This is a genomic window from Methylosoma difficile (assembly GCF_054657615.1).
The window spans coordinates 685,981-882,786 of record NZ_BAAHYJ010000002.1 but is presented as its reverse complement, the minus strand read 5'-3'; the positions used below and the strand labels follow the sequence as shown (position 1 = coordinate 882,786).

The following is a 196,806-nucleotide window of genomic DNA, read 5'->3' as shown; positions in this document are numbered from 1 at the left end:
TGTTTTTCTAAGCTGCCTGTGCGGCAGTGAACAAAAACGGATCAATAAACGCCGCCGCCATGATTTTCTAAGCTGCCTGTGCGGCAGTGAACAACCGTAGCAATGGCTAAGTATCTGAGCTTAGATTTCTAAGCTGCCTGTGCGGCAGTGAACTGCAGCGTGACGTGGTGGTGAAATCGCCGGAATTTCTAAGCTGCCTGTGCGGCAGTGAACTCTCATCCTTCATGCCGTTGCAATGGGATACCTTTCTAAGCTGCCTGTGCGGCAGTGAACTGAACCTATTTAAAGACGGCGAGTTTTTGGATTTTCTAAGCTGCCTGTGCGGCAGTGAACCCAACGCCCTATCACAACCGACACTTTTTGCTTTTCTAAGCTGCCTGTGCGGCAGTGAACTTCGTTTTCCATCTGCTCTTGATTGCTCAGTTTTTCTAAGCTGCCTGTGCGGCAGTGAACAAAGCCTAAAAAGGGTTTATGTCCGCCATGAGTTTCTAAGCTGCCTGTGCGGCAGTGAACTTAAACAGCTCCACCACACACATCACCCTCATTTTCTAAGCTGCCTGTGCGGCAGTGAACTGGCGGCAAGGTGCAGACCTCCGTCAACTTTTTTTCTAAGCTGCCTGTGCGGCAGTGAACTCTTTTAGGGGTGCTGGCATTCGTCGTTGCTTTTTCTAAGCTGCCTGTGCGGCAGTGAACCAAGCTTAACAATGTCCGCATCGTTTACAGCTTTTCTAAGCTGCCTGTGCGGCAGTGAACTTCTCCGCGTCTTTGGTGTCTTTGCGCCTGTATTTCTAAGCTGCCTGTGCGGCAGTGAACTCACGAAACCAGGTATTCCAAATGAGATTGTATTTCTAAGCTGCCTGTGCGGCAGTGAACTAACAGGACTAGAGCCACCGCCCAAATACTCATTTCTAAGCTGCCTGTGCGGCAGTGAACCCTTGAAGATGGCTGCCGGTGCGCCTCCTTCGTTTCTAAGCTGCCTGTGCGGCAGTGAACGCGGTGGTGTTAACATTGCCGCCGTTGTCTATTTTCTAAGCTGCCTGTGCGGCAGTGAACATGTTATTCCAAAGATGAATTCACCTGTTGGCTTTCTAAGCTGCCTGTGCGGCAGTGAACTAGTACCCATCTATCATGAAGAGGTTTTGCCCTTTCTAAGCTGCCTGTGCGGCAGTGAACTAACGTCCTCAGGCTTATACATAGCACCCTGTTTTCTAAGCTGCCTGTGCGGCAGTGAACGAACATTCGCGGCGACTATTGGCACAGCGTATTTTCTAAGCTGCCTGTGCGGCAGTGAACAACTCAGCTTCACGATCGAGTTTGGCTTTAACTTTCTAAGCTGCCTGTGCGGCAGTGAACTCGGCACTCCGCCGCCGGCAGGCTTTATTTTTTTTCTAAGCTGCCTGTGCGGCAGTGAACGGAGTGCGACGCTCTTTTTGTCGCGCTTTGTCTTTCTAAGCTGCCTGTGCGGCAGTGAACACCAATGGGTTTCGGAGTGTTGCTCCGATGATTTTCTAAGCTGCCTGTGCGGCAGTGAACGCATTTGTCCCGCTAACGCCAGTGCTGTCTATTTTCTAAGCTGCCTGTGCGGCAGTGAACCGCCATTAAACACATTCTAGGCATTTGATGGTTTTCTAAGCTGCCTGTGCGGCAGTGAACCTGCACATGATGCAAAATTCCCTGTCCATCATTTTCTAAGCTGCCTGTGCGGCAGTGAACGGTGCTGTGTTTGTGGAAAGTTTATTTATCAATTTCTAAGCTGCCTGTGCGGCAGTGAACACCCTCCTAAAATGCCACTGCTTTTTTTGTCTTTTCTAAGCTGCCTGTGCGGCAGTGAACTTTACAACAAACAAAGGGAGATGCTCGCTAAATTTCTAAGCTGCCTGTGCGGCAGTGAACTTTTTTCTTTTTTGTCCCTTACCGCTTGATTTTTTCTAAGCTGCCTGTGCGGCAGTGAACTCTTTTCATGTTACAAACTTTGTTCATGAACATTTCTAAGCTGCCTGTGCGGCAGTGAACAAATTGAAACAATGAAGGAATTGGCTGAAAAATTTCTAAGCTGCCTGTGCGGCAGTGAACTGACCCCTCTACCCGTTGGCATCCCGCCGGACTTTCTAAGCTGCCTGTGCGGCAGTGAACAGGCTTCCGATGTTCTGGAAGCCTGTCGCGTAGCAGTATACAGGCATTTTCAACGGTTTTACCCATTGCTAAAACGCCTGTTTACAACTGATTGATATTTCTCTATTTTTAAAAAGCGCGAAAAACTTGGGTCAAAAATCGGGGACGGTGGCTAGGGCGCTTAGGCCGTAACTGCCAAAATCGCCTTTGCTGGGTTTTTCGACTGCGGTTTTTTTAATCCACAAACAAAACCGTTGCCCGCCGCTTAGGCTTTCTAGGCGGATGAACGGCGTGGTCAGGGGTTTCTGCGTCAACGGCTGGTAGCAAGTTAAGGCCGCGTCGTAGCTGAGGGTATGCCGTTTGGCATAGCGTCTGGCGAGGCGTTCTTTACTGGCTTTGGGTTGCTCGCGTTGGTATGTAGCGTAGCCGACGAGCTTTTCCGGAACGGGGCGGATGCTGGTGCAATGCACGTAGTCGCTCAGCCGCGCCAACCAGTGGCTGGCGTTAAATTGGCTGAGCGTGGCTTCGTGTTCGGCAAACAAACGCAACTTGCCGCCCAATATGCCGAACTTTTCGGTGCTTCTGGAGGCGAGGGCGTCGTCGTCGGCAGGAAGCCGTGAACGACCGCCCTGCACATACTCAGGAAACGCCACACCAATCGGCACACGGCCTTGGTCGTCTTGCATTTCCACCAAGCCTAGGTGGATTTGTTGGTAGACTTTTGACCAGAGGAAATGGATAGGGATTTCTTCTTCGGGTAATAATTTTATTTCCTGATAAAAATTCAGCATTTACTCATTACCCCCAAAAACACCTCCGCGAATCAGCGTCGCAATAACGTAATGTTGTTGTTCAGCCGGAATCTCGCCATCTTTCAGCCATTTCAGGAATAAGGTATAAAAATCATTTTTTGAACCATTATTTGTAATGCGGTGTGCTTCTCCCCTTGATGTAACTGAACCATATGGTTCAACAGCAATGGCTCTTGTGTTGATGTCATCAGCGTACCAAGTGTCTATAGTGCGTAAGGCATTACCGATTTTTTCCGAGTGCATGGCGGCGCAATTATTTAGTTGAAATAAAAACTTTGATTTTTCTCCGTCTTTTGACTTTGCCATTATCATTTCTTGTGAAGGCCAAACATGTTGCCCTAATCCGAGTTTGGCAAATGCAATGATTTCTAAATACTCAAAACCGTCACCTTGTAAGCCGTTTTGAATCACTGCAACCAGTTGTGCAAACGGGTGGTCGCTATCATCTGGTGATGGGCTAAATTTGCTAAGCGAATATTCGTAAGCATTAAATGACCAAGTTTCTTTACCATGCTTTATTTTGATACAAATCGATTCCGCGCCGACACGGTTACGCCATAAAAACCGCCCATTGGCGATGTTATTGGCATAACGGGTAGCCAATTCTTTAAATTGATGGTCATTTCGATAAGAATCAATTTTTTGCTTTAGAGCAAGGTCAAACGATGGCGTATCACAGGCAGTTGGCTCTTCGAGTTGACCTAATAACTTTAGCGTGAAGCTAAGGCGTAATGTGTCAGCATCAAAAGGTAATGAAGCATCATCGACATGAACTGGATTGGGATCGGTTTTTTCCGAATCAGCTACTCCATATTGGCTTTTTGTGCCTCTATTTCTTTTTTCATGCAATCGAATTGGTTGCCATGTGTCTGGTTGGTCGATTTCAGACCATAATCCCGATGCCATCAACGCATCGGAAACTTCCAGTTTACGGCTAAATGCCAGTACTGATGGCAATGTTAATCCAGTCGTTTTGTTTGTTTTTGCAGCCATTATTTTTCTCCTTAGGTAAGTGAACTTAAAAAATCATCTTCAAAATCATCATCGGCAGCCTCTTCGGATTCATTCGCTGCGGGTTTAGGTTGAGCCTGTTGACCTTGTTGGCATAAATACCAATCTTGCTCGTGACGGTAATGCCAGAGCTCGTGACGGTAATGCCAGAGCATGTCTGCAACCTGTTGAATACGGTGCAAGCTGCGCCACTCGCCTATGCTGTGCACAGCTTCAACAAAGCAAACAGGGGTGGTGGAATCGCGGGTACTTGCCACTTCACCCGCCGGATAAACTGGGCTTATCGCTTTGTAACCGTTGTTGATGGGGACAATCCAACCTTTGGCGGGTTTGTCCATGCGTAGCCATTCGGCTTCGGTGGTATCGGAAGGAGCCAGTTCTCCCTCCTTTAGTTTGGGTTGTGCTTGGTATTTAAGGGCGGAAAAATCCAGCCAAGCATCCATTAACTCAACATCGGTTTGCTGTTGTTTTAAGGCGTGGTAATGGTCAGCCAATAAATCGGCGCGATCCATCAGCACAAACCCAGGTAGCAGCAAGCGTTTAAGTTTTCTCAATAGTTTTTGTTGATCCACATTGAGTATATGAACGGCAGCGATTTTTTCGATAGAGCCACCTCCCAATCTATGCTGATGGGCTAAATCATGGAGCGCTTGTTTTAGGGCATTAATTTCAGCTGTTCGGCTTAGATTCAAATCAGGGCAGGCCATGACTAAAGAAACCGTCATATTCATTTTGCCTTCTTCGATAATAGGCGGCGTTTCTTTGGCTTTGGCTCTTGTTGTTGGCGGATTTTTGCTTTGTGCAAAGACATAATCACCAAAACCTTTGGGCTGGTAAGCATGTATTTGGTGCTGATGGCAAATGACCGCACAACCTTGCAATGTCAATTTTTGGCTGACTGATAGCTTTCTGGACAAGGCATGACCAAAACCTAAAAAATGGGTAATTGCCGGAAAGCCGTAGGTAAATCCGGCAATGCAATTGGCATCTTGGACGCTGATTCGCTCAAAAACGATGTAGGCATTACTCATGCTTGCTCCTCTAATGTGCTAGTTTCTAAATCCGCTTCGGCAAGCGCGTTAAATTCACGTAGCAAGGGCGTAAATAATTTTTGCCATTGTTTTTCGTGCGCCGTGCCTAACATCAGTTGTTTGTGTTTGATTTGTCGGTTTATCCATTTGGAAAAGTCGATAACCACATCGCTTGACCAATCCAGCGTGGCTTTTGCAGTTTGGAAGTCGTCATCCGACCTTAATGGGTCTAGCCAATATTGCTGATGGGCTGGTAATTGCGATGTTTGCGACCAGCCAATGTGTTGTGTAAGCCCTTGGATTTGGGCTGCGTAATCGAACACCACATCGGCAATATCCGTAATGTGTTCACGGATAAGTTGCTTGCGCTGTAGATTTACGCTGAGATTGTTGGCTTTAATGGCTAACAGCAAGTTTTTAAGCTCGGTTAGCGGCTCTCTGGCTTGAGCGGCAAGTTGTTTATTAAATAAGGTTTTTAAATGGATAGGTGGCTTGGTTTGGGTTTGCCATTGTGGCGGGATGGCGGGAAATAAAGTTAATTGCCCATTACGTTTACCATTCAAATTAGAAACATTTTGGTGGTTGGTTTGCGTGGTTTTTAATACGGCAGTTCTAAGGAACATTCTTGCCACTTCTGCACTGAACGTTTTATCTGCTCTAGCCTTATTTACTGGCGTCTCTTTTCGGCGTGCTTCCCAAATTCGGTCATCAATCACTTGCGCCAGACTTGATGAAATCAGCGGCGTTAATAAGTGATAGCGGCTTTCTGGGAGTAGAGGAAAATAAACCTGTTTAGCCAGAATATGACTGGATTTGGTTTTTTCGTTAAAGGCCAAGCTAAATTGTTCTTGCCATAATTGAAGCTGGACGTCGTCTTCGGCATAAGATTTTAAAACCGAAGGGTCAGCGCAGATTATTTTCCCCAGCATTTCACCTGCACAATCTAACTGTAAAAACTCGGCGATAGGGGCATATTCAGCCGTTGAATAAGCAAAATCTATTGGGAGTTTTTCCACTGAATTGGCAGAAACCAAAAGCATTTTGGGTTGCAGTACGCCAAATGCCAAGCCGTTGAAATTTGATGCTTTTGCGCTGGAATGGGTCAGTTTGGCAATATGGGTTATATCTAACACGACGCCACTGGCTTTATTTGCCGCGTCAGCAAGCCATTGGCTAGGGGTAAATTTTTCATCTAATGTCTGGATGCTTTTGGCTGCATCGCTTTTTACGTCAAGCAACAAAACTGGATTTTGATAATTTAGGTTAAGCAGTTGCGTGTATTTTTCTTGTATATGCTCCAGTGCGCTTTGCTCTTTAGGTTTTTTCGAATCAAGCAAAGTTTTTGCTTGATCTTTTAGTTCTTGGCTTTCGGATGACTTAGCAAATTTTTCGCCGCATATCTTCAAGGTTTCTTTTAGTATTTTTTCTAACCCAGGCTGTTTTTTTCGCTGAAAAAATGCCTCAATGATTTCAATTACCTGTTGGTTTTCCATTAACTCGCTCCTCGTCTAAATTTCTCTAAAAACCCCAAGTGCAGGGGAGTAATACCATTCATTGATTTGATCTTCATAGTCAGGCAGGCGGATTTCGCCAAAACAATAGCTGATATATTTCAAAGGTTTTTCTAGCTGATCTCCTAAATGCCGATATTGATCGTGAATATCGAAAACCAACCACGCTTGATTGCCTTGGGCTAGCGTGACATCAATATTTGTAATAACTGACACGTCTTTATATTCAACGGGATTGACCTTGTCGTTTTTGATTTGCCAAACGGGCTCGTCCTCTTCTTCTACCAGATAAAGGCAATAGGCTTGGTCAGGTGTAGATGCCCGAAAAGGTTGTTTGCGTTGGATTTCGGCGCACCATGAGACCTTATTTAACCACCAGAGTCGGGCATTATTTTTTTGTCCGCTGTCGCCTAGTAGTATTTCGCGGTAGGCCATGTGTTCTAAAAAAACTAAATTGTTAAACGGTGGTTTACTGTTTTCCTTTTTTATAGGTGGGCAAAAAATGCTGGGCGTGGAACGTGGTATTGCATATTGCTGGTTATCAAGAATTTCAGCTAAGTCGTGGCTGCTTAGTTTTCGGTTCTTAGCCTCAAATCCTGGTTTTTCATAGGCAATCTCTTTGCCTTTTAAAGCTTTATGGTTTTTCGCCAAAATATATAAATTCTCTGTCTTGGGTATTAATTTTCGATGCCGTTGTATCCGCCCAGCAATTTGAATAATTGAGCGCATGGAACTGGGTTCGGCTATTGCCCAATCGTAATCATGGTCGCGCCCCACTTCTGCCACCGAAGTAGCCAACACTACAAAAAGCTGGTTTTGCTCTGGATAATGTCTTAAAGCGTATTGAATTTCGGGGCAATCCCAGATGATTTCTGGGTTTTTGCGGTTTAGGGCTTGGTCTAATTTGCTTTCAATAAAAGCTCGTTGCGCCAAAGGATATTGGCTGTGGTAAACGCAGTAATGGATACGGTAATTTGCGGGCGCAGGATTTTTGTAAAGCAGCCTAGCAATCGCCACTAAAGGGTTGATATTGGCGATGCGTACCAAGCCGATTGAGATTTTTTTACCGGATGCGTGTTGTTGGTGATGGTTTTGATGTAAGGCTAGTAGATTTTGCCGAATAACCTCGCTCATGGCGTTGAGTGGTAGTAAATCGGCTGTCCCGGCAATTTCCAGTAATTTTGCTTTACGCAAAACTGACTTTTCTTTCCCTAGATTGGTAATGCGCTTTTGAATGAATTCATCATGCGCTTTGATAAAGCTTGGGATTCCCTCATGTTCTGATGTTTGGACACTGAATTCATCAAACCAAGCGCAGATAACCGGTTTTAGCGCATTGGCTTGATTGGTAGCGGTATTAAATGCTTTCCGCCCTGTTTGGTAGGCTTCAAACAGGGCATAAGCCAACGCAGGCGGCATGGTTGCCGTAGACAACAATACCTTTGCACCCAGCATACCTGCCCAATTCACCAAACGCGCTAATGCGGGTAAATCGTTTAAGTCAAATTCGTCTGGCTCATCTAACACTAAGTCGGATGTCAACAAGCGCAACATCGGCACAATTTGTTTGCCGCCCCGTACACCTTCTGTCGCTGGTGTTAAGTGGTCAATGGTGCTGACCAAAATGGGCGCATGTAAGAGTTTTTTGGCTTTGGGTTTGTCTTTAAACCATTTCTCTAATTGGCCTTCATAAGCTTCGATGCCATAAATGACATCAAAACCGTCATCATCCACATCTATTTCTAAACTTTCGCTACCGCGAATCGCTAATGGCTCGTCATCCGTTTGTTTGCCTTGGTTGATTTTGTTCAGTCGTAAAACAGCCTGTGAACCAATCAACGTGGCAATCTCGGTTTTATCAAGTTCCAAGCGTTTTTCAAGGGCTTCGCCAGTTTGTAAGGTCAATGTCCGCAAACCCAAGGCAACACTAAAACGGCAACCTTCCGATTCATCGGCTAAACCATACATAATTCTGGCATTCGCCAAGGTTTTGCCTTTTCCTGTCGAAGCCATGTTGATGCCGAAAAAACCTTGTTCTTTAACTTGGTTTTGAACTTGTTGGGCTGCTTGGTAGGCTTTGGTTTGCCAAGGTTCTTTGTCTTCTTTTGGACCTTTGGCTAAGGTTTTATTGGGGGGGAGTGTTGGTAATTCTTCGCGTAAGCGTCTTAATTTTAAAATAAACTCAAAGGCGTGTTGGCTTACGCCGACGTTGTGTTCATCCAGTTTTTGCTTAAGTTGGTTTTGTTTGTCGGTATTGGCGTAAGCCAGATAATTGGTGTCTTGCCACTTAGCTTCTGGGGCTTTGCCGGAATAGTGATGGTCGGCAAGCATCAAGGCCAGACGCGACAAGTGCATTACAAAGGGCTGGTTAAGCCAATCAATATCTATTAAACCTTGGCAAATCAATGCCCGTTTTGATAGTTGAACAGCTTTGTCCTGCCATGTTTTACTGATTAATGGCGTGTGATGGGTAAACGTCCAATTGGCTTTTAAGGCTTCCTCTTTCCAATCATGATTGCGGCTATTGAGCGAATTCCAAGAATCATCAAAATCATTATTCAGCCATATATTGGGCTGGTCAATTTTGGGTTCTGTTTCACCTTGTTTGGGATAAATAGGTAGGCGATGGTGTGAAACTATCAACCAAGCCACTAATTTTGCGAACGCTGGCAAGGTATCGAATGGGTTGTTAAATTCACCCGCGTTAGGATGATCGACTTCAATTTTTTGCAGAACTTGGTTTTCTAAGTCTTCATTAACATTTGCCAGTTGCTTAAGCCATTCTTGGTCGCTGCTTTTATCAACAAATGCCTGAAAAAGTCGTAAAGATACCCATTCATGCCGATAAGGCTCAAATCTTTTTGCATTTTGGCTTTTCTTGGTTCGATTGAGTTTTTCTTGAAACAAGTCGTTGGCTTTGCCTAAATCATGGAATAAGCCAGCAATTGCAGAAGCGATGGCGATAATTTCGGTAGTGTGCCAACCTTTTTCCCATTCTCGATGGCTGAAATCTTTTCTGGTGCTATTCACAGGCACAATCCCCTCCGAATTAAAACACCGCCGATTCCCCACAATCCAAACCAATTCACTGCGGCTTCTTGACCGTTGCCAATGGCAAGCCACGGCGGTGTTTTTGGTGGCGGTTTTGCGTAATAAGGTTTTGACGGCAATCAGGCCATCTTCGGTGATGACAGTTTGCCAGGTGTTGTCACCGATGCGGTTGGCGAAGGCATCTAATACCCGGCGGGTGCGGGTTAGGGCTTTTTTCTGGCATTGGCTGATGAATGTGACCATCATAGAGATTTACCCTCACCCAACCCTCTCCCAAGGGGAGAGGGTTCTAATGTACTGGTGGCTTGTTGTTTGACTTGTTCAAACATGAAATCTAGGGCTTTGTGTTCGGTGAATTTTTGCAGGATTTGTTGGCGGAATTCTTGTTCGGTGGTTTTTTCTTTGGCGCAGACAAAAGCCCAGGGCAGCACGATGGCATCTTTCACTAGGTCGGCGACGTCGAAAACCAATGCGCCGCGTCGGGTTTTGCCGTGCATGACGGCGAAGCCGTGCGGGATGCCGAGTACCCAGAGCGTGGTGGCGGCGAGTCCGTAGGCTAGATAGTTGCCGTGGTTTAAAAAGCCATTGGCAAGGTCGGTGGCTTGGTGGTCGCGGGTGAAGCCGCCTTGGCCTGTGCTTTGCGCGGCGTAGCGGTAGAGTTGTTTGGTGAGTTGGGCTTCGCGTAGCAGTAAGTCGCCGACTTTGGTGGCGGTGTCGATTTGTTCGCTGTGGGTTTTTAGTGCTGCGGTTAGGTGGTGGTCGTCGGTAAAAAAGTTTTCGGCTTTTAAGTCGCGGTCTTTTTGCCAGATTTTTTGCAGGTAGCCAAGGCGGGCGTGTTGGAAGTTTTTGGCGACGGCGAGGCGTTGGTTTTCGTCAAACCAGAATTTTAGCCAGCCTTGCACGTAGTCGGTGGGGCGGTATTCGCTTTGTGGGGTGAGCCATTCAATTTCGCTACCGGAGAATAACGGTGTGCCGCCACCACCACAAAAGCCAACCAATACGCCCGCGCTGGCAAGCATCCGCATGGCGGCTTGGGTGATGGACGTGCCGGTGCCAAGCAGGATGACGGTGGTGTTGGCGATGGGGATGTTCCAGTAATAGTTTTCGTCTTTGGCTTCGGTGAGGTACAAGACGCGCCCGTCTTTTTGCATGACGCGGCATTTTTCTAGGTAGTAGATGTTGGCGCGTTTGGAGTGGAGAATGGCTTTGAGGTCGGTGAGTTGTTCCATGCTGGCTTTAGTTAGGTCGTGGTAAAAATAACATATTTATTAATTGGTTAGGTTTTGTTTATAAGCTTGCTTGTGAAAAGGTTTTGTCTTTTTGGAAAGAAAATAAGGGTTGTAAATCGTTGGTGTTTTGGGGCAGGGTAATGCTTTTATATATTCAAATTATCAATTGTTTTTATAAAAACAATCAATTTTAGATTGGTTTAAAACGTCGCTAAACTATCCCCCGTACTGAATGAATTGACTAAATGTCTGAAATAAAAAGTCTTTGTATTCACTTAGTATGGTTTTGTCTGCAACTTAACGCTGAGTTTAAAGCTCAGAGCCTTTGCTAGCAAACTGACTTTATTTCTTATTGGAGAACAACCATGACCACTACCGTACCCAACGTTATTTTCAAAACCCGTGTCCGCGATGAAAGCATCGGCGGTGATAACCCGTTCCGCTGGCAAGATGTCAGCACCGATGACATTTTCAAAGGCAAAAAAATTGTCGTCTTGGCGTTGCCTGGCGCTTACACACCAACTTGCTCCAGCACGCATTTGCCCGGCTTTGAAGCCAAGTATGCGGAAATTATCGCCCAAGGTGTTGATGAAGTTTATTGCTTGAGCGTTAACGATGCCTTCACCATGTTCCAATGGGGCAAACATTTGGGCATCAAAAACGTCAAGATGTTGCCGGATGGCAATGGCGATTTCACCCGTGGCATGGGCATGTTGGTGAAGAAAGAAAACGTAGGCTTCGGCTACCGTTCATGGCGTTATGCCATGTTGGTCGATGACGGCGCGATTGTTAAATTATTCAGCGAACCCGGCATTGCCGACAACTACCCTGAAGACCCGTTCACCGTCAGCAGTGCGGAAACCATGTTGGCTTATTTACAACAATAAAATCAGTGGTAGTGGGTCAAATCTGTCATTCCAGTTGGTAATCTGTCTGTAGGTGCGAATTTATTCGCATACAATCCGTTGTCTGTGCGAATAAATTCGCACCTACTTATGCATTGCCGACATTCAATCAGATTGGCCCAACTACCCAATACGCTATTATCAAGAGAATCCCCATGACAAACTACGATTACGATTTATTCGTGATAGGCGCAGGTTCGGGCGGCGTGCGCGCGGCGCGGATGGCGGCGGCTTTGGGCGTGCGCGTTGGCATTGCCGAAAACCGCTATCTGGGCGGCACTTGCGTGAATGTCGGTTGCGTACCGAAAAAACTGTTCGTCTACGCCGCGCATTTCCATGACGATTTTGCCGCCGCCAAAGGCTTTGGCTGGTCAGTCGGCGAGCCGCAATTCGATTGGGCAACCTTGCGCCAGCAAAAAAATCAGGAAATCGAACGCCTGCAAGGCATTTACGGCAATTTGCTGAGCAATTCCGGCGTGACTGTTTACGATGAACAGGCGCAATTGCTGGATGCCCATAGCGTACAAATCGGCGACCAAAAACTCACTGCCGAGCGCATTTTAATCGCCACGGGCGGCTGGCCTGTGATACCCGATATACCGGGCAAAGAGCATATCGTCAGCTCCAATGACATGTTCGCGCTGGAAGCCTTACCGAAACGGCTGGTCATCGTCGGCGGCGGTTATATCGCCGTGGAATTTGCTGGCATTATGAATGGCTTAGGTGTGGAAACCACCTTGTGCTGCCGTGGCGACAAACTGCTGCGCGGTTTTGATGACGACATCCGCGATTTCGTCGCCCAAGAAATGCGGAAAAAAGGCATTACCATTTTGTTGGATAGCCATATCGAAGCCATCCACAAAAGCGCTGGCGGCTACCAGCTGATAACCGACAGCAAGCAAATCTTAGTTGCCGATTTGGTGTTATACGCAACGGGCAGATCGCCCAATACTGCTGGCTTAGGTTTAGAAGCGGTGGGCGTAGCAACCACCGACATCGGTGCCATAAAAATCAACGCCGATTACCAAACCAACATCCCATCGATTTACGCCTTGGGCGACGTTACCCACCACATCAGCCTAACGCCCGTGGCAACCGCCGAAGCGATGGCGTTGGTCAACCAGTTGTACACCGACAAACGCACACCCGTGGATTACGACAACATTCCCACCGCCGTGTTTTGCCAACCGAATGTCGGCACGGTCGGTTTGACTGAAGCCGAAGCCAGAAAGCGGTTTGCTGACGATGTCGTGGTTTACAAGTCGGTATTTACGCCGATGAAACATACTTTGTCGGGCTTAGGCGAAAAAACCTTGATGAAAATGCTGGTACAAGGCAGTACCGATAAAGTCTTGGGTATTCACATGGTGGGGTCTGATGCTGGCGAGATTATCCAAGGTATGGCGGTGGCGATTCGGGCAGGCGCGACCAAGGCGGTGTTTGATTCAACCATTGGCATTCATCCAACAGCGGCTGAAGAGTTTGTGACGATGCGGACGGCTGTCCAGTAGTTTTTTTGGGAAATGCTGACTAAACCAGCTAATGATGCTTCAGGTTTAATCAGCATATTCCCGTTTTTTTTAGGCTTAATGCCTAAAGTGGGGTGGCTTAAATGTTGCCCCAAAAGATAGTAAAGAATACAACGGCGATGACGATTGCGCCGAAAATGCCAAAAAAATGCACTTCGTATTCGATTTTTTTTACTGCTTTCATGGTTCTTACCTCCAAAAACAAACTTATTTAAAGAAGCAAGGCGATTTAATCACTTTCGGATACCAATAAGTTTTTGCTTATCTGTCCTTTGGCTCACTTTTTAGGGTCATGTCTCCTGTTTTTCTTCAGTAATATCATCTGCATTGCCAGGGTGTTGCTTTTCAATGATCGGGTTGTGTCCGTCCAACAAAAGTTGGGTTAGAGCCGCCAATTTACCTTCGTCTAGCCGTTTCGCCTTGCATTCACGCTTTAACAGTTTGACGAACGGCAACAGTGTTTCATTCACCTTTACCGTCGGTTGCGGTGGTTTTTTCTCGCTGGGCGGTAACGCTTTGCGACCCCGCTTTTGGCCTTTTTTGGACATTTTTTTTAACCGTCAATAAAAAAGTAACCTCATTATATCCTCATGAAAGCCAATGGCAATTTATTTTTAGGTTACTTTTTAATTAATAGATGTTGAGCAGTAGCTCATTTTGCTTCCCGTATTTATTTCTAAGCCTCAGAAAGTGTCTCCGTAACATGACGTTACGAAGTAACGTAGTGTTGACCCGTTTGCCGCGTCGAGCACCGGAGTATTTGTCGGGAACAGCCCGAAAGGGGTGCGGCAGGGATGCCGCACGGCGGCAAAGGGGCAGGAAGCCCCTTTTGCCGTCCCCCCGACAAATGCGAGGAGCGCAAGACATGAGCGGCAACAGGGCCGCTTTTACTTTGGTTACTTTCTTTTGGCGGCGCAAAAGAAAGTAACTCGCCTTCGGGTGCGAGAACCCGATTAAAAAAATCGTCGCGATAGCGACCCAATAGTTTGTTGTTATACCGCAGAAAATGTCTACGTAAGGTCAATTAATAAAAATAATGCCTTCACGCGTGCATATCCCGCGCTGCCAACAGCAGTTCATCAATAAAATGCTGGCTGTATTGCGGCAGGTAGTTGTGTTTCAAATAGGCAATTTTGGTGCTGGAACGGCTGATGAGATGCGACAAGTCACGGGCCAGCAAGTCTTGGTCGGTCAGCGGGTCAAACGCCATGCCGGCAATCAGGCCCACACCCATGCCTAAGCGCACGTAGGTTTTGATGACATCGGTGTCGGTGGCTGCCAAGGTGATGTCCAAGTCTACGCCCACGCTTTTGAACGCGCTTTCAATATTGGAACGCCCTGTAAAACCAAAGCTGTAGGTGAGGATAGGGTAGGCGGCTAAGCGTTCTAAGGTGATTTCGCCTTGGCTGAGCGGGTGGTCTTGCGGAATAACGGCGGCATGGCTCCATTCGTAGCAGGTTTTGATGACCAAGTTGGCGTCTTCATCGACCTTTTCGGTGCAAATGGCAATGTCAGCGGTGCGGCTGTGGATTTGGTCGATCAGCTGTTCGGGCGAGGCTTGCACCATGTAAATTTTCACGCCTGGGTATTTTTCTTTAAAACGGCGGATGGGCGTGGTCAGGAAATATTTGGCTTGGGTGTGGGTGGTGGCGATGTGCAGCGTGCCTTGGTTGCTGTCCAAATAATCCGAGGCCAGCGTTTGGATATTCTTTTTGGCGCGGTTGATAACCGCCACTTCTTCCATAATCTTCAAACCCAAAGGCGTCATGCCTTGCAGTTTTTTGCCTTTGCGTTCAAACAACGGCGAGCCGAGTTCGTTTTCAAACAGTTGCAGTTGCCGGCTGACTGCCGATTGGACGATGTGCATTTTTTCAGCGGCTTTAGAGAGGTTAAAGTCGGTCTCATGCAAGACGCGCAGTAATTCAATTTGACTTAAATTCATTGCTTTACCTAGTTGGGTGATTTTTAATTATCTATTTATTAGTTAATAAAATCTATAATTATCGTTTTATTAAATAATAAACACGCATTACGATGAGCTTGGGCAAATTTTAACCCCCGCCTTTTCAATGTATGAGCGTTTACTTTATCGACAAGACAACTTGAGACGACCTTGCTCAGAATGGTTCATCCATTTTTAATTGAGGACTTGTCATGTCAAATACTTATTTTATTTCAACGCTTTATTCCGGCTTTGAGGCAACCGCTTGGCTGGATTTTGCACTCGATGCGGCCTTGCCGGTTTTTTTCGGCCTATTGGCTGTTCTGGAAATCAGCTCCCCTTTTAAGAAATCTGCCCGCAAGCGCTTGCGCCAATCCTATCAGGCCAATTTGGGTTTGTTTGCCGTTAATGGCGTGCTGATGGCTTTGTTGTCGGTCTCGTCTTTGTTAGTTTTGGCGCAAAATTATAGCCATTGGGGATTGTTAAGTGCCGTTGACAACACGCATTTAAAAATCGGTTTGTCATTATTGCTGCTCGATGCCTTGTTATACGCATGGCATTTTGCATGCCATCACTTTGATAGTCTGTGGCTTTTCCATAAAGTTCATCATAACGATGCGGCGGTTAACACCAGCACGGCGTTTCGTGTGCATGTTGCCGAGCTGCTGTTGACAACCTTGGTAAAGTCGCTGGCGATTGTTTTGTTGGGCATCGATGCGATGGCTTTGTTGCTTTACGAAACGGTTTACCCCTTTTTTATCATTTTCCATCACGCCAACATCAAGTTTAACGCCGAATATTGGCTGGGCTGGTTGGTGATTGTGCCGGCTTTGCACCGCACCCACCATGCGGAACTGCGCCACCAGCATGACCACAACTACGGTGCGGTGCTATCGGTTTGGGACCGTTTGTTGGGCACTTTGCTGGTGCAAGAGCCAGACGCCATCGGTCTTGCGGGCGATTCGCCACAGACAGTGTGGGGCTTGCTGGGTTTTGGATTTGGCTTTAACGGGCCAGCAACGGCGATACCTGCCTTGGATGCCATGATTGCCGAAGCGGCCTACTACCGTGCCGAAAAACGTAATTTTAGTCCGGGCGATGAATTGGCGGACTGGTTGGAAGCCAAGCGCGACATTCTCAACAGTGCCTATGCCAACAACTTAGAGCAAGAAGCCTGGCATCTGCCAAGCCTGTGGCCTTAATTAACCATTAGTTTGGACGAGGCTCAGCGGCGGTGTAAAACAGACTTTATATCTTTTTTTAAGATATAAAATTCTAAATATATCGTTTTATTTAATAATCTGCTTGGCTTAAATTATCACCAACAGCCAAGCAAAGCACTGATGAAAATCACTCAGGCTGTAACCGCCAGTTGGCTTAACGTGACTTAAATAAAAATACCCAGAGGAATTGCCATGTACTTACAACCTTTAGTTGAACACTTAAATGATGCTTTCAGCCGCGAACACCGCACCAGTTTCCGTCCGTTTGTTTTGGAAGGCAACTTGGTGAGCGGCATCTTCGGACCGATCCGCATCAGCAGTTTGTTTACGCCAATCCGGACCAACAAAAGCCCAGAAACCATTATTGGCCATAAGGCGCAAATCAACGTCTCCACTTTTGAAACCAAACGCCTTTACTCGGAAGAAGTGGAAAATTTGTTGAGTTATGACCGCAACGCGGCGGTTAGCGAATCCATCGTCAACTTTGACCGCTTATGCCGCACCGTGCATTTGTTGAATTACTTGCCGATCGTGCCTTTGCAACGGCGCATATTTTTGGAAGTCGATCCGCGCCATATTTTGGGCGTTAAAAAAGATCACGGCGCGTATTTTGAAGACATTATTGAGCGTTGCGGATTATCCACGAAAAACATTGTGATCTTGACCACGCTGAGCAGCCAATATGCCAAATATTACCAAGAGTTGCATAACGGTCTGAGTAACTACAAACAACGCGGCTACCAAATTGCTGTGAAGTTTGATGTTGAAAGTGGCAAAAATGAATCGTTTGATTTCATCTCCAAATTGTCGCTGGATTATGTGTGCTTTTCGGTGGGTGATTTGGAATTGCCCAAAGACCAAGTGCAATTGGATAGGTTGAACCAGCTGAAAACCTTGGTGAACGCCATAGGCGCACAAAGCATTTTGAAGCAAGCCAACCAAAAACAAGCCGAACAAATTGCCCGCACGGTAGGGTTTGATTTGGTTCACGGCAGTTATTACGCCGACATCCCGCATGTTAACGCCAATTTGGCAAGCGCAGTCGCCGCGTAATCATTGCCTACAAAGTTTGGGTGGCTTTATTAGGCCACCCAAACGATCCAAACTTTCGTATAGAAACATTTTATTGATTAAGGAAAAACCATTATGAGCGCACAATTGGCAGTCGATTACCCATACCAAACCCATGACGATATTGACGATTTAGAAGATATTAACGAAGCATTGGCGGCTATCAAAGACCCTGAATGCCGATTGAAATCGCTAGAATTGTTAAGCACTTTCAAAAACAACCTGGCTTTGCTTAAACACAGCTACCTGTTGCTTGACGAGACAGAGTTTTATTTGGAAGGCGCGAAAGCCATTGCCAGTACCCAAAACCGTGTCAAAGCGGTTGACCCTTTCTTGGTCGATTGGAACCGTGGCGGCGCGTTGTCGAATTATTACCAAGCCAACGTGGATGCGGTTGCCAGAGGCGTGCAGATTACCCGTATTTTTGTGATTAGCCGCCGCGATTCATTAGACCAATCCGTGCAACAAGATTTGTACAAGCAAAGCAAGGACGGTATTGATGTGCTCATCACCTTCCGCGAAGATTTGCCCGCCGAACACAACGACATTGCCGCCCATAGCTTGGATTTTGCCATTTATAACGATGCCTTGGTGACCGACCGTGGTTTGGAAAATGGCAGCTATTTCGGCAAAAAAACCAAAAACGCGGTTGAAATCGACAAATATTTGCGCTTGTTCAACTTGATAGAACAATATTCCAAACCCTTGTCGCCAGAAAGCATTTTGGATAGATTGCAGCTGATCGATGGCTTGCCGATTTAAAAAACAGGTAGTGGTAAAAAATTAAGTGATTACATGGAAGAGGAGTCAAAAAACATGTTTTTTGATGGCATCTTTGAAAAACAAGATCACGTTGATTTTTACCATCACCAAAAAACATTTTGATACTGCTTACTGCTTACTGCTTGAACCTATAACACCGCGTTAAGCCGTTCGTATCCAAAGGACATCAATGGTGGGTTTGCCGAACCCTGAACGGCTTAACGTAGGCATCGGTTTTCTAACCATTGACCTATAATAGCGGCTCTTTTTGGAACAAAGGGTAAGAGGTTGTCATGTGTGAATTATTGGGCATGAGTGCAAATGTGCCTACCGATATTTGTTTTAGCTTCACAGGCCTCATGCAGCGCGGCGGCAAAACCGGCCCGCATCGCGACGGTTGGGGCATTACGTTTTATGAAGACAAAGGCTATCGGACGTTTAAAGACCCGGAGCCTTGTTATGATTCACCCATTGCCAAGCTGGTGCAGGAATACCCCATCAAAAGCCAAACGGTAATCGGTCATATCCGCCAAGCCAACCGTGGGCAGGTGGCCTTACAAAACACCCACCCGTTTAGCCGCGAACAGTGGGGACGGTTTTGGACATTCGCCCACAACGGTCAACTCAGTGATTACCAACACTTAACCGCCGTCGGCAAGCATGTGCCGGTTGGCGATACCGACAGCGAAACCGCTTTTTGCTGGTTGCTTAACCAACTGGACCAACAATTCCCCTCACCACCCGAAGACGCTTTGCAACTGTATGCCTGTATTGGCGCGTTGTGCGGGCAATTGCGCGAACTGGGCGTGGTCAACATCTTGCTTTCCGATGGCAACTACCTGTTTGCCTACTGCACCACCCAACTGCATTGGCTGACCCGCCGCGCACCATTCGGCGAAGCCCGCTTGCTGGACGAAGATGTCGCCATTGATTTCCACCAAGAAACCACGCCCAACGACGTCGTCACCGTGATTGCCACGTTGCCGCTGACCAGCAACGAAGATTGGCACAAAATTGAACCCGGCGAGTTTTTGCTGTTTTACCAAGGCGAGCGCGTGGGTTTGCGCCAATAGTAAAGGTAAGGGTAGGGTGCGCATTGCGTACCTTTTTAAGGGTTTGTGTAACGGAAATGTGTTAAAAGGTATGCAATGCATACCCTACGCCACTATCGTGCCTTTCAAGCCGAAGAAAAAATCTGCGTAACCATCCGTTATAAATTGGGAGTCACCTAATGTTGAAAAGACTGGTTTCATTATGCTGTTTATCCTTATTGTTCGCTTGTGCCGAACATAAGCCCAGCCCTCTACAGATGGCGGGTGATGCGGAAGCCAGCGGCTATTTTGCTGATGCGTCACACTGTTTTGACTCGACCATGCATAAAGAACAGATCAAGCTGAATGTGGGTGGCAACAATGTGCTGTCATCACCCAGCGCGGTGACACCCATCACCATCGATTTGCCTTCCACCTACGATGCCGATGCCTTCCAAGCGTGCATCAAAGATTTAGGTTATGTGCTGCCCAAGGTTGATGCACAAGCTTTTTTAATGGAAACCAAGCGTTGCCTAGACGAATCCAGCGGAAGCCCAACCCCTCAGAATGCTTACGCCGAGTGCATACGCCAAGGCCATATCGAGGTTGAGTTGATTGGTGATAAGAAAAAATGATAAGCCCAGGCTTTGTTAATTTTGCCAAGGCATGGGCGTGGCAAACCCCACCCCGCCCAATAAAAACACCCTGATTTGGATTCAGCCCTATAAAACGAATCCAAAAACATGTTTTTGGACGCCACGAACCGTTGTATGGCTTTGAAGACTTAGCAAGAAACGATTGATCTGTTTCTAATCAACTCTGACGGCAAAACTCCGGCGCGTAATGCAGCAGCAAACGCCGGAGTATAAGAACCGAAAAGCTTAAGCGCTTTCGTACATCAACTTAAATCACCACAAAATCGGCGTTGGTCAATGCCAAGCCCACGCCCATGATGGCAATCCTGACCGCTGCGCCTGCGCCGTTGCCGTCGGCATCGTAAAACAGGCCGCCGGTGTTGCTGTTGTATATCAGGTAATCATTGACATCTAATGCTTTGTTGCCAATTACCAAATTGTCGGCGGCTAATGTGCCGGTGCTGGTCAATTGGGTGAAAATGGCATTTTCCAGCTGAATACTGTCGTCAACGCCCCTAAAGTCGGTGATTTTGTCAACGTTGGTCGTGCCATTTAATGCACTGTTAAAGCGGAAAGTATCCTGACCAGATCCGCCAGTTAGCACATCATTGCCCAAGCCACCGTTAAGGTGGTCATTGCCAACCGCACCTTTGATGACATCATTGCCTCTACCGCCAACAAAAGCGTTATTTGCCGCATTGCCAATAAGCGTGTTGTCCAATGCGTTGCCAGTGGCATTAATGGCTGCTGTACCCGCTAGGTTCAGGTTTTCGACATTTGCGCCCAAAATATAAGAAATGCTGCTGAAAACGGTGTCAATTTCCGCCGCTAGCGTTGATGTTTCCGTAACCGCATCGCCGGTATTGTCTACCGTATAAGTGTCATTGCCCAAACCACCAATCAGCGTGTCCGCACCACCCTTGCCATTCAAGGCATTGTCCGCGGCATTGCCAACCAACGTGTTGTTTAGTGAGTTGCCCGTGGCATTGATGGCGGCGGTGCCGGTCAGGGTCAGATTTTCGACATTGGCACCCAGCTTGTAAGAAATGCTGCTGTTGACGGCATCAATTTCAGTGGCGAGTGTTGAGGTCTCCGTTACCACGTCACGGGCGTTGTCTACGGTGTAGCTGTCATTGCCCAAGCCGCCAATCAGCGTGTCTGCGCCGTCCTTGCCGTTTAAGGTGTTGTCTGCAGCATTGCCAACCAGCGTGTTGTTGAGGGCGTTGCCCGTGGCATTGATGGCGGCGGTGCCGGTCAGTGTCAGGTTTTCGATGTTCTCACCCAGCGTGTAAGCAATGCTGCTGTTGACGGTGTCGATTTCATTCGCCAGGGTGGGGGTTTCAATCACTGTGTCGCCCGTGTTATCGACGCTGTAAGTGTCGTTGCCAAAACCACCGGTCATCGTGTCTGCACCTGTGCCGCCGTCGAGGGTGTCGTTGCCATCTCCGCCTTTCAGCACATCGTTGCCGCTGGTGCCGGTGAGCGTTTGGTCGGGGGCGGCGTGGAAGATGTCGTTGGTGTAGATATTGGCACCGCTGACCACACCTGAGCTGAGCTGGCTGAGGACTGAGCTGCTGTCGCCACCCGAGCTGCCTTCCCCCCAAGTGACCACCGAGCCGTCACTGCGCAGGGCGGCAAAGGCAAATTCGGTAGAAAAGATTTGCACCACATCCACGCTGCCGTTGATCTGCGCCGCCACCGCGCTGCTGTTGCCGCCGTAAGCGCTATCCCCCCAAGTGACCACCGAGCCGTCACTGCGCAGCGCGGCAAAGGCTTTTACTGTAGAAAAGATTTGCAGCACATCCATGCTGCCGTCGAGCTGCACAGCCACCGCGCTGCTGTCGCCGCCAAAACGACTATCCCCCCAAGTGACCACCGAGCCGTCGCTGCGCAGGGCGGCAAAGGCAAATTCGGTAGAAAAGATTTGCACCACATCCACGCTGCCGTTGAGCTGCGCCGCCACCGCGCTGCTGTTGCCGCCCCAGTCGTTATCCCCCCAAGTGACCACCGAGCCGTCGCTGCGCAGGGCGGCAAAGGCAACGTCTGTGGAAAAGATTTGCACCACATCCACCTTACCGTTCAGCTGCGCGGCCACCGCGCTTCTGTTACCGCCATAGAGTCTGTTTCCCCAGGTGACCACCGAGCCGTCGCTGCGCAAGGCGGCAAAGGCATCGCTTGTGGAAAAGATTTGCACCACATCCACACTACCGTTCAGCTGCGCCGCCACCGCGTTGCTGTAGCCGCCAAAATCCCCCCAACTGACCACCGAGCCGTCGCTGCGCAGGGCGGCAAAGGCCCTGCTTGTGGAAAAGATTTGCAGCACATCCACTGTACCGTTCAGCTGTGCCGCCACCGCGCTGCTGTCGCCGCCAATATACCCCCAAGTGACCACCGAGCCGTCGTTGCGCAGGGCGGCAAAGGCATACGATGTGGAAAAGACTTGAACTACGTCTACCGTGCCGTCGAGCTGTGCGGCCACCGTGCTGCTGTTGCCTCCCCAAACGTTAAGCCCCCAAGTGACCACCGAGCCGTCGCTGCACAGGGCGGCAAAGGCTCCGGCTGAAGAAAAGACTTCCACCACATCCACCGTACCGTTGAGCTGCGCCGCCACCCTACTGCTGTCGCCGCCGTAACCGCTATTCCCCCAAGTGACCACCGAGCCGTCGCTGCGCAGGGCGGCAAAGGCATGGCGGGCGGAAAATATTTGCACCACATCCAGCGTACCGTTAAGCTGCGCCGCTACCGCGCCGCCGCCGCCGCTAGCGCGATCCCCCCAAGTGACCACCGAGCCGTCAGCTTTTATCATGGCGAAAGCGTCATAATTCCGATATTCCCCCAAAGTATGCCCAGGACATGATGTTGTGTTGTTGGTTACTGTCACTGTCATGTGTTTTCTCTCTGCCGGATTAAAAATAAATAAAAGCCGTATGCGATTGGATACCGTTTTACCCGATCGTTAAATAGGCTTGTGTTTCAGGATGGTAAGTTTAATTTTAGCCGATTGTTGTTACATTTAATATGTTAGGTCTAATCTGACAAATGGGCTGGCTCTGTAGGGTACGCATTGCGTACCTTTTAGCTCGGTAAGGCGGATTCGCGCAGCAATCCGCCATCAACGGAACCACCGGACAATCTGTCATCGGCCTATTTTCAAACTGTTTATTTTGGGTTGTGGCATGGCGGTTTGCTGCGCGAAACTACCCTACGAGCTTATGAAAGTTTGTTGGCGGACGCCGGATAAAAACCATCAATGGTTTTCATCAGGTAGGTAGGGGTAACGCCAGGCCCCCTAACGATTGATGCCCACGGATATGTTAGGGTTCGAGCCTCACTAATCTAAAAAATAAATGACAATGACAGCTGGTTGTTAGCGTGTCAGACCATGCTTGACGGGGGCTGTGCCAATCCCACTGCTTGGTAAGGCAGTGGTTTGGCGGATATGCCGGTAAAGCAGGTTTTTGATACGGTTTGCTTGGCGCGGTCAACCTTCTTTCAGTGTCCGCAGTCCGGCGGGCATTTCCATTTTGCTTCTGTCCCAGCCTTCCATGTCTAAAATTTCGTCCAGACATTGCTCCATCAGTTGGTGGGCTTGTTTGGTGATTTCGGCAATCCGTTGGTGTACTTGGATATGCACAGGGTTTTCAGTAGGCGTTTCCAAGCAGGTTTGTTGGTAGTCATACAGTTTGCGTAGGTTGGTGATTTGCAAGCTGATATGGACGGGGCAGGCGCAATCGTAAAGTGCCGCTTGGTTATTGATAATGGCGAGTTGCAGTGCAGTAAATTTGTTGTCAATGCCCATCGTGTACTCCTCAAAATAATTATTGTTATAAGTGGTTATATTCGCGTGGCAAATAATAACCCCATTATGATGGATTAGCGAATGTGGTTGTTTTAATGGGTTAAAGTCGGGCATTTTCAACATTTTTCAGGCCTTATCGAAAATGGCAGGCGAAAAAAGGGCGGTTTTGCCGCCCTTTTTTGTTTGCCAAATGAGGGTTTGACAATTGCGCTTTAGTAGCCCGCGAAACGGCTGGCGACTTCTGCTGCCGATAAGGGTTTGTTCCAAATCCTGACTTCGTCAATGCTGCCGACAAAACCACCGTTGTAGTCGTTACAGATGTTGCTGTCGCCGTCGTAATCGCCTATGTACAGGTTTTTGTTGGTAAAGCTGGCATAGCCAATCGGTGAGGTATTAGGGGTGCCTGTGCTGATTTGCACGCCATCGACAAATAGCCTGACTTTCACTTTGTCGTAGCTGCCTACCAAGTGGTGCCATTTGCCGTCCCACAAGCTGGGTGCGCCTTCAGGCGATTCGACATAAGTGCTGCCGTCGCTGACGTAAAAATAAGGTACGCCGCCTTTGCCTGATAAGTCGTCATGCAAGTACAGCGCGTAAGCGGCAAATTGGCAGGCATTGCCACTTTTGGCGACGACATAAGGCAGAATGGTTGAATCGGTCACATCCGCTTTTACCCATGCTTCAACTGAAATGCCTGGGGGTTCCAAATGGTTGGCGGTGGTCACTTTGACATATTGGCTGCCGTTGAATTGCAAGGCGGCGTTATCGAAGCGGCGCGAAACCCAAAGCGGGTCACTGACATCAATGCCGGCAGTAGCGCCAAGTTGTCCATGTTTGTTGTAGCCAGAAGAGTCAAAAGGCTTTAAGCCTTGGCCTTCGTCAAAATGCCAATTGGCGACCATGCGGTTAATTGGACCTGCCAGTGTGGCGTTGCTGGCGATGGCGGCAAATGCCAGTACAGAAAGGGTTGCTAATTTTTTCATGAAAATATTCTCGTAGTGAAAGTATTGGATTACTGTGAACAATCAGCATGGCAACGCGCTTAGAGATTAGGCGCTTTTGCACATACTTTTTGTTATAGCAGCTTGAATATTCAGTCTGCTAAGTGGTAAGGCACCAATAAGATACCATAAAAATAGATTTTTTCTAACCGGTTGGGCAGATGCCTAAATTCAGGCTTTGCTTTAAGGTTTAAACATTGCGCTTGGCATCCAGTACATTGGGCAAGCAGCTTAATTTGCTTAATACCTGCTGCAATTGGTCGGTATTTTCAACAATGATGGTCAGGTTAAGCGTTGCGGAAAAATCCGCATGGGTGTCGAGCGCAGCATTGGCGATATGGATTTTCGCTTGTGACAAAGTATGGCTGACTTGGCTGAGGATATTTTGGGCATTAAAGGCATGGACGACGATTGGCACGGCATAGTTGGTTTTTTGCAAGCCCCAACTGACATTGACCAAGCGGTGCTGTTTATGTGGGCTGAGCAGGCGGATGTTGTCGCAGTTTTTGTGGTGTACGGTCACGCCTTTGCGCGGTGAGATATAGCCAATAATCTCATCGCCTTGCACCGGCGTGCAGCAACTGGCTAGGCTGGTCAGGATGTTGTCAAGGCCATCCACCGATATGCCGGATTTATTGGGTATTTTTTTGGGTGAAGCCGTGTTGGTACGCGGTTCGGCATCCAATTCGTGCAGCTTAAAAAATCCGGCGAGTTGGCGGGCGTTAATATCGCTGCGTCCAATGGCTTCCAGCAGCTTATCAATAGTTGCTTGTTTAAAGTATTGCGCCAGCTCGGTCAAGTTGGGGGTTTTTATCCCTAAACGTTGGATTTCTTTATCCAAAATGCTTTTGCCGGCGGCAATGTTTTGGCTTTGTTGCTGATTTTTGAACCAGCTTTTTACTTTGCCGATGGCGTTTGAGGTTTTTAAATAACCCAGGTTGCTATCCAACCAATTATGGTTGGGGCCGCCTTCTTTGCTGGTCAAAATTTCCACTTGTTCGCCCGATTGCAAGCTGTAAGTGAGCGGCACGATACGTCCGTTGACTTTCGCGCCCCGGCAGCGATGCCCCACTTCGCTATGGATCGCATAGGCGAAATCCAGCGGTGTTGCGCCTTTTACCAAATCCATCAGTTTGCCCGCCGGTGTCAGCACATAGACGCGGTCATTGAACAATTCATTGCGGAAATCTTCGCTGTGGATGCCTTCGTTGCCACGTTCTTGCAAATACTGGCGCAAGGCGTTGATGTTTTTTTCAATGGCGGCATCGTGTTTGCCGCCTTCTTTATAGGACCAATGCGCCGCCACCCCGCGTTCGGCAAACTCGTGCATATCGTGGGTGCGGATTTGCACTTCAATGCGGTTGCCATTGCTGTCGATGATGACCGTGTGCAAGGACTGGTAGCCGTTTTCTTTCGGGTTGGCGATGTAGTCGTCAAATTCGCGGGGGATGCTTTGCCAAAGGCTGTGGACAATGCCGAGCGCGGCATAGCAATTGGTCAGGTTGTCGACCATCACCCGCACCGCCAGCAAGTCATACAGGCCGTCGATGTCCACCCGCTTGCGCTGCATTTTTTTCCAAATGCTGTAGATGTGTTTGGGTCGTCCGTACACTTTGCCGCTGATGCCGTGTTCAGTTAGGTTGCTTTGCAGCAATTGGGTAAAGTTTTCGATGCAGGCTTCGCGTTCGACGCGTTTGTCGTTTAGCGAATGGGCAATGTGCCGGTACATGGGCGGATTGATATAGCGGAATGCCATATCTTCCAACTCCCATTTCAGTTGGTGGATGCCCATGCGGTTGGCGATGGGCGCGTAGATGTCCAAAGTTTCTTGGGCGATAAAATGACGCACGTCGTGGGCTTCTTTGGTCAGCACGTGCAGGCGTTTTACGCGGTAGGCCAGTTTTATCAATACCGCGCGGACATCGTGGGTCATCGATAACAGCATACGCCGCAAGGTTTCGGTTTGGCTGGGTTGATCGGTCATCTTCAGCGAATAAACGGCAATTTTATTCAGCCAGTTGACATCTTTGACCAAGGTGGCAACGGTGTTGCCAAACTGGGCTTTAATATCCGGTACGGGTTGCAGTTGTTGCAGGCGCGGGTCGCTTAAAATCGCCGCCAATAAGGTTTTCAGATCGACATTCAGACCCATTAAAATGGCGGCAACTTCAAACCCCTTGGGGCGGTGGTAGTCTGGATCGTCAGGGATTTGCGCGATAATTTCCAAGGCTTGCGCCAGTAAGGCTTGGTCTTGCTGGGCAAATTCGCTGAACAGTTGCGGGTCGAAGGTAGCGGTTTTGGGCATTGCTTGTCGGTGCTGAATGGGGGGTGCGGGCTTTGATTGGCAAACAATGAGTGTTGTTCAAATAGGCTGCTTATTAAATCTGGGCGCGTAGCCAAAATTCAAGTCGGGTTGGCAATCTACAAATTGAATGGCGTACTTGCAGATTGCCAAATGCTAATCCAATCTTATTTTTTGATGATGACTTTGTCGTCAATCACCAATTCGGAAATGCCACCCAAGGTGGCTTTTAATGTGCAAGAGGCATTTTTAAAACCGCCGGTTTTGCTGTTTTCGCCCACCCATTTCAACGTGATGTAAGTTTCTTTATCGCTTAAGGTTTCAGAGGGGAAATACACTTGTTCGCCGGTTTCCTTTTTGACGGCGATCGGGCATTTCTCGCTTGCCATGGTTTGCATGGCAACGTAGTTGCGGATGGTGGAAGCCGCTTCTTGCTGTGCAGGGGTGGGGTCTTGTTTGCTTAGGCCAACCAAAACAAACCCAGCGATAATGACCGCTGCGACAGCTAAGATAATTTTTTGAATTTCTGGCATGGTGTGCTCCTCTCGTGATTGAATGCCACTGATGTGGCTCTTTTTGTGCTTCGTGCGGGCATTAAAACTCGATGCCTTGCTCGGCTTTAATGCCTTGTTCAAAGGCATGTTTGATTTTTGTCATTTCAGTAACGGTGTTCGCCAATTCCACCACTTCAGGGGCGGCGTTGCGTCCGGTCATTATTAAATGGAGCCAAGCGGGTTTCTCGGTGCGGATAAATTCGGCAATTTCCACGCCGCTGATCCAGTTATAACCGCAGCAGTAGTTGATTTCGTCCAACAAGACGACATCAAATTCGCCGGAGCGGATTTTGTCTTTGCTAAATTCCCAAATCTCGCGGCTGGTTTTAATGTCTTGCTCAGGGTTTTTGGTGTCCCAAGTAAAGCCGTCGCCCAAGGCGTGCCATTCGATATTGTCAAATTTTGCCGCTGCTTTTTGCTCGCCAGTTTGCCATTGGCCTTTAATGAATTGGATCACGCAGACTTTCATATCCCAGCCTGCGGCTCGGAATACCATGCCCAAGGCACTGGAGGATTTGCCTTTGCCTTCGCCGGTGTTGATCAGCACCAAACCGTGCCGTCGTTCTCTGGATTTCATACTATTTCCTGATTAATGGTAGCCAAGTTATTGTTTGGCTGTATTGATTTGTATCAAACACAGCCTATTCGGCAAGCCGCGTATTTTAACGTATCAGGCTCTTTCCTTCATGACAAACTTAACCTATCCTAACCGCCACTTCATTTTAACCCTAAACAAGATACCATGACCGCAGCAACTACCTTATTTTCCCAAGCCAAACATGTCATTCCTGGCGGTGTCAATTCGCCTGTCCGCTCATTTAGCGGTGTCGGCGGCACACCGGTGTTTATTGACCATGCCGCCGGTGCAACCATTACCGATAGCTTTGGCAAACAGTATATTGACTACGTAGGGTCGTGGGGGCCGATGATTTTGGGCCACGCCCATCCTGAGGTGATTGCCGCCGTGCAAGCCGCTGCCGCCAAGGGTTTGAGCTTTGGCGCACCGACCGAAATAGAAACGCAAATGGCGGAACGCGTTTGCCAACTGATGCCGTCGATTGATTTGGTGCGTATGGTCAGTTCCGGCACCGAAGCCACCATGAGCGCGATACGCTTGGCGCGCGGCTACACCGGTCGCGACAAAATCGTGAAGTTCGAAGGTTGCTACCACGGGCATTCTGACTCATTGTTGGTGAAAGCCGGTTCCGGGGCGCTGACCTTCGGCGTGCCGAGTTCACCGGGTGTACCGGCGGCATTGGCAGAAAACACCATTACCTTGACGTACAACGATAGCGAGGCGGTAAAAAACTTGTTTGCCGACATCGGCGGGCAAATCGCCTGTATTATCGTCGAACCCGTGGCTGGCAATATGAATTGCATTCCGCCCGAAGCTGGTTTTTTGGAAACCTTACGCCATGTTTGTGACGAATACCAAAGCGTGTTGATTTTTGATGAAGTGATGACTGGTTTTCGGGTGGCTCTTGGCGGTGCGCAGGCCTATTACGGCATCAAACCCGATTTGACCACCTTAGGCAAAATCATTGGTGGCGGGATGCCCGTGGGTGCGTTCGGTGGCAGCCAAAAAATTATGGAATATTTGGCACCGTTAGGGCCGGTCTATCAGGCGGGTACGCTGTCGGGCAATCCGGTGGCGATGGCGGCGGGTTTGAAAACTTTGGAGCTGATCGACCAAGTGGGTTTTTATGAAACGCTGGCTGCAAAAACCGAGCAGCTGACCAGCGGCTTAAAAGCCCGCGCCCAAGAAGCTGGCATTGCGCTGACCACCAATCAAGTCGGCGGTATGTTCGGGTTGTTTTTTAGCGATGAAGCGCGTATCAGCCGCTTTAGCCAAGTGATGGCTTGCGATCAGGCCTTGTTCAAACGTTTCTTCCACGCCATGTTGGAACAAGGTGTTTACCTTGCGCCCTCGGCATTTGAAGCAGGCTTTGTGTCAATGGCGCACAGCGATGAAGATTTGGCGAAAACCTTGGCGGCAGCGGAAGTGGTGTTTAAGGCTTTGTAAGAGATAAAAGCGGGAAGCGCGGATTTGCGTGGAGTCCAAAAAGCTTTTGGACTCCACACTCCAATGTTTTTTAGGAATCATCCACCTGGTCGGCGAGGCTTATCAATTGCGCCAAGCTGCTTTCCATTTGCTCAGGCGAATCGGTACGTATGGTGGCGTGGGCGACTTTACGGCCTTTGCGCGGTTCTTTGGCGTACAAATGCAAATGCGCATTGGCGATGCTTAAGATGTCTTCCGATTTGGGCAGGCCGCCAATAAAGTTGACCATTGCCGCACAGCCAACCGGATCGGTTGCGCCCAGCGGCAGGTTTAAAATAGCGCGCAGGTGGTTTTCAAATTGGCTGGTTTCAGCGCCTTCAATCGTCCAATGCCCGGAGTTATGCACACGCGGGGCAAGTTCGTTGGCGATCAGCTTGCCGTCCACTTCAAACAATTCCAATGCCAGTACACCCACGTAGTCCAATTCGGTTATCAGACGGCGTGCGTAGTCTTCGGCTTGCGCTTGCATGGGGTCGCTGGACAAACATCTCGATACGCGCAGAATGCCGCCACGGTGTTGGTTTTCTGATAGCGGATAAAAAACCAGTTCGCCGGATTCGCTACGTACACCAATGATGGACACTTCACGGCTAAACGGCACAAAACCTTCTACGATTGCCGGTACGCCGTCCAATAATTTCCAAGCCGCCGCCAAATCGGCAACCGATTTCAACAGCGATTGGCCTTTGCCATCGTAACCTTGGGTGCGGCTTTTTAAGATGGCAGGATAGCCGATGCTTTGCATGGCGGTTTGCAGGCCTTGAAAGCTGTCAACGGGTGCATAGGTAGGGGTAGGGATGCCAATTTCGTTAAAAAAGTTTTTTTCGATCAGGCGGTCTTGGGCAACCGCCAAGGCTTTTGGCGAAGGGTGTACTTGGGTGCGTGCCGCCAAGTATTCAGCAACATCGGCAGGTACGTTTTCAAACTCATAGGTCACGACATCGGCCTGCTCTGCCAAACTGGCCAACAGGCGCGGGTGGTCGTAGTCACCTAACAATTGGTCGCCCAACTTTCCGGCGCAAGCATCTTCTGACGGGTCAAGAAAGATAAAATCCAATCCCAGCGGATAACCCGCCAAAGCAATCATACGCGCTAACTGTCCTGCGCCTAGTACACCAATCTTCATTATTGTTTTCCCTCATTTTCTAATGGAATGCGTGGATCCGCTTGGGCCAGCACTTTATCGGTTTGTTCTTGTCGGTAGTTTGCCAACACTTCTTTAAACTGCCCGTGTTTGTTGGCGATAATGGCCGCTGCCAGCAAAGCGGCATTTTTTGCCCCTGCTTTGCCAATGGCAAGTGTCCCGACCGGAATGCCGGCGGGCATTTGCACAATTGACAACAAGGAATCCATTCCATTTAAGGCTTGGGATTGAACCGGTACGCCCAACACCGGCAGGGCGGTTTTGGCGGCGGTCATGCCGGGTAAATGCGCTGCGCCACCGGCACCGGCAATGATGACTTCCAATTGCCGGTCCGCTGCCGTTTCGGCGTATTGGAACAATTTGTCGGGGGTGCGGTGCGCCGAAACCACTTCCACTTCATGGGGGATGCCCAATTGCTGCAAAATTTCTGCAGCATGTTGCATGGTTTCCCAGTCGGAAGTTGACCCCATGATGATGCCAACTAATGCTGTCATCTGTTACTCCTTCTAAATGCTTAATCATCCGGAGCGATTGATTCCGGGCGGTATTAAAAACCCAATAGTATGGCATAAATTTGCTATTCTTTTGAGAAAGCCAGCCTACAGATCCATTATATTTGAGGAATACAGCCAATATGGCAAGACGAAGCGAACACAGTCTGGAAGAAATTAAAGCAATGGTGTTGTCCGCCGCCGAAAATATTGTTGCCGAACAAGGCGGGAGCGCACTGACCATGCGTAGGATTGCCAGTGAAGTGGGCTATACCGTGGGCAGCATTTATATGGTGTTTGCCAATATGGCGGATTTGATTACCCACATCAATGCCCGTACGCTGGAGCAAATTGCCTTGCAACTGGATGCCGCACAAAGCGCAGAACCGCAACAACCTGCTGACATTTGTGTCGAGCAGCTCGCCAAGACTTATTTGTCGTATGCCGGCAACCATTACCACCGCTGGAGCCTGATTTTTGATTATAAATTGCCGGAAGATTTTGTCTTGCCCGACAGTTACATCCAGCAAATCGAAGCCATTTTTGTCCGGGTGGAAAACCAATTTGCGCGGCTGTCACCCGATTGCGCCGATGCCGATAAGCGGCGTGCGGCACGGGCTTTGTGGGGCGGTATTCACGGCATTTGTCTGTTATCGCTAACCGGAAAAATGGACGTAGTAGGTTTGGATGATGTGGAAGCCAGCGTGGTCTTGTTGGTGCGGAGTTTTATGCGGGGTTGGATTGCCTCGCCGACCTAACCGTTGTCGATACGCAGGCGCTTGGATCACTGCCATTAAGTTAAGAAAAACGACAGGAACAAAAGTCATAGGATGTGCTGTACCCAAAGGGTATAAAAGGAACGAAGCGCACCTGTCGAGTTTTTGCGCGATTGATGCGCTTCGTACCTCAGCACATCCTATGGTTAGCGCATATTATCGCGTTGAGATGTAATTGCCGATGATTTTTCATGAGTTGTGGATCGAATCAACATTAAACATCAGGCTAATGTTACTGTAATGTGCGTGATGCTCACTGAGCTTTAGAGAGGCCGCCGAACCTTGATAAAAAACTGAATTTCAAAACCGCCAACGGGCGGATAATATATTTGATAGTATAGTTAGAATAATCGACCAATGAGATAAAACCGAAATGTTAACCATCATGATTACATCAATCCTACAAGGATTATTAATTACTGTTGTAACCATATTTTCTTGTTAAGAGGACATCCTTCCACCAAGATTCCCGATTCAAAATGACGCTATCATCGACTGTTGATTTGTATATTTCCAGAATCGAATATGTGAAGTTTTCTTTAATATAGTTAGGGGCTAATTCCTTCAATTCTTTATTGCCGCCATGACTACTGATTATGTAGCTTGACCACCTACCGTGAATCATGTTCTCCCCATATGCAGAACCTACATACATTTTCCCGTTACTTTTGTCGGTAATGAGATATACGCCCTTTTGATTCTCTAAAGCTGCTTTCCATGCACTATTATTAATAACTTTTTCAAGCCTTAGCCATGGAATATTAATGTTTTCATAGCCAGGAAAAACGTCATCATTGAATGTGTCTTCCAAAATTTGAGCGACCTTGCATTCTTCAATAACGCTACATGCTTTCCTCACAAGATTTTGTGATTTATTTTTGTATTGAATAATTACACGCCCAAAGTATTTAGCGTATGCGTCTTCAGTTTTATATTCGTATCCCACTGCGTTAAATTTATTTAGGTCTTTAGTAATCTTACTAATGTCGAATAACAACCATTTATCTTCTGATATTTTTACAAAACCTACTGCAATCTCCCCTTCGTGAAAGGATTTCTTTTTTTCATAATTCCAGAACTGCCAATTCAAAAGCTGTTGTCTATTATGTTTAAACAGTTCCAGAGGATCATCAATACTATTAGATTTAACGAATCGAATCTTTACTCCCTCAAGGCTCTGAAAATTAAGAAGGTCGTTAATAAGTATAGGGGTATTCATACTTGGAGTAATTCGGTTTATTTGTTTGACACTCTAACGTAAAGTAGACACCTAAAAAGGTGCCTTTTTTCCAGTTAATATACATCTTTTTAGGTGCATATCATTTTTCGATTTATTTGTTTTTTATTATTTTTTTGTATTCCGGCTTTGTTATGCACCCTTTTATGAGGTGTAGTTACACACCTTTTTAGACCCACATATTTTGCCTAAGGAGATAACTCGCTAACCGTTTCTACAACACCAGCCAACAATAACCATGTCTAAATTTAATCGAACAATTAGCGGTAAAAATAGCACAAGCCCAATTAAATACCAGTGAACTAATTCATAAAAAAATATGTGAAATAGTTCATTTTCAAATGTGCTTGAAATATGCATATCTTAAATTTTGTTTGCACTTTCGGTTTTGTTTTAAATGGGCATAGCTATCCATTTAAAACAAAATAATTCCTCAACTTAATGGCAGTCAGGCACTTGGATGGCAAAAAAATAGGGCTTGCTTACTTCCGTGTAGGCGAAGTTTTGACGGGGCGGCTGATGTTTGCGGACTTAGCTCAACCCAAAATAATCTTTTAAGCGGGTGATGGCATCCAGTGTGGCGTGGTCGGTTTCGCTAAAAAGCACACCGGCACCAATAGGAAAAATGGTTTCCTCTGCTTCTGCCAGATAGACGATTTCGCAAATCAGCACTAAGGGTTCATCGTTTAAGGTGATGACGAGCGTGCCGGTGTGGTTGGTGCAATGGGCGTTCAGATGAGGGCTGGGTTCCAATAAAAATGCACCGCTTAAACTGATATTACCTAGCTGACCGGTGAAGATATGGTCGTTGATGCTTAAGCTGTAATGCAAATCGGTTGGAACGCGGATATGTCTACGGCGTTCTTCGCATTTTTTGCTGATATTTTCTGGGAAACTCGAAATATTGTTCATGAGGATTGTTTGTCCGGTAAGTAAAGGATGCTGTGTTTTTATTGTTATTTGGATTGCAGGTGCCGAGTATAGTTTAAAATTTGCACCATTTCGGTGATAGCAAGACAAGAATGCTCAACATGCTTCGGACATCACGTTCTTTGACTCAATTTAGTTAGTGTTGGCAGGCAGTTTTAACGATACTAAAAATGTTGCTACCAAGACGATCCCCCCTAAACCTAGCATGGCATGTACAGGATCAACCCCTTGCGAGGCGGCAAAGGTATAACTGCCAACCGCCAACAACATCGCCAAATTCTGAAAAAAGCCTTGTAAAGCCACCGCGCTGCCGCTGCCAATACTGTGTTGACCTTCTTCCTGTAATGCCGAGTTAATCGGTACGATGAACAAACCGCCCATCATGCCGATCATCAGCAAAACCAAGCGCGCAGGCCAAAGGCTGTTGGTAAAGCTCAGGCCTACAATCAGCAATCCCATCAGATAGGCAGGGATGCGCGCACGGCGTAGGTGTTCGAGTGGGATTAACCCCGGTACTAAGGCTGATCCGATGATGATACCGATGGCTAAAAACAGCGTCAGTTCAGCAATTTCACTGGTGCTTTTTAGCATCAGCACCAACGGTGCCCAAGCCACTAAAATGACGCGTAATGTGGCTGCCGATGCCCAAAACAACGAGCCACCCAAAATGGCGAAAAACGAGCGTGGTGTGGTGAAAAATTGCCCCATTTGCTTGGCGAAGGCGATGATTTTTGACCCCGGTTCGGGCTTGCTGGCGATTTGCACCGGCAGGGCCAGGGTGGTCAAGGCGGAAATGCCAAATAACACTAAGATGCCGATGAGCGCCATTTGGGTCGAGTAATCGGCGACTTTTGCGCCCACCAACATGCCCAGCAAAATCGCCAGAATGGTCGAACCTTCCACCCAACTATTGGCTTTCATCAAATATTCGTGGCCTGCCAGTTCCGGCAAAATGCCATATTTGGCTGGGCTGTATAAGGCGGCACCAAAACCCACAATACAGTAAGCAATCAGCGGTTCGACATTCAGCAACAACAACCCCGCACCCAAGGCTTTGATAAGGTTGGCAACCAGCAAAACCCGTGCTTTCGGGTGATGGTCAGCAAAGCCACCCACCCACGGTGCCATGACCACAAATGAGACCAAGAAAACGCTTTGCAAAGCCGGTACGTACCAGCTGGCTTGTTGTGCGCCGTGCATGACAATCGCGATAACGGTAAACAAAATGGCGTTATCGCCAAAAGCCGAGAGGAACTGGGCAATTAAAAGCGGGTAGATTTGTTTGTTCATAGCGGTTGCCTTTATAAAGTGGGGGTTGGCGTAAAAGCTTTTACGCCGCTTTGTCCTGTTCTGGATTTTAGTTTGCCGAGCTGACCAGCTCGGTTACCGCCGGATAATTGATTTTTCCGGTTGCCATGACCGGAATTGCATCAACAATCAGGATTTTTTTCGGCAAAGCCACTTGTGCCACGCCTGTGCAAACCTCAGATAATTCACTCAGCCGCGCTTGTTTTTTTGTGGTGACTAAAACCACTTGCTCGCCTTTTTTAGGGTCAGGCAGGCTGACGGCAGCATGATGCGCATCAGGCCATGCTTTGATGGCATAAGATTCCACGGCAGTTAGGGAAACCATTTCGCCGCCGACTTTGGCAAAGCGTTTGCTGCGGCCTTTGATGCTGACAAAGCCATCGTCATCCACGTTGACAATGTCACCGGTGTCGTACCAACCTTTGCCGAATAGCGATTCGGTGGCAACCAATTCGCCCGGCCTGTCGGCGTACAAATAACCTTGCATGATGTTGGGGCCGGCAACGTGCAGTTTGCCGCCTGCTTCAATGCCTGGCACGGGTTCCAATTGGTAACGCATGCCCGGCAACAAGCGGCCTACCGTGCCGCCTTTAAAATCCATCGGCGTGTTGACGGCAGCAACCGGTGCGGTTTCGGTGGCGCCATAACCTTCTAAAATGCGGATGCCAAATTTGTCCGCCCATAAGGCGCGGGTGCTTTCTTGCAATTTTTCTGCACCTGCCACCACGTAGCGTAAGGTGTAAAAATCATAAGCGTGGGCCTTTTTGGCGTAAGCCGCCAAAAAGGTATTGGTGCCAAACATGATGGTCGCGTTAATTTCGTAAGCAATTTCAGGAATCACCGCGTAATGCAAAGGCGAGGGGTAGAAAAAGGTGGTCATGCCATTCAATACGGGTAACAACGTGCCGACTGTAAAGCCAAAGGAATGGAACATGGGCAAGAAATTCAGCACCACGTCTTGCGGATTGAAGCTGATACGGGAAGCCACTTGTTTATGGTTGGCAAGAATATTGGCATGCGACAGCACCACGCCTTTGGGCGTGCCTTCCGAGCCGGAGGTGAACAGCACCACGGCAGGGCTGTCGGGCGTTTGCACGGGGCGGTACCACAGGTTGGCAGTAAGGCTTTGCAGCGCTGCCGTCAGTTTGTCGGTAGTGGAAAGGGTTGCCGCCACATCTTCCAGATAGACCAGGTTGACTTGTTGGCTAAGTTGCTGGGCTTCTGCTGAAAAATTACCAAGCTCGATAAACTTGCGGGAAGTCAGTACGGTTTTTACTTGCGCGGTATGGCAGGCAGCCAACATGCCGGTGCTGCCAGTGGAATAGTTGAGCATAGCCGGTACGCGTCCGTGCAATTGCAGCCCCAAAACGACATATAAGGTTTTGGTTGAGTTGGGCAAAAACACGCCGACATTTTCGCCAGTCGCGGTTATTTTTCTGACCGCATTGCCTAGGGCAATCGTTCGGGTAATTAAGGTGTTGTAAGCCACGGGTACGCGTTCCAAGTCTTCCGCCACCGTGTGTTTGCCGCCGTGGGTGTGGCGCGCCTCCAGCAAGGCCGAGAAAACCGTTTGCTGATAATGGCTGGTTGCAAACATCATTTCGGTCATGATGTCCGCCAAAATATGCCCGCTGTATTTTCGGCGGTTTTTGCCGCTGAGTTCTTTGTGTTTTTCAATATGGGTGTGCGGCAAAATATGCAGGGTGATTTTGGGAAACAGGCGTAGCCTGAAAATCCCTTGCATCTTGGAGAAATGCGTATATTCCGAACCGTGGACACGAATCGGCAAAATCGCTGCGTCGGATTTGTCGGCAACCATGCCGGTGCCATCGTAAATTTTCATCAACGAACCGGTGGCGGTAATTCGGCCTTCTGGGAAAATCACCGTAATGTTGTCATGTTGTAGGTGGTTGACCAGATTTTTTAACGACAAAGGATGCGTGGGATCCATTGGGAACACGGTGGCAAAGCGTAAAAACGGTTTTAACCACCAGCGTTGCGAAATATGGGTGTTGATCGCAAAGGTGATGTCGTCGGGTAAAAACGCCCACAACAACAACGGGTCGAGAAACGAAATATGGTTGGCGATAATCAGCACACGCTGACCGGCTTTGTGGTAATTGTCCATGCCGGTCACGCTGACCCTAAACACCAAGACCAGAATCCAACGTACGAATTTTTTTAGCATTTTATTTCCCCGATTATAAAAGTTGCCGTTATTATCTAAGTTTTCTGGGTTTAACTATAGTCAATAATTAAACTGCGTTCAATTAAAATTTTCAGACCCATTTGTTCGGGCTGCGCGCACCGCTGTTGGCAATGGCGATTATCGGCAAATAGGTGCGTTAATCGCCGATGCCGCAGCAAATTAAGCCTTTCGCCAAGTAAAGGTTGTTATAATATTTGCAATATGCAAGTCTCAAAAGGAACTTGTTGGTTTTTATAGCAATTATGAAGTGTACAAAAGGCGTTAGGTTTTTTCTGGCATCAGGAAAACGCTAACATCGGCTGTGCAGATGCTGAGGAGAATTAGGTTTTGACAAATTTTCAGGATATTTCCAGCCCGATGACGGCTGCTGAAAAGCGCGCCACACTGTCCTTAGCGGCAATTTATGCACTAAGAATGCTGGGTTTGTTTATGATTTTGCCGGTATTGTCATTATTTACCGCGCAATTGGAAGGCTCGACACCGGCGCTTATCGGTTTGGCGATGAGCATTTACGGCTTGCCGCAAGTGTTGTTGCAAATCCCTTTTGGTTTGATGTCCGATCGCTTCGGACGAAAAAAAGTGATTATTTTCGGCCTATTGTTATTTTGCTTGGGCAGCGTGGTGGCGGCAGTGTCAACCTCCATTTATGGGGTTTTGGTGGGCAGGGCTTTGCAGGGCGCTGGTGCGATTTCTTCGGCAATTATGGCTTTAGTGGCTGATTTGACCCAAGAAGTCCACCGTACCAAAGCCATGGCAACCATTGGTGCCAGCATCGGCGCATCGTTCGGTATTGGCATCACCGCAGGGCCGGTGATTGCCGAATTTGGTGGCGTGCACAGCGTGTTTTGGCTGACCGCTGTGCTGACTTGCCTGGCGATTTTGACCATTATTTTTGTCGTACCCAATCCTGCTCAAAGCAAATTGCACCGCGATGCCGAATTTGTACCTTCGCAAATGTTCGATGCCATCAAAGATGCTGATCTGCTGCGTTTGAATTACGGCATTTTCGTTTTACATATGATTTTGATGGCTATTTTTGTGGTCGTGCCATCCTTGATGCGCCATAACGGCTTAACGCCTGGCAGCGATTGGCAAGTGTATTTGCCGGTGTTTATCACCTCAATGGCGGTTGCCGTGCCATTTATCATCATTGCCGAAAAGAAACGCCGTATGAAAACCGTCTTTTTAGGGGCGATTATCGTATTGGCGATTGCCGAACTCTGTTTGGCGCAATTCCACGACAATCTTTATGTCATCATCGGCTTTTTGTGGCTATTCTTTTGTGGATTCAACTTGCTGGAAGCCACGTTACCGTCTTTGGTTTCCAAAACCGCTCCCGCCGATTTGAAAGGCACGGCAATGGGCGCGTATTCCAGCAGCCAGTTCATGGGTTTGTTTATCGGCGGTTTTCTGGGCGGCTGGTTTAAGGGTGAATTTGGCGAGACGGCAGTGTTTGTCTTTTGCGCGGTGGCGGCATTCAGTTGGTTTGTCGTGGCGTTTGCCATGCGCCCGCCCCGTTATTGGTCAAACTTGTTGATTTCTCTTGATAACTTAGCCCAACACGAAGCCCAAGCCTTTATGGACGAATTGATGAAAGTGTCGGGTGTCCAAGAAGTGCGCCCCCATTTTAAAGAAGCAGTTGCTTACTTAAAAGTCGACAACCAACAACTCGATAAAGCCTTATTGCAGCGCATCATCACGGAATACACCAATTCGCTGCGTTAACGCTTGTCATGCCTACTAGCTGTTTCCTCTAACTTTGATTAAGGACGTGCCATGCCCCATAGACGCTTTAAAACCAGCAAACCTACCGCCAGCATCGCCACATTAAAAAACTTAGGGCTTAATAAAACAGCCTTAGCCACCGATTTTAAACATTATTACGGTTATCGCCTGGGCAGGGATGAACTTTGCCAGTCTTTGCATTACGCCTACGAAGCTTTGGCGCTGACCATCAGCGACCGGCTCAATGACCGCGCCAAGCGGACCTACAACGCCTACAAAGAAAGTGACTGCAAGCGCGGTTACTATTTGTCGATGGAGTTTCTGATGGGGCGCACCCTCAGCAACGCCATGCTTAACTTGGATATTAACGATGAAGTGTCCAAAGCCTTGTATTCACTGGGCTTGGATTTGGAAGAACTGATTGAAAACGAACCGGATGCCGGTTTGGGCAATGGCGGCTTGGGGCGTTTGGCGGCCTGTTTTATCGACAGCTGCGCGACCTTGCAATTGCCTGTCGTCGGTTACGGATTACGCTATGAATACGGCATGTTCACACAATCCATCGTTAATGGTGAACAAGTGGAAGAACCCGACCATTGGCTGCGCAACGGCAACCCTTGGGAAATTGAACGCCTCGAATACAAACAGCGCATTAAGTTTGGTGGCTACACCGAAACCCATATCGACGAAAAAGGCCATGCTCGTGTTTGCTGGTTAGGCACACAAGATATTTTGGCGGTGCCGTTTGATACGCCCATTCCGGGTTACAACAATGGTACCGTCAATATCTTGCGGTTGTGGAAAGCGACGGCGACCGAAGAATTTGACCTGCAAGAATTTAACGCCGGTGACTACGCCGAATCGGTGGCTGCCAAAAATACTGCCGAAAACATCACCATGGTTTTGTACCCGAACGATGCCAGCGAAAACGGCAAGGCTTTGCGTTTGCGCCAGCAATATTTATTGGCATCTGCCAGCTTGCAAGATGTCTTGGCGGTGTGGGTCGGGCGTCACGGCGAGAATTTTGCAGATTTTGCATCCAAAAACACCTTCCAGTTGAACGACACTCATCCCAGCATTGCTGTTGCCGAACTGATGCGCCTGTTGATTGACGTGCATGGACTGGGTTGGGATGAAGCTTGGAAAATCACTAGCCAAACCATGGCTTACACCAACCATACCTTGCTGCCCGAAGCGTTGGAGCGTTGGTCGGTCAACTTATTTAAGCAATTATTGCCCCGATTGTTGGAAATCATTTACGAAATCAATGCCCGCTTTTTGGCGCAAGTTTCGGCGCATTGGCCTGGCGATATTGCCCGCCAAGCGCGTATGTCCTTGATTGAAGAAGGCCACGAAAAACACGTGCGCATGGCCTATTTGGCGATTGTGGGCAGTTATTCAGTCAACGGCGTGGCGGCATTGCATTCCAAATTGCTGCAACAAGGATTGTTCCGTGATTTTTACGAAATGTGGCCTAAGAAATTTAACAATAAAACCAACGGTGTCACCCCAAGACGTTGGTTGGCGGCCTGCAATCCGGAGCTTGCCGAACTGATTACCAAAACCATTGGCGACGGTTGGCTGACCGATTTGACCTTGCTGAAAAAGCTCGAAGCGCATGTCAACGACAAAGCGTTCTGCCAACGCTGGCACGAAATAAAACGCAATGCCAAACGGCGCTTGATTGATTTCAAACGCGATGAAGTGGGCTTGGATTTTGAGATCAACCTCGATGCCATTTTCGATGTCCAAGTCAAACGCATCCACGAATACAAACGCCAATTGCTCAACGTGTTGCACGTCATCCATTTGTATGACCGCATCAAACGTGGCGATACCGCCAACATGGTTGACCGTTGCGTCATCATCGGCGGCAAGGCGGCACCGGGTTATTTCATGGCGAAAAAAATCGTCAAACTGATTAACAATGTTGCTAATGTCATCAACCAAGACCCAGAAGTCGGTACCCGCTTAAAGTTGATTTTCTTGCCCAATTACCGTGTTTCGGCGATGGAGAAAATCTGCCCGGGTACGGATTTGTCCGAGCAAATTTCCACCGCCGGTAAAGAAGCCTCCGGCACCGGCAACATGAAATTCATGATGAACGGCGCGTTGACGATTGGCACCTTGGATGGTGCGAATATTGAAATACGTGAAGAAGTCGGCGCAGAAAATTTCTTCCTGTTTGGTTTGACGGAAGACCAAGTGGAAGCGGCGCGTGGACATTACGATCCTTTATCCATCATTGCCAAAGACGATGACTTAAAACGCGTCATGAATTTGTTGGAATGCGGTCATTTCAACCAGTTTGAGCCGGGCATTTTTGATGCGGTTTTAGGCGCCATCAAAAGCCCGCAAGATCCTTGGATGACGGTTGCCGATTTCCGCAGTTTTGTCGAAGCGCAAAAACAGGTGGAAATTGCCTACAAAGATCAGGAACGCTGGACAAAAATGAGCATTTTAAACACCGCCAACAGCGGCAAGTTTTCAACGGACCGGACCATTGCCGAATACAACCAAGATATTTGGAAACTCACGCCGACACCGGCTAAGAAGCCCGCTAAATAATGTTTAATATCGTCCTTTACGAGCCGGAAATTCCGGCAAATACCGGTAACATCATCCGTTTGTGCGCCAATGTTGGTGCGCAATTGCATCTCATAGAACCGCTAGGTTTTGAGTTGGATGATAAAAAGTTACGCCGCGCGGGTTTGGATTACCACGAATGGGTAACGGTAAAAACACATGCCAGTTTGGCGGCCTTTTACGAGGCCGCCAAACCGCAACGCTTGTTTGCCTTATCGACCAAAGGCCAGCAAGTGTTTAGCGACTTGTCTTACCAAGCAGGTGATACTTTTATGTTTGGTCCGGAAACTCGCGGTTTGCCTGCCGATGTGTTATCAGATATTGGTTTGGAAAACTGTCTGTATTTGCCGATGCAGGCAGAAAGCCGCAGCTTGAATTTATCCAACAGCGTATCGATTGTTTTATACGAGGCGTGGCGGCAAGTGGGTTTTGCTGGGGCTTTGCTGAAAAGCTAAATTTGCCAAGCGTGGCACCGGTGCTTGCTGACCGTTAAGGCATCAGGCAAATGCCGGCGTTATGTTTTTTCAATACAGTGATTGAACAGGAGCAAAGATGGGAAGGCTGGCGATTGTCTTGGTGATTTTGTGGTTGCAGGCTTGCACATCGCAGGGTTTGTACAATGCTGCACAAGCGGCGCGTCAAAATGAATGTGTAAAATTGGCGGACAGCGAGGCGAGGGCAGGGTGCGAAGCCCGCGCCAATTTGCGTTATGACCAGTACACCGGCGACCGATTGGAGAAAGCCAAAGATTAGGCGGCGATTATTCCATTGCCAAAATCAACTGCCATTGTTCGGCAGTGACCGGCATGATCGACAAGCGGTTGCCACGTCTTACCAAAGCCAAATCGGCCAATTCTGTTTTTTCTTTCAATTCTTTTAGGGTGATGTTGCGGCTAAGATGGCGGATATACTTCACCTCAACCATTATCCAAGTCGGTTTGTCGGGATGGCTTTTGGGGTCGAAATGTTTGTCGTCAGGGTCGAAGGCGGTATGGTCCGGGTAGCCTTCCTTCACAATTTCCATTAAGCCGACAATCCCTGGCTCGTCACAGTTGGAATGGTAAAAAAATACCTGGTCGCCCAGCTTCATTTCATCACGCATCATATTGCGGGCCTGATAATTCCGGACTCCGTCCCAATGCTCCGTTTGCTGGGGGCGATTAGCTAAGTCGTCAATGCCAAAAGTGTCGGGTTCAGATTTCATCAACCAGTAGTTCATTGCTTCAATTTGGTGTAGTGGTGGGAATGCCTTTAATCTACCTGAGTTAAACGGTAATTAAAATCTATATATAAGGAAGTGGTGGTGTGTTGCTCGATCGGCATATTAATGCTTGCGCCTTTTGTGTCGGCGAAGGAACAATTTGCGCAGGCTGTTTTACAAACAGCCAAGGGCATACTGTGAACAAAATAATAACTCTCAGATATACTGCGCAGTCGCCATCCTTTGGCAATTAAGATCTAATCTACTTCGCTTGAAAATGGAATGTTCAATTTTGTTTGCCAAGTCGATCGGTAACTATTTGAACAGGTAACGCTCCAAGTAAATGAGAAGGCTTTCTGCGGACAATGCCTGCGCGATTGGTTGTTTTTCCGATTACGGCTCTAAACGAGAACCGTCCAACCAATTGACTTCGCCATTTTCATATTCGGCATAGGCAATGGCAACATTCAGCAGGGTTTGGATTGAACCTACGCCAACTGTTTCCAAGTTATTGGGCATCTTTGCCAGCACGTCGAGAATAAAATTATTGGCTCGATGGGTATCGCCTGCCGTTTTAAGCCAAAAAGCACAAGCACCTAAGGCTCGTTCATCAATGGGAAAAGTGCGGGGCTGGAGTTTTGCGGCGAGGGCAGTGCCTTCTTCAAACAAAGTATTGGCTGACGCGGGCTGGTTGATTTTTTTTGCAGTGTAAGCCAATTCGCATAAGGCTTTTGCGCCTTCTTTGGTTTCCGACATAAGACGTGCTTGTTCGATAAGCTGTTGCAGGGTTTCCAATTGCTTTTCTGGCGTAAGACGCACTATGCCTTTGCGAAGAATACTGGCTAAGAGGTGAAGTATTTCGTGTTTTTCCTGATACCCCATGCCGACATCCAATGACGCAGATAAATCATTCAGTTCTGCGATGAGCGCATCGCCAACAAATTCCAGACCATCTTCATTATGTTGCTTATCGGCAATTTTTAATGCCTTAAGCCATAAATGTAATCGCAAACCAAATGGTTGTACGGCTTTTAAATCAGCCAAGTGATTGTCTTCTTGGTCTTCTTGAAATAGATTTAAAGCCACTTCGCCCAGTATTCGGGAACGCCCCAGTTCTTGCTCCATCCGACGGCTAAAATCATCCAAATATGATGGCTTTAGTAACGAGAAAGTAACTGCTTGCGCTTGTCCGTCAGCACCTAATTCGGCAAGCATTCTGACAAAATCTGGATATAAACGATGGATGTTTAGAATATTGTTATCGCTCATTCTAATGGCGGCAAGATTCGCCAGCGCTTCGTTGGTTAAGTCAATGGCTTGTTCGTTTTTCTTTAATTCCGCATAGGTTTTAGCTATTTCAAGTAAAGCTTTGGCTCGGACTTCGGCATGTTCCAGATGGATAGCAAACTGCCTTGCTTTTGAGAACGCTTTGTCTAAATCGGCATCCCGACCAAGCAAGGCCAGTATTTGTGCCTTAATTAGAGGATACATAAGCCTATATTGTTGGAAATTTTGGTCTGTGGCTAAGCTGTCAAATCTTGATAAGGCACTGGCAGCATCGCCATTTTTAGCCCGCTGTAAGGCCACTTCCAAACTAAATACCGGATCGTCGTAGACTTTTTGTTCCCACACCAAATCCACCATGCCAGCGTCAAGTGCGGTTTTTCTAATTCGCTGTGCATTTTCGTAAGGGTCTCCACAGAAGTCACTTCTACACTTAACCGGCTCATCGGATCGTTTCAAAATGTCTTTAAAACTAGCTTTGGCTTTTTCAGTATCGCCACAAAACAATTCTATCTTGGCAAGATTGGCTTCCACATTTGGGATCGTTGTTAATTTAGTGGCAATAGGTGCACCACCTTTTTCCCATGAATGAACATCAAACGTTGCTGTACGTATTTTATCCGCGAAAATGTTGCCATCTGTTTTTTCGCCAGCCTTGCATAGGCTTATCGCAATATAAGCAAAGTCCTGATAGTAATTGATAATGTGCATATTTTTAGTAGCCGCCATGGCCTTCTCGACATTACCAATTTGGGCATAGGCTGAAGCCACTTTAATTGCCACTTCAGCTGTCTGGGCATAGTTTGGCTCAAGGTTTTCAATTTCATTCAGCGCAACTTGCGCTGCTGAAAAATCCCCCCTTTTTATACGTCCGTCGACCAGTGCGAGTAAAGCTTGTAAATAGTTATAACGAAAATTTTCGTGGATATTTTTATATTCTTTTGCACTATCAATAGCCAAAGAAATAAAAGGGTTTTCTTTTGGAAAAAATTCGTCGGCTAATTTTAGGGCTTCTTCAATTTTGCCTTGCCGAGCTAGGGAAATAGCAAAAGCTTCTACAATAGCTAGAGATTTTGGAACTTCTTTACTTTCCGCCAATGCGTAGAAATCACGGATTTTTTCAGTCAAAAGTGGTTTTGTGGTTAATAAAAATAACGGAACCGTCGCGGCTATAGCGGGCGCATATGCAGGCATTGAATAGCCTTTATTTGCAGTAAACGCATTTTCGAATGCCGTATTCAAGCTTGCTTCGACTTCCTGATTAAGGCCTAGTGCAAATTCAGCTTGTGCTTTAAGGCTTGCAGGCTCTGCTAAGAATGGGTTGGGCGGACTAAAGCCACGGGTTTCGGTGAGTGCTGCCGTCATGGCTTTGCGCGTCCATTCGGGATAGCCCGTCGCCAATGCGGCTCTACCAAAGCCGTTAACAAATGTGCTTTTTTGACTGCTTTCAAATTGAAGATTTTCATAAGTATGCTCGAACAAGCAATCTGCATTCGGTTTGGCAAGACAAGCCGCATAACGGCTTTGCGGTGATGAAGCGATTTCCTGTTCACTGACAGCGGCAACGGGTTTTAATTTGAACAGTTCATCTTCCAAACCAAGTTGCATGGCTTGGTCTATCCAAGGGCAACTCAACATATCCGAATGAAAGGATTGGATGGCTCTCGTGCCAGGCAACGCCTGTTTTTTCCGTTGATAGACTTCGGAGAAAGGCAAATAGTCGAAATTATTATTGACGACATTCCAAGATTGATTGCGTATTTTCACCATACCTTGGTCGCCGGGTTTCGTCCATTGCTCAATAGATGAAGCATTGTCAAGAGCGATCCAAGAAGGATAAAAAATCCCGGCAATGGCAAAAGATTGTCGCTTAGCCTCGCCATTTTCAACAGAAAAAACCTCTCGGAACAGGTGTGTTGGCTGCTTTAATTCCGCATTGGCCCAGTTAGCTTTGCCTTGATAAAATTTTCTGTATTCCCCAACCCCAATCCGTTTTTGCCATTCATAGTCGCTATGGGAATAGTCGATGACATAAGCTAATTTGCCATTTTTATTAAAATATTTATGGAAGCCTACAGCAAAGCCGTCGCAGAAATATTCGACGGCTTGTTTTTTACCATCAGGCCAAAATGCAGTTAGGATGCCATGCTTTTGGTAGTTGCCAGTGATTTTGTCATTCTTGGAGGCAAGATAGCTGGCATGAGTACGACCGTTTTTTCTATAGAAGGAGATCACTTGTACACTATCTTTCTCGCGAATGGCTGTGTACTTGAATTGCTTAGATTGGCATGTAGCACGACTGGGTTGGTTATAACCCGTCACTTGTTCAGCTAACTTGACATGTGCAGGTAAGCTTTCGAATTTGGTTACTGGATCAGGTATCGGCGTATCATCGCATTTGCCAGTTGTTATTTCTGCGCTCGATACGGTTGATTTTATCGTCTCAGTTGCTGAACAGGGATTGTATAAAGCTAAGAGAAAAAGGATCAGGTATCTAAAATAATGCATTGTCAATTGCTTGGTAATGTTAGATGGTTGGCAGACATTATATTGGCATTTTTAAAAGACATGACTCTTTAATTCCCATTTACCAAACTTGGAGCCAACGTAAAAATAAGTTGCTCATTTCTAAAGTTAAAGCTTTAAGCCTCATTCTATTGCTCAATCAAAATGAAGTGGAAAAAATGTAAACAACTTAAATATCGTTATTTCCTAAATACATTCCGAGCATAAAAGTTTTTTTATGTCACCATTCCAATTATCGCGCTATCAACACTATAAAATTTGGCTGCTTAGGTTGTTGGCAGGTAAGATAAGCCAACCGTTGCTTTGTGCCACTACAATAATAATTAGCATCAACGCCTACCGTGAACACTTTTAATACTATTGCCGAGCAAATCCAAACCGCGACCGGTCAAGCTTTTACTGCCGTTGCCAGTTCGCCAGTGGCGGGCGGTGACATCAATTCCGCTTTTTGCTTGGAAGGTTTTGGACAGCGTTATTTCGTCAAACAAAACCGCGCCAATTTAGTGCCGATGTTCGAGGCGGAATTGCTGGGCCTTCAGGCCATCGCCGCGACAAAAACCATTAAAGTACCCCAGCCTATTATCTGTGGCTTAGCAGAAGACCATGCCTTCTTAGTATTGGAGTTTGTGGATTTTGGCTATTCCAGCCGCTTGTCCGAGCAAAAATTAGGTCAGCAGCTTGCCCGTTTGCATCAAGTGCCGCAAGCTTATTTTGGTTGGGAGCGCGACAACACCATTGGCACAACTTCCCAGTTAAATCCGCGTAGCGAAGATTGGGTATCGTTTTGGCAAAACCAGCGTTTGGCTTACCTGCTGCGTTTGGCGGCTGAGCGCGGTTATCGCGGCAAATTGCAAAGCCAAGGTGAACGTCTGTGCGCCGACTTGCCGAGCTTTTTTGCAGGCTACCAGCCCTTGCCTTCATTGTTGCACGGCGATTTATGGGGTGGAAATGCGGCGGTGGACAAGCAAGGCAACCCGCTTATTTTTGACCCCGCCTGTTATTTCGGCGACAGGGAGGCCGATTTGGCAATGACTGAGTTGTTCGGTGGCTTTGGCGCCGAATTCTACGCCGCCTATCAAGACGTTTGGCCTTTGGATCAGGGCTATGCGGTGCGGAAAATCCTCTATAACCTTTACCATATCTTGAATCATATGAACTTGTTTGGCAGCGGTTATCTAAGCCAAGCCGAAGCCATGATTGGCAAGCTGCTGGCTGAATTGTCCTGACAATTTCCAACCCCCTTTCCTATGTCAGCCGACCAAACGGTCGCTGCAAACCTCATGAGGACTTTATGATTAAAATGCTCCACCTTAGCTTAGTGATGGTTTCCATTATTAGCTTTATCGGCAGAATTATTTTGTCAGAAACCCAGCCGCAATATTTACGGAAAAAGTGGTTGAAGATAGCGCCGCATGTGCTTGATACTTTGCTGTTGCTAAGCGGTGCCACCTTGGTTTTCCAAGGGCAATGGCTTTCAGGCGAATATGGCTGGATAGTGGCTAAACTGATTATGTTGATTGCCTATATCGGTTTCGCGACTATTGCCATGCGCCGTCGTGGCACCGTCCGTTGGTTGGCATTTTTGGCGGCGATGGCTTGCTTCGCCTATATTGGTGTGGTGGCGGTGACTAAAGACCCGCTGTTTTTTCTTTGATATTTAATCGTCTCGTCGGATTTCAACTAGTTGGCGTGGAAAACGCATTTTTCCACGCAGCTTGTCTCAAGACAATGTACTGGTTTCATTAGAATCCCACATTAAAAACCAGCTCGTAGCCTTCAACATTATCGCCCGTCAAGTAATTAAAGCCTAAAGCGCCGGTGCTGACGTACCACCCATCCTTGCTAAAATCAGTTTCGAAGCGGTAGCCAAACGCGTTTAGATGGCTAAATCCCAGCGCATTGCTATGGTTGCCGAGAAAAACGGTGTGGTCGGTATGCAGTACGCCGGACAACGGGTAAGTCAATATATCCACACCTAACGGTGTGCTTAGGTCGGCTGCAAAATGCAATAAATCGGTTTGTTCGGTGAAGCCGGCAAATGAATTGGATTCGGAAAAACTGGAAATTAAGGTGTGGTTATAATTGCCCTTTAAGTCCAGCCTGAAATCTTTAAAGGTGTATCGGTAGTCTAATCCTAGTCCTGTGTTCATTAGCACTGTATTGGTTGACCAATTGATAACTAAGCTTTCAACTAACTTTTGGGCTTGCAGGGCATCCGAGCCTTGATAAGCGATCGTATTTTCTATACGTCCAACGCCTGCATCGAGTACGGGTTTTAGTGTCCAGTTTTCGTTTAAGGGGATGGCAAACAACAATCCCACCATGCCGCTGTAGGCTTCAGAACTTGGTTTGATGGTATCGCCAGAAAAGCCATCAAGGATATTTTTGGTATCTATGCTGGCGTAGTTGAAGCTGCCTCGTAGCGATAGCTTGATGTTATCCCAGCTGGCAATCTCTTGATCCAGAGGCAGTTTGATAATATCAATACCGGAGCCTTGGCTGTTTTTGACATCCAAAACATAACCGGAAACAGACGCGTCTGATATAAAACCGATGAGTTGCGCATAGCCTGCCGTGCTGCTGCTGACACGCGCGGACCTTTCTGCAGAAAGCTTGGACGCTAAGTTATCTAGCTGCACTTGAGTCAGCGCTGCTGCAGGGTTCGTGTAAAACAAGGCTGTGTTGATGAACGTTGTAATAAGCTGTTTTTTCATAGAAAGTCTCGGCAAAAAGAACACAAGCAGACACGGGGCCCAAAATAAACGCCCCAGTATAAGTCAGGTGACTTTAGAGACCAAAAAATACATAAATTAACAACATTGCCTTTTCAGTCATTGCCGTTATAGTCAAAACACAGCCGCCGTTGGTGCGGTTCCGTTTGAGGACGTTTTTCTGATGTTCATCACCACATTACCGATCATTTTTACCTATACACACTTGCTTTCAGAGCTGGAAGCAGGCGTGTTTTTGTTGGCTTTGTTGCTGTTGGTGTATGTGTACACGCCTGAAGGTGAGAAAAATTGGCGCGATATGGCGATGCCCAGTTGGTATTTGTTCCTGCATGCGGCATGGCTGGGCCATGCTTCATTATGGCGGGCGTTTTGGCCGTTTTTTATTTTCGTCAATGCGGTGCTTTATTACATTGATTATCGGATTGGCAATTTGACTTACACCATCGCCAGTTGGATTACGGTGCATATGATGTTGTTGTTGCCCATTGTTTGGTGGATCATTTCGGTCTGGCGTTGCAGCAGCCATACCCGCTATAGGATTTTGGGCTGTGCCGCCAGAACGGTTACCGTATGCTTGGTGATTGAGTTCATTTTGCGAATACTGATTACGGTCAGATACCCAAACACCTTATTTGATTGCCAATTGCTGGTGGCTTATTTTGGCGATTGTCGCTAATTAGTATTTAAATAATTTACAATCTAAGGATATAGCCATTTATTGGTTACAAATCTGTCATAAAATCCTCCCGTTTTTCCTTCGAAAACAGCAGTAATTTTCTCAAGCATTTGAATTAAATAAATATTTTAATCACGTCAGCTTGCTCAGGCTGTGCGTCAGCATTATGGCGCCTGAATTTTGTCGAGGGAACTTTAAAAAGCGGTCATGTGTCGTAGTTGGGCAATAATGATTTATTAATTGGATTTTTGTGTGTTGATTTGTTGATAATATAGGCGCGTTATTGTTTCGCCTTAGCTTTATGGATAGTCGCAAACCGTTGCACGAAATACTAAAGTGAGGAAAAGCCCATGTTGAATTTTTCAACCTTATCTGACGCTAACTTCAATTTGCCGCTGGTGTCGTTGCAAGAACTGGCTGCTGTTATTGTTCTGGCTTTATTGTGTGTGTTTATCGCTTTGGAATTGTTAACTCCCAGAGATAAAGCCCCCAGCAAGATGTTGCGGCAATCTTATAAAACCAATCTGTTGCTGTTTGTCATTAACAGCTTGGCGATGTCTTTGTTGTCAACCGCGCCTTTGTTTTTATTGGCGGGGCAATTTGCCGGGCAGGGCGTGTTGGCTTTGTTGCCCAACGTCTTTTGGCAAGCGGTGTTCGCTTTTGTGATACTGGACATACTTTTATATGCGTGGCATCTGGCTTGTCATCGTTTTACGCCTTTGTGGATGTTTCACCGTGTGCATCATAACGACAAGGTGTTGAACAGCTCCACTGCATTTCGCGTGCATGTGCTGGAATTGCTGGCTACCACATTGGTTAAAGCGGCTTACGTGGTGGCGATGGGCATCGACCAAGCCATGCTGTTGATGAATGAAATCTTCTTTACTGGCTTTGTCATTTTCCATCACAGCAATATCCGCTTTAAAGGCGAAAAGTGGCTGGCGCGCATTTTGATTGTGCCTTATTTGCATAAAGCCCATCATTCCACCCAACGGCATGAACATGACCGCAACTATGGTTCGGTGTTGTCCATTTGGGATCGTTGTTTGGGAACTTTAACCGAAGCCAATCCTATGTGCTTAGGCATTAAAAGCCCGTCGCCACAGCATGTGTGGGGTTTGCTGAAATTCGGTTTTACGCCAATAACCGATGCCGTTTTAACGCCCGTTTTGCCCGCTAATTTGGAAACTATGATTGCCGAAGCGGCCTATTACAAAGCCGAGCAACGCAATTTTATGCCCGGCGACGATGTGCGTGATTGGTTGGATGCCAAGGCCGAGATCATCAATCGCTTCTGTGGCGATAACGCGGTTTGCCAGCGTATGGTGGATGTTTAAATGCTTGTTATGGCATGGGACATGATATTGAAAACTGTCGAGCTATCTTGGCTAATTGTCTATAATAAGCCGTTTTTTAACCTTATCGCCTTATAGAGTCACAATGAACCAAGATAGCATCAAACTGGTGGAACAATACTACGCCGCTTTCAACAGCGCCGATATGGATACTTTTTTAAGCCTGCTGACCGATGATGTCATCCACGACATCAACCAAGGTAAACGTGAGATCGGTAAAGCGGCGTTTACCCAGTTTATGGCCTGCATGAACCACAACTATAAAGAACAGTTGGTTGATATGGTCATCATGGCCTCTGCCGATGGCAGCCGTGCTGCGGCGGAGTTTGTGGTGCTGGGTGAGTATTTGCAGTCTGACGAAGGTTTGCCTGCCGCCAACGGTCAAACATACCGCTTGCCAGCCGGTGCGTTTTTCGACATCCGCGACGGCAAAGTGGCACGCATCACCAACTACTACAACTTACAAGACTGGATCGCCCAAGTCGGCGGTTAAGTTTTATGCTGATGCTTGGCGATACAGATATTTTTTGTACGCCAAGCCTTTATCGTCAAAAGCCTGCTAACACCTTGGATATCTAGGTTTCTTAAAAAACCACATCTGATAAATGCTGATTAAAATCTGCATACCCATCGAAAAGCCCATCAGCGCACCGCTGAGTACCACCACATAAGCGAATGACGGTGTCGATTTGGTGATAAACCACGACAACACATCCAGCAACATCGCTGCAAACGGAATCACCACGGCAATCCGTTTGACATAAACGTTGATCTCGCACAGCAAGAAAATCTTGCCGATAAAAAACAAAATGAAGGCAATGCCAAACAAATGGATATGCGAGACCCTTACTAACGTTGGGATGGTTGCGCCGCCGCCGTGCGCCACTTCGGCAACGCCAGCGTAATTGGTCAAATCGGGTAATGACGGGTTAATGCTGGGTGTATGGCAGATGACGCAGTCGCGGTTTAAGATCGGCGCAATTTTGTCGGTATAGCCCGGTTCATCAGCACCGGAATGGATCCATTCCATAATCACATCTTGGTCTGACGAATAGCGCAGATTGGGCTTCATAATACCTTTGATCGCCGTGCCTAAACGGGTTTGCGTATTGGAGCCGTGGTAGCTGATGACGACATCTTCCATCGACAAACCCGCTTTGCCATCCAAACCTTGATGGGTGTAATACAAATTGGCGAGAGCCGCCAGATAGCCTAGGCCGATGGTGAGCAGAAACACGGTGTTTAAGATGCGTTCACTGACGGAAATGTCCTTAAAGCGCCGGAAGCGTTCGGGTGGTGTGGTCATAGCGGCAATTTAAAATGAAATTTAAGGAATGCGGGTTCGATGGTTTGTAAAGAAGGAGGTTCAGCCTGATTGTAAACAAATCAGCAGCAGATGGCGTACAAAAAAGATTTCTGTACGCCAGAATGGATAGGATTGCTGATGCCAAAACACCAACCAGCCGCTAATCATAAAAGTGTTGTTCATGTTCGCAGGGGTACCTACGCCGTCGCCGTTGGATTGCGAAGTGCTAAGGTTGTTGCAACACTGAGTTTATAGGGAGGTTAAAAAAATCCTGCAAGTATGCCAGGGGTTTTTCGTTAACAGCCCCGTCTTTAGTTAATCATGGCAAATGCGGAAAAGTTTATGGTGAAGCGTTTGGGATGTTTATTCGGACGTGCTTGTACAGAGCGGTTTCAATTCGAAAGCGGTCGCTAGTTTCAGGATGACTTGCACGCGATTATCCAAATGGCAGGGCAAAATATAGCCGATAGCGCCGGGTGTATTCGTCACAAATCGTAGCATGGCTTCTTCGGAGGCCACCACATGGGGTGGGGTAATGCCGTTGAAATATTGCTCGTTCCAATAGGTTTCCAGTGCTTCGGGTTTACGTTTTAGCAAAGCTTCTGAGAATGCCCGCCGCAACGGGTTTTCAGGTGCCAAATTGAGCGGAATCCATTTCAGGCCGTTTTTGCCCAACAGGTTTTTCCGCAAGAAAATGTTTTCCAATTGCTTGCTGCTGAGGTCTTTTACGGGCGTATCCAAGCCGGTAACTACTAACAGCTCGTCCGCCCTGGCTGCACCCAGACTCAACAGCAATAAAATTAAAATGCGTAGGGCCATCATCAGAACAGCGTGGAAATGGAGGTGAAAAAACCGCTAGGCGCAAAGCTGTCGTTTTCTGCACCAAAGCGATATTCGGCCTTGAACACCAAGGGTACGTAAGGCCGCCACGCCAAGCCCGCCACGCCAATGTGGTCATCAGTCGTGATGAAATGATGTGTACCGTTAAGGTATTCATAACGCCCAACGGCGAAAAATTTGTCCGCCAGCGGCACCACGCCCTGCATATAAAAACCTTGTTCTTGGCCTTGGCTATCGCCTGCGTGGCGGTAAATGCCTTCAGCCATCACTTCATAGCCGTTTTTTTTCCAAATAAAGTCCACGCCCAACAAGTCGTTACGGTCCAACTTGGGGTTCATTTCTTTGCTGAAGTTGATGTACGAAATGCCGACTTGCCAATTGTTGCCGGATTCTAAATTGATGCGCCCGCCAAAACTGTTTTCAAAACCGCTGCTGCTGTCGTCAAAAATATCCAGTTTGCCTGAATAGTCGGCATAGGCGGAGATGTCGATGTTGTTGTCATCGATTTGCAGGCGTTGCGTTACCATGCCGCCGTTCAGGTGCGGGCTGAACAATTGTTCATCGGTAATCAGCGGGCGGGTTGCTGTCCAGGTTAACGGTGCGGCGTGGATAACGTTCCAGCGCCCAATGGGCGTCAAAAACTTACCGAGACGCACCGTGGTGGTTTCCGAAGCCAAAACATCGACAAACAGACGTTCTGCCCGTAAGGCATCATTGAGGCTGGCGATTCCACGGGTCGATAGCCAATCATCCACTTCCACTTCGGAAAAAAACCGCAAGCGTTTGTGTGGCGTCCACGTCAGGAATAGGCTGAATTCATCCAATTTAAATTGGTCATTACCTTTCTGAGGCCGTTGATAGCCTAAATTGGCGTAACCGCCCAAGTTAAAGTTGGCATCGGGCCAGCTGATTCCTCGTCCCCACTGGTAAGATGGCGGTATACTGATCTCCTCCGCAAAACACTTTGCTAGGCCAAGCTGAGCCGCTGCCAGTAACAACAGAATGTACACATGTAAACGTTGGGTCATATCTTATTGTTCACTAAGAGATAACTGATGAGCATACGCTTTACCTTATTAATTTCTTATCTGTTGATTAGTTTAGCATCGGCTTTGTTAATCACTTTAATGATATACGCGCATTTTCGCGATATTTTATGGCAAGAAATCAATAACAAACTGCAATCGCAAGCCACCACCATTATGCAGCAAATTGACACAGGCTTGTTCGAGCGCCTGGAGAATATGTCAATGTGGAGCAACTTGGAGATTATGCAAGAAATTCACGTCGGCGACGTGGATAAACGCTTGGCAAATTATATAAGCGAGTTACAGCATGGCTATGGCGGAATTTACGGACAAATTTTCGTCACCGACCCCCAAGGCAACATCATTGCCGCCACCGATAAAGGCGTGATCGGGCATCACTATACGCAGCAAGCGCCTTGGCTGGTGGTTAAGCATAAAAACATAAGCCACGCCTTGTTGCCTTTGGATAAGCCAAACCAACAACTGATTTTTACCACCGCCATTCCTGATGCTTTCAACACGGGCGAGTTAGGGCGCTTGTATACGGGATTTGACTGGCACGAAATTGACCGCCTGCTCGATACGCCACTGCCGTACAGTTCGAAAAACTCGCCGACCTATGCGTTGCTGGTTGATGCCGACGGACAAGTTATCGCCACTTCCAGTATTCTCCGTGACAAACCCGTGCAATTTTCACGCTTGCCCGAATTGCTGAAAAAAATGGATGCGGCGGAAACTCCCGTTACCATCAACGTCGATTTTATCAACGATGAAGAAGTTTTGGTTGGTTACGCTAAAGGTCAAGGCTACCGCACCTTTGCCGGCTTAGGTTGGCGGGTGCTGATTTTACAGCCTAGCCAAAGCGCGTTGCTGCCCGTTTGGAATTTATGGTCAGCCATTTTGATGTATTTGGGGCTGACTTTGCTGCTGGGCGTGTTGGTGTCGCTGTGGATGTCCAGCCAGATTGCCAAGCCTATTGTGCGCTTGGCTGAATTTACCCGCGACTTTACCCGCGGCAAATCCAATTTTCCGCCTCATGCCAAAACCAGCCGTGAGATCACCGAGCTGAATATCCAATTTTTGCTGATGATTAACCATTTGGAGCAATCCCGCCAAGATTTGGTCAGGGTCGCCAAATTGGCGGTGATTGGCGAAATGGCTGCCAGCATGGCGCATGAAGTGCGGACGCCGCTGGGTATTTTGCGGTCTTCTGCACAAATCTTGGAGCGCGAACCCAATTTAAGTGAAATTGGCGTGGAAATGACGTCCTACATTCTCAGTGAAACGCAACGCCTGAACGATTTGATAACTACGTTGCTGGCCTGCGCCAAACCCAGGCCGCCGCATTTTGTCAGCCACGATTTGCATGACATCATCGCCCACACCCTCGAATTGCTGCAAAGCCAAGCGGATAGCCGCCAAGTTCGGCTCAGCACTCACCTAATAGCCGAACCCTCACAATTGGATTGCGACCGCGACCATCTTATCCAAGTGTTGCTCAATTTGGTGATGAACGCCATCCAGCATGTCCATGCCGGCGGCAACGTGCAAGTGAGTTCTGCCAATTCAGGCCAAAGTTTGGAGATTTGCGTCAACGACGATGGGGCGGGTATTGCCGATGCAGACAAAAGTAAAGTCTTCGAACCTTTTTTCACGCAACGCAAAGACGGTATCGGTTTGGGCTTAACGGTTGTCCAGCAAATTGTGCAAGCCCACCAAGGCTTGGTGTTTGTCGCCGATAGCCCGTTGGGCGGTGCCAGTTTTCATGTCGTTTTACCTATTGTTCAAAAGGAAAGTTAAACATGCCCAAACAAACCATTCTTGTTGTGGACGATGAACCCAAAATGCGCCGCCTTTTGGAGATTATGCTCACGCAAATGGATTATGACGTATTGCAAGCCGCTGACGGACGTGAGGCGTATGAGATTTTGTCCGAACAAGCCGCCGATTTGGTGATTACCGATTTGCGTATGCCTAATCTGGACGGTATTGGTTTACTGCGGCAATTGCGGGAACACAACTACGATATTCCGGTGATTGTGGTCACCGCATACGGCACGGTGGAAAGTGCTGTCGATGCGATGCGCTATGGCGCTAGCGATTATATCGTAAGGCCTTTTGAGATGGATGCCGTCACCGCTGCCGTGCAACGCGCCTTACGTTTAGGAAAAGTGCAGCGCGAAAACCGCTATTTGCGCCAACAAGTCGAACAAGGCTGGCATGGTTTTATTGGCAATAGCCCCGCGATGCAAGCCGTTTATACGCAAATTGAACAAGTTGCCGCCACTAAAACCAGTGTGCTGATCCAAGGCGAAACTGGTACCGGCAAAGAACTGGTGGCGCGCGCTATCCACAATGCTTCAGCGCGTGCCAAGGCTTTGTTTGTTTCCATTAATTGCGCTGCGATTCCCGCCACCATTTTAGAAAGCGAACTGTTTGGCTATAACAAAGGCGCGTTTACCGGCGCTAACAAAGTCCATGTCGGTAAGTTTGAATTGGCGGATGGTGGTACCTTGTTTTTGGACGAAATCACCGAAATGGACATCAATCTGCAAGCCAAACTCTTGCGGGTTTTGCAAGAACGTACCTTGGAGCGGCTCGGCAGCAACCAGACCATTAGCATTGATGTCCGTGTCATCGCCGCTTCTAACCGCAACCCGCGCCAAGCCATCAGCGAACAAAAACTGCGCGAGGATTTGTTCTACCGCCTGAATGTTTTCACCATAGCCTTGCCGCCATTGCGCGAACGCCAAGAGGACATTTTGTTGCTGGCGCGTTTTTTCTTGGATAAACATGCCCGTGATTTTGGCTTTAGTTTTGAAGGTATCGAAGCGGATGCCGAAGCTTGCTTGCTGGCCTACCGTTGGCCCGGCAATGTCCGCGAGCTGGAAAATATGATGGAGCGCGCGATTGTCTTAAGCGGCGGTAAAATTATCGGCATCAAACATTTGCCCGCCGATGTGCTGGAAGATAACGCGCCCAGTCTAACGAATTCGGCAGAACGGGCGATCAGTTGCTTTGGCTTGAACGAACAAGTGGAAGCCTTGGAAAAGCAATTGATACAGCAAGCCTTGACTGCCACCAACGACAATAAGGCCAAAGCCGCGCAGTTATTGGATATCAGTGAGCGGTCATTGTGGTACAAGATTAAAAAATATTTTTAGTGAACAGGCTGACTTACTATTGTTTTTCGAGTCCTAAGTTCAGATAAGGATCATCCGTATTGAGTCGATTGGAACGTCTGCACACAGCCCGTTAACCCAGAAACCGCAGGAAGCGTAACCATGTGAGGTAAAACGAATGAAAATGCTAAAAAATACTTGTTTATTCTTGTTCGGCTTCATTATTTTAACGGTAATGCCGTCTTGCTCCGTGCCAGCCAAAGCAGAAGTTACGGTCAAACCGGTGGGGGTATATGCGCTGGTGGCGGCAAGAATAAAAACAGCATCAGAGATTATTAATAACCCCAACGTTGCGGGTGTGGTCATCCGCGATAAGTGGCCTTTAATTGAAGCGAGCAAAGGCGTGTACGATTGGAGTTATTTTGATAACGAGCTGGCAAGATTATCGGCAAGCGATAAAAAAATCATGCTCTTGGCCATTTCAGGCAGTAGTGTCGGTAGTCCTGAATGGCTATATGGTTTGGGCGTAAAAAGTTTCAGTTTTGCCAAAGACGGTAAGCAGCAAAAAATCCCGTTGTTTTGGGATCCTATTTTTCTTGAACAGAAAAAACAATTCATCCGTGTTTTAGGTGCGCGCTACACCAACAACCGGCAAATCGTTTCAATCCATGCCCATTGCCTTAACGCCAACACCGATGATTGGTCGGTGCCTTCCACCAGCCAAGATGTCAGTAACTTGTTGTCTTTAGGGTATTCCAGCGAAAAAGTGATTGATATTTGTAAACAAATTATTGATGTCACGATGACGGCATTCCCAAACCAAGTCGTTCGGATGGCGGTTGGCACTATTGTTAGGCCGATGGATACCGCCCGAGCCGATATTGATTATGTCCAAAAACAAATCATCGCCTATGCCAATGCCACTTACCCAGGACGTTTCTATGCCCAACGGCACAGTTTAAATGCGCTCAGCCCCGACCCGCTGACCGCAGCCGCTGGCGACAACATGGGTGGATGGCGTGTGTTGTACGATAGTCGCCCCAATATTGCCGCGCAAATGCTCTGGCGTGTCAGTAACGACACCAGCTGCCGTATGAACAAAGGCATCAGTCCGTGCGACCCTAAAACGATGCTGGCAAGCGCTGTTAACATTGCGGTCGATTACGGTATGCAGTATTTGGAAATTTACCAGGAAGATATAAGGCAACCGGAGTTGGCAGGCGTGGTTGCCGATGCCGCACGGCGTTTGGGTAAGCCTTAGTTTTTGATGGCTGCACTGACGCGATAGCTTGCAAGCTTCAGTGCAGCCAATAAGGGGTTAAGAATACTTGGCATCCAGTTTGGGCAGCAAATCCGCCAAGTCATCTTCATCCCACTCTTCGCCAGAAGGGTCGCTGGGATGCGCGGACTTCCTGGGTGGCACATCGCCCGCTGCCAGTTCCACGCCGTCGCTGACCGCATATTGAATGCCTTCATAGCACCAATCGTAATCATCGTCGGTTTCAACCTCGGCTAATGAATCGGGGTCGGACAGGGCTTGTTCAAAAATGCTTTGGCCTTGTGCGATCAGCGAGGATCTAAAATCCATAAAAGAATCATCGCCACAACCGCCGTTGATGATGTAAGCCGCCGCCCACAACTCCCAAGAATAGGCTTTGTCCATCATTTCGTTAAACAAGTGCGAAAAGTCAATGGCGTCTTGCTTGCTTAATTGCGCGGCTTTATCTTTAATCAGCTCGCATTTGACATCCATATCGCCGTTTGCTGCTTGATTCACTTCATCAAAAAACTGCCAAAATGCTTGTTCGTTCATGTGATTGCCTCGTGATTAGTTGTGTACGTGGTTTGGACGGGGGCATTCTACTCTGCCTTTGTAAATGTCCAGAGGTAATTGTAATGAACAGATGAAGCCAATGGCTTTGAATTTAGCGTGTTAAATATAGTGAGGTGCGGAAATGAGCGGCTATCGCATTCAATGCTGTTTGGATAAGGTATAGTTCACTTAATGCAGTGCAATAAAGTTTTATCAATTGGCATCAGGTTTAAACAGCCACACTTATCAGGAGAAATACCATGCAAGCAGGCATGATTGGTTTAGGGGCAATGGGTTTGGGGATGGCGGCTAATGTCGCGGCTGGCGGTTATTTAAGTGCTGTCTACAACCGCACGGCGGCAAAAGCTTACGATTTTGCCGAGCAGCTGGATGTGATTGTTTATGAGCAGCCCGCACAGCTTGCCGCTGCGGTGGATGTGGTGCTGATGTGCGTGTCTGCCGATGCCGATGTCTTGGCGGTTGTGGAGGCGATTGCCGAAACAGTCAGGCCAGGCACGGTGGTGGTCGATATGTCTACGGTCAGCAAAGAGACGGCCATTCAAGCAGCGGCAATTTTACAAGCCAAGCAAGTGGATTTTCTGGATGCGCCAGTGTCGGGCGGTGTGGAAGGGGCGAAGAACGGCACCTTGTCGATGATGGTGGGCGGTTCGAACCAAGCTTTGGATAAAGCCCGTCCGGTTTTGGAAACCATGACTGCGCGTATTTTGCATATCGGCCCGACGGGTTCCGGGCAGGCAACTAAGGCGGTCAATCAAATTATGTGTGCCGGGATTAACCAAGCGGTGACCGAAGCTTTAGCTTTTGCCGAGGCGCAAGCTTTGCCGATGGCACAAGTGTTGGCGGCGGTGTCAGGCGGTGCGGCGGGCAATTGGTTTCTTGACCATCGTGGCGCAACCATGACGAACGGCACGTTTGCACCGGGGTTTAAGCTGGCTTTGCATCATAAAGATTTGTTGATTTGCCAAGCGATGGCGGATCAGGTGGGGTTGCCGTTACCGGTAACGGATGCCACTGTGCTGGCTTATAAGGAACTGATGGCTGCGGGTTTTGGGGATGAGGATATTTCGGCTTTGTTCCGTTTAAAACGTAAGTTGGGCTGATGATCCTTAAAGCCCAACTTACGGCAACGGATTAATTAATCGGCGTGATGCTTTTTGTAATGGATGGATGACATGACCGATAAGCCAATCAGTACCGCACCGACTAATCCTGTGACCACTTCCGGTACATGATAGGTCATGCTAATCAGCATGATGGCCGCCAATGTGCCGATAGCATAATGGGCGCCGTGTTCTAAGAATACGTATTCGTCCAAAGTACCTTGGCGAACCAAGAAGACGGTCAAGCTCCGTACAAACATGGCGCCAATGGCTAAACCCAGCATGATGATGATGACGTCTTGGGTGATGGCAAACGCACCGATTACACCATCGAACGAGAAGGATGCATCCAGTACTTCCAAATATAAGAAGCTCATCATGCCAGCTTTTTTGATATTGCCGGCGAGCTGCTCGCCTTCTTCTTCGTCTTCAAACAAAGCCGCCAAGCTGTCAACGATTACATACAGGATTACCCCAAAAGTGCCGGATACTAAGGCTTCGTGGCGGATGGCTTCAGGAAGCCAGTACTGGGTAAGCATCAGTAAAGACAAGGCGAGGATGATTTCGATGGATTCCAATTTGCCGAAGTGGGCAAGTTTTTCTTCAATCTTGCCTAGCCAATGCAATTCTTTGCCTTCGTCAAAGATGAACGAGAAGAATACCATCAGCAAAAACATGCCACCGAATGCGGCAATTTGTACGTGGGATTCTTCCAAATGTTTGGCGTAAGTTTCAGGGTTGCTTAAGGCCATTTCACCGACACCCACAAAGCCAATGCCGGTTGCAGCCGATACGATGGCAATAGGGAAAACTAAACGCATGCCGAAAACGGCAATCAAAATACCCCAGGTTAAAAAATATTGCTGCCAACGTTCGTCCATACGCTTTAAGATAGAAGCGTTGACGACGGCATTGTCAAACGACAGGCTGACTTCCAGCACCCCCAGAATAAGCGCGATAGCAGCGCCGGTTACGCCAGACCAGTAAAAAGCAGCTGCCAAACAGATGGCAGTAACGATAATAGAAAGTCGGAAATGTTGCATAGTTTGCTCAGTAATTTGATGATTAACGTTATTATTTAATCCTCTAACTACAATTAAAGCAACTTTAATGAAGTTCTGTTTTAATAGGAAACAATTTAGTTCATAAACAGATATAGTTTTTTATTAGTCTATAGCGTAGTTTTAACAATAGTTTTTTATAAAGGATAGCAGTTGATTTATAGAATACGAGCGGTTGGGTAATTTTTTTCTGAATGACAATGGAGCTAATTGCATATGCTGAAAGATTTATACGACAAACGTGAAGATGATGGCATCCAAGATTGTTTCCGTAGCGATGGTTACATTCAAGGAATCAGTCTTGGATGTGATGACAATAGCCGTATTGCAATGGAAGATATTCCGCCCTTCCTCCGTACCATTCTAATAACCGATGGCACGGTCACCAAAAGTTTGGAGGCCTATTACTGGGAACCTGTTATTGTCGATATGGCATACCAGAATGTAGAGAAAACCGAGCAGCCTATTGTTTGGCTTAAAGCTGAAACAGGTGAGGAGGTCTTGCTTAGGGATGTACGGCTCAGAGGTAAAAATTCAGGTAATTGTTATGCCAATGCTTTTTCAGTGATACATCACCAGCTTTTGCCCGAAAATCTGCGTGATGGTTTGCTGGCTGGGTCTTTAGGAATTGGCATGTTGATTAGGGATTGCGGTCTTGAAACCTATCGCCAAATATTGGATGTTGGTGTTAAAAAACAAATGCTGGGACAGGTAAACATCGACCAGCCAACCGGAAAACACGATTATGTGTTTAGGACTTACCGAATTTATATTGCCCATGAACCGGTAATCATCATCACCGAGAGTTTTCCTTGGCGGATATATTGCTAACTTTACTTTTTTAGTACCTAACAGAGACTAATAATGGAACAACAAACATCGATGACACTCGTCAGAAATCTGGTTTCTCTTGTAAAAGGGGAGAGTTATGAAGGCTATGACGAAAACGCCCCTTTGGAACTGGATTCAATCAACCGTATCAGCTTAATTTCGGAAATTGAGAACGAACTTGACCAGGAAATAGATTTTGATGCTTTTTCACCAGAAATCTTCAGTAGCCTGGCCAATTTATGCAAATTTATTGAGGAGATCAGGTAATGGGCTTTACTGAATTGTTGGCTTTAATTAAGTCAGATATTGACCTTAAAAAAAACTGGTTTCTCAAAAATGATAGCTGGATGACTAAAAACGTTAGAGTTTTTATGGAGCCAGGAACTATTGCCGTTATTGTTTATCGTTATGGACATTGGGTACACCAACAAAAATCACCTTTTATTAAGTTTCCCTTGATGTTGCCTTATTTAGCCGCATGGTTTTTGGTGGTGATCTGTTTTGGGATTTACATTAATGTCCACATGAAAGTGGGGAAGGGTTTTGCCATCCATAATTTTTCCGGCATTTTTTTACCTAAAACCACAGTGGGCGATAACTTTATTGTCTTCCAAAATGTCACAGTAGGGCATTTACGTGGTCAGGCAGGAAGGCCTCCTAAAATTGGCAACAATGTTTTTTTAGGGGCGGGCGCCAAAGTAATGGGCGATATTACCATCGGCAACAATGTGGTAGTGGGGGCTAACTCTTTGGTGATTAACAATGTTCCTGATGGCTGCTCGGTTGTAGGGGTGCCTGCACGCATCGTTTCCCGCGACACCGAGTGGATGGAAGAAAAACTGGCCGGTAAAGGCGACCATTGGTAGTCGTTTGCGGCTAAAAAACCATATCCTCGCTTTTTAAGCAAGGGTTGCAGTGATTCAATATGTGAGCTATTTATGAAAAATCTTCGAATTGTAATGATTGCCGCTTGCCCATTCCCTGCCAACCACGGAACACCAGGAGCCATCCGTGAATTAGCCATGTACTTGGTCCGCCAAGGGCATGAAGTGCATGTTGTGACTTATCCTGATTACGAAGAGGGTATTCCCATTGATGGGTTAATTATTCATCGGGTGCTTCCGGCGAAAAAAAGCCAAAAAATTGTTATTGGCCCATCGCTAGGCCGATTGGTCAATGACTTCTTCCTCATTCCAAAATTGCTGCAAGTCATTTGGAAATACAACATCAATATTATCCACGCCCATAACTACGAAGCGACTATTGCCGGTGCAATTGCCAAATTGTTTACCCGTCGCCGCTTGGTGTATAACGGCGTTAATAGCATGTTTGATGAGTTGCCAACTTACGAATTCTTTAAATCAAAGGCGACAGCCCGCAGGCTGGGCAAGTTTTTGGATAAGGTTGTGCCCAATCTTGCCGATATGCTGATGTTGCTTTCTGATGAGTTGAAGGCTTATCTGATTGACGAAATTGGCATCAATCCTGAAAAAATTATCGTGATCCCTCCCGGTGTTGAGCCGGAAATGTTTGCAAATGGTGATGGTGATGCCGTTCGTCAGCGTCATCACCTGCAAGGTAAGCCGATAGTGATGTATACCGGCGCGTTGGAAGCCTTTCAAAAAGTCGACTATTTGTTCGATGCGATGGTTGAAGTTGTGGTAAGGATACCTGACGTGAAATTGCTGATGGTTACCAACGTCAACAATGACAAAGCGAAAGCCAAGTATGAGCAAATGGCTATCGATTTGGGTTTTTACGAAAACCTTGTTTTTGCAGACCGTGTTTCACTTAAAGAGCTGCCCGATTATTTGGCGGCGGCTGATGTCGCCGTTTTGCCAAGAACAGCCTGTCCAGGTTACCCGATAAAACTGCTAAACTATATGGCAGCAGCTAAGGCTATTGTGGCTTTTAAAGGCAGTGCCAAGGCGCTGTGCCACCGTTATAATGGCTATGTTGCCGAAGATGATGATATTCAAAGCTTTGCCAACGGCATTGTTTTGTTATTGGCAGACCCTGAAATACGCCATACCCTAGGTGAGCGTGCCAAAACCTCTATTCCAGGTGTTTTTGATTGGGATACGTTAGCCAGAGGTACGGCGCTGGTCTATGAAAAATTGCTTATAGAAAAGCAACCTTTCATCGATAAACGGTCATTAAATGGTTATCTTAAAAAGAGCTATATTCCGCAATTCAAATCCGGCTTGGCCAACACTGTTGATAGCCAACTTTTTTTACGCAACGATCCCATAGAGTTCCCTGAGTTTTAACTAAATAATGCAGACAAGCTATTTTTACGCGCTCGATTTCGATGGTGTTATCTGTGATAGCGCCATCGAAACCGGCATCACTGGCTGGAAAGCCGCCAGCCAACTTTGGGCTGATATGCCCAAGCAAGCCCCTACCGCGATCATTGATGCTTTTCGCCAAGCAAGACCCGTTATCGAAACAGGTTATGAAGCTATTCTAACGGTAAGGCTTTTGTTTTTGGGCGAAACTGTCGAAGCCATTTGCCGTAACTCCAACGAATATTTTGCCAAGTTAATGGCAAAGCACGAAATAACTACCGAACAGCTAAAAGGCTTATTTGGTGAAGTTAGGGATGCTTGGATTGCCGACAATTTAAATGATTGGATTGCCATGAATCCGTTGTTTGATGGCGTGGCAGACAAGCTTCGCAAACTCGGTGCGCATAGCCCTTGGATGGTCGTTACAACCAAGCAAGAGCGTTTTGTTAAACACATCTTATCCGCCAATGGCTTGATGTTGGCGGATGAAGCGATTTATGGCCTAGATAGAAAGCTAAGCAAAGCGCAAGTGCTGGAAGGTTTGTTATTGCAACATCCTGATAAAACTTGTGTTTTTGTCGAAGACCGTTTGCCCACCTTGTTGACAATCAAAACAACTCCCGCCTTAACCAACGTCAATTTGCAGTTTGCCTTATGGGGTTACAATACCGATGAAGACAAATTGCAGGCCGTACAAAATAATTTGCAATGCGTTTCTTTAGACGATTTTTTGCAGATAAATTAAGTGTCAAGCGCCGCCTCTTGGCGAGCCATCGTTAGCATCCAAAAGAGTACACGTAATGGAAAAAATAAAAGTATTGTTTGTTTGTATGGGCAATATCTGCCGCTCACCAACGGCGGAAGGGGTGTTTGCCAAGCTGGTTCGAGATCAACAGCTTGAACCTTTTTTTTACCTTGATTCGGCAGGTACGCACGCCAGTCATATTGGCGAGCCGCCTGATTTGCGTTCACAAAAAGCAGCCCAAGAGCGCGGCATAGAATTGGCCCATTTACGCGCCAGAAAAGTCATTAATGGCGATTTTGAAGATTTCGATTATTTGTTGGCGATGGATGATAACAACCATGCCATCTTAATGAACGCATGTCCTGAAAAATACCACCACAAAATCAAATACTTTCTTGAATATGCGCCTCAACTGGGCGAGCGCGAAGTACCTGATCCTTATTACGGTGGTCGCTTTGGCTTTGAGCGGGTTTTGGATATGGTTGAAGAGGCTTCTTTGGGCTTTTTACAGACCATGCAATCTTCTGGCAAAGTACCGCCAGCAAAAGGGTAGGTGTCATGGCAATTGTGAGTAATACCGTCGCTTATCTCGATGGTGATGTCGTTTTAGAAGCTTATTTTGCTGTTGATGATGCCATTACGGGCATACGTCCGGCAGTATTAATCAATCATACCTGGGCGGGAAGGGATGGGTTTGTTGCCGATAAGGCCAGGCAATTGGCAGAATTGGGTTATGTAGGTTTTGCTGTCGATATGTACGGCAAAGGTATTTTGGGAAGTAGTGCTGATGAAAATGCCAAACTGATGCAGCCTTTTATCGACGATAGGGCGATGCTACAAAAACGCATGTTGGCGGCATTGGCAACGGTCAAATTGTTACCGTGGGTTGATGTCAACAATATTGCCGCCATTGGGTATTGTTTTGGTGGCATGTGCGTTTTGGACTTAGCCAGAACTGACGCAGCGATTAAAGGTGTGGTCAGTTTTCATGGCTTATTGGGTGCGCCAAACAATATCTTGGACGTGTCAATTACCGCAAAAGTGCTGGCTTTGCATGGTCATGATGACCCGCTTGGCAAAGTCGGGCAAGTACTGGCATTTGAAGAGGAAATGACCGCAGCAGGGGCTGATTGGCAGTTGCATGCTTATGGGCATACCGTGCATGCATTTACCAATCCTAAGGCGAATGATCCAAACTTTGGGATGAAATACAGTCCCATTGTTGCGCAACGCGCTTGGGTATCGATGAAAAATTTTCTTGAAGAATGTTTTAGCTAGAGCTTTTATTAATTATATTGAAATAGTTGTGGGTTATCGTTCGCAGTTCTTCAATAATTAGAAATAGAGTTCTGTGAATGAATAATTTTCAAAAACAAAAGGCTTGTTGCTGGCGTCTTTTGTGATTTCGGCTTCCATGCATGCTATCCCTTCGGTTTCTGTCACTGCTGATCCGGTTGTTTTGACATTCTCAACAGTGGATGATTCCAGGCAAGACCCTGTTAGCGTTGATTCTAGTGTTAAACAGTTATCACTAGTGGGCGCAGGTAGTTGCCCGTCTCCTTCCGGTTCTACTGGGTTGGTTCCAAACCCAAAAGCATGAGCGCACATCATGCGCGCTATTAAAAGCATAAGCCCAAAATCAAAATTGCTGTTTTTTAACGGTGACATGATTATGGGTTATGGCAAGGCCTGCTCTGTTGTTACAAGAACCAGTAACGGTACTAATGAGGGGGTTGTTACTAGCCCAGCGGTAAACGATATTGTTATCTCTGACTTGATGCCGTTCTATCAACAATATGGTTTTTGGTGCGGTATGGTTGCCAATATTATGGAAAATGGTGTTTATGTTGTTCCTGTTCCAGGTAACGATGAAACGCAATGTAAGCGTTGCGGTAAGGCTGCTCAAATTGAAAATGAAAACGCTTGGCGCGATAACATGGCTGACCTGATCCTTGACCAAAGCCGTTTCAATAGCTTGGTTGGCATGTATCCACAAAACTTTACTCTAACCAACTCACCAGTAATAATGTCGTAACGACAGACCAAAAACAATTGAGCTATCCATTTGATGTTGGTACGTCACATTTTGCAGTCATCAATACGGATGCCGTAGGTCATGATGGTTATGCCCCAACAGCATGGCTGGATGCTGACTTGGCGGTTGTAGAAAGCCGTGGCGCAAAAATCATATTTATATTCGGTCATAAGGCTGCGTATTTCTATGCTTATACGGGTTCTTCACCAAGCTCTAGCTCTACCTCATCTTTAAGCAATAAAGACGGCGTTGCTGCCAATGCCTTCTGGGATGTTCGCTAAGCATAAAGCGACTTATTTCTGTGGGCATGAACACATCTATAATGTAGAAAAATTCCCAGCCAACGACTTTTCCTCAAACTTCGCTTATCAAGTGTTGGTAGGTGCGGGCAGTTCGCCTTTTGAATCTTCGGTGGATACAGGCGTTAAAACTGACCGAATGTATTCATGAGCCACTGTGCAAATTCACCAAAGCGGTAAGGCTGTGTTACGCACTTATGGCTTTGATGAAACTATGACAAATCCGGTTGAGAAGCTGTTGACATTGGAATTGCCCCATATTTAATATGGAAACAGCTTTGCCATTCAACCATTAGATTTTGCAAATAAAGTGGGGTAAGAAGCTTGGCTTTTTACTCCGCCTTTTGTATTTTTGGAGTAAATGGCTTCTATGGCAATGAAAAGTAAAACGTCAGGCAATAAAAAACCCGCTAAGCCATAAAAGCTTAGCGGGTTTTATTTCTTTGCGCGGCTCTTAACCAATCTATGGTACCGAGGGCCGGAATCGAACCGGCACGATGTCACCATCACCGGATTTTGAATCCGGCGCGTCTACCAGTTCCGCCACCCCGGCAAAGTCATTACATTATATAGGATGTAATGACTTTTGCAAGCTTTTTTGATGAAAAATATGGCTTAAGATGATAATATTTCGCTTATGAAAAAAAGTGACTTTAATTACCAACTACCCGAACATCTGATAGCCCAATATCCTTTGCAAAATAGGGCTGCCAGTCGTCTTCTTACCTTAAATCGTAGCTCCGGTCAGCTCAGTGACAAGCATTTTTGTGACTTTATTGATTTGCTGGATGCTAGCGACATTCTTGTTTTTAACGACACCAAAGTTATCCCCGCGCGGTTGTTTGGCACAAAGGCCAGTGGCGGTAAAGTAGAAATCTTAATTGAGCGTATCCAAGATGAGCATCATGCCATTGCCCATGTTAAAGCCAGCAAAGCGGCAAAAGCTGGCGCGGTTATTAACTTAGATAAAAACTATAAATGTGAAGTGCAGGGTAGGGTGGATGATTTATTTGAACTCCGTTTCATGGGTAATGACAGTATTTTGCAAATACTTGAGCAAATTGGCCATATCCCTTTGCCGCCTTATATTGAGCGTACAGATGATGAGAACGATTTGAACCGCTATCAAACCGTTTATGCCAAACAAGTGGGAGCTGTTGCTGCGCCAACCGCAGGATTGCATTTTGATTTGGCAATGATGGATAAGATTGCTGAAAAAGGAATTGCCAGCACTTTTGTTACCTTGCATGTAGGTAGTGGGACTTTTCAGCCAGTGCGTGTAGAAAACTTAGCCGATCATCTCATGCATAAGGAGTTTTACGCTGTAAGCCAAACAACAGTTGATGAAATCAATAAGGCAAGGGCCAATGGCGGGCGTGTAATAGCTATCGGTACGACCTCTGTGCGGGCTTTAGAATCGGCTTCGGTCAGCGGGCAGTTGCAATCGGGTTTTGGTGATACAGATTTATTTATTACACCAGGGTATACGTTCAAATCGGTTGATGCCCTGTTGACCAACTTCCATTTGCCAGAATCCACCTTGCTTATGTTGATAAGTGCGTTTGCCGGTTATGAGTCGGTCATGGATGCTTATCAGCATGCCATAGATCAATCTTATCGTTTCTTTAGTTACGGCGATGCCATGTTTATCGCCGACTAAGCGCCTATTATCAGAATGCAAAAAAAAGCCTGTCATCGACAGGCTTTTTTGTTTCAAGCAGTTTGTTAACAAAAATGCTTAGTTTTTGCTTTTATCAACAATTTGGTTGGCTTTGATCCAAGGCATCATGCTACGCAGTTCTCCACCAACCACTTCAATAGGATGTTCGGCGTTCAAACGGCGACGAGCTGTCATTTCTGGATAGTTGGTCATGCCTTCCATAATGAAGCGTTTGGCGTATTCGCCATTTTGGATGTTTTTCAACGCTTCGCGCATCGCCCAACGGCTTTCTTCGTTGATGACTTTTGGGCCGGTAACGTATTCGCCGTATTCCGCGTTGTTGGAAATGGAGTAGTTCATGTTGGCAATGCCGCCTTCGTACATCAAATCCACAATCAGTTTCAATTCGTGCAAACACTCAAAATAAGCCATTTCGGGTGCGTAACCCGCTTCAACCAAGGTTTCGAAACCGGCTTTAATCAATTCAACCGCACCACCGCACAATACTGCTTGTTCACCGAACAAATCCGTTTCAGCTTCATCGCGGAAAGTGGTTTCGATAATGCCAGAACGACCGCCGCCGATAGCTGATGCGTAAGACAAGCAAATGCTTTTCGCAGTGCCGGAAGCGTCTTTGTGGATAGCGATCAGGTCAGGCACGCCGCCGCCACGGACAAATTCAGAACGTACAGTGTGGCCTGGTGCTTTAGGCGCAATCATGATGACGTCCAAGTCGGCGCGTGGCACAACTTGGTTGTACAGAATAGAGAAACCGTGGGCGAAAGCCAAAGCTGCGCCTTGTTTGATGTTTGGTTCGATTTCGTTTTTGTACAGTTGTGATTGGAATTCGTCTGGAGTCAAAATCATGACGATGTCGGCGTCAGCTACGGCGGCAGCCACTTCTTTAACAGCTAAGCCGTGTGCTTCTGCTTTAGCAACGGAAGCCGAGCCTGCGCGTAAGCCAACAACCACGTCAACGCCAGATTCTTTCAGGTTCAGTGCGTGGGCATGGCCTTGTGAGCCGTAACCAATGATCGCCACTTTTTTGGCTTTGATGATCGAAAGGTCAGCGTCTTTGTCATAATAAACTTGCATGGTTTTTCCTATGTTTTTCTTAGGTTTAAATAAAATGTTAAGGTGGCGGTTATAAATGCAGGCCTTGTTCGCCACGGGAAATGCCGGTAGCACCGGAACGGACGACTTCTATGATGGTTTCGGCATCCAGCGTTGCCACAAAAGCATCCAGCTTTTCTGATGTGCCTGTCACTTCAATGATGTAAATTTTGGCGCTGACATCAATGATTTTGCCACGGAATATTTCCGCCAAACTCCTGATTTCGTTACGTGATTGCTCTCCGGCTTTAACTTTTACCATCATGAGTTCGCGTTCGATGTGCGAAGTTTCTGCCAAATCAATCAGTTTGACCACATCAATCAGTTTGTTCAACTGTTTGGTGATTTGTTCAATGATATTTTCATTACCGCTGGTCACCAGCGTCATTCTTGACAAACTGGGGTCTTCAGTAGGCGCAACCGTCAGTGATTCGATGTTGTAGCCGCGCGCCGAAAACAAACCGGCTACCCGCGATAATGCACCGGATTCGTTTTCAATCAAAATGGAAATGATATGTCTCATCATGCTAACTCCCTGTCTGTTTCGGTGCCGATAGCGACCCGCAATTTCATATCATGATGGCCTTTTCCGGCTTCAATCATCGGGTAAACGTTTTCGGTACGGTCGGTCATGATGTCCAAAAATACCGTGCGGTCTTTCATGGCAAAGGCTTTTTCTAAAGCAGGACGTACTTCTTCGGGTTTGTCGATACGCATGCCGACGTGTCCATAAGCTTCCGCCAACTGCACAAATTCAGGAATGGTATCCATATACGAATGCGAGTAGCGGCTTTCGTAAGTGAATTCCTGCCATTGCCTCACCATGCCCATGTAGCGGTTATTAAGGTTGATGATTTTAACCGGCGTTTTGTATTGCAAGGCCGTTGATAGCTCTTGTATGCACATTTGAATACTGGCTTCACCGGTCACACACGCCACATCTGCATTAGGAAACGCCAATTTGACACCAATGGCGGCTGGCAGGCCAAAGCCCATCGTGCCTAAACCACCAGAGTTGATCCAGCGGCGTGGCTTGTCGAAACGGTAGTATTGCGCCGCCCACATTTGATGCTGGCCCACATCGGATGTAACGTAGGCATCGCCCTTGGTCACTTCGTAAAGTTGTTCAATGACGAATTGCGGTTTAATCAGTAAAGAATCACGGTCATATTCCAAGCAATGGATAGCTTGCCACTGGCTGATTTGCAGCCACCAAGCTTCCAAGGCTTTTTTGTTGACCTTGTCTTTGCCTTCTTTTATCTGCTCAATCATGCATTCCAATACATCTTTGACTTCGCCCACAATCGGCACGTCAACTTTAACGGTTTTGGAGATGGAAGCCGGATCAATATCGATATGGATAATTTTTGCGTACGGGCAGAACTGGTCAAGCTTGCCGGTGACGCGGTCATCGAAGCGCGCGCCGATGGCAATGATGACATCGCTTTCGTGCATGGCCATATTGGCTTCGTAGGTGCCGTGCATACCCAACATGCCGACAAATTGTTTGTCAGTGGCGGGATAAGCGCCAAGCCCCATTAATGTATTGGTGACCGGATAGCCCAACAATTGGCTGAATTCAATCAGCTCGGCACAGGCTTCACCCAAAACTACGCCACCACCTGAATAAATCATTGGTTTTTTTGCGCTTAGCAACAAATCGACCGCTTTTTTAATTTGGCTTTTTGAAACCGACGTGACGGGGTTATAAGACCGCATGGTCACTTTTTTAGGGTATTTGTAAGGGACTTTTTTGTTCGGGTCGGTAATGTCTTTCGGAATATCAACCACAACTGGGCCGGGTCGGCCTGTGGTGGCGACATAAAAGGCTTTTTTGACGGTTTCCGCCAATTTGGTGACATCTTTAACCAAGAAATTATGCTTAACGCAAGGGCGGGTAATACCGACCATATCGACTTCTTGGAACGCATCGCTGCCAATGACCGGCGAGGGCACTTGACCGGAAATGACCACCATCGGGATGGAATCCATGTAAGCTGTCGCAATGCCGGTGACAGCATTGGTGGCGCCAGGGCCTGAAGTGACCAGCACCACGCCGGGTTTGCCGGTGGCGCGGGCATAGCCGTCTGCCGCATGGGTTGCGCCTTGTTCATGGCGTACCAAAATGTGTTTGACGGCATCCTGCTGGAAAATGGCATCGTACAGATGCAATACGGCTCCGCCAGGATAGCCAAAAATATATTCTACGCCTTCATCTTTAAGGCTTTGAACCAGAATTTGTGCACCGCTTAGTTCCACGCTCACCTCAATAAGCTTTATTGTAATTTTTAATCAGGCCGGATCGGTTTCAGTTTTAGCGAAACCTGCCAAAAAGCCAAGCCAATCAGCTTGTAAGCCACCCGCCATCAGGCAATCGACTATTCTACATTTTACTAGGTTCTGGATACAAATGTAATGTCAAAGTAAATGTTGATTAACACTTCAAAATACTTAATAAACTGGGAAAATAATTCGTCTTGACGGGCAATTTAAACACTCGGAATTTTGCTTATCGGGTTACTATATTAGCCATCAAATACGCCTGCCAGCCGCTGCCAAGCCAGTCCTGGCAGGCGGTTGCCCATTTTCAACAAACGCTTCATGACTTTAACGAGGTCTTCCGTGACAAAGGTTTTTTACAGACAGCTGGCTGGTTTGGCGTTGATGCTGGCATTGTTCGGCTGCGCCAGTGATTCACCAAAACCGGTACAGGAAATGCCAACCACTGCGGGCAATCCCAGTGCTTATCCGCCTGCCGCCACAACCTTTCCTATTACACCGCCCATGCCGGTTGAACCCAATCCGGCGGGTGACAATGCCTACTTTGCCAGTGGCGTTACCGGCACTTACGCCCATTCAATGGCGGTCAACAGCTTTATCCAACACATGGTCAGTACGCATGGTTTTTCGGAAAGCTACCTGAACGGTTTGTTTTCGAATGCCCAACGCCTCGATTCGGTGATAAAACTGGAAAACCCTGTTGATCCGGTCAAACAGCCGACCCGCCCTGGCAGCTGGACCCGTTACCGCAACAAATTTTTAACCGATGCGCACATCAGCAACGGCGTGGAATTTTGGCGCAACAACGCCGATGCCATCGAACGCGCCAGCCAAACTTACCATGTCGATCCTGAATACATCGTCGGCATCATTGGCGTAGAAACCTATTTCGGCAAAAATTTTGGCAGAACCCGCATTTTTGATGCCTTGACCACCTTGTCTTTCGACACCTACCGCCGTTCCAAATATTTTATGTCCGAGCTGGAAAACTTCCTGCTGATGGCGCGTGATGAAGGCTTTGACCCCAAACAACCGCAAGGTTCTTGGGCCGGTGCAATGGGCTACGGGCAGTTTATGCCCAGCAGCTTCCGCCGCTTGGCGGTCGATTTTAACCAAGATGGCCGCCGCGATTTATGGCATCCGCACGATGCCATTGGCAGTGTCGCCCATTATTTTTCGCGCAACGGCTGGCAATACCATAGCCCGGTCACCAAACCCGCACGTCCTTCCAACGATCCGGCTGTCATCGAACTCAGCACGGTCGAAGGCAACGAATATTGGTATACGCACCCCAACTTTAAAGTCATCAAAAAATACAACAACAGCAACAAATATGCGATGGCAGTCCACCAACTGGCCCAAGCCATCAAAGCCCGTTATCTCAACTAAACAGCATGGCACCATTACCTCCTATTGATATACAGGCTTTTTTAGCCGAAGACATCGGCAGCGGCGATTTGACCGCTGCCATTATTCCGGCAACGCTGTCGGCAACCGCCGAAGTAATAACCCGCGAAGCTATGCTGATCTGTGGACAAGCTTGGTTTAATGCCGTTTTTGCCGAATTGGATACAGCCGTCCGCATCGAATGGCAAGTGCAAGAAGGTGATTTTGTCGGCGCAGATACTTTGCTGTGCAAAATTTCCGGCTCAGCCCGCGCTTTGCTGACGGGCGAACGCACGGCACTTAACCTGCTGCAAACCTTATCGGCGACCGCCACCGTGGCAAAAAGCTATGCCGATGCGGTTGCAGGCACGGCCTGTAAAGTGCTGGACACCCGCAAAACCCTGCCCGGATTGCGCTTGGCGCAAAAATACGCCGTCGCTTGCGGCGGCTGCCATAACCACCGCATCGGCCTTTACGATGGCGTGTTGATTAAAGAAAACCACATCATTGCCGCAGGCTCCATCGCCAATGCTGTCAAGCTGGCAAAAGCCCATAGCGCGGTGCCGGTTGAAGTTGAAGTCGAATCACTGGCGGAATTGCAGCAAGCCATCGCCGCCCAGCCCGAACGCATCATGCTCGACAACTTTAGCCTTGCCGACCTGCGCACCGCCGTTGGCATCAACCAACAAGCTACCGACAACACGGGCAAAGCCATTGAATTGGAAGCCTCCGGCAATATCAGCTTAGATATCCTCCGCAGCATTGCCGAAACCGGTGTTGACTTCATCTCCATTGGTGCGCTGACTAAAAACATCAAAGCCATCGACTTATCCATGCGTATCCAACTGGTGCAGGCATGATCGACAACCCCGCCAACTTATTCAAACAAATCAGCCACGGCGTTTACGTCATTGGCGTAACCGACGGCAAACGCGAAAACGCCTTTACAGCCGCCTGGGTGATGCAAGTGTCCTTCCAGCCGCCCTTGCTGGCCTTTAGCATCAACCCCGCCAACTTCTCTTACCAACTGCTGCAGGCGAGCAAAGTCTGTACCGTCAACGTGCTAGGCCAAAACCACTACGCCATCGCCGAACACTTCGGGCGTAGCGGCTTAGCCGACAAAATGACAGGTTACAGCTGGCAAAAAGCACAAACTGGCGCGCCCATTTTGGCAGATTGCTTAGTGTATTTTGATTGCAAAGTCAGCCACTTCACCGACGCAGGCGACCACAAAATTGCCGTTTGCGAAGTGCAAGATGCCGCCTGGCTGAACGCAGGCAGACCCATGCTGTACAACCAAACCGGCGAAATGGATGGCAGTGAAAAGTTGTATTGATAAGGAGAGTAGGGGAGCAAGCTATTTTGCCTGCTCATTCAAAATAAAGATCTTTGTTAAATCCAACTTGTGAATTAACAAATATCCCCCAATTAAAATCAAAAAATTCAGCGCTTAAATGGACAACGCCATTTTTGCGGTATATTGAGATATAGCTTATTAACAGCTTGACTCGCCTAAATAAATGAAAATATACACCATTTACCGAAAACAACAGCTCGCCATCAGCACCTTACAAGCCTGGCAATTCCTGTCATCCCCGCATTACCTAAACCAAATCACCCCGGATTTTTTCAACATCGAAATAACCTCACCCGTACCCGATGAAATTTACGCGGGATTACTGATTAGTTACCGAATGAAAGCCGTGTTCGGCATACCGATGTCATGGCTATCGGAAATTTGCCACTGCGACCAACCGCGCCGATTTGTTTACCAACAACGCGTAGGCCCGTTTAAATTCTGGAGCCACGAAGTCAGCCTGAAAGCATGCGAGGGCGGCATTGAAGTAGAAGACATCGTTTTCTATGCCATGCCCTTCGGCTGGCTAGGTGAAGGCCTTCACGCCATACTCATCGGTGATAAATTGCAGCGGATATTCGACACCCGTTACCAGTATTTGCAAGCAAAATGGGGAATAAAAACGTAGGGTGGGCAACGCTGTTCTGCCTTTATGCCATCGAGGCCGAACGGTAGCTAATTGATTCCGTTCGTGCTGAGCTTGTCGAAGCATGAATGGAATCAATGAGTTAAGCGATTCCTTAAACGACAGATACGCATTTTAAAAATCATTCCCCAGAGGTAACAACCTCCAAATCATCCACCACACCCGCCCAATTCAACGGATAAACACCCTCAGCCACATAGCGATGGAAAGTTGAATAAGGCCAATCGGCAACGTGTTGGCAATAAACGTGTTTGACCGGGTTGTAATGCAGATAATCGGCGTGACGGTTAAAATCGGATTCGTCACGGATTTGGTGTTCCCAAAAGCGGCGTTGCCAGAGCGTGGATTCCCGATGTTTGCGTTTGGACGCATTCAGCCAATCGTCGCGGCGGTAATGTTCCCGACATTGGGTGCTGACTTGGCGTTTAATCAAACCCCAACGGCTAGAAAAATCGGCATCACCTTCCGGCAACGTCCAAACGCAATGTAAGTGGTCGGGCAACAACACTCACGCATCAATGGTGAATGGTTTTTGCTCGCGCACAGAATTGATCGCTTCCCGCAAAGCCAACCGCACGGCTTCATCACACAAAATCGGCTGGCGGCGGAAAGCCACAACCGTAAAGAAATAACACGCCCCTTGGGTGTTGGCGCGGCGGTAATTGGACATGATTTAAGCGGTTTGTGGTGTTGGTAGGGTGGGCAACGCTTTTCTGCCCACCCTACGAAGTTAATGATTTACCGATAAAATTATTTGTACCATTCCTTTTTGATTTCTTGTATATCAATATTTTTCCATTCTTCTTTCCATAGTTCCCAATATGGAATGTCATTTGATGACGGTTCAGGCGAGCAACGCTCAATTTGAACAATTGATGGCAAAACAATTGATTCACCAACCAATAATGCCTCACCCTGTTTTAAGGCGGGCATTTTGTCTATTAATGAACCTAATGTATCCGGCAATAATTTCTTTACATAACCTAAATCCGCAGGGTTCGTCAGCCGCATCGCAACAAAGTTATTACATTGGGAGAAAATGGTTTCGGATATTTCCGAAGGTCGTTGACTTGCAAGCAAAAGCGTTACGCCATATTTTCTGCCTTCCTTTGCAATTCGCTCTATTGATTTTTTTGATGATCGATATTTCACCAGCTCGCTGTTAGGTACATATTTATGAGCTTCTTCATAAACCAATAAGATTGGGACGTCATTGTTGATTTTTTCTTCTGAGTTTGAAGTGCATCTTAGTCGCTTGTAAAAATAACCATATTCAAAAATCAGACGAGAAATTAGAGAAACCGTAATGCTCAAAACCTCAAAAGGAATACCGCTCAAGTCAATCACTGTAATATTCGATTTTTTGTTTGGTTTTTTGGTGGAATAACCCATTAAATTAGCAAGTGTGTCTTCAAAGGAAATGGTTTTAGAAGCTTCTCCAAATAAGAAAGTTAATCTATCTTGATTAATTTTTTCTTGAAAACGGACAAAAAACTTATCCAAAGTACCATCTGCATAATCACCCTTTGTAATGCTCTGAGGTTTAGTGGGATAAAATGAGTATTCTTTTTCAAAATATTTTAATATTTTTTCATTATCTGATAGTTGAATTCCTAAATTCGGGGTAATGCTTTTTGAATCGTCCCAAGTATAAGAACTGTCATTAATCATAAATCGGTCTGAAGCTTTCGAATTTCGTGTTTCTTCTTTGAGATTAAAGAGGGCATTTTGTATTTCTTTAATATCAAAAAGTAGAGGAGTGTCGTAAAAAACTTTGGATTGAGTTGGATTATGTTTCTTTTTATTTTCAGTAACTAATTTTCTAAAAACAGACGACTGATTGTAGTTGTCTCTTTCTCCGGTATCCAAAAGAATTTCTTCAAGCTCTTCACTATTTAAAAGCCAATATGGCAAAACTAAGTTATCAATATCAATAAAATTAGCATCAGGAAATGCAGATTTATATTCAGAGTGAATATCAAAAATAATCACATGCGAATTGTTTAAGGAAAAATTGCCATCTTTCTCAGCAACTGCATTTTGAATAATTTTTGATAATGTATGGGATTTGCCAGAGCCTGTTGAGCCAACGATGGCAATGTGCTTATTAAAGAATTTGTTACCATTTACTGGAACTTTAACTTTAACTGATGAATTAGATGAAAGTGAAGAAAAACAAAAACTTTCGTTTTTAGAAACAGATTCTTCATATATTTTTTTAATGTCTTCAATTGATGCCGGAAAAACATTTTTTGGAGGAATGGCTAGAGAATCACCTCCGCGTTCAAATTTCTCTCCTCTCAATATACCCAGTGGAAATGCTTCAATTATGTGATCTCTTTTGGTTACAAGATTTCCTTTTTGGTCTTTTACTTCCCTTAATGAAATTTGAAAATTTTCAATGATTGCTATTAGGCTAGCATTTGCATTATCTTCAATTTTTAAGTACGAACCTACTTTTAATGTTTCTTCCCCGGCCTTAAAAATATCTAAATCTTCTACCACGATTTTTACTTTATCAGGGAATACAGCGACCACTGTTGCATTTTGTTCAGATGAATGATTAGTCATATTTATATTATCTCTTTGATGTGATTAAGTTTGTTGATCTGAATTTTTACTTGATTGATTGATAAATCATTCGTATCAAAAATTTGGTTATTAAAATAGAACTGATAAATTGCAGCTTTTCTTTTAATTTCAGGTAAGAATTGATTCAGATACTCAAGTCTGTTAAGAAATTTAAGTTTTATACGATGGTTTTTATTCGGTGGAGTTAATAATGATTTTTTATTAAAGTCGGCTCCTTCAAAATCAAAACCGTCTTTTATCAATATGTTGTTTTCCATGAGATCTTTTTTAATTTCAATCAGTTCATCATTTGGGATACTTTCAAAATACACATAAGGACAAAATGGTTCAGGCTCGTTATCTATTTTTGTATATTTTGTGGCTAGTGATTCAAGTAAATATTTAACTTCCTGTCTGCAATAATTGTCTGCGTTTATTTCTATCAAAAAGATACGATGTGAAACTAATCCTGTATTTAAATTACCAAAATATTCATTTCTTAACTTTTGCAAATATAATTTTTCGCCTTTTATCTGTATGAACCACTCATTAAAAAGCACTTTTTTTGTGTCAATTTTATTAATGAAATTCATTTTTGTTATTTTTCTGTCTACGACATCTTTTTGAATAGCAATATCTTTAATACATTTCAGTGCGCCGTTGTAGTAAAAATGGTCTACTTGAAATTCGGTACAGGAAAATTGCTTTAAAAGTAGGTCACGTATTTTTTTAATCTGAGCATCGTAATTATCAGCATTAATATCAATTTGCAGTTTTGATAGAAATTCAGATAAATATTTATCGGATAAGTTAAGTTCTAAATGGTGATGATGTTGATCTTTGGCTTTTTTGTAGCTAAGAAAATGTTCTTTTAGAAATTCAATGTCTTCTATTGGGGCTGGAAGTTTATCTTGGCCAGATTTGAAATGACCGTATAAATAATATGAAACGGCTGGTTTTACCCCGTTTTTTACGTCTTTGAAATGGCTCAGCATCAACCGAATTGGTTTTGCAATAACGGAATGATTGTATTCAGTTCCTTCGTAATATTTACATTGAATTGCTACATCTTCGGTAGGTGTTTTAATATCTATATCTTCAATATTTTCGACGACCACGCTATCTGTATCTTCTGAAAACTCTAAGAGCTTAAGAATAGTGCAATCAAATTGATAGAAATAACCTTTTATTGTGTCTGTTGCGCTTCTTGTTGCCATTTGAAACCTATAATTTAAAAACTTTAGCTTAGTAGGGTGGGCAACGCTTTCCTGCCCACCGTTCATCCCGCAAATGGTGGGCAGAACAGCATTGCCCACCCTACAACTACAACTCGTCATCAATCCCCAAAACCTTCATCTCCAAACCCTCAATCTCCTGCAAAGATTTCCCCGCTATGCCCTGCAAATCGCCATACATGCCGACGGTGGCGTTCATTACCCGTTCGATTTGGGTTTGGCGTTTTGCCCATTGCTTCATGATGGCTTTGCGTTCTTTGTCTAGGTCTTCTTGCATGGTGGAGAAGGCTTCGACGATGGCTTCTACGCGTTGTTTGAAGCGCGGGCCGGTGAGGTATTGGTAGACCAATTCGGTTTTACCGTGTTGGCCTTCGGCGGCGAGGCGGGTGAGGCCGATTTGTTGCAGGGTGTGGCGCAGGATGGTGGCGACGGGGAGTGCGGCACGGGGGCTGGTGACCCAGATGCCGTCGATTTCTTCGAAGTTTTCTACGCCTTTGGGCAGGGCGTGGCTGACTAGCACGGCGATGTCGGCTTTGGCGTTGCGTTGGTCTTCGCGCAGTTTCACTAGCCAGCCGTCGCTCCAGTTTTTGGTGCGTTTGGTTTCCCATAACAGCGTGCCGCTGATTTGTCCGGTGGGGCTGATGACGCGTTGCAGGGCATCGCCGCCGAATTCGCCTTTGGCGACGGGTTCGATGCTGTCATAGGGAAATTTGGCGCGGAGCATGGCTTCCAATTCCATTTCTTGGACTTCGCCTTGCAGTTGTTGCGAGCCTTGTTCGGCTTTGCGTTTGAGTTCTTCTATTTTTTGCTGCATGGAGGCGATAGTTTGTTCGCGTTCCAGCACTTTGAGGTTAAGGCTGTCTTCGGCTTCGCGTTTGGCTTGGGCGCGGACTTCGCCTAGGCCGTCTTGGATGCGTTTGGCGACGGTCAATTCCAGTTCGCGTTTGGCATCGTCGAGTTCGCGTTGTTTTTTGATGAGTTCGGCCTGGGCTTGTTGGGCTTCGGCGAGTTTGGCGTCGCGGGCTTTGAGTACGTCGTTTAATTCTGCCAGTTCGCGGGTTTTGCTGTCGATTTCGTTGGCGGCGGCTTGTTTGGCTTTTTGGCTTTCTTCGCTGATGATACGCTGGCGTTCGCTTTGCAGTTGCGCGGCGACTTGTTGGGCGATTTGCTCGTCTAGCGTACGTTTGGCATCTTGCAGTTGTTTTTGTTGTTCGCGCAGGCCATCTTCGCGCTGGGCGATGTCGTGGTCTTTTTGCGCCAGTTGTTGTTCAAATTGCTGGCGGGTGGCGGCAATCAGCGGGGCGGCGAGAGATTCAGTTAGGCGGATTTCGGTGGCGCAGTTGGGGCAGTGGATGGTGGGTTCGGTCATGGTCGGCTTTTTCCTTTAAGCAAGGCCGCCATGATACGCGAAGGGGATGGGATTAGTCTGTTAAGGATTTAACAGCGTGTGTTGGCTGCTGGTGGGTTGGGCGTGAAAAAACAGGTTTTTTCGCTCCAACTTGGCAAAAAGTTTAAGAGCGGGCATAAAACAAGCAATTCAACGGTAGGTGCGAATTCATTCGCACGCACAGTACCCGCATGGCATAAATGCGGATAAATCCGCACCTGCAGAATACGTTTGCCTTTAGGGTTGGGAAGTTGCCAATCAGTTAACCAGGATTTGTCCGTCAATTTATGAAAGCTGTTTCGGCTCTTCTAGGTCAATCAGTTCAACGGAAAGATTTTAGAAGGTACGCAGTGCGTACCCTACAGGGCTTAAATCTTTTATGTCAATGGCTTATCGAAGCCGAAGCCAGCGCTTCGCTTTGGCTTCGATCAGCTAACGGCTTTAAACCATGGCAGTTAAGTTAAAACTAATCTAAAAAGTGTTTTTGCGGAGTGAAAAAACATGTTTTTTCACTCCCAACAGGCGCAAAACTTAGCGGTTAGTTGTAACCAATAAGTTAACTAGGACTTGTTCGTAAATTCGAGACAGTTCTTCCAATTCTTCCAAACCAATCATTTCATTAACTTTGTGGATGGTGGCGTTCAGCGGCCCCAGTTCGATGACTTGTGCGCCGGTGGGGGCGATAAAGCGTCCGTCCGAGGTGCCGCCGCCGGTGTCGTCTACGGTTTCGTAGCCGGTGACGGTTTTAATGGCGGCGTGGGTGGCGTCGATCAGTTCGCCTTGCGCGGTTAAAAATGGGTTGCCGGACAAGCGCCATTGGATGTCGTAGTCGAAATCGAAGCGGTCGAAAATGGCGTGGGTGCGTTGTTTGATGGTGGCTTCGTCCAGTTCGGTGCAAAAGCGTAGGTTGAACAATATTTCCACGCTGCCGGGGATGATGTTTTCTGCGCCGGTGCCGCCGTTGATGTTCGACACTTGCAGGCTGGTCGGTGGGAAAAAGTGATTGCCTTTATCCCAGACTTCTTCGGTCAGGGCTTTTAGCGCTGGTGCAAAAGAATGGATAGGGTTGCTGGCCAGTTCGGGGTAGGCCACATGGCCTTGGATGCCTTTTACGGTCAGTTTGGCGCAGAGCGAGCCACGGCGGCCGACGCGGATGACGTCGCCAATTTTTTTGTCGCTGGACGGTTCGCCCACTAAGCACCAGTCGATTTTTTCTTGGCGTTGCTCCAACACTTCCACTACTTTAACCACGCCGTGGGTGGCAATGCCTTCTTCGTCGCTGGTCATCAGCACGGCGATAGAGCCTTGATGGTCGGGGTGCTTGGCTAAAAAGCGTTCAACGGCGGTGATGAAAGCGGCAATACCGCCTTTCATATCGGCTGCGCCGCGTCCGAACAGTTTGCCGTCGCGCAATGTGGGTTCAAACGGCGGCGATTGCCAAGCGTCCAAAGGCCCGGGCGGCACGACATCGGTATGGCCTAAAAACACTAATAACGGTTTGGCAGTGCCGCGCCGCAGCCACAGGTTTTGGGTGTCGGCAAAATTGAGGCGTTCTTCCAAAAAGCCTAGTGGTGTCAGGCGCGCGGCAATGGCGTCTTGGCAACCGGCATCTTCAGGGGTTACGGAGGGGCGGCGGATCAGGTCTTTGAGGAGTTCTAGCGTGTCGGTCATGGGCGTAGGTTTTCGTAGGTGTCGGCTTTGAAGCCAATGATGACTTGGCTGCCGGTATCTAAGACGGGGCGTTTAATGAGGGTGGGTGTTGCCAGCATTAACGCCAAGGCGGTGTCGGCGTTCGGGTGGCTTTGCTGTTCGGTGCTGAGTTGCCGCCAACTGGTGCTGCTGCGGTTAAGCAGCTTTTCCCAGCCGACCGCATCGGCAAAGCTTTGTAGCTGTGCGGCACTGAGGCCGTCAGCCCTAAAATCGTGGAAGCGGTAGTGGATGCCGTTGTTGTCCAACCATTGTCGGGCTTTTTTGACGGTGTCGCAGTTTTTGATGCCGTACAGGGTGAACATTTTTACAATTGGCTGCTTAACAGTTCTTCTAAGGTTGGCAATTCTTTATCGGTTTTGCGGCGTTCTTTGTACACGTCCACAAATTCCATAAAGGCTTGTTCCAAATCAGCAAGCACTTCTTCTTCGTCTTCACGTTCGTCGCTAGGCACTTCAGAGTTGAACAGATAATCTTTTTGTAAGGCAATTTCGCTATCGATAGCCAAAATGGCGTAGATGACAGCGGTAGTTGATATGGGTTGGCTCATGGCGATTCTCTTTGGGTTAGGGGTTAAGGGCGATAGTACACCGCCCTTGGGTTTTTGGTGCGATTAATCTCTTAACAATTCATTGATGCCAGTTTTGCTGCGGGTGCGTTCATCCACTTGTTTGATGATAACCGCGCAATACAGGCTGTAGCTGCCATCAGCCGATGGCAAGTTTCCGGATACGACGACTGAACCGGCAGGGATGCGTCCGTAAGTGACTTCACCGGTCATGCGGTTGAAGATTTTGGTGCTTTGACCGATGTAAACGCCCATTGAGATCACGCAGCCGTCTTCAACAATCACGCCTTCAACGATTTCAGAACGTGCGCCGATAAAGCAGTTGTCGCCGATGATAGTTGGGTTGGCTTGTAAAGGCTCTAATACGCCACCGATGCCGACGCCGCCGGACAAATGCACGTTTTTGCCGATTTGCGCGCAAGAACCCACGGTTACCCAGGTATCGACCATGGTGCCGCTATCGACATACGCGCCGATGTTGACATAAGACGGCATCAAAATCGCGCCAGGGGCAATGTAAGAACCACGGCGGGCAACGGCGTTGGGTACGACACGGACACCGGCAGCGGCAAAGTCTTCTTCGCTGTAGCTAGAGAATTTGCATTCGACTTTATCGTAATAACGGGTGTTGCCGCCGTCCATCAAACGGTTTTCGTTGATGCGGAACGATAATAACACCGCTTTTTTCAGCCATTGATGGGTGACCCAGTCGCCATCGATTTTTTCGGCGACGCGCAGTTTGCCGGTATCCAGCAGGCTTAAGACTTCATTGACGGCTTCACGCACTTCGGCAGTGGCGTTGCTTGGGGTGATGTCGGCGCGGTTTTCAAAGGCGGTGTTTATGATGTTTTCTAATTGTGTCATTGTTATCTTTTTAAGGTGTTAAGGAAATTTTTAATGCGGTGCGCGGCTTTGATGCATTCATCTAAAGGTGCGACCAAGGCTATGCGGACGTGGTTAATGCCCGGGTTGTCGCCATTAAATTCGCGCGACAGGTAGCTGCCCGGCAACACGGTGACATTTTCGTGGGCGAACAATTGCTTGGCAAATTCACAGTCGTTGATCGGCGTTTTTAGCCAGATGTAGAAACTGGCGGGCGGTTGTTTGATGTCGCAGGCTTCTTCAAGAATGCTGATGAACGCAGCAAATTTTTCCCGATACAGGCGGCGGTTTTCGATGACGTGGTGTTCGTCTTGCCAAGCACGGATGCTGGCGTGTTGCGTGGGCAACGGCATGGCACAACCGTGGTAGGTGCGGTATTGGAAATAACCTTGCAACAGTTCGGCATCGCCCGCCACAAAGCCCGAACGCAGGCCAGGCGCGTTGGAGCGTTTCGATAAGCTATGGAACACGACGCAGCGTTTAAAAGCGGTGTTGCCTTGATTGTAGGCCGTTTGCAGCAGACCGACCGGTGGCTGGTCTTCATCGTCGTAAAGTTCGCTGTAGCATTCGTCGGCAGCAATGACGAAGTCGTATTGCTCTGCCAAGTCCAGTAAATGCGCTTGGCTGGCTTCGCTCATCACCGCGCCGCTGGGGTTGCCGGGCGAGCAAATGTACAGCAATTGGCAGCGTTGCCAAATGTCCGCTGGTACGCTGGCAAAATCGGGCAGATAGCCGTTGGCTTCGGTGGTGTTGACAAAATAAGCTTCCGCACCTGCCAACAACGCCGCGCCTTCGTAAATTTGGTAAAACGGGTTGGGCATGACCACAACCGGTTTGTCGGTCGGGTCGATCACGCATTGGGCGAATGAGAACAAGGCTTCGCGCGTGCCATTGACCGGCAGCACCTGGCTGTCAGGATTAATGGCCCCAGCAGGGATTTGGAAGCGTTCCGATAGCCACTCAGCAATGGTGATGCGTAATTCGGGGATGCCTTTGGTGGTCGGGTAATTGGCTAGCCCTTGCAAATGTGCCACCAACGCTTCTTGGATGAAAGGCGGTGTCGGGTGCGCCGGTTCGCCTATCGACAAGGCAATGTGATGTTTGTCGATGGGCGGAACGCTATCGCCTTTCAGCTTGGCTAGCTTTTCGAAGGGATAAGGGTGTAGGTGTTGTAAATGCGGTGTCATTGCCGGTGTTACTGTTTGGAACATTGGGGTTTTTTGCCTGCAGCCTGTGCCTGCTGGAAATATTGCAGGGCTTGCGGCATGTGCGCTTGCAAGTCTTGCATACGCGTGGCGTGGGAAGGGTGGGTGGACATAAACTCAGGCGGTTGTTTGCCTTGTGAGGCTTGTTCCATTTTTTTCCACAGGCCAATGCTTTGCTCTGGATTAAAGCCCGATTTCGCCATCAGGTCTTCGCCAATCATATCGGCTTCGCTTTCTTGGGTGCGCCCGTAAGGCATCAACACGCCGTATTGTGCGCCAACGCCTAATAAGCCAAATGCCGTTTGCCCCATTGGTGTGGTCGGGTTGGTCATGGCTTGCAAAATGCCCATGCCTTGATTTAAGGCCATTTCTTGCGAGGCGCGCTCATTACTGTGTTTCGCCAGGACGTGGCCTATTTCATGACCGATAACTGCAGCCAGTTGATCTTGGTTGTCGACCATCCGAATCAGGCCTGTATACACACCAATTTTATTGCCAGGTAAGGCAAAGGCGTTCAGCGAGTTGTCTTCAAACACTACGATTTCCCATTTGCCGCCGACTTCTTGTGTGATTTGGTTGGCAATGCACAGGGTAAATTGTTTGAATTTTGGATTGGCGCTGATTTTTTTCTGTTGTTTTAAAGTGCTGAACGCCTGCAAACCCATTTGGTTGATTTGGTTGTCAGGCATGGCAATAAATTGCGTCCTGCCCGTGGGGCTGGTCACGCACGATGTGGCTAAGCAGACCGATGCGGCAGCGAGCAATAATTTTTTCAACATAGAGATGCCCACAGATGATGGAAAAATAGCGGGCATTTTAACGTAAGTTTTGTCGTGATGTTCAATAATGATGCGCCGATTGCCAAGATGCAGGCGTGTTTGCAGCCGTCTGGCGTTTTAAAGGGAAAAATACACGTTGTCGATCAGCCTGGCTCTGCCTAAACGGGCGGCGACCAATATCACCAGCGCAGTGTCTTCAGGTTTGGCGGCTTGCAAATTGTGGCTATTGCAAATGTGGAAATAATCGCTCTGGAAACCCGCTTGGCTTAAGTTTGCCACCGCCTGTTTTTCCAAGGCGGCATAATCGCGGTTGCCGGCAATGATGGCGTCGCGGGTTTGGCATAAGGTTTGGTAGAGCAGGGCGGCTGTTTGTTTTTCGGTATCGCGTAAATAGCTGTTGCGTGAGCTGAGCGCCAAACCATTGTCTTCGCGTACCGTGTCTACGCCAATCAGATCAATAGGCATGTTCAAATCGTCAACCATGGCTTTGATGACGGCAAACTGCTGGAAATCCTTTAGGCCAAAGACGGCGCAATCGGCTTGGGTAATGTTGAACAGTTTACAGACCACGGTGGCAACGCCGTCAAAATGTCCGGGCCGGAATTGACCGCAATGCAAGCTTGCCAAGTGACTGACGGAAATTTGGGTGTGGGCGTTTGTGCCGTACATGTCCTCGACACTGGGCATAAACAGGCAATCATTGCGGATAATCGCCAATTTGGCTTGGTCTTGCAGTTCTGTGCGCGGATAAGCGGCAAAGTCTTCGCCAACGCCAAATTGGGTGGGGTTGACGAAAATGCTGGTGATGACGCAATCGGCCTGTTGCTGGGCTGTACGTACCAGTTGCAAATGGCCTTCATGCAGGTTGCCCATCGTCGGCACAAGCGCGATGCGTTTGCCCGCCGCGCGCCATGTTTTGGTTTGTTGCCGCAAGTCGGCAATGGTTTGGATGATTTGCATGATGAGTTAGTAGCTGTGTTCTGGCGCGGGAAACTGTGCTTGTTTGACGGCTTGGTGATAGTTGCCGATGGCGGCGCTGATGCTGGGTGCATCGGCTAAAAAGTTTTTGCTGAAGCGGGCGGTGTGCGGAGTGATGCCCAGCATGTCATGCAGCACCAATACTTGCCCATCACAATCGATGCCTGCGCCGATGCCGATAGTGGGTATGGTGAGCTGTTGGCTGATGGTTTTGGCCAGTTGCGCCGGTATGCATTCCAGCACCAGCAGCTGTGCGCCTGCCTGTTCAATGGCAAGCGCATCCGCCAAGATTTGCTCCGCTTGCGCTGGTTCTTTGCCTTGTACGCTGTAGCTGCCAAGCTGGTTGATGTGCTGTGGTAACAACCCCAAATGCCCGCAAACGGGAATGCCTTGGGTCACCAAAAAACGGATCGTTTCCACGTTTGCACCTTCCAGTTTGACCATTTGCGCACCACCTGATTGCATCAGTTTGGCGGCATTTTTGGCGGCTTGCAGCGGCGTGGCATAGCTCATAAACGGCAGGTCGGTCATGACAAAGCTGCGGCTTCGGGTGCGGCTGACGCATTGGCTGTGGTAAACCATATCGCTGATGCTGACGGGTAACGTGCTGCAGTGGCCTTGCACGGTCATGCCGAGCGAGTCGCCAACCAGCATAATGTCAATGCCGGCTTGGTCAATAACGGCACTAAAACTGGCGTCGTAAGCGGTCAAGCAGCTTATTTTTTCACCACTGCGCTTCATGGCCTGCAGGTCTTTGAGTGTTAAGGCTGGGCTGGGCTTCATGCGGTTAACCGTTCAATATCGGTAGGCGGGCAGTTTTTCAGCAAATCGGCAATGGCTCTGTTGTCGGGGATGACCAGATCGGGCGCGATTTCAGCCAGCGGCAGCAACACAAAAGCGCGTTGGCAAATGCCGGCATGGGGAATGGTCAGTTCGGGCAAATCCAGTTGTTCATTGCCGTAAATCAGCAAATCCAAATCTAAGGTGCGTGCGCCCCAACGTTCGCCATCGCGGACGCGGCCTTGTAAATGTTCGATGTTTTGCAAGCTGCGCAACAAATCTAATGGCGACAATGTGGTGAGGATCCCCATGACGGCGTTGACGTAATCCGGCTGGTCTTGCGGTCCCATGGGCGCGCTGTGGTAAAGGCTGGAAAACGCCAGTTCGGTAATGCCAGGGGTTGCATTGATGCGGTTTCGGGCAGTAATAAGCTGCTCGGCTGGTGAGGCAAGGTTGCTGCCCAAGCCGATATAAGCAGTCACGGTGCCGGTGGTTGGATGGGTCATGTTAGGTAAAAGCGGTAAGGATGGGCCGAAAGTTAGGGTTGGTGTGTTTGTTTTAAGGAGGTGTTCCGGCGTTATTATCGGTTGGTTTTTTACGGTAGCTTTTGCGGCGGCCTGACTTGCTGTGCGCTGATTTACGTGGCGGCGCGGTCATTTTGCGTTGTTCGTTTTCGTTCGCGTTTTGATATTTGCCCCACCATTCTGCCAGCTCAGCTTCCGCACCGCCGGTTTCTGCGCGTAGCAGTAAGAAATCGTACGCGGCACGGAAACGGGGATGCCCAATCAGGCGGCTGGGTTTGGAGCCGATGCGGCTGTTGAATTTGGGTTGCAAGCTCCAGACTTCGCGGATAGCCAAGCTGATGTGGCGGGGCAGGGCAGTGATGCGGACTTGTTGCGACAATATTTCGCTGGCGGCATCTTGATAAGCCATAAACTCCGGCAAGCCTTGCGCTTGTTTTTCTTTGGCGAGAATTTGCACGGGTTCCCATAAAAATGAAGCAAACAGGAAATAAGCCGTCACCGATTTGCCATCGGCAATGCGGTTGTCGGAATTTTGCAGGGCTTTCACCAACAATTGGCGCGGATAACCGTTTTCCTCGCTGCCCAAGCTTTTTTCGGTGGCTGGGAACAGCACTTGAAAAAGCCCGTAATGGCGCAGCATTTCAAAAGTTTGTAGGGCATAACCAAATAAAAATAGTTTCAGCACTTCGTCATAAAGCCGTGCAGATGGAATGCTGCCCAGCAATTCTGCCATCTCTTTAATGGGTTGTTGGCATTGGCTGTCGATGTTAAAGCCGAGTTTGACGGCAAAACGCACCGCCCGCAGCATACGCACCGGGTCTTCACGGAAACGTACAATAGGATCGCCAATCAGTTTCATGACCCCAGCTTTATGGTCATCCATGCCGTTGACGTAATCGACGACAGAGAAATCTTTGATGTTGTAGTACAAGGCATTGACGGTGAAATCGCGCCGCCAGACATCTTCTTCAATGCTGCCGTAGACATTGTCACGCAGCAGTCGGCCTTCCTTGTCGAGTATTTGTTTGTCACTGGCATTTTCGCTGGCGCCACGAAAGGTCGCGACTTCAATGACTTCGCCGCCAAAATGCACATGCGCAAGGCGGAAGCGGCGTCCTATGATGCGGCAATTGCGGAAGACTTTTTTGATTTGTTCAGGATCGGCATTGGTGACCACGTCAAAGTCTTTGGGTTCGCGCCCAAGCAGCAGGTCGCGCACACAACCGCCCACCAAGTAAGCATCGTAGCCTTCTTTTTGCAGCCGGTATAAAACTTTTAAGGCGTTATCGCTGATCCTTGAGCGCGAAATGACATGTTCGGAGCGTGGATAAATTCTAAATTTTTCGGCAACAGGCAGTTCAGCCTCAACAGTTTCTTGTGGGTTGGCTGACGGAAGGATTCTTTTTAAAAAGTTGATAATAATTGCTGCACCCTGTTTATCTTTTAGTTTTTTAATGACGTTAATCATATCATTCCAATAAAATTCTGACCCAAGAGGCGAATTTCTTTTCTTTTACATTAGCCTTTTGTCTATAGTAGAATTGCCGCTCTGATTTTTACGGCTAGTAAGTGTGCATTTAAACAGATTAAAGATCAGATCACCATTATTTTAACGCCAGTATTGTGATTGAAACGCCTAATGGGGTTGTTATGTTCCAAAAGATTATCAATGGTTTTATCGACCAACCTGTATTGACCAGCGTGTTTGCCACAGATTTTTTCATTCTGTTGTTCCATAGACCGCCGTTTTTGTTCTCTTTAGTCATGTTCGCAGGCCTGATGGGCATGTGCATGTATTTTGGTCAAAAACTTGCCTTATTCAAAAATTAATTTTTGCCGAATTCTAGTCAATCCAGTCCATTGCAAAAGCCAGGTGGAAACACTCATCCAGCACCTGGTTTGCTGCGTCGCCTAGCCGCCATTTCCTACGACCTGTTCCTGCTGTTAGCCGTTTTGTTTGTGGCTACCGCTTTGATTTTGCCGTTTAATCGCGGTGAAGCCTTCACGCCCGACCAGTTTTTCTACCCACTGTATTTGTTTGTCGTCAGCTTTGTTTTCTATGGCTGGTTTTGGACGCACGGCGGGCAAACACTGGGTTTACGGGCTTGGAAACTAAAAGTTTTGACATTCGACCGACAGCCTATAAGTTGGGGTCAAGCCCTGCTGCGCTTTGTTGCCGCCCTTTTTTCATGGCTGCCGCTGGCCTTAGGTTTTGTCTGGATTTTGTTCGATCGGAACCGGCGCGGCTGGCACGACCACTTTTCGAAAACGGCTGTCTTTTTTGAAGACCGTTAAACCTCGCATCAATCAGGAAGCAAAACATGAACAATCCGTTGTTGGCAAATGCCGCTTTGCCGTTATTTTCTAAAATCAAACCCGAACATATCGAACCAGCCATTGACCAATTATTGGCGGAAGCCCGCGCGTTGGTTGCAGAATGTTTGCAGGCCAACCAAGACTACACGTGGGAAAACTTGGTCGAGCCGTTGGAAAACATGGAAAACAAGCTGAGCAAAGCGTGGTCTCCAGTCAGCCATTTAAATTCGGTCTGCAATAGCGATGAATTGCGCGATGCCTACAACGCTTGCTTGCCTAAATTGAGCGAATATTCCACCGAAATGGGGCAAAACGAAGCCTTATTTAAAGCCTATCGCGCCATTGCCGACAGCGCCGGATTTGTCCAGTTGGATGTCGCCCAACAAAAGATTATTAACAATGCTTTACGCGACTTCCGCTTGTCCGGTATTGACTTGGATGCTGATAAAAAACAACGTTATAAAGAAATCAGTTTGGAGCAGTCCAGCCTAGCCAGTAAATTTGGCGAAAATTTGCTGGATGCCACCAATGCTTGGAGCATGCTGATTAAAAGCCGTCAAAGTTTGGCAGGTTTGCCTGATTCCGCCATGGCCCAAGCCAAACAAACCGCCGAAGCTGAAAATGAAAAAGGCTGGATGCTGACTTTGCAATTCCCGTCTTATATCGCGGTGATGACTTACGCCGATAACCGCGAATTGCGCCGCACCGTTTATGAGGCGTTTGTAACCCGTGCTTCCGATGTCGGCCCTGATGCCGGCGAATGGGACAATACTGACATCATGGAGCAAACAATGGCTTTGCGTCATGAAAAAGCCCTGTTGTTAGGCTTTAACAGTTATGCCGAATTATCGCTCAGCACCAAAATGGCGGAAAAGCCGGAAGATGTCACTCGCTTTTTGGAAGATTTGGCGGAACGCTCGTTGCCGTTTGCCCGTAAAGATTTGGCGGATTTGCAGGCATTTGCCGACCAGTTCTATGGCATTAAAGATTTGCAGTCTTGGGATTTGAGCTATTACTCCGAAAAAATGCGCCAGCATTATTACCAGCTGTCGCAAGAAGAAGTGAAAGCCTATTTCCCGATTACCCGTGTATTGCCGGGCTTGTTTGCTGTGGTTCAACGTTTGTTTGGCTTACATATCAGCGAAATCAAAGAGTTTGACACTTGGCATCCTGATGCACAATTCTTCCAAATCCACGACCGTGAAGGTCAGCTGCGCGGGCAGTTCTTCATTGACTTGTACGCACGCAGCAACAAACGTGGCGGTGCGTGGATGGACGATTGCGTGGGTCGTAAAATCGTCAATGGTGCGGTACAAACACCCGTCGCCTATCTGACTTGCAATTTCACGCCACCTACTGCCGACACACCGGCACTATTGACGCACGATGAAGTGACGACGCTGTTCCATGAGTTCGGTCACGGTTTGCAGCACATGTTGACTAAAGTCAATTACCTGAGCGTTTCCGGCATTAACGGCGTGGAATGGGATGCCGTCGAATTGCCTAGCCAATTTATGGAGAACTGGTGCTGGGAACAGGAAGCCTTAACCTTGATGTCAGGCCATTATCAAACCGGTGAAGCTTTGCCGGATGCGTTGTTCCAAAAAATGTTGGCGGCAAAAAATTTCCAAGCCGGCATGATGATGGTGCGGCAGTTGGAATTCAGCTTGTTCGATTTCAAAATCCATCTGGATTACGACCCAGCCCAAGGCGCGCGTATCTACGAAACGCTGGAACAGGTCAGAAAACAGGTGGCGGTGGTCCAAGCACCGGCTTTCAACCGCTTCCCGCACAGCTTCTCGCATATTTTTGCTGGCGGCTATGCCGCAGGCTATTACAGCTACAAATGGGCGGAAGTGCTGTCCAGTGATGCTTTCTCAATGTTTGAAGAAAATGGTATTTTTGATGCCGACACCGGCCATGCTTTCTTGACCAATATTTTGGAAACCGGCGGCAGCCGCGAGGCGATGGAATTGTTTGTGCAATTCCGTGGACGCAAGCCGAACACCGACGCTTTGTTACGACACAACGGGATTACCGCATGAAATATCGGGATTTACGCGACTTTATCCAGCAGCTAGAAAAGCAAGGCGAGCTGAAACGAATAAAAGTACCGGTTAATCCCTATTTGGAAATGACGGAGATTTGTGACCGTGTCCTTAAGCAAGGCGGCCCCGCCATTTTGTTTGAGAATCCGGTCGGCAGCAATATTCCGGTGTTGGCGAATTTGTTTGGTACGCCAAGGCGTGTGGCAATGGGTATGGGCGCAGAATCGGTTGACGAGCTGCGCGGTATTGGGCAATTACTGGCCTATCTGAAAGAACCCGAACCGCCCAAAGGCATGAAAGACGCTTGGGAGAAATTCCCTGTCTTCAAGCAAGTGTTGAACATGGCACCTAAACTGGTGACATCACCGCCTTGCCAGGAAATTTACCGGCAAGGCGATGAGATTGATTTAAGCGATTACCCCATCCAGACCTGTTGGCCCGAAGACGCCGGTCCGCTTATCACTTGGCCTTTGGTCATCACCAAAGGCCCGAACAAAGAGCGCCAAAATCTGGGCATTTATCGCCAACAAGTCATCGGTAAAAACAAAGTCATCATGCGTTGGTTGGCGCATCGGGGTGGCGCGCTTGATTTTAAGGAATGGCAACAGGTGCATCCTGGCAAACCATTTCCGGTGGCGGTGGCTTTGGGTGCCGATCCGGCAACGATTTTAGGTGCAGTCACACCGGTGCCGGACAGCTTGTCTGAATACGCTTTTGCGGGCTTGTTGCGGGGCAGTAAAACCGAAGTCGCGAAATGCCTGCTCAGCGATTTGCAAGTGCCTGCCAGTGCGGAAATTGTTTTGGAAGGCTTTATCTATCCGGGCGAAACCGCACCGGAAGGGCCTTTTGGCGACCATACCGGCTATTACAACGAAGTCGATGAATTCCCTGTTTTTACTATCGAGCGCATCACCCAGCGGCAAGCGCCGATTTACCACAGCACGTTTACCGGCAGGCCGCCTGATGAACCCGCCGTGTTGGGCGTGGCCTTAAACGAAGTGTTTGTGCCGATTTTGCAAAAGCAATTCCCTGAAATTGTCGATTTTTACCTACCACCGGAAGGCTGTTCCTACCGCATGGCGGTCATCAGCATGAAAAAGCAATACGCAGGCCACGCCAAACGCGTCATGCTGGGGACTTGGTCGTATCTGCGCCAGTTTATGTACACCAAGTTTGTCATTGTGGTCGACGATGATGTCGATGTCCGCAATTGGCAAGATGTCATCTGGGCGATCACTACGCGCATGGATCCGGCGCGCGATTTGACCATTTTGGAAAATACGCCCATTGATTATCTCGATTTTGCGTCGCCAGTATCAGGTTTGGGTTCTAAAGTAGGCTTTGACGCAACTAACAAATGGCCCGGCGAAACCAACCGTGAATGGGGCAGAACAATTGTCATGTCGCCGGAGGTGGTCAGCAAGGTGGATGCAATGTGGGGTGATTTGTTTTCAGATAAGTAAATGGTAATCAGATGCTTAGCTTATTGTTTCTTATTGGTAAATGGTTTGCTATTGTAAATGTGAGTTAATTCACATAAAAAACGGTAAAAACTTAAGGATGCGTTAAGGCTGGCAGGCCACAATCGCAGTATCTCGTTTACCGGATATTAGCCATGAATGACTTAACCTCTAAAAATGTAAACATTGAAGAAGCCAGCGTCATCTCATCAAGACGACAATTTTTAAAGCACCTGGCGTGCGGCTCTCTGGTTGTGGTCGGTTCATCTTCAAGCTTGGCCTCAGCCGCTGTCCATCATGTCTATGGACGCTCATCTCCATCCAGTCATAGCCATAAACCAAGCCCTATCCACAAGCCACACCTTGTTGCCCATAAAGGTTTCCAAAAGCAACTGGCTTTGGAGAATCCTAATACCGGCGAGTCTTTAAACCGTGTTTATTTTGAAAATGGCCGTTATGTCAAAAGTGCTTTGCAAGAATTCAACCACTTGCTGCGCGACTTCCACACCGAGACAATGCATCCGATTGATCCTACCTTATTGGATCAGTTGTACGACCTTAAGCAAACCTTAGCTATTCGCAAACCCATCCATATCATCTCGGCTTACCGTTCGCCTTACACCAATGCCAACCTGCGCAGACAAACCCACGGCGTCGCCAAACACAGCCTGCACATGGAAGGCCGTGCTATCGATATTCGCGTCGAAGGCGTTTCCTCAAGATATATCCGCAATGCTGCCGTAGCCATGGGAAAAGGCGGCGTGGGTTATTACCCAGACGCCAATTTTGTCCATCTGGATACCGGTGATGTCAGAATTTGGTAAGGCCTGCTTGGTTTTACTGATAACTTGCCGCATAGCCTAGGCTTTTAAAGCATTCGGTATATCTTTCCATAAACGGTTCTATGCTTTGTAAGCTGTGGATAATTTCAAAGTTTCCTTGTCCTGACGGTTGACCGGAATAAGATTGGACAAGGCGACCTGCCAAGGCTTGATCTAAACAATGGTCGCCATCTTTCGCCAATTGGTTGGTATCTAATCGAGATGAAGGTCGATTGACTTCAATTCTCCCTCCTAACTGGCCTTCACTGCCCGATTGATAAATCGGGATTTCCGGAGAAGACTTCACTGTATTGTTCAAGACCGAGACCAACACAAAAAAACCTTTCTCGTTGGGATACTTGCTTTCAAGTGTTTTGGGCATACGGGTCTCAATGGCGCATTCGTTAGCGGTTTGGCGCAGCGATTCACCCAGGTGTTTTTTCTTTACAGGCCTTTCTTCCAGACAGGTTCGAAAGGCGGTGAGTTTTTCGAGATCCGGTTCACTAAAAGACCAAGCCATTTTTATGATGGAGCCGTCAAAATCTGTGATGGTCAAGGTCGGGTTCAGGTTGTTTAAACTCGCAAATTTAAAACCAAAATCCACAGGTAAATAGGCGAGCTTGATCTGTTCCTTTTGCCGTTTAATGAACTCAGGCGAGGACGTGCAGGCCAGCAGGCAAGCTGATGCCAATAGGGCTTTTGTTAGGTTGATGATGCCAAAAGGATGTTTGTTAAACATTGTTATGCGCTTTGATTGGTTGTTTAGGTAAAGGTTTTTACAACATGCATGAAATATGCATGTTGCAGGTTTTACATAACCGCTAATGGTTTGATGGATTCAGGTGCGGGTTTGGCAGCAGGTTGTTGCTGTTCGGGCTGGCTGTTAGCCGCTGGAGCCGGTTTGGGTGTGGATTCCAGTGGCGCAACGGGATTGGCGGGGCTGACAAAAAATGCTTGGTCAGGCAAGTCCTCGGTTTTCTTTAGGGCTTCCATCAGTATGGTGTCATGTCCGTAAATGTCAGGGTAAAACACCAGTTTGTTTTCATGGTCGAAAAACGCTGTTGAATAGAAGAACAGCACCGGAATGGGTTTTTTAAGGATGACGCGTTGGTTTTTGGGGGTTGCCAACGCTTTTTTGATTTCTTCTGCGGTCATTTGGTCTTTCAAGGCAAAGTTTGCCAAGGCTTCGGGTTTGGCAACCCTGACGCAGCCGTGGCTAAAGTCGCGGCGCGAGCGGCTAAAGAAAGATGTCGATGGCGTGTCATGCAGGTAGACGTCATCTTTATTGGGGAAAATAAACTTCACTTTACCCAAGGCGTTTTTGCCGCCAGGACGTTGCCGGATTCTGGCGCTGCCTTGTTTAAGCAAAGCCATGCTGTCAGCGTTGACACCTAAAGTGCCGGATTTGGAAACAATCTCCATGTTTTCTTTCGCCAGATAGCCAGGGTTTTGGGCTAGCTTCGGCAAGATTTCTTCCTTAACGATGTTATACGGCACGTTCCAATAGGGCATAAAGTCGATGAAGCTCATTTCTGCCATCAGGACCGGCGTTTGGTTTTTTAATGCTTTGCCGACCACCACGCGCATTGTGGTCAAGTCTGGGTTAAAGACTTCAATATCATCAAATGCCCACAACTGAAACGCGGGGATGTTGACAATGATGGAGCGCCCAGGGTTTAGCTCGGGCAACCAACGTAAGCGTTCCATCGCCAGTTCAAGCTGGGTAACGCGTTGTTGCAGGGGTTCGCTAAACGCGGCGACGGTGCCTTTACCAATTACGCCATCTGCGCCTAGGCCGTGACGTTGCTGGAATTTTTTTACCCCTTCAACCACTTGTCCGGTGTACAGGTTGCTCTTGTCGGCTGTCGTTGCGCTGGTTTCTTCGGGCATGTCGCCAGATGCCACTAAATATTGTTTAAGTTCTGACACCTGCGCCAATCGTTCGCCAGGGCGTAAAGATTTGCTGATGTTTAATTTTAGCGGCTGGCTTTTGCCGGTCAGCTGCTTAAGGTTGCCCAGTGCATTTTTTAGTTTTTGATACTGCTGCAGTTTAGGTTCTGCTTGTGAAGGCAGTTGTGCCAACGTGTTGGTTTTTGCGGCGTTGTAGATCAAATCAGGCAAATCGATCAGCTTTTTTTCCCTAAGCTTAAGGTTGAAGTTAATGCCTTGGGGAATAACCCTGCCATAGTGCAAGTCATGCAGGTAGCGCAGTAAGGACACGCTGAGCGCGGTGTCATACAAGGCCAAATCTTGATAGGCATCGGAACTTAAGGTGAGTGCCGCCGCTTGTTTGTCGAGCAAGGTTTTGGCGCTATAAGTATCAGGGTTCAGTCCCTCATTGGGCGCGTCTGCCAACAATTTTAGCAACTCTTCTGTTTTGTTCGTGTCGCTATTGTTAAGCCAGAGCAGTTGGTTGTTGTTCAAAGTATAAAGGGCGGCTAAATCGTCTTTACGGTTAGTAAAGTCGGTTTGCGTCAAATAAGGGTGATGGTTACTGTTGATGATGTTACTGATCGCTTGGCTGGCGGGCGATACGCTACTGGCATCTTCGGCAAGTGCGGGTGCTAAGGGCAAAGCCATTAAGAGCAGTGCTAGCCAATGTTTGGCATGCTGCTTAAGTTGTTGGTTGGCGTGAATGATGGTCAGCATTAGTTGGGCGACAACCAGCGTTGTGCCGGTATTGCCTTGTTTTTTGATGTCTAAACTTAACAGCATAGTTACACGCCTAAATTGGTATTAATAAGAAAGTGCTTGCCCCACAGCTGCGATATTACACTAACAGCCTGTTTACATTAAGGGAATCGCGCTTGGGCTTGGACTAAATTTAACTGCACATTATACAGTGTCAGCTTTTAAATCCGATGTAAAAACTGAGAATTAAAAATGTTGTTAAAACGGGGGTGGTTATTGTTTTATTGTATCAATGATACAAAAATATGATACATGTTGTTTTTATTTGAAACATTTATTGAAACGTTTTATTTTTTATAGAATTAAAGTTAAATATTAACAATCAGTTAAGTGTTTTTATTTTTTGGCACAGCGTTTGCTCTATTTAAAATAACAAAAGCTGATACAAAAAATAAAACCGAATATGACCTACAACAATGAGAGGGCTGCCATGATTTTCAAACAATTATTTGATACCGAGACTTGGACATACACTTACCTGATTGCCGACCCAAACAGTCGTGAAGCGGTTTTGATTGATCCGGTCAACACCCATATCGACAACTATATCGCCTTACTGGACGGGCTGGGTTTGCAACTGAAGTATTCGCTGGAAACCCACGTCCATGCTGACCACATCACCGCCAGCGGTTTGTTACGGCAACGCTTGGGCGCGCAAACCGCCGTCAGCCAGTTGTGTGGTGCCAGCAATGCTGATATTCAGATTCAAGACGGCGACATTTTTGAATTTGGTAATGGCGAACAGTTAAAAGTGATTGCCACACCCGGACACACGCCCGGCAGCATTTCCTTTTTATGGCGCGACCGTGTGTTTACGGGCGATGCTTTATTGATAGGCGGTTGTGGACGAGCTGATTTTCAAGGCGGCGATGCCGGTGCGTTGTACGATTGCATCACCCAACGCCTGTTTACTTTGCCGGATGAGACCTTGGTTTATCCTGGTCACGACTACCAAGGCCGTTGGGTCAGCAGCATTATCCAAGAACGCACCACCAATCCGCGTTTGGCAGGCAAAAGCCGCGCGGAGTTTATTGACATTATGGGCAACCTTAACTTACCCAAACCGCGCTTGATTGATGAAGCCGTGCCAGCCAACCGTTATTGCGGATTGGATGAAGATGAACGCCAAGATGCGATTGTCGTGCGTGATGCCAACGTTCCTGTCCGTCAGCAAAGCACAGCGCAAGACTTGGTTGCCGCCGCCAAACAGCACATTACCGAGGTGAGCATCAGCACCGCCCAGCAGTTGTTGCAAGAAGGCAATATTGTTTTGCTGGATGTTCGCGAAGAAAGCGAGTTTGCCGCCGCCCATATTGACAATGCCTTGCTGTTGCCGCGCGGGGTTTTGGAATTTAAATACGGTTCGTTGCCAGAATTGGCGGACAAATCAAAAGCCGTCATGGTGTATTGCCGTACCGGTGGCCGCTCCGCTTTGGCGGCGCAAAGTTTGCAGACGTTGGGATATACCAATGTTTTGTCAATTGCCGGCGGTTTTGAAGCGTGGCAAAAAGCGGCTGTTTAAACGAGAGGTTGACACGCCCCCCGATTTAGGTAAAAAAGGAAGCGTTCATGTAATAAGGCATTATTCTTGAACCCAATAAAATCATGGCGGTACTGTTTTAATGCCGCCATCAACATAAGAACACTCTAGGAGGATTACATGTCGCAACAACATTTCCCTGTGCTGATCGTCGGCGGCGGTGCAGCGGGCGTATCGGTCGCCAACAATATGCGCCGCATCAACGCCAGCGTGGGCATCGCCATTATTGAACCGTCGGAAACCCATTACTACCAACCCGGTTTCACTATTGTCGGTGGCGGTGCTTACACCTTAAAGGAAACCATCCGCAAAGAAGCGGATTTAATCCACCCTTCGGTCACCTGGGTTAAAGATTTCGTCGAAACCTTTAACCCTGACGACAACACGGTGGCCCTGCGTTCCGGCGAAACCATCGGCTATGACTATTTGGTGGTTTGCCCAGGCTTGCAGTTGGATTGGGACAAAATTGAAGGCTTGCGCGACACTTTGGGCAAAAACAATGTGTGCAGCAACTATTCGCCAGAGACCGTGGAATACACATGGCAATGCCTCCAAGCCCTTGAATCCGGTACTGCTCTGTTTACACAACCGCCTATGCCGATCAAATGCGCCGGTGCACCGCAAAAAATCATGTATCTGGCGGCTGACCGTTTCCGTAAAAAAGGCATTTTGGATAAATTTAACATCGAATTTTGCAACGCCGGCCCTGGCATGTTCGGCGTACCGTTTTTTGCCAAAGCCTTGACGAAAGTGGTTGCCGATTACGGCATTAAAACTAACTTTAATTGCAATTTGGTGGCGATTGACGGCGACAGCAAAACCGCCACTTTTGAAGTCACCGATGCCGATGGCGGCAAACAGCGGATCAGCAAAAATTTTGACATGATCCACGTCACGCCACCGCAAAGTGCGCCAGATTTCATTAAAAAAAGCCCGTTGGCAAACGCCGCCGGTTGGGTCGATTTGAATGAAAACTCTTTGCAGCATAACCGTTACCCCAACATTTTTGGTTTGGGTGATGCTGGTTCCACACCCAATGCCAAAACGGCTGCTGCCGTCCGCAAGCAAGTGCCGGTAGTAGTCGATAACATCTTAAACCTGATGGCTAGCAAAGCCTTAAGCCATACCTATGATGGTTACGGTTCTTGCCCGCTGACCACCTCACTGAACACCGTGATGCTGGCGGAATTTGCTTATGGCGGCAAAGTCACGCCATCGTTCCCCTTTATTGATCCCAGAAAAAACCGCCTGTTATGGTGGTGGGGTAAAACCACCGGTTTTCCTTGGCTATACTGGCATATCATGCTGAAAGGTTTACGCATTGATATTCCACATTTGGAAAGTTACGCCAAAAGTTTTATCAGCAAAGATTAACGATAAGTGGGCGCAGGATGGTGCTAAAACCCCATCCTGTCACTGAACCCAGTTAAGTCAGCCGCTGGCGTCCAAAGGCAATTTAAGGGCTTGCCAAAACAACCGAAAACCCAATCCGCTTTATGCGAACCCACAATGAATTGTGGGATTGGCAAACGCTAAAAAGTTTTTTCTCCTCTTTATAGGAGTTCTCCTGTGTCCACACAAAACATGACCAACATGACCTATCCCTCCATTAGCTTCAGCCGCTATTTTCCTATTGTTAACTGGCTTAAGGGTTACGATCGCCAAGACTTTAGCAGCGATGTGTTTGCGGGCATCATCACCGCCATTTTGTTGGTCCCGCAAGGCATCGCTTATGCGATTTTGGCAGGCTTGCCGCCGCAATTGGGTTTGTATGCCAGCATTTTGCCGCCCGCACTGTACGCATTATTGGGTACTAGCCGCACGCTATCGGTTGGCCCTGTGTCGATTGCCGCCATTATGATCGCCAGCGCCTTGTCCGCGCCTGAAGTCAGCGCATTGGGCGATCCGGTGCAAAGCTCGCTGATTTTGTCGGCAGAAAGCGGCATTATCATGTTGATGATGGCAATGTTAAGAATGGGCAGCCTTGTCCATTTCATCAGCCACCCCGTATTGGCAGGATTTACCAGCGGTGCGGCTTTGCTGATTATCGCCAACCAATTACCGCAATTGGCGGGATTAAAAACACCGTCTTGTGGCTTGGATGTCGATTCTTACCGGACTTATCTGGCGGGTTTTAATAACGCCACGTTGCTGATTAGTGGCGGTGCGCTGGCATTACTGATGTTTTTTGGCAAACCTGTCACGACGTTATTAAAAAAAGCCCGTGTCAATCTCACCTTAACGACCGCCATCAGCAAATGCGGGCCGTTATTGACGGTGGTGGCGGCAACTTTAGCGGTCAGTTTTTTCGATTTGGGCCAACAGCACGTGGCGTTGGTCGGCAAAGTGCCTGCCGGTATGCCGGAGTTGCATGTTGATTTCCTGAATGCTGACAAATGGCGGGTGTTGTTGCCTTTCAGCGCCTTTATCGCCTTGATTGCTTATGTGGAAAGTGTTGCCATTGCCAAAGTGACGGCTAACTTGCGCGGGCAAAAAATCATCCCCAACCAAGAGCTGATCGGCTTGGGCGTTGCCAATTTGGCGGCGGCGATAACAGGCGGAATGCCGGTTGCCGGTGGTTTTAGCCGGACAATGGTCAATTTTTCCGCCGGTGCCAGAACGCAAATGTCCATGCTGATCGCGGCGTTTATCTTGTTGCTGTCGGTGATTTTCTTCAGCCCTTGGTTTGAACAGATTCCTAAAGCGGCCTTGGCGGCGATTATATTGATGGCGATTTACCGCTTGGTGCGGGTGCGGCATATCATCAACACCTGGAATTTTGACCGTGGCGACGGCATTGCCGAATTGGTCACACTGGTGGGAGTTTTGGTTTTGGGTATTGAAGAAGGCATCACCTTAGGCATTATCCTGACCATCGGCAGCCAGCTGCGCAAAAACAGCCAACCGAATATTGCCGTGGTCAACAACAGTCCGCAGGACAACGACGCGACGCATAATTTGCCTGGCAGCGTGGCGATGTGGCATCACTTGTTGTTGGTGCGTATCGACGAAAGCATTACCTTCGCCAATATCCATTCCATTGAAGATTATTTAGAAACCGAACTGAAACGCCAGCCGAACACACGACATGTGGTGCTGATTTGTACGTCGGTCAACGATATTGATGCCACGGCCTTGGAAGCCTTGGGGCATTTCAACCACAGTTTGCAGCTGAACGGGCAATCGTTAAACATTTCCGAAGCCAAAGGCAAAGTACTGGAAAAGCTGCAAAAAACCGACTTTTTAGAGCAGATAAAACCGGGCAAGGTGTTTGTGCGCACAGAAGATGCCGCCAAGGAGCTGGGCTAATGAAGGCTGACATAGAAGACTGGCTAAGCCAAGAAAATGGGCATGCGCTTTTACAAGCTTTTCTGGACGCTTTTGCTGAACAAGCCTTTTATGTACTCGACCAAGACAGGCGTCTGTTGTTGTGGAGCCGTGGTGCCGAACAACTGACCGGTCATCGCCAAGAAGATTGCCTAGGCCAAGCCGGTCTGCCCGGTTGTCCGTTACCGTTTGCAGACGTTTGGTGCGAAAAACTCATCCATTTGCCACATGCCGATGGTCATGGCTTGGTGCTAAAACAAAGCGTGCAACATCTGCTCGACAGCAACGGCGGCGACTGTGGCGTATTGGTCTGTTTGGCAAGCGAACACGCCGCATCGGTTAGCCAAAACGACAAACTTTACGCCAAGAAAACCAATTTTCAGGGTTTGCTGAGCCGTTCGCCCGCTATGCAAGCGGTCTTCCAAATTATCGAAAACGCCGCCGAAACCACGGCAACGGTATTGGTGCGTGGCGAAAGCGGGGCAGGGAAAGAGTTGGTCGCCAAAGCCATCCATAAACTTAGCGCACGCAGTGACGCGCCGTTTTTAGCGATCAATTGCGCAGCCTTATCCAGCAGTTTGCTGGAAAGCGAGCTGTTCGGTCATGTCCGTGGTGCGTTTACCGGCGCGATTAAAGACCATCAGGGCTTATTCCAACGCGCCCACGGTGGTACGCTGTTTTTGGATGAAGTGGCGGAATTGCCCTTGGATTTGCAGGCCAAATTGCTGCGGGTCATCCAAGAACGCAATTACCTGCCGGTGGGTGGCACGCAATCGGTCAATGTCGATGTGCGTTTGGTGGCGGCGACGCACCGCTCGTTGCGCGAGGAAGTCAGGCAAGGCCGCTTTCGTGAAGATTTGATGTTCAGGTTGCGTGTTGTACCTATTTTTATTCCGCCATTACGGGAACGCCGCGAAGATATTCCAATGCTGCTCTGGCATTTTATCGGTATGCATAATGCTGACAATTTTAGGCATATCGAAAAAATCGACCCGCAAGCCATGAAAATTCTGCTCGATTACCACTGGCCCGGTAATGTCCGCGAACTCCATAATGTGATTGAGTACGCCTTCGCAGTGGGGCGCGGCAATACCTTGCGTATGACAGAGTTGCCACCGGAATTTCTCGAACCTTCGCTTCACGACTATTTGTCGCCATCGCCCAGCATTCCGCGCGAACAAGAAGCCGATGCCATCCGCCAAGCCTTGCAGCAATACCAGGGCAAAATCAATCCGGCAGCCAAGGCCTTGGGTATGAGCCGCGCCACGTTCTGGCGCAAGCGTAAACACTACGGTCTTTAGAATAACCCCGCTAATCCTTTGTTTATTTATTGCTTTTCCAAGCAAATGATGTAATCCTTCCGCGCTGTCGGGTGTCGTTGATTTTTGAGTTAGCGATCCGATAGTATCAAACTAAGCAGTCAATGCCGTTCAGCTTTATTAGAAGTGTTTCCACCATAACGCTTCTTGCTCCAAAACCCGCAACAACGTGGGTGCTAATGCAGTCTAATCTGCCGTTTTTCTTTGAACATTCGTTGAAACGGCGCAGTAATAAGCATTAATCACAATAAAAAAAACAGGAGAGCTTATGTCAAATATTGCCGGAAAGGCTTATGCGATGAATGTGATCACACCGATCAAACCGTATAGGGCCTGGATTAACAAATTTATTTTCTGGATAGCCATTAAAATCCCGAGCGCTTTGCAAGGATTGCAGACTTTATCGCTGATCCATTACGCGCGTTGGGTCATCATTGGTAAAGACCAATTCCCCCATTTAGACCCCCAACAACCCAAAGAACAGCTGTATTACAACTACATGCTGTTTTTCAGCAACTTTAACGGCAGCTGGAACCAATATGTTGATTCCTTTACCTTTGCCATTCCGGGCGGCTTGGATTTGTTCTGGAAATGGAACGTTCGCTACCCCAAATCGGTTGCGTTAACACCTTTCCACCATTACATCCGCTACAACCAAATAGAAACCATCCATTATTACAACGCCTACCCGCTGGCCTCGTCCAATGATGTGAAGAGCGCAAAAACCGTAAAAGACAGTTTGATTAAGTTCCAAGCAGACACCCAATCTGTTGGCGATGAACAATTCCTAAGCCAATACAACGCCTTGCTGCGCGGCTTGCAGCACGATTTAGGTGATATGTACCCGACACCGATCGTCAGTATGTCGGCGTATCAGGTACAACGGCGCAAAGAAGGCGTGGAGTGGAATTTGCAACAAGGGGGACAAGATGGCCAGTAATATCAGCGGCAACGCCTATGCACTCACGGTTTTATCACCGATTAAAAACGAATTTACCGCCGATGAAATCGCTTACGCCGACCTTATCCGAGATAGGCTGCAAGATTGGAATGCGCGGGAAAACAGTCCGATGGCTTTAGTGCCACAAACCTATTTATGCCGGTTTTTTGTGCTGGATGATGTTTACACCGAATCGCTGCCGGGCGCGGATTTGCGCAGCCTGTTGGGTGATTTGCTGGCGGTGGCTTCCAGTACTTTCAGGCGTAACGCTATGCCTAAAGAAGACCATCTCAAATCGCGGTATTTGGTGTTCTCCTGCAATTTTTACGGCGGCTCCCAAGCAGATTTGGATGGCTATTTGCGTGGCATGTGGGAAGCCATCAGCGAAGACATCAAAGCCATTTGGAGCCATTGCTACGGTTTTGACAATGTCGGCGATGCCGGGCAATTCATTGCCTATATCAAAAAATGCCAACTGGATGCAGCGTTGTTCTTTGTCGGTTCCAACGATGACCCCTTGCCGGAACAATTAAAGGCTTTGTACCTTAAGCAAGAGTTTGCCAAGTTTGCGGTTGCCAACCAAGGCTTGGAGGCGGCACAGCTGCGCGCCAATTTCCAAGCCTTTACCGACCGTGTACAACCGACCCATATCGCCGAACCCACTTGGTCGGCGGGACAATACCGCATCTAGGAGGATTGCCATGACACAACAATTAGATTTATTGGATATTCAGGGCAACGTTATCCGTGCTTATGGGCGTTTTGGCTTTCCCGTGGCGCGTTACGTATTTTTAAACATCAGGGAGCCTGCTAAGGGCAGGGCATTGGTGGGTGAACTCACCCAAAAAGTCACTACATCAGTGGAATGGGGCAACGCAGTGGGGCAGATCAAACGTCCTGAAAGCACGCTTAACCTGGCTTTCACTTACCAAGGTTTAAAGAATTTGGGTTTGCCCAGATCGTCACTGATTGGTTTTTCCCCTGAATTTGTCAGCGGTATGAAAGAACGTAAAGACATCCTTGGCGATGACGGCCCGAGTTCCCCCGAACATTGGGATCCTATTTGGCAGGGTAACCGCGAAACGCGTGATAAAGATGTCCATATCTTCGTGACCTTAAATGCCCAAGCACCGGCATTTTTGGAACAAGCGTATGCCGATTTGCTGGCGGCAATTGCCCGTTACCAAGATGGCGTGGTGATTTTGGGCGGGCATCGGGGTGATAACGGCGAATTGCTCGATTACCAAGATGCCAAAATTGTCATGGAAAACGGCCTGCCCACCGCCAAAGAGCATTTTGGTTACACCGATGGTATTAGCGATCCGGTTTTTGAAGGTGTGCCTTACGATGCCGACCGTCTTAACGGGCGGGGTAAGCAAATGCCTGACGGCAGTTGGGCGCCATTGGCAACCGGCGAATTTTTGCTGGGGCATATTGACGAGGCCAAAGAATACCCGCCCGCGCCGGAACCGGTTTTATTGTCCCGAAACGGCACTTATATTATTTACCGCAAGCTGCATGAAAACGTCGCCACCTTTGAAAATTATTTGGAAGAGCAGGGCAAAAAATACCCTGGTGGCAAAGAGTTGCTGGCTGCCAAATTTGTCGGGCGCTGGCGCGACAACGGTGCGCCATTGGTGGCAGCGCCTGATGAGGCCAGCAAAGCCAAATTCGACCAAGCATTTGCGGCGGCAGATAAACTGCAACAAGACCAAATGCTCAGCAATTTCACGTTTGATGACGATATGAGTGGCGGCAAATGCCCGTTTAGCGCGCATATCCGCCGTATTAACCCGCGGGCATCGTTGGAGATGGTCCACGAAGCCGGTGACAAACCAGGTTCGATGAAAATCAGTAAAGATGCGTTCGATACCCCGGGTGCATTGGCTAACCGTCGCCGTTTATTGCGTCGTGGTTTGCCGTATGGCGAAGTGAAAGACCCGAGCAGCGATCAAGGCAACCACGGTATTATCATTATGATGGTCAATGCCGACATTAACCGCCAGTTTGAGTTTGTCCAACAGCAATGGGTCAATTACGGCAATGATTTCAAAGCCGGAAACGACAAGGAAATTATCTTGGGCAATCACAATACCGATGGCAAATGCCCCAGCAAAGCCGTCATCCAAGTGGAACCCGACAGCGATCAAGTTCCCTTTTTCCTGTCGAATATTCCGCGTTTTGTCGAAACGCGTGGTGGTGATTATTTCTTTGTGCCTAGCATGACGGCGTTAAGAATGATTGCTAAGGGTGTGATTGATCCAACCTAACGAAAAGTAGCCTCACGTTTGCCCCGTTTCCAAATTTAAGGTTTGGGGACGGGGTTGAACCCCCATTCGAATAGGCTAAATCTGTCCGGTAAATGGTTTAGACTATAAGCTTTTAACAGCCCCCCTAGTGCAAATATGACTGACACCTTAAGCTGCTTTAAAGCCTACGACATCCGTGGGCGCATCCCCGACCAACTCAATACCGACATTGCCTACCGCATAGGCCGTGCTTATGCCGAGCATTTGCAACCCCGGCGCGTGATTGTTGGGCGTGACATCCGTTTATCCAGCAATGAAATGGCGGATGCCGTCATCCGTGGCCTGAACGATGCCGGTGTCGATGTTTACGATATTGGCTTGTGTGGTACAGAAGAGGTTTATTTTGCCACCTTTGCCTATCAGGACGCAGGCCAAGCAATGGACGGCGGCATTATGGTCACTGCCAGCCATAACCCCAAAGATTACAACGGCATGAAGCTGGTACGCGAGCAAAGCAAACCCGTCAGCGGCGATACCGGTTTAAATGACATCAAACATTTGGCAGAAACCAATGCCTTTTCCGCACCTGTGGCGGTGCGAGGAACAGTCAAACACATTACGATTGGCGAGGCGTACATCCGGCATTTGTTGGGCTATATTTCGGCAGCTGAATTAAAGCCGTTAAAAGTGGTTGTCAACGCCGGTAACGGTGCGGCAGGCCATGTGATCGACTGGTTGGAAACCGCATTTCAAAGCGTTGGCGCGCCCGTTGAATTTATCAAAATCCATCACGAACCCGACGGGCATTTCCCCAATGGCATCCCCAATCCGTTATTGCCGGAAAATCGTGGCAGCACCGTGGCAGCAATTTTGGCACATCAAGCCGATGCGGGTATCGCTTGGGATGGTGATTTTGACCGCTGTTTTTTGTTTGATGAAACCGGACGTTTTATTGAAGGCTACTACATTGTCGGTCTGCTGGCGGCAGCGTTTTTGCAGCATAATCCCGGTGCAAAAATTGTCCATGACCCGCGTTTGACATGGAACACCATTGATATTGTCAGCGGCTTGGGTGGCCTGCCCATTTTAAGTAAAACCGGTCACGCCTTTATTAAAGAACGCATGCGTTTGGAAGATGCCGTGTACGGTGGTGAAATGAGTGCACACCATTATTTCCGCGACTTTGCCTATTGCGACAGCGGCATGATCCCGTGGCTGTTGGTGATTGAACTGATGGGTAAAAGCGGCAAAAAGCTTTCACAGTTGGTGGATGAGCGGATGTTGAGTTTTCCTGCCAGTGGTGAAATCAACCGTGAAATAGCCGATCCTGCACAAGCGATAAAAAAAGTGCAGCAGTATTATGAGGCTGCTGCAATGGAGGTTGATTTTACTGATGGGTTGAGCATGGAATTTGCCGATTGGCGGTTTAACTTGCGATGCTCAAATACCGAGCCTTTGGTCAGGTTAAACGTAGAATCCCGTGGCGACGAAGCGTTAATGCAGGCCAAAACAGCTGAATTGCTGGCTTTGTTGGCGGATTAGCAAGCGACTAAGGTTGGTGGTTTTACCGCCAACCTTAATTTTTACAATGTTATGCGCCGATAAATTCGCTCGTTTTAGGATTGGAAATATTGGGTATGGCATAGCGGTTGAACAGCATAAACAACATATCCAGTTCATCATTGGAAGGTTTGCACCAGCTTTCAATGCCCAAATCAGCCAAGATTTGCCGACCTTGGCTGTCCATCCCCATGTCCAACAGGACATCGCTGATGCTATTGCTGATTTCGGCACAATGGGGCGCAACGCAGAACAAATGGAAAGCAAAGGCGGTTTCGCTTTGGTCAATCTCACGCAGCATTTTGCGTGTTAAGCTGGATAAGCCTTTGTAGGTGTCGCTAAGCATAAACAAAATGTCTGCCGAGCCTTTCAAAAGCATTTGCAAGGCTTTGATGTCGTGGCCTGAAAAGAGGTATTCCATATCATGTAAGGATTCTTCGCTTTCTTCCAATAGGAAACGCCCTAACAGGTAGACGAAGTTTTCTTGTGCCGCCGTGACAATTTTGCCGTTCTGAAATTCTTTTAGATTTTTTCTAGGGTCGTCAGCACGAACCAATAACGTGACTTCATCAGTTTGGTCAACAGGCCGGATGACACCTTTAAAGTCATGCTGCAAAATCAATCGGGTGGCTTCAAAAGGTTTGGTGAACACAATATCCATGTTTTCACCGCTGATACGCGATTCACCGACTGCGCCGTGGCTAAGTTCCATATGAATTTCCCTACCTAAACGGCGTTGCAGATAGGTATTGAAAAAGTACCAGCCGTTCATTTGGCGGCTGCTTTGGGCATGGACTAAAAGCCTAATTTTGTCGCCTGATCGATTGACTTCGGGCGTATTGGTTGGCACAGCTTGGACTTGTTCGATTTTAGGCGCAGCTGGTTGGGTGGGTGGTGCGGAGTTGTCAAGAAAACGCAGTAAGCCTGTCATTTTAAACAACACACCAATCATCCGGCTAGGATTGATGACATGGATGCCAATGGCATTTTTCTGCCAATGTTCAAATAATTTAAGCAGTTGCGCCAAGCCCATCGAGTTGACCCGATCGACCTTGGCGAAATCCAACACGACTTTGCTGTTGGCAGGTTGACTGTAAAGGCTTTCTAAAATCGCTACGGCTTCAACGTCAATAGTCCCTACTAGCGCGTATTTTATTAACGATTCACTGTCGGAAGGTACGCTGCTGATTTGTAGTTTGGCCTTATTAAAGCCGGGTATAAATTCGCTGACAGGATTGTTGATAGGTGTGCTTTCTGTCGTGGTTTGGGTAACAGATTTAACCGCAGTTGACGAAGGTCGAGCCGGAAGTATAGGTGCTTGGCTGTTGGCTTGGACTGCGGGTTGGGTCGCCGGTTTTCCATCAACAATAAAGCGAGTCAATCCGGTCATCTTGAACAGCACGCCAATCATGCGGTTCAGGTTGCTGATTTGTAAGGTGATACTGTGTTTTTGCCAATGCTCGAACAGTTTGAGCAATTGCGCCAGCCCCATCGAGTTAACACGTTGTACTAAAGCGAAGTCCAATTCAACCGCACAGTTGTCCGGTAGGCCGTAGAGGGATTCAAGTTCTTTAATGGCATCAATATCAATCACACCACTTAAAGTGAAGTGTTGATGGCTGGCTTCATTAGAAGGCTGTGGCTGAATTTGTAACATAAAATGTATCTCCCGTTACCGTTTCTTGGACTTCGGTATGGTAAAGAAATTGGAAGCTCTTGTCGGTTTCAGGTTCGAACAGAGTGTTTAAGTCGATAAATACGCAAACTTGTGTTTGTTTGCGTGGAAATACCCGTAATTGCAAATAATCGGACATGCGCCAAATCAGGTAGAGGCCGCCGCCGCCAATCCCTGATTTAAGCCCTTGGCCTTGGATATGGCGTGACAGCCTTTCAAGAAAGACGCTAGGCGTTAAGGTTCCCCAGCTATCGGTAAGGGAGACGCCCATGATGCCGTCTTGGATGGCAATGGTCAGGCTTAACATTTCTCCATCGTCCAATTGGCGCGACGTGCCTTTGGGGTATAGCTGGCGTCCCCGGCTGTCTTGTGGTGCGGCGTAGAGGCCATTTTCAATTAGCTCGTCCAAAAGCAGGACGAAAGCATCTAATCGATCCATATCCGACAAATGCAGCTCTTCCAGCCAGGCTTCCGCTTCTTGGATAATGAAGGCTTTGTCATCGGTATGGGTAAAGAAAAACTCGCGGTAATGCTGAGGGTAGTGCAGATAAGCCGACAAATCGTCATGGCAAGCATGTTGGTGCTGTTTTAGCAAGCTATCCCAACCGAGGTGCTGGCTGATGTTGTCGCGCCTATGCAAGATTCGACGGACACCTTGCACCGCCAAATCAGGCACCAAATCGGAAAAATTGCCTTCGGTGAGGAATACCAAATTTTGCCGGTTGATGTTAGGGGAGACAGGATTAGGATTGGTGCGGTAGAACGCCTCTACGATTCTGACCAATTCAAAATCGTTGCTGTGGGTGTCGGGATTGTGGTGTTGCTCATGGGTGCGTTCAGTGTGGTCGACACACAGCAAGGTGACGTCGTCGGTAAAACTGTGACGGCCTAGGTAAGCGGCTAGGGTTTCCAATACGTTATCGCTGAAGTCTTGGATGCTTTGTTCGGCATTGTTGACAATCAGGCTTTCCAAGCGGTCATAACCAAAACATTCGCCATTATCGTCCTCTTCTTCAACAATACTGTCGGTGTACAGGAACAACCGGTCACCGACATCCATTTCGGTAACTTCCTGTTCGTAAACGACATCCGGGTCTTTTCCCAATGGTAGGCCGCCCAGCTCCAAGGCATCTAAACGCCCGATCATTGACCGGTAAATGTAACCGAATTGGTGTCCGGCGTTGGCATAGCGAAGCTCACCGTTGCGAGTATCCAAGCAAACCGCGAACATGGTCATTAACAAGGTTTGGTGGGCAGTGTTGTAAATAATGTTGCTGAGCCGCTCTAAAATTTTATGCGGCTCTTTTTCTTGTTCGGATTCAAGGAAGTTAACGCCAGCCTTGGCGGCACAGACGATAGTGCCTGCAGCAATGCCATGCCCGCTGACATCACCAATTAAAATGATGGCCCAACGCTCATCTACCATGTAGTAATCGTAAAAGTCGCCGCCTACTTCGCTGGAGGTAATCAGTGTCGATAAGCCGCGCACACCCAGAAGCTCGATCTCGGCGGGGCGCAGCAAATTGCGCTGCAAAGCCGCGGCATTGGCGACTTCTTCGTTCAATCTAGCGCTCAACTGTTGCATGGTGTCAATCAATTTGCCTTGCGTTTGCGAAAGCTTGAGCATCATGTCCGCGACTTTAACCACACCAATGCCGCCATCGCCGTTGATGACCGGTAAGGCTTCGTACATCAGGCCGGGATCGAGTTTTAAAAACTCGGTCATCACTTGGTCAATGCGGTCAAGACCGTTGGCGATGAGTGGGGCGGTAAAAATATCGGGATTGTCTTTTAGCAACAAATCTAAGCTTTTGCGGGCGTACAGTTCGCGGGCAAATGCTTTGGTCATGAGGGTCAGGTAATGCCGACGCGAAATGGCGCCTAAGTAGATATGATTTTCATCCAGAACAGGCAGTGACATTAATTCGCTGTCGTTTTGGAATTCTTTAAGGACATCAAGAACCAGCGTGTCAGGGGAAATGGTTTTGACAGTTAAGGCAAGCTCGCTGACAGTTGGGACATAAAACTCCGAACTGCGGTTTTGGGGGGCTTTTAGACTCTCGATCATAGATAGCTCAAAATACAACGGATGCCGACGGTTCGGCTAATTTGCATTTCAGTATAAGCCATCGATATGACAATTTTATTAATGGCTGGCATCAGTGGCGATCCTCCAAAGCCCTTCTGGCAAGGGCTTTGGAGGGTGTACGCCATTAAATACGGTTAGGAGGGCGCAAGGCTTATTGCAGTGTGGGTGCGATAATTCTGACCAATTGGTTTTCAATGATTAAGGTTTCGTTCGGCAAAATTCCCCGCTCACTGAGGCCGCGTTCGCCAAAAGCCAATTCTGCGGGAATGAACAGCCGCCATTTGCTGCCCGCAGTCATCAGCTGCAATGCTTCTTGCCAGCCTTTGCTGTAGATTTTTTTGATAGGCATCTCATACATTTTTTGCACATCACCTTTACTGTTGTCCAATTTGACATTGCCTTCGATGTCGGTGATTTTGTAGACAATGCCCACGGTATCGTCGAGGTTGGCTTGGCGGGTGTTTTTACCGGTTTTCAACACTTCGTATTGCACGCCGCTAGGCAGTGTCACAATGCTTTGGCGTTGTTGGTTTGCCGCCAAAAAAGCTTTGCCGGCATTCAGGTTGGCTGTTTTGACTTGGGCAAAGTCAAGCCTTGCCAAGGCTTGCCATTCGGTTTTGGGGTTGCCGATTGCCGATGCTGCGCGGTTGTCAAGGGCATCGCGTAAGCCTTGTTCATAACGTTGGCGCTCCAGTCCGTTGCTGTTTTCACGGATATTTTGGATATGCAGCACGCCCAGCCTGTAGCTGTCGAGGGCTGGCGGGTTGTTTTGTGGTGCATCAAGGGTAGGTGTTTGGCTGGCGCAGCCACTGACGCATAGGCTGCTGGCTGCCAGTAAGGCAAAAACTTTGGGTACCATAGATTTCCTGTATAAATTTAAAGTGCGGTTGGAAGGGGAGTTAAAAACCGTATGCCCACGTAAAGTTAAGCGTGCCGTCACGATCCAACTGGTAGCCGTTAACATCGGTATGCACAGGTTGCAGCCATTCTACGCTCAACCGGTTGCCTGCCAGGCTGCCGTTGGGAATGGTGGCGTTAAGGCCGAATCCAACATCGAAATAGCGCCCGCCGTAACTGGTAGGCGCATCCATTGACCCTGAAACTTCGTTAGCGACGTTGACCACCCGTTGTTCGGTATTTTGTTCGACATCATCCGGGTCGAAGACGCCATTGCTGTCAATGCTGTTGCCATCGCCATCGGCGTCGTGATCGACATGAACGGTAACAGGGAAACTTTTACTTTCCTTATGGGTATTGAACTGATTTTTAATGCGGTCTTGTTCGGTGTAAACGCCGCGTACCGAGCTGCCCAGCCAGTTGAACAACTGATAACCACCCCAGGCCGTGAATTGGAAAATATCGCCTAAGGCATAGCCGGAATCATTACGGTCTTGCAGGCGCTTGGTGCCGTTCAGCTGCGCACCCCATGACCACTCGTCGAGCTGTCCGGTGTAGGTGATGCTGGGTTTTAAATCCCAGGTGCCGCTGCCCAATTGCATGCCGTAATGCAGGAACTGCCTTTCGGAAGAGCCGCTGTCTCCAACCTTACCTTGCATTTTTTCATTGATGCTGCCGGTGGGGGCGCTAAAGCCTAAACCCATTTTCAAGTGATGGGTCGGATGATTGAACAGCTTGAACAAGGCATAAACACCGGTATCGCCAATACCGGCAGTCCGGTGTCCGCTACTGCTGGTGCTGTGGTTATGGCCTGAGCCGTCGCTAGGCGCTGGCGGCGCATTCTCCAAGCCCCGCAGGTTCATGTCCATATCCATAAATTGCGGCATCAGCATCAAGGTCAGCCAATCCGTGGGCGCGACCATTGCTTCCAACATGTGCATGTTCATGCTCATCCGGGTTGGTGTAAAGCGGCAACCGGTGGTGCCAGGGCAGCCATTGGCAATAATGGCCTGATCGCCAACGCTATCCGTACCGTGCAACGTTTCGCCGCGCTCGACGCTGTGTACATAACGGTAGCCGACCATAGCATCGCCCGCTTTATCCAATACATGGTCAAACATAACGCCAGCGGGCGCGTGGTTGCCATGTGCGTGGTGATGGTGGCTGGCTGTGCTGCCACCGCTGCCTTTTGCCAAACTTAGGGCTTCCAGGTTGACATTGAGCGTGGCGTTGACGGTAAAGTAATCAAAATCGGCGAAGGCTTTTTCGCCTTTGCCGTCCAGTATTAACGAACCGGCGTGTTGGTAATATTCACCGCTGATCGCCAAATTTAAGCCTTTGGCAAAATACTTGTTAATGCTTAAGCCGCCGCTTAAGGTGCCGAAGCCGGACAGCCGCTGGTCGCTGGAAAAGTTTTGTATGGGCAGTTTACTGAAATCCAGCTGGTAGCCACTGGGTTTGCTTCGGTCATAAACAAACGCGTTCGCGCCTAATAGGAAATAAGGCTGGTAAAAATCGGCGGCGGTTTGGCTGTAGTAACGCATGCGTGTTGTCAACGTCCAACCCCAGCCAATGGGCTGGTCCCAGGCACCGGCAAAAGTGTGGGCGTTAATGCCCCAATCATCATGGAAAAAGCTGTAGTCCACATGCAGGGCAGCATCTAAAGGGTGGATGTGTTGCACCATGCCGATGTTCCAAGTGAATTGGTTGCGGGCATCGGGGCGTTTTTCCCAGACATCTTCTTCACGGACTACCCGAAGCGGATTGCCTGCAACGGCATCCGCAACTGAATAAAGGGCGACGGCTTTGTAGGGGTTTTCTAAAAAACCGTTGTTATGGGTAAAACTCATACCGCCCTGTAAGACGGTACTTTTAGTAAGGATTTGGCTGATGCTTAAGTTGATGCCGACATCTTGGCGGTCTGCTTTAAGTGGGTTATCCACAGTACCGTCACCACTGGCGTGACCATAAGGGGTGCGTTCGATAACACGGCCGATGCGGCTGCCACTCGTACCAATGTCGCTACTGGTATAACTTAAACCTAAATTGGCCGACGTGCGTTTTTGGTTAAAATCCATGCGGGCGTTGCTATTGATAAAGAGCGAGTGATAATCCGGCTCTTCCGAGACACCCCCGCCAAAGCCCAAAGCGTTATCATCCCACTCGTAAGACAATTTAAAATCAGCTTGTTGGCGGGTTTCCGGGGATGCGCCGACAAAAACATGAGTGATGCGATTGTCTTTTATGCCAGACAAATAGCGTTCACCAATAAAGTTACCCTGTTTATCCAAAGAGAAAGCGCTAGGTCTGAAAAAACCTGACGCTCCTGAAATAGCGTCCTGGCCCATTGATACCAACGGGCCGGAAATGATCGGTGTTGCCCCTCCCCAAGTATCTTGCACATAATTAAAGGCAAACTTGATTCTGTCCGTCAGGCTGACACGGGTTTTGCCAGAAATGCTTTCTACGGTAATTGGCTTTTTGGTGGTATGTGGGCCTGTTGTATCGGGCAGGTCAGAGGCAATGACGCGTGCCCGCGCCCCTTCTTCATAGTATTGGTAGCCAAAATCGACTTGGTCGTCTTCGGCATAGCCATTGGCAGGCAGCAAGCCTGGTAATGCCAAAGCGGCTAGCATAAAGGCTTGTAAGGGGGTGGCTTGGCAAGTGGATTGGTGTGGCTTGGGCAAGGGTTTATTTTTAGACCTGTTCATAACTATTCCGTCATCGCTTAATAACAACCACAACCGCCGCCTTGCGCGGCACTGCTGCTGGAACCTGCCTCGCGGCTACCGTAGTTATGCGCCTGAAACGCGCTTTGTAAGGGGTAAGGGTCGAGTGCCATGTGCGGCTTAGCCAAATCGCCGCGTTCCCACGGCTGTACAATGGCACAAGCATTTAGGCTGATGACCAACATAAAGAAGGGTAGGAATTTTACCGAAAAGGCTTTTTTTATCATGGTGATACGGTTTTGGTTTTAAGAAAGTAAGGCCACCGCAAGGTGGCCTTACCATTTAAGGCAAGCCGTTGGTCTTAAGGCTTGCCAACTCAGCGGGCTTAGTTGTCGATTTCAATGTCGATGTCAGGTGAAATGGCGGTGTTGCCCGCCAATTCTGGCGCAGCCGAACCGGCAACCACTTCTTGGGTGGTGGTGTGTACGCCCGCTGCATCTTGGCAATGGAAAACCAAGCCATATGAAGTGGCGGTGCTGCCGTTTTTATTGACCAAAATGTTGTAGTCGCCGTTACCATCCGCTGCGCCTTGGGCGACAGGGTCTAAAGTCACTTGTGTGCCTAAGCTGGGTGCGGTACAGGTTGCCAAATTGATCGCAGTGCCGGTGCTGCTGTCCGTTGATTGGCTGGAAGGTGTGAAGCCTTCACGACCAATTTGTACGGTGACGTTATTGCCCGAGACTTTATTCGGCTGTACTGCCAGTTTTCGGGTTGCCAATAAGCTAGGGGCTTCATCAGAGCCGTCACCCGATAAACAGCTGATCCGGTACAAGTCGGCAGCGATGGCAGAGGCACCTAGCGTTTCGTTAAGGCAATGCGCTGAAGCCATGCCGGTGTAACCGGCAGCGATCAATAACAGGGATGAGGTTAGGGTTTTTATTGCTAAGCTTTTCATTGTAAAATTTCCTCGTGTCTACGACACATGCTTGTAGTTATCAAATTGACCGTTATTTCACTAACGGTTAAGTCAAAACAGTTGGAAGCTCTCATTTCCAACTGCTGTTTTTGCCAGCCGTTTCCGCCAAGAAACGGCTGGACAAGTCCACCCTAGGGCGGCTTGTTTCGGTTAGATGCCAGCCTCAGCGGCAAATGTCTTTTCTGTTTAATGCCTGTTTTCCCGTGCCGATAAATCTGCCAATTTGCTTTTTGCCAGTTCGCGGATGCTTTCATCGGCATCGTTAAGCGCCATTTCAAGCAAGGCGCTGTCGTTGCTGCTGCTAACGGCAGTGAAGCGGACATTGGTGTCGCTATCTTGCAAGGCTTGTTGCAACTCGCCGCTGCCGCCATCCCTTTCCCGTTGCACCCAGCTACTGACCGCCTGCGCCCTGACGCTTGGGTCTGGGTCGTTTAAAGCATTCTTTAAAGCCGCTGCAATTTTTGGATCGTTGCCCAGGCTGGATAAACCCAAATTGGCGATGGCTTCGGCGCGTTGAACGGGATCTTTTGATGTGGCTTGTTTGAGCAAACGCTTGCTTTCATTCAACGCGTCTTGGCTGGGTTCGGGTGGGGTTTGTAAAATTCTGGGCTGGCTACGGTCGTCTGCCACGACCGTGACGGCAACACAATGCCCAGAGCGTGCCGCCGCCATCGAGCCTAATAGCCAAATTTCCACCGGTTGCTGATCGGCTGTGCCTGTAAAGCTGCCGTCAGCGTAACGGAAAGCCAAATCGGGGCGCGGTTGCAGCAGGCATTCAATGATTTTTCTTAAGTTGCTGTCTTTACAGTTTGCCGATACCAAGGTTTCGGGTAAAACCGAGTAGTGGATAGGCGTGTGGGTTTGGCTAGAAAGCGTATCCAGTACTTGTGCCAGCGGTGCTTGGTCAACAACCAATTGAACTAATGAATCGGCAGTATCCTTTTTCAATTGGATAGGCGCAGGTTGTTGGGGTGTATTCGTTTCTGCCTGTACGTTGTTATGCATCAACAACACAATCGCCAAAGACGATAATGCGGCGGGTATGCCATAACGGTGTAAGGAAGATAGGTTTGGATACATAAGCTTGGCGTTTGGATGAAAGGCTTGCTTTAGGCAAAGCATCATCTGTGCCATAGGAAAATCTTGGACGGTGGTTTGATTTTTGTAATGAATACCAGGTAATTATTTTATTTATCAGTGGGTTGTTATTTTTTCCAATAACTTGGCAAATCACTTTGGTTTGATCTGTTAACGGTATTTATTGAATAACCGCAGAAATGATGTGTCATATGGCGGGTTTTTAAAAATGCTTAAGCCTTGCGCACCTAAGGCTTAACGGTGGGTCAGGGCATTTGGCTTACTAGACTGTGTGATATGGCATGGGTCATCAAGTTAGGCTGACTAACTTAAAAGAGGAGGGTCTTTTTAACAAAAAGTTTGTGCTGGGTACGCAAGATTCCGGCTTTTTACCGGTATCTTGCGTATCGTTGAAAATATGGGGAAGTTTTCTAATTACGCACTTTGTTCAAGCTGTTGGATCTTTTCTTCCAATAACTTAACTTTCTTTAATAACTCCGGCAATTTGCTTAACGCGACTTGTTCTTTATAAGCCAAGCGTTTGTCTTTGGCTGGGCTGCCAAACACATGGCTGCCGGCGGCAACATCGTTAGCCACGCCTGATCTTGCCATGACCACGGCACCTTGACCAATATTGACATGGTCGGCAACGCCTGCGCTGCCCGCCAAAATGGCGTAGTCGCTGATGTTGCAAGAGCCAGATACGCCCACGCCACCGCATAAAATCACGTGCTTGCCGATTTTGTTGTTGTGTCCGACTTGTACCAAATTATCAATTTTGCTGCCCAAGCCTATGGTGGTGCTGCCCAGTGCGCCACGGTCGATGCAGGTATTGGCGCCGATTTCCACATTGTCTTCAATGACTACATTACCCACTTGCGGCACTTTAACGTGCTGGTAGTTGCGGAATTTATAACCGAAGCCGTCCGCGCCGATCACCGCGCCGGAATGGATGATCACGTTGTCACCCAATACGCAATCGTCATACACCACGGCGTACGGATAAAGCCGGCTGTTTTTGCCGATTTTGACGTGGTTGCCGACATAAGCGCCCGGCAAAATTTGGCTGTTATCGCCAATTTCGGCATGGTCGCCAATGACGGCATAGGCACCGATATAAACATTTTCACCCAATTTCGCCGTTTCTGAGACCACCGCCTGCAGCGCAACGGTTTTGGGGTAGGTGGCTTCAGGGTGCAATAAACCGACGGCTTTGACAAAGGCCATTTCTGGATCGGCACAGACCAGCAAAGCCAGTTGTTCGGGTACATCGGCAACGCTAAAGCCTTCTGCAATGAAGCAGGCGCTCGCCAGTGAAGCCTTGATGTGTTTGCTGTAGCGGCTGTTGGTGAGTTGCGTCACTTGGCCTGCTTGCGCGCTGATGATGTCGCCAGCGGAATGGATTAAGGCATTGGCATCGCCACCCACAATCTGGGCGGCACAAGCTTGGGCAAGTTCTTGTAAAGTGATGGGCATAGATGTCTCTGGGCTGGTTGCGATAAGGTGTGCGGATTAAAACGCAGGTATGGGCAAGACTGGGCGGGGACGGGTAAGTTTCAAACGCAGACAATTTAGTTTTGGCGTTGCCAATGACCGGATTTGCCGCCGTCTTTTTCCAGCAGCTGTACCGATTGGATGACCATGCCGCGATCAACAGCCTTGCACATGTCGTAAATGGTCAACAAGGCGATTTGTGTGGCGGTTAAGGCTTCCATTTCCACGCCGGTTTGTCCGTTGGTTTTCACGGTGGTTTGGCAGCGGACGCGGTTTTGCTCCGGTTCAGCGACCAGCTCAATTTCGACATGAGTAAGGGGCAGCGGATGGCACAAAGGGATCAGTTCGGCGGTTTTTTTGCTCGCCATAATGCCGGCAATGCGGGCTATGCCCAACACGTCACCTTTTTTGTGGCTACCTTCCATAATCAGTTGCAAGGTTGTCGCTTGCATTTCGATGTAGCCATCGGTGACGGCTGTCCGTTGGGTGATGGGTTTATCACCGACATCGACCATGTGGGCGTCGCCGGATCGGTTAAAATGGGTCAGTAAGCTCATGAGTTTCAAGCGTGTAATTGGCTGGGTTTGCGGTATTATCTATTTTTTACTTAGCGGGGTGAATCATTATGTCGATTAAAGTGCGGTATTTCGCCAGCCTTAAAGAATCCCTAGGGCGTACCGGCGATGACGTGGCTTTCGTCAGCGGCTTGACGGTGCGCACGGTCTGGCAACAAGCCAATCCGGAAAAGCCTTTACCGGACAATATACTGGCGGCGGTCAACATGGAATATGTTGAGCTGGATGAGCCGGTGGAAGACACCGACGAAGTGGCTTTTTTCCCGCCTGTGACCGGAGGCTAAGATGGCTGTCATTATCCGTACGGAAGCTTTCGATCCTTGGCAAGTATTGCCGTTGTATGAACAAGCCAATCTTCACCACGCGGGAAAAATTGGCGCAACGAGTGTGTTCGTCGGCACGATGCGCGATTTTAACGACGGCGACAGTGTGACCGCCATGCATTTGGAATACTATCCGGGCATGACCGAAAAGCAATTGCAAAAAATTATCGACCAAGCCGCGCAGCAGTGGCAGATTGTCGATGCCTTCATAGTGCATAGGGTAGGGGATATTTTACCCAGCCAGCCGATTGTTTTGGTGGCGGTGTGGACATCACACCGTGGCGATGCTTTTGATGCCAGCCGTTTCATTATGGAAGCGTTAAAATCACAAGCGCCGTTTTGGAAAAAAGAACGCTTGCTGACCGATGCCGAACGCTGGGTATTAAAAAACACCGACGGCTACCAACGCCAAGGCCAACAACATGTCTAAATTGTCGGCTTTGCAGGCATTGCATCCACAAATGCAGGAATGGCGGCAGCATCTGCACCGTTACCCGGAAACCGCTTTTGAAGAAACCCAAACCGCGCACTACATTGCCGGATTGCTACAAAGTTTTGGCCTGCAAGTGCATCAAGGCTTAGGAAAAACCGGCGTGGTGGCGACCTTGTCGGCAGGTCAGGGTGGCAAAGCCATTGCCTTACGTGCCGATATGGACGCGTTGTTCATCCAAGAACAAAACCATTTCGCGCACAAATCTTGCCACGACGGCAAAATGCACGCCTGCGGACACGACGGGCATTGCGCCATGTTGTTGGGTGCCGCCCGTTACTTGTCGGAACATCCGGATTTTAATGGCACGGTGCATTTTATCTTCCAACCCGCCGAAGAAGGCCGCGCCGGTGCGCAGCAAATGATCGCCGACGGCCTGTTCGAAAAATTTCCCGCCGATATGGTGTTTGGGCTGCACAATTTCCCCGACATTCCGCAAGGCCATTTTGCCGTTAAAACCGGCGCGATGATGGCGGCCTTAGATTGCTTTGAAATCCATCTGCAAGGCCAAGCCACCCACGCAGCCATGCCGCATTTGGGCAGCGATGCCATTGTTGCTGGCGCGCACCTTATCACGGCCTTGCAGACGATTGTCAGCCGTACGGTCAATCCTTCCGATTCGGCAGTGGTCAGCATTACCCAAATCCATGCGGGCCAGACTTGGAACGCCATTCCTGAATCGACTGTGCTGCGCGGAACTTACCGCTGCTTTAACCCAGCCGTACAAACCCGCATTGCCGAGAAAATCCGGCAATTGGTCGATGCCACTTGCCAAGCGTTTGACGTGACCGCCACCTTGGTTTTCAATCCTGAAAATCCGGGCTATCCGGTGACAATCAATGCCGATGCACCGACGGCTTTGGCTGTCAAAGCCGCGACGGCATTGGTAGGGTCTGAAGGGGTTGATTTACAGCCCACACCCAGCATGGGTTCGGAAGATTTCGCATTTATGCTGCAAGAAAAACCAGGCTGTTACTTGTGGATAGGCAATGGTTCGTCCGCCAACAGCTGCTTGCTGCATAACCCGCATTATGATTTTAACGATGCCATTTTGCCGGTCGGCGCGGCCTATTGGGTGGAGCTGGTGACGACGGTTTTGGTGTAGGTTAATGCTTTGCCGAATTTTGAAAACCAGTTACGGGAACTGATTTTTTATACTAAACTTCCAAACAAATACGCCAGCTTTAATTTTTTATAAACATTCACGGTGCAAATTCATGACAGTAACGGTAACTAACAACACGCAATTATTTTCTGGGCATACTCTAGGAGAATGGCGGCATGATTCGGCTTTTGCCGTCATTAGTAACGAAGGTTATGTATTCTCTTGGGGGAATGGTGCAGGTTTTTTTAATTTCGATGCGTTTACTTTATTAGAAGCTGTACAAATTTATACTTCCCGTTATAGCTTTGCTGCTTTGCGAATTGATGGATCAGTCGTCACTTGGGGTATAAGCGATAGTGCTGATAGTTCATCCGTGGCTACTCAACTCAATGGTACGACAGATGTGGTGCAGATATTTTCCACTTGGGATGCTTTTGCCGCTTTGCGTACTGATGGCTCTTTGATAATTTGGGGTGACAGTGTCTGGGGTGGTAACAGTTCGGCCGTAGCAAGCAAACTTAATGGTACAGTGGATGTGGTACAGGTTTTTTCTACAACTAGAGCTTTTGCTGCTTTGTTAGCGGATGGCTCCGTGGTCACATGGGGGGATGTTAATTCGGGCGGAGATAGTAGCAAGGTGGCGGCAAAGCTAAACGGTGCCGTCGATGTGATAAAAATTTATGGTGCGAACGATGCCTTTGCGGCCTTATTAGCCGATGGCTCAGTTGTTACTTGGGGTGGCGGATCTGCTGCCGATAGTTCGTCGGTAGCAACAAAACTTAATGGCATCCTTGATGTCAAGGAGATTTATACAACTGGTTCATCTTTTGCCGCCTTGTTTGCCGATGGTTCGGTGACTGCTTGGGGTGGAGGTTATGGCAGCTTCCCCAGCGGGGATTTAGGTGGCGCGATAGATGTTGTGCAGATTTATACGACTGGTTCATCTTTTGCCGCCTTGCGTATTGATGGGTCCGTAGTTACATGGGGAGCTAGCAACACTGGGGGCGATCCGCTAACACCTGATGGTCACGGTGGATACACTGATGTCAAAGATAAGCTGAACGGTACGGTGGATGTCAAACAAATTTATGCTACTAACGTCGCTTTTGCCGCCTTGCGTGTGGATGGGTCGGTTGTTACTTGGGGTTACGCCCCGTTTACAGATGGAGGCAATGGTGGTGGTGATAGCAATGCCGTTGCTACTAAGCTCAATGGTGCTGTCGATGTTACGCAAATTTTTTCCACAGGCTATGCCTTTGCTGCATTACGTGCTGATGGGTCGGTAGTAACGTGGGGCGATAGTTCTTCAGGTGGCGATAGCAGTGCTGTGGCGGCAATGCTTGATGGCACGGTTGATGTAGTCCAGATTTTTGCTACCACATCAGCATTTGCTGCGCTTCGTATTGATGGCTCGATTGTAACTTGGGGCTTGGACTGGCGAGGTGGTGACAGTAGCAGATGGGCTAGCGGCATAAGTTCAGGCATAGTAAGCGGAGCTAATATTTATACCAACGATATTTTTCAGAAACCAGTTGATCAGATTATTAATGGTACAAGCGGTAATGATATTTTAACTGGAGGCGATGGTAACGATACGCTGGATGGCGGTAAAGGTGCTGATAAAATGACTGGTGGTTTCGGTAACGATTATTATTTTGTCGATAATGTGGGCGACCAAATTATTGAAACTGCACAGATGGCAGGTGAGCGTGATACTGTATTTAGTTCAATTAGTTATGCGCTAGGAAGTAATGTCGAGGATTTGAGTTTACTTGGAACCATTTCGATCAACGCCACTGGGAATGCCCTCAATAATGATCTGTATGGTAACGATGGCGATAACATAATAGACGGGAAAGGTGGTGCTGATAGCATGGAAGGGGGGCGGGGTAATGATACTTATGTGGTCGATAACAAAGCCGATCTTATTGAAGAGATATCAAGTAATGTCACTGAAATCGACACGGTTAATAGCTCTATCAGCTATGTGTTGGGTAGCAACTTAGAAAAACTGACCCTAACCGGTATTGCAGGCATTAACGGTACAGGTAACGCGCTTAATAACGTCATTATTGGCAATGCCGCTGCCAATAGTTTGTTGGGAGGTTCGGGCAACGATTCTCTACAGGGCGGGGCGGGTAACGACAAGTTAAATGGTGGTGGAGGGGCGGATACTTTAAAGGGTGGTATAGGTAAAGATACGATTATCCTAACCGAAAGCGCAGCGGCTACAGATACGGTTAAGATTTCTTCAGGTGATAGCTTATTAACAACGTTTGACGTGATCAGCGGTTTTCAGGGCGGCTTAAGTAACAGCTCAAACTTGGGTGTTGATAAGCTGGATTTGGTAGGTATAGCCATTGCTTCTAACACGGCGGCGACCAATGGTGTCGATACGGGTGTCATTAAAAGCCATCAAATTGCCAGCGGTCTTATCAAATTTGATGATGTAAATGCGTTTAATGCGGCACTCACAATAGATGGCAGCAACTTAGCAAGTGTATTGGCTTATTTACAAAGCAATATTACCGATATAGGCGCGACAGTTGCTTTTAATGTCGGTGCAGATGCCTATGTATTCCAAAATGATGGCAGCAACGACATGTTGGTGGAGTTGCTGGGCATTAATCTGAGTAGCATCAACACTTCCGGTTTAGGCTTAGGTGCGTTGTGGATTGCTTGATGGCCCCGGATTTAGCTTAACGCTGAAATAAGATTGGAGGAGTCTAAAATAGTTTTTGGACTCCTTTTTTACGAGTTGATTACTTAACGGATTCTTCAAACGCACCAAAGCTCATTAAACGTTGGTAGCGTTTTTCCATCATTTCATCTTGCTGCAGTTCCATTAGCTCTGCCAAATGCCGCAACAAGGTTTCTTTTAAGTTTGCCGAAATGGCGGCAAAGTTACGGTGCGCGCCGCCTAAAGGTTCGCGTACCACTTCATCCAACAAGCCTTGTTCGCGGATGCGGTCGGATGTGATGCCCATTGCTTCTGCAGCCAATTGCGATTTTTCCGCACTTTTCCACAGAATGGATGCGCAGCCTTCAGGAGAAATGACCGAATAAGTGCTGTATTCCAGCATAATCAAACGGTCGCCCACGCCAATCGCCAGTGCGCCGCCAGAGCCGCCTTCACCGATGATGGTGCAGATGATGGGGGTTTTCAATTTAGCCATTTCAAACAAGTTACGGGCAATGGCTTCACTTTGTCCGCGCTCTTCCGCACCGATGCCAGGGTACGCGCCTGGGGTGTCAATTAAGCAAATGACCGGCAGCTTAAAACGCTCTGCCATTTTCATGACGCGCAAGGCTTTGCGGTAGCCTTCGGGGCGTGGCATACCAAAGTTGCGGTGGATTTTTTCTTTGGTGTCGCGGCCTTTTTGGTGGCCTATTACCATCACCGGTTGTCCGTCCAGACGCGCAAGTCCGCAGACAATGGCAGGGTCGTCAGCATAGGCGCGGTCGCCGTGCAATTCATGGAAGTTGGTGAAGATGTGTTCGATGTAATCCAGCGTGTAAGGGCGGCCTGGGTGTCTGGACAACTGTGAGATTTGCCAATCGGTCAAATCGGTAAAAATGGATTCTGTCAACGCTTGGCTTCTTTCTTCCAACTGCCTTAAGGCATCGGAAATGTTGATTTTGTTGTCGAACTCAACATTACGGAGTTCTTCAATTTTAGCTTCCAGTTCGGCGATAGGTTGTTCAAAATCGAGAAATTTTAGATCCATATTTACAAGCGGTGGCAGGTTAACGAAGCCCACCATTTTATAGAAAATTACAGATTTATTCTAAATAAATTCTACAGTTAATATCAGACTTTGCACTTTGGCATTTTATAGTACACTGCACCGCTAATTAGCGACTGCTTACTTCACCACTATGTACACCATTACCAAAGAAGTTTATTTTTGTTACGGTCATCGCCTGATGAACCACGCCGGCAAATGCCGCAACCTGCACGGACACAGCGTTAAAGCGTCCATTGCCGTCCGCCAAGAACAGCTTGACGAACAAGGCATGGTCTGCGATTTTTCCGACATCCGCGCCTGTGTTGAAACCTTTATTGACGGACAGCTTGACCACAATTTTTTGCTGCACAAAGATGATCCGATCATCCCGATGCTGACTGCCAATAACGAACGCTTTATGGCCTTGGACGAACATCCCACCGCCGAGGTATTAAGCAAAATGATTTACCAATACTTGAAAAATGCCGGATTTAACGTTGCCGCCGTCACGCTGTGGGAAACCGCCAGCGCTTATGCCTGTTACCACGAAGACTGACCACCGCTATGAGCCTGCTGAACCCCGTCAACACGTCGCTATGCTTGGAACAGGTTTGTACATCCAACTACCAAAAATTGCTTAAGCTCATCCCCAACTTGTCGGCGTTTAAACACGCCGCAGTGGGAGTTAGCAGGCAAGACGCGCACCTGTATGTGACCGTGCTGGAACGCAGCATTTATACGATGACCATCGAGCTTAGCCACAACACGGTTGGTAAAGCCGGGCAAACCTTACAACCCGCCGTAAAAATAAGGCTTTATCTGGACGCGCAACTGGCTGAAGTGTTGAGTGACCACGTCCGCCCTGAAGTTTCCCAAGTCTTTCAAAACCCCAGCCTAAGCCGTGAAATTATGTTTTACAAATGGCGGCTGAATTATTTTTTGCAGAAATGGCTGGATCATTGTTTGTTGAAAGGCTATCAGCTAACCGATGAAGCGGTCGATGCGGAAAACGTGTTTGCGGCTTTTTAGGTATTTTGGCATTGTTGATTCTGTATAGCTTTTTAATGGGTGAGCCAGATATTGACGTAGTACACATTAACAATGCTCTTCAAAACGTTAGAACCTAATCATCCCAATCCATATATTTCTTCACCGTCCGCCTATCCACCCCCGCGACTCTCGCCACCGCCTCAAACCCACCCAATTCCGCATACAAAAATCGGCAATAGTTTTGCATTAGCTGTTGTGCGGATTGGTAGCCGCCCTCTTGCGTGCGGTACAAGGCAAAATCATCTTGAACCACCGTTGGCAAGGGTTTGGCCTGATAACTTCCGGTCAAACAAATGCGGCGGATACATTGCTCCAGTTCGCGAACGTTGCCAGGCCAGTGGTAGTCGGGCGGTACGGTGGCGCGGATTTTAGTTTCGATGCGGCTCAGCAAATCTTCATCGGGCGTGGGGATGACGCGGTTGAGCAAGCGGGCGATCAGGCTATGCAATTCGTTAGGGTTTTCGTGGATGCGTTGCCGCAAGCTGGGCAAGGTGATGACATCGGAACACAAGCGGTAATACAAATCAGCGCGGAACAGGCCTTGTGCCAACAATTCGGCAATCGGGCGGTTGGTGGCGCTGATGACGCGGCCTTCGAAACGGTGTTTTTCGTGGCTGCCGACGGGGCTGTAGACACGGTCTTGGATGACGTTGAGCAATTTCACTTGTATCGGTACATCGACATCACCGATTTCATCAATAAACACCGAGCCGTGGCGGCTGCATTTGGCGAACAAGCCGGGATGGTTGTCGATAGCGCCTGTGAACGCACCTTTTTTATGCCCGAATAATTCTGATTCCAGCAAGCTGGTGGAGTATTCGGACAGGTTAATCGCCCGAAACGACGCGGTGAAGCTTTCGACAAAGCGCCGCGTGCTTAAATCAAACGGGATATAGCCGGAACAGCCCACGGCTTTCGCCACCAAACTTTTGCCCGTGCCCGTTTCGCCTAGCAGCAGTAAGGAAAAGTCCTCCATACGCGCAAATAAATGGTTGAGATACCACGCCGGATTGAAGGTAAAAATATTGTTCCACAAGCGCATCCGCAATTCGTAAATCGCCGGACAATCACCGGAAACTGCCTCGTCAATAAACAAAAATGCCCGCTGCACTTGGAACAGCAAAGCAATGTAATGCGCGGTTTCGGGCTGCGTGAAGCCAGCTTGTTCAAACTGACCGATGAGGGTGCGGGCAAACGCCAACTCCACGATTTTGTCGCCCATTTGTTGTTGGGCTTTGATGTGTTCAGTAAACGCTTGCCGATACTGGTGGAAAATGTAAAACAGCCACGCCAAGCGCATATTGTCTTGGCTTTTGCCTTGGTAATCGCCGATGTTAAAGCTGCGCTGGCGTTGCAGTTCTTGGAAAGCGTTTTCCAGTTTGGCTTCGATTAATGCCAGTCGGTCAGCAAAATTCATCGCTTCTGGGCTTATGTCCAGCACTTGCCAGTCGGCTTGTTCGCGTTCGATGCTGAACGGGTTCATGAATGCCAAGTCGGCGATTTTGGCGAAGAATTGGTTTTGATCGACGGTCAGTTTGGGCATATTCATCGTCTGCAAGCGGCTGTTTTGGGATTGGAATGCAAAATATGTTTTGCACTCCAGTTATTCATTATTTGTTTTTTATGTCGGCATTTTTTGTATATATTTTATAGATTGATGAAATAAAAAACCATAACCACTTGTTTTTAAATAACTCACAAACTGGCCTCTGTTTTGCAATAGTCAAGATGACTTTAACCAAAACAGGAGTAATCCATGAACAGCTTAAAACGTTTATTTATCACCGTAAAAACCCAGATTGATGGCTTGGTGGACGATTTTGAAAATCACGAAGCCGTCGCGGGTGTGGCTATTAAAGATTTGGAAGACTGGCGCAGCCAAACTCGCATCCACCAACACCGCTTGCAGAAAATGATCGCGGATTTTGACAGCCAATTGGCGGAATTGGCGACCGAGGCGGCAACGTGGTCGGCGCGGGCGGTGAAAGTACGGGAAACCGACGAGCAAAAAGCCTTGGAATGCGTCAAGCGTATGCGGCGGGCGCAACAACAAAGCCAATTAATTGCCAGGCAATTGCAAACTACCCAGCAACAATTGGCGCAACTGGATGCGGATTTAGCCACTATCCAAAACCAATTACACACCTTAAATAGCCAAAAAGCGGTATTTGCGGCGCGGCAAAACCGCATCCAGCTGCAATCGGGCTTAAAAAGCGGACGCGACAATCCAGCCGAGCAAGCGCAAAAAATCTTCAATCGCTGGGAAGAAGCCATTACTGGCGCGGAATTGACCAGTCCTGAACCCGTCAACACCGATCCGTTTGCTGACAGTTTCGCTCAAGAAGAAGATGCCTTGGCATTGACGATGTTGTTGGATGAATTGACGGCTAAGGCCAGTCCGGCAAAGAGCGTTGATGTAAAAACCGATCCTAATCAGGAGAATTAAAATGTCTGCTTATAAATTTAATGCCCAAGCCAAAACCTGGCAAGCTGATGCACCAGAAGCGCCATCGCTATCTACCACACAACAAATCATCCGCTACTTGCGTTGGGCTGGTACGGCACTAATTGTCATTTCCGCCATCGGTTTTATGCTGCAAGGCCATGCGGATTTATTGCCTGCTTACCGTTATTGGTTGGGTTTGGCGTTTACTTTCTTGCTGTGTTTAGGTGGTCTGATTTGCGCTTACGGACTTAAGGAAACTACGGGTGCGCGGATTTTTTTCGCCTTGGGGGTGGCGTTTTTGCCTGTGCAAGTCTCGCAAGTCAGTGCCATGCTTTACAACTTCAGCCAAGGCGATTTGGCCTTGCAACTGCCTTATGAATGGTTGCAGTTTAGTCAGGTGAATCCGTCGTTAATCGTGGTCGATTTTGCCATTACCGCTGCATTGTTGGTGCTGGTCAGTTACGCAGGGTTCTCTATGTTGGCGCGGCGGCAGGTAAAAACGCTGATGACCGCCATGTTGCTAGGTAATATTGTCTTGTTGTTGCCTGTTCGTGATGGCACTGTTATAGCCGTTGCTATTGCCTGCTTGTTTTTTGCATTGCGGGCCAGTGAACAACGATTAAGACAAGACAGCACTCTGCTATTACCCGAAGGTTTGGCAGCCCGTGCTTTAATTAGCTTGCCGTTATTGATCTTAATAGCAAGAAGTGTCTTGCATCCCGTTTCTTTAATATTGTGTGTGGTGTTGGCAGTTATCGTTGCGGTTGTGGGTATTGTCGATATTAGGCGTTATACCGATTCGGCCTTAGTGGTGGTTGGGCAATGGTTGGGTACTTTCGCCGCGCTTTTTGCATGGTTAATAGTTGCTGACGGTTTAGGTGATTTTGTACCGGCGCATCATGGTTTCTTATTGCCCTTGGCTTTATTGATGTTCGTGTTGTCTGCGTATGTGGATTATTATCCGGTCGCTTACCGGAACATGGGTTCGGTCTTGGCTTTTGTTCTGGTGGCGGGTGCTTTGCATGACCAACAAGCTTTTGCACCCTTATTGGCGTTGGCAACCGGTATCTTGTTAACCTTGTCAGGTTTGCGGCAACGCGAAAAAATTGCCTTCTTTTGCGGACATTTGTGCTTTTTAGGCGGTATTTTGTTCTATTGCCGTTATGCGATTGATGCCTACCAACACGCACCGTGGTTAAGCTCAATTGGATTGGGGTTGTTGGTGTTGTTGGCTGCGTCTTACTTGGAGAAAAGACAGCAAATTATCATGAGCAAAGCCGATGCGTACTGGGAAGCACTAAAAAGTTGGAATTAAATTTTGATGTTTGCTCATGGATAACCATTTGCTTTCCGCTAGCTTAGGCTATCATTAACTAATCGGTTAAATTTGGAGGGCACACACTATGAGCAAACAACCTGACTTCATTAAACAAGCCATAACCCAGCATTTGGCACCTGTGCTGACCAACGCGGGGTTTTACCGATACAAGCCCAAGCATTTTGTCCGCATCCGAGGGGAGATTGTCGATTCGGTAGGTTTTCAGGTTTCGCAATGGGGCAGCCGGGATTTTTACGTACACCACTACGTTAACCTGTTGTCTGACCCTAACATGAGCATCGATGCCTATAGTATTGGTGATCGGGTGGATGGTCCGCCCGATAGGGATGTCAAATGGAATGGCGCAGACGAAAACAGCGCATCGCTGGCACTTCAGAGCGTAACAAAGCTGGTGGAAGAAGAAGTCTTACCTTGGTTTGAATCTATCCATTCGATACGCGACTACATTGTGGCGTATGTGGCAAACCCTAATACCCATCTCGAAAGCCTGGAGCTTGCCATTGCGCTTATCCGTACCGGCACGACCAACCGTGCTTGGTGGATTTGCCACGCTTTGGCACAAGCAAGCCATTACACACAGCCAATGGAAGCATTCGAACAACAACAAATGCAACTGGCGCAGCAATTACAGGAAGCCATCGAAAGCGAAAGCCACGGGTTATGGCTTAATAAATGGCGCAGGGACAATATCTGCAAATTTAAGCTTGAGCCGTTGTTTGGCAAATAACCCACCTAACATGTTAGCGAATGCTGGCTTATGGTGGGTGTTGTTGAGCGGAGTCCAAAAACTTGTTTTTGGACTCTTTAACTGAAAATCATCGGGTTATGACGATTATTTTCAGGGGTAAGCCGGTTAAAGCCTACCCCGACGCGATTAAGCCAATTTTTCCTGCAAAAACGCCACAATGGAAGCCAACGGCATTTCAACATTTTCGCTGGCGGTTCTGGCTTTGTACTCGATCGTTCCGGCATCCAAGCCACGGTCACTGATAATCAGCATGTGTGGGATACCGATCAGCTCCATATCGGAGAACATAAAGCCGGCCCGGACTTTACGGTCATCCAACAACACTTCAATGCCAGTGGTTTGCAAGTCGCTGTACAAGGTTTCTACCGCAGCTTTCAGGCGTTCGGATTTTTGCAAGTTCATCGGGCAGATGGCAACTTGGAAAGGTGCCAGGTTATTAGGCCAGATAATGCCACGGGCATCGTGGTTTTGCTCGATGGCGGCGGCGACCACGCGGGAAATACCGATGCCGTAGCAGCCCATGGTCATGATTTGGTTTTTGCCGTCTTCGTTGATAATACCGGCTTTCATCGAACCACTGTATTTGGTGCCGAGCTGGAAGATGTGGCCCACTTCAATACCACGGGCGATGGTGATGTCGCCTTGACCGTCGGGGCTGGGGTCGCCTTCGACTACCATGCGCAAATCCTCGACGCGGGCAGGTAAGGGCAGGTCGCGCTCCCAGTTGACACCTTGGTAATGCTGACCGTCGCTATTGGCACCGCACACAAAATCAGCCATCAGCAGGGCGCTGCGGTCGATGATGACCGGCATAGTCAGGCCGATGGGGCCAATAGAACCGGGTTTGCAACCGCAAGCGGCAATAATGTCCGCTTCGGTCGCCATTTGTAGCGGCGAGAAGACGCCGTCGAGTTTTTCGGCTTTGATTTTGTTCAGCTCGTGGTCGCCGCGTAGCAACAAGGCGACTAGAGTGCCTTCTTCTTCGCCTTGCACAATCAATGTTTTCAGGCACTGGCTGGCGGCAATGCCAAAAAATTGGCTGACTTCTTCAATGCTGTGTTGGTTGGGCGTGTCAGTCAGCGTCAAGGCCTGTGTGGCGGCAGGATGCTCACCGGCAGGCATTAAAGCTTCTGCTTTTTCGACGTTGGCGGCGTATTCGCTGACCGTAGAAAAAGCAATCGCATCTTCGCCAGAATCCGCCAACACGTGGAATTCATGCGACACCGCGCCGCCAATCGAGCCAGAATCGGCAATGACGGCGCGGAATTTCAGGCCAAATTGGTTGAAGATATTGGTGTAAGCGCGGTACATGACATCATACGTTTCTTGCAACGAAGCCTGATCCAAGTGGAAAGAATAGGCATCTTTCATGATGAATTCGCGCGAGCGCATCACGCCAAAACGCGGGCGGATTTCGTCGCGGATTTTGGTTTGGATTTGATAAAAAGTGATCGGCAATTGTTTGTAGCTTTTCAGCTCGTTGCGCGCCAAATCGGTGATGATTTCTTCATGCGTGGGTCCCAAGCAAAAATCGCGGTCGTGGCGGTCTTTAAGCCTGGCCAATTCCGGGCCGTATTGTGCCCAACGACCCGTTTCCTGCCACAATTCCGCAGGCTGCAAAGTGGGCATCAGCACTTCCAAGGCACCGGCTTTTTCCATTTCTGCGCGAGTAATTTTTTCGACTTTACGCAGCACACGCAAACCCAGCGGCAGCCATGAATACAGGCCAGCGGCAAGTTTACGGATCAGGCCCGCGCGGATCATCAGCTGGTGGCTGGCGATTTCGGCATCGGCTGGGGTTTCTTTAACAGTGTTTAAAGGAAATTGGCTTGTACGCATGGGGTTTTCAATGGAAGTTTAAAAAACCGCCATTTTACAGCATTTTATGGGCTTCTAAAGCCGATGCCTGAAGAGTTGGCTAAAAATGCCCCGCTAAGTGGTAAATTGTTGGGCTGACCAAACAAGATTTGCATGCTTTAACCCGTAATCTCAATTCAATGATGAAATCCAACTATCTATCCGTTCTTATGATGACACTTTGCCTAGCGGCCTGTATGCCGTTTATCCCGCCGCCCCATGCCAACACCGGCTTGCCCTTACTGCGCGAGACCTACTTCCAAACCGCCGATGGCAGCGTGTTGCCCGTCCGTCGGTGGCTGCCGCAGGGTGAAACTAAAGCAGTTCTCGTTACTTTGCATGGCTTTAATGATTACAGCCATTTTTTTGAACAGCCCGGCCAATTTTTAAGTGGGCAGGGCATCGCTTGTTGGGCTTACGACCAGCGCGGTTTTGGTTTGTCGCCACGGCGCGGGGTTTGGGCGGGCGTGTCGGCGTATGGAGAAGATTTGCGCGCCTTTGTGCGCTTGGTCAAACAACGCTACCCGCATCAACCCGTTTATGTCTTGGGCGAAAGCATGGGCGGCGCGGTGACGATCAGCGCATTGGCAAAAGCGCCGATGCCGGAAGTGGCGGGCGTGGTGCTGGTCGCTCCGGCCTTGTGGGCGCGCAGCACCATGCCGTGGTATCAAACCAGTGCGCTATGGGCGTTAGTGAATACATGGCCCAGTTTACGGCTGACTGGGCGCGGTTTGCATATCAAACCGTCAGACAATATCCCCATGCTCCGTGCTTTGGGAAAAGACCCGCTGGTGATAAAAGCCACCCGCGTGGATGCCATTGCAGGCTTGTCCGATTTAATGGACGAAGCTTTTGCCAATGCCAAAAATTTATCGGCAGACACCTTGCTGCTGTATGGCGAAAAAGATGAACTGATCCCTAAAGAACCCACGTATCGGTTTTTAAGGGATTTTTTAGCGGATGACACCGGCGTAAAAACCGCCGCCGTCTACGAAAATGGCTACCACATGCTGCTCAGGGATTTGCAAGCCCCTTTGGTTTGGCAAGACATAGCCGCCTGGATTGCCAACGCAGCCAAACCATTACCCTCAAAAGCCGACCAGCAAGCACAAGCCGTTTTGGCTAGGTTTAATGCAACTAAGTAATGGCGAAACAGAAACAATTTGTTTGGATTTCCTAATTGAGGGTTTGGCAGTGCTATAAAGGTGGCAGAAAATAAAACGGCATGCCAGGGTCTTAAAAACCACATGGAACACTGACACTCAATTTAAACTTACGATAATAAGAGCAAAAGATGACAGCCGTTACTGATGGACAAAAAGGCAGTCCATTCATCCTCTAGTTGTTATTTAACAATTGCCGCAAATCAGAAGATATCCACAACCCAATCTTCTTCTAATAGTGTTTTTATTGCTTTAGATTTGTTGTCTTCCTTTAAATCCAATCCACAATAAGACACCCAATATTCCCCACAACAACCCTGGCACTAGCCAAAAAGTGCGTTGGTAAAAGGTGCTGGGCGGATTTTTTAAGTAAGGTACTTTCAGTACGCCAGCCCAAGGTTGGTAGATGGGCGATAGTGCCAGCACCTCGCCCGATGCCAGCGAGGCGGTGGAGATGCCGGAGTTGGTGACGCGTAGCACAGGCCGTCTAAATTCCACGCCGCGCGCCAGGGTCATGTACATATGTTGGTAAGGTTCTTGCCAGTCGCCATACCACGCGTCGTTGGTGACGTTGACAATAAATTGCGCGCCCAATTGTGCCAAATCTTTGGAAAATTCTGGGAACAGGCTTTCATAGCAGATTTGTGCGCCGATCTTAAAATCATCCAATTGCAACAATTCGGTCGGGCCTTTGCCGCGTCCAAAATGTCCGGTGGCGGGCAGCCATTGGCGGATTTGCGGAAACGTTTCTTCGCCGGGTATGTATTCGCCAAAAGCCAAAAGGATGGTTTTGCTGTAATGCGGCGGTACGATGCCGCCGTTTTTGTCTAGCACAAATAAAGAGTTGCTGACCAGTCGCGAATCGCTATCGACGCTGTAGGCACCGGTGATGAGCGGCAATTGCCTTGTCTGCAAAAATTTTGCAAGGGCAGTGGGCATGGGGTCGTTTTTAAAGCGTTCGCCCAATAAGGCCGGAAATGCGGTTTCAGGCCACAAGGCAAAGTCGATGTGGGTGTCGGCGTTGGCGATAAGTGCGTCATTGGTGAGCGTCATGTAGCGGCGCAAGATTTCGGCGCGATAGCCTTGTTTGAGTTCGGCGGCGAGTTTTTCGGAATTGCCGACGCTGGCTTGTGCCATCAGCACATTAAGCGAGGCATCGGGGGCGGGCAGCCGGGCTTTTAGGGCGATGCCGCCGAGATTGAGCAAGCCAAAGACCGCGACGACAGCAGCAAAAATAACTTTCCCCGATGTTTGCCGACGGCTTTGCCAAGCCCAATACAAGGGCAGGTTGCACGCCAAGGTCAACGCGCTTAAGCCTTTAAAGCCGATAATTTCCGCGCAATGGTACAGCGGTACGCCCGCGCCATACCACGAGTAGCCAAAATTCCAGTAAAACAGCGTGACCGAATAGGCTTCGCATAAAATCGTGATGATGCACAGCATAGCCAAGGACAAACCCGCAGGCCACCGCCATGTGCGCTGCCCCCAAAACCACAGCAATCCCGCCACTGGTACAAACAAGTGGGCAATCAGCGCATAAACCAACAAACCGACAATGGCGTAAGGCCAATCCAGATGCGCAAATTCGTGCAGCAGATAGGCCATCCAGTTGAAGCCAATCAGCGTAAACACGAAAGCGGTGGTCAGGCCGCCGATCAGCACGTTTTTAAAGGTGCTTTGGCGAGTCCAAAATAGCCAAAGCGGTACAAAGCCAAACAGCGATGCCCAAGGCGGAAACGGAATGTAGCTGGTGCCGATAAAAATGCCGGACAACATCGGTAGCCACAAAAACTTGAGGAGGTTGTTCATGGTGGCCTAAGGCAAAAAACAGGGTAGGGGATTGCAGGCTTGCCAAGCGTTTGGGCGGTTGCCGCTAAACGCTTGGCTGAAAGGAATGTTTATTTATGGATTTCGGCGTATAAGGCGCGGAATTCGTCGCTAAGTTTGTGGTGCGGCATGTAATGCACCAAAGGCTGCGAAACCGAATGTGATTCGCGCACTTTTACCGACGGTGAAATCATCGACATCAACACCGGTAAGCCTTCGGCGATCAGCTCTTCAACCAGTTGCCGTGGCAAGTTGGCTTGTTTTTGGTATTGGTTGACAATAATGCCTTCCACTTCCAAACCTTGGTTATGGTCAGCCCTGACTTCGGCGATGGCGTGCATCAGCGTGTACAAGGCTTCGCGGGCGAAAGTGTCGCAATCGAACGGGATCAGACATTTTTGCGCGGCAATCAATGCGGATTGGCTGTAGAAATTTAAGATTGGCGGTGTGTCGATGTAGATGTCGTCGAAACCTTGCAGTTTTTCCAAGGCTTCCTTGAGCTTGAAGATTTTAAAGCGGGATTCCAAACGGCCTTGCAGCGGTTCCAGTTCAGGATGCGAAGGCAGCACGAACAAATTCGGGAACGGCGTTTCGTGGATGATATTTTCCAATCCGGAGTTGGCATTGTTGCCGCCGAATAAAGACAAGCTTAAGCAGTCTTTAAAGAATAAGGCGATGGTCTTATCGCTTTCAGTCACTTTATGACCCAGCAAATACTGCGTGGAATTGCCCTGCACGTCCAAATCAATTACCAACGTGCGTCTACCCTCAACCGCATTGATGGCTGCCAGATTACACGTAATGGTGGACTTGCCCACCCCGCCTTTTTGGTTAAATATCACTCTACGCATTGTCTTTCCGTAAAAATCAACTGGATAAAGCCAGCATTATATATGAAGGGTGGTTATGTGGGTGTTGAAATATGAACGGCTAGATTATGCAAATACATCCAACTTAGCAAATTATTAAACAGTCCGTAGGGGGTAGGGTACGCATTGCGTACCTTCCAATGCTTGCCGATGGACTGGCCTTAAAAAGGTACGCGATGCGTACCCTACGGCTTGGGGCAGTTGGTGTTATGTACCCATACGCCCATTTGCCCTACGTAATACGTGAGGTTATCTTCCACTTCCAAGTTGTAGACGTTACGCAAAAAATGAATAGGTAGCTGTTCAAAGTTTTCATAGGCAAAAAGCCGTATCGGACGCTCCCTAGAATTCAGAATATAACCGGGCTTTCCAACACTGAAATTCAAGACTACTCCTGCATTTCCTCCTCCAACATCTACTCCGCTGTACATGATCGCAAATTGTTCTTCTAGGTTTTCAACCAATAAGTCCTTTTCTACAATGATTTGCTCCTTAGCACTAGCCACTTTCACCAGAGGCCCACAGCCATAACACTGAACGAATCGTCCGTCGCTTAATTTAAAGTTTGGACACACTCCGCCTATGCTTGTTATCTCATCATATATTTCATCCACTGATAACCATTGATTTACACCCTGCCATTTACTGGTACGAACGACCCAAAATGAGTGTAAGGCGGTGGTTACTAACAATTCTGTTTCCAGAGTGCGCCCTTGCTGATCTAATATCCGGCATTCTAAATACCACACTTCACAATCTGGATATTCAAATGTTTTACTAACCCGTTTATAAGCATGCTCGCCTTCGCCGCTTTCAGGCTTAGACAACACCCAATCCCCCACCCGAATTAGTTCAATGGGTTTCAGACCTTGTTTGGTGTGAACTAAAGTACCTGCCACAAAACCGCCATCGGGCATTTCAACTCTCTGCAATGTTTTCATCTTCTCGTCCGCTTGCAATCATTTGTTTATTCGCCACATGCCATCAAAGCCTTTGTGCGGGCAGCGGCTCTTCGAAAGTATAGATAGCCCGTAGGTTGGGTTGAGGAACGAACCCCAACACATACGGTGTCATCAATCGTTGGGGTTCCTAACGTCACCCCAACCTACGAACTGCAATGGGTGTTGTGTACCCAAACGCCTTTAGTGCCGACGTAATAGGTGTGAAAGTCTTCCACTTCAAAGTTATACACCGTGGTTCTAAAGTAGAATTTCGGGTCTCTTAATTCCTCGGCTGACAAAGCCAGTTGAGGTGGAAGTCCTTTCTTCGGCACTATTGTTTCGCCGGAATTACCATTGGTCAGATCAATAACATCACCATCTGGGGCATCAAGGAAATAAGCTGGCTCAAAGGGTTTATCTTTGTCATTGTGGTTATACAAAGGTCTTATTCTTTGAATAACAGCCAAATTACCGTCAGCCAATTCAATTTCATCATCCCATGTTAAATTCTGCACAGACACCCAGCCTTTATCTTTTACCCAGAACGGATGATTGGGGGTGACAATCAAGCGTGAAATGTCCGAATACTCAATCATGCTGCCTGCGGCTACGGCTTTATCCCAAACTTCTTTTTCGTAATAACTCACCGCCCAAACCGCATCGTCCTCAAAGCGGAAGGTCTGCGTGACCCGTTTATAGGCTTTGTCGCCGCCTTGTTCGGGTTGCGACAACACCCAATCGCCAACCCGAATTAGTTCAATGGGTTTCAGACCCTCTTTGGTGTCAACCAAAGTACCTGCCACAAAACCGTCATCCGGCATTTCAACTGTCTGCAATGTTTTCATCTTTTCATCCGGTTACAATCATTTGTTTATTCGCCACATGCCATCAAAGCCTTTGTGCGGGCAGCGGCTCTTCGAAAGTATAGATAGGCATAGCCATAAAAAAAACGCCATTCTGGGCTTAATCAAAATGGCGTTTTTACTGTTGGTAGGTTGGGGTGAGGAACGAACCCCAACAATGAGTGGGCATCAATCGTTGGGGTTCCTAACGTCACCCCAACCTACAGGGTAAATCATCCACAAACCCGCACAAAAGTCTGACTGCCACAAACGGGGCATTCAGGAATTTCGCTAGGTTCTTTAAAAGCAATTTCTTTACCGCAAGCTTGGCAGACAAACGTACCTGGCAAGGTGATGTCGCCGCTATGGTAAACGTGTTTGATGGCTTGTTGTTGCAGCTTTGCCAATTCGATGCGGGTTTTGTCGGCAATGCTTAAGAAAGCATCTAAGGCGAAATTTTCTAATAGTTCGACATCAAACTTTAGCCATGCGGCTAAGGAGTTGTTGCTTTCTTCTAAAGTTAAATGTTGGGCGGCGTGTTCTATATCGCGTTTGACGAAGCTAGCGACTTTGTCGAGTTCTTCGGCGGTCAATTCGCCCGCTTCTTTGAGTTTGTCTTTACCGATTTCGATGGCATCGGCAAAAGAATGCAGGGTGTCGTCCATGATTTCGTACAGGTGTTCCATGAGATCGGTATAGGCGTTAAGCAGTTTATTTTTATTCATGATCTCGCTCCTTTCAAAATGACACTTTAGATTTAAGCGTCTGTACGTTATTCTAACGCTTTTGATTGCCAAAAGACGATAAGGATGCAAGAAAATTACCAGCCGCTCGCTATTGAGCAAGATGTGCAACAGCTTTGGGAAGATACGGGGGCGTTTAAAGCGTCGGAATCTTCGACTGCCACCAAATATTACTGCCTGTCGATGTTCCCCTACCCCAGTGGCAAGCTGCACATGGGCCATGTCCGCAACTACACAATCGGCGACGTGATTAGCCGATACCAACGTATGCTTGGCAAAAACGTGTTGCAACCCATGGGTTGGGATGCCTTTGGTTTGCCTGCCGAAAACGCCGCCATGCAACACGGCGTGCACCCTGCCGATTGGACTTACAGCAATATCGACTACATGCGCGACCAGCTGAAACGTTTAGGTTTTGGCTACGATTGGGATAGGGAAATCGCTACCTGCGATCCTGAGTATTACCGTTGGGAGCAATGGTTTTTCTTAAAATTGCTGGAAAAAGGCTTGGTTTATAAAAAAACCGCGCCCGTCAACTGGTGTCCTAACGACATGACGGTGTTGGCGAACGAGCAAGTGATAGACGGTTGCTGCTGGCGTTGCGATACCCAAGTGGAACGCAAAGAAATCTCCCAGTGGTTCTTGAAGATTACCGCCTATGCAGATGAATTATTGACATCATTAGATACGCTGGACGGCTGGCCTGAGCAAGTCAAAACCATGCAAGCCAATTGGATAGGCAAAAGTTATGGAGTACGTTTTGCATTCCCTTACGAGCTTGACGGGACAAAAGATTTATTATGGGTATATACAACTCGCGCTGATACCATTATGGGCGTTACTTTTTGTACAGTTGCTGCCGCACATCCATTAGCCATTTATGCCGCCAAAAATAACCACGTCCTTGCTGAATTCTTAAAAGAATGTGAGCAAAGCGGAACCGCTGAAGCTGATATGGCGACAATGGAAAAGAAAGGTATGGATACAGGGATTTTTGTTAATCATCCACTTACTGGCGAACAAATACCCGTATGGGTCGGTAACTATGTCCTAATGAATTACGGCGAAGGTGCAGTAATGGCTGTACCTGCACACGATGAGCGGGATTTTCATTTCGCACAAAAATATGGATTGCCCATAATTCAAGTGTTGCATAGCAAAATTGTAGGAATTGGAGATGATGAAGCGTTACGTTATGGGTATGGCGGCGGCAGTGGCGGTGGAGCGGGCTTTGGAGACGGAACAGGTCATGACATGCCTGACACTCCATTCGATCAGAGTTTTTGGCAACCTTGGTATGCGGCTAAATACGAATGGATGATTTTAATTAACAGTGGGAAATATAACGGTTTAAACCAACAAGCTGCTATTGATGCCATTGCTTCTGATCTTAAAGCTAAAGGACTTGGCGATAAACAGGAAAATTTCCGTCTACGCGATTGGGGCGTATCCCGCCAACGCTATTGGGGCGCGCCGATTCCGGTCATTTATTGTGACGACTGCGGCACTGTGCCTGTACCTGAGCAAGATTTGCCTGTCACCCTGCCGCGTGATGTGGTTTTGGATGGCTCGCAATCGCCGTTGGTGGCACACCCGACTTTTTCGAAAACCACTTGCCCTAGCTGCGGCAAAGCTGCCCGCCGCGAAACCGATACCTTCGATACTTTTATGGAATCGTCTTGGTATTTCGCCAAATTTGCTTGTAAAGATTCCGAGTCCATGCTCGATAGCCGCGCCAGCCATTGGTTGCCTGTCGACTATTACATCGGCGGTATCGAACACGCCATTTTGCATTTGCTGTATGCGCGTTTTTACACCAAATTGTTGCGCGATGAAGGCTTGGTGACTTGCGATGAGCCGTTCAAAAAACTGCTCACCCAAGGCATGGTGCTGAAAGACGGCACGAAGATGTCCAAATCCAAAGGCAACACCGTCGATCCACAAGGCTTGATTGAACAATACGGCGCGGACACCGTGCGCTTGTTCATCATGTTTGCCGCACCACCTGAGCAATCGCTGGAATGGTCGGACAGCGGCGTGGAAGGCGCGTCGCGATTCTTAAAACGTTTGTGGCGGCAAGTGTATTTGCACGTGCAAGCGGGCGGATCAACAACGGCTTTGGACAAAGCGGCGCTGACCGAAGAACAAAAAGCCGTGCGTCGGCAATTGCACCAAACCATCCAAAAAACCAGCCACGACATGGGCGTGCGGACGATTTTCAACACCGCCATCGCCGCCAACATGGAATTGGTCAACACCTTGGGCAAATTTACTGATGATTCGGACAATGCCAAAGCCGTCCGCCAAGAAGTGCTGGAAGCCATTGTGCTGATGTTGTCGCCAATGGTGCCGCACATCTGCCATCAATTGTGGATAGAATTAGGCCATAGTGAAACCTTGGCAAACGTGGCTTGGCCTGTGTTTGATGAATCGGCGTTAGTGCAAGATGAATTGGAATTGGTGGTGCAAGTCAACGGCAAGTTGCGCGGCAAAATCGTGGTTTCCGCGACGGCTAGCACTGAAGAAATCCAAGCCATTGCCTTAAATGACGCACATATCGTGGCGTTTTTGGAAGGCAAGCCCGTTAAGAAAATCATTGTTGTGCCTAAAAAACTGGTCAGTATTGTTGTTTAATCGGAGTTGCCTGTGTTGCCGCAAAAAATAACCCTCTTCGTCGCCGTGCTGATGCTGACTGCATGTGGCTACCATTTACGTGGCGAAGTGGATTTGCCGGAAAATTTAAAAAATGTCTACTTAGATGGCGCATCCGCGCCGCTGCGCGAGCATTTTCGGAAAATCCTGAAAGCGTCTTCGTCGCGCTTGTTGGACAGGCCGGAAAATGCCGGTTTGGTGATCCACATTGTTACCGAAAAATCCGACCAGCGTGCCTTGTCGCTCAGTTCGCGGGGTCGTTCCAACGAGTTGGAATTGTCTTACCGTATCGACTATGAATTGGCAAACGCCGCGGATGGTTTGATGACACCCCGCCAGCCCTTGGAAATAAAACGCCAATACTTTAATAACCAACAAGATATACTGGCTAAATCCAACGAAGAAACGGTGATACGGCAAGAGATGTACCAACAAGCGGTGCAGACCATTGTCAACCGCGCCCGCGCTTGGGCCGAGGCGAAAGTATCTAAATAACCATGCAATTAAAGCCTGAGCAACTCGGCGCGGCACTTAAAAAAGGCTTGCAACCGCTGTACTTCATTAGCGGTGACGAGCCTTTGCAAATGGATGAGTTGACCGATGCCATCCGTTTGGCGGCGCGGCAAGCAGGTTTTACTGAGCGGGAACTATTAACCGTACAAACGGGTTTTGAGTGGAACCGCTTACAATTTTCTGCTGATTCATTCTCGATTTTTGCCGAAAAAAAATTGATCGATTTGCGATTGTCGGGCGGCAGTCCTGGGCTTGATGGCGGTAAAGCGCTCACCGCTTATGCACAGCGCTTGCCCGAAGACACTATTTTGCTGGTCAGTGCCGGTAAGTTGGCTAAAGAATCATTAAAGTCACGTTGGTTTCAGGCGATTGATAAAGTCGGGGTTACTGTTCAAGTTTGGCCTTTGGATGGGCAGGACTTGCTCCGATGGCTAGGGCAGCGTTTGCAACAACGCGGTTTGTCTGTCGATAACGAAGGCATCAAACTGCTGGCGGGTCGTGTTGAAGGCAATTTGCTGGCGGCGGCGCAAGAGGTGGAAAAACTTTATGTGTTATACGGCGCGGGTACATTAAATACGTCACAAATTTTGGCGGCAGTCTCCGACAACAGCCGTTTTGATGTCTTCAAGCTGATGGATAGCGTGTTGGCGGCTCAGGTTTCCCGTATTTTAAAAATTCTGGCCAGTTTGCAAGCCGAAGGGGTTGCCGCACCGGTGGTGCTTTGGGCTTTAACCCGTGAAGCCAGGTTGCTTGGCAACATCAAGCAAGGCTTGGCGGCAGGGCAAAACCGTGATGTATTGTTTAGAAACTATCAGGTCTGGGATAAACGCAAACAGCTGGTTAATGATGCCTTGCAGCGTTTAAGCAGCCAAGATTTGGACAATGTTTTATGGCTATCGGCAAAGGCTGACCGGCAAATTAAAGGGCAAGAAAGCGGTGATGCGTGGGAGAGTTTGCTGCAAATTTGCCTGATGCTGGCGGCGGTGAAAATATTGCCGCAAGCGTATGCTGTCCGCTAAACGGCAGCCGTATTTCAGTTCATCGTTCTTTTAGGACAACTAACCATCCCTTCATAAATGGCAAGAAGACTCAAATCCAAACATTCCTTACAGCGTATGCTGACAATTTACATTGTCGTGGTCGGTTTGTTGGTGTCTGGGATTTTTGTCTATGTCGTACATCAAGAAGTTGAAACCTCCAAATACCAAGCCCGTTATTTGTCGCAGATCAGCAAGCAGCTGAGCTACAAACTGACTTCCGGCAGCAGTTCGTCGGTGCGTTACCCCGAATTCGGGCCTTATGATGAGCGCTTGGGCTATACCTTATTGCCTGATGCCATCAAACGTCTGGAAGATTCCGGTTATGCCATTACCTCGCAAGCCACGTTTTCGCCAAAAATGACAGAGATGGTCGATTACGGCCTGTTTGCCATTTACCACGAAAAAAACCAAGCGGGTTTACGCATCGTCGATCAGGCTGACAAACTGGTGTTCAAAGCCTTGTATCCTGAACACGGCTACCCCAGTTTTGATACGATTCCGCCTGTTGTGTTAAAAACTTTGTTGTTCATTGAAAACCGCGAGCTGTTTGATGAGAAAAAAACCTATGTCAATCCCGCCGTGGAATGGGATAGGTTGGGTTTTGCTTCGTTGCAATTGGTGGCGAACAAACTGGGGGTTGGCGGCAATGTGCCAGGCGGCAGTACTTTGGCGACGCAAATTGAAAAATACCGCCATTCGCCGGATGGCTACACGCGTTCAGTGGTGGACAAATTCCGGCAAATGGGCAGTGCCTCTATCCGCGCTTATTTGCAAGGGCCAGACACCCGCGCCATGCGCCGAGAAATTGCCTTGGCCTATCTGAACTCCATGCCGCTGGCTGCCGCCCCCAAGGTTGGCGAAGTGCATGGCTTGGGCGATGGATTGTCGGCTTGGTTTGGTGCCGATTTTAATGAAGTCAACCGCTTGCTCAGCCCGCAAGCCTTAAGCGCGCGGCAAATTACCGAGCAACAAGGCCAAGCTTATCGGCAGGTGTTGAGCGTGTTGTTGTCGCAACGTCGGCCTTCGTATTTGTTGGGCAAAGGCTATGACAGCTTGCAGAAACTCACCGAAAGCCATTTGCGGATTTTGGCGGAACAAGGCGTCATCCCATTAGGCTTGCGCAACGCCGCACTGAAAGCCAGTTCGGTGCGCCCGCCAAGGGCGGCGGCAGTGCCGTCAAAATTTGCCAACGAGCGCAAAACACAAATGGTGTTGCGTAGCCGCTTAGGCAAGGCATTAGGGGTCAAATCCAATTACGAGTTGGATCGCCTCGATTTAACTGTAAAAACCACAATAGATTACAACACCCAGCAAGCCGTCACTTCGGCTTTGCGGCGCTTGAGCGATCCTGCCAATGCCCGTGCCGCCGGTTTGTTGGGCAAACGTATGTTGGATGACAACAGCAAATTGGATCCCATCGTCTACAGTTTGATGTTGTTCGAACGCAGCCCGACCGGCAATTTGCTACGCGTCCAAACCGATAACTACGACCAGCCTTTGGACATCAACGAAGGCATCCGCATCGATTTGGGTTCAACTGCCAAACTGCGGACCATGGTGCATTATTTGGAATTGCTTGCCGGCATTTATGAGCAATACAAAGGCTATAGCCTTGCTCAGCTGAACCAGATTGATGTGCATCCGCGCGATCACCTCACGTTGTGGATGGTCGAGCAACTCAAAGCCAACCCTAAAGTTTCTTTGGAACATCTGATGATGATGGCTTTGGAGCGGCGTTATTCCGCCAGCCCTGGCGAAGCATTTTTTACCGGTGGCGGTTTACATACCTTCAGCAACTTCACCAAAGATGAAAACGGCAGGATCATGTCGATACGTGAAGCGTTGCGTGATTCGGTCAACTTGGTGTTTATCCGCCTGATGCGCGATGTGGTTTACCATCATTTGTACAAACCGAATGGTGTGGCGCGTTGGCTGGACAGTCCTGACGACCCTAAACGCGAAGAGTATCTGCAGCGTTTTGCCGATAACGAAGGCCGTGAATATTTAAAACGTTTTTACAGCCGTTACCGCAACAAATCGCCGGAAGAGGCGCTGGATTTGCTGACCCAACGGGTGTTGGCGAAAGCGTCACGTCTGACCATGTTGTACCGCGCCGTCTATCCCGATAAAGACGAGAACGCGCTACAGGCTTATCTGAACAATTATTTAAGCAAAGATGCCTTAGTCGAAGAAGATTTGTACAGCTTGTACGATAAATATTCGGTCGATAAGTTTGATCTGCAAGACCAAGGCTATATCACCAAAGTACACCCCTTGGAGTTGTGGTTGGTCAGTTATTGGGTCAAGCATCCCAAAGCCAGTTTTGATGAACTGGTCGAAGCCAGCACCGAACAACGCCAACAAGTGTATCGTTGGCTGTTGAAAAGCAATAAGAAAAATGCCCAGCAGCGGCGCATTTTAACGTTGTTGGAAACAGAAGCTTTCCGCGACATCCATCACGCTTGGGAGCGTGTCGGTTATCCGTTTGGTGGTTTGACCTCTTCTTATGCAACGTCTATCGGTGCATCCGGCGACCGGCCGGCGGCCTTGGCGGAATTGGTCGGCATCCTCCGTAATGATGGGCTACGGATGCCTGCTGTCCGCTTTGAATACTTGCATTTTGCCAAAGGCACGCCTTACGAAACGGTGATGAGCAAATTGCCTGAACAAGGCGAGCGCATTTTTGCACCGGAAGTGGCACGTGCTGCGCGGAGTGCGATGGCGGGCGTGGTGCAAGGGGGTACAGCTTCGCGCTTGAGCGGTGTGTATGTCGATGCCAACGGCAAGGCGATGGAAGTAGGTGGCAAAACCGGAACCGGCGACCACCGCAAAGAAGTCTGGGGGCCGGGCGGGCGCTTGATTGAATCGAAATTTATCAGCCGTGCTGCCGTGTTTACCTTCTTCTTGGGTGAGCAATATTTTGGTGTGATTACCGCTTACGTGACCGGTGACGATGCTGGGCTTTACCATTTCACCAGTTCTTTGCCGGTGCAAATCTTAAAATCGCTTAAACCAACGTTGACGCCATTGCTCAATAAAACCAGCACAGAGCCGGTGGGTGAACCCAAACCTCTGCCCGCATCAGGTTTGCAAACGGTTAGCAGCGGCCTACCGATACCGGTGGTCGTTAAAGCAGCTGGCACGCAGCCGCTTGCCAAGCTTTTGCCGAGTGTGCCGGTAGCTAAAGTTACCAAACCGATTGCAAAACCTGTGGTTAAACCATTATTGGCAAATAGCGCAATAAAAGAAACGAAGGCGCTGCCGGTGCCGGTGCGTGTTCCGGCTGCGCCAAAACCTAAATTGGACACCAAGCCAGTTGGGGTTATAAAGCCAGAGCTTAAAACTCCCGTTCAAAACGCCGTTAAAACAGTTAAGCCGCAGACCATGACGACTAAACCAACGGCTGTTGTTCCCCCAAATGCTAATAAACCTTCAGCCGTTGCCAATCCAAACGCAACGCCCAAGCCTGTTGCTGTGCCAAACTTGACGGAGACCGTCAAACCTGTGCCGCCTGCTAAGCCGATTACACCGCTTGCGCCTGTCGCTAAGCCTGCCAAACCTGCGGTCAATACGGTGCCAAAAACACCCACAACACAGAACAAACCTATTACTCCCGCCTCTTCACCAACGGCTCCAACCGCAGCAGCAAAGCCTAAGCCCGTTGCCAAACCTGTATCCAGCGCTACAACACCGCCTCCGGTTGCTAAACCGAAAAGCGACGACAAACAAAACAGCGCAACCCGTTATTTCAAATATCCTACGCCGGCAACGCCAGTACCGGCACCGGCACCCGCTGTGCAATAATGTTGCATTCGCTGGTCGTCACCGTATATTGGTATAACGACCAGAAAAGCGATGCCAGCAATGAAGCATGGCACTATAAAAATAACGAGCTATCGAGGATTCGCACATGAACAAAGACACTTTAGAAGAATATCTCGCTGAATCCCTCGCGCAATTGGAAATGGCGCGGGATCACGCGGCTGGCTGTGAATCGGAAGAAGCGTTTAACCGTCTAAACGACATTTGCGAAAATGTCTCTGATTTGCTTGATAACATCGAAGATAACCAACTTGCCATCACCAGTAAACCCCGCTATACCAGCCAGCAAGCCCAGCTTTTATACAATGCCTTACAAGCACACAGTGCCGCCAGTTTACAACCCGGCATTAGCAGCCAAACGCGTATTGCCTTAGACGAGGCTTTAGCCTGTTTACGCATGGAGTTGTTGGCGTTTGCCGCCCAACGCCATGCCGCCGTTGATGACAGCCATAGTGAATATATTTTTGATGATTCGGTAGACGGGCAGTAATGGTTACAGCCGTGATCGGCTGCCTTTTACCCCCCATAAACGGACATCAATCGCCATGACACTATTCAATCTCCTTGAAGGCCATTGCGCCCGCTTGCCCGAAACCTTAGCAAACAGCACGGCCAATGCGCTGCACCAATGGTGCGAAGCCAACCCCGAATTCAGCGCCACGCCCGATTTTGCCCAAGCCATGGTCAAAGTCTGGGCGTGCAGTGCTTTTGTGGCTGAAAATTGCCAGCGCCAGCCATTGCTATTGACCGATCTGTACCATTCCGGTGACTTATCCGGCTGTTATCAGCCGCAAACCTATGCCGACAAATTGGCAACGTTACAACCCGACAGTGAAGCGCATTTAATGTTGATGCTACGGCAATTCCGCAAGCGCGAAATGATCCGCATTGCTTGGCGCGATTTGGCGGGCTGGGCCTCACTGGATGAAACCTTATTGGACTTGTCGCATCTCGCCGATGCCTGCATCCAAATGGCGCTGGCTTATTTATACCAACACGCTTGCGCCAAACGCGGTACACCGCTTTTGGCTGATGGCAGCCCGCAGCAAATCGTGGTGCTGGGCATGGGCAAGCTGGGGGCTGACGAACTGAATTATTCCTCAGACATCGACCTGATTTTTGCCTATCCCGAAGATGGCGTTTTGCCTGACCGCAAAGCCACCAGCTACGGCGAATTTTTCACCAAACTGTGCCAAAGCCTTATAAGAGTGCTGGACGAAACCACGGTTGACGGTTTTGTTTTCCGCACCGACATCCGCTTGCGCCCTTATGGCGACAGCGGCGCGGTCATCATGACGTTTGACGGCATGGAAGCTTATTACCAAACCCAAGCACGGGAATGGGAACGCTACGCGATGATTAAAGCCCGCCAAGTGGCGGGTGATTTTAAGTCCGGCGCACAATTGATGAAAATGCTGCAAGCTTTTGTTTACCGACGTTATTTGGATTACGGCGCCTTTGCCGAACTGCGCGGCCTAAAAGCACAAATCAGCCAAGAATTGCGCCGCAAAGACCGCATGGACAACATCAAGCTCGGTCCTGGAGGCATTCGCGAAGTGGAATTTATCGGTCAGGCGTTCCAATTGATCCGTGGCGGGCAAGAAAAAAAATTGCAGACGCGCGGCATTTTGGACGTGTTGTCGCGCTTGGGTGAACTGGGCTTGATGTCGGCAGACGATGTTTTGCAATTGCAACAGTCGTACCGCTTTTTGCGGCGCACCGAAAACCACATCCAGCAATACCAAGACCGGCAGACCCACGATTTGCCCACCGATGCTAAGGTGCGGCAAATATTGGCATGGGCGATGGATTATCCGGATTGGGATGCTTTTCTTGTGGATTTGGATACCGTCAGGGCGCAAGTCCACAGCGTGTTCGACCAAGTGTTTTCCGTCTCCAAACAAGATCAACATAACCCCGTTTGTGAAAATCTTTGGATAGGTGCCGGTGACGGGCAAGAGTTGTTACAGAGCTGCCAACAGCTGGGTTTTTGCCAACCTGCAGACAGCTTAATGGCCTTGCGCCATTTTAAGCAGTCACCCGCCATCCGCCGCTTATCGGCAAAAGGCGCAGCGGTGCTGGACAGATTGATGCCACAATTGCTGGAAGCGTTACGCCAAGCTAGCAACCCCGATGAAACCTTAAAACGCATACTTGACCTGTTTGAAGCCGTGGCGGGCAGAAATGTCTATTTGGCGCTATTGGCAGAAAACAGCGGTGCTTTGGCGCAGCTGGTCCGACTGTGTGCCGCTAGCCCGTGGCTGAGCGGCTATTTGGCTTTGCATCCGGTACTGTTTGATGATCTGCTTGACCCGCGCCACCTTTATGAACCGCTCAACCGTGCCGATTTGGATGAGCGTTTGGCGCATTTGCTGGCCCCGATAGACACGCAAGACGAAGAAGCCTTGATGTTTGCTTTGCGGCAGTTCAAGCAAAGCCAAGTCTTAAAAGTGGCGGCGGCGGACATCATGGGCGTGATCCCTTTGATGGTGGTCAGCGATTATCTGAGCTATATCGCCGAAAGCATTGTCAACCAAGTCGTCCTGCGGTCATGGCTGCTCTTGACCGCCAAGCACGGTCAGCCGCCCGGCAGAAGCCTTCAAAACATGGGCTTTGCCGTGCTGGGTTTTGGCAAATTGGGCGGCTTGGAATTGGGTTACGGTTCCGACCTGGATTTGGTGTTTGTATACGATTACGGCGACGGCAACATCTTGACGGATGGCGGCAAGCCGATTGCCTGTTCGCAATTTTACGGACGCTTGGGGCTAAAAGTGCGCCATATGATGGACACCAAATTGCTGTCCGGCATTTTGTACGAAGTCGATATGCGTCTGCGCCCTAGCGGCGATTCGGGCTTGTTGGTCGCCCATATCCAAGCCTATGAAAATTACCAGCATAACAATGCTTGGACATGGGAACACCAAGCTTTGGTGCGCGGGCGTTTTATTGCCGGAGACAACGACTTGCAGGCGGCGTTTTCACAAATCCGCCACAGCATTTTGTCTAAAAGGCGCGAGATCGGCACTCTGCGTGCTGAAGTGCGTGATATGCGCGAAAAAATGCGCGTCGCTTTTGCCAGCAAAGAAGCGGGGCAATTTGATCTTAAACACAGCAAAGGTGGCATCGCCGATATTGAATTCATGGTGCAATTTATGGTGTTGGCACATGCGGCACAGTATCCTGAACTGACCGCTTTCACCGATAACGTGCGAATTTTGGCGGATTTGGCAAAGGTGGGGTTGTTATCTGAACAGATCGCCAAAACCTTGACCGATGCTTATTGCAACTACCGCGATTTAGGCCACAAACAAGTCTTGCAAGGCAGCCGCGCGCAGGTCGATGAAACGCAAGTTTTAGGATTTAAAACGGCGGTGGGTGATATTTGGGATCGTCTTATGACGGAGGGTTGAGGAATCAGCCGGGTTTGCGTTAAACCCGACTGATAATTGCCAAGCCGAAAATCAACTACAAGCTATTGGAGAGCGCTGCTTTGGCATTGCTGCGCATATTGGAGTTGTATTGCAAAACGGCACTTAAGGCCGCTGGGCTGAGCAATTGTGTTTCTATCATGCGGTCTGTCCAATTGGCATAATCGATCATGGAATAAGCACTGAATAAAGTTTCCACCACTATTTTGTAATATTCATAACGCAATTGCTTTTGGCATTCTTTTGAAATGAAGGCGGCGGGATATTTTAAATACTGGCTTTTGGTTTCTTCGGTTAATGCCGCCAAGGCTTTTTGGTAGGGTAACCATGCGGAATTAAATTTGATGGCGTAGCCTTTGCTGTCCCATTCGGCAGCATATAAAGCGGCTTCTGGATCAAAATCGCGCCAAACGCAATTCGGGATCAGGGCATCGAGTTCGCTTTGTACCGCTTTGGTTTCTGTCGCCGCATTTTCTTCGCGTTTCTGCGGGTTGGCGGCGGTTTGGGGTTTGCCTCGGTTTTTAAGGGCCAGCGCATATTGGCGCATTTTGGCCTCGCTGGTTAAGCCCAAGTGTTTTAGGTTGTTTTTGATTTGGTCGATGGCATCGGCTGTTGCATCGACGGACAGGAAGCTTTTTTGGTAAGCATCCAGTTCGGCAGGCATGTTGTTGGCAAATTGCTGGCCAAAATCAACTGCGTTCAGATCACGCTGCTTGAACATCAGCCGGGTCCGCGAAGGATGCGAATCAACTTGGTTGGGTTTGCTGGGTTCTATATAAATCACCACGCGCTCTTCGCCGTAATGGATGCCAAAACCGTTTAGCTGCAAACGTTGTACGCGTTGCGCTTCATTGGGGTTGTAATAGAGTTCGTTCTTCCAAAGCAGGCCGACGTGGCCTAAAGCGTTGAAGCTATCGGCTTGCGATAAAGCGGCTTCTGACAACAGCCACCAGTGCGCCTTCACTTCCAAGCCCATGGCTTTTAGAGTGACGCAGCCGTGCTTTTCGGCAAATTTCATCAGAAACGCCTGTTGTCCAATGATGTTTTGTTGTATCAGCTTTTCGTTGGCATCGTATTCAGCGACCTGAACTTTTAATCCGGCGGCGGGCAGGGTGAAATAGCGGCTGTTTAAGAAGTAGCCGATGCCTTTGTTGACTTGTTCGCCAGCAATCTGGCGGTTAAGCAGGCTTGCCGATTTTTTGAAAGTGTCTTCATCATCGCTATTGCCCAACAAGGTGGCATAAGAACCGCTGCCGCTATTTTTGATAGTGTCGTTAAATTCGCTCATCGGTACTTTTCGGAAGTACTCGGTTTCTCCGTTAACGGTCTTGCCTTTTATTTCATACAAAAAAGTGCTGGGATTTTTCCATAAGGTGAATTCAATACCTTCTTTTTCGCCAAAGGGTAGGGTGCGGTAAACCATGCCTTTGGTGTTTTCCGGTAAGGCGGATGTTTTCGCACCAATACCAAAATTGCTGGGAGATGAAGGTTCACCAGGATTTTTGGTGTTGTGGGCAACGTTGCCAGAGTTAACCAATTTGGCTAAATGGTTAGTGACTTGGTCAAACGTCATCCCAATGCCATCGCCCCAAAAGCAAAGTTTTTGTGGGTTGTTGCTATCAGGTTCAACGCTGATGGTACCGGTGAAGCTGGACTGGCCTTGTGATTCCACTTCCTTATCCCAGCGTCGGTAAATCGCGTCCAATTCGTTTTGGAAAAGCTCACGCACGTACATGTAAGACGGTGTGCTGCGATACAGCATATCGACAATAATGGTCAGCGCCGTGTCGCCCGAAGTGGAAAGTGAAATACCTTTAGGTGTTGATGATAGGGCTTTTTCGTCCGGTGCGTGTTCTTGCAATAACTGCGACAAACGCATTTCAAATTTGGATTCTTGAGGTTGCAGTTCCACGGCTTTTCGGTAAGCGGCAATGGCATCGGAAAATTGCTTTTTGGCTTCTAGGGTATCACCCAATATGGCGTAGATACCGGCGGGTGTTTGCTCTTTACAGAGGCTGATAAGGTGGCTGCAGGTACTGGCAACCACATTCATTTCAGCTTTGTTTTTTGACCATTGCCGCAAAAAAGGGATTTGGTGCGCCATTTTTATTTCGTTGGCTTGCAAACCGTCAATGCGGCGGTTGACCAGTTGCAGCGTGGCGATGTGGACAGTTTCTTGCAAAACTTCTATATAAATCTCAAGGGACACGTGTTCTGCTTGGCTGTCCAAATCCAGCAAAAAAGCAAAGCTGTTTTGTTGGGTGTATGGCAGATCAGGAAACTGCGGCGGCAAATGCATACTGGCTTGCGGCAGGTTGGTCAGCTTTGTGGTTGATCCGGCAATTTGCACGGTTGCGGAGGTCACTTTATCCTGTTTGGCAACCGCCCAAAAAAATAACGGCAGATAGGCACCGGTAAAGATAATTTTTTCTTGCAGATGGGCAATCGCAAAGCCTGCGAAAAGCTCTGAATGTCCGTTAGGAAATTTAATGATTTCCGATAAATACCAAGCGTTTACCGATTCAGTGTTGGTTACAGAATTCCAATTCATGATGGTGACCTTTTTGTAGGGTAGTCGATAGAATAAATAGCGGCGTAAGCTTGCAATAAGCGCTTGTGGGCGGTTGGATACAGGGGATTAAAAATGCTTAAATTTGAAGGTTTGCTGGAATGCAAAATACAAGCGTTTATAAATTATCTAAAAAAAAACAGCAAAATCAACTCATTTCAGATTGTGGACAAAAAATTTATCCGTTACTTCAAGGCTTTTTCCCAACGGCTTACTAATGCCGAAGCCATACTATTGCCAAACACATTGGTGGCGCTGCGCCCCATATCCAAAAGCTGGTCGATTCCCAACAGCAACAGTAAACCCGCTTCGGGTATTTTAAACATCGATAATGTCGCGGAAATGACAAGCAACGATGCCCTAGGCACACCCGCCATGCCTTTGCTGGTGAGCAGCAACACCAGCAACATCAATAACTGATCTGCCAGCGGCATGTCGATGCCATAAGCTTGGGCGATAAACAACACCGCAAAGGTCATGTACATCATGCTGCCGTCTAAATTGAAGGAATAACCCAACGGCAATACCAGCCCGCAGACTTTTTCATCGCAGCCGAAACGTTCCAATTGTTGCAGCAATTTCGGGTACGCGCTTTCGCTGCTTGCCGTGCCAAACGCCAACAACATCGGCTCGCGGATGTGGCGGATTAAAGAAAAAATCCGTCGCCGCAAAAATAGCGCGGTAAAGCCGCCTAACAGCGTACACAGCAACAGCAAACCCAGATAAAACTCGCCGATAAAGACACCATAAGACAGCAACACCCCCAAACCTTGCTGGGCAATCACCGCCGCCATCGCCGCAAACACCGCCACGGGCGCGTAGTGCATCACATAGCTGGTGATTTTCAACATGATGTGCGCCAAAGAATCCAACAGCTTAACCATCGGTTGCGCCAATTCGCCCAATGACGCACAGGCAATGCCGAAAAATAGTGAGAACACCACAATCTGCAAAATCTCGTTGCTCGCCATCGCCTCAAAAATGCTTTTCGGGAAAATATGCGCGACAAAACCGCTCAGCGTGGCTTTAGTCGCAGGCAAGCCAGTGGCGGCATCGGCGGCAGGCAAGGCGATATGCAAACTTAAGCCTGGCTCAAACACATTCACCAGCAACATCCCCAACAACAAACTGACTAACGACGCACTGAAAAACCATAACATCGCCTTAAGTCCAATCCGCCCCACCGTGTCGATGTCGCCCATTTTCGCCATTCCGACCACCAGCGTGGCAAACACCAAAGGCGCGATAATCATTTTCACCAAGCGCAGGAAAATGTCCGTCAACACCGCAAATACCGCGATGATTTGCGCCAATAACGGCTGTTGCGCCGCGTCGCTTAAACTCAAGTGCAAACCCTCGCCAACCGCAACGCCGAGTAATAAGGCGATGATGACGTAAAGGGTTTGGCGGTTGGACTGGGATTTCGGGGATGGGTGCATGGAAGTATCCTGAGATAAGCGCGATTTAGTGTTTATACCATAGCATCGTCGGCAATCCGGTATGGAAAAACCAATTTTCAGCTTAATCGCCCCCACACCCTCCGCCGCCACAGCCATCACCGCCACCGTCGCTGCTATCGCCCGCGCAGCTGCCGCCGCTACAGCCGCCGCCACAACCGATGCTGCTGGCACAATAGCTTTTTTCACCGTAGCGGCAATCGAGGCTGTAGACAAAACCGTTGGCAATGCCCAGCTGTCCATCGATGGCGAAAAGCAGCGGCAGGGCTGTGGGTGCTTGCGGATTGATTTTTTCTTTTAGGCAGGCCAAACGCCACGCGCGTTTGATGCCGTCTTGCGCCATGTGCGGGCTTATCATGGCTTCGGCAGGGGTGTGGTGCAAAAAGCGTCCGATGGCGCGCTGGCAAAAGCCTTGGTAAGCACGGGTGAAGAGGATGAATTCGTGCCAGGCATCGTCAACGATTTGTGAGGGCATCGACACCATGTGCCGCTTGGCGCGATTGCACAGCGTGAAGTAATCGCGCAGGCCTTGGAAGACTAAATCCAATTCCGGATCAGTCAATTGGCTGTGTTTGTTTTTTAGCTTTTGCCGAATGGCGGGATGAAAGCGGTAGTCGTCAATGTATTTCAGTTGCGATTTTTGTTTTACAGCGATGTAGATGACAAAAACAGCCATCAGCATGGCAATAATTAGCATGAGTAGCATAGTGGCTCCAATGTTGACGAAGGGAGTTTGAGATTAATTGCCTTTCACCGACATATCCAGCTTAAGCTCTTTGGCGGTCTGTGCTTTTAGCATTTCGATCAGGTCATTCGCGGCACTGCCGCCACTTTGCCCGTTGTTGCCCATTTGGATTTCCGGCACCCATTTTTGTTTTTCGATGGCTTCGGCGTAACGCAGGTGGACAGTTTTCCAAGCGTCCAATTTGGTGGCTAGCGCACCGTCCGCGCTCATCACCAAGCGTTTGTATTCGCCATCGCCTTCGCCGCGCAGGATTTGCTCTTGCTTGTAGGCCACCGCCGCCAAACGTTTTTGCTCGGCTTCCAGTTTGCTTTGTTCGGCAACCAACACGCCTTGCATGGCTTTGGTGACGGCGACTTCTTTCTCTTTTTCGGCATCGACCACGGCTTGAATTTTTTCCTGTTCTTTCCGGTAGCGATCCACCATAACGTTTTTCTTGCCTTGTTCTTCGGCGGTGATGGCTTCTTGGCGGGCGCGTTCGGCATCGGCCTTGGCGGTGATGATGCCCATCGTGGCTTCGCGTTTGCGCGAGATTTGGTCGAGGGTTTTTTGTTCAAAATCCCAATCGGTCACTTGAAAACCATTGACTTTAATGCCGTAGATTTTTAAATCACTGACATTTTGGATGGGCAGGCCGTCACTGCCGTATTTAATGACGGGAATTTGCCTGACAATCTGCTCGTTCAAGCCTTCCATTTTTTCCATGACCGGTTTCAGTTCGGTGACAAACTTGCCCGATGCCACTTGCTGTTCCGCCCATTGCGTAAAAATACCGCGCTTCTCGGCGTATGATTCTTCCGAACTCATCAAACCGGCGGTCAAGTTCATGGACTCCTCAGTGACAGCTTTAATCAGTTTGTAAGCCACCGCTTCATTGGCACGGAAGTCTTTGTGCAAGCGGATCATGGTTTCTTCATCGCCCGGCAGGGCAAAGCGCGCCTTGCCAAACACTTTACCGGTGCCGCCGTCCTGATAACGCACGGTGATGCCGGCAAAATTCAGGCTGGTCGTGCCGTTGTTGTCGTCTTTGTCGAAATCGTAGGTGATGACATCTTTGTAAATTTCAGTAAGGCCAAAACCTTTAAAATAAAGGCCCGGTGAAAATTTGACCACCAGCGCGCCGGTCGGATATTGGATGACAGTGCGATCGCCAGCGTTGTTGATGCCAAAATTGAATGCCAACAACCCAAAACCGGCGAAGGCAATCGCGCCATAAAGGAGGGTTTTACTGGGGAGTTGGACAAAGCGGTTTTTTATCGGGTCGAGCGGATCAGTGGGTAACATGGGGTTGATTCCTATTCGAGACTAAAAAACGGGAGACAAAATAATGTATAAAGCATTTTGATTGAACGGACAAGCCCATTGCCCAGCTTTAAAAATCACAGCCGACGACCAGCCAAAGTTTGTCAAACAGGTTACAATCAAAGCCAGTCTAAGCCGTCTGTTTTAACACTTTATTAATGTCCAAACTCAACCCCCAACAACTTGCCGCCGTTAAAATTATCGACCATCCGCTGCTGGTGCTAGCCGGTGCGGGCAGTGGCAAAACCCGCGTGATTACCGAAAAGATTGCTTGGTTGGTCAAACAAGGCACGCCAGCAAGGCACATTGCTGCGGTGACGTTTACCAACAAAGCCGCGCGCGAGATGAAAAGCCGCGTGTCTAAACTATTGGATAGCCAACAAAGCCGTGGCTTGCGAGTATCGACTTTCCATTCCTTAGGGCTGGATATTCTGCGTGCCGAAACCAAAACGTTGGGCTACAAATCGGGCATTACCTTGTTCGACGAACAAGACAAAAACGCGTTGCTACGCAGCCTGGTCAGCCACGGTGCCAAAGGTTGCGATGTTGATAACCTCGACCAGTACGCCCACCAAATCGGGCAATGGAAAAACGCTTTCGTCACCCCCGAACAGGCCGCCGCTTACGCCACCGCCGAACAATACCCGATTGCGCATTTGTATGCCGACTACATCCGCAGCCTAAAAGCCTATAATGCGGTCGATTTTGACGACCTGATTTTATTGCCGGTGTTGCTGTTCCAAGAACATCGCGCCATTTTGGAAAAATGGCAAAACAAAATCCGCTACTTGCTGGTCGATGAATATCAAGACACCAACATCACCCAATATCAATTGGTGAAACTGATTGCCGGCAACTTAGGTCGCTTCACCGTGGTGGGCGACGACGACCAGTCCATTTACGCTTGGCGCGGCGCGCAACCAGAAAACTTGGCGCAACTGCAAAAAGATTTCCCGCGCCTGCAAGTGATTAAGCTGGAACAAAACTACCGCTCGACTGGACGCATCCTAAAAGTCGCCAACCAGCTGATCGCCAACAACCCCCATGCCTTCGAGAAAAAACTCTGGAGCGAACTGGGCTATGGTGACGCGCTGCGCGTACTCAGCCACAAAGACGAAAACACCGAAGCCCAACAAATTGTCTCGGAAATCATTCACCACAAATTCCGCACCGGCAGCCGCTACCAAGATTACGCGATTTTATACCGTGGCAACCACCAATCGCGTTTGTTCGAAAAAAGCCTGCGCGAAAACAACATCCCTTATTTCATCAGCGGCAGCACCTCGTTTTTTGCCTACGCGGAAATCAAAGACATCCTCGGCTACTTGCGCTTGTTTGTTAACCCTAACGACGATGCCGCTTACCTGCGCATCATCAACACCCCGCGCCGCGAAATCGGCCCGACTACCTTAGAAAAACTCGGGGCTTACGCCAACCAACGCCACATCAGCCTGTTCGCCGCCAGCAACGAATTAGGTCTGACGCAATCGCTGTCCGACAAATCCAGCCAACGCCTGCGCAAATTCCACGATTGGGTGATCGACACGGCTGATCGCATCGAACGCGGTGACACCTTTGGCGTGATTGAACAAATGATCGACCAAATCGGCTACCCGCAATACCTGCGCGAAGAAAGCAAAACCAAAGAATCGGCAGACCGTAAATTGCGCAACGTCACCGATTTGATCGCTTGGCTAAAACGCATTGCCGACAAAGAAGTCGGCACCGCCATGCCGTTATCGGAAATTGTCTCGAAAATCATGTTGATGGATATTTTGGAACGCGCCGAAGAGGAAGACAGCAGCGACCAAGTCAGCCTGATGACCTTGCACGCCGCCAAAGGCTTGGAATTTCCGCATGTGTTTCTGATTGGCATGGAAGAAAACCTGCTGCCGCACCAAAACAGCATCGACACCGGCAACATTGAAGAAGAACGCCGCTTGGCTTACGTGGGCATCACCCGCGCGCAACGCACACTGACATTTAGTTATTGCACACACCGCAAACGTTACGGCGAAATCGCCGAATGCGAACCCAGCCGTTTTTTAAGCGAGCTGCCGGAAGACGACTTGGAATGGATCAACAAAAAACAGCTGCCGCCGGAAGTGCTAAAAGAACGCGGCAAAGCCAGCTTGGCGCATTTAAAAACAATGTTGTCGTAATTGCAGGGCGTGTTTAGTATAATGCCCTGCTACGCGCCCGTAGCTCAGCTGGATAGAGTACAGCCCTCCGAAGGCTGTGGTCGGTGGTTCGAATCCACTCGGGCGCGCCAATTCCTCTCATTTTTCATTATCCTCTGGATTATCGCCAATTTCTCTAGCCAAATTCCAACTCTATGTTGGGTAACGGATACGTGGTTAACTTTTAGTTCAATATCAAAGCTGCCGAACAACTCGTAGGGCGCAATGCCCGTTCGTCTTTGCGCCTGACGGGGTTTTAAGTGAAATTTGAGACGTTTACAAAGTTTGCCAGTTTCTGGAGATTAGATTCTAATGCGAGCATATTTTTCGCAGTCCAGCCTCTATCGGGTCCAAAAATACGGTTGAGCCAAGTGTCGCTTAAATCGCGTTCAGCAATACGGTTAAGTGTGTCCAACAAATTGGCTTTCAATCGGATAGCTCTACAACCGCTGTGTAGAACGACTGAGTCGTGATGGCGGGCTGAAATGGCGATGGCGTTATCTAAGGTTGAGAATACAAGACTTTGATCTTCGTCAGGTACTTTCCAGTTCTCTGTTTGATCTTTCATAACTATTTCTAATACTTTTCGCATCAATGTATTAATCACGCTGACCGCAATTTCCGGGTTGTCTGAGGAAGCAAACTGCTCAACGATTAAATCTAAAGTTGCTATTGCATCCGAAAACTGATTTTTGTTTTTAAGCAAGATGTTTGCTTTACGGGTTAGGCAAGCAATTACTAATTGATCGGTTTTTAGGTCCGAACAATTTGGATTGCGGGTAATGACATGATCAAGTTGAATGAGCGCTTCATCCTCATCGCCCGCTTGTTCAGCAATACCTGCTTTGTTGTAGTAGGCCTTATCGACTGCTTGCCGCGCAGCAGTCGTTCTAAAGTATTGATAACGCTCAATCACTTCGCCGAATAGCGCTAAAGCCTCTGCCGTACGCCCCATAAATGCAAGCGTTACAGCCTTGTCTTTGGTGGCAGTAGCGATGTCATCGGACGAGGCGTCTGCTGCATTGATTGCACGGTCAAAATATGTCAGCGACTTATTCCACAATTTATCGCGAGCAAGGTCGTAAGCGTATTGCCACAAGTTGGCAAACGAATCATCCTCTTCTATTTCTACGTGTGCATTTTGAATGTACTGGTATACCCAAACACCCTGTGTGCCGACAAAATAGGTATGGGTGTATTCGACCTCAATGTTATAAACTTTGCGGCGCATCGGATGGAACAGTTGATAGGCTAAACTGTGTTCAGGCCAGTCCAGCATCGATTCCATCAAGTCATAATCGCGATCTATCAATCCAAAAGCGTAATCGTATATAACCTGTCCTTCTCTAATGGTTGCTTCTGGTCCAGCAGCCCCAAACCGCACTGCCGGGCCAGCACCATCCCATCGCCAGTGGGCAATTTTAACGGTGCCGTAATCAGGATTTTCAAGGTCCCGCGCAATCGGGCCGATCTCGTGTATTTTTGCATCTCTTCCATCAGAGATAAGCCCACTAAAAACAATCGATTTACCGCCGTCGGCATCATATTCTCGCATCAGGGTATACAGTGCCTCAACCGACATCCAAGCATTAACGGGTGTATGTACCCAGTCTACGCGGTCGCCGTGCTCTTGGAGGGTTGAAAACGATTTAATCCATAACGGATGAGCCCCCGTCACCACAACATAGTCTCGCTCTGGTCCTCGTAATCCATCTGGATTTACCGGATGGAAGGCCAAGAAATACACCTCCCTATCCTCATATTCATAAGTGCGAGTTACCCGTTGATAGCTCAATTCGCCGTCGCCCGATTCCGGTTTGGACAGCACGTAGTCGCCCACTTGGATTTGCTCGATGGGCTTTAGGCCCGCTTGGGTGTGAACTAAAGTGCCAGCGACAAAACAGTTGCCTTCTCGTTTGGTTGAGATGGTTTTTCTCGGCGAAATCATCATAAAGTCATTTTTGAGATTGGTTGGAGGGTTAGCTTTCTTTCACGATTTTAATCCCACGCAGTATAGTAGGTTGGGGTGTACCCAACGGCATAAAAGGAACGAACCCCAACACATCCGGACACATCAATTGTTGGGGTTTCTGACGTCACTCCAACCTACGGGCTGAGGTTGTGCACCCATAAACCGGTTTTACCGACAAAATAGCTATGCGTGTGTTCGACCTCAATGTTATAAACGTTGCGGCACATGGGACGAAAGCCTTGATAGGCTAAACTGTGTTCGGGCCAGTCCAGCATCGATTCCATCAAGTCATAATCGCACTCTATCGAACCCCACGCATAATCATAGGAACTTTTGTTGGGCGAAGCGGTCGCTTCTGGTCCTGATGCCCCAAAACGCACCGCCGGACCCGAACCGTCCCATCCCCAGTGATGAATTTTAACGGTGCCGTAATCGGGGTTTTCTTGATGTCGCGCAATCGGGTTGATGTAGCGTATATGTGCTTCTCTTCCATCAGACAACACTCCACGGAAATGAATCGATTTCCGGCGGTTAGCATGATACTCTCGCTTCAGGGTATGTAGCGACTCAACCGACATCCAGGCATTCACGGGGGTATGTACCCAGTCTACCTGCTCGCCGTGCTCTTCGAGCGTTGAAAATGTTTTAATCCATAGGGGATGCGCCCCGGTCACAACAACATAGTCTCGATCATGCATTTGCATCCTATCTGAATTATTAAGAAGGAAAGCCAGGAAATACACTTCCCTATCCTCATATTCATAAGTTCGGGTCACGCGCTGGTAGCTCAGTTCGCCGTCGCCCGATTCGGGTTTGGACAACACGTAGTCGCCGATCTGAATTTGCTCGATGGGCTTTAGGCCCGCTTGGGTGTGAACTAAAGTGCCTGCGACAAAACAGTGGCCTTCCCGTTTGGTTGAGGTGGTTTTTCTCGGCGAAATCATCATAAAGTCATTTTTGAGATTGGTTGGAGGGTTAGCTTTCTTTCACGATTTTAATCCCACGCAGAGCAATACGCTAACACCAGTGTGTGATTTTTGTTGTTTAAGCTCGTAGGGTGTATAAGCGAAGCGTCATACACCACATCGAAATTGCCAATCACTGCAAACGGATTTACCGCTCCCCGTCATCATTCCTGCCATAAATTGACCCTACATGGCTTTTGTCTATTCACAATTCGGTGTATGGCGCTTCGCTTATACACCCTACTTTGTTCTACCGATTGGGGATTTATGTCTAATTATGTCGGCTATCGCGTTCCGGGTAGCCCGTAGGGTGCAATAGGCGATAGTCATGTAGGGTGGGCAGCGCTTTTTTGCCCACCTTTTGCGGCATGATTGGTGGGCAGAAAAGCATTGCCCACCCTACACTAGATAAGATGCTGTAGGGTGGTTTCGCAAAGCAAACCGCCATGCCACTGAGTTTAAGACGATAACAACACAATTACGTTTTACAGCCCCTTCTCCAACTGCAAATTAACATCCGCCAAATCCCCGTCACCAATCACCCCGACGGCTGCTTTCAAGCGAATAATATTCAGCAAATACTCATAACGCGCTGCCAATAAATCCCGTTTGGCAGAGAATAATTGTTGTTGGGCGTTTAGCACGTCGACGCTGGTGCGGATGCCGGCTTCGTAGCCTGTTTGGGTGGAATCCAATTGGCTTTGGCTGCTGATTAAGGCTTGTTGGTAGGCGTTGACTTGGGCGATGCTGGAGTTCAAATTCAAATACGCAGTTTGGGTGTCCAGCTCGGTTTGGCGGCGGGCGAGTTCGACGTCATCTAGGGCTTTTTGTTTGTTCAACACCGCTTGGCGGACGCGGGAGCTGGTTGCGCCGCCTTGGTAGAGCGGCAAGTTCAGTTCCACGCCGATGGTGCCTGTGTTGATGTCGCTACCGAAACCGAAGTTGCTGCCGTTGGCGGAGGTTTGCGTGTAACTGGCGACGGCATCGACGGTGGGCAGGTGCGCGGCTTGGTTGCGTTCGATTTCTTGGCTAGATAGCGTTGCCATATCTTGTTGGATTTGGATGCTTAAATTGCTGTCCGCCGCGACTTTTAGCCATTCGTCTAAAGGTTGTTTGAGCGCGTTGGGTTTTAAATCCGCGCGAACTTTTGCCAAGGAATGCGGCATTTCACCGATGATGGCTTGCAAGCTGCGTTTAGCGATTTCAAAGGCGTTTTGCGCGGCGATTTCTTGGGCGACGATTAAATCAAACCGTGCTTGCGCTTCGTTGCTATCGGTGATGGTGGCGCTGCCGACTTCAAAATTGGTTTTGGCTTGGTCGAGCTGGCTTAAAATCGCCGCTTTTTGGGCGCGGATTAAATCCAGTTTGTCTTGCGCGATCAGGGTATCAAAATAACTTTGCGCGGTGCGGAGCATCAGGTTTTGCAGGGTCAAATGCAGTTGCTTATCGGCTTGGCTGACTTGGGTACGCAATTGTTCCATTTGCACAAGATTCTCTTTGCGGAACAACGGCTGCCGCGCTTCCACGCCGACTTGGTAGCCTTCGTAAGAACGCACGCCGTTAGGGAAGGGAATGCCACGGCCTTTGTAATTGACATCTGATTGCGCCGCGCTGGCTTCGGCGCTGAAATTCACCACCGGACGGTACAAGGCTTTGGCTTGTTCGATTAATTCCTGCGAGGCTTTGTTGGCGTTTAAGGCCGAGGCCAGCGTCGGGTCATGCGCGAGCGCGAGGTTGTAAATGTCCATTAAGGATTGCGGTTTGTTTACCGAGCTAGCAGGTGTGGCTAGGGCGGTGGTGGCAAACAAGGCGGTGATTAGTAATAGGGATTGGCGCATAGTGGTAAACCTTTATATAAACATTGGCTAGTTCCCAAGCTCCAGCTTGGGAACTCACGTTTTAGAAGCTCTGGCTTCGCGAGGGATAGGAAGCTAGAGCTTCCTATCCTGCGTTCCCAAGCGGGAGCTTGGGAACGAGCTGTATACGATTTCTACAATTCCGACGATTTCGGCATTTCCACCCGAAACCACGCCGCATACAAAGCAGGCAAGAACAACACCGTCAACAAGGTTGCCACTGCCAAACCGCCCATAATCGCCACCGCCATCGGCCCGAAGAACACACTGCGGGTGAGCGGGATCATCGCCAAAATCGCGGCGGCGGCGGTCAGCACGATGGGGCGGAAACGGCGGATGGTTGAATCCACCACGGCTTGCCACGGTTCTATACCATTGGCGCGGTCTTGGTCGATTTGGTCAACCAAAATCACCGAGTTACGCATAATCATCCCCGACAAGGCGATGGTGCCGAGCATGGCGACGAAGCCAAAAGGTTTGTCGAACAGTAGCAAAGCGATAGTTACGCCAATCAAACCAAGCGGCGCGGTTAGGAACACCAACAACACCCGCGAAAAGCTTTGCAATTGGATCATCAGCACGGTTAACACCACGATTAAAAACAGCGGGAAACCAGCCGCGACCGATGCGCCGCCTTTGGAGGATTCTTCCACCGCGCCGCCTGTTTCAATCTCTACGCCGATGGGTAAGTGCTGTTTCAATTCAGCGAGTTTTTCTTCGACTTGGCCTGAAACCAACGGCGCTTGCACATTGCCGTTCAAATTGGCGCGTACGGTCATCGACGGAATGCGGTTGCGTCGCCAGATCACACCTTCTTCAAACTCATAGCTGATGGTGGCGATTTGCGCCAGCGGCACGCCAACGCCTGTTTGTGTGTTCACCATCAAATCCTGCAAATGCGACAAACGGCGGCGTTGGTCGGCGGGGCCGCGGGCGACCAAATCAATGCGTTCGATGCCTTCGCGAAATTCGGTGATGTACTGCTCTTGGATACCGCCATTCAACACCGTGGCAATATCCACGGAGCTGATGCCTAGCAGCCGTGCTTTGGTTTGGTCAACGCTGACTTTCACCACTTTGCTAGGCTCGTCCCAATTTAACTGCACGTTACTCAAGTTTGGATTGCCGCGCATGATGTCGGCGATTTGATGGGAAACGTTGCGGATTTGCCCAATGTCGCTGCCATTGACGCGGAACTGCACCGGAAATCCGACTGGCGGACCGTTTTCCAAACGCAACACCGAGGCGCGTAAAGCCGGAAAATCGTTGTCGAACAAGGTCAACAGGTCTTTCCGCAAGGCTTCACGGTCTGGCAAGGTTTTGCTCAAAATCACCAATTGCCCAAAACCGCGATGCGCCAGTTGGATGTCCAAAGGCAGGTAAAAACGCGGCGCACCGCTACCGATGTAGGCAACGAAATTATCGATGCCGTGGTGTTTGTCGTTCCAATCCAACAACCATTTTTCCAGTTTTTTGGTTTCGGTTTCGGTGGCGGTGTACGACGCGCCTTCGGTCAAACGCAAATCAACAATCAATTCCAAGCGTGTCGAGTCAGGGAAAAATTGTTGTTGGACTTTGCCAAAACCAACAATCGCCAACACGAACATCGCCAAGGTAATCGCAATTACGGTTTTGCGGTAACGCACACAAGCGGTGACTACGCTGCGGAAGGTTTTATAAAACGGCGTGCTGTAAATGTCGTGGTGATGGGTTTCAGTAAGCTTTTCTTTGATCTTAAACGTTGCGCGCAACCAACGTCCGAATTTGGATGGCTGCGGGGCTTGCCCGTAATCTGGCAACAAGTGATAGCCGATATATGGCACAAAAATTACCGCCGCAATCCACGACACTAATAAAGAAATTGCCGTGACTTGGAAAATCGAGCGCGTGTATTCACCTGTCGATGACGCTGCGGTGGCGATTGGCAAAAAGCCCGCGATGGTAACCAGTGTTCCGGTCAGCATCGGCATGGCGGTGGAGGTGTACGCAAACGACGCGGCTTTCAGCCTATCCCAACCTTGTTCCATTTTCGCCGACATCATTTCCACGGCGATAATGGCATCGTCCACTAACAAGCCGAGGGCCAGAATCAACGCGCCTAGCGAAATTTTATGCAGGCCAATATCAAACTGTTCCATGAACACAAAAGTAGTCGCCAATACTACCGGAATGGTGATGGCAACAACGATGCCACTGCGCCAGCCTAAAGACAGCAAGCTTACGCCCAAGACAATGACTAATGCCTCCTCCAAAGAGTGGACAAAATCGTTGACCGAGCGGGCGACAATTTGCGGTTGCGAAGTGACGGTGTTCAGCTCCAAACCGACCAGCAGATTTTCTTTGATGCGCTTCATGGCGACATCCAGATTCTTGCCCATTTCGATGATGTCGCCGCCTTCGGTCATGCTCACGCCCAAGAGCAAGGTCTCTTTACCCTGAAAATGGATTTTGTCATGCGCGGGTTCTTCGTAGCCACGATAAACAGTGGCGACATCGCCCAAACGGAAATCCTGCCCGTTGGCGCGTAACCGTAACTCGCGCAAGTCGTTCATACTTTGGTAACGGCCTGAGACGGCAATGCGGATGCGTTCGTCGGGCGATTCGTAAGTGCCGCCACGGACGATGGCGTTTTGGTTTTGCAGGGTTTGGATCAATACGGGGGTGCTGATGCCTAGCGTCACCAATTTGGCGTTGGAAATGTCGATGAACAACCGCTGTTTTTGTTCGCCGAAAAATTCAACTTTGGCGACGTTCTTCACTATTAACAATTCAGCGCGAATGGCTTCGGCGTGAGTTTTCAAATCCGCGTAATTAAAGCCATCGCCTGTGAGTGCGTACATGCTGCCGTACACGTCGCTAAATTCGTCGTTAAAGGTCAGGCTTTCGAGTTGCTGTGGCAAGGTGTAACGGATGTCGCCGATTTTTTTCCGCACTTGATACCAAAGATCGGGGATGACATCGGACATGGTGTCGTCTTTTATCATCACGAAAATCATGGTTTCGCCAGGCCGTGAAAAACTGGTGATTTTGTCCAAATGGGCGATTTCTTGGATTTTTTTCTCCAGCTTGTCAGTGACTTGCGCCGCCATTTCTTCGGCGCTGGCGCCAGGCCAAGTGGCGCGAACCAACATGACTTTAAAGGTGAATGGCGGATCTTCCGATTGCCCCAGTTTGGTGTAGGAGAACAGACCTGCTAGCGTGACGACCAGCATCAAATACAACACCAAGGTTTGGTGTTTTAACGCCCAGTTGGTCAGGTTAAATCCAGTTGCTTCGGTTTCAGGTGTTGGGTTCATGGTTGCGTCTCCAGAACCGGACGCACCAATTGGTTTTCGGTGAGGGTATGCACACCTGCGACGGCAATGGTTTCGCCTGTGGTTAAGCCGCTGCTGATGACCACGCCATCTTCACGGAATGCGCCTGTTTGCACGTCACGGGCATGGACGGTATGGTCTTCCAACAGCACCCACACTTGGCTTTTGCCATTGCTAGCGGTGACGGCGCGGCTAGGGACGATCACGCCGCCAGCGGTTTCGGTAGCGAGTGCGGGGAATTTTACGCCCGCAGTCATGCCGAATTTAACAGCGGCATCGGCGTTTTCCAGCGTGATGCGGACATCAAACGTGCGGGTTGCTGGATCGGCTTCGGGGGCTATTTCACGCACTTTGCCTGTGTACAGTTTTTGTTGGTCAGCCCACATTTTTAGATACACAAGGGCGTTTAGCTTTACTTCCGCCATGCGCGATTCCGGCACAGTCACTAACACATCGACTGTGCGCGTGTCGGCAATCTTCACGATGATACTGCCTGCTTGCACCACTTGTCCTGGTTCGGCTTGGATAAAACTGACCACGCCGTCGCGGTCGGCGGTTAGGGTGGTGTATTGGCTTTGGTTGCCGGAAATATTGGCTTGGGCTTTGACTTTTGCCAACCGCGCACTGGAGGCTTTCAGCTCGGCTTCATGGATGTCCAAGGCCGAGGCGGAGATGAATTTCTTGGCAAACAATTGCCGCTGGCGTAGCACTTCCGCAACCGCCAAGGCGTGGCTGGCTTCTGCCGAAGCCACTTCCGCCGCCGCTGCCGCGACATTTAATTGGCTATCTGTAGCATCTAGCCGTGCAATTACTTGGCCTTTGCTGACTTTTGCCCCGACTTCCACACGCCGCTCGATAATCTTGCCGTTAATGCGGAAACCTTGTGCCGATTCGTAACGCGGTTGCACCCTGCCGACTAAACTCATTTCGGTGTTGGTGGCGGTTTCTATGATTTTCATGACTAACGCCGGACGCGGTGGTGGCGGGGCTTCAACAGGTTTGTCGCAGGCTACCAAAAGCGGTAACGCCAGTAAGCCGAGATGTAGTGGTCGCATAGTGGGGTATCCTGTGGTGGATAGGTTGGTTGTAGTAGGATTTTTCCGTTCGTCCTGAGCTTGTCGAAGGATGAACGGAAAAATCCGTGAGCAAGGCTTAAACCATTCATGCTTCGACAAGCTCAGCACGAACGGTTTAAGCCTTTGGTTCATATCATTCTTTCCTTAGCTTAATGGCAGTGAAGCAGGAGCTTGGGAACGACAAAAATTTCAACACATTGATTTTTAAATATCGTTGGAGTAAAAAACATGTTTTTTATTCCAACGCCGAATATTCATCAGATGATTACAAGCCAACCTCAACTAGCAACAAAGCAAGACTTGCGAGAACTGGAACTCCGCCTTGAAGCTAAAATCAACAACATCAAATTCGATTTGGTGAAGTGGATTGCAGGGATGTTGCTGGCACAAGCGGGTTTGGTTGCCGCTTTAGTTAAATTGCTGTAACTGCAATAGATTCCAGCAACATCACATCCTGCATCAACTCCGGCCTTGTAGGGTACGCTGTGCGTACCATTAATCAGGCGAGCGGCGATGGCGATGTTGAAAGGTACGCAGCGTACCCTACTCAATTTTTCAATGTGCAATCGTTCCAACAGATTCCCGCAACAATCCCCGTAACATCACATCCTGCATCAAGCCAAGCCGTGCTTCTATCGCCGTCCATTCCATCCAAACATCATTGCCTAGCGCAATCTCTAGCGAACAAACCCCATGCACACCTGCCCATATGGTTTGCGCGACCAGTTCGCTGTCCTGCAATTCTTCCCGAAACAAACCAGCGTCCAGTGCTGTTTTCACGACCACCTGCAATTGCGCGTAAGCATCTTGCTCGGTGTTGCCTTGTTCTATATCGGTAATCTCCAAATTGCACGGTGCGCGTGGGGTCATGAACATAAAGCGATAATGACCTGGGTGTTGCAGCGCAAACTGGGCATAGCCTTTGCACAAGGCCTGAATCCGTAAAATAGGGCAGGGGATTTGCATAATCTCCCGCATCCCTGTTGCCAAAGCCAAAAAATCGGTATCGCAGATGGCTTGCAGCAAGGCTTCTTTATCGGCGAAGTAGTTGTACAAAGTGGTTGCCGAGTAGCCGATTTGCTTGGCAATTTCACGCATGGATACCGCTTCGATGCCGCGCTCGACAAATAAGTTGCGGGCGGCATCGAGGATAGTCATGCGTAACAGTTCGCGTTCTTGTGTTGTTTTTATTTTTGGCGGCATAGTTTTAATTAATTTACGGTGTTAAGTTAACACTGTTAATTATTTCTGTAAAGGGTTTATGTTGATTTTAGAAAATGGTTTTGTCAGTTTTTTTTGTTGTCTTGCCTGTGTACCCATCAAGTAAATCTAGGAGATGGCGGTTTGCCTTTCAGCAGTTTATCGGGCATTGCGCTTTTATTTAAGCGGATTTTGGCATTCTTTGCTTTCGATAAGGGTCTGTTTTTTGTGATAATGGCCTGCTAATCGTCTTGTGTAAGCCGGTGAAGTTTATCGGCAATTGTTTATCCAGTCAGTAATTACCCTATTTGAGTTATGCCCGATTTATCGAAAAACGATTCATTTCATCATTTGCCTTTAGCCGAGCAAATTAATGCCTTGTTGCCCCAAACCCAGTGTGGGCAATGCGGGTTTAAAGGTTGCAGGCCTTACGCTGAAGCGATAGCCGAAGGTAGTGCGGACATCAACCAATGTCCGCCCGGTGGAAATGAAGGCATTGCCGATTTGGCGGCGTTTTTAGGTGTGCCAGCCAAGCCGTTGGATTTGCAATTTGGCGAGTATAAGCCCAAGCAGGTTGCTTTTATTGTTGAGCAAGATTGCATCGGTTGCGTGAAGTGTATTGCTGTTTGTCCGGTTGATGCCATTTTGGGCGCGGCTAAGCAAATGCATACCGTCATAGCCAGCGAATGTACCGGCTGTGAATTATGTATCGCGCCTTGTCCGGTGGATTGCATTGTCATGCAACCGGCACCGGATTGGCCTGTTCTCGACCGGCAAGAAAAATCCGCTTTGGCAAAACGCCGTTTTGAGGCCAGAAATTTGCGTAAAACCTTGGAGCTGGCAGAAAAAACGGAACGGGCAAGATTAAAAAAAGCAGCTTTAATGATAGGAAAATCTGCTTAATCATTTAATAAAAACAACAGGAGGCCCATGTGGCAAAAGCAAGTGAGTTAAAACGCGGTATGGTGGTGGAGATTGAGGGTGTGCCACATGTGGTAAAAAATGTGGATGTAAAAAGCCCGTCTTCACGCGGTGCAAATACACTTTATAAAGTGCGTTTTAATAATCTTAAAACTGGTCAGAAGTTGGATGAGTCTTTAAAAGGCGATGATTTTTTTAAGGATACTGATTTGGTGCGGGCAAAAGTGCAGTATTCCTACAAAGACGGTGAAAGCTATGTTTTTATGAACATGGAAGATTACAGTCAATACACGCTAAGCGAAGAAGATTTGGAAGGGCAGGTGGAGTATCTGACGGAAGGTTTGGAGGGCATTATTGCATTGTTGGTAGATGATGCCATCTTGGGTATTGAGTTGCCAGGCTCGGTGGTTTTGGTGATTGTTGAGACGCCACCTGCCATTAAAGGATCATCGGCTTCGGCACGGACCAAAACGGCACGGTTGTTGACCGGTTTGGAAGTGCAGGTGCCTGAGTATATTGAAACTGATGAAATCATCAGGGTGAATACCGAAACCGGTAAGTTTATGGCACGTGCCTGATCGTTAAATTTATGGTTGGTCAGGATCAAGATTCACAATTTAAGGTGCCGCAAGGCGAATTTGCCTTGGTGCGTTTACCCAAGCGCCCGCGAGAATTGCTTAGGGCTTGGGATGCTGCTGATGAATATTTGCTGGAGCATTTGGCTGGAGAGGGTTTGCCGGTCGACGCACAGCGGGTTGTTATTGTTAACGATAGCTTCGGAGCATTGGCTGTGGCTCTGCAAGCCTATTCGCCTATCGCAATTTCCGACTCTTACCTTTCGCAACAAGCGACCCGAATGAATTTGCAGGGCAATGGTTTTTTAGAAGATTCTGTAAAGTTTGTAGATAGCTTGGCGACTTTGAATGAGGGTATCGATGTTTTGCTCATTAAAGTGCCGAAAACGTTGGCATTGCTGGAGGATGAGTTGCTGCGCTTGCGTCCTTGGCTAAAACCTTCGACGCTAGTGGTTGTGGCGGGCATGGTCAAAATGCTGCCGGCATCGGTTTGGGGTTTGTTGGAGAAGCATATTGGCCCGACAACCACTTCGTTGGCCTACAAAAAGGCGCGTTTAATTTTCGTAAATTACAATACTGACATTAAAGTGATGTCCAGTCCTTATCCCGTTGAATATGTTTTGGAAAATACGGGCTATCAGATTACTAACCACGCCAATGTCTTTTCCCGTGAAAGCTTGGATATTGGGACGCGGTTTTTTTTACAGCATTTGCCCAGTTCGCCATTACCTTTGAAGATAATCGATTTGGGTTGTGGCAATGGCGTTGTGGGTTTGTTGGCGGCGGAACGCAATCCAAATGCTAGTGTGAAATTTATTGACGAATCGTTTATGGCGGTTGCGTCGGCACGGGAGAATTTTCACCGGGCTTTTGGCGGGCTTCGGCAGGCCGATTTTGTGATCGCGGATGGTTTGACGAACACGTCATCAGTATCAGCGGATGTGATTTTTTGTAACCCACCTTTCCATCAGCAGAATACTGTTGGCGATCAAATTGCCTTGAGTATGTTTAAGGAAGCTGAGAGGGTTTTGCAAAAAAATGGCGAGTTATGGGTTATTGGTAACAGGCATTTGCAATATCATCTGATATTAAAAAAGCTGTTTGGGAATGTTGCCACGGTGGCAAGCAATGCAAAGTTTGTGATATTGAAATCGCTCAAACGCTAAAAGGAACCCAAAAACGATCGGTTTTTGGGTTCTTTTCGAGAAATAGTTACGCGGGGGTTACGTTCTCAGCTTGCGGGCCTTTTTGACCTTGGGTGACTTGCATAGTCACTTTTTGGCCTTCACGCAGGGTTTTGCGTCCAGTGCCGTTAATTGCGCTGTGGTGGACGAATACGTCTTTGCCACCTTCTTGCTCAATAAATCCAAAACCTTTTTCATCATTGAACCACTTAACGGTACCTACAACTTGATCTGACATATGACACTCTTACTTAAAAAACGCCAATTTTAGCTGGCTTTACAATTCCCGGACCTTATAAAAAGGCCGGCTCAATCTTGATACTGCAAGTCATAGTAGCACTAAAAATAAGCCAAGGGCAAAATATTTTATTGGTAGTTCAATTGCTTCTAGCATAAAAATTATGCGGTTTGTGGTAATTTTTCACAGATTTTTACGAATCAGCTTACGCTTGCTAATCCGGTCGAAAAACTCATGAAAAATCAACGATGACAAAATAAGTCCTGCACCGATACTGATGTCGGTTGTTAAGGGTTCTTGGTTAATACGGTGACCAATTATCAATGCCAAGACCGGTGTTACCAAATTAATCAAAGCCACTTGACCAGCTTGTAGATGCTTCAGCAAGTAATAATACAATGCAAAGCCGAAACTGGTCGCCACGATGCCTAAGTAAAAGATAGCTGCCAAACTGACCATTGGGATATTGGCAGGCCATTGCCCGTCGGCAATTGTCCATGTTAATAGGTAAGCGGGCAGGGCGATCAACAGGCCGCCAGTCACTTGTGATATGGCGGGTATTTTGGCGTCGATCTGTTTTATCCAAACCGCGCTGGCGCAATGCAAGGTGACCGAAAACAAAACACTGGCAATACCAAACAATGCCTTGTCGCTGTATTGCAAAGCTGTGCCAAACATTATCCACATGCCAAAAATTGCCAAGCTATAAGCGAACATTTTGGCTACGGTCAGTTTTTGGTCTTTTAAGGCAATGGCTGCCATTAAGGCTGTAATGATCGGCGTTAACCCAAAAATTAGCGAAATCCAGCCGGTAGGGATTAGCTGCGCTGCCCAGTAAACAGCCAGCATCGCACCGTATATTTGCAAAGCGACCGCGAAGTAAGTCATTTTTGCTTTGCGGTGCATAGGTAGCGGTTGCTTGGTTGATAGCAGCCAGATCAACACGCATACAGTACCAATTGCCATGCGGCTGGTGACGCCAAATAAACTGCCGCTGCCTTCGCTACTCCATTTAATGGCTAGCGGTGTGGTTGACCAAAGCAATATAACGCTGGTATAAGCTAGGATTATCCGCATTTTAAGTGGGCCTGTTGATTGTTTGGTGGGTGGCCTGCAAAGATTTTCTATTTGCCTGATAGTTCAACGCAAGTGCGCTTGATAGGTGTTTTTCCATATCTGGTCGATTATTGAAGCACACTGTCAATTTATTGGGTCATTTTAAAACAGGTGGCACATCATGCATTATGAGCGATGGATTTCCTTGTTGATTGGCCTAGGTCAATTTCTCAGGTGGTGTTTGCTCCGGTATTGTTACAGACTTGTGGCGTACCGTAGCATCATGGGTTAAAATTACATAGTTTATGTGTGCTTATTAATTAGGGGCTGCCGATTTATTTGGCCTGCCAACCAATTGGCACGCACAGGTTTATTTTTTATAAAGAAGGGGCTGCTCAGTGAACAATAAAAAGCATCTATTCGCGACCCTGATCTTAATGGCTTCCGGCCTTGAGACAGCACGCGCGGACTATACGCTCAACTTAATGAAGGGGGTCACCAAAGTCAGTCATGACGTTTATGACCTGCACATGCTGATTCTATGGATTTGCGTATTTATAGGCGTTGGCGTATTCGGAACTATGTTCTATTCGATTTACCATCACCGTAAGTCGAGAGGGCATCAGGCGGCTCAGTTCCATGAAAACACTACAGTAGAAATTATTTGGACAATTATCCCGACCCTTATTTTGGTGGCTATGGCGATACCTGCCACTAAAACGTTGATGGAGTTGGATGATGTTCAAGATTCCGATATGTCCATCAAAGTGACTGGCTGGCAATGGAAATGGGAATATGAGTACCTTGACAACGGTATCCATTTCTTCAGTAGCCTTGATGAGGCCAGCAATAATGCCCGTCAATTAAATTCCGGTATCGACCCTCGTTCAGTACCCAACTACCTTCTAAATGTAGACCATCCCTTAGTTATCCCAACTAAAAAGAAAATCCGTTTCGTCTTTACCGCTGCAGATGTATTGCATTCTTGGTGGGTTCCCGATTTAGGCTGGAAAAAAGACGCAATTCCTGGCTTCATCAACGAAGCATGGACATCGGTTGACAAACCTGGCACATATCGCGGCCAATGTACTGAATTATGTGGAAAAGACCACGGCTTTATGCCGGTTGTGGTGATCGCCATGGATCAGCCCGACTATGATGCTTGGGTTAAAAAGACCACCGAAGAAGCGAAAAAAGGTTCTGACTTAAGTGATCAAAGCCATGCTGACTTGGTGGTCAAAGGTGCTGACATTTACGCTAAAAACTGTTCAACTTGCCATTTGCCGGACGGCAAAGGCGTTCCGGGTGCATTCCCGGCCTTAACCGGCAGCGCAGTGGTTAAAGGTGACATTAACGCACAAGCCAACCTGGTATTAAACGGTAAAGGCGCGATGCCTGCGTTTGCCAAAATGCTGAAAGCGGACGAATTGGCGCAAGTGATCACTTATACCCGTAACGCTTTAGGCAATAGCGTAGGTGATGAAATCCAACCTAAAGCTATTCAAGAATTGTTGCCAAAAAAATCAGAAGCGAAAGCTGAAGCAAAAGCCGCTGCGCCAAAAGAAGCAAAAGCAGAAACCAAACCTGTTGAACCGATTGCTGATATGGGCAAGGACGAGTTGGTTGCCTTGGGTAAAACTGTTTACGCTAGCAACTGTGCTTCTTGCCACCAAGCAGAAGGCCAAGGCATGGCGCCAACGTTCCCTGCTTTAACAGGCAGTGCCGTGGTTAAAGGTGATATCAACGCACAAATTGATCTGATGTTGAATGGCAAAGGCATGATGCCAGCATTCGGTCATTCGCTTAACGCTAAAGATTTTGCGGCAGTGGTTACCTTTACACGCAATGGTTTGGGTAATGCTGTCAATGACGCTGTCCAACCTTCAGCCATCCAAAAATTGCAAGCGGCGTTGCCGCCTGAAGAGGACGATGACGAATAAGGCTTTGCCCGTTCCGTCTTTGCAAACACTTTCTAATATTTTTGAGGTATAAACTATGTCCGCTGTTGTAGCTGAACATGACGATCATCACGATGATCACGATCATGGCCCACAAAAAGGGCTGTTAAGATGGATAATCACCACCAACCATAAAGACATTGGCACGCTCTATCTGTTTTTCGCCTTGGCAATGTTTTTTATGGGCGGTGTCATGGCGTTGGTGATCCGCGCCGAACTGTTTGAACCTGGCCTGCAATTTGTACAGCCACAATTCTTTAATTCCATGACCACCATGCACGCCTTGGTGATGGTATTTGGCGCGGTTATGCCTGGTTTTGTAGGTTTGGCAAACTGGATGGTGCCCATGATGATTGGCGCACCTGATATGGCTTTACCCCGTATGAACAATATGAGCTTCTGGATGCTGGTTGCCGGTATTGGCATGTTGGCAACCACGTTGTTCATGGAAGGCGGTGCACCGGCGGCAGGATGGACATTGTATCCGCCGTTAGTTTTGCAAACAGGTAAAGCCTTGCCGTTTGCTATCTTCTCAGTGCATTTGTTGGGTATCTCATCCATCATGGGTGCGATCAACATTATTGCTACCATCTTCAATATGCGTGCCCCCGGCATGACCTTAATGAAAATGCCTTTGTTCGTCTGGACTTGGTTGATTACAGCTTTCTTGCTGATTGCTGTTATGCCAGTGTTTGCCGGTGCTGTGACCATGTTGTTGACTGACAAATTCTTTGAAACCAGCTTCTTCGACGCGGCTGGCGGCGGTGATCCTGTGTTGTATCAGCATATCTTCTGGTTCTTCGGTCACCCTGAAGTTTACATTATGATTTTGCCGACTTTCGGTGTGGCTTCAACTATCATCCCCGTGTTTGCCCGTAAGCCATTGTTTGGTTATAGCTCAATGGTTTATGCGACTGCTTCGATTGCATTCTTGTCATTCATCGTTTGGGCGCATCACATGTTTACAGTGGGTATGCCGATTGCTGGTGAGTTGTATTTCATGTACGCCACTATGATTATTGCCGTACCGACAGGCGTTAAAGTCTTTAACTGGACCGCAACCATGTGGAAAGGCTCAATGACGTTTGAAACGCCGATGCTGTTTTCAATCGCCTTCGTGGTTTTGTTTACCATGGGTGGTTTCACGGGTCTGATGATGTCGATCGCACCGTCTGATTTCCAATACCATGATACTTATTTCATCGTTGCTCATTTTCATTACGTGCTAGTGCCTTCATCCATCTTTATTTTGATGGCGGCAGGTTACTTCTGGTTGCCTAAATGGACCGGTCATATGTACAACGAGAAACTAGGCCAACTGCATTTTTGGATGTCCGTCATCTCCGTGAACATTTTGTTCTTCCCGCAACATTTCTTAGGTTTAGCGGGTATGCCCCGCCGTATTCCAGACTATGCCGTGCAATTTGCTGATTGGAATATGATCTCCAGTATTGGTGCATTCATTTTTGGCTTTAGCCAATTGTTGTTCTTGTACATCGTCATTGACACCATCAGAGGTGGAACAGGCGAAAAAGTGAGTGACGAAGTGTGGGAAGATGCACACAAACACGGTTTGGAATGGACGTTGCCATCACCGGCTCCGTACCACACCTTTACCACGCCACCCGAAGTGATTCCAACAGAACATCACTAAAATTAAATCTTTGATACGTTGCCTTTGGGCGACGTATCCGGTGGAACAATGAATACAAAAACAAAAAATGTATTGACGGCTGTGTTGTTGTTTGTAATCGCAATAGGCATTTATGCCGTTGCGGTTATTAAAGCGATTTCCTAATGAACGAAGAGCTGAATCAAAAAAATATCAAACTGGTTCGCAATCTGGTCATTGTGGTTGTCGCCATGTTTGGTTTCGGTTTCGCTTTGGTGCCGCTTTATGACGTTCTCTGTGATATTACAGGGCTGAACGGGAAAGTTAACGGCACTGCGGTTAAAGAAATTGCTTATACGGTGGACAAAAGCCGGGAAATTACGGTTGAGTTTATGACGTCATTGAATGAGGCCACACCCATGGTGTTTCGGGCTGAGACGAAAAAAATAACAGTCCACCCTGGCGAATATGTGACAGTCAATTTTTACGCAGAAAACAAAACCGATAAAAACATGGTTGCCCAAGCGATACCTAGCATCTCGCCAGGGCAGGCGGCTGAGTATTTTAAGAAGACCGAATGTTTTTGTTTTACCCAGCAAACTTTCAATCCTCATGAAGGCAAAAGCATGCCGGTGAGGTTTGTCATCAATCCAGAGCTGCCCGCACAATACAAGACCATTACGCTGGCTTATACATTTTTTGATAATACTGAAACATCACTTAAAAAATAGAGAGGAAGTTTATGTCTACACCTGGAGCCTATTACATTCCGAGTAAAGCCACTTGGCCGGTGCTGGCCACTGGCGGATTGCTCATCCTGCTGGCAGGGTTTGCCAATTATCTGAACGGTGCGTCAATAGGCCCCACTATGATGATTGCGGGTTTTGCCATTTTTATCGTCATGTTGACGGGTTGGTTTGCTTTACAGGCAAGTGAAAGCGAAACGGGCATGTACAGCAAGCAAGTTGGCATTTCCTACCGTATGGGCATGATGTGGTTTATCTTTTCAGAGATCATGTTCTTTGCCGTGTTTTTTGGCACGCTTTGGTATACCCGTAATTTGTCAGTGCCTTGGTTGGGTGGTGAAGGCATCGGCGCAGCTACAAAAGAATTGTTGTGGCCTTCTTTCGAAGCAGGTTGGCCTACTAACGGCCCGGCTCACTTAGGTGGCAAAATTGTTGATGGTAAAGCCAGTGGCGAATTTGAGCCAATGAGCCCATGGGGTTTGCCGCTTTTAAATACTTTAATTCTGTTGACCAGTGGTGTGACTTGTACTTGGGCGCATCATGGCTTGTTGGCGGGTCACCGTGACCAATTGATTAAAGGCTTGATTGCCACTGTTGCGTTGGGTTTTATCTTCGTTGCTTGCCAAGCGGTTGAGTATCATGAAGCCTACAGCGAAATGGGATTGACTTTAGGATCGGGCATTTACGGTTCAACCTTCTTTATGTTGACAGGCTTCCATGGTTTCCATGTTTGCGTGGGTGCCATTATTTTGTCTGTTGTGCTGTTCAGAAGCTCGGTTGGTCATTTTAAACCAGAAAACCATTTTGCTTTTGAAGCAGCGGCTTGGTACTGGCATTTTGTTGACGTAGTTTGGCTGGGTTTGTTTATTTTTGTTTACATGATATAAGCTTACCCAACGCCGTAAAAAAAGCGCTGCATCAGTAGCGCTTTTTTTTTGGAGTTTATTTTGTGGTCTGGACTTGTTGGGCTAGGCGGTTTTCGTGGATTTTGGCGCCGATGCCATGCGGTTTGATTAGACCCGTGCTAACGGCGATAGCTACAAAAATAAACAGTAGCAAAGATAGCCCAATGCGGACGGTTAAAGCCTTAACGGTGTTTTTGGAACGCTCTTCTGGCTTACGTATGATTAAGTTATACAAGGCATTTGCCAAACTGGCCAAAATCAGCAGGAAAGAAATAATTACAATGATTTTTATCATTTTGAATAAACAATAGTCAGGTAGTTTTTGGTATTCTCAATGATAAATGCCTTATAGCCAATAGCCAATCATAAAAAACACGACAAGCCATTACTTATGCCCCGTTACACACCTCACTTTCGGTCTTTACCTTTGCTGGCTTTTATCGGTTTATTGTCGGTATTGGTGCATTTGGGGATTTGGCAATTGGATCGCGCGCAGCAGAAACAAGACTACCTCAATCAGCAGCAACAAGCCCTAGCGTCAGGTGTGATTGATTTATTTGCCTTACCGTTGCCTATTAAGGAAGACTTGCGTTATCGGCAAGTAAAAGTGACAGGGCATTACGATGATGCCCATCAAATTTTATTGGATAACCAAATTAGCGAAGGGAAGGCCGGTTACTTTGTTTTAACCCCCTTTATCTTTGGCAACCAAAACCAAGCCGTGTTGGTGAATCGCGGTTGGTTACCGGTTGGTAAAGACCGCGCTATGTTGCCCGATGTCGCCATCAAACAACTGGAAGTGACCATTAACGGGCGTATCAACCATTATCCTTCCATTGGTTTGGTGTTACCTCAGGCAGATCAACCCGATAAAGGCTGGCCTACGCGGGTGCAAGTGCTGAACAACCGAATTTTATCGGAAAAGCTAGGCTACCCTTTGTTACAATTCCAAGTTGAATTAGCCGAAGACCAAGCCGACGGTTACAAAAGGTCATGGCAGACCACTTCATTAATGCTGCCAGAACAACATAAGGCTTATGCTTTCCAATGGTTTGCATTGGCTACCGCGCTAAGCTTACTTTTTATTCGTTATAGTTTTAAAAAAATTAATGTTTGACCAACAGAAAAAAAACCAGCTTATCATCTTGGCAATTTTTGCCATGACCGTCATTCCCTTTGTCATGGCTTGGAGCTTAAAAGGTAGCCTCATTCCCGTCAACAAAGGTACCAACTTAGGCCAATTAATCACTCCGCCTGTACCGTTGGAATATAGCCAGCTGCTTGGCTTTGACGATTTTTCCAGCGCCAATCTTGCTGAATTGCCAGGCCACTGGTTGATGGTGAATGTCATCCCAAGAAGCCAATGCGCAGAAACCTGTTTGGAAGCGATCCTAAAAACCAAACAAATCCGCCTGATGTTAAGCAAAGACTTGCCAAGAACCCGTCGCGTGGTGATGGTTTTGGATCAGCTTGCACCGGCTGCAGCCGAACAGCTATGGCTTAAAGACAGCTTGCTATGGCGTTTGCGTGCGGCAAATTTGCCCGAAGGCGATAGTTTGTACGCCAACTATCTGAAAGCTGATGTGTTATTGGACGAGCCACGCATTGTCCAGCTAATCGGCAATGAAAAACGCGAGTTGGCCTTGCAATCCGATTTGTTGAGGATTAAGCCCAGCGCTGACGTGGCGGAAAAAATAAAAGCTTTAGTTAAAGGCGAACTGCCAGAAGGTATGTTGTTATTGATGGATCCGCTGGGTAATCTGATGATGCAATATGAATCGGGCTTCGATCCTTATAAAGTTAAAAAAGATCTTATGCAGTTGCTGAGAATTTCGCAAATAGGTTAGTGGAAAATAAAAATGTATAAAAAATTAACTGGGTTTACTGTTCTCTTAGCCTTAATCGCGGTGATTTTATCCGCGTATGTGCATCTGAGTGGTGCGGATTTGGCTTGTTCGGAATGGCCTGCCTGTTATGGACAAACCTTTGTACTGGACAGTAACAGCGCACAGTCCGTTGCTGATGTTGCTAAAGCAGGCTTGGAATTGGCCCAGCGTTACCTTTTTGTGGTGTTGGCGCTAAGTGTTTTGGGGTTGTCACTATTGTCAATTTGGCAAAAAACCTTCCGTGTTGCCGCCATTTCCACATCGGTATTGGTGTTGCTGATATTGGCTTTGCAGGGTTTTAGTGCGTATTGGCTTATCAAGTCCAATGCCATGCCTGTAGTGGCTTTGGCGAAAACCTTATTGCAAATGGCGGTAGTGTGGTTTTTATACGGCTTGTATTTGCGCGGTACCACGCAACCGCTGGTGGCTCATGCCAGGGTCGGCAACGTGTTGTTGGCAGGTTTTGCCATGTTGGTGGTTGTTCTGCAAAGTATTTTAGGTGTTTGGTTGGCTGCCAATAATGGCGCATTAGCTTGTGCGGGCTTTCCACAATGTAACGGACAGTGGTTGCCAGTTGCTGATTATCAAACCGCATTTAATTTTGTCAGTGGTTTAATGACAGGTTATAGCGGCATTTTGTCATTCGATGCCCAAGTTGCGGTCAGTGCCGTACACCGAATGAGCAGTTTGCTAAGTTTTATTGTGTTGAGTTTATTGCTGTTCAAAACCACCGCTGCCAATTCTTCAAAAGCGTTGAAAAGCTCGGGCATCGTCTTGGGTGTGGTCATGTTTTCAAATCTGTTGGTTGCCATCTTGGGTGTCAAAATGGCAATGCCAATGTGGGCCAGTTTAAGCCACCAAGCCTTGTCGGTGCTGTTGATGTTGCCGCTGATCTCCATCAGTTTTTATAGCCGCTATAGCTTGGAAAGTGTAGAGGACTTTGCTTCCGTTGACGCATTGGTGGCAAAAACCGAGGTGGATTATGCCGAGGCCGAACCGGAATCTTTATATTTGCGCCTGAAATCGCAATTAAAGCGCACCCGTACCGGTTTGGGTGGCTTGCTGTCCAGTCTGCCATTGGGGCAAAAGGAAATTAACAGCGATTTGCTGGAAGAAATTGAGTCCAGCCTGATTATGGCGGACATTGGCATTAACGTCAGTAACGACATTATCCAGCAACTGACCAAACGACTGGAACGCAACCAATTGTCCGACGGCGCATTATTGTCGGCAGCCTTAAAAGAAGAGCTGCTCAATATCCTTAAACCTTGCAGCGCGCCGTTAGTGATCCCGAAAAAAGACGGCCCGTTTGTCATATTGGTGGTCGGTGTTAACGGTGCTGGCAAAACCACAACCATCGGCAAGTTGGCGAAACGTCTACAAACCCAAGGCCATAGCGTCATGCTGGCGGCAGGAGACACGTTTAGGGCGGCGGCAGTTGAGCAATTGCAAACGTGGGGCGAGCGTAACAATATCCCCGTTGTGGCACAGCATACCGGTGCCGATTCGGCATCCGTCATTTACGATGCCTTGCAGTCCGCACAAGCGAAAGGTATTGATGTCTTGATTGCCGATACCGCAGGCCGTTTGCATACCAAATCCAACTTGATGGACGAGCTGAAAAAAGTCAAACGCATCATGGGCAAATTGGATGAAACCGCGCCCCATGAAGTGTTATTGGTGCTGGATGCCGGTACAGGCCAAAACGCCTTATCACAAGCAAAAATATTCAACGAAACCGTAGAACTGACGGGTTTGGCATTGACCAAATTGGACGGCACAGCTAAAGGCGGGGTTATTTTTGCCCTCGCCAAACAATTAGGTTTACCGATCCGCTTTATTGGCATCGGCGAAGGTATCGATGACTTGCAAGACTTTGATGCCGAGATGTTTGTTGAAGCCTTGTGCGTCAACGATTAGGCAGAAGCCATGCTGAGGTTCGATAATGTCACCAAGCGTTACAACGAAACGGGCGATGTCTTACGTGGCGTAAGCTTTCACTTGCAGCGCGGGGAAATCGCTTTTTTAACCGGACATTCAGGCGCAGGGAAAAGCACATTATTAAAGCTGATTGCAGTCATGGAGCGTTGTAACCGGGGTGAAATCTGGTTGGATGGACAAAACCTAAGCCACGCCAAAGACAGCCAAATTCCTTACTTGCGCCGCAAAATGGGCTTCATTTTCCAAGACTACAAGTTACTGCAAGATCGAACTGTATTCGATAATGTGGCCTTGCCGTTAGTGATTGCCGGTTACGGACATCAAGAAACCACCCGTAAAGTGCGCGCTATTTTGGACAAGGTGGGGTTGGCAGGCAAGGAAAAGAAATACCCGTTGGCCTTGTCGGGCGGTGAGCAGCAGCGCGTCGGCATTGCCCGTGCCGTGGTCAACAAACCCCCCATCATTATTGCCGACGAGCCAACCGGCAATCTTGATCCTGAGCTATCAGAAGAAATCATGCGCTTGTTTGAAGGTTTCCAACAAGTCGGGGTGACGGTACTGATTGCTTCGCACGATATTTCCTTAATTCGGCGGATGAACCATCGGGTGCTGAAGCTCGATCACGGTCAGTTGGTGTCGGGGTAACTTATGGTAAGAAAAAGACGTTCCCAAACTAAAGATATTAAAACGCCCAAACCGCATAAGCCTGTGCGCCAAGAGCATAAGCAAAACCGCGCCGCTGGCGGTGGTTTGCTTGACAAATTGCTTGCCCAACGCGATCTACATGTCCATGTGCTGTTGGCAAGTTTAGGGCGTTTGCTGGAGACGCCTTTTGCTTCGGCGATGACCATCGCCGTTTTGGCAATCGCCATATCGCTTGCCGGAAGTTTTCATTTGTTGCTGATAAATGCCCAGCAAATCGCCGGAAATTTACAAACCAGCGCACAGTTATCTTTGTTTCTAAAAGACAGCGCCAACGATGTCAATGCCAAGGTCTTGGCTGAGAAAATCCGCATAAACCCTTCAATACAATCGGTCAAGGTCATCTCAAAAGAGCAGGGCAAGGCATTATTTAAAAGTTTCGGGCATTTTGGTTCTGCACTTGATGTTTTGGAAGAAAACCCATTGCCGATCGCCATAGAGGTATTACCTAAAAACACCTTTGATAATGTGACTGAAATAGAACAGTTGGCAAATCAATTAAAACAAGAGGAATTGGTGTTTGATGTCCGAATGGATATGGAATGGCTAAAGCGCCTGCAATCGATGATGGCGGTTGCCAGCCGCTTGGCAGTGACACTTTATACCTTACTGGGTTTGGCTGTCCTGTTCATTACTGGTAACACCATCCGTTTGGAACTCAATAACCGTCATGACGAAATTGTCATCTCCAAACTGGTGGGGGCAACCAATGGGTTTATCCAAAAGCCTTTTTTGTTTACCGGTTTTTGGATTGGTTTTTTTGCCGGTGTTTTAGCTTGGTTTATAGTTGCGATCATCATGCTGTTTATGCGCCAACCCGTTGAAGCACTTTCGCAACTTTACGACGGCAACTTCCATCTTCTTTTTTTAAGTCTTGGCGATAGCTTAAGGCTGATTTTCTTATCCGCTTGTTTAAGCACGCTAGGTTCTTGGATTGTCTTATTGTTCCAATTGCAAAAAACCAAACCCGAATAAAGGAACTTTAAAAATTGTTAGCACTCTTAAAAGCAGAGTGCTAAAATTTCATCAAGTTCTTAAAAACGAGGGGTGTCATGAGCAATTTACTGGCGTTATCCGCAAACTTATCTGTAGCAACATTTGATTCTTACTTAAACCTTGTCAGACAAATACCCAAATTAACTTCCGAAGAAGAACGCCATTTGGCATTAAAATTCAGGGACGAGGGTGATTTGGAAGCGGCAAGGCAGTTGGTGATGAGCAATCTGCGCTTTGTCGTACACGTTGCCAGAGGTTACAGCGGTTATGGTTTGCCAATGCCTGACATCATTCAAGAAGGCAATGTCGGTTTAATGAAAGCCGTCAAGCGTTTCGACCCTGACATGGGCGTGCGTTTGATTTCTTTTGCCGTGCATTGGATCAAAGCTGAAATCCACGAATACGTCATTAAAAACTGGGGCATCGTAAAAATTGCCACCACCAAAGCGCAACGGAAACTGTTTTTTAATTTACGTAAGTCGAAAGAAGATTTAGGCTGGCTTTCCCATGACGAAGCGACCGCTATCGCAAGAGATTTGGATGTTGCGGTCAGTAGCGTTTACGAAATGGAAAAACGCTTGGGCAACCGGGATATGTCTTTTGATATGTCTACGGACGAAACCGACGAAGACAGTTTTAGCGCCCCCGTCAACTATCTGCAACAACATAACGCTGATCCGGCGGAATTATTGGAAAATGCCGATTGGGATGGACACGAACACGACAAGCTTGCCGATGCCATGGCAAGTTTGGATGAACGCAGTTTGGACATCGTTTCCAGCCGCTGGTTAAGCGATAAAAAAGCCACTTTGCATGAATTGGCAGAGCGCTATAACGTTTCCGCAGAACGCATCCGGCAGCTGGAACAAAACGCCATGAAAAAATTGAAAGCCGCTTTTGTCTTGGCTGCTTAACTATAAATTGGTCAGAGGGTTGATTATCTTTCTTTATATTTGTGAAAGATAACCAACCTTGGCACTATCATCGAAAATGATTTAGGTCATCAAAATTTCCGCAGTGATATTCGTTATTTCCGCCCGATTTCTCTTCAAAATTATTACCCCCCTGCACAATCCCCAATTTATCGGCATCTGTCAAAAAAACGGATGCATAGCTACAATAGACACCCAATTTTCAATCCAACACTAGACATTTGACAAGCTTGGCTATTTAATGGGTGCTGACGCCGAATTGTCGGCATTTAACGTTGATAGACATAAGGAAAGCTGCATGAGCACCACTTGGGAAACCGTCATTGGCCTTGAAATCCACACCCAGTTGGCCACCCAATCGAAAATTTTCTCCGGCGCCTCCACCGCTTATGGCGCTGAACCCAATACACAAGCTTGTGCAGTCGATTTGGGCTTGCCAGGTGTATTGCCGGTTTTAAACGAAGAAGCCGTCCGTATGGCGGTTATTTTTGGCATGGCTATCGAGGCCGAAGTGGCACCGTATTCGGTGTTTGCCCGAAAAAATTATTTTTATCCCGATTTGCCCAAAGGTTATCAAATCAGCCAAATGGATTTGCCGATTGTCGGTAATGGGCATTTGGATATTGAAGTCGATGGCGTCACAAAACGCATCGGTGTCACACGCGCGCATTTGGAAGAAGATGCCGGCAAATCGCTGCATGAAAATTTCCACAGCCTCAGCGGTATCGACCTGAACCGCGCCGGTACGCCGCTGTTGGAAATTGTTTCTGAACCGGACATGCGTTCAGCCAAAGAAGCCGTAGCCTACATGCGTAAATTGCACGAGTTGGTGCAGTATTTGGGCATTTGCGACGGCAATATGCAAGAAGGTTCGTTCCGTTGCGATGCCAACGTGTCGGTACGCCCTGTTGGCCAAAAAGAGTTTGGCACACGGGTAGAGATAAAAAATATCAATTCCTTCAAATTTGTCGAAAAAGCCATCAACCACGAAGTGGAAAGGCATATCGAACTTATTGAAAACGGCGGCAAAATCGTGCAAGAAACCCGCTTGTACGATGCCAACAAAGATGAAACCCGCTCCATGCGAAGTAAGGAAGAAGCCAACGATTATCGCTACTTCCCTGATCCTGATTTGTTGCCGGTGTTTGTTGGCGAAGACTTTAAAGCGCAAATTAAAGCCGCCTTGCCAGAATTACCCGATGCAAAAAAACAACGCTTTAAAAGCGAATACGGTTTGGATGACGAAGCGGCAACTATCTTGACATCATCACGTGCCACCGCCGATTATTTTGAAGGTTTGGTAAAAGCTTCCGGTTGCGAAGCCCGTTTATGCGCCAATTGGGTGATAGGCGAATTGTCCGCCGCCCTTAACAAAGCCGATTTGGAAATTAGCCAATCGCCCGTCGATGTCAGCCGTTTGGCGGGCTTGTTGCAGCGCATTGCTGACAGCACCATTTCCGGAAAAATCGCCAAACAGGTGTTTGAAGAACTTTGGCAAACCACGGCGAGTGCCGATGAAATCATTGACAGCAAAGGCTTGCGGCAAATTAGCGATAGCGGCGCGATAGCGGCCATCATCGACGAAATTATTGCGGCTAACGGCAAACAAGTGGAGCAATACAAAGGCGGCAACGAAAAAGTATTTGGCTTTTTTGTCGGGCAAGTGATGAAGGCTATGCAAGGCAAAGGTAATCCCTCAGAAATAAACGCTATGCTCAAGGATAAATTACAGTAAACCGTTTTAATTTTTGAGGCATAAAAAAAGCCCTTTCAGGCGAAAACCTGAAAGGGCTTTTGTGTTTTAGGGGTATTAGTTTTTCAGATTTTTGTAGCTTTCTTCGCTTTCACGCATGATTTTGCCGCCTTCTTCAATCATGCGGTTGCCTTCTTCAACTTTCATTTGGCCTTCGCGCACTAAATTATTACCGCGCTCGGTCATCATTTTGCCGTTTTTCCAACGGTTGCTTAAATGCGCTAAGCCTTGGCTGTCGCGTAGCATTTGTTCGTCAGAAATAATTTTGGCAGCGGTGGGTTGCATAGGAGCAGGTGCTTCAGAAGCGCAGGCACTGACCAATAAGCTCAGCAAGGTAATCGTTAGAGGTTTTCTGTAAAAAAAAGCAAATGGCATGGAGACTCCAAAAATAGGTGATGAAAAGGTTTTGACTCCCCTAATTCTATACATTCTGCAAGGTTCGGCAACTTTAAATGATGGTTATTAATTGAGATTGCCGCCACGTTGCTGCAAAACCATGGTGACGGCGGCGGCACGCGTGGCAACGCCCAATTTTTCGAAGATGTGTTCCAAATGTTTGTTGACAGTTCTGGGGCTGCTGTCCAAGATCAGACCGATTTCTTTATTGGTTTTGCCGCGCGAAATCCACATTAAAATTTCCGCTTCCCGGAAAGTTAACCCTAAAGAGTCGCGCAGCGATTGCAAATCCCAATCGTTAGTCGATTTTTGCAGCAAGAGCAGATATTCGCCCAAATGTGCGGAGAGGTCCATTTTGGCGGATAAGCCTTGGGGCGCATGGTAATCTGCAAAGCCAGTGGTCGTGTCGGGATTTTTTATGGCTTGCTTTGCCCAAGCCGACAGCGGGGTGGGCAGCCATTCACCCACTTCGGTTGCTGTGGTCTTGCCGTATTGCAGGGAAAACTCATCTAGCCATTGTTTGGCGGAGGGTGTCAGCCAAATGATGCGGGCGGCGGCATCAATGCTAACGGCTGATAATTCGGTGTGCTGCAAGGCGTTTTGTACACGTTGGAAAGTACGGGCTTGGCTTAAGTGGACTTCAATGCGCGCCAGCACTTCCGGCGGACGAATGGGTTTGACGATGTAGTCTTGCGCGCCTTCGCCAAAACCACGCAGCAAATCATCCAATTCGCTTAATCCGGTCATAAACAATACCGGTATTTGTGCGGTACTGGGATCGGTTTTTAGGCGGCGGCAGGTTTCGAAACCGTCAATGCCCGGCATCATGACGTCAAGCAGTATAATGTCGGGCTTTAGGTATTGCAGTTGCTCAAGCGCTGACAGGCCGTCAGTGGCAACCAGAACCCGATAATTGGCATCCGAAAGGGTGTCGGACAATAACGCCAAGTTACCGGGCGTGTCATCAACAATCATTACAGTGCCGTTGCTGCTAAGTGGATCATGAGTCATTAAAAGATTCTCCCTGCACAATCGTGCTATTTTGACGGCATTACACCCAACAGTTTCCTGATTTCGCCAATACGAAATTCTGCCGATAAGATTTTTACCTTGTTCAGAAACGGTTGGTAGTCGGGATTGTGCTGGCTGAGTTCTTCAATACGTTTGTTAAGTCCGCGCAAATCGCCAATACGGACAAAATGAACCAAACCCTCCAACACGGTTTGGGGGGGCAGCTTGTTGGTTGTGTCGTTCGCTTTGGCTTCAGCAAGCGGTTCATCTTGGCAAATCCAATGCAACCCCAAATGCAGTTTAAGTTTATAAAGCAATTCCTCGACTTGAATGGGCTTGCTTAAAAAATCATTACAGCCCGCGCTGACGGCACTAAGGCGGTCGGCGGGATAAGCGTTGGCACTCAAAACCACCAGGGGCATGGCGTAGTTTTGTTGGCGCAGCCTGAGGGCGGTTTCTGCACCGTCTATGCCCGTCATGGATAAATCAAGCAGCACCAAGTCGGGGGCAATGTCGGCAATTTTTTCCAGGCAGTCTTCACCGGAACTGGCTTCGTCCAGATAAAAGCCTAGTGGTTCCAAAATGCCCAAAATCAGCTGCCGATGGTCGGCTTGGTCATCCACCACCAACAATTTCCGACGGCGGCCTTGATAGCCGATGATGTGCTGTTCACGGGGCTGCTCGGCTTCGACCGCAAGGCTGGGCAGCAGCAAGCGTACCGTAAATGTGGAGCCTTCACCGATGTGGCTGGTGACGGTCAGCTCGCCACCCATGATTTCCGCCAAAATTTTACTGATGGTCAAACCCAAGCCGCTGCCGGTATGGGCATTGCCAGTGGGTGTGTTCAGGCGGATAAACGGTTGGAAGATGGTTTGCAGATATTCTTCGCTAATGCCAGGTCCGGTATCGCTGATTTCAAAATTGGCGACACCGCTGCTGTAGCGGATGCGGAAGTTGATTTCACCGGTGTGGGTAAACTTGACGGCGTTGCCAAGCAGGTTGATTAAAATTTGTCCGACGCGCTTTTCATCGCCGCGTATGCGTTGCGGCAAGTTATTGGCAAGATAGCAATGGAAGCCCAAGCCCTTTTCTTCGGCTTGGGTTTTAAAAATGAACACCAAGTGTTCGATGAAATTGGCGAAGTTGATCGGTTCGTATTTCAGTTCAAAGCGGCGCGCTTCAATGCGGGCTATATCGAGGATGTCTTCAATCAGCGATGATAAATGCTCACCGCTGCGTTTCAGGGTTTCTACCGCTTGCTTACGGTGTTCGGGGATGGTCGGGTCTTTATTGAGGATGTGCGCGTAGCCAATAATGCTGTTCAGCGGCGAGCGGATTTCATGGCTCATATTGCTTAAGAATCGGCTTTTGGCGGTATTGGCAGTGTCGGCAAAGGTGAGCGCTTCTTGGAGCTTAAGGTCGGTTTTTTTATGCTCTTCAATTTCTGTTAGCAACAAATGGGTTTGCCGCGCCGCCTCTTCATGGGCCACATGGCGGCTTTCGTCATTTAAGATCAGCCACCACGTACACAAGCCGATAAATACCAGTAACGAGGCGTAGATTTTAACGAAGTTCGCCAACAGCAAGTTGAACGCAGGCAGATATTTTTCCGCGCTCAGTAAGTCTTGATAATAAATGATGCCGATGAAAATGCTGGTCAGCACCGACAAGAACATGAACAGCAAGAAAAACCTAAGCAATCTGCGCCTTAGCGTCATCGACAGTTGCGAAGGCAGGCAGGTGCGGGCAACGGTTTCCAGATAATCTTCAAGCCTTGATCCCGGTTTGCAGGCGTCCAGGCAGCGGGCATCCAACGTGCAGCATAACGAACAGATACTGCCGTTATAGGCGGGGCAGAAGGCGACATCTTCCTGTTCGAAATCATTCTCGCAAATACAGCATTGGCTGTGCGTGTGTTCGTTGTTGAGTTCGCGGTTACGGGCCAGATAATGCCGCCCACGCGTCAACCAAGCAATGCTGGGTACTAAAACAAACGCCAGTCCTAAGGCAATAAATGCCGAAAAACCTTGCACATAAACGCCAAACAGGCCGATATAGGCCAAGGTACCCATCACCGAGGCCGCAAACGTGGCAATAATGCCGACCGGGTTAAGGTCGGGCAAATAAGCGCGTTTGAACTCGACCAGCTTGGGGCTTAAACCGAGTGGTTTGTTAATCATCAGCTCAGCGGCGACGGCGCTTATCCAGGCAATGGACATATTGGAAAACAGCCCCAAGACTTTTTCCAAGGCGCTAAAAACACCAAATTCCATCAGCAACAAGGCAATCAACACATTGAACAACAACCAAATGACGCGCCCTGGGTGGCTATGGGTGATGCGCGAGAAAAAGTTGGACCACGCCAATGAGCCGGCATAAGCATTGGTGACATTGATTTTGACTTGGCTTAACACCACAAACAACGTGGTGACGGCTAAGGCCACGTTGCTGTCATCAAACAATTGCTTGTAAGCGATCAGGTACATTTGCGTGGGTTCGTGGGCGTGGTGGGCATCGACACCGTGACGGATTGCCAAATGCGCCAACAATGCCCCCGCCAACTGCCGCGCCATGCCAAAAACAATCCAGCCCGGACCGGCGGCGATGACTGCCGACCACCAGCGCCAGCGGTTGGCGGCGGTTTTTTCGGGCATAAAGCGCAAGAAATCCACTTGTTCGCCAATTTGCGCGACCATCGAAAACGCCACCGTGGTGGCGCTGCCAAACAGCAGCCAGTTAAAGTTTTGCCCGCTACCGGCAATCCAAAAATAGGTTTCAACCGTCAATAAGGCATCCGGTTCTTTTTGCACAACGGCAAAATACGGCGCAATCAATAAGATCAGCCAAATCGGTTGTGTCCACAATTGCATACGGCTGATGGTGGTGATGCCAAACGTCACCAGAGGGATGACGATAATGGCGCTGATGACATGCGCAGCGGCGATAGGGATGTGGAAATACAGTTCCAATGCCAAGGACATAATCGAGGCTTCCAAGGCAAACAGAGTAAAGGTAAACGAGGCGTAAATCAGTGAGGTGACCGTGGAGCCAATGTAGCCAAACCCCGCGCTACGAGTGAGCAAGTCGATGTCGATGTTGTAACGGGCGGCGTAATAGCTGACCGGAAAGCTGATGGTGAAGATAATGAGGCCGACGATTAAGATCGCCCAAAAGGCATTGGTAAAGCCGTAATTGATCGACAGGAAGCCGCCAATGGCTTCCAACACCAAAAACGAAGTCGAGCCAAAAGCGGTGTTGGCGACCTGGAATTCCGACCACTTCCTAAAACTGCGGGGCGCAAATCTTAAGGCGTAATCTTCCAAGCTTTCGTTGGCTACCCAAGAATTGTAGTCGCGGCGGATTTTGGAAATGTTTTGGTAGATGTTTTTATTTTGCATCTGCTAGTTAGCCGCGATTTAGGCAGAGGTGGTGGATAGTGGTAACCACTTGTGTCAACGCCTGTTTAGCGGCGTTGATGCCCCATTTCCAGCATTAACGGTGTGCCTTGGTTATGGATAATGATTTGTTTGCGTTCAACATCGTCTTCAATACGCACTTTGGGTGGTGCCGCTTGAACAGTTGCGGGTTTGGTTTCGTTTTGTACAGCGCTGGCTGGCGTACTGATAACCGGCGCAGGTGCGATGGCTGCAGGTTGTGCGGGCGCATTTTTCACCTCAACACTGACATTGGGCATCCAACCGGGCTTGTTGACGGTTGTGGTGACACTTGCTGGCGATGCTTTTTCAGTAGGCAAGTCCAATTCGTCCAACAAGTTAAAGCAAACCGTGCTGATTTCATTGGTCAATTTAGTTAATACTTCAGCAGGCGTCTGTTCGCTTGGCGAAAAGCCGTAGGCATTGACCGTGGTTTTATAGATAGCCTGTTGCCTAGGGTTGGCAAGGCTGCTGAGTTGGCAAGTAATGGGCAATACTTGCGATTTTTGGAAGCCTGCGGCCCTGGGGTCGGAGTTGCCTTGGCTAAATGAAAACCCTACCGGCGTGTTATCGGTGGTTATTGCGCCCACGCTTGCCGACATACGGTGGCTGGCATTGGTGGTATCGCCGCTGTGTATCGGGTAATGCCACTCGGCAAGGTTGCTGCTGATTTTTGTGTTTAAACTTTTAATATCAATAATTTGTGAGAAATCACTTAACTGGTCGGCAGTGATTGAAAAGGCTATCTGGCTCACATTGCTTTTATCCACCAAAGTATTTTCCACCCACTCAGAGCGTGCTTCCCAGCTGAGGCAGGCAGCGGATACTATCAACAAAGTGCTTTTTAATAGCGGTCCGCGCGTTAGCTTGGTCAAGAAAGGCATAGCAATATCTCCAAAAGTAGTGTGGGTCACTTTAAAAAACGGGCTGGCTGATAGATATACGTCAAATGACTGATGAGTCATTTGACGAATTGAGCAATTGTTGCCAGCAACGAATAATCCTCTCAGCCAAAAAATTGGCTGCATCCAGGTAAAGAGCGGGTGTGTTACCTAAAATCAAGCTTAACAGAGGGCTTTCTATGAATAATTCTATCGAGTACGCAGCGCCAAGGCGAAAAACGACTCCCTTATGGTCAGGTTTAGCGCTGGCGATGTTGGCATCTGCCACTTCTGTTGCTCATGCAGGAGCGACTTTCAAGATTGATGATACCAAATGGGTGAGCGTTGGCGCAGGCTTGCGGAGCAGTTTCAATGCAAACGAAAAAGGCGCGCCCAATGGCACCGATACCAGCACTAACTTTAATCTCGACAATATCCGTTTGTACGTCAGCGGACAAATCCACAAATACATCAAAATCGAATTCAATACCGACTGCCAAACTTGCAACAGCGGCGGCGAAGTACGGGTTTTGGATGCCATCGGCAAATTTGAAATAAACCCTTATGTCAACCTGTGGGTAGGCCGCATGTTGGTGCCTGCTGAACGCCGTGAGATGAACGGTCCATTCTACAGCGCAAACTACAACATTTTTGCTAATGGCACACCTTTTATTCCTGCTGACCAAAACTTGACCGTACAATCGGACGGTTCTTCAGCGGGTTCATACGGTCGTGACGACGGTGCGACTTTCTGGGGTGCTGCGGTGGATGGGCGTTTGCAATACGCGGTAGGTTTCTTTAGAGGTCTACGTAGCACGACGACTACCGCTGGTGTGCCTCAAGGCGCCAATCAAGACGGCAATGTGCTGTTTGCGCAACGTGTGGCTTATAACTTCTGGGAAGTTGAGAAAAACCCCGGCTATTACACGTCTGGTACTTACTACGGTACAGGTGGTGATATTTTCACGATTGCCGCATCGAACATTTATCAAGAGCAAGGCGTGGGTACAGCCGCTAACCCCGGCAATTTCCGTGGCACTTCTTTTGACGTTTTGGTTGAAAAAATCCTGCCCGGCAATGGCGTGGTCACTTTAAATGGTGAGTACAAAAACTTTGGGGTGGATGGCAATACCGCGCCATTGCCTACTTCCTTGGGTCCTAACAGTTTTACTTTATTCCAAGGCAATGCCTACGATGTCAGCGCCATGTACTTGTTCCCACAAAAAATCGGCTACGGCAAAATCCAGCCATACGGTCGCTATGTCAACAACATGGCTATCCACAGCCCTGACAAAGACGTCTTCGAAGGTGGCTTGAACTACATCATCGACGGTCACAACGCGCGCATTTCTTTAAGTTACCAACGTTACCTGCCCACCGATCTGAATGGCATGACACTCGGTTTCCAATGGCAAATTTAAGCCGCATTATCTAGGACTAAACTATGAAAAATTATTTGCAAATCTGTAAAAAATTAGCAATTGGCGTGGCGGTTTCGGCTGTGATGTTCACCAGCGCACAAGCCGAAGATACTATTAAAGTCGGCGTATTGCATTCTTTGTCCGGCACCATGGCGATTTCAGAAACTACCCTGAAAGACACCATGTTGATGTTGATTGACGAACAAAACAAAAAAGGTGGTTTGTTAGGCAAAAAACTGGAAGCGGTGGTGGTTGACCCTGCTTCAAACTGGCCTTTGTTCGCGGAAAAAGCCCGCGAATTGCTGACTAAAGACAAAGTTTCCGCTATCTTCGGTTGCTGGACATCGGTTTCCCGTAAATCGGTTTTACCTGTTATTGAGGAGCTGAATGGCATTCTCTTCTACCCCGTGCAATACGAAGGTGAAGAATCCTCCAAAAACGTGTTCTACACAGGCGCTGCGCCAAACCAACAAGCCATTCCAGCGGTTGATTACTTGATGAACGATCTGAAAGTAAAACGTTGGGTATTGGCGGGTACTGACTATGTGTATCCACGCACCACCAACAAAATCTTGGAAGCGTATTTGAAAGCCAAAGGCGTTAACAAGAAAGACATCATGATTAACTACACACCCTTCGGTCATTCCGATTGGCAAAGCATTGTTGCCGACATCAAAAAATTCGGCTCTGCTGGCAAGAAAACTGCTGTAGTTTCTACTATCAACGGCGATGCTAACGTACCGTTCTACAAAGAATTGGGCAACCAAGGCGTATCTGCGGAAAACATCCCTGTTGTGGCCTTCTCAGTGGGTGAAGAAGAATTGTCGGGTATTGATACCAAACCATTGGTTGGTCACTTGGCGGCATGGAACTACTTCATGAGTGTAGATACCACCAAAAACGCCGGTTTCATTCAACAATGGAAAGACTACATCAAAAATCCAAAACGCGTCACTAACGACCCAATGGAAGCCCATTACATCGGCTTCAACATGTGGGTAAAAGCCGTAGAAAAAGCCGGTACCACCGATCCTGATGCTGTACAAAAAGCTCTGATTGGCGTTGAGTTCCCCAACTTGACCGGCGGTATGTCAAAAATGCTGCCCAACCATCACATCAGCAAACCGGTGTTGATTGGCGAGATTCAAGACGACGGTCAATTTGTGACTGTTTGGCAAACCAACAAAGTGGTTGATGGCGATGCTTGGTCTGATTTCTTACCAGAAAGCAAACCCATTATTGCTGATTGGACTCCACCCATTAGCTGCGGTAACTACAACACCAAAACTAAAAAGTGTTCTGGTCAAAATTATTGATTTGATTGCTTGAAGGATGGGCTGACGCAAGGCAGCCCATCGTTTGCCAAAATGTAGGGTACGCATTGCGTACCTTTTTGACACTGCCATCCAAAAAGGTACGCAATGCGTACCCTACAAGGAAAACTTATGAATATCCCCGCAAACAAACCGCTTTCTTACGGCTTGGCTGTGTTCATGCTGCTGTTCTCCCTACTGGCGCACAGCGAAACCGATGCCACCCAACAGCCGTTGCAAGATGCCTTAGCAGCCATCAAACAAGGCTCAATGAGCGAGCGCGAACAAGCTATCAATCACTTGGTTGAGCTCAAACATCCGCGCAGCTTAGCGATTTTACAAGCCCTGCTTTCCGGCAAATTA

At 48.2% G+C, this 196,806-nt stretch carries 164 protein-coding genes, 2 tRNA genes, 1 pseudogene and 1 CRISPR repeat array (1 of these 168 only partly in view); of the genes and pseudogenes, 85 read left to right on the top strand and 82 right to left on the bottom strand.

Annotation, left to right across the window (positions count from 1 at the left end; genetic code table 11):
* Positions 1–4: 4 nt before the first annotated feature.
* Positions 5–2,133: direct repeats of the CRISPR family, unit length 28 nt; unit sequence TTTCTAAGCTGCCTGTGCGGCAGTGAAC.
* 131 nt (positions 2,134–2,264) lie between these two features.
* From cas6f to cas1f, 6 genes are read right to left on the bottom strand one after another with little or no spacing between them, the layout of a single operon-like run.
* Positions 2,265–2,903, bottom strand: a complete 639-nt coding sequence (gene cas6f, locus ACYQ1O_RS09585; protein ID WP_459991441.1) for a type I-F CRISPR-associated endoribonuclease Cas6/Csy4 — start codon at positions 2,901–2,903, stop codon at positions 2,265–2,267.
* A complete protein-coding gene (csy3, locus tag ACYQ1O_RS09580; protein ID WP_459991440.1) occupies positions 2,904–3,917 on the bottom strand; it encodes a type I-F CRISPR-associated protein Csy3 in 1,014 nt (337 codons plus the stop codon).
* 11 nt (positions 3,918–3,928) lie between these two features.
* Entirely contained in the window at positions 3,929–4,966 is a 1,038-nt protein-coding gene (gene csy2 / locus ACYQ1O_RS09575; RefSeq protein ID WP_459991439.1) for a type I-F CRISPR-associated protein Csy2, read from the bottom strand.
* Entirely contained in the window at positions 4,963–6,459 is a 1,497-nt protein-coding gene (csy1, locus tag ACYQ1O_RS09570) for a type I-F CRISPR-associated protein Csy1 (RefSeq protein ID WP_459991438.1), read from the bottom strand. Before csy1 ends, csy2 begins: the two co-directional genes overlap by 4 nt.
* 15 nt (positions 6,460–6,474) lie before the next feature.
* Positions 6,475–9,774, bottom strand: a complete 3,300-nt coding sequence (gene cas3f / locus ACYQ1O_RS09565; protein WP_459991437.1) for a type I-F CRISPR-associated helicase Cas3f — start codon at positions 9,772–9,774, stop codon at positions 6,475–6,477.
* Positions 9,771–10,757 (bottom strand): type I-F CRISPR-associated endonuclease Cas1f, encoded by a 987-nt coding sequence (gene cas1f, locus ACYQ1O_RS09560; RefSeq protein WP_459991436.1) that lies wholly within the window; start codon positions 10,755–10,757, stop codon positions 9,771–9,773. Before cas1f ends, cas3f begins: the two co-directional genes overlap by 4 nt.
* 365 nt (positions 10,758–11,122) lie before the next feature.
* Here cas1f and ACYQ1O_RS09555 point away from each other — a divergent pair, with 365 nt between their 5' ends.
* Entirely contained in the window at positions 11,123–11,644 is a 522-nt protein-coding gene (locus tag ACYQ1O_RS09555) for a peroxiredoxin (protein WP_459991435.1), read from the top strand.
* A 173-nt stretch (positions 11,645–11,817) separates the two neighbouring features.
* A complete protein-coding gene (gorA, locus tag ACYQ1O_RS09550) occupies positions 11,818–13,173 on the top strand; it encodes a glutathione-disulfide reductase (RefSeq protein ID WP_459991434.1) in 1,356 nt (451 codons plus the stop codon).
* A 308-nt stretch (positions 13,174–13,481) separates the two neighbouring features.
* On the opposite strand, the gene ACYQ1O_RS09545 is transcribed toward gorA, so the two are convergent.
* Positions 13,482–13,739 carry a hypothetical protein gene (locus tag ACYQ1O_RS09545; RefSeq protein WP_459991433.1) on the bottom strand — a complete coding sequence of 86 codons (258 nt, stop codon included), beginning with the start codon at positions 13,737–13,739 and terminating at the stop codon, positions 13,482–13,484.
* A 494-nt stretch (positions 13,740–14,233) separates the two neighbouring features.
* Positions 14,234–15,133 (bottom strand): LysR substrate-binding domain-containing protein, encoded by a 900-nt coding sequence (locus ACYQ1O_RS09540; RefSeq protein ID WP_459991432.1) that lies wholly within the window; start codon positions 15,131–15,133, stop codon positions 14,234–14,236.
* A 212-nt stretch (positions 15,134–15,345) separates the two neighbouring features.
* Here ACYQ1O_RS09540 and ACYQ1O_RS09535 point away from each other — a divergent pair, with 212 nt between their 5' ends.
* The 5 genes from ACYQ1O_RS09535 (at position 15,346) to ACYQ1O_RS09515 (ending at position 19,855) form a co-directional block, all read left to right on the top strand.
* Positions 15,346–16,335: a sterol desaturase family protein gene (locus ACYQ1O_RS09535; RefSeq protein ID WP_459991431.1), complete on the top strand. Its 990-nt coding sequence runs from the start codon at positions 15,346–15,348 to the stop codon at positions 16,333–16,335.
* A 213-nt stretch (positions 16,336–16,548) separates the two neighbouring features.
* Positions 16,549–17,409, top strand: coding sequence for a hypothetical protein (locus ACYQ1O_RS09530; RefSeq protein ID WP_459991430.1), 861 nt, complete (start codon positions 16,549–16,551; stop codon positions 17,407–17,409).
* A gap of 93 nt (positions 17,410–17,502) precedes the next feature.
* Positions 17,503–18,189: a hypothetical protein gene (locus ACYQ1O_RS09525; RefSeq protein ID WP_459991429.1), complete on the top strand. Its 687-nt coding sequence runs from the start codon at positions 17,503–17,505 to the stop codon at positions 18,187–18,189.
* 293 nt (positions 18,190–18,482) lie between these two features.
* On the top strand, positions 18,483–19,262 hold the full coding sequence (locus tag ACYQ1O_RS09520; protein WP_459991428.1) for a class II glutamine amidotransferase: 780 nt from the start codon (positions 18,483–18,485) through the stop codon (positions 19,260–19,262).
* Positions 19,263–19,420: 158 nt separating this feature from the next.
* Entirely contained in the window at positions 19,421–19,855 is a 435-nt protein-coding gene (locus ACYQ1O_RS09515; protein ID WP_459991427.1) for a hypothetical protein, read from the top strand.
* A 268-nt stretch (positions 19,856–20,123) separates the two neighbouring features.
* Here the strand turns inward: ACYQ1O_RS09515 and ACYQ1O_RS09510 are convergent, their stop codons facing one another.
* The 6 genes from ACYQ1O_RS09510 to cobO all read right to left on the bottom strand — a co-directional run bounded on the left by ACYQ1O_RS09510 (position 20,124) and on the right by cobO (position 28,088).
* Positions 20,124–22,742 carry a hypothetical protein gene (locus ACYQ1O_RS09510; protein ID WP_459991426.1) on the bottom strand — a complete coding sequence of 873 codons (2,619 nt, stop codon included), beginning with the start codon at positions 22,740–22,742 and terminating at the stop codon, positions 20,124–20,126.
* Between the two features lie 594 nt (positions 22,743–23,336).
* Positions 23,337–23,654, bottom strand: a complete 318-nt coding sequence (locus tag ACYQ1O_RS09505; RefSeq protein ID WP_459991425.1) for a hypothetical protein — start codon at positions 23,652–23,654, stop codon at positions 23,337–23,339.
* A gap of 212 nt (positions 23,655–23,866) precedes the next feature.
* Entirely contained in the window at positions 23,867–24,637 is a 771-nt protein-coding gene (locus ACYQ1O_RS09500) for a LamG domain-containing protein (protein WP_459991424.1), read from the bottom strand.
* A gap of 208 nt (positions 24,638–24,845) precedes the next feature.
* A complete protein-coding gene (locus ACYQ1O_RS09495) occupies positions 24,846–26,960 on the bottom strand; it encodes a RelA/SpoT family protein (RefSeq protein WP_459991423.1) in 2,115 nt (704 codons plus the stop codon).
* A 164-nt stretch (positions 26,961–27,124) separates the two neighbouring features.
* Complete coding sequence (locus ACYQ1O_RS09490) at positions 27,125–27,490, bottom strand: hypothetical protein (RefSeq protein WP_459991422.1); 366 nt, start codon at positions 27,488–27,490, stop codon at positions 27,125–27,127.
* A gap of 61 nt (positions 27,491–27,551) precedes the next feature.
* Positions 27,552–28,088: a cob(I)yrinic acid a,c-diamide adenosyltransferase gene (gene cobO, locus ACYQ1O_RS09485; protein WP_459991421.1), complete on the bottom strand. Its 537-nt coding sequence runs from the start codon at positions 28,086–28,088 to the stop codon at positions 27,552–27,554.
* Positions 28,089–28,253: 165 nt separating this feature from the next.
* On the opposite strand from cobO, the gene hemL reads away from it, so the two are divergent.
* The gene (hemL, locus tag ACYQ1O_RS09480; RefSeq protein ID WP_459991420.1) at positions 28,254–29,534 is read left to right on the top strand and encodes a glutamate-1-semialdehyde 2,1-aminomutase; all 1,281 of its coding nucleotides are present in this window, start codon (positions 28,254–28,256) and stop codon (positions 29,532–29,534) included.
* Between the two features lie 70 nt (positions 29,535–29,604).
* On the opposite strand, the gene ACYQ1O_RS09475 is transcribed toward hemL, so the two are convergent.
* Complete coding sequence (locus ACYQ1O_RS09475; RefSeq protein WP_459991419.1) at positions 29,605–30,699, bottom strand: 5-(carboxyamino)imidazole ribonucleotide synthase; 1,095 nt, start codon at positions 30,697–30,699, stop codon at positions 29,605–29,607.
* Positions 30,699–31,211 (bottom strand): 5-(carboxyamino)imidazole ribonucleotide mutase, encoded by a 513-nt coding sequence (gene purE, locus ACYQ1O_RS09470; protein ID WP_459991418.1) that lies wholly within the window; start codon positions 31,209–31,211, stop codon positions 30,699–30,701. The genes ACYQ1O_RS09475 and purE overlap by 1 nt, the downstream gene beginning before the upstream one ends.
* Positions 31,212–31,351: 140 nt before the next feature.
* On the opposite strand from purE, the gene ACYQ1O_RS09465 reads away from it, so the two are divergent.
* Entirely contained in the window at positions 31,352–31,966 is a 615-nt protein-coding gene (locus ACYQ1O_RS09465; RefSeq protein WP_459991417.1) for a TetR/AcrR family transcriptional regulator, read from the top strand.
* 430 nt (positions 31,967–32,396) lie between these two features.
* On the opposite strand, the gene ACYQ1O_RS09460 is transcribed toward ACYQ1O_RS09465, so the two are convergent.
* From ACYQ1O_RS09460 to ACYQ1O_RS09445, 4 genes are all read right to left on the bottom strand, one after another.
* Positions 32,397–33,203, bottom strand: a complete 807-nt coding sequence (locus ACYQ1O_RS09460; RefSeq protein WP_459991416.1) for a GIY-YIG nuclease family protein — start codon at positions 33,201–33,203, stop codon at positions 32,397–32,399.
* A gap of 549 nt (positions 33,204–33,752) precedes the next feature.
* On the bottom strand, positions 33,753–34,133 hold the full coding sequence (locus tag ACYQ1O_RS09455) for a PilZ domain-containing protein (protein ID WP_459991415.1): 381 nt from the start codon (positions 34,131–34,133) through the stop codon (positions 33,753–33,755).
* A gap of 150 nt (positions 34,134–34,283) precedes the next feature.
* Positions 34,284–35,441: a lysophospholipid transporter LplT gene (gene lplT / locus ACYQ1O_RS09450; RefSeq protein ID WP_459991414.1), complete on the bottom strand. Its 1,158-nt coding sequence runs from the start codon at positions 35,439–35,441 to the stop codon at positions 34,284–34,286.
* A 67-nt stretch (positions 35,442–35,508) separates the two neighbouring features.
* Positions 35,509–37,647, bottom strand: a complete 2,139-nt coding sequence (locus ACYQ1O_RS09445) for an AMP-binding protein (RefSeq protein ID WP_459991413.1) — start codon at positions 37,645–37,647, stop codon at positions 35,509–35,511.
* A gap of 378 nt (positions 37,648–38,025) precedes the next feature.
* Here ACYQ1O_RS09445 and ACYQ1O_RS09440 point away from each other — a divergent pair, with 378 nt between their 5' ends.
* The 4 genes from ACYQ1O_RS09440 (at position 38,026) to ACYQ1O_RS09425 (ending at position 42,732) form a co-directional block, all read left to right on the top strand.
* Positions 38,026–39,393, top strand: a complete 1,368-nt coding sequence (locus ACYQ1O_RS09440; RefSeq protein ID WP_459991457.1) for an MFS transporter — start codon at positions 38,026–38,028, stop codon at positions 39,391–39,393.
* Positions 39,394–39,444: 51 nt separating this feature from the next.
* The gene (locus ACYQ1O_RS09435) at positions 39,445–41,961 is read left to right on the top strand and encodes a glycogen/starch/alpha-glucan phosphorylase (RefSeq protein ID WP_459991412.1); all 2,517 of its coding nucleotides are present in this window, start codon (positions 39,445–39,447) and stop codon (positions 41,959–41,961) included.
* The gene (gene trmL / locus ACYQ1O_RS09430; RefSeq protein ID WP_459991411.1) at positions 41,961–42,434 is read left to right on the top strand and encodes a tRNA (uridine(34)/cytosine(34)/5-carboxymethylaminomethyluridine(34)-2'-O)-methyltransferase TrmL; all 474 of its coding nucleotides are present in this window, start codon (positions 41,961–41,963) and stop codon (positions 42,432–42,434) included. Before ACYQ1O_RS09435 ends, trmL begins: the two co-directional genes overlap by 1 nt.
* Before the next feature lie 97 nt (positions 42,435–42,531).
* Positions 42,532–42,732, top strand: coding sequence for a hypothetical protein (locus ACYQ1O_RS09425; RefSeq protein WP_459991410.1), 201 nt, complete (start codon positions 42,532–42,534; stop codon positions 42,730–42,732).
* Between the two features lie 7 nt (positions 42,733–42,739).
* Here ACYQ1O_RS09425 and ACYQ1O_RS09420 read toward each other — a convergent pair whose 3' ends face one another.
* Together ACYQ1O_RS09420 and ACYQ1O_RS09415 are read right to left on the bottom strand one after the other, a co-directional pair.
* Positions 42,740–43,198, bottom strand: a complete 459-nt coding sequence (locus ACYQ1O_RS09420; protein ID WP_459991409.1) for an EVE domain-containing protein — start codon at positions 43,196–43,198, stop codon at positions 42,740–42,742.
* 375 nt (positions 43,199–43,573) lie between these two features.
* Complete coding sequence (locus tag ACYQ1O_RS09415) at positions 43,574–46,972, bottom strand: toxin-antitoxin system YwqK family antitoxin (protein ID WP_459991408.1); 3,399 nt, start codon at positions 46,970–46,972, stop codon at positions 43,574–43,576.
* Positions 46,973–47,331: 359 nt separating this feature from the next.
* On the opposite strand from ACYQ1O_RS09415, the gene ACYQ1O_RS09410 reads away from it, so the two are divergent.
* Positions 47,332–48,216: a fructosamine kinase family protein gene (locus ACYQ1O_RS09410; protein WP_459991407.1), complete on the top strand. Its 885-nt coding sequence runs from the start codon at positions 47,332–47,334 to the stop codon at positions 48,214–48,216.
* Positions 48,217–48,281: 65 nt separating this feature from the next.
* Positions 48,282–48,644, top strand: coding sequence for a SirB2 family protein (locus tag ACYQ1O_RS09405; protein ID WP_459991406.1), 363 nt, complete (start codon positions 48,282–48,284; stop codon positions 48,642–48,644).
* Between the two features lie 88 nt (positions 48,645–48,732).
* On the opposite strand, the gene ACYQ1O_RS09400 is transcribed toward ACYQ1O_RS09405, so the two are convergent.
* On the bottom strand, positions 48,733–49,704 hold the full coding sequence (locus tag ACYQ1O_RS09400) for a Solitary outer membrane autotransporter beta-barrel domain (RefSeq protein WP_459991405.1): 972 nt from the start codon (positions 49,702–49,704) through the stop codon (positions 48,733–48,735).
* Between the two features lie 181 nt (positions 49,705–49,885).
* Here ACYQ1O_RS09400 and ACYQ1O_RS09395 point away from each other — a divergent pair, with 181 nt between their 5' ends.
* The 3 genes from ACYQ1O_RS09395 (at position 49,886) to ACYQ1O_RS09385 (ending at position 52,246) form a co-directional block, all read left to right on the top strand.
* Positions 49,886–50,398 carry a hypothetical protein gene (locus ACYQ1O_RS09395; RefSeq protein WP_459991404.1) on the top strand — a complete coding sequence of 171 codons (513 nt, stop codon included), beginning with the start codon at positions 49,886–49,888 and terminating at the stop codon, positions 50,396–50,398.
* 350 nt (positions 50,399–50,748) lie between these two features.
* Complete coding sequence (locus tag ACYQ1O_RS09390) at positions 50,749–51,735, top strand: sterol desaturase family protein (protein WP_459991403.1); 987 nt, start codon at positions 50,749–50,751, stop codon at positions 51,733–51,735.
* A 103-nt stretch (positions 51,736–51,838) separates the two neighbouring features.
* A complete protein-coding gene (locus tag ACYQ1O_RS09385) occupies positions 51,839–52,246 on the top strand; it encodes a ketosteroid isomerase-related protein (protein WP_459991402.1) in 408 nt (135 codons plus the stop codon).
* Positions 52,247–52,312: 66 nt separating this feature from the next.
* Here ACYQ1O_RS09385 and ACYQ1O_RS09380 read toward each other — a convergent pair whose 3' ends face one another.
* The 3 genes from ACYQ1O_RS09380 to ACYQ1O_RS09370 all read right to left on the bottom strand — a co-directional run bounded on the left by ACYQ1O_RS09380 (position 52,313) and on the right by ACYQ1O_RS09370 (position 54,927).
* Entirely contained in the window at positions 52,313–53,059 is a 747-nt protein-coding gene (locus ACYQ1O_RS09380; RefSeq protein ID WP_459991401.1) for a hypothetical protein, read from the bottom strand.
* A gap of 363 nt (positions 53,060–53,422) precedes the next feature.
* Entirely contained in the window at positions 53,423–53,881 is a 459-nt protein-coding gene (locus tag ACYQ1O_RS09375; protein ID WP_459991400.1) for a type 2 periplasmic-binding domain-containing protein, read from the bottom strand.
* On the bottom strand, positions 53,881–54,927 hold the full coding sequence (locus tag ACYQ1O_RS09370; RefSeq protein WP_459991399.1) for a hypothetical protein: 1,047 nt from the start codon (positions 54,925–54,927) through the stop codon (positions 53,881–53,883). The genes ACYQ1O_RS09375 and ACYQ1O_RS09370 overlap by 1 nt, the downstream gene beginning before the upstream one ends.
* A gap of 27 nt (positions 54,928–54,954) precedes the next feature.
* Between ACYQ1O_RS09370 and ACYQ1O_RS09365 the strand changes: the two genes are divergently transcribed.
* The 3 genes from ACYQ1O_RS09365 (at position 54,955) to ACYQ1O_RS09355 (ending at position 59,310) form a co-directional block, all read left to right on the top strand.
* Positions 54,955–56,727 carry a sensor histidine kinase gene (locus tag ACYQ1O_RS09365; RefSeq protein WP_459991398.1) on the top strand — a complete coding sequence of 591 codons (1,773 nt, stop codon included), beginning with the start codon at positions 54,955–54,957 and terminating at the stop codon, positions 56,725–56,727.
* Between the two features lie 2 nt (positions 56,728–56,729).
* Positions 56,730–58,091: a sigma-54-dependent transcriptional regulator gene (locus ACYQ1O_RS09360; RefSeq protein WP_459991397.1), complete on the top strand. Its 1,362-nt coding sequence runs from the start codon at positions 56,730–56,732 to the stop codon at positions 58,089–58,091.
* Positions 58,092–58,227: 136 nt separating this feature from the next.
* Positions 58,228–59,310 (top strand): beta-galactosidase, encoded by a 1,083-nt coding sequence (locus ACYQ1O_RS09355; RefSeq protein ID WP_459991396.1) that lies wholly within the window; start codon positions 58,228–58,230, stop codon positions 59,308–59,310.
* Between the two features lie 57 nt (positions 59,311–59,367).
* Here ACYQ1O_RS09355 and ACYQ1O_RS09350 read toward each other — a convergent pair whose 3' ends face one another.
* Positions 59,368–59,862: a DUF4240 domain-containing protein gene (locus tag ACYQ1O_RS09350; RefSeq protein WP_459991395.1), complete on the bottom strand. Its 495-nt coding sequence runs from the start codon at positions 59,860–59,862 to the stop codon at positions 59,368–59,370.
* Positions 59,863–60,122: 260 nt separating this feature from the next.
* On the opposite strand from ACYQ1O_RS09350, the gene ACYQ1O_RS09345 reads away from it, so the two are divergent.
* On the top strand, positions 60,123–60,983 hold the full coding sequence (locus ACYQ1O_RS09345; protein WP_459991394.1) for an NAD(P)-dependent oxidoreductase: 861 nt from the start codon (positions 60,123–60,125) through the stop codon (positions 60,981–60,983).
* Positions 60,984–61,018: 35 nt separating this feature from the next.
* Here ACYQ1O_RS09345 and ACYQ1O_RS09340 read toward each other — a convergent pair whose 3' ends face one another.
* A complete protein-coding gene (locus tag ACYQ1O_RS09340) occupies positions 61,019–62,026 on the bottom strand; it encodes a DUF475 domain-containing protein (RefSeq protein WP_459991393.1) in 1,008 nt (335 codons plus the stop codon).
* A 234-nt stretch (positions 62,027–62,260) separates the two neighbouring features.
* On the opposite strand from ACYQ1O_RS09340, the gene ACYQ1O_RS09335 reads away from it, so the two are divergent.
* The 9 genes from ACYQ1O_RS09335 to ACYQ1O_RS09295 all read left to right on the top strand — a co-directional run bounded on the left by ACYQ1O_RS09335 (position 62,261) and on the right by ACYQ1O_RS09295 (position 68,224).
* Complete coding sequence (locus tag ACYQ1O_RS09335) at positions 62,261–62,875, top strand: chorismate--pyruvate lyase family protein (protein ID WP_459991392.1); 615 nt, start codon at positions 62,261–62,263, stop codon at positions 62,873–62,875.
* Between the two features lie 33 nt (positions 62,876–62,908).
* Positions 62,909–63,142 (top strand): phosphopantetheine-binding protein, encoded by a 234-nt coding sequence (locus tag ACYQ1O_RS09330; RefSeq protein ID WP_459991391.1) that lies wholly within the window; start codon positions 62,909–62,911, stop codon positions 63,140–63,142.
* Positions 63,143–63,156: 14 nt separating this feature from the next.
* A complete protein-coding gene (locus ACYQ1O_RS09325; protein ID WP_459991390.1) occupies positions 63,157–63,741 on the top strand; it encodes a serine O-acetyltransferase in 585 nt (194 codons plus the stop codon).
* Between the two features lie 72 nt (positions 63,742–63,813).
* Positions 63,814–65,145, top strand: coding sequence for a glycosyltransferase family 4 protein (locus tag ACYQ1O_RS09320; protein WP_459991389.1), 1,332 nt, complete (start codon positions 63,814–63,816; stop codon positions 65,143–65,145).
* A gap of 7 nt (positions 65,146–65,152) precedes the next feature.
* The gene (locus ACYQ1O_RS09315; protein WP_459991388.1) at positions 65,153–65,908 is read left to right on the top strand and encodes an HAD family hydrolase; all 756 of its coding nucleotides are present in this window, start codon (positions 65,153–65,155) and stop codon (positions 65,906–65,908) included.
* A gap of 55 nt (positions 65,909–65,963) precedes the next feature.
* The gene (locus ACYQ1O_RS09310) at positions 65,964–66,461 is read left to right on the top strand and encodes a low molecular weight protein-tyrosine-phosphatase (protein WP_459991387.1); all 498 of its coding nucleotides are present in this window, start codon (positions 65,964–65,966) and stop codon (positions 66,459–66,461) included.
* Between the two features lie 5 nt (positions 66,462–66,466).
* Positions 66,467–67,186: a dienelactone hydrolase family protein gene (locus ACYQ1O_RS09305; RefSeq protein ID WP_459991386.1), complete on the top strand. Its 720-nt coding sequence runs from the start codon at positions 66,467–66,469 to the stop codon at positions 67,184–67,186.
* A gap of 331 nt (positions 67,187–67,517) precedes the next feature.
* A complete protein-coding gene (locus tag ACYQ1O_RS09300) occupies positions 67,518–67,943 on the top strand; it encodes a hypothetical protein (RefSeq protein WP_459991385.1) in 426 nt (141 codons plus the stop codon).
* A 17-nt stretch (positions 67,944–67,960) separates the two neighbouring features.
* The gene (locus ACYQ1O_RS09295) at positions 67,961–68,224 is read left to right on the top strand and encodes a hypothetical protein (RefSeq protein WP_459991384.1); all 264 of its coding nucleotides are present in this window, start codon (positions 67,961–67,963) and stop codon (positions 68,222–68,224) included.
* Between the two features lie 484 nt (positions 68,225–68,708).
* Here the strand turns inward: ACYQ1O_RS09295 and ACYQ1O_RS09290 are convergent.
* Positions 68,709–68,795: transfer RNA gene (locus ACYQ1O_RS09290), tRNA-Leu, on the bottom strand.
* Positions 68,796–68,879: 84 nt separating this feature from the next.
* Between ACYQ1O_RS09290 and queA the strand changes: the two genes are divergently transcribed.
* On the top strand, positions 68,880–69,902 hold the full coding sequence (gene queA / locus ACYQ1O_RS09285) for a tRNA preQ1(34) S-adenosylmethionine ribosyltransferase-isomerase QueA (protein WP_459991383.1): 1,023 nt from the start codon (positions 68,880–68,882) through the stop codon (positions 69,900–69,902).
* A gap of 78 nt (positions 69,903–69,980) precedes the next feature.
* Here queA and ilvC read toward each other — a convergent pair whose 3' ends face one another.
* The 3 genes from ilvC to ACYQ1O_RS09270 are packed head-to-tail and all read right to left on the bottom strand — an operon-like array spanning position 69,981 to position 73,274.
* A complete protein-coding gene (gene ilvC, locus ACYQ1O_RS09280) occupies positions 69,981–70,997 on the bottom strand; it encodes a ketol-acid reductoisomerase (RefSeq protein WP_459991382.1) in 1,017 nt (338 codons plus the stop codon).
* Between the two features lie 49 nt (positions 70,998–71,046).
* Positions 71,047–71,538 (bottom strand): acetolactate synthase small subunit, encoded by a 492-nt coding sequence (gene ilvN, locus ACYQ1O_RS09275; RefSeq protein ID WP_459991456.1) that lies wholly within the window; start codon positions 71,536–71,538, stop codon positions 71,047–71,049.
* Complete coding sequence (locus ACYQ1O_RS09270) at positions 71,538–73,274, bottom strand: acetolactate synthase 3 large subunit (RefSeq protein WP_459991455.1); 1,737 nt, start codon at positions 73,272–73,274, stop codon at positions 71,538–71,540. The genes ilvN and ACYQ1O_RS09270 overlap by 1 nt, the downstream gene beginning before the upstream one ends.
* A 363-nt stretch (positions 73,275–73,637) precedes the next feature.
* Here ACYQ1O_RS09270 and ACYQ1O_RS09265 point away from each other — a divergent pair, with 363 nt between their 5' ends.
* From ACYQ1O_RS09265 to ACYQ1O_RS09250, 4 genes are all read left to right on the top strand, one after another.
* Entirely contained in the window at positions 73,638–74,684 is a 1,047-nt protein-coding gene (locus tag ACYQ1O_RS09265) for a lytic murein transglycosylase (protein ID WP_459991381.1), read from the top strand.
* A 5-nt stretch (positions 74,685–74,689) separates the two neighbouring features.
* Positions 74,690–75,541 (top strand): carboxylating nicotinate-nucleotide diphosphorylase, encoded by an 852-nt coding sequence (gene nadC, locus ACYQ1O_RS09260; RefSeq protein ID WP_459991380.1) that lies wholly within the window; start codon positions 74,690–74,692, stop codon positions 75,539–75,541.
* The gene (locus tag ACYQ1O_RS09255; protein WP_459991379.1) at positions 75,538–76,017 is read left to right on the top strand and encodes a flavin reductase family protein; all 480 of its coding nucleotides are present in this window, start codon (positions 75,538–75,540) and stop codon (positions 76,015–76,017) included. Before nadC ends, ACYQ1O_RS09255 begins: the two co-directional genes overlap by 4 nt.
* 184 nt (positions 76,018–76,201) lie before the next feature.
* Positions 76,202–76,666 carry an SRPBCC family protein gene (locus ACYQ1O_RS09250; RefSeq protein ID WP_459991378.1) on the top strand — a complete coding sequence of 155 codons (465 nt, stop codon included), beginning with the start codon at positions 76,202–76,204 and terminating at the stop codon, positions 76,664–76,666.
* A gap of 139 nt (positions 76,667–76,805) precedes the next feature.
* On the opposite strand, the pseudogene ACYQ1O_RS09245 reads toward ACYQ1O_RS09250, so the two are convergent.
* The 14 genes and pseudogenes from ACYQ1O_RS09245 to pcnB form a co-directional block, all read right to left on the bottom strand.
* A pseudogene (locus tag ACYQ1O_RS09245) lies at positions 76,806–77,354 on the bottom strand (REP-associated tyrosine transposase).
* A gap of 80 nt (positions 77,355–77,434) precedes the next feature.
* Entirely contained in the window at positions 77,435–79,255 is a 1,821-nt protein-coding gene (gene herA, locus ACYQ1O_RS09240; protein WP_459991377.1) for an anti-phage-associated helicase HerA, read from the bottom strand.
* Between the two features lie 2 nt (positions 79,256–79,257).
* Positions 79,258–80,571: a DUF4297 family anti-phage-associated protein gene (locus ACYQ1O_RS09235; protein WP_459991376.1), complete on the bottom strand. Its 1,314-nt coding sequence runs from the start codon at positions 80,569–80,571 to the stop codon at positions 79,258–79,260.
* Positions 80,572–80,578: 7 nt separating this feature from the next.
* The gene (locus ACYQ1O_RS09230) at positions 80,579–81,859 is read right to left on the bottom strand and encodes a DUF2130 domain-containing protein (protein WP_459991375.1); all 1,281 of its coding nucleotides are present in this window, start codon (positions 81,857–81,859) and stop codon (positions 80,579–80,581) included.
* Between the two features lie 549 nt (positions 81,860–82,408).
* On the bottom strand, positions 82,409–83,548 hold the full coding sequence (gene dapE, locus ACYQ1O_RS09225; RefSeq protein WP_459991374.1) for a succinyl-diaminopimelate desuccinylase: 1,140 nt from the start codon (positions 83,546–83,548) through the stop codon (positions 82,409–82,411).
* Positions 83,545–83,889: an ArsC family reductase gene (locus ACYQ1O_RS09220; RefSeq protein ID WP_459991373.1), complete on the bottom strand. Its 345-nt coding sequence runs from the start codon at positions 83,887–83,889 to the stop codon at positions 83,545–83,547. Before ACYQ1O_RS09220 ends, dapE begins: the two co-directional genes overlap by 4 nt.
* A 2-nt stretch (positions 83,890–83,891) precedes the next feature.
* Positions 83,892–84,134: a hypothetical protein gene (locus tag ACYQ1O_RS09215; protein ID WP_459991372.1), complete on the bottom strand. Its 243-nt coding sequence runs from the start codon at positions 84,132–84,134 to the stop codon at positions 83,892–83,894.
* Between the two features lie 63 nt (positions 84,135–84,197).
* Entirely contained in the window at positions 84,198–85,016 is an 819-nt protein-coding gene (dapD, locus tag ACYQ1O_RS09210) for a 2,3,4,5-tetrahydropyridine-2,6-dicarboxylate N-succinyltransferase (protein WP_459991371.1), read from the bottom strand.
* A 2-nt stretch (positions 85,017–85,018) separates the two neighbouring features.
* Positions 85,019–86,221, bottom strand: a complete 1,203-nt coding sequence (dapC, locus tag ACYQ1O_RS09205) for a succinyldiaminopimelate transaminase (RefSeq protein ID WP_459991454.1) — start codon at positions 86,219–86,221, stop codon at positions 85,019–85,021.
* Between the two features lie 8 nt (positions 86,222–86,229).
* Positions 86,230–87,018 carry a M48 family metallopeptidase gene (locus ACYQ1O_RS09200; protein ID WP_459991370.1) on the bottom strand — a complete coding sequence of 263 codons (789 nt, stop codon included), beginning with the start codon at positions 87,016–87,018 and terminating at the stop codon, positions 86,230–86,232.
* Positions 87,019–87,135: 117 nt separating this feature from the next.
* A complete protein-coding gene (panC, locus tag ACYQ1O_RS09195) occupies positions 87,136–87,978 on the bottom strand; it encodes a pantoate--beta-alanine ligase (RefSeq protein ID WP_459991369.1) in 843 nt (280 codons plus the stop codon).
* A 6-nt stretch (positions 87,979–87,984) separates the two neighbouring features.
* On the bottom strand, positions 87,985–88,779 hold the full coding sequence (panB, locus tag ACYQ1O_RS09190; protein WP_459991368.1) for a 3-methyl-2-oxobutanoate hydroxymethyltransferase: 795 nt from the start codon (positions 88,777–88,779) through the stop codon (positions 87,985–87,987).
* On the bottom strand, positions 88,776–89,282 hold the full coding sequence (gene folK / locus ACYQ1O_RS09185) for a 2-amino-4-hydroxy-6-hydroxymethyldihydropteridine diphosphokinase (RefSeq protein WP_459991367.1): 507 nt from the start codon (positions 89,280–89,282) through the stop codon (positions 88,776–88,778). Before folK ends, panB begins: the two co-directional genes overlap by 4 nt.
* A gap of 52 nt (positions 89,283–89,334) precedes the next feature.
* A complete protein-coding gene (gene pcnB, locus ACYQ1O_RS09180; protein WP_459991366.1) occupies positions 89,335–90,768 on the bottom strand; it encodes a polynucleotide adenylyltransferase PcnB in 1,434 nt (477 codons plus the stop codon).
* A gap of 182 nt (positions 90,769–90,950) precedes the next feature.
* On the opposite strand from pcnB, the gene ACYQ1O_RS09175 reads away from it, so the two are divergent.
* From ACYQ1O_RS09175 to mepK, 5 genes are all read left to right on the top strand, one after another.
* Positions 90,951–91,130 (top strand): hypothetical protein, encoded by a 180-nt coding sequence (locus tag ACYQ1O_RS09175; protein ID WP_459991365.1) that lies wholly within the window; start codon positions 90,951–90,953, stop codon positions 91,128–91,130.
* Between the two features lie 69 nt (positions 91,131–91,199).
* On the top strand, positions 91,200–91,595 hold the full coding sequence (locus tag ACYQ1O_RS09170) for an RDD family protein (protein ID WP_459991364.1): 396 nt from the start codon (positions 91,200–91,202) through the stop codon (positions 91,593–91,595).
* A gap of 26 nt (positions 91,596–91,621) precedes the next feature.
* Complete coding sequence (gene prlC / locus ACYQ1O_RS09165; RefSeq protein WP_459991363.1) at positions 91,622–93,661, top strand: oligopeptidase A; 2,040 nt, start codon at positions 91,622–91,624, stop codon at positions 93,659–93,661.
* On the top strand, positions 93,658–95,127 hold the full coding sequence (gene ubiD, locus ACYQ1O_RS09160) for a 4-hydroxy-3-polyprenylbenzoate decarboxylase (protein ID WP_459991362.1): 1,470 nt from the start codon (positions 93,658–93,660) through the stop codon (positions 95,125–95,127). The genes prlC and ubiD overlap by 4 nt, the downstream gene beginning before the upstream one ends.
* 152 nt (positions 95,128–95,279) lie before the next feature.
* Positions 95,280–95,948, top strand: coding sequence for a peptidoglycan L,D-endopeptidase MepK (mepK, locus tag ACYQ1O_RS09155; protein ID WP_459991361.1), 669 nt, complete (start codon positions 95,280–95,282; stop codon positions 95,946–95,948).
* A 13-nt stretch (positions 95,949–95,961) separates the two neighbouring features.
* Here the strand turns inward: mepK and ACYQ1O_RS09150 are convergent, their stop codons facing one another.
* Positions 95,962–96,684 (bottom strand): hypothetical protein, encoded by a 723-nt coding sequence (locus ACYQ1O_RS09150; protein ID WP_459991360.1) that lies wholly within the window; start codon positions 96,682–96,684, stop codon positions 95,962–95,964.
* 71 nt (positions 96,685–96,755) lie between these two features.
* The gene (locus ACYQ1O_RS09145) at positions 96,756–98,660 is read right to left on the bottom strand and encodes a L,D-transpeptidase family protein (protein WP_459991359.1); all 1,905 of its coding nucleotides are present in this window, start codon (positions 98,658–98,660) and stop codon (positions 96,756–96,758) included.
* Between the two features lie 406 nt (positions 98,661–99,066).
* Between ACYQ1O_RS09145 and ACYQ1O_RS09140 the strand changes: the two genes are divergently transcribed.
* From ACYQ1O_RS09140 to ACYQ1O_RS09105, 8 genes are all read left to right on the top strand, one after another.
* Positions 99,067–100,158, top strand: a complete 1,092-nt coding sequence (locus tag ACYQ1O_RS09140) for an MBL fold metallo-hydrolase (protein WP_459991358.1) — start codon at positions 99,067–99,069, stop codon at positions 100,156–100,158.
* Positions 100,159–100,296: 138 nt separating this feature from the next.
* Complete coding sequence (locus tag ACYQ1O_RS09135; protein ID WP_459991357.1) at positions 100,297–101,550, top strand: NAD(P)/FAD-dependent oxidoreductase; 1,254 nt, start codon at positions 100,297–100,299, stop codon at positions 101,548–101,550.
* 195 nt (positions 101,551–101,745) lie between these two features.
* Positions 101,746–103,485 (top strand): SulP family inorganic anion transporter, encoded by a 1,740-nt coding sequence (locus tag ACYQ1O_RS09130; RefSeq protein WP_459991356.1) that lies wholly within the window; start codon positions 101,746–101,748, stop codon positions 103,483–103,485.
* Complete coding sequence (locus ACYQ1O_RS09125) at positions 103,485–104,804, top strand: sigma-54 interaction domain-containing protein (protein ID WP_459991355.1); 1,320 nt, start codon at positions 103,485–103,487, stop codon at positions 104,802–104,804. Before ACYQ1O_RS09130 ends, ACYQ1O_RS09125 begins: the two co-directional genes overlap by 1 nt.
* Before the next feature lie 286 nt (positions 104,805–105,090).
* Positions 105,091–105,762, top strand: a complete 672-nt coding sequence (locus ACYQ1O_RS09120; RefSeq protein ID WP_459991354.1) for a hypothetical protein — start codon at positions 105,091–105,093, stop codon at positions 105,760–105,762.
* Positions 105,752–106,453: a hypothetical protein gene (locus tag ACYQ1O_RS09115; protein WP_459991353.1), complete on the top strand. Its 702-nt coding sequence runs from the start codon at positions 105,752–105,754 to the stop codon at positions 106,451–106,453. Before ACYQ1O_RS09120 ends, ACYQ1O_RS09115 begins: the two co-directional genes overlap by 11 nt.
* Before the next feature lie 10 nt (positions 106,454–106,463).
* Positions 106,464–108,032, top strand: a complete 1,569-nt coding sequence (locus ACYQ1O_RS09110) for a Dyp-type peroxidase (RefSeq protein WP_459991352.1) — start codon at positions 106,464–106,466, stop codon at positions 108,030–108,032.
* A gap of 135 nt (positions 108,033–108,167) precedes the next feature.
* On the top strand, positions 108,168–109,553 hold the full coding sequence (locus tag ACYQ1O_RS09105; RefSeq protein WP_459991351.1) for a phosphohexomutase domain-containing protein: 1,386 nt from the start codon (positions 108,168–108,170) through the stop codon (positions 109,551–109,553).
* Between the two features lie 49 nt (positions 109,554–109,602).
* Here the strand turns inward: ACYQ1O_RS09105 and ACYQ1O_RS09100 are convergent, their stop codons facing one another.
* From ACYQ1O_RS09100 to moaC, 9 genes are all read right to left on the bottom strand, one after another.
* On the bottom strand, positions 109,603–111,228 hold the full coding sequence (locus tag ACYQ1O_RS09100) for a PhnD/SsuA/transferrin family substrate-binding protein (protein ID WP_459991350.1): 1,626 nt from the start codon (positions 111,226–111,228) through the stop codon (positions 109,603–109,605).
* Entirely contained in the window at positions 111,200–113,314 is a 2,115-nt protein-coding gene (locus ACYQ1O_RS09095) for a PP2C family protein-serine/threonine phosphatase (RefSeq protein ID WP_459991349.1), read from the bottom strand. Before ACYQ1O_RS09095 ends, ACYQ1O_RS09100 begins: the two co-directional genes overlap by 29 nt.
* Positions 113,315–113,486: 172 nt before the next feature.
* Positions 113,487–114,194: an FKBP-type peptidyl-prolyl cis-trans isomerase gene (locus ACYQ1O_RS09090; protein ID WP_459991348.1), complete on the bottom strand. Its 708-nt coding sequence runs from the start codon at positions 114,192–114,194 to the stop codon at positions 113,487–113,489.
* Positions 114,195–114,234: 40 nt separating this feature from the next.
* Complete coding sequence (locus ACYQ1O_RS09085; RefSeq protein ID WP_459991347.1) at positions 114,235–116,943, bottom strand: DUF3570 domain-containing protein; 2,709 nt, start codon at positions 116,941–116,943, stop codon at positions 114,235–114,237.
* 17 nt (positions 116,944–116,960) lie between these two features.
* Positions 116,961–117,188: a DUF4266 domain-containing protein gene (locus ACYQ1O_RS09080; protein WP_459991346.1), complete on the bottom strand. Its 228-nt coding sequence runs from the start codon at positions 117,186–117,188 to the stop codon at positions 116,961–116,963.
* Positions 117,189–117,286: 98 nt separating this feature from the next.
* The gene (locus ACYQ1O_RS09075; RefSeq protein ID WP_459991345.1) at positions 117,287–117,856 is read right to left on the bottom strand and encodes a hypothetical protein; all 570 of its coding nucleotides are present in this window, start codon (positions 117,854–117,856) and stop codon (positions 117,287–117,289) included.
* Between the two features lie 207 nt (positions 117,857–118,063).
* Positions 118,064–118,957, bottom strand: coding sequence for a HEAT repeat domain-containing protein (locus ACYQ1O_RS09070; protein WP_459991344.1), 894 nt, complete (start codon positions 118,955–118,957; stop codon positions 118,064–118,066).
* A gap of 432 nt (positions 118,958–119,389) precedes the next feature.
* Complete coding sequence (gene lpxD, locus ACYQ1O_RS09065; RefSeq protein ID WP_459991343.1) at positions 119,390–120,430, bottom strand: UDP-3-O-(3-hydroxymyristoyl)glucosamine N-acyltransferase; 1,041 nt, start codon at positions 120,428–120,430, stop codon at positions 119,390–119,392.
* A gap of 95 nt (positions 120,431–120,525) precedes the next feature.
* Positions 120,526–121,005 (bottom strand): cyclic pyranopterin monophosphate synthase MoaC, encoded by a 480-nt coding sequence (gene moaC / locus ACYQ1O_RS09060; protein ID WP_459991342.1) that lies wholly within the window; start codon positions 121,003–121,005, stop codon positions 120,526–120,528.
* A 68-nt stretch (positions 121,006–121,073) separates the two neighbouring features.
* On the opposite strand from moaC, the gene ACYQ1O_RS09055 reads away from it, so the two are divergent.
* From ACYQ1O_RS09055 to ACYQ1O_RS09040, 4 genes are all read left to right on the top strand, one after another.
* A complete protein-coding gene (locus ACYQ1O_RS09055; RefSeq protein ID WP_459991341.1) occupies positions 121,074–121,307 on the top strand; it encodes a MoaD/ThiS family protein in 234 nt (77 codons plus the stop codon).
* Between the two features lies 1 nt (position 121,308).
* Positions 121,309–121,776 carry a molybdenum cofactor biosynthesis protein MoaE gene (locus tag ACYQ1O_RS09050; protein WP_459991340.1) on the top strand — a complete coding sequence of 156 codons (468 nt, stop codon included), beginning with the start codon at positions 121,309–121,311 and terminating at the stop codon, positions 121,774–121,776.
* The gene (locus tag ACYQ1O_RS09045; RefSeq protein WP_459991339.1) at positions 121,769–122,941 is read left to right on the top strand and encodes a M20 aminoacylase family protein; all 1,173 of its coding nucleotides are present in this window, start codon (positions 121,769–121,771) and stop codon (positions 122,939–122,941) included. Before ACYQ1O_RS09050 ends, ACYQ1O_RS09045 begins: the two co-directional genes overlap by 8 nt.
* A 112-nt stretch (positions 122,942–123,053) precedes the next feature.
* A complete protein-coding gene (locus ACYQ1O_RS09040) occupies positions 123,054–125,624 on the top strand; it encodes a hypothetical protein (RefSeq protein ID WP_459991338.1) in 2,571 nt (856 codons plus the stop codon).
* 79 nt (positions 125,625–125,703) lie between these two features.
* Here ACYQ1O_RS09040 and accA read toward each other — a convergent pair whose 3' ends face one another.
* Entirely contained in the window at positions 125,704–126,669 is a 966-nt protein-coding gene (gene accA / locus ACYQ1O_RS09035) for an acetyl-CoA carboxylase carboxyl transferase subunit alpha (RefSeq protein ID WP_459991337.1), read from the bottom strand.
* Positions 126,670–126,820: 151 nt separating this feature from the next.
* Between accA and ACYQ1O_RS09030 the strand changes: the two genes are divergently transcribed.
* Both ACYQ1O_RS09030 and ACYQ1O_RS09025 read left to right on the top strand, forming a co-directional pair.
* Positions 126,821–127,225 (top strand): 6-pyruvoyl trahydropterin synthase family protein, encoded by a 405-nt coding sequence (locus ACYQ1O_RS09030; protein ID WP_459991336.1) that lies wholly within the window; start codon positions 126,821–126,823, stop codon positions 127,223–127,225.
* Between the two features lie 8 nt (positions 127,226–127,233).
* Entirely contained in the window at positions 127,234–127,698 is a 465-nt protein-coding gene (locus ACYQ1O_RS09025; RefSeq protein WP_459991335.1) for a DUF1249 domain-containing protein, read from the top strand.
* Between the two features lie 94 nt (positions 127,699–127,792).
* Here the strand turns inward: ACYQ1O_RS09025 and ACYQ1O_RS09020 are convergent, their stop codons facing one another.
* Entirely contained in the window at positions 127,793–129,262 is a 1,470-nt protein-coding gene (locus ACYQ1O_RS09020) for a sigma 54-interacting transcriptional regulator (RefSeq protein ID WP_459991334.1), read from the bottom strand.
* A 213-nt stretch (positions 129,263–129,475) separates the two neighbouring features.
* Here ACYQ1O_RS09020 and ACYQ1O_RS09015 point away from each other — a divergent pair, with 213 nt between their 5' ends.
* From ACYQ1O_RS09015 to ACYQ1O_RS09005, 3 genes are all read left to right on the top strand, one after another.
* The gene (locus ACYQ1O_RS09015; protein WP_459991333.1) at positions 129,476–130,165 is read left to right on the top strand and encodes a PspA/IM30 family protein; all 690 of its coding nucleotides are present in this window, start codon (positions 129,476–129,478) and stop codon (positions 130,163–130,165) included.
* Between the two features lies 1 nt (position 130,166).
* Complete coding sequence (locus ACYQ1O_RS09010; protein WP_459991332.1) at positions 130,167–131,480, top strand: hypothetical protein; 1,314 nt, start codon at positions 130,167–130,169, stop codon at positions 131,478–131,480.
* An 88-nt stretch (positions 131,481–131,568) separates the two neighbouring features.
* Positions 131,569–132,231, top strand: coding sequence for a DUF4304 domain-containing protein (locus ACYQ1O_RS09005; protein ID WP_459991331.1), 663 nt, complete (start codon positions 131,569–131,571; stop codon positions 132,229–132,231).
* Between the two features lie 147 nt (positions 132,232–132,378).
* Here ACYQ1O_RS09005 and ACYQ1O_RS09000 read toward each other — a convergent pair whose 3' ends face one another.
* Positions 132,379–134,091: a proline--tRNA ligase gene (locus ACYQ1O_RS09000; protein ID WP_459991330.1), complete on the bottom strand. Its 1,713-nt coding sequence runs from the start codon at positions 134,089–134,091 to the stop codon at positions 132,379–132,381.
* Between the two features lie 188 nt (positions 134,092–134,279).
* Between ACYQ1O_RS09000 and ACYQ1O_RS08995 the strand changes: the two genes are divergently transcribed.
* Positions 134,280–135,254, top strand: coding sequence for an alpha/beta hydrolase (locus ACYQ1O_RS08995; RefSeq protein ID WP_459991329.1), 975 nt, complete (start codon positions 134,280–134,282; stop codon positions 135,252–135,254).
* Positions 135,255–135,524: 270 nt separating this feature from the next.
* On the opposite strand, the gene lnt is transcribed toward ACYQ1O_RS08995, so the two are convergent.
* The 5 genes from lnt to ACYQ1O_RS08970 form a co-directional block, all read right to left on the bottom strand.
* Positions 135,525–137,081, bottom strand: coding sequence for an apolipoprotein N-acyltransferase (gene lnt, locus ACYQ1O_RS08990; protein ID WP_459991328.1), 1,557 nt, complete (start codon positions 137,079–137,081; stop codon positions 135,525–135,527).
* Between the two features lie 89 nt (positions 137,082–137,170).
* Positions 137,171–137,950 (bottom strand): ParA family protein, encoded by a 780-nt coding sequence (locus tag ACYQ1O_RS08985; protein ID WP_459991327.1) that lies wholly within the window; start codon positions 137,948–137,950, stop codon positions 137,171–137,173.
* A 203-nt stretch (positions 137,951–138,153) separates the two neighbouring features.
* A complete protein-coding gene (locus ACYQ1O_RS08980; protein ID WP_459991326.1) occupies positions 138,154–138,909 on the bottom strand; it encodes a polymorphic toxin-type HINT domain-containing protein in 756 nt (251 codons plus the stop codon).
* A gap of 164 nt (positions 138,910–139,073) precedes the next feature.
* Positions 139,074–139,754, bottom strand: coding sequence for a polymorphic toxin-type HINT domain-containing protein (locus ACYQ1O_RS08975; RefSeq protein WP_459991325.1), 681 nt, complete (start codon positions 139,752–139,754; stop codon positions 139,074–139,076).
* Between the two features lie 230 nt (positions 139,755–139,984).
* A complete protein-coding gene (locus ACYQ1O_RS08970) occupies positions 139,985–140,476 on the bottom strand; it encodes a zinc ribbon-containing protein (protein WP_459991324.1) in 492 nt (163 codons plus the stop codon).
* Between the two features lie 84 nt (positions 140,477–140,560).
* Between ACYQ1O_RS08970 and leuS the strand changes: the two genes are divergently transcribed.
* From leuS to glnE, 6 genes are all read left to right on the top strand, one after another.
* Complete coding sequence (gene leuS, locus ACYQ1O_RS08965; RefSeq protein ID WP_459991323.1) at positions 140,561–143,128, top strand: leucine--tRNA ligase; 2,568 nt, start codon at positions 140,561–140,563, stop codon at positions 143,126–143,128.
* A gap of 12 nt (positions 143,129–143,140) precedes the next feature.
* Positions 143,141–143,641, top strand: coding sequence for an LPS-assembly lipoprotein LptE (locus ACYQ1O_RS08960; RefSeq protein ID WP_459991322.1), 501 nt, complete (start codon positions 143,141–143,143; stop codon positions 143,639–143,641).
* A 2-nt stretch (positions 143,642–143,643) separates the two neighbouring features.
* Positions 143,644–144,678 (top strand): DNA polymerase III subunit delta, encoded by a 1,035-nt coding sequence (holA, locus tag ACYQ1O_RS08955; RefSeq protein WP_459991321.1) that lies wholly within the window; start codon positions 143,644–143,646, stop codon positions 144,676–144,678.
* Between the two features lie 57 nt (positions 144,679–144,735).
* Positions 144,736–148,503: a transglycosylase domain-containing protein gene (locus ACYQ1O_RS08950; protein ID WP_459991320.1), complete on the top strand. Its 3,768-nt coding sequence runs from the start codon at positions 144,736–144,738 to the stop codon at positions 148,501–148,503.
* 106 nt (positions 148,504–148,609) lie between these two features.
* Positions 148,610–149,011: a hypothetical protein gene (locus tag ACYQ1O_RS08945; RefSeq protein WP_459991319.1), complete on the top strand. Its 402-nt coding sequence runs from the start codon at positions 148,610–148,612 to the stop codon at positions 149,009–149,011.
* A 55-nt stretch (positions 149,012–149,066) separates the two neighbouring features.
* On the top strand, positions 149,067–151,931 hold the full coding sequence (glnE, locus tag ACYQ1O_RS08940; protein WP_459991318.1) for a bifunctional [glutamate--ammonia ligase]-adenylyl-L-tyrosine phosphorylase/[glutamate--ammonia-ligase] adenylyltransferase: 2,865 nt from the start codon (positions 149,067–149,069) through the stop codon (positions 151,929–151,931).
* 55 nt (positions 151,932–151,986) lie between these two features.
* On the opposite strand, the gene ACYQ1O_RS08935 is transcribed toward glnE, so the two are convergent.
* The 4 genes from ACYQ1O_RS08935 to ACYQ1O_RS08920 all read right to left on the bottom strand — a co-directional run bounded on the left by ACYQ1O_RS08935 (position 151,987) and on the right by ACYQ1O_RS08920 (position 158,001).
* Entirely contained in the window at positions 151,987–154,500 is a 2,514-nt protein-coding gene (locus ACYQ1O_RS08935) for a tetratricopeptide repeat protein (protein ID WP_459991317.1), read from the bottom strand.
* Positions 154,501–154,703: 203 nt separating this feature from the next.
* Positions 154,704–155,957 (bottom strand): dicarboxylate/amino acid:cation symporter, encoded by a 1,254-nt coding sequence (locus ACYQ1O_RS08930; protein ID WP_459991316.1) that lies wholly within the window; start codon positions 155,955–155,957, stop codon positions 154,704–154,706.
* 82 nt (positions 155,958–156,039) lie between these two features.
* Complete coding sequence (locus ACYQ1O_RS08925; protein WP_459991315.1) at positions 156,040–156,681, bottom strand: glycine-rich domain-containing protein; 642 nt, start codon at positions 156,679–156,681, stop codon at positions 156,040–156,042.
* Positions 156,682–156,714: 33 nt separating this feature from the next.
* A complete protein-coding gene (locus ACYQ1O_RS08920; protein WP_459991314.1) occupies positions 156,715–158,001 on the bottom strand; it encodes an SPFH domain-containing protein in 1,287 nt (428 codons plus the stop codon).
* Between the two features lie 176 nt (positions 158,002–158,177).
* On the opposite strand from ACYQ1O_RS08920, the gene rep reads away from it, so the two are divergent.
* A complete protein-coding gene (rep, locus tag ACYQ1O_RS08915) occupies positions 158,178–160,181 on the top strand; it encodes a DNA helicase Rep (RefSeq protein WP_459991313.1) in 2,004 nt (667 codons plus the stop codon).
* 33 nt (positions 160,182–160,214) lie between these two features.
* A tRNA-Arg gene (locus tag ACYQ1O_RS08910) sits at positions 160,215–160,291 on the top strand.
* Between the two features lie 164 nt (positions 160,292–160,455).
* Here the strand turns inward: ACYQ1O_RS08910 and ACYQ1O_RS08905 are convergent.
* From ACYQ1O_RS08905 to ACYQ1O_RS08885, 5 genes are all read right to left on the bottom strand, one after another.
* A complete protein-coding gene (locus tag ACYQ1O_RS08905; RefSeq protein ID WP_459991312.1) occupies positions 160,456–162,150 on the bottom strand; it encodes a hypothetical protein in 1,695 nt (564 codons plus the stop codon).
* 155 nt (positions 162,151–162,305) lie between these two features.
* Positions 162,306–163,118, bottom strand: a complete 813-nt coding sequence (locus ACYQ1O_RS08900; RefSeq protein ID WP_459991311.1) for a Hint domain-containing protein — start codon at positions 163,116–163,118, stop codon at positions 162,306–162,308.
* Positions 163,119–163,621: 503 nt separating this feature from the next.
* Entirely contained in the window at positions 163,622–164,974 is a 1,353-nt protein-coding gene (locus ACYQ1O_RS08895) for a TolC family outer membrane protein (protein ID WP_459991310.1), read from the bottom strand.
* Between the two features lie 152 nt (positions 164,975–165,126).
* A complete protein-coding gene (locus tag ACYQ1O_RS08890; RefSeq protein WP_459991309.1) occupies positions 165,127–168,288 on the bottom strand; it encodes an efflux RND transporter permease subunit in 3,162 nt (1,053 codons plus the stop codon).
* Positions 168,285–169,361: an efflux RND transporter periplasmic adaptor subunit gene (locus ACYQ1O_RS08885; protein WP_459991308.1), complete on the bottom strand. Its 1,077-nt coding sequence runs from the start codon at positions 169,359–169,361 to the stop codon at positions 168,285–168,287. Before ACYQ1O_RS08885 ends, ACYQ1O_RS08890 begins: the two co-directional genes overlap by 4 nt.
* Positions 169,362–169,610: 249 nt before the next feature.
* Between ACYQ1O_RS08885 and ACYQ1O_RS08880 the strand changes: the two genes are divergently transcribed.
* Positions 169,611–169,808: a hypothetical protein gene (locus ACYQ1O_RS08880; protein ID WP_459991307.1), complete on the top strand. Its 198-nt coding sequence runs from the start codon at positions 169,611–169,613 to the stop codon at positions 169,806–169,808.
* Between the two features lie 129 nt (positions 169,809–169,937).
* On the opposite strand, the gene ACYQ1O_RS08875 is transcribed toward ACYQ1O_RS08880, so the two are convergent.
* Positions 169,938–170,585 (bottom strand): TetR/AcrR family transcriptional regulator, encoded by a 648-nt coding sequence (locus ACYQ1O_RS08875; protein ID WP_459991306.1) that lies wholly within the window; start codon positions 170,583–170,585, stop codon positions 169,938–169,940.
* A 312-nt stretch (positions 170,586–170,897) separates the two neighbouring features.
* On the opposite strand from ACYQ1O_RS08875, the gene rsxB reads away from it, so the two are divergent.
* The 3 genes from rsxB to ACYQ1O_RS08860 are packed head-to-tail and all read left to right on the top strand — an operon-like array spanning position 170,898 to position 173,244.
* The gene (gene rsxB / locus ACYQ1O_RS08870) at positions 170,898–171,485 is read left to right on the top strand and encodes an electron transport complex subunit RsxB (RefSeq protein ID WP_459991305.1); all 588 of its coding nucleotides are present in this window, start codon (positions 170,898–170,900) and stop codon (positions 171,483–171,485) included.
* A gap of 29 nt (positions 171,486–171,514) precedes the next feature.
* Positions 171,515–172,081, top strand: a complete 567-nt coding sequence (gene efpL / locus ACYQ1O_RS08865; RefSeq protein WP_459991304.1) for an elongation factor P-like protein EfpL — start codon at positions 171,515–171,517, stop codon at positions 172,079–172,081.
* 11 nt (positions 172,082–172,092) lie between these two features.
* Positions 172,093–173,244, top strand: coding sequence for a methyltransferase (locus ACYQ1O_RS08860; protein ID WP_459991303.1), 1,152 nt, complete (start codon positions 172,093–172,095; stop codon positions 173,242–173,244).
* Positions 173,245–173,290: 46 nt separating this feature from the next.
* Here the strand turns inward: ACYQ1O_RS08860 and ACYQ1O_RS08855 are convergent, their stop codons facing one another.
* Both ACYQ1O_RS08855 and ACYQ1O_RS08850 read right to left on the bottom strand, forming a co-directional pair.
* Positions 173,291–173,500 carry a cold-shock protein gene (locus tag ACYQ1O_RS08855; protein ID WP_019867332.1) on the bottom strand — a complete coding sequence of 70 codons (210 nt, stop codon included), beginning with the start codon at positions 173,498–173,500 and terminating at the stop codon, positions 173,291–173,293.
* 183 nt (positions 173,501–173,683) lie between these two features.
* Positions 173,684–174,577, bottom strand: coding sequence for a DMT family transporter (locus ACYQ1O_RS08850; RefSeq protein ID WP_459991302.1), 894 nt, complete (start codon positions 174,575–174,577; stop codon positions 173,684–173,686).
* Positions 174,578–174,954: 377 nt separating this feature from the next.
* Here ACYQ1O_RS08850 and coxB point away from each other — a divergent pair, with 377 nt between their 5' ends.
* The 4 genes from coxB to ACYQ1O_RS08830 all read left to right on the top strand — a co-directional run bounded on the left by coxB (position 174,955) and on the right by ACYQ1O_RS08830 (position 179,759).
* Positions 174,955–176,496, top strand: a complete 1,542-nt coding sequence (gene coxB, locus ACYQ1O_RS08845; protein WP_459991301.1) for a cytochrome c oxidase subunit II — start codon at positions 174,955–174,957, stop codon at positions 176,494–176,496.
* A 55-nt stretch (positions 176,497–176,551) separates the two neighbouring features.
* A complete protein-coding gene (ctaD, locus tag ACYQ1O_RS08840) occupies positions 176,552–178,168 on the top strand; it encodes a cytochrome c oxidase subunit I (RefSeq protein ID WP_459991300.1) in 1,617 nt (538 codons plus the stop codon).
* A gap of 143 nt (positions 178,169–178,311) precedes the next feature.
* Positions 178,312–178,857: a cytochrome c oxidase assembly protein gene (locus ACYQ1O_RS08835; protein WP_459991299.1), complete on the top strand. Its 546-nt coding sequence runs from the start codon at positions 178,312–178,314 to the stop codon at positions 178,855–178,857.
* 11 nt (positions 178,858–178,868) lie between these two features.
* Positions 178,869–179,759: a cytochrome c oxidase subunit 3 gene (locus ACYQ1O_RS08830; protein ID WP_459991298.1), complete on the top strand. Its 891-nt coding sequence runs from the start codon at positions 178,869–178,871 to the stop codon at positions 179,757–179,759.
* A 55-nt stretch (positions 179,760–179,814) separates the two neighbouring features.
* Here the strand turns inward: ACYQ1O_RS08830 and ACYQ1O_RS08825 are convergent, their stop codons facing one another.
* A complete protein-coding gene (locus ACYQ1O_RS08825; RefSeq protein WP_459991297.1) occupies positions 179,815–180,072 on the bottom strand; it encodes a twin transmembrane helix small protein in 258 nt (85 codons plus the stop codon).
* Positions 180,073–180,168: 96 nt separating this feature from the next.
* Here ACYQ1O_RS08825 and ACYQ1O_RS08820 point away from each other — a divergent pair, with 96 nt between their 5' ends.
* The 7 genes from ACYQ1O_RS08820 to gatB all read left to right on the top strand — a co-directional run bounded on the left by ACYQ1O_RS08820 (position 180,169) and on the right by gatB (position 187,969).
* Positions 180,169–180,894 carry an SURF1 family protein gene (locus ACYQ1O_RS08820; protein WP_459991296.1) on the top strand — a complete coding sequence of 242 codons (726 nt, stop codon included), beginning with the start codon at positions 180,169–180,171 and terminating at the stop codon, positions 180,892–180,894.
* A complete protein-coding gene (locus ACYQ1O_RS08815) occupies positions 180,887–181,624 on the top strand; it encodes a hypothetical protein (protein ID WP_459991295.1) in 738 nt (245 codons plus the stop codon). The genes ACYQ1O_RS08820 and ACYQ1O_RS08815 overlap by 8 nt, the downstream gene beginning before the upstream one ends.
* A 12-nt stretch (positions 181,625–181,636) precedes the next feature.
* A complete protein-coding gene (gene ftsY, locus ACYQ1O_RS08810; RefSeq protein WP_459991294.1) occupies positions 181,637–183,583 on the top strand; it encodes a signal recognition particle-docking protein FtsY in 1,947 nt (648 codons plus the stop codon).
* Positions 183,584–183,592: 9 nt separating this feature from the next.
* Positions 183,593–184,249 carry a cell division ATP-binding protein FtsE gene (gene ftsE, locus ACYQ1O_RS08805; RefSeq protein WP_459991293.1) on the top strand — a complete coding sequence of 219 codons (657 nt, stop codon included), beginning with the start codon at positions 183,593–183,595 and terminating at the stop codon, positions 184,247–184,249.
* A gap of 3 nt (positions 184,250–184,252) precedes the next feature.
* Positions 184,253–185,281, top strand: coding sequence for a permease-like cell division protein FtsX (ftsX, locus tag ACYQ1O_RS08800; RefSeq protein WP_459991292.1), 1,029 nt, complete (start codon positions 184,253–184,255; stop codon positions 185,279–185,281).
* A gap of 77 nt (positions 185,282–185,358) precedes the next feature.
* Entirely contained in the window at positions 185,359–186,216 is an 858-nt protein-coding gene (gene rpoH / locus ACYQ1O_RS08795; protein WP_459991291.1) for an RNA polymerase sigma factor RpoH, read from the top strand.
* Between the two features lie 316 nt (positions 186,217–186,532).
* Positions 186,533–187,969, top strand: coding sequence for an Asp-tRNA(Asn)/Glu-tRNA(Gln) amidotransferase subunit GatB (gene gatB, locus ACYQ1O_RS08790; protein ID WP_459991290.1), 1,437 nt, complete (start codon positions 186,533–186,535; stop codon positions 187,967–187,969).
* A gap of 75 nt (positions 187,970–188,044) precedes the next feature.
* Here the strand turns inward: gatB and ACYQ1O_RS08785 are convergent, their stop codons facing one another.
* The 4 genes from ACYQ1O_RS08785 to ACYQ1O_RS08770 form a co-directional block, all read right to left on the bottom strand.
* Positions 188,045–188,362: a hypothetical protein gene (locus tag ACYQ1O_RS08785; RefSeq protein ID WP_459991289.1), complete on the bottom strand. Its 318-nt coding sequence runs from the start codon at positions 188,360–188,362 to the stop codon at positions 188,045–188,047.
* An 87-nt stretch (positions 188,363–188,449) separates the two neighbouring features.
* Positions 188,450–189,394 carry a response regulator gene (locus ACYQ1O_RS08780; RefSeq protein WP_459991288.1) on the bottom strand — a complete coding sequence of 315 codons (945 nt, stop codon included), beginning with the start codon at positions 189,392–189,394 and terminating at the stop codon, positions 188,450–188,452.
* 26 nt (positions 189,395–189,420) lie between these two features.
* A complete protein-coding gene (locus tag ACYQ1O_RS08775) occupies positions 189,421–192,792 on the bottom strand; it encodes a hybrid sensor histidine kinase/response regulator (RefSeq protein WP_459991287.1) in 3,372 nt (1,123 codons plus the stop codon).
* Positions 192,793–192,857: 65 nt separating this feature from the next.
* Positions 192,858–193,712, bottom strand: coding sequence for a hypothetical protein (locus ACYQ1O_RS08770; RefSeq protein WP_459991286.1), 855 nt, complete (start codon positions 193,710–193,712; stop codon positions 192,858–192,860).
* Between the two features lie 197 nt (positions 193,713–193,909).
* On the opposite strand from ACYQ1O_RS08770, the gene ACYQ1O_RS08765 reads away from it, so the two are divergent.
* The 3 genes from ACYQ1O_RS08765 to urtB form a co-directional block, all read left to right on the top strand.
* Positions 193,910–195,130, top strand: a complete 1,221-nt coding sequence (locus tag ACYQ1O_RS08765) for a hypothetical protein (protein WP_459991285.1) — start codon at positions 193,910–193,912, stop codon at positions 195,128–195,130.
* Positions 195,131–195,213: 83 nt separating this feature from the next.
* Complete coding sequence (gene urtA, locus ACYQ1O_RS08760) at positions 195,214–196,446, top strand: urea ABC transporter substrate-binding protein (RefSeq protein WP_459991453.1); 1,233 nt, start codon at positions 195,214–195,216, stop codon at positions 196,444–196,446.
* 129 nt (positions 196,447–196,575) lie between these two features.
* Positions 196,576–196,806 carry the start of an urea ABC transporter permease subunit UrtB gene (gene urtB / locus ACYQ1O_RS08755; protein WP_459991284.1) on the top strand. The gene runs 1,416 nt beyond the window's last position, so the window shows 231 of its 1,647 coding nt (coding positions 1–231); the start codon lies at positions 196,576–196,578; its stop codon lies beyond the right edge, outside the window.

Coding starts and splice junctions, on each gene's coding strand:
- ACYQ1O_RS09255 (WP_459991379.1), top strand. CDS start 75,538: ATGATCGACAACCCCGCCAACTTATTCAAACAAATCAGCCACGGCGTT.
- ACYQ1O_RS09555 (WP_459991435.1), top strand. CDS start 11,123: ATGACCACTACCGTACCCAACGTTATTTTCAAAACCCGTGTCCGCGAT.
- ACYQ1O_RS08985 (WP_459991327.1), bottom strand. CDS start 137,950: ATGCGTAGAGTGATATTTAACCAAAAAGGCGGGGTGGGCAAGTCCACC.
- queA (WP_459991383.1), top strand. CDS start 68,880: ATGAAAAAAAGTGACTTTAATTACCAACTACCCGAACATCTGATAGCC.
- leuS (WP_459991323.1), top strand. CDS start 140,561: ATGCAAGAAAATTACCAGCCGCTCGCTATTGAGCAAGATGTGCAACAG.
- ACYQ1O_RS08820 (WP_459991296.1), top strand. CDS start 180,169: ATGCCCCGTTACACACCTCACTTTCGGTCTTTACCTTTGCTGGCTTTT.
- ACYQ1O_RS09395 (WP_459991404.1), top strand. CDS start 49,886: ATGTTCATCACCACATTACCGATCATTTTTACCTATACACACTTGCTT.
- ACYQ1O_RS08945 (WP_459991319.1), top strand. CDS start 148,610: ATGAACAAAGACACTTTAGAAGAATATCTCGCTGAATCCCTCGCGCAA.
- panC (WP_459991369.1), bottom strand. CDS start 87,978: ATGCAAATCATCCAAACCATTGCCGACTTGCGGCAACAAACCAAAACA.
- ilvC (WP_459991382.1), bottom strand. CDS start 70,997: ATGCAAGTTTATTATGACAAAGACGCTGACCTTTCGATCATCAAAGCC.
- cas6f (WP_459991441.1), bottom strand. CDS start 2,903: ATGCTGAATTTTTATCAGGAAATAAAATTATTACCCGAAGAAGAAATC.
- gatB (WP_459991290.1), top strand. CDS start 186,533: ATGAGCACCACTTGGGAAACCGTCATTGGCCTTGAAATCCACACCCAG.
- ACYQ1O_RS09120 (WP_459991354.1), top strand. CDS start 105,091: ATGTCAAATATTGCCGGAAAGGCTTATGCGATGAATGTGATCACACCG.
- ACYQ1O_RS08850 (WP_459991302.1), bottom strand. CDS start 174,577: ATGCGGATAATCCTAGCTTATACCAGCGTTATATTGCTTTGGTCAACC.
- ACYQ1O_RS08930 (WP_459991316.1), bottom strand. CDS start 155,957: ATGCACCCATCCCCGAAATCCCAGTCCAACCGCCAAACCCTTTACGTC.
- ACYQ1O_RS09305 (WP_459991386.1), top strand. CDS start 66,467: ATGGCAATTGTGAGTAATACCGTCGCTTATCTCGATGGTGATGTCGTT.
- ACYQ1O_RS09390 (WP_459991403.1), top strand. CDS start 50,749: ATGTTGAATTTTTCAACCTTATCTGACGCTAACTTCAATTTGCCGCTG.
- panB (WP_459991368.1), bottom strand. CDS start 88,779: ATGAAGCCCAGCCCAGCCTTAACACTCAAAGACCTGCAGGCCATGAAG.
- ACYQ1O_RS08970 (WP_459991324.1), bottom strand. CDS start 140,476: ATGAATAAAAATAAACTGCTTAACGCCTATACCGATCTCATGGAACAC.
- ACYQ1O_RS09420 (WP_459991409.1), bottom strand. CDS start 43,198: ATGAACTACTGGTTGATGAAATCTGAACCCGACACTTTTGGCATTGAC.
- ACYQ1O_RS09330 (WP_459991391.1), top strand. CDS start 62,909: ATGGAACAACAAACATCGATGACACTCGTCAGAAATCTGGTTTCTCTT.
- ACYQ1O_RS09075 (WP_459991345.1), bottom strand. CDS start 117,856: ATGAAAAGCTTAGCAATAAAAACCCTAACCTCATCCCTGTTATTGATC.
- rsxB (WP_459991305.1), top strand. CDS start 170,898: ATGCCCGATTTATCGAAAAACGATTCATTTCATCATTTGCCTTTAGCC.
- ACYQ1O_RS08895 (WP_459991310.1), bottom strand. CDS start 164,974: ATGCGCCAATCCCTATTACTAATCACCGCCTTGTTTGCCACCACCGCC.
- ACYQ1O_RS08900 (WP_459991311.1), bottom strand. CDS start 163,118: ATGATGATTTCGCCGAGAAAAACCACCTCAACCAAACGGGAAGGCCAC.
- cobO (WP_459991421.1), bottom strand. CDS start 28,088: ATGAAATCCAGAGAACGACGGCACGGTTTGGTGCTGATCAACACCGGC.
- ACYQ1O_RS08775 (WP_459991287.1), bottom strand. CDS start 192,792: ATGCAAAATAAAAACATCTACCAAAACATTTCCAAAATCCGCCGCGAC.
- ACYQ1O_RS09085 (WP_459991347.1), bottom strand. CDS start 116,943: ATGAACAGGTCTAAAAATAAACCCTTGCCCAAGCCACACCAATCCACT.
- ACYQ1O_RS09230 (WP_459991375.1), bottom strand. CDS start 81,859: ATGACCGAACCCACCATCCACTGCCCCAACTGCGCCACCGAAATCCGC.
- ACYQ1O_RS09505 (WP_459991425.1), bottom strand. CDS start 23,654: ATGGGCATTGACAACAAATTTACTGCACTGCAACTCGCCATTATCAAT.
- ACYQ1O_RS09300 (WP_459991385.1), top strand. CDS start 67,518: ATGCGCGCTATTAAAAGCATAAGCCCAAAATCAAAATTGCTGTTTTTT.
- ACYQ1O_RS09490 (WP_459991422.1), bottom strand. CDS start 27,490: ATGCCAGAAATTCAAAAAATTATCTTAGCTGTCGCAGCGGTCATTATC.
- ilvN (WP_459991456.1), bottom strand. CDS start 71,538: ATGAGACATATCATTTCCATTTTGATTGAAAACGAATCCGGTGCATTA.
- ACYQ1O_RS09400 (WP_459991405.1), bottom strand. CDS start 49,704: ATGAAAAAACAGCTTATTACAACGTTCATCAACACAGCCTTGTTTTAC.
- ACYQ1O_RS09345 (WP_459991394.1), top strand. CDS start 60,123: ATGCAAGCAGGCATGATTGGTTTAGGGGCAATGGGTTTGGGGATGGCG.
- ACYQ1O_RS09530 (WP_459991430.1), top strand. CDS start 16,549: ATGTACTTACAACCTTTAGTTGAACACTTAAATGATGCTTTCAGCCGC.
- ACYQ1O_RS09200 (WP_459991370.1), bottom strand. CDS start 87,018: ATGTTGAAAAAATTATTGCTCGCTGCCGCATCGGTCTGCTTAGCCACA.
- ftsE (WP_459991293.1), top strand. CDS start 183,593: ATGCTGAGGTTCGATAATGTCACCAAGCGTTACAACGAAACGGGCGAT.
- ACYQ1O_RS09405 (WP_459991406.1), top strand. CDS start 48,282: ATGATTAAAATGCTCCACCTTAGCTTAGTGATGGTTTCCATTATTAGC.
- ACYQ1O_RS09215 (WP_459991372.1), bottom strand. CDS start 84,134: ATGAGCCAACCCATATCAACTACCGCTGTCATCTACGCCATTTTGGCT.
- hemL (WP_459991420.1), top strand. CDS start 28,254: ATGACCGCAGCAACTACCTTATTTTCCCAAGCCAAACATGTCATTCCT.
- ACYQ1O_RS08935 (WP_459991317.1), bottom strand. CDS start 154,500: ATGAATTGGAATTCTGTAACCAACACTGAATCGGTAAACGCTTGGTAT.
- csy3 (WP_459991440.1), bottom strand. CDS start 3,917: ATGGCTGCAAAAACAAACAAAACGACTGGATTAACATTGCCATCAGTA.
- ACYQ1O_RS08880 (WP_459991307.1), top strand. CDS start 169,611: ATGTTTTTTATTCCAACGCCGAATATTCATCAGATGATTACAAGCCAA.
- ACYQ1O_RS09175 (WP_459991365.1), top strand. CDS start 90,951: ATGTTCCAAAAGATTATCAATGGTTTTATCGACCAACCTGTATTGACC.
- ACYQ1O_RS09370 (WP_459991399.1), bottom strand. CDS start 54,927: ATGACCCAACGTTTACATGTGTACATTCTGTTGTTACTGGCAGCGGCT.
- lnt (WP_459991328.1), bottom strand. CDS start 137,081: ATGAACAACCTCCTCAAGTTTTTGTGGCTACCGATGTTGTCCGGCATT.
- ubiD (WP_459991362.1), top strand. CDS start 93,658: ATGAAATATCGGGATTTACGCGACTTTATCCAGCAGCTAGAAAAGCAA.
- ACYQ1O_RS08835 (WP_459991299.1), top strand. CDS start 178,312: ATGAACGAAGAGCTGAATCAAAAAAATATCAAACTGGTTCGCAATCTG.
- ACYQ1O_RS09500 (WP_459991424.1), bottom strand. CDS start 24,637: ATGAAAAAATTAGCAACCCTTTCTGTACTGGCATTTGCCGCCATCGCC.
- ACYQ1O_RS08980 (WP_459991326.1), bottom strand. CDS start 138,909: ATGAAAACATTGCAGAGAGTTGAAATGCCCGATGGCGGTTTTGTGGCA.
- dapE (WP_459991374.1), bottom strand. CDS start 83,548: ATGACCGACACGCTAGAACTCCTCAAAGACCTGATCCGCCGCCCCTCC.
- ACYQ1O_RS09145 (WP_459991359.1), bottom strand. CDS start 98,660: ATGCTGTTAAGTTTAGACATCAAAAAACAAGGCAATACCGGCACAACG.
- ACYQ1O_RS09380 (WP_459991401.1), bottom strand. CDS start 53,059: ATGACCACACCACCCGAACGCTTCCGGCGCTTTAAGGACATTTCCGTC.
- ACYQ1O_RS09150 (WP_459991360.1), bottom strand. CDS start 96,684: ATGTTTAACAAACATCCTTTTGGCATCATCAACCTAACAAAAGCCCTA.
- ACYQ1O_RS09100 (WP_459991350.1), bottom strand. CDS start 111,228: ATGTTACAAATTCAGCCACAGCCTTCTAATGAAGCCAGCCATCAACAC.
- ACYQ1O_RS08770 (WP_459991286.1), bottom strand. CDS start 193,712: ATGCCTTTCTTGACCAAGCTAACGCGCGGACCGCTATTAAAAAGCACT.
- ACYQ1O_RS09220 (WP_459991373.1), bottom strand. CDS start 83,889: ATGTTCACCCTGTACGGCATCAAAAACTGCGACACCGTCAAAAAAGCC.
- ACYQ1O_RS09455 (WP_459991415.1), bottom strand. CDS start 34,133: ATGAACAATATTTCGAGTTTCCCAGAAAATATCAGCAAAAAATGCGAA.
- rpoH (WP_459991291.1), top strand. CDS start 185,359: ATGAGCAATTTACTGGCGTTATCCGCAAACTTATCTGTAGCAACATTT.
- ACYQ1O_RS09535 (WP_459991431.1), top strand. CDS start 15,346: ATGTCAAATACTTATTTTATTTCAACGCTTTATTCCGGCTTTGAGGCA.
- ACYQ1O_RS08855 (WP_019867332.1), bottom strand. CDS start 173,500: ATGTCAGATCAAGTTGTAGGTACCGTTAAGTGGTTCAATGATGAAAAA.
- ACYQ1O_RS08875 (WP_459991306.1), bottom strand. CDS start 170,585: ATGCCGCCAAAAATAAAAACAACACAAGAACGCGAACTGTTACGCATG.
- ACYQ1O_RS09055 (WP_459991341.1), top strand. CDS start 121,074: ATGTCGATTAAAGTGCGGTATTTCGCCAGCCTTAAAGAATCCCTAGGG.
- folK (WP_459991367.1), bottom strand. CDS start 89,282: ATGACCCATCCAACCACCGGCACCGTGACTGCTTATATCGGCTTGGGC.
- ACYQ1O_RS09020 (WP_459991334.1), bottom strand. CDS start 129,262: ATGCCCAAACTGACCGTCGATCAAAACCAATTCTTCGCCAAAATCGCC.
- ACYQ1O_RS09415 (WP_459991408.1), bottom strand. CDS start 46,972: ATGCATTATTTTAGATACCTGATCCTTTTTCTCTTAGCTTTATACAAT.
- ACYQ1O_RS09385 (WP_459991402.1), top strand. CDS start 51,839: ATGAACCAAGATAGCATCAAACTGGTGGAACAATACTACGCCGCTTTC.
- glnE (WP_459991318.1), top strand. CDS start 149,067: ATGACACTATTCAATCTCCTTGAAGGCCATTGCGCCCGCTTGCCCGAA.
- ACYQ1O_RS09040 (WP_459991338.1), top strand. CDS start 123,054: ATGACAGTAACGGTAACTAACAACACGCAATTATTTTCTGGGCATACT.
- urtA (WP_459991453.1), top strand. CDS start 195,214: ATGTTCACCAGCGCACAAGCCGAAGATACTATTAAAGTCGGCGTATTG.
- ACYQ1O_RS09515 (WP_459991427.1), top strand. CDS start 19,421: ATGTTGAAAAGACTGGTTTCATTATGCTGTTTATCCTTATTGTTCGCT.
- ACYQ1O_RS09015 (WP_459991333.1), top strand. CDS start 129,476: ATGAACAGCTTAAAACGTTTATTTATCACCGTAAAAACCCAGATTGAT.
- ACYQ1O_RS09355 (WP_459991396.1), top strand. CDS start 58,228: ATGAAAATGCTAAAAAATACTTGTTTATTCTTGTTCGGCTTCATTATT.
- dapC (WP_459991454.1), bottom strand. CDS start 86,221: ATGACACCGCATTTACAACACCTACACCCTTATCCCTTCGAAAAGCTA.
- lplT (WP_459991414.1), bottom strand. CDS start 35,441: ATGAACAAACAAATCTACCCGCTTTTAATTGCCCAGTTCCTCTCGGCT.
- ACYQ1O_RS09435 (WP_459991412.1), top strand. CDS start 39,445: ATGCCCCATAGACGCTTTAAAACCAGCAAACCTACCGCCAGCATCGCC.
- ACYQ1O_RS09360 (WP_459991397.1), top strand. CDS start 56,730: ATGCCCAAACAAACCATTCTTGTTGTGGACGATGAACCCAAAATGCGC.
- ACYQ1O_RS09425 (WP_459991410.1), top strand. CDS start 42,532: ATGGGAAGGCTGGCGATTGTCTTGGTGATTTTGTGGTTGCAGGCTTGC.
- ACYQ1O_RS08925 (WP_459991315.1), bottom strand. CDS start 156,681: ATGCTACTCATGCTAATTATTGCCATGCTGATGGCTGTTTTTGTCATC.
- csy1 (WP_459991438.1), bottom strand. CDS start 6,459: ATGGAAAACCAACAGGTAATTGAAATCATTGAGGCATTTTTTCAGCGA.
- moaC (WP_459991342.1), bottom strand. CDS start 121,005: ATGAGCTTACTGACCCATTTTAACCGATCCGGCGACGCCCACATGGTC.
- ACYQ1O_RS09525 (WP_459991429.1), top strand. CDS start 17,503: ATGAGCGCACAATTGGCAGTCGATTACCCATACCAAACCCATGACGAT.
- purE (WP_459991418.1), bottom strand. CDS start 31,211: ATGACAGCATTAGTTGGCATCATCATGGGGTCAACTTCCGACTGGGAA.
- ACYQ1O_RS08785 (WP_459991289.1), bottom strand. CDS start 188,362: ATGCCATTTGCTTTTTTTTACAGAAAACCTCTAACGATTACCTTGCTG.
- ftsX (WP_459991292.1), top strand. CDS start 184,253: ATGGTAAGAAAAAGACGTTCCCAAACTAAAGATATTAAAACGCCCAAA.
- ACYQ1O_RS09510 (WP_459991426.1), bottom strand. CDS start 22,742: ATGACAGTGACAGTAACCAACAACACAACATCATGTCCTGGGCATACT.
- ACYQ1O_RS08830 (WP_459991298.1), top strand. CDS start 178,869: ATGTCTACACCTGGAGCCTATTACATTCCGAGTAAAGCCACTTGGCCG.
- ACYQ1O_RS08920 (WP_459991314.1), bottom strand. CDS start 158,001: ATGTTACCCACTGATCCGCTCGACCCGATAAAAAACCGCTTTGTCCAA.
- ACYQ1O_RS09110 (WP_459991352.1), top strand. CDS start 106,464: ATGACACAACAATTAGATTTATTGGATATTCAGGGCAACGTTATCCGT.
- ACYQ1O_RS09010 (WP_459991332.1), top strand. CDS start 130,167: ATGTCTGCTTATAAATTTAATGCCCAAGCCAAAACCTGGCAAGCTGAT.
- ACYQ1O_RS08860 (WP_459991303.1), top strand. CDS start 172,093: ATGGTTGGTCAGGATCAAGATTCACAATTTAAGGTGCCGCAAGGCGAA.
- ACYQ1O_RS09440 (WP_459991457.1), top strand. CDS start 38,026: ATGACGGCTGCTGAAAAGCGCGCCACACTGTCCTTAGCGGCAATTTAT.
- ACYQ1O_RS09460 (WP_459991416.1), bottom strand. CDS start 33,203: ATGAATACCCCTATACTTATTAACGACCTTCTTAATTTTCAGAGCCTT.
- ACYQ1O_RS08780 (WP_459991288.1), bottom strand. CDS start 189,394: ATGACTCATGATCCACTTAGCAGCAACGGCACTGTAATGATTGTTGAT.
- ACYQ1O_RS09070 (WP_459991344.1), bottom strand. CDS start 118,957: ATGTATCCAAACCTATCTTCCTTACACCGTTATGGCATACCCGCCGCA.
- cas1f (WP_459991436.1), bottom strand. CDS start 10,757: ATGGAACAACTCACCGACCTCAAAGCCATTCTCCACTCCAAACGCGCC.
- ACYQ1O_RS08815 (WP_459991295.1), top strand. CDS start 180,887: ATGTTTGACCAACAGAAAAAAAACCAGCTTATCATCTTGGCAATTTTT.
- lpxD (WP_459991343.1), bottom strand. CDS start 120,430: ATGCCCATCACTTTACAAGAACTTGCCCAAGCTTGTGCCGCCCAGATT.
- ACYQ1O_RS09095 (WP_459991349.1), bottom strand. CDS start 113,314: ATGATCGAGAGTCTAAAAGCCCCCCAAAACCGCAGTTCGGAGTTTTAT.
- pcnB (WP_459991366.1), bottom strand. CDS start 90,768: ATGATTAACGTCATTAAAAAACTAAAAGATAAACAGGGTGCAGCAATT.
- ACYQ1O_RS08885 (WP_459991308.1), bottom strand. CDS start 169,361: ATGCGACCACTACATCTCGGCTTACTGGCGTTACCGCTTTTGGTAGCC.
- ACYQ1O_RS09080 (WP_459991346.1), bottom strand. CDS start 117,188: ATGATAAAAAAAGCCTTTTCGGTAAAATTCCTACCCTTCTTTATGTTG.
- ACYQ1O_RS09365 (WP_459991398.1), top strand. CDS start 54,955: ATGAGCATACGCTTTACCTTATTAATTTCTTATCTGTTGATTAGTTTA.
- cas3f (WP_459991437.1), bottom strand. CDS start 9,774: ATGATGGTCACATTCATCAGCCAATGCCAGAAAAAAGCCCTAACCCGC.
- trmL (WP_459991411.1), top strand. CDS start 41,961: ATGTTTAATATCGTCCTTTACGAGCCGGAAATTCCGGCAAATACCGGT.
- ACYQ1O_RS09475 (WP_459991419.1), bottom strand. CDS start 30,699: ATGAAGATTGGTGTACTAGGCGCAGGACAGTTAGCGCGTATGATTGCT.
- ACYQ1O_RS09045 (WP_459991339.1), top strand. CDS start 121,769: ATGTCTAAATTGTCGGCTTTGCAGGCATTGCATCCACAAATGCAGGAA.
- ACYQ1O_RS08825 (WP_459991297.1), bottom strand. CDS start 180,072: ATGATAAAAATCATTGTAATTATTTCTTTCCTGCTGATTTTGGCCAGT.
- ACYQ1O_RS09005 (WP_459991331.1), top strand. CDS start 131,569: ATGAGCAAACAACCTGACTTCATTAAACAAGCCATAACCCAGCATTTG.
- ftsY (WP_459991294.1), top strand. CDS start 181,637: ATGTATAAAAAATTAACTGGGTTTACTGTTCTCTTAGCCTTAATCGCG.
- mepK (WP_459991361.1), top strand. CDS start 95,280: ATGAATGACTTAACCTCTAAAAATGTAAACATTGAAGAAGCCAGCGTC.
- ACYQ1O_RS09030 (WP_459991336.1), top strand. CDS start 126,821: ATGTACACCATTACCAAAGAAGTTTATTTTTGTTACGGTCATCGCCTG.
- ACYQ1O_RS09115 (WP_459991353.1), top strand. CDS start 105,752: ATGGCCAGTAATATCAGCGGCAACGCCTATGCACTCACGGTTTTATCA.
- ACYQ1O_RS09315 (WP_459991388.1), top strand. CDS start 65,153: ATGCAGACAAGCTATTTTTACGCGCTCGATTTCGATGGTGTTATCTGT.
- ACYQ1O_RS09495 (WP_459991423.1), bottom strand. CDS start 26,960: ATGCCCAAAACCGCTACCTTCGACCCGCAACTGTTCAGCGAATTTGCC.
- ACYQ1O_RS08905 (WP_459991312.1), bottom strand. CDS start 162,150: ATGATGATTTCGCCGAGAAAAACCATCTCAACCAAACGAGAAGGCAAC.
- ACYQ1O_RS09250 (WP_459991378.1), top strand. CDS start 76,202: ATGAAAATATACACCATTTACCGAAAACAACAGCTCGCCATCAGCACC.
- ACYQ1O_RS09445 (WP_459991413.1), bottom strand. CDS start 37,647: ATGCTAAAAAAATTCGTACGTTGGATTCTGGTCTTGGTGTTTAGGGTC.
- accA (WP_459991337.1), bottom strand. CDS start 126,669: ATGGATCTAAAATTTCTCGATTTTGAACAACCTATCGCCGAACTGGAA.
- nadC (WP_459991380.1), top strand. CDS start 74,690: ATGGCACCATTACCTCCTATTGATATACAGGCTTTTTTAGCCGAAGAC.
- dapD (WP_459991371.1), bottom strand. CDS start 85,016: ATGACACAATTAGAAAACATCATAAACACCGCCTTTGAAAACCGCGCC.
- ACYQ1O_RS09125 (WP_459991355.1), top strand. CDS start 103,485: ATGAAGGCTGACATAGAAGACTGGCTAAGCCAAGAAAATGGGCATGCG.
- ACYQ1O_RS09465 (WP_459991417.1), top strand. CDS start 31,352: ATGGCAAGACGAAGCGAACACAGTCTGGAAGAAATTAAAGCAATGGTG.
- ACYQ1O_RS08765 (WP_459991285.1), top strand. CDS start 193,910: ATGAATAATTCTATCGAGTACGCAGCGCCAAGGCGAAAAACGACTCCC.
- ACYQ1O_RS09140 (WP_459991358.1), top strand. CDS start 99,067: ATGATTTTCAAACAATTATTTGATACCGAGACTTGGACATACACTTAC.
- ACYQ1O_RS08975 (WP_459991325.1), bottom strand. CDS start 139,754: ATGAAAACATTGCAGACAGTTGAAATGCCGGATGACGGTTTTGTGGCA.
- ACYQ1O_RS08995 (WP_459991329.1), top strand. CDS start 134,280: ATGATGACACTTTGCCTAGCGGCCTGTATGCCGTTTATCCCGCCGCCC.
- ACYQ1O_RS09540 (WP_459991432.1), bottom strand. CDS start 15,133: ATGAATTTAAGTCAAATTGAATTACTGCGCGTCTTGCATGAGACCGAC.
- ACYQ1O_RS09350 (WP_459991395.1), bottom strand. CDS start 59,862: ATGAACGAACAAGCATTTTGGCAGTTTTTTGATGAAGTGAATCAAGCA.
- ACYQ1O_RS09310 (WP_459991387.1), top strand. CDS start 65,964: ATGGAAAAAATAAAAGTATTGTTTGTTTGTATGGGCAATATCTGCCGC.
- ACYQ1O_RS09000 (WP_459991330.1), bottom strand. CDS start 134,091: ATGCGTACAAGCCAATTTCCTTTAAACACTGTTAAAGAAACCCCAGCC.
- ACYQ1O_RS09025 (WP_459991335.1), top strand. CDS start 127,234: ATGAGCCTGCTGAACCCCGTCAACACGTCGCTATGCTTGGAACAGGTT.
- ACYQ1O_RS09090 (WP_459991348.1), bottom strand. CDS start 114,194: ATGGTACCCAAAGTTTTTGCCTTACTGGCAGCCAGCAGCCTATGCGTC.
- ACYQ1O_RS08890 (WP_459991309.1), bottom strand. CDS start 168,288: ATGAACCCAACACCTGAAACCGAAGCAACTGGATTTAACCTGACCAAC.
- gorA (WP_459991434.1), top strand. CDS start 11,818: ATGACAAACTACGATTACGATTTATTCGTGATAGGCGCAGGTTCGGGC.
- ctaD (WP_459991300.1), top strand. CDS start 176,552: ATGTCCGCTGTTGTAGCTGAACATGACGATCATCACGATGATCACGAT.
- ACYQ1O_RS09335 (WP_459991392.1), top strand. CDS start 62,261: ATGCTGAAAGATTTATACGACAAACGTGAAGATGATGGCATCCAAGAT.
- ACYQ1O_RS09105 (WP_459991351.1), top strand. CDS start 108,168: ATGACTGACACCTTAAGCTGCTTTAAAGCCTACGACATCCGTGGGCGC.
- rep (WP_459991313.1), top strand. CDS start 158,178: ATGTCCAAACTCAACCCCCAACAACTTGCCGCCGTTAAAATTATCGAC.
- ACYQ1O_RS09340 (WP_459991393.1), bottom strand. CDS start 62,026: ATGCAACATTTCCGACTTTCTATTATCGTTACTGCCATCTGTTTGGCA.
- ACYQ1O_RS09320 (WP_459991389.1), top strand. CDS start 63,814: ATGAAAAATCTTCGAATTGTAATGATTGCCGCTTGCCCATTCCCTGCC.
- ACYQ1O_RS09050 (WP_459991340.1), top strand. CDS start 121,309: ATGGCTGTCATTATCCGTACGGAAGCTTTCGATCCTTGGCAAGTATTG.
- ACYQ1O_RS08950 (WP_459991320.1), top strand. CDS start 144,736: ATGGCAAGAAGACTCAAATCCAAACATTCCTTACAGCGTATGCTGACA.
- holA (WP_459991321.1), top strand. CDS start 143,644: ATGCAATTAAAGCCTGAGCAACTCGGCGCGGCACTTAAAAAAGGCTTG.
- csy2 (WP_459991439.1), bottom strand. CDS start 4,966: ATGAGTAATGCCTACATCGTTTTTGAGCGAATCAGCGTCCAAGATGCC.
- ACYQ1O_RS09375 (WP_459991400.1), bottom strand. CDS start 53,881: ATGATGGCCCTACGCATTTTAATTTTATTGCTGTTGAGTCTGGGTGCA.
- ACYQ1O_RS09545 (WP_459991433.1), bottom strand. CDS start 13,739: ATGTCCAAAAAAGGCCAAAAGCGGGGTCGCAAAGCGTTACCGCCCAGC.
- herA (WP_459991377.1), bottom strand. CDS start 79,255: ATGACTAATCATTCATCTGAACAAAATGCAACAGTGGTCGCTGTATTC.
- ACYQ1O_RS09135 (WP_459991357.1), top strand. CDS start 100,297: ATGTCGCAACAACATTTCCCTGTGCTGATCGTCGGCGGCGGTGCAGCG.
- prlC (WP_459991363.1), top strand. CDS start 91,622: ATGAACAATCCGTTGTTGGCAAATGCCGCTTTGCCGTTATTTTCTAAA.
- ACYQ1O_RS09520 (WP_459991428.1), top strand. CDS start 18,483: ATGTGTGAATTATTGGGCATGAGTGCAAATGTGCCTACCGATATTTGT.